Below are 162,379 nucleotides of genomic sequence, written 5' to 3'. Positions count from 1 at the left end.
CGGGGATCATCCATGCTTCCCATCCAGTAAAGCACGAAACCAACAGACAATTCCTGTGCTTGTCACAGGAATCCAGCAGCCGCGTGTCCACGCGGTGAACGACTCGTATTCTCCGTAAAGGGAGAAAGTCTTTCCTGCCCAAGGACTTGGGCAGGCTGGATCCCTGTGACAAGCACAGGGATGAGGGAGAACTGGGCGGTCGCCGCGACTAATCAACTACCCTAGTCACGGCATCCTCCGCCAACCGACAGCCCTCACTCCATCGGCACTGCGACAAACCGCAGGTCGCCATTCGCTGCAGCGACCATCATCTGCGCGTTGCGCCGGCCTTCCTGCTTCAGCGTCTGCACCTTGGTGGCAACCGCATCCGGCGACTTCATGAATTCCTGCGCCACTTCGACGATCACGTCGCCGGGCTTCAAACCCTTTTCGGCGGCGGCCGAACCCGGCGCAACCTCAGTCACGACGACACCATCAACGCTTTCGGCAATGCCGAAGGCCTTGCGGGTCTCGGGGCTGAGCAGCGAGAGTGAAAGACCGAGCACATGCTTCGGAGCAGCCTGACCGGGCGTTGCCTGATCCTGGCTCTGGCTTTGCCCTTGTCCCTGGCCCTGTTGCTGCGGATCCTGGCCGTCAGGTGCGGCCTGCCCCTGATCGCCACCCTGATCCGGTTCGTCCATATCGTTGCTTTCACCGGGATCGGGATTGATGACACCGTCATCCGTCGAATTGTCGTTGGCGGCGGCCTGGTCGCTATCCTCGAGACGGCCGAGCGTTACCTTGACGGTCTGCTCCTTGCCGTCACGCATTACCACCACGTCGACCTCTTTGCCGACGGGGCTTTCGGCCACCACGCGCGGCAGGTCGCGCATCTCGCTGACGACCTTGCCGTCGAATTTCAGGATCACGTCGCCCGCCTTGATCGAGCCGTCATCGACCGGCCCGCCTTTGATGACACCGGCGACCAGCGCGCCCTTGGCAGTGTCGAGGCCGAGGCTGTCGGCCACTTCGTCGGTGACGGGCTGGATGCGCACGCCGAGCCAACCGCGCCGCGTCTCGCCATATTCGCGAAGCTGGTCGACCACGCCGGAGGCAAGCTCCGACGGTACCGAGAAGCCAATGCCGATCGAGCCGCCCGATGGAGAGATGATCGCCGTATTGATACCAATCACCTCACCCTTCATATTGAAGAGCGGACCACCCGAATTACCCTTGTTGATGGCCGCATCCGTCTGGATGAAATTGTCATAGGGGCCGGCATTGATGTTGCGGCCGCGGCCCGAAATGATGCCGACCGTCACCGATCCGCCGAAGCCGAACGGGTTGCCGATTGCCATCACCCAGTCGCCGATGCGCATAATGCTGGAATCGCCGAACTTGACGGATTTCAGCGGCTGTTTCGGCTCGACCTTCAACACCGAAAGGTCGGTCTTGGTGTCCGTACCGATCAGCTTGGCCTTCAGCTTGGAGCCATCGGCGAAATTGATCTCGATGTCGTCGGCGCCCTCGATCACGTGGTTGTTGGTGACGATATAGCCGCTGGGGTCGATAACGAAGCCGGAGCCGAGCGAGCTGACATTATGGTTGGGCCCGCGATTGCCCTGCTGCTTGTTGAAGAAATCGTTGAAGAATTCCTGGAAGGGCGAGCCGTCGGGCGCGCGCGGCGCCGGGCCTGCACCCTCGTCATCCTTCACATTCTGCGAGGTCGAAATATTGACCACAGCATCGAGCAGTCCCTCGGCGAGATCGGCGACCGAAGCCGGTCCATTGCCCGGAGCCGTCATCTGCACCGGCGGAGCGGCGGGCGTCACCGCAGCCGGGGAAACCGGCGCCGGTTGAGGGGCCGCAGGGGCCGGTGCTGCCTGTTCAGGTGTCGCTGGTGCGGGGGCGGTTTGCGCATGCGCAACACCGCTTGCGCCGACATTTGCCAGAAGGGCGGTGCCGGCCAGCAGCGCGAGCGTTCGTCTGAAGGGCGAGCGAGTCGTGGGGGCCATCAAGCTTCCTCGTCTGGGGTAAAGGCGCACATACAGCACCAGCATAAGGCGGAATGATGGAGGGCGAAATCACCTTTTCGCGAAATCCCCTTGCGAATGTGATCTAGCCTCGCAAAAGCCAGACACAGCCGACGCCGAGGGCTATCGCTGCAAGCCCGAAGACCCTGAGTTGCCGCTCCGGAACGGTGGGGAGAAGCTTCGCTATCTCGATAAGAAAACGAGGGGCCAGTGCGTAGACCAGCCCCTCGATGATAAGGAAGAATGCAAGTCCGGTCAGGAGGTCCTGCATTCAGTCTGTCGTCAGTTCGCCGGCAGTGCCGGAGCGGCCGGCTGTGCGGCCGCAGGCGGCACGAGGCCCCCGGTCTGGCTCGGTGCAGCAGGCTGGTTGCCGTCCGCATTCTCGAAGTAGCGGAAGAACTGCGAGGTCGGCGAAAGCACCAGCGTCGTGTCCGGCGAGGAAAGTGCCGTGGAATAGGCGGCCATCGAGCGGTAGAACTCGAAGAAGGCCGGATCCTTGCCGAAGGAATCGGCGAAGATACGGTTGCGCTCCGCATCACCCTGACCGCGCAGGATTTCCGAATCGCGCTGAGCATCTGCGGTAATCTCGACGACCTGGCGGTCGGCGACAGCCCGGCGACGCTGGCCCTCTTCATTACCCTCGGCGCGGATGCGCTCGGCCTCGGCCAGACGCTCGGAGCGCATGGCGTTGTAGGTGTTCGGAGCCACTTCCGGCGAAAGGTCCGTCCGGCGAATGCGGACGTCATCGATATGCAGGCCGAGATTTTCGGCATCGGTGCGCAGATCGTCGCGGATTTCGAGCATCATCGCCACGCGCTCTTCCGAAAGCGCGGCATTGTAGTCACGCAGACCGTAGACGCGGCGAAGCGAGGAATCGAGCTGCGCACGCAACCGTGCTTCGGCAGCGTCGCGGTCGCCGGAGACCGTTTCGCGGAAACGGCGCACATCCGAGATGTTGTAGATCACGAAGGCGTCGACATCGAAGGTCTGGCCGTCCTGAACCTGAACGCGGATATTGTCGAGGTCGAGCCTGAGCGCACGCTTTTCCACGAACTGCACACGGTCGGCATCCATGAAGCCGAATGGCAGCTTGAAGTAGAGGCCGGGCTCGCTCTTCACCGACTGGATCTGACCGAAGCGCACGACGATGGCCTGCTCACGCGCATTCACGACGAAGATCGACGAATAAAGAATGGCGAGAAGGATCGCGAGCGCGATGAGGATTACGGGAAGTCTGTTCGATACCATGGTTCAACCTCCCTGCCGTGCCGGTGCTGCTGCCGCCGGTCTGTTGATCTCGTTGAGCGGCAGGTAGGGCACAACGCCCTGCTTCTCGTCGATCACGACCTTCTTGGAGTTCTTCAGGACCTGCTCCATCGTTTCCAGGAACAGGCGCTTGCGGGTCACATCGGGAGCCTTCGAATATTCGTCGTTGATGGCCGTAAAGCGCTGGGCTTCACCTTCCGCTTCCTTGACGACGCGATCCTTGTAGGCGGCTGCGTCTTCGCGGATACGGGCGGCATCGCCTCGTGCCTGACCGAGCTTCTGGTTCGTATAGCGGTTGGCGTCCTCGATCGTGCTGTCGCGGTCGCGGCCGGCACGCTGTACTTCTTCGAAGGAGTCGGCGACTTCGCGCGGCGGCGCCACGTTCTGGATCGTCACGCCGGTCACGGTAATGCCCGCGCCGTAACGGTTCATCGTATCCTGAACGATGTTGAGAACCTGCGTCTCGATCGGCTGGCGGTTGCTGCGGAAAGCGTCCAGCGCCGGACGGCGGCCGACGACTTCGCGCATGGCACTGTCGGAAACCTGCTGCAGTGTTTCAGCCGGATTTTCCACACCGAAAAGATAGGCCTTGGGATCGCTGATCGTATAGAAGACGGCAAACTGCACATTGATGACACTCTTGTCGCTCGACAGCATCAGCCCGCTCGAAGAGCCTGCCGTGGTCGCGCCGATGTTCAACTGCTGCACCGTCACCTTGACCGTCTCGACGGTTTCAACCGGCCAGAAATGGAAATGCAGGCCCGGCATGGAAATCTCTTGCTTGGGCTGGCCGAAGCGCAGCTCAACGCCGCGCTCGTCCGGCTGGACGACATAAATGCATTGGAAAAGCCAGAAGATCGCGACAACAGCCACGATGATCGCAACGACACCGCCGTTGAAACCACCCGGAATGAAGCCGCGCAGTTGATCCTGCCCGCGCCGGATGATGTCTTCCAGATCGGGCGGACCGCCCTTGCCGCCGCCACCGCCGCGTGGACGGTTCGGCCCCTGCCCCCATGGTCCCTGATTATTACCGCCGCCGCCGCCCCAAGGGCCGCCGCCATTCTGATTGCTCCAGGGCATCAAAACCTCGTTGTTCGTTACGTCATACACATCCGACCGCCGTGGGGGCTGCCGGCGGATGCGATCCGACCGTTATAGGTATCACCGCATCTGCTTTCAACGCAGCGTCAGAAACTTGGTCAATATAATTGGAAAATAGTTCCTTTTCAGGCATCTCGCCGTTCATAAACGACGAAACGCGTGGGATAGGTGTCCCTTTCCCCCGAGGGAACATCGAGGCTCTCGGTCGCTACCCAGATTGTGGGATCGATCTCGGGAAAGGACGTGTCGCCATCCACATCGGCTTCCACATGCGTCACACACATGCGGTCGACGAACGCCATCGCCTGCGCGTAGATCTGCCCGCCGCCGAGGATGGAGATCTCGTTTTCACCCTGCTTGCGGGCGAGCTCCTCGGCCATCTCTATCGCCTCGTCGAGCGAGCGGGCCATTTGCACGTCGGGAAGATCGATAGCGGCACCGCGCGAGATCACCACGTGCTGGCGCCCCGGCAGCGGCTTGCCGCCGAAGCTCTCGAATGTCTTGCGGCCGACGACGACAGGCTTGCCTGTTGTCATCGCCTTGAAGCGCTTGAGGTCGGTCGAAAGCCGCCAGGGCATGTCGCCGTCGCGGCCGATGATGCCGTTGCGCGCAACGGCAACGAAGATGGTCTTGCGGATATCGGACATTGGCCTTCCCGGCTTGGAGCAAGTCGCGCAAAAATGTGCAGCGGTTTTGCGATTACGACATGCGAAACAAAAGCCTAAAGCGTGGCAAGCGATCTGAAAGATCGCGACACGCTTCAGACAGCAATCGGCGCCTTGATATTGGCATCGGCGTCGTAGCCGACGAGTTCGAAATCCTCGTAGACGAAGCCGAAGATATCCTTCACATCGCGCTTGATCAGCATGCGCGGCAGCGGCTTCGGCTGGCGCGCCAGCTGCAGCTTCGCCTGGTCGAAATGGTTGTGGTAAAGATGTGTATCACCGAGCGTATGGACGAATTCGCCATATTTCAGCCCAGTCACCTGCGCCACCATCATCGTCAGCAATGCATAGGAAGCGATGTTGAAGGGAACGCCGAGGAAGATGTCGGCCGAGCGCTGATAGAGCTGGCAGGAAAGCTTGCCGTCAGCCACATAGAACTGGAACAAGCAGTGGCAGGGCGGCAACGCCATCTCGTCCACTTCTGCCGGATTCCAGGCCGACACGATGTGACGGCGCGAATTGGGGTTCTTGACGAGGCCTTTTACGAGATTGTCGATCTGGTCGATATGCCCGCCATCGGGTGCTGGCCAGGAGCGCCACTGCGCGCCATAGACCGGGCCGAGATCGCCTTTTTCGTCGGCCCATTCGTCCCAGATGCTGACGCCGTTTTCATGCAGGTAGCGGATATTGGTCTCGCCCTTGAGGAACCACAGTAGTTCATAGATGATCGAGCGAAGATGCAGCTTCTTCGTCGTCAGCACCGGAAAGCCGGCATCGAGATCGAAGCGCATCTGATAGCCGAAGACCGAACGCGTGCCCGTGCCCGTGCGGTCGCCCCGGTCGGAGCCTTTTTCCATCACATGGCTCAAGAGGTCGAGATATTGCTTCATGGTCGCCACCGATTCCTTTTGCACCCAATTTAAGGGCAAAGCGGCCGCAAACCAATGCGTCTTGCTGATTATCCAAGCAAAATCCCTGGAGAGCACGACGCTTTTATGACGTATCCCCTTCCCTTGCGATCACAAAAACACTATATCAGCCATGCCGGCTTTCGGGCCGGCTATGGCGATAAACGGGCGGTGGAATAAACCTATTGGACCCGGGGGCGGTACCCGGCGCCTCCACCAAAAACAGGCGGCTCTCCTTTTGGAGAAGGGCCTGCTTTTGATGGGGGCGAAATAGGATCGACAAGGGTGTAAAGATCGACTTTTCGCTCGGCATGATACCGCCGTTATCGGGTCACAAGTGTAGTTGCAAACGACAACAACGCTAAGGAATACGCTCTCGCTGCCTAACGGCGGTGCGGGAATTCCGCTCTAAGTCCTTACGGTTAGCCCCGTAAGGCGGGGTCCGAAGGCACCTGGCAACAGAAGCCTTCACCTTCTCCCCTTTTTCGATGAAATCATGTATGCTTGATGAACGCATGAATCGGCTTGCGCCTTTCCCAAAGCGCCCGGACGTGCCATACAAGTTCGTGAAAAGACTTCCAAACCGACGAAAGACAGGAAAAGCATGGGGCAGGATCATATCCGCTACGACATTCTGGCACAGGACGCGTTGCGCGGTGTCATCCGCAAGGTCTTGACCGAAGTCGCAACGACGGGCCGTCTGCCCGGCGACCATCACTTCTTCATCACGTTTCTCACGGGCGCTCCCGGCGTGCGCATCTCGCAGCACCTGAAGTCCAAATATCCCGAACAGATGACCATCGTCATCCAGCACCAATTCTGGGAACTGAAGATCACCGAATCCCATTTCGAGATCGGCCTGTCCTTCTCAGACGTGCCGGAAAAGCTAGTCATTCCCTTTAACGCCATCCGCGGCTTCTACGACCCCTCGGTCAATTTCGAGCTGGAGTTCGACGTACCGCTGAGCGACGGCGAGGAACTGCCGGCGGCCGAGATCACCGCCTATCCCGTTGATGCCGTCAAGGCGGAGGACGCGGCTGCAAAGCCTGCCGCAGAAGGCGAGGAAAAGAAACCGGGCTCCGTCGTTTCGCTCGATTCTTTCCGCAAGAAGCAGTAATGCCGAGGGAGGCGAAAGCCTCCCTTTTTCATGATGGAGGCAACCGCGTGAGCGCCGAAATCGTCAATCTACGCCAGTTCCGCAAGCAGCAGGCTCGCTCCGAAAAGGAGAAGCAGGCAGAGCAAAACCGCATCTCCCACGGCCGTACCAAGGCTGAAAAGCAATTGACCCGCGCCCTCAACGAAAAGGCCGAAAAGGCGCTTGATCAGGGCCGGATCGAAGACGACAAGACCTGATCGCCGGCGGGTGAAAAGCCTGGGCGATCAGACAGATGCGGTTCCTGACTGAATCGCTTTCTCAACGAAGACGAAGCAGGCGATGATCCGCAAACATTCGGCGACGTTGCATGGGCACCGCACCAGTTTCTCGCTGGAAGATGAATTCTGGACCGAGTTGAAGGCGATTGCCGCGGGTCGTTCCATGCCGCTCGCGGCGCTGATATCAGAAATAGACGATGGCCGCGCGCCTGACAGCAACCTCTCCTCGGCGCTGCGCCTGCACGTTCTGTGCTGGCTGAAAAACGCCGTGGCGAACGCCTGATCGTCCGCTTGACCGGCCCTTCTTACTGGGCCTGAACGCCCGGCAACTGATCGAAATTGAGCTGGCCGGGCTGCAAGGGCTGTTCGGCTCGCCGCGCGGCCTCAGCCTCCGAAGCAGCCTTTGCCTTCGCTTCTGCCTCAGTCTTGGCGCGCGCCGCAGCTTCGGCAGCCGCCTTCGCCTCGGCTTCCGCCTTGCGCTGGGCCGCCTGCTGCGCAAGAGCCCTCAGCCGCTCTTCTTCCGCCTGCCGCTGCCGCTCGATCTCGGCAGCTGCAGCCCGCTGGGCGTCATTGAAGCGATAGAGCGCCACCTCGCGCCGCAGCCGCTGCTTTTCCAGCACATTGGTCTGCAGCCGCTCGACACGACGCCGCTCGCGCTCGAAGGCGCGCAGCGAGAGAAAGCTGGTAATATCGGTCACATCCATCGTCTTGCCGGGCGAGGCCAGCAGGCCGGAGAAGTTCAGCCGGATGCCCGGCTCCGCGCCCGAAAGCGCCTCCGCGCCGGGATTGAGGCCGATGCCAAGTGTCGCGCTGATGCGCCCCTGCGGCAGCTCGATTTGCGCGTCGGCGCTCAAATGTGCCAGATCGTTGGCAACGCTGACATTCTGGACCCGCAGCGTACCGTCAGTCACGTTGAAGGGAATGCCGAGCGGTGGCAGCTTCGCCTCGCCATTGTTCAGCAGCGTTTCGACAATCGGATGTATCTTGCCGGCATTGATCTGGTCCTGCATCGGATCGGTGGCGGCCAGCAGCGGCGCCAGGATCGCAAGGTTCAACCCGCGAACGCTCGTCTCGCCGAGCCGGATTTCGCCCGAGCCATTCAGAGAACTCGCAATTTCCGAAACCGTCTTGCCCGAAGCTTCGAGCGCCAGAGACATGCCGAACTTGCCGTTGGCGACAGGCGCGCCGTCGCGCGGCCAGACGACGCCGCCGAGATCGGAATCGGCAAGTGCAAGCCGCAACTGCAGGAAGCCCGTGCCATTGGCATTCGTAACGAGCATATTGCCGGAGAGCGCGCCGCCATCCCAGTTGCCGGCCATGTCGTTGAGCTGCAGCTCGTCGCCCTTGTAGGCAACGTTTGAGGTGAAATCGTTCACAGCCGTGTTCAAAAGCCCAGGCCAGAACTGCTTGGCGGTAACCTTCAGATTGACGTCGAGATCGCGGAAGAGCGGCAGGCCGAGGGCGGCCGTTGTCAACTGGCCGTTGGCGGGATCGTTGATCTGCCCGAACACGGCTTCGCCGAGCCAGCCGAGATCGGCCTTGGAAAGCGCGAGCGTGCCGCTCGCCGTCGTCTTTGCCGCCTTGCGATCGAAGGTCAGCCCGCCGGCAAATTCATTGTCGGCAGCATGCCCGTTGAGATCCGCCAACACCACCTTATCGGCATCGATGGTCGCGTTGGTCTGCAGCTTGAAGGGCAGCCCGGTGCCAAGCTCAGGCAGCGCGATGCCGTTCATGACCAGATACGGATCGAGATCGGCGCTTTCGAGCGATACGGCGACATTGCCGTTCATGAAAGTGTCGGGCCGTACATCGACCTTGCCGTTTGCCGTAAACGACGTCCGGTCTGTCGCGAAGGTCAGCGCGGCATCGGCAGGATCATTGCCCGCCGCCGTTACCTTCAGCGTCATACGGCCATTGGCGCCCGCGTCGACCGGCAGCGGATCGAGACCCGCCTGCCCGAACAGGATCGACGGCACGGCATTGTCGAGCGTCGCCTCCAGCGTCGTCGTGCCGCTGCCCGTCAGCGCCAGGAGGTCGGACATGCGGTAGTCGAGATTGACGCGGCTGCCGTTCGAAACGCCTGCGAGCGTCACCGAAAGCGCATTGCCGTCGTCGCCGCCGAGCGTCAGCGCGCCGCGCAGTGCCGTATTGCCGTACCAGCCGGCGTTGCGCACCAGCCGGTCCATTACAGGATGATGCGGCAGATGCTCGCGCAGCATGGCGAAGAAGGCGCCGGGATCGGCGGCCTTGAAGGTGATCTCACCGGTGCCCTTATAGTCGAGCAGCGATCCCTCCGCCTTGCCCGTCGCCGTCAGTTCGGCGCCCGCAAGGTTCTTGATCGACAGCCGGTCGACGGAAAGCGCCCCATCAGCGAGCGTAAAGGTCGTCTCGACATTATCGGCCTGCACGCCGAAGGCCGTGAATTTGTCGGCCTGGAGCTGCGCGGCAATCTTGTGATCGAGCACATTGTCGCCGGCATCCTGACCGGTAAAGAGACCAGTCAACGCCCTCAGCGCATCGAGATCGAGTGAATCGCCATTGAGCGCAACGGAAAGCGACGGCGTCTGGCCGTTGGTCGCCTGCCGCTCCAGCCGACCCTTCAGCGTCGCAGCACCGATCGCGATCTCCAGGTTCTCGAAGCGCTGCAGATCACGCGTCAGGCTGACATTGGCCGAAAAGCCCGCCTGCCGGAGCTGGCGGATCGCCGGATCGACCGAACCTGCCAGCCAGGAGGCAAGGCCCGTAGGCTGCGTGGAGGCAACCACCATCTGGCCGTTGAAGGACGGATCACCCGTGAGCGTCAGCTTGCCCTTGCCTTCCACCTGCGTGCGGCCGGGCAGCGTGCCGACGGCATTGTCGATCATCCAGCCATTGCCGGCCGGCCTCAGTTCCAGCGCCACGTCGCGGATCGTCGTATCGCCGGCAACGATTGCCGGCAGGCGCACCGTCGCCTTGCCCGGCACTTGCGGGATCGGAACCTGGCCGACAATTTCGAGCAGCGAGTTCAATCGCTGACGTGCCGAAACCGCAGGGTCGCGGTTGGTCTTGCCCGCGGCACCCTGATTGCCGATACGGTTGACGTCGATCTGCTGGCCATCGGCGGTCAGCAGGAATTCCGGCGCACTGCCGGTGTCGAGCGTCGCCTCGCCCGTGATCACATAAGGGTCGTCGGTCGAGCCGACTTCCATACGGTATTCGGGAACGCGGATGCGGTCGTTGGTGAGTTCGAAACGACCCTTGAGGCGCGGCGGCGCCTCCCCCTTTTCGCTCTTGCCCTCACGGTTTTCGATCGCCGCAACCAGCGTGCCCTGATAGTTCGGCCGGCTGTCGACGAGCTTCAGTTCACCATCGAGATCGACGGTGACGGGATGCTTGTCCGGCGCAAGCCGGGTGCGCACGCGCAACACGCCACTCTCGTCCGGCTGATTGCTGGAGATGGAAAAGCTGCCATGTTCGCCGTCTAGCGTGCCATCGCCCTCGATGCGCCATGGACCGGCGAGCGACTTCGCCGACATTTCGGCATTGAGCCCCGTCACATGCCGCGAACGGCCGGACTGGTCGTCGATGAACTCGATCTCGCCGCCGTTGACATGCACATTTTCCAGAACGACGGTCTTGGCCGGAATTTCCGGCTGGCTGCCGCGCATCCAGTCCAGCGAGCCGTCCTTCAGAAGCCGCAGCCGCACCTTGGGGTTGACGACCCGCATGTCGAAGATCAGCGCCTCGCCCGAGAGGAAAGGCGCAAGCTCGGCATCCATGGAGAACTGCTCGACCTGGACGACCGGCGTGCCGTCTTCTTCCTGGCCGACGCGCACGTCATGCAGCGTCACGGACGGAAACGGCAGCAGCCGCGCGTCGACCGTGCCATGCACCGTCACCTTCTTGCCGATGATGCGGCTTGCCTGATCCTCGAAATTCATCCGGAAATCCGTCCAGTCGATGAACAGCGGTGCCAGCAGCGCCACGAAGAGCACTACGACGATCACTCCTCCTAGAAAGACGAGGAACCGGCCTACCAAGTCAGGGATTCTCCATTCGGGATTCTGTTGCCGACACTAGCGCTATTCATGCCGGGGGCAAGGGCCAAGATCATGAGATTATTCCATTTTCAGCCCAGATGAAAAATCTTGCCGGGATTGAGGATATTGTCAGGATCAAGCGAGCGCTTGATCTGGCGCATCAGGTCCACCGTACCCCCGAGCTCCTGTTCTAGAAATGCCATTTTCCCCTGCCCGATCCCGTGTTCGCCGGTGCATGTGCCATCCATTGCCAGCGCCCGCACATTCAGCCGGGCCACGAACTCCTCGGCCGTGGCAATCCCCGCGGCACTCTTGTCGTCGAACAAAAGCTGCACATGGAAGTTCCCGTCGCCCGCATGGCCCACGATCGGCGCCAGCAAACCATTCGCCTCGATATCGGCCTGCGTTTCGGCAACGCAATCCGCAAGCCGCGATATCGGAACACAAACATCGGTCGAAAGTACGGCAAGTCCGGGCGCGAGCGCCCGCACCGACCAGTAGGCATCATGGCGCGCCTTCCAGAGCTTGGTGCGCTCCTCCGGGGTCGCCGCCCACTTGAATTCGCCGCCGCCGCATTCAGCCGCGATCTCGGCAAAGGCGGCCGATTGCAGAGCCACCGTCTCATCCGTGCCGTGGAACTCGAGGAAGAGCGCCGGGCTCTCCTCATAGGGAAGACCGGCATAGGCGATGCTGGCACGCATCTGCAGCGCATCGACAAGCTCGATACGCGCCACCGGAATGCCCATCTGGATCGTCATGATGACGGCGTCGCACGCAGCCTTCACGCTCGGGAAGGCGCACACACCTCCGGCGATCTTCTGCGGAATGCCGTGCAGGCGCAGCGTCACCGAGGTCAGGATGCCGAGCGTGCCTTCCGCACCCACGAAAAGCCGTGTGAGATCGTAACCGGCCGACGACTTGCGCGCCCGCCGCGCCGTGCGGATTTCCTCGCCGGAAGCGGTCACTGCCGTAACGGCAAGCACATTGTCCTTCATCGTCCCGTAGCGAACGGCATTGGTGCCGGACGCCCGTGTCGAGGTCATGCCGCCGATCGAGGCGTTGGCGCCGGGATCGATCGGGAAGAACAGGCCGGTATCGCGCAGATGGATGTTGAGCGCTTCGCGGGTGATGCCCGGCTCGACCGTGCAATCGAGATCCTCCGGATTGACTTCAAGCACCCGGTTCATTCGGCTGAAATCGATGGAAATTCCGCCATTTGGCGCATTGACCTGCCCCTCAAGCGAGGAGCCGGTGCCGAAGCCGATAACAGGCACTTTATGATCGGCGCAGGCCCGCACAGCGGTCTTCACATCGTCAGCCGTCTCGGCAAAGAGCACGCCGTCGGGCAGTTGGGCGGGAATGTAGGTGGTCGTGTGAGCATGCTGGGCGCGAAAAGCCTGGCCGGTCTGGAAGCGCTCTCCGAAGCGCTGTTTCAGAATGCCGATGACGGCCTCTATGCCCGCCTCGTTTCGCACCCCAGCCTTCGCGTCGCGCAGTGCCATGCCGTTGATCTCCCTGCATTCCACAGCCTGCTACAGCATCTGTAGCAGGCCGGGTATGAGGCAAGTCAAAGCGGCTGTCCAGCCAAGATTCGGGAAGATTTCATTCCATCTTTGTTGCAGGGACCGCGGGCGGGTTGAGCCGCGCAAAGCCCTCCTGCCGATAATAGGGAAAATAGGGATAGGGCGGCGTCACGGCACTCACCGCATCCAGCCGCCCGATCTGTTCCGGCGTCAGCCTCCAGCCGACCGCGCCGAGATTTTGCCTGAGCTGCTCCTCGTTGCGCGCGCCGATGATGACGCTTGAAACCGTCGGTCGGCCGATCAGCCAGTTGATGGCGATCTGCGGCACCGTTTTGCCTGTCTCGGAGGCAATTTCGTCCAGCACGTCGACGATATCGAATAGCTTCTCATCATCGACGGGCGGCCCGTATTCGGCAGTCTGGTGCAGACGGCTTCCCTCGGGCAGCGGCGCACCGCGGCGGATCTTGCCGGTCAGCCGGCCCCAGGCGAGCGGGCTCCAGACCAATGCCCCCACTTCCTGGTCGGCGGCAAGCGGCATCAATTCCCATTCGTAATCCCGCCCGGCGAGCGAATAATAGACCTGATGGGCCACGTAACGCGGGTATCCATATTTTTCCGACAGCCCAAGCGATTTCATCAGCTGCCAGCCGGAGAAATTGGAAACACCGACGTAGCGAACCTTGCCAGCGGCTATGAGCCCATCGAGCGTAGCGAGCACCTCTTCGACAGGCGTCGAGGCATCGAAGGCATGAAGCTGCAAGAGGTCGATATAGTCGGTGCCGAGCCGGCGCAGCGCATCCTCGGTTGCGCGGATCAGCCGTACCCGCGAAGTGCCCCAATCATTCGGCCCCTCGCCCATCGGCAGCGCCGTCTTGGTCGAGACCAGCACCGCGTCGCGCTTTCCGGATATCGCCTGCCCCAGCACCTCCTCGGAAGCGCCGGCCGAATAGACGTCCGCCGTATCGAACAGCGTCACACCCGCCCCCAGGCAGATATCCACCATCCGTCGCGCCTCTCCCGCATCCGTCGTGCCCCAAGCGCCGAAGAGCGGCCCGCTGCCGCCGAAGGTGCCGGCCCCGAAGCTCAGCACCGGCACCCTCAAGCCCGATGCGCCTAGATTTCTGTATTCCATGATTCAATCTCCTGTTTTCTGAAGAGATAGACCCGGCCAGAACGATGATATAGATTGCCTTGGAGCATATCATCTGTGATTTGAATTCATCATGAGCCGTCAGGACATCAATCGATCGGGCGAAATGGAAGTCTTCGTCAGCGTCGTCGAGCGCGGCGGTTTTTCCGCTGCGGCCCAGGTGCGGCGCATGACGCCATCGGGCGTCAGCAAGCTGGTCGCCCGGCTGGAAACAAGGCTCGGCGCCCGCCTCGTCAACCGCTCGACGCGCAAGCTGCAACTGACGCCTGAAGGCTGCGCCTTCTACGAGCGCAGTGTCGCGATCCTCGCCAATATATCGGAGGCTGAGCGTTTCGCCTCGGCCGGAGAACAGGCCGCGGGCCGCATCAGCATCAACACCAGCGGCTCCTTCGGCAATCATGTTCTGGCGCCGCTGATCCCGGCCTTCATGGCCGAGCATCCGGATGTCACCCTCGATATCACCCATACCGACAAGGTGGTCGATCTGCTGGAAGAGCGTGCCGATGTCGCAATCCGGGCCGGCCCGCTGAAGACATCGAGCCTGATCGCTCGCAAGCTCGGCGCTGCCAGAAAGATCATCGTCGCCTCGCCCGATTATCTTGAGCGACACAGCAAACCGCGCTCGGCCGAAGAACTGCGCAATCACCGCCGCATCGGCTTTTCCTATGCCCGCGCACTGGAAGGCTGGCCGGTCATTGATGCCGGCGAGACGATCATCATTCCCCTCACCCCCGGCCTTCAGGTCGGCGATGGCGAGGCTATGCGATATCTCGCGCTCTCAGGCGCCGGCCTTGCCCGCATGACAGAATTCACCGTGCGTACCGATATCGCTGCCGGTCGGCTCGTTCCCGTGTTGGAAAAACTCAATCCCGGCGATGTCGAGGAGTTCTATGCCGTCTATATCGGCCAGGGCGGCCCTCTTCCCGCACGCGTTCGCGCCCTGCTTGATTTCCTCGCGAAACACATCCGCCTTTAGGAGCACAAAGGTCAGATTCCGCAATTGACCCATTGGCCACCGCGCGCCTATATCGGGTCTGCGCCTGCCGGCCCTCGCAGCCGGCCTCTTCATACTGCCGGGGCCTCCTCCCACCTCCGCCTTCGGGCTCGCTCCGGTCGAAAAGTTCGGGGATCACAATTTTGGACGCAAGCAGCTTCCATCAGAAAGCGAGCCTGCCCAAATGGGCATTGCTGCTCGCCTTGTCGGCCGTTCTCGTCCTTTTCCTCGAACTCTTCGCGCTGCCCGCCTCGCTGCTGATCGGCCCGATGGTCGCGGCCATCGTGCTGGCGCTCACCGTCGGCAAGGGGCAGCTGCGCATCCCCTACTGGCCGCTGCAGTTCGGCCAGGTGCTGGTCGGCCTCTTGATGGCGCGCAACATCACGCCCGATATCCTCGGCACCATGGCCAAGGACGCGCCGCTCTTCTTCGTCTTCATCGTCTCAGTGATCGCCATTGCCGCCGGTCTTGGCTGGCTGCTCACGCGCTGGCAGGTCTTGCCGGGCACGACCGCCGTCTGGGGCTCCACGCCCGGCGGCGCCTCGGCCATGGTCATCATGTCGGAAGCCTATGGGGCAGATGCCCGCCTCGTCGCCTTCATGCAATATCTGCGCGTCGTCTTCGTCGCCGTCGGCGCGTCCGTCATCTCCCGCCTCTGGGTTGCCGCCGATGGCGAAGAGCCGCCGCCAGTCATCTTCTTCCCGCCGGTCGATTGGTCGGCCTTCGCCATGACTGTCGCCTTCGCTGCCCTCTGCTGCTACGCCGTCTTCCGCTTCCGCATCCAGGGCGGCAATATCGTTATCCCGCTGATCGGCGGCGCTCTTCTGCAGGGTTTCGGCCTGTTGAAGATCGAGCTGCCCACCTGGATCCTGGCGCTCAGCTACGCACTGATCGGCTGGAGCATCGGCCTGCGTTTTACCCGCTCGATCATCGAACACGCCGCCCGCGCTCTGCCCCGCGTTTCCGCCTCCATCATCATCCTGATGGCGCTCTGCGGCTGCATGGCGCTGGCACTCCACAAATTCGCCGGTATCGACCCGCTCACCGCCTATCTCGCGACCAGCCCCGGCGGCGCCGATTCCGTCGCCATCATTGCCGCGTCCAGCGATGTCGACGTGCCCTTCGTCATGGCCATGCAGACCGGCCGCTTCATGATGATCCTGTTGATCGGCCCTGCGCTCGCCCGCTTCATCGCCCGCCGCTCCGATCTTGCGGAAAATGCCGCTTGAGGTCGGGAAATCGTCGGCATGTGAAGCCGTCGAAAGCGAACTGTTCTGCCCATGCTTGACTAGTCGCAGGCCCGGTTATTCCCTACATTGGTTGAATGACCATCACTGTGCTGAAAAATGGATAACACGGGACTGTCTCTCGACAGGATGCGCACCTTTGTTCGCGTTGCCGAGCGAGGCAATCTGTCTACGGTGGCAAAGGAGCTCGGCGTCGGTCAATCAACCGTGACGCGGCACCTCAATGAACTCGAGGACGCAATCGGCGTACCTCTCCTCAGCCGGACCACGCGTCGCGTCACCCTTACCGACGAAGGCAGCCGCTATTATGCCAACTGCCTTCAGGTATTACGCCTGGTCGAGCAGGCTACCGAGGAAGCCAGAAATGCCCGTCGGGCGGCCGCAGGCGCTGTCAGGCTCTCGTGTACTGCAGCGCTTGGCGTGATGCACATCACCCGCCTCATCTTCGAATTTCAGGACCAGCATCCGGATATCAGCGTCGATCTCAACCTAACCGACGAGCGCATCGACCTGGTTCGCGAGGGCGTTGATGTGGCGCTCCGGCTTGGGCCTCTCACCGACAGCTCCATGAAGCTTCATGCGCTCGGAAAAAGCCATCGGCTGATGGTAGGCGCTCCAGCGTATTTCTCCGCCCACGGGCGGCCGGAGCACCCGGACGATCTCTCGCGATACGAAACCGTCATCATGTCCAATATAGCCGGGAGCGATCAGGTCACTCTCTCCTCCCGCCATGGCGCGAATGTGACGGTTCCAGTCAATGGGAAGCTGCGCGTCGATCACGGGCTTGCGGCGCGCGAAGCCTTGGCCGCAGGACGCGGCATTGGTCCCGCCCACCTTTGGCTGGTCCACGATCTCCTGGACAACGGTCGGCTCGAGGTCGTGCTCGAAGACTATCGTCCGTCGCCGGTCCCGCTAAGCCTGCTCATCGTGCCCGAGCGTTCCACTATTGCCCGCGTTCGCCTTCTCACCGACTTTCTCGTCGCCGAGATTTCCAAACTGCCGGGAATCCGGCCATCGTGACTCAGAGCCCGAAAGATCGCTTGTCGCCGCGCCAGCCCGTGGTCCGAAGATACTGTTCCCAGTCGAGCGCGTTGGGATCCAGGCGACGGCTCCATTCCAGATCATGCTCCCTGCCGAAATAACCATATTCGACAGCATATTCGACCATCCCCAGAAGCTCTCGCACGAGAAACTCGTTGGCGGCAAACTCCGGAAAATGCTGCAGCAGGCCGTCCCTGGTGAAAGCATCTCGATATTCTGCCTTGATGCCGGTTACCTGTCGGAAAGTTTCGACCATCTCGCGCGGAGAGATGATATCGCCGACGATAGGCAGCGTTTTCCCGTTGTAGCGCTCGGGATTTGAGAAAATTTCGAGCACTGCCGGCCCGGTCGCCGTGAGCGGATCGACGAAAGGCGCTCGAAAATCTTCAGGAAGATAAATCGGCAGCAGGAGCGTGTCACCTTCCATGCGCGGCGGATAATATTCGAGAAGATTCGTATAGAAGAATGCCAGGATGACGAAGGAATGAGAGATCGGCAGACCGCGAATATAGTCTGCAACGCGCGCTTTGTCGGTGAAATGCGGAGCATACTTTGTCCCGCCGGAGATGGCGTCGACATTCTCGAGCGTGCTGAAAACAATATGTCCGACACCTGCCTCAACCGCTGCATCCGCCAGTTGGCGGCCGATAGGAGCCTCTATTGTCTCCGGTGGCATGACCGGTGGCGTCATCAGAAATGCCCCGTCCGCGCCTTCGAAAGCAGCAACGAGATCCTGCTGGAAACCAAGCTGGAGAGGGACGGTTACAATTTCAGCTCCAAGTTTCTCCAGACTTAAAGCCTCGGGTGAATCCTTTTTTCGGGTAAGGGCGCGTACGCGGAAACGTTCGCTGCGAAGGAGCGTCGCTGCGACGCTACGACCCTGTTTGCTGGTTGCACCGACAATTGCGATAAGTGGCTTATCATTTGAAGACATAGTTGCGCCTTGAACCTTTTCCCTGTCGCTGGCTGCCGACTGCGTTAGCGAGCGTCCTACTGGAGAGCATTCGGCTGATGCCGATCTCGGACCCGGAGGCAAGCTATCTCATCAAGCTTTCTTGCTGTAGGCATGCGCAATGCATATGATAATGCCATTTTATGGATAAATACCGTGGCTGGTCGTGCCTGTATCAGCCGCTGGCCGTGCAGGATTTCAAAATCCAGGCAAGAGATGAGATCACGTCGGGCCATCGGGTCACGCCCTTGTTTTTCAGGTCTGCTCCATGAAAAAGGACTGTGACCACCATTTGCTGACCGTTGCCGCAGAAAGCCGCTCAAGCCGCCAGCGCCCTAGTGTGACCCTATATTGTTGAAATGCCGGTGAAATGCACCTGATTGGCAAAGCCGGTTGCCGCTGCCACGGCCCGCAAGCGAGTTAACGACCGCTGAAGCGTTGTCTCGCGGCCTCGGTAACGGGTGTATAAAGCGCCACGCGGGTGCCCTCCGGGTCGGAGAACTGGACCGTGCGATTTCCCCACGGCAAATCCTTGGGTTCATGCACTACCTCGACATGATCCTTGAGCCGAGCGAATTCAGCGTCGACGTCCGATACCATGAATTCAAGAATGGCGGTTTTATTGGCGCGTGGCTCCGCACTGCCCTCCTTGAAGAGCGCGACCGTTTCCGCGCTCCCTATTGCCACGACGGCACCGGGTGTGACGATCTCGGCAAAGACGGGAGCAAGCCAGTCCGCGCGATAGCCCGTCACGAGCTCATAAAAGGCCACCATGCTTTCGATATCCGAAGCGATGAGACGGGTGGATGCGAGTTTCATCATTTTCTCCTTCACGCGTAATGATCTCTTTGCCCGCTCTTGTGACATAGTCATCCTGCCAGCGTTGTGGCAGCAGGAGTCACCAGCCATGCGAAAAGCGGAACGGCTTTTTCAGATCATCCAGATACTTCGAAGATCAAACCGTCCGGTCACCTCGGCGCAGCTTGCGGACGAACTCGAGGTCGCGCGACGAACCGTCTATCGTGACATTGCCCACCTGATTGGCCAGCGCGTTCCTATCGAAGGGGAAGCTGGCTTTGGCTACGTCCTCGACCCACGATACGATATGCCGCCGCTGATGCTGACTGCAGAGGAAATCGAGGCTGTTCTACTGGGCGTTCAGATGGTGGCGAAGCTGGGTGACCCGGCCATCAACGCTGCGGCCAGAGATGTCATCGCAAAGATTGCATCAACCGTACCGGACGACCTTCTTCCCTTCATTGCCGAACCTTCGGTCAGCCTGAAACCTGACAAGGTCATGGACAGCCTGACGCTCGACAGCCGTCCAGTCCGGCGGGCGATTAGGGAGGGGCGAAAGATTGAGCTTGAATATCGCGCCGCGAATGGCGCGGTAACCAGCCGTATCGTGTGGCCGGTGCTCCTCGGCCATGAGGATGCGCGCTGTCTTTTGATTGCGTGGTGCGAATCGAAACAGGCTTTTCGCCATTTTCGCACCGAACGCATTCTCGATCTCAAGGTTCTCGAAGAAACCATCGGCCTATCTAGAGGCAAATTGAGACAGCAATGGCTGCAATGGCGTGAAGCCGAACTTTCCCGTTCGCGCCAAGCGTTATGATACGCCGCCATTGCTGACCTGCGCTGTCCGCTGAAGCCCCACCCATCGTCCAGGCGTCACCCCATAGGCCTTCTTGAAGTGCCGGATGAAATGCGCCTGGTCGGCAAAACCGGTCGCCGCCGCCACATCGGCGAAACCCTCACCCTCGCCCATCAGCGCCTTCGCCTGCTGCAGCCGCCGCATCAGCATGTAGCGGTGCGGGCTGGTAGCAAAGGCCGTACGGAAATGCCGTGACAAGGTGAAACGGTCGAGGCCGGTAATGCTCTCCAGCTCGCCGGAGCGCACTGGCCGCAATGCATGCGCCTCCAGATAATCGCGCGCCGCCCGCACCTGCCTCCAGGCAACGGCGCCGAGAGCCGGGCGGCGTACCTGCGAATGACGCGACAACCCGCCCGCCACGCGGCTGACGAAATCGTCGACGAAAAGTTCGTCCAGCTCCCGGTCGAGTTCACTGAGTGCTGCGAGCAGCACCTGTGCCAGCGCGCCGTCGGCAATCACGGGCTGATCGACGAAGGGAAGGCCGATCTTTTCCGCCTCAAGGCATTCCATCAGGAGCGCTGGCTCCATGTAGAGCATGCGGTAATGCAGCCCGGCCTCCGTCGCCGCTCCGCCGTCATGCTCCTCGTCGGGATGCAGGACGATCACCTGCCCCGGCATGCTGAAGCGCCGCTCGCCGCGGTAGGTGAAGGTCTGCACACCATGAAGGGTGACGCCGAGCGCATAGGTATCGTGCCGGTGCGGCTCGAAGACGTTGCCTGAGAATTGCGCTTCGATACGCTCGATGCCCGGAAAGGCCGGCGCAGTCAGGATGCCGCTGCCGGCAGGCGCGGCCAGTATGCCGCTGTCCCCTTGCGGCTCGCACAAACGTTCAAGACCCTCGAAGACCTGCGGCGTTAGATCCTGGCTCAATGCGTTTCCGATACCCTGATGAAAGAGACTGGAATGTTTGATACCAAAATTGCGATCGTCCTGCGAAACAATCTTGCCGGCTGGCAGAAGCTGAATGTCACGGCCTTCCTTTCGACAGGCATCGCCGGGCAATATCCGGAAATCATCGGCGAGCCCTACAAGGATCGTGCCGGCAATCTCTACAACCCGCTATCCATCCAGCCGATCATCGTCTTGTCGGCCGATGAAGCGACGATATCCACGATCCACCGCCGCGCGTTGGAGCGCGACGTGACCTCCTCCATCTTCATCGAGGAAATGTTTGCAACCGGCCATGATGCGGCCAATCGCGCCGTCTTCGCTGAATACGCCCCCGATGATGCCAAGGTCGTCGGCATTGCGCTGCGCGCCGACAAGAAGATCGTCGACAAGATCACCAAGGGCGCGACGATGCAGCATTGAGGCAAACGGCCGGAAACAAAAAGGCCGGGCAATGACCCGGCCTTTTTGTCGTCTGGATGCAACCGATCAGCCCTGGGTGATCGGCGCAATCTGGATTTCGACGCGGCGGTTCTGGGCGCGACCGGCTTCGGTCGCATTGGAAGCAACCGGCTGCGACGGACCGTAGCCGACGGCCGAAACGCGGCGCTGGTCGATGCCCTGGCCGCCGAGATAATCGGCAACGGACAGAGCGCGGCGCTGCGACAGGTCCTGGTTATGCTGCAGGCTGCCAGTGGAATCCGTATGGCCGTTGATGTCGATGAGCGTGCGGTTGAACTTGCGCAACACGATCGCGACAGAATTCAGCGTCGGATAGAAGCCGGGCTTCACCGCATCCTGGTCGATATCGAAGGTGATGTTCGACGGCATGTTGAGGATGATGTTGTCGCCCTGGCGGGTAACGGAGATGCCGGTGCCTTCGAGCTGGGCGCGAAGCTCGGCTTCCTGCTGGTCCATGTAATTGCCGATCGCGCCGCCGGCGAGCGCGCCGATGCCGGCGCCGATCAGCGCCGCGTTGCGCTTGCCATGGCCGCCACCGCCAACGGCGACACCGACGAGAGCACCGCCGAGCGCGCCAAGGGCAGCACCGCCGGCGGTATTGGATACCTTCTGCTCACCAGTATACGGATCGGTCGTCGTGCAAGCTGAGAGGTAACTCGCCGCAACGGCCAGAAGGATGAATTTCTTGATCATGGACAGGAGGTTCTCCGTTCGAAGCTGGTGCGAGCAGATATTAGGGAATGCGGCAACAAGATGAAGATGCCAATCTGATAAGCTAAATTTCCCATGGAAAACATCGGCCTGTTGCAGCCGGGCGCCGATATCACCAGCTTTCTTGACAAACCGCAGCGCTTGCCTCAGTCGAGCCCGCGGCGTCTGGCATAGGCCGCCCGCGCCTCGTCCATGCGCGCGGAGTTTGCGACGACCCACTCGGCAAGCCCTCGAACCGGATCCAGGAACTCTCGGCCGAGATCCGTCAGCGCATATTCGACCTGCGGCGGCGTGGTGGGCGTCACGGTCCGGGAAACGAAGCCGTTCTCCTCCAGCTCCCGCAATGTCGATGCGAGGACCTTCTGGCTGATCTCGCCGACTTCGCGGCGCAAGGCGTTGAAACGCAGCGGCCCGTGACCCAGCACGCGCACCACCAGCAGGCTCCACTTGTCGCTGATGCGCGCCAGCATGCGGCTGATGTGATCGCAAGCGCGAACTTGCTGGCAGCCATCGACTTCCTCGCAGGGGGCGGTTTCCTGATGGTTATCTGGTTTCAACAAAGTGCCTCCTTGTGCGGCTACGCAAACCATTCGTAATCTGGTTACCGCAAGAAACCAGCATACAGGAGGTTACTTTGAATTCTAAGCCCCGTATCGCCGTTATTATCGGCTCCACCCGCCCCACCCGTTTCGCCGACGCCCCGGCACAATGGATATTAAAACAAGCTCAGGCACGCGATGACTTCGACGTGGAGCTGATCGACCTGCGCGATCACCCGCTTCCCTTCTTCGAAGAGATGGCGTCAAACCTGTGGATGCCCAGCCAGAACCCCGAAGCGGTCCGCTGGCAGCAAACGGTTGGGCGCTTCGACGGCTATATCTTCGTGGTCGCCGAATACAATCACTCGATCACGGCGGCTCTCAAGAACGCACTCGATCAGGCCTATAAGGAATGGAACCGCAAGCCCTTTACCGCCATCGGCTATGGCGGCTCTGGCGCCACGCGCGCCGTCGAACATCTGAGGGGAATCGGCGTGGAACTGCAGATGGTGTCCACACATGCTGCCGTCCATATTGGCGGCGGCGATTTCATGACTGTTCATCCGGCTTTCGGCAACAAGCCGATCGAGGAAATCGAGACGAGCCTGCTGCCCACGGCAAAGACGGCCCTCGACGAACTGGTCTGGTGGGCCAAGGCAACGATGGCCGCCAAGGCAGCCGAAGCCTGAGCTTTGCCAAAAGAAAACCGCGCGGCAAGCATGCTTGGCGCGCGGCTATGTTGCTGCTTCGGGACTTAGAAGTTCTGGAAGAGCTGACGTACCGTGTCGTAGGACGCGTTTGCGATATTCAGCGATTGCAGGCCGAGCTGCTGCTGGGTCTGCAGTGCCCTGAGCTTGCTCGATTCCTCTTCCATATTGGCATCGACAAGGCGACCAATGCCTTCGGTGATGTTGTCGGACAGGTTCTTGGCGAATTCGTCCTGCAAGCTGATGCGCTTTTCCAGTGCGCCGAAGGCCGAGCCGACGGTCGTCAACTGTCCGAGCGCGGCATCGACGACGCTGATCATTTCGTTCAGGTCCTGTTTGCTGGTATTCGCCGTCAGGCCGATTTCCACCTGGCCGGCCGTATTGCCGTTCTTGCTCTTCGTCAGCACCCAGGTCTGTGCGGTGCCGAGTTCGTTTGCGAAGAAGGCGGAGGTCAGCACGCCGTATTCGCCGGTGCCGCCTGCCCGGTCGTCGATCACGTAGCGTGCGTCCTTGGAGGAGGTCGCGCCGCTCGGCGGGATATCGATATGGTAGCTCAGCATGCCGACCGATACCGTACCGTCAGAATTACGGATGAAGGAGGCCGGGATCTGGCGCGGCTGCGTCGGCGTCGTGGTATTGTCGAGAATGATCCAGTTGTCGTTGTTGAAGCCTGCGCCCTCGGAAACGCTGCGCAGCTGCGCCTTCAACTGCTCGAGTTCTTCACCGACCTTGGTCTTGTCGACGCCCTGCTCGGTTGCGGCGACAAGCTTTGCCTTGATCTCGGTGACGACGTCGATGACGCTGTCGACGCCGGCAGATGCCGTGCCCATGGTGGCAGCCGCCATGCCGAGAGCATCCTGAACGGCGGAAAGTGCCTTGTTGTCGTGGCGCGCAGTCGTCGCGACCGACCAATAGGCGGCATTATCTCTGGATTTTTCAACACGCAGACCCGTCGTGATATGGTTCTGCGTCACCGTCATATTTCGATTGATATCACGCAGCACATTAAGCGCCGCATCCACCGAGGTGCGCTGATAAATACTCACGGTACGAACTCCAAAACACAATAGGACGCAACAGAACTGGATGTACCGAAATCACGCGAACATTCATGTCCGCCGTCGCTGGAAAATCAGCGCAATGGCCCTCGGGAAAACTGGGGAAGGCCGACCGGTACTGATCGCAATCATTGCCGGTTATGCTTAAAAAACGGCTAAAGTTCAGAAGTAATTTATCTTATTTCACAAGACTTCATACACCATAAAAACACCCGCCGGAGAAATCCGGCGCGCGTTCCCGAAAGTATTAAAAAAGGCTTGTTCGCGCTCTTACTCAGCAGCCTGGAGCTGTTCTTCCGGGCTCGGCTTCGGACGCGTCGCATGCGTCATTTCCTCGTGCAGGCGCGCTTCCTCATGGGCATGCGGCTTGGCGAAGCGGGCAATCAGGAGATAGGCGACGGGCGTGATGAACAGCGTCACCAGCGTTGCAAAGCCAAGGCCGCCGACGATTACCCAGCCGAGCGCCACGCGCGCTTCCGCACCGGCGCCATGCGCAAAGACCAAGGGAACACCCCCAAGAATGGTCGCGATCATCGTCATCATCACCGGGCGCAGGCGAAGCGCGCAGGCCTTCTCGATGGAGGACCGCACATCCTCGCCGCGGTCACGCAGCTGGTTGGCGAATTCCACGATCAGGATACCGTTCTTCGCCATCACGCCGACAAGCAGCACGAGACCGATCTGGCTGTAGATATTGAGGCTGGAGCCGGTGATGATGAGCGCGAAAACGGCGCAGGCGAGACCGAGCGGCACCGTCGACATGATGATCAGCGATGACAGCACGCTTTCGAACTGGGCCGCGAGCACCAGGAAAATGATGACGATCGCAAAGCCGAAGGTCAGCGCCATGCCGCTGGAATTCTCTTCCAGTGTCGCGGCTTCAGCGAGCGGCAGCAGGCGCGCGCCGGGCGGCAGGAGCGGTGCTGCCATTTGCGTGACGTTCTTCACAGCGTCGCCGAGCGACATGCCGTCCTTCAGGCCGGCGGTGATCGCCACGGAGGCGAGCTGCTGTTCACGGCTGAGCTGCGGGGCGACCGAGCCTTCCTTCAGCGTGGCGATGACCGACATCGGCACGATCTTGCCGTCGCCGGTCTTCAGGAAGACGTTTTCGAGATCGGTCGGATCGTCGATCGGCCGCATCGTCGATGTCAGGAGCACCGGATAGGATTCGCCGCCGACGAAGACGTCGACCACTGAACGTCCCTCGAGCAGTGACTGGATGGCGGTCGAAAGCCCGGTGATGTCGATACCAAGATCGGAGGCCCGCTCGCGGTCGATGGCGACGGAGACCTGTGCCTGCGACGGTTCGTTGGTCAGGCGTGGCGTGTCGTACTGGCCGCTCGCATCGAGCTGCTGCACCAGCTTGGCGGCAGCCGCCGTCAGCGCCTCGTGATCATTGCCAATCAGCGCCATCTGCAACCCGCTGCCGGCGCCGCGGATACGCAGGCTGTTCGACGAGATCGCGTTGCCGCGCAGCGCCGGCACCTTGAAGGCCGCCTGGTTGATATCGCGGACGATATCGGCCTGCGTGCGGTGGCGCTCGCCCCAGGGCGCCAGCGTCAGCACCATGAAGCCGCTGTTGGAAGAGCCGCCCTGGCCGGAAATCGAGAAGATGTTCCTGATGTCGCCGCTTTCGACGAGCGGCTGCAGGTATTCCTCCACGAGCTGCATCTTGTCGCGCGTATATTCGAGGCTGGAGCCCTGCGGCGTCGTCAGCCGCATCTGCACCATGGCGCGGTCTTCTTCCGGCGTCAGCTCGCTTTTGACCGTGCCGAAAGCGACAACGGCTGCAGCGCCGAAGATGAGCGAGAAGACGATGACGACGACAGGCGCATTCAGGCAGGCATGCAGCGCCCATTTATAGACGCGGGCGAAAGCCTCGCCGAAACGGCCGAGCAACCCGTGATCCTCGATCATCGGCTTGGTCAGCATGCGCGAGGCGAGCATCGGACACAGCGTCAGCGCCACGATCGACGACAGGCCGACCGAGAAGGCCAGCACGAAGCCGAACTCGCGGAACAGGCCGCCCACCTGCCCCGGCAGGAAGGATAGCGGAATGAAGACGGCGGCAAGTGTCGCCGTCGTCGCGATGACGGCGAAGAACACCTCACGCGTGCCGAGCACGGCAGCCGCGCGCGGCCCCATGCCCTCGGAGCGGCGGCGCACGATGTTTTCGAGCACGACGATGGCGTCGTCGACCACGAGGCCGGTCGCCAGAACGATCGCGAGCAGCGTCAGGATGTTGATGGAGAAGCCGACCATATAGATCGCCGCCAACGTGCCGATCAGCGCCACCGGCATTGAAACGGAGGGAATCAGCGTCGCACGCCAGTCGCGCAGGAAGAGATAGATGACGACGGTGACGATGACCGCCGACAAAAGCAGCGCCAGCACCACTTCGTGGATCGCGCCATCGATGAAGACGGCGTCGTCGCTGGTGATCGCAATCGTCGTGCCCTTCGGCAGCGTCTTCGAAAGCTGCTCGACAGCAGTGTGAATGCCGGTGGAAATATTCAGCGTATTCGACTGTGCCTGGCGGATGATGCCGAGACCGATGCCCGGCTTGCCGTTGGAGCGCAGTGCCGTCTCGCCGTCGCGCGGCCCGAGTGTCACGGTCGCAACGTCGCCGAGGCGCACATTGTGCTGCAGGATGACGTTCTGGAAGTCCTCGGGTGTCTGCAGGCTGGCGGTGGCGCGCACCACGATATCCTGCATCGGGCTCTTCAGCGACCCGGCCGGCACGTCGAGCGCGGCATTGTCGAGCGCCTTGGTGAGATCGCCGATGGTCAGCCCGCGGCTTGCAAGCGCGCCCTGATCGACGTCGACTCGGAAGACCTTTTCCTGATCGCCGTATTCTTCGACATCGGCCACGCCATCGACGGAGGCCAGGCGATCGACCACCTCGTTTTCGACAAGCAACGTCAGGTCGTCCATGTTGAGCGTGTCCGACGTCACCGCGAGGCGCATGATCGCCGAAGAATCCGAATCCGCCTTGACGATCTGCGGCGCATCCGCCTCGTCGGGCAGGTTCTGGGCGATACGGCCGATCGCGTCGCGCACATCGTTGGCGGCAACGGCGAGATCGATGGAGTCGGAAAATTCCAGCGTCACGCGGCTCTGGCCGAACTGGGAACTGGAGGAGATGGATTTGAGGCCGCTGACGCGCGCGACCGCACCTTCGATGACCTTGGTCAGTTCCTGGTCAATCGTCTGCGGCGAAGCACCGTCGAAGGTGGTGCGCACGGTCACGACCGGCCGGTCGACATCGGGCAGCTCGCGCACTTCGACGCCGACATAGGCCGCAAGGCCCGCCACCACCATCAGCGTGTTGAAGACCAGCGCCAGGATCGGCCGCCGCACGAAAAGCGCGGTGAAGGTCGCCTTGTTGGATTCCGGTTTGCCGTGGTGGATCTCGGTCACGCTCATTGGGCGGCGACCTTGTCGTTGGAGGCGACATCGGTTGCCACCCGCACCGCGCCGTTCTCGCGCACGCGCTGCAGGCCCTGTGTGACGATCAGATCGCCGTCCTTCAGCTCGCCCTTAACAAGCACATAATCTGGATTGCGCTGCACGACCGTGACCCGCACCTTGTGCGACTTGTCGTCGGTCACCTGCCAGACGAAGGAGCCCTGAGCATCCCATTGCACGGAAAGCGGATTGACGGCGGGATATTTATCACCGGCAAACTTCATGCTGACGGCGAAGGACATACCGGCGCGCAGTTCGTCCGAGCCGTTGTCGATCCGCCCCCGCAGACGCAGCGTGCGGCTGGCCGGGTCGATGCGGTTGTCGACCGCTTCCAGAACACCTGAGAAGACCTTGCCCGGCCGCGCCACAGATGTCGCCTCGACCGCCTGGCCGACCGAAACAGTATTGGCGAAACGCTCCGGCACCCAGTAGTCGACGAGGATTTCAGTGCGGTCGTCCAGTGTTACGATCGGCGTCGAGGTCGTGACATTGTCGCCGATATTGACGGGCACGATGCCGACGATACCGTCGATCGGCGCCACGATGTTGCGGCGCGTAAGATTGAGCTCGGCAGCCTGCAGCTGCAGCCGCGCATTCTGCTCGGCGATCTCGGAATCGAAGACGTCCATGCGCGAAACGCTGGACTTGATGCTGTGATAGAGGTTGGACTTCTCAAGCGCACTGTTCAGCGCCACCTGTGCCTGCCCCTGGGCAATCACCTGCTCTTCGCTGTCGAGCTTGGCGAGAACCTGGCCCTGCTTGACCATATCGCCTGATTTGATGAGGATTTCGCGGATCGTGCCCGTCGCCTGCGGCGTGACCGCAACGGAGCGGATCGCGTCGCCTGTGCCGATCGCATTCAGCCGGTCGTTAACGACGCCCTGCACTACGGCCTGGGTGACGACAAGTACGGCGGCATTGCGTCCGCCGCTATTCCGACGGCCCTGCCCTTGCCCCTGAGCACCCTGACCTTGCCCACCACCCTGCGCCTGCGCGCCGGCATCGGCTGCTTCCTCGCCTTTGGGTGCGATCATGGAGACGATATTGTCAGGAATACCGGCATTGCGCATCGTCTCGCCGGCGCCGGGCACAAAGTAAACCCAGGCGGCAAAGCCGGCCAAAATGACGACGATACAAAGTGCAAATTGCTTCCAAAAGGGCATTCACGTCTCCGGAGGGACTCGAGGTTACGTCCAGGGTCGGTCGAAAGAGGCGTGCGGGATGACAAGTCCCGCCTGGTGCGACAATATCGCACCTTCCCCCGGCCAGCAGCAAGCGTAACCACCCGTCATTACGGATTTGTAATGTCAGCAAATTTTGAAAATAACCCGCCCGGTCACTTTTACTTGAGCGAAGCTAAATACGCCGCTCCCGCCGCCATGTTCCGGGCGAAACTCCGTTGAGTGCGGTGAAGATACGCGTGAGATGGCTCTGGTCGGCAAAGCCGCAGGCCACGGCGATCTCGGCGATGGAAGCCGTGCCCAGCAGCATCTGCCGCGCCTTCTCCGCTCGATATTCCATCAGCCAGCGATGCGGCGTGCGACCGGTCGATTTCTTGAAGGCGCGGATGAAATAGCTGGTCGAAAGCCCGCATTGCGCCGCGACATCTGAGATCGTCGCCTCCCGCGCCGTCAGCGATGCGAGGAACGCCGTCGCCATGTTGAGCTGGCGCCCTGAAAGTCCGCCGCTACGCTCTGCAGGCAGATTGACCTTGCCGTAACGCGTCACCAGGTGCGCCTGCAGCGCCAGGAGAATGTGATCGATGAAGAGCGCGCTCGCATGTGCCGGCTGGCTGAGCGCCGGCAGAAGCGCCATGGCAAGCCCCTGGACGACAGGATCGAGCTGCCCCTGCCCGCAATCGAGCCCGTTAAAACCCGAGCGCCCTGCCTCATAGCTGAAATCGGAAAGCCCCTGCCGGGATATATTGAAGCGCATATTGTCGAAGGAGGAGCGATGATGGCAGCGCCATTCTTCCCCGAGATCGGTGATCGCCAGCGCGCCTGCCGGATGGCCGCCGTCATGGACGAGCTTGCCTCGGCGCCAGAGGCGATGATTGTCGAAAGGTTTCAACTGAGCGATGACGCTGAAAGCCTCCGCCTGGGGAATCGGCCCGCTTTCGTCATGGTCGGCGCTATTGCTGCGCATGCGCACGATCGAGACCGCACCGGCTTGAAGCAATGAAATCTCTGGCCGAGACGCCAATTCAATCACCCCCTTTTTCGAATTACCCCCCCGCCATCACAATTACATGATTTCCCCTCAAAAACCACTGACGGAATCGAAACGGCAGCCCCTTCCCGAGACTGCCGTCCGTCATACCGTTTCCCGAAAGATCAGGCGGCTTCCTGAAACGCCTTCTCAAGCGTTGCGATGTCGAGCTTGACCATCTGCAGCATCGCCTCGGTCATCTTCTTGGCATTGCCCTTGCGCGTACCGCTCATCATCTCGGTTAGCACCTTGGGCACGATCTGCCAGGAAAGACCCCAGCGATCCCTGAGCCAGCCGCATTGTTCTGCCGTGCCCCCGTTGGCAAGGAAGCCATCCCAGATGCGGTCGACCTCCGCCTGATCTTCGCAGATGACCTGCACGGAGTAGGCATGGTTGAACGGTTCGAACGGCCCGGCCCGCATGGCGACGAAATTCTGGCCGCCGAGCGTAAACTGGACAATCTCGACGCTGCCCGGAGGGCCGCTCGGCGTTTCCGCCGGCACGGTGGTGATCTCGCCGATCGCGGAATTGGGCACGAGCGAGACATAGAATTCGACCGCCTCGCGAGCGCTTTCTGCAAACCAGAGATGTGAAATGACCTTGACCATGAAACGTCCTCCTTTGGTCTGTTGGTCTCCGTTCATGGCTAAGACGTGTGAGCCGTGCCCGCCCCGACAGCGAGTACGAGAATTTTATCGGCCTTCTTTTTCCGCCTCCCGTTTTTCGGTTTTCCGAAGCCTCAACACGGCCCTGCAGGTCAGGGCAATTTTCGACAAAAGAGGGTGAGAACAAACAATCGGAATTGGTTTTTGCCAAGTAGGTTCGCGCCAATACGCGGCCTCGCTCTTGCGGGGAAGCAATGCCGACCGACGACCTTCAGGGACGTATGTCGGCAACACGTTTCTTGCCTTTAAGGCCTCATGACCAGGGAGAACGACCAATGTCCAGATATCTTGAAGTCCTCACGCCGCAGAACAGCCAGCTGATCTTCATCGACCAGCAGCCGCAGATGGCCTTCGGTGTCCAGTCCATCGACCGTCAAACGCTGAAGAACAACGTCGTCGGCCTCGCCAAGGCTGCCAAAACCTTCAAGGTGCCGACCACCATCACCACGGTCGAGACCGAAGCCTTCTCGGGCCACACCTATCCGGAACTGCTCGCTATCTTCCCCGAAAACACGATTCTCGAACGCTCCTCGATGAACTCGTGGGACGATCAGAACGTTCGCGACGCGCTGGCGAAGAACGCCGCCAACGGCCGCAAGAAGGTCGTCGTGTCAGGCCTCTGGACCGAGGTCTGCAACACCACCTTTGCACTCTCCTGCATGCACGACACCGATTACGAGATCTACATGGTCGCCGATGCCTCGGGCGGCACCTCCGCCGATGCCCACAAATATGCGATGGACCGCATGGTCCAGGCTGGCTGCGTTCCCGTCACCTGGCAGCAGGTGCTGCTGGAATGGCAGCGCGACTGGGCCCGCCGCGAAACCTATGAGGCCGTCACCTCCATCGTGAAGGAACATTCCGGCGCTTACGGCATGGGCGTCGATTACGCCTATACCCATGTCCACAAGGCACCCGAGCGCGTCACGCATGGCAAGCGCATTGGCCCGAACCCGGCCAAGTGAGTTCTCTCGAGGGAGCGGCTTCATCGCCGCTTCCCCGTTGCTGCATGCCGAAATAAATCGAGGCCTCAAATGAAAATCTATCTCCTCTCCCTCGGCGCCGGCCTTCTCGTCGGCATTGTCTACAGCCTCCTGAACGTTCGTTCGCCGGCTCCTCCTGTGATCGCGCTTGTCGGTCTGCTGGGCATCCTTGTCGGCGAACAGATCATTCCCTTCGCCAAGACGATTATCAACAAAGAGCCGGCCGCAGTCTCGTGGCTGCATCAGATCAAGCCACACATGTTCGGCCATTTGCCCAAGGGCACAAATCCCGCCGACATCAAGCCTTCCGACAAGGTCTGATACCTGCTCTCGCTCGAGGACGAAGATTATGGAAAACGCAACCGCCGACCTGATCCTGCATCACGGGCTGATCACCACGCTCGACCGCTCCAATCCGACCGCCAGCGCCGTCGCCGTCAAGGACGGCAGGTTCCTCGCCGTCGGCCACGATGCCGAGATCATGGCGCTCAAGGGGCCGGACACCAAGGTGGTCGATCTCAAAGGCAAACGTGTCCTTCCCGGCCTCATCGATAACCACACGCACGTCGTCAGGGGCGGTCTGAACTTCAACATGGAGCTGCGCTGGGATGGCGTGCGCTCGCTCGCAGACGCGATGAACATGCTGAAGCGCCAGGTGGCGATCACACCTGCACCGCAATGGGTGCGAATCGTCGGCGGTTTCACCGAGCATCAGTTCACCGAGAAGCGCCTGCCGACCATCGACGAGATCAACGCGGTTGCGCCCGACACCCCGGTCTTCATCCTGCATCTCTATGATCGTGCCCTGCTGAATGGCGCAGCCCTTCGCGCCGTTGGCTATACCAAGGACACGCCAAACCCACCCGGTGGCGAGATCACCCGCGATGCCCAAGGCAACCCGACCGGCCTGCTGCTTGCCAAACCGAATGCCGGTATTCTCTATTCGACGCTCGCCAAGGGTCCGAAACTGCCCTTCGACTATCAGGTCAATTCCACCCGCCACTTCATGCGCGAGCTGAACCGCCTCGGCGTAACAGGCGTCATCGATGCCGGCGGCGGCTTCCAGAACTATCCAGATGACTATGCCGTCATCCAGAAGCTTGCCGATGACGGCCAGATGACCGTCCGCCTCGCCTATAATCTCTTCACCCAGAAGCCCAAGCAGGAGAAGGAAGACTTCCTGAACTGGACGGCTTCGGTGAAATACAAGCAGGGCACAGATTACTTCCGCCATAACGGCGCCGGCGAAATGCTGGTCTTTTCCGCTGCCGATTTCGAGGATTTCCGCCAGCCGCGCCCCGATATGCCGCCGGAAATGGAAGGCGAGCTGGAAGAGGTCGTGCGCGTACTCGCCGAAAACCGCTGGCCCTGGCGCCTGCACGCCACCTATGACGAGACGATCAGCCGCGCGCTCGACGTCTTCGAGAAAGTCAATCAGGATATCCCGCTCGAAGGCCTCAACTGGTTCTTCGACCATGCAGAGACGATTTCCGAGCAGTCGATCGACCGTATCGCCGCGCTCGGCGGCGGCATCGCCGTGCAGCACCGCATGGCCTATCAGGGCGAATATTTCGTCGAGCGCTACGGCGTGGGGGCTGCCGAGGCCACCCCACCCGTCGCCCGCATGCTGGAAAAAGGCGTCAAGGTTTCCGCCGGCACCGATGCCACCCGCGTTGCCTCCTATAATCCCTGGGTGTCGCTCTCCTGGATGATCACGGGCCGCACCGTCGGCGGCATGGCGATCTATCCGCGCCGGAACTGCCTGGACCGCGAAACGGCGCTGCGCATGTGGACCGACAACGTCACCTGGTTCTCCAACGAGGAAGGCAAGAAGGGCCGCATCGAGAAAGGCCAGTTCGCCGATCTCATCGTGCCGGACAAGGATTTCTTTGCCTGCGCCGAAGAGGAAATATCCTTCCTTACGTCGGAGCTGACCATGGTCGGCGGCAAGATCGTCTATGGCGCGGGCCACTTCGCCGAGCTCGATGATAACCCGGTTCCGCCCGCCATGCCGGACTGGTCGCCGGTACGCGCCTTCGGTGGATATGCCGCCTGGGGCGAGCCTGAGGGCGCCGGCAAGAACTCGTTGCACCGCCACCTGATTTCCGCCTGCGGCTGCGCCAATGATTGCAATGTCCACGGGCATGCCCACGCCAGTGCCTGGGGTTCGAAGGCTCCGGTCTCCGATCTCAGGAGCTTCTGGGGTGCGCTCGGCTGCGCCTGTTGGGCCGTCTGAGGATCGATACCATGCATGCCCTTGAAATCCGACTTGCGTCCTTCGCCCGCCCTCTTTTCGGCGCGACCTTCATGCGCTTCATCGCCTATCTCGGCCTCTGCGCCGCCTATCTGCAGGGCGGCCTCAACAAGCTCACGGACTTTCCGGCCGCGATCGGTGAGATGACGCATTTCGGCCTCTCGCCTGCCCCGCTCTTTGCCGTGCTCGTCATCCTCCTGGAGCTTGCCGCCTCACTCATGATTCTGACCGGCTTTTTCCGTTGGCTGGGCGCACTCGCCCTCGGTGGCTTCACACTGATGGCCACCTTCCTCGCCCTGCGTTTCTGGGAATTGCCTGATGGAATGGAACGCTTTTTGGCCGCCAATTCCTTCTTCGAACATCTGGGCCTCGTCGGCGGTTTTCTGCTCGTCGCCTGGCTCGATCTCAGGGAAAAAGCATAGGGCAACCTGCACCTAAGCATCACTTCCGCTGACCATTGCAAAAATGCTTCCTGACCCTGTCAGCACCGCGGTGCAAACCATCCGCCCCCAGGGCGTAGATCCTGCCAACCTCAGCATAGGACAAGTTCAATGCCGACGATCACAACCAAAGACGGAACGACGATTTACTATCAGGATTGGGGCAACGGCCAGCCGATCCTCTTCTCCCACGGTTGGCCGCTCTCGGGCGACGCATGGGAAGTGCAGATGCTCTATTTCGCCCAGCAGGGCTACCGCGTCATCGCCCACGACCGCCGCGGCCACGGCAAGTCCTCGCAGCCGTGGAACGGCAACAATATGGACCAGTATGCCGATGACCTCGCCGAGCTCATCGAGAAGCTCGATCTGAAGAACCTCATCATGATCGGCCATTCCACCGGCGGCGGCGAAGTCGCCCATTATATCGGCCGCCATGGCACCAGCCGCGTCGCCAAGGTCGTGCTCGTCGGCGCCGTTCCGCCGCTGATGCTGAAGACGCCTGCCAATCCCGAAGGCTTGCCGATCGAAGTCTTCGACGGCATCCGCAAGGGCACGGCCGGCGATCGCTCGCAGTTCTACCGCGACCTCACCATGCCCTTCTACGGCTTCAACCGCGATGGCGCCAAGGTCAATGAAGGCCTGCGCGAAACCTTCTGGCTGATGGGCATGGCCGGAGGCATCAAGGGCCACTACGATTGCATCCGCGAATTCTCCGAGGTCGATTACAGCGACGACCTGAAGAAGATCGACGTTCCGGCGCTCCTCATCCATGGCGATGCCGACCAGATCGTGCCGATCCAGGCTGCCGCCGAAAAGGGCATCAAGCTTCTGAAGAACGGCACGCTGAAGGTCTATCCGGGCGCCCCGCATGGCCTCGCCCAGACCGAAGCCGACAAGTTCAACGCCGACGTTCTCGCCTTCATCAAGGCGTAAACCGGGAGTAGCGGCCGGCCAGGCCGAAGGAGATCACGCAATGCTTCGTCTATCGTTAGCCCTTGTTGCCCTTCTCGGCCTAGCCGGTGCCCCGGCCTATGCCGCCTCGCCGCAATTCGGCGTCGGCGCGCAATATGATACGACCCATGTCTATGTCGCTCCTGGCGACGTGGACGCCTTCGCCAAAAGCTTCCTCGCCACTTTCGGCGGCACCAGCACCAAGCAGGTAACGGCAACCGTTACGCCGACGCCGAGCAGCACGACGTCGCAGCTTCTGCAGACACCCGTCGGCACCGTCTCGCTCTTCGGCTTCAAGACGCCGATCCCCTATCCCTTCGGCGCCGAACGATCAGGCTATCTCGTCACCGATCTTGACAAGGCCATAGCCGCCGCAAAGGCTGCCGGCGCCGACGTCATTGTCTCCGCCTTCCCGGATCCGATCGGCCGCGATGCCGTCATCCAGTGGCCGGGCGGTGTCAACATGCAGCTCTATTGGCACACGACCACGCCAAACTATCCGGCCTTCACGACCATCCCGGAAAACCGCGTCTACGTGTCCGCCGACCGCGTCGCCGCCTTCACCCATGCCTTCCTCGCCTTCTCGCATGGCAAGGTCGTCTCCGACGATGAGAAGGCGCCCGGCACCGAGATTGGCCTGCCGGACAAAGCCTTTCACCGCCTGCGCATCGAATCCGTCTTCGGCCGCATGACCGTGCTCGTCACCGATGGCCAGCTGCCTTTCCCCTATGGTCGCGAAATGACTGGCTATGAGACTGCCGATCTTGACGCGACGCTTCAGAAAGCCAAGGAGAGCGGCGCTGAAATTCTCGTCGAACCCTACCAGTCCGGCGATCGCCGCGCCGCCATGGTGGAATTCCCAGGCGGCTATATTGCCGAAATCCACGCCGTCGCGGCACACTAGGCAAACGAATTCATAGAGGAAAAAACAATGCGCCCAGCCCTGCCCGTGCTCCTGAGCCTGACCGGCGGTTATGTCGATACAGCCGGCTTCCTGGCGCTTGGCGGCCTCTTCCCCGCCCATGTCACCGGCAACTTCGTGACGCTTGGCGCAGCGCTCACTCACGGCACGTCTGGCATCATCGCCAAGTTGCTGGCGCTGCCGGTCTTCTGCCTGACGATTCTCCTGCTGCGCTACCTCACCCACAATGTGCCGCCAGGCGATGAGAAGGGCTTGCGCATCCTGCTCGTGATCAAGCTTCTCTTCCTGATTGCCGGCGGCGCCTGCGCCATCTGGCTTGCGCCCTTTACCAATCCGGATGGCCTGCCGCTGGTCGCGACCGGCATGCTGCTCGTCATCGCCATGGCGATCCAGAACGCCGCTCACCGCATCCATCTCGGCGCCTCACCGCCGAGCACGCTGATGACCGGCACCACGACGCAGATCATGATCGACCTTGCCGACCTCGCCCATGGCAGCGCCGGCGATCAGGCAAAACCGGTAAAGAGCCGCCTGTCGCGCATGGCGGTCGCCGTTTTTGCCTTCGCGCTCGGCTGCGGCCTTGCCGCCCTGCTTTACGCGACCGTTGGCACATGGTGCTTCGCCCTGCCGCCGCTCTTTGCGCTCGTCTCGGTCTGCTTTGCCTTCGCTGGCCCGCAGGCCGCTTAGGAGCAGCCCTTAGCCGCTGGTGTCATTGCCGGCCATCCTGGCCTCAGCCTCGGCAATGCGCTGTCGAAGCGTGATCTTCCGCGCCTGTATCTCAAGGGAAATGAGTTCGGAAATTGACCCATTGCGTCGCACCAAGGCGATCGTGCTCAATGCGGGGGCCGCAATGGCAGCGACGAAGATTCCGAAACCCGCACCATCCGGCAAGCCATTCCCTGCGACCAACATCGCGACGATGATCAAGAGGATCAGGTTGGCAAGAATGGCGATGATATGCATATGGCTCTCCCGGCAGCTAGCGAAACCATAGTTGAGGTGCGGGGTGACCACAACTCCAAGGCAGGCTTCGGACCAAGCCAAGCAAACCGCCTGAGGATAGCTGAGCGCCCGGGAATGAAAGCAGAACAACTTTCTGGTCTTTCCTTCCCGAATCACTACATTACGCGGCATGAGCAATAGTTTCGACGATATGCCCTTCTTCGACGAGGAGCCGGGCGATGCGCCGCGCAAGCCGCAGCAGCCTGCAGCACCTGTCCCAAGGGCGCCCGCTGCCGGCGGCGGCATTGCCGCCCGCGCCATGGCGGCTCGTGATGGCGGTCGCCCCGATTATCTCACCGGTCTCAACCCGGAACAGCGCGAAGCGGTCGAGACACTCGAAGGCCCGGTCCTCGTGCTCGCCGGCGCCGGCACCGGCAAGACGCGTGTTCTGACCACGCGCATTGCCCATATCCTTCAGACCGGCCGCGCCTTCCCCTCGCAGATCCTCGCCGTGACCTTCACCAACAAGGCCGCCCGCGAGATGAAGGAGCGCATTGCGCTTCTCGTCGGCGGTGCCGTCGAAGGCATGCCCTGGCTCGGCACTTTCCACTCGATCGGCGTCAAGCTTCTGCGCCGCCACGCCGAACTCGTCGGCCTGCGCTCCGATTTCACCATCCTCGATACCGACGATGTGATCCGCCTTATCAAGCAGATCATCCAGGCCGAAGGCCTCGACGACAAGCGCTGGCCGGCCAAGCAATTCGCCGGCATGATCGATACCTGGAAAAACAAGGGCCTCGGCCCCGCCGATATTCCGGAAGGCGATGCGCGTGCCTTCGCCAATGGCCGCGGCCGCGATCTCTATTTCGCCTATCAGAACCGCCTGTCGACGCTGAACGCCTGCGATTTCGGCGACCTGCTGATGCATCCGATCGCGATCTTCCGCAAGCAGCCCGATCTGCTTAAGGAATATCACCAGAAGTTCCGCTACATCCTCGTAGACGAGTATCAGGACACCAACACCGCTCAATATATGTGGCTGCGGCTTCTTGCCCAGCGGCCCAAGGGCGAGCCGCAGAATGTCTGCTGCGTCGGCGACGACGACCAGTCGATCTATGGCTGGCGCGGCGCGGAAGTGGACAATATCCTGCGCTTCGAGAAGGATTTTCCCGGCGCCAAGGTGATCAAGCTGGAACGCAACTACCGCTCGACCGCTCATATCCTCGGTGCTGCCGCCCATCTCATCACCCACAATGAAGGCCGCCTCGGAAAGACGCTCTTCACCGATCGCTCCGACCCTGACGACGCCAAGGTGCAGGTTCACGCCTCCTGGGATTCCGAGGAAGAGGCACGTGCCATCGGCGAGGAAATCGAGCGCCTGCAACGCGGCGATGCCGACGGCAAGAAGCATCTGCTGAACGACATGGCGATCCTCGTGCGCGCCTCCTTCCAGATGCGCGAATTCGAAGACCGCTTTGTCACCCTCGGCCTGAACTACCGCGTCATCGGCGGCCCGCGCTTCTACGAGCGCCTCGAAATCCGCGATGCCATGGCCTATTTCCGCCTGGTCGCACAGCCTGCCGACGACCTCGCCTTCGAGCGCATCATCAACACGCCGAAGCGCGGCCTCGGTGATACGACGGTGCGCGCACTCCACGATTATGCCCGCGCCCGCGATATCCCGATGCTCGCCGCCGCCGCCGACATGATCGAGACGGACGAGCTGAAGCCCAAGGCCCGCAAAGCCCTTTTCGACGTGATTCAATCTTTCCGCCGATGGCAGGAACTGCTTGAAAACACACCACATACCGAGCTTGCCGAGCAGATCCTCGAAGAGTCCGGCTATACGGATATGTGGAAGAACGACAAGAGCGCCGAAGCACCGGGTCGCCTTGAAAACCTCAAGGAACTCATCCGCTCCATGGATAGCTTCGAATCCTTGCGTGGATTTCTGGAGCACGTCTCCCTCGTCATGGATGCCGAGACCAACGAAAATCTCGACGCCGTCTCCATCATGACGCTGCATTCAGCCAAGGGCCTGGAATTCGACACCGTCTTCCTGCCCGGCTGGGAGGAAGGCCTCTTCCCGCATCAGCGCTCCCTCGATGAATCCGGCCGCGCCGGCCTCGAAGAAGAACGTCGCCTTGCCTATGTCGGCATCACCCGCGCCAAGCACCGCTGCCACATCTGGTTCGTCTCCAACCGCCGCATCCACGGTCTCTGGCAATCGACCATTCCCTCGCGCTTCCTCGACGAACTGCCGGAGACCCATGTCGAAGTCGCCGAGATGGAGCAGAATTACGGTGGCTACGGCCGCGGCGGCGGTTATGGCCAGTCGCGCTTCGACAAGGCCGATCCCTTCTCCAATTCCTATTCCACGCCCGGCTGGAAACGCGCCCAGCAAAACAAGACCGACGCCACCCGCGATAACTGGGGCAGCCGCTCCGGCCATGCCGTGGAGCGCATTGGCTACGGTGAAAGCGGCCCGCGCGGCCGCACCATCGAGGGCGAACTGGTGGCGAAATCCACCTCTACGGAACCCTCGCGCTTCGCACTCGGCGACCGCGTCTTCCACATCAAATTCGGCAACGGCTCCATATCAGGCATCGAAGGCAACAAGCTGACGATCGACTTCGACCGAGCCGGCCAGAAGCGTGTGCTCGACGGTTTTGTGGAGCGAGTCTGACCGCTCCACTGCCTTGGCGCGTCGCCAGGAATCACAGGCCCAGCCGCACGCGCTTCTCCAGATGACAAAACGCCGCTTTGACCCGACTCGCAAATCAGCCTAGCCCGGTCATTGCCCGCCCATGAAAGGCAGGCTTCACAAGACCTTCAAAGGAGGTTCAAGTGACCAGTGTTTCAGCCCTGGGCAGCACGCTGACCCAGTATCAAGCCCCCCTCAACCCACTCGACAAGAACGGTGACGGCGTCGTCTCGGCAGACGAGCTCGCCGCCGCTTCCCAATCCTCAACAGCCAGCGCCTCGACCGCCAGCACCTCGTCCGCCGGCGATGACGATTCCTCCGGCTCCGATGTCGTCCAGAAGATCGCAGCCGATATTCTGGCACTCATGCTCTCGCTTCAGAAGACCGATGACAGTGACAGCCAGTCCGGCACCGATGCCAAGGGTGACGGCTCCAAGGGCGCACTCTCTGCCCTTGATACGAATGGCGATGGCAAGCTCACAACGTCGGAAATTCTTGCCGCCGATCCGCAGAAAATTGCCGCGGCCGGCGGTGACGATGATGACAGCGGCCTGATGGCCAAGGTCCTCACCGACATGCAGACCGCACTTCGCGCATACCAGACGACCTATGGCACCTCGCCCGTCGCCACCGGCGATAGCGACCAGACGGCCTGATGCAATGAGGCTCCGCCGGGGGAGCCTCGCTGAACAGGCAATGCGCTTTCCTCAATCGCAGAGACAACCTCCCTTCGCTAGCCGCTTGTGCTGGCTTGATTTATCGGAGAGGTTGCCGGCATGACTGATCATTCAACAATCGAAATGAACGTCTTGCGCCAGATCGGGTGGGATCATTGGGATCCTGTTGGTATCAGGCAAACGGACGATCCGGCCTGGCGTACTGCTGCAGCCGATGAATATGATTCCTATCTCCTCCACACCGCTGGCATGGTTCTTCAGAGCGCCTCACAGGAGGCCGTCGCGGCTTATCTGGACGACATCACCGTCATAAACATGGGGCTGGGACCTGTTAACGGTGCAATTCACGGGGCGTCGGTTCGAACCGCCGATGCGATAGCCGCATATCTTCGAACCAGATCCAACGACGCCAGATCCAGCGACACAAGAGACATCCGATGACGGTTATACCAACACTTCAAACCGAGCGCCTGATCCTTCGACCTCCCGTGATGGAAGACTGGCCGGATTATCATGCGCTGATGATCTCCGATCGCGCGCTCTATATGGGCGGTCCGCATTCGACTAAGGCTGCCTGGGGCATGTTCTGCCATGACGTCGCCCTATGGGAGCTGATGGGCCACGGCGCCCTGATGATGGAGGATCGCGCCACGGGACAATGCCTCGGCCAGGTCGGCATCAATCACGGTCCGCTTTTTCCCGAGAAGGAACTAGGCTGGCTGGTCTATTCGCAAGCCGAGGGCAAGGGTTACGCCTAGGAGGCAGCCGTTGCCTTGCGCCACTGGGCCTCTACGGTGCGTGGCCTGAAGACCCTGGTGAGCTATATTGCTCCTCCCAATGTGAGGTCGATCCGGCTCGCCGAGCGGCTGGGCGCCGTGCCGGATATAAAGGCGGCGCGCCCAGGAGGGTGATGCCGATGATCTGGTCTTCAGGCATCCGGCTCCATAGCTGCATGCATAAGTCCTAATATAAAACGCGAAATACTTGCCGCTTTCGCGTATAACGCGAACGGCAACAGAAAAATACGTTGATGCAGCCATTTGCCACTCTCGATACGAGAAATAGCACTTGCGCCCTGCCCCCCGGAAATCCACTAGTTGATTGTGCTGGCACTGGTCGGCATTTTGCGACGCGGAATGCGTAAGGGATAGCTTGATGAAGGCGTTGCTGCTGGTCGACATTCAGAATGGCTTCTGTCCCGGAGGCAACCTGCCGGTTCTCGATGGCCATGAAGTCGTTCCCGTCGCCAACAACCTCATCGACAGCGGCAAATACGATCTCATAGTCGCCTCACAGGACTGGCACCCGGCGGACCACGGAAGCTTCGCCTCCTCCCATCCCGACAAGAACCCTTTCGAAATGGGCGAACTCTCCGGCAAGCCGCAGATGTTGTGGCCGGATCACTGCGTGCAATATACGCGCGACGCCGAGCTGCACCCCGAGCTCCACTCTGCCCAAATCGACCTCATCCAGCAGAAGGGCGAGAACAAGAACGTCGACAGCTACTCCGCCTTCCGCGACAACGATCAGTATGCCGTGACCGGCCTTGCCGATTTCCTGGTGGATCAGGGCGTCACCGAACTCGACGTCTGCGGGCTTGCGACGGATTATTGCGTAAAATTCTCTGCGCTCGATGCGCTGGAGCTGATCCCTGGCATCAAGGTCCGCTTCATCGAGGACGCGAGCCGTGGCATAACGCCCGAAGGTGTCGCCGCGGCCATCGACGAGATGCGCCAGAACGGCATTGAGATCGTCAACAGCGCCGATATTCTGGCTGCCTAATCAGCCGTTCTTTTCGCCTTCGCGCTCCAAGAGATAGATCTCCTCTCCGAAATCCTCCATCTTCTTCAGGAAGGCGGCGTGGGCATCTCTCAAGCCGCGATTATAGAAATAGGGTCCGATCTTCTCGGCGAAGAAGTCGAGCAGGAATTCGGCCGGCAGCGCGCCGATCGGGTCGAGCTCACGGTCGAAATATTGCCGGATGCGCGAAACGATTTCCGCTTTTTCCTCTTTTGTAAATTCGATCTTTTTCATTGTCTCCCTCGCCTTGCCGGTGACGTAAACCGGTAACGCTTCAGCAAAATCGATTGATGAATCAAGGAAATTCAATTGCCGCAGCAGGTGAGACACCATAGAGGGAAATTTCAATTCCAACAGGACCTAATCCCATGAATCGCGCCGACTTTGTCGAAGGTTTGCGGGGCGGATTTGCCGTGGCGCTCGCTTCTGCCCCCTTCGGAGCACTGTTCGGCGCCCTTGCCGCCGAGCAGGGCATGTCGCTCTCCGAACTCACCTTCATGAGTGCCACCGTCTATGCGGGCGCCAGCCAGATGGTCGGCATCGAGCTCTTCGGCCATGATGTCCAGGCCTGGGTGATCGTGCTGTCGATCCTCGCCGTCAACTTCCGCCACGTGCTCTATTCGGCAGCCATCGCCCGCTACATCAGGCATTTCACGGCGCTCCAGAAGTTCTTCACCTTCTTCCTGCTGGTCGATCCGCAATTTGCCGAGACCGTCAAGCGTGGCGAGGCAGGTCAGCCCGTCACCTTCACCTGGTATCTCGGCTTCGGCATCATCATCTACATTCCCTGGGTCTTGATCAGCCTGATCGGCGGCATGCTCGGCTCCTTCATCGGCGATCCGAAAACGATCGGCCTGGATATCCTGCTGCCTACCTATTTCCTCGCTATCGTGCTCGGCTTCCGCAAGCGGGACAATTTCCTGGCCGTGGCGCTGACGAGCGCCGTCGCCTCGGTCATTGCCTATCATTTCGTGGGTTCCCCCTGGCATGTGAGCCTCGGTGCTGCAGCCGGCATCATCCTTGCCGCCCTCCTGCCCCTGCCCGCGGAGGAGCCTGATCTCGAAGCCGACGCCCTCAACACCGAAAACCACGAGGTCTGAGATGGAATTCGATCTCCACATGGCTCTCGTGATCCTCGCCGCAGCAGCCGCGACCTTCGCGACCCGCATCGGCGGCTACATCATGATCACCAAGATGAAGCGCATTCCGCCGCGCATGGAAGCGGCATTGAATGCCGTGCCGGCCGCGGTTCTGACGACGCTCGTCGCCCCCGCCTTCTTCATCGGTGGTTGGGATTCGAAACTGGCGCTCGCAATCGCCCTCATCATCGGTCTGCGCTTCTCGCACACCTGGATGCTCGTGGCCGCCTGGATCATCGTGATGACCTGGCGACACACGATCGGCCTCTGAACCGAAGGCCGGATATCCGGCCGCTCAGTATTCCAACGGCAACGTCGCATTCTCCAGCCATGCCTTGACGTCATGGTCGTGGATCAGCGGCATCAGCGCCTCGCGCGTCTGGCGGTGGTATTCGTTGAACCAGTGCAGCTCGTCATGCGTCAGCAATTCGGGGATGACGATGTTGCGGTCGATCGGGCAGAAGGTCAGCGTCTCGAAGCCGAGCATCGGCATGTCGCCGCCGTCGATCGCTTCGGCTTCCCGCACATAGATCAGGTTCTCGATGCGGATACCGAAATGGCCAGGCCGATAGTAACCCGGCTCGTTGGACAGGACCATGCCCGGCAGCAGTTCCTGCGTCGAAAGCCGCGAAATGCGCTGCGGCCCCTCGTGAACCGAGAGATAGGAGCCGACGCCATGGCCCGTGCCATGCGCAAAATCGGCCCCTGCCCGCCACAACGCGATGCGCGCCAGCGGATCGAGGTCGCAGCCGCGCGTACCCTTCGGGAAACGTGCCGTGCTGATCTGGATCATGCCCTTCAGCACCAGCGTGAAGAAGCGCTTGTGCTCTTCGCTGACAGCACCGATGCCGACAGTGCGGGTGATATCGGTCGTGCCATTGATATATTGCGCGCCGGAATCGATCAGGAAGAGTTCGCCCGGCTGAATATGCCGGTCGGTCGCCGTCGTCACCCGGTAGTGCATGATGGCTGCATGTTCGCCGGCACCCGAGATCGTGTCGAAGGAAATATCCTTCAGCGGGTTCTGCATGCTCTGACCCAGCCTAGCGCGAGCCTCTTCCAGCCGTTCGGCGGCGCCAATTTCGGTGATCGTGCCGGGCTTGCTCTGCGACAGCCAGTAGAGGAATTCAACCATGGCTGCACCGTCCTGCAGATGGGCGGCGGCCGAACCATTGATCTCGACGCTGTTCTTCACAGCCCGCGGCAGCTTTGCCGGATCGACACCTTCCACGACTTCGCCGCCAGCCTTGCGGATGATCTCGGCGAGCGCATAGGAGGCGATATCGGGATCGATGAGAATGCGGCCACCATCCTTGGCAACCGCAGCAAGCTTCTCATCCAGCAGCGAGGGCGCAAGCTGGGTGGCGATCTGCGCGAGATAGGCTTCCGGCTCGATGCCGGTCTTGCGCTTGTCGAGGAATATCTCCGCCTTGCCGTCGGCATGGATGATGGCGCGCGCCAGCGGATGCGGCGTATGCGGCACGTCAGCGCCCCGGATATTGAAGATCCAGGCGATGGAAGACGGATCGGCGATCAGTACCGCCCTCAGGTTCTTCTTGGCGAGATCGGCGGCAATGGTGGCGATCTTGTCCTTAGCGAGAATACCGGCCTGCGCCACGTTCTGGATGGTGACCGACCCAAGCGGTTCCGCCGGCCGGTCTGCCCAGAGCTTGTCGAGCGGATTGTGCGGCAGGAAAACCAGTGCGCCACCGATCTCCGAGAGCGCCTTTTCGAGCTTGCGCACTTCGGCACCCGAATGCAGCCACGGATCGATGCCGAGCTTCAGCCCTTTCTTGCCCTGCGCAGGCAGCCAGACATGCGGCGGCTCGTTGACCAGATCGCCGCCGGTAAACACCGACCCATCCACCTGCTCGGCAAGCTGCGTCACGTAGCGCCCGTCGACATAGACGATCGCTTCCGTCCGGGTGATCAGCGCAATGCCCGCAGAGCCGGTGAAGCCCGTCAGCCAGGAGAGCCGCTCCGCGCAGGCAGGCACGTACTCGCCGTTATATTCATCGGCGCGCGGCACGAGGAAAGCATCGATGCCGAGCGCATCGAAACTGGCGCGCAGTGCGGAAACCCGTTCCTTGCCGAACTGCGGCGTGGAGGTGACTTCGAAAGACTGGAACATGCTGGAAACCCGAATGAATGAAACGAATCCGGTTAATGGGATAGCGGCCATGTTAGCGAATTTTGAGTCATTGGGGAGAAAAAGCGACGCGAAGCGCCTGGGAAGGCCTAGCCGCCCAATAATTTGGCAGAAATGTGTCTCGATGTGGGAAACTGGCACGCTTCATGCATTACGCGCATGGCTGCAATGAAACAAACCCTCTGCCACCGCATGACGGAATAGCTATATAGAGCGCATCGAACGGTTCACGACGAACCATCAACAAAGGATTTTTTGAAATGACCGCCTCTCTCTCGCGCTTCGCTTACAGCAGCCCGGTACAGGCTGGCGAACGCCAGACTGTGCGTCACGTCATCGGTGCCCGCCGCCCGCAGAATGAGGATAGCCTCAAGGTGCTCGCAGCAGGCCAGCGTTCCACGCGCCACAAGGGCGCACCGAGCTACGCATTCTGAGCTTAAAGCCCTTCCGATCCTCCTCCCTCCACCGGACAGGCCTATCGGAATGCAGTAGTGCCCGCTCGAGCATCCTCCTCCTTCGAGCTCGCGGGCAAGACCGGATTTAAATGCCGGTCCAAGGCGGTGCCTCTGGCACCGCCTTTTTCTTGTTCGGAATTCCCTGAGATTACGGACGATCGAGATGGATCGTCACCCAGCCATTGCGCCAGATCGTGCGCACATGGCGAAGCTTCGCGCCATTATAGGCGGCAATCACCTTCCAGCGCTGGCTGGCAAGAATGCCTGATAGAATCACCGAACCACCCGGCGCCAGATTGGTGACGAGCTGCGGCGCCATTCTGATCAGCGGCCGCGCCAGAATATTGGCGATGATGAGGTCGAAAGGTCCATGCTCGGAAAAGGCGGTCGAATGGAAGCCCGGTGCAGTCACCGTTCTGATGCCGCTGGCAATGCCGTTGCGACGGACATTTTCAGCCGCGACGCGAACGGCGATCGGATCGATATCGGTTGCAAGCACGGGAATGTTGCGCAGCTTGCGTACCGCAATCGCCAGCACGCCGCTACCCGTGCCGAGATCCAGCGCATTGCGCACCTTGCGTGCCCGAACCACCCGGTCGATCACCTCCAGGCAGCCCGCCGTCGTGCCGTGATGGCCAGTACCGAAAGCCTGGCCGGCATCGATCTCGATGGCAATGTCCCCCATGCGCACCTTGTCGCGGTCATGCGAGCCATGCACGAGGAAGCGCCCTGCCCGGACGGGCTTCAGCCCTTCAAGCGATTTCGTCACCCAGTCCACGTCAGGAATGACCTCACGCGACAGCGCCGCATCGGGAAATGCCTGCGCCAACGCCTCTTCGACGCGGGAGCGTACATCGGCCTCGTCCTCCGCCATCATGTAGACGGAGGCTTCCCAGATATCTTTCTTCTCGTCGATCTCGGTCGTGCCGATGGCAAAATCTTCTTCGCCGAAGACCTCGCTCAGAAGGTCGAGGATTTCCTCGGCCTGCTTTTCAGTCGTCGACACGTAAAGGCGGATTTCACTCACGATAGGCAATCTTTCCGGTTGCGTCGCCCGCTACCGGTCGCGATGCTTTCAGCTGCCGGTCATCCCTTGGCGACGAGATTCTCAAGCTTCTTTATCGCCGTATCGGGGTTTTCGCCATAGGAGATCGTTCCCGAAAAACGCCCTTCGGAATCGAGCAGGAAGACAGAGGCCGTGTGGTCCATCGTGTACTCTCCATCAGGATTGTTCTCGTCCACAGGCACCTTCTTGGCATAGACGCGGAAGCCCTTGATGACGTCGGCGATCTTGTCCGGCGGGCCGGAAATGCCCGTGATGCGCTTGGAAACGTTGGAGACGTACTCGTTCATGATCTCGGGCGTATCGCGCTCGGGATCGACGGTCACGAAATAGGCCTGCAGTTTGTTGCCCTGGGGATCGACCTTCTCCATCCAGCCGTTGAGTTCGAAGAGCGTCGTCGGGCAGACCTCGGGGCAATGCGTAAAGCCGAAGAACAAGGCCGTGGGCTTGCCGCGCAGGGCCTGCTCCGTGATCGGCTGGCCACTCTGCGATACCAGCGTGAACGGCACGCCGAATGGGCCCTCAGCCACCACTTCCTTCGTCCGGCTCTGGTCCAGCGTGAACCAGCCGAGCACACCGGCAAGCAGCAGCACTGCGATCCAGACGGCGATACGGAAATTCTTCATGGTACTTTCCTCGATGCGCGGATGCCCCCATCCGTCTCGCCCGTGTGATTATAGTCGCGATCGCAAGCGCGCAATTCAAGAATGCGTTTTCTCACCCGTGATTAATTGCCCCACCTTGATGAATGCCAGATGCGGGCAAACGTCCTGCGAAAAAGTCGTACAAAGACGAATTATCGCACCTTTCTAACGGCTTGCCGCGGAGGCCTCGAAGCAACCCGAAGAAATACATCGTTAGGAAAGGCTTAATTGCGGATATCTATATTTAGTAATGCACACAGTGCTTCGGCGCTGTTCCGACATGATGTCGGCCGGAGCATGAACCGGATCAGCATAAAATCGAGGGAACTAAAAACCGCCTGGGGCGGAGGGTGGCTTTATGACAAATTCGACGGTTCGCAGAAACCTTTCGGTCGGCCAGCGGCTCTGGACGCTCGGCGGGGCTGCTCTCATCGGCTTCGGCTCGATGCTCGGCATCGGCTGGTACGAGAACACGCAGGTCGATACCGGCCTGCGCCGCGCTGACGAGATCCAACAGAGCATCGACATCATCAACGACATGCGCGTCGCCAATCTGACGCTGGTTCTCGCCGCCATGGACTCGATCGTCGACCGGGAAGAGAAGATCATCCAGCCCGACCGCCTGAAGATCGTTGCCGATTCGCTGGCAACCCTCTCCAGCGGCTCGAAGGAAATAGGCATGATCGCAGAGGAGCTGAAGGCCGGCGACCTGCTGAAGAGCTACGATTCCGATGTCGGCGCGCTTCGCCAGGCCATTCAGGTGGATCTCAAGGCGCTCGTCGAACAAGGCGCGTCCGATGCCGAATTCGACAAGATCGACGATCGCATCGACTCTGAAGGCGAAAAGCTCGCCGCCACCCTCGACAAGTTCGCCAGTGACGGCACCGTCGTTGCCCGCAAGCGCATCGAAAGCGCCAACGAGACCTCCCGCAGCTCGCTTGTCATCCAGATCGCGCTTGGCGTCATCGCCATCCTCACAATGGCTGCGCTGCAATATATCCATGGTGGCTCAATCCGCCGCGGCATCGTCACCGTGCGCGAAAGCATGCTGCGCATCTTGAACGGCGACCTGGCAAGCAACGTCGCCGGCAAGGAACGCGGCGACGAGATCGGCGAAATGGCCCGTGCCGCCGAAAGCTTCCGCCTTGCAGCCATCGAAAAGATCGATCTGGAAGCCCGCACCGAGACCGACCGCCAGCGCAGCGATGCCGAACGCCGCGAGCGCGAATCTGCCAAGCTTGCCGATACGGAAGCGCTGAACACCACCGTCACGGCGCTCGCTCAGGGCCTCACCCGCCTTGCCAACGGCGACCTGACAGCGAGCATCGACCAGCCCTTCCGCGACGAGCTGGAAAGGCTGCGTCAGGATTTCAACCAGACGGCCCTGCGCCTGCGTCAGGCGATGGGCGATATTGCCCTGAACAGCACGTCCATCCAGGCCAACAGCCACCAGATGCGCGCCGCCGCCGACGACCTTGCCAAGCGCACAGAGCAACAGGCCGCCTCGCTGGAAGAGACCTCAGCGGCGCTGGACGAGATCACCGCTACCGTCCGTAACGCCACCAGCCGCGCCGAGGAAGTCGGCAACATGGTCGCTCATACTCGCCAGAATACCGAGAAATCCGACGCCATCGTCGGCGATGCGATGGCCGCGATGGAGCGAATCGAAGGCGCCTCCCGCGAGATCGGCACGATCATCAACGTCATTGACGAGATTGCCTTCCAGACGAATCTGCTGGCACTCAACGCCGGCGTCGAGGCCGCGCGTGCCGGCGAAGCCGGCAAGGGCTTTGCGGTCGTTGCACAGGAAGTTCGCGAACTTGCCGGCCGCGCAGCAGGAGCAGCCAAGGATATCAAGACCTTGATCGGAAAATCCGGCGCCGAAGTTAAGATCGGCGGCGAATTAGTGACGGCTGCCGGCGAGGCTTTGCGCCAGATCGGCGAAGATGTTCTGCGTATCGACGGCCATGTTAAATCAATCGTAACCTCTGCGCGCGAACAATCAGTCGGACTGAACGAGATCAATACAGCCATCAGCCAGATGGATCAGGTGACGCAGAAGAATGCGGCCATGGTGGAAGAAACGAACGCCGCCAGCCACACTCTCGCAACCGATGCGGAAAACCTGACGCAGCTGGTACGGCAGTTCAATATCGGCGAGGGCATGAGCGCCCGTCAAACGCCGCGAGAAGCCCCCGCAGCCTCGCATCCGAAACCTTCACCCGCACGGCGCCTCATGGGCAAGGTCGCGGGCGCATTCACAGGCGGCGGCGCCGCCAGGACACTCGCCTCTCCGGCCGGAGACAACTGGGAAGAATTCTGACCATGAACAACAATGCCATCAAGCAGTCGGGCGCCTACCTCGAAATCGTCTCGTTCCACCTGGGCGACCAGGAGTTCTGCATCGATATCATGGCGATCCGCGAAATCCGTGGCTGGGCGCCGGTCACCCCCATGCCGCACACCCCGCCCTACGTCCTTGGCCTCATCAACCTGCGCGGTGCCGTGATCCCGGTCATCGACATGGCCTGCCGCCTCGGCATGAAGATGACGGAGCCGTCGGAGCGTTCCGCCATCATCGTCACCGACATCGCCGGCAAACTCGTCGGCCTGCTGGTCGAACAGGTCTCCGACATGATGACCATCAAGAGCGAAGACCTTCAGCCGCCGCCGGAAATCATCCCGGAAGCCCAGCGCGCCTTCTGCCGCGGTATCGTCGCGCTCGAAAAGACCATGGTCTGCTTCCTCAACCTCGACACCGTCATCGCCGACGAACTGTCCCGCGAAGCCGCCTGATCGCTCTTCATATTCGGAATTCAAAGGCCCGGCTTGTCCGGGCCTTTTTCATTGCGGTTTCCCGTTCTTCCACACCACATCCTGCCCGTAGAGCGGAATGGTCGAGATCGACATCTTCGCCGAGCCATCCGTAAGCTCCCGCGAATGGGCGAGATAGATCAGCGTATTGTTGGCCTTGTCGTAGATACGGTTGACCGCCAGCGTCTTCCAGATCAACGACATGCCCTGGCGGAACACCTCGCTGCCATCCTTGGAAAGATCGATATTGCCAATCTCGATCGGCCCCGTCTGGCGGCAGGCGATGGAATTGTTCGAGGGGTCTTCGAACCAGTTGCCGTTCTTGAAGCGGTCGATGAGGCTGCGGTCGAAATAGGTGACATGGCAGGTCACGCCCTTCACTTCAGGGTCGGAGACCGCCTCGATAATGATGTCGTTGCCGATCCAGTCGACTCCGACCTTGCCGACGACTTCCGCAGATGTCGCGCCTGCGGAAACGGCGAGGAATGCTGCAGAGAGGAAAAGATTGCGGAAAGCGGACATGGCAACTCCCGTGTTGATCCGGAAGCTAAGATAAGAATGGCCAAACCCTTTGCAAGAAAGCGAGGCTCAGCCCTTGCGGCAGGTGCAGGGCGCGTAGCCGGCGGCCATCAGCTTACCTGGTGTCATGCCGATCAGCGCCGGAATGGCGGCAACCGTCGCAGCCTTGACAGCCTTCGCCATCTCGATTGCCGCTGCCGCGCAGACGGCAGCATCCTCAGCCGCATTGTGGTGGACGAAACGCAGGCCGAGATGTTCGGCAATCAGGTTCAGCCGGTGCGACAGGAAATGCGGCCAGATGCGCTGCGCCATCTTCAGGCTGCAGAGATAGCTGAGCTCCGGATAGGACTGCCGGTAAAGATCGAGGCTCGCCCGCCAGACGCTGAAATCAAAGGCGGCATTGTGAGCGATCATCGTCGCGCCCCGGAAATCCTCAAGGAACTCGTCCATGACCTCGGGGAATTCAGGCGCATCCTCCACATGCTCGGGGCGAATGCCGTGGATCGCGATATTCATGCCGGAGAAGCGCATGTCGCGTGGCCGGATCAGCCGCTCCTCGACCCGCGTCACCTGCCCGTCCTCGATCCAAGCAAGGCCGACGGAGCAGGCGCTGCCGCGCTGTTCGTTGGCTGTCTCGAAATCGATGGCGATAGTCTTCACGGGCAAATATCCGAATCGTCTGCTCTTCCGGAATAATCTTAGCCGTATCCGAAGGCAAATTCTCACCTGTTGACATCTGCACGCAAATGGCGAAACTTCCGTCCATGATCAACTCAGTGGCCCACACCCTTCATCTTATCACCACGACCCATGCAGGGTACGCGGGAGAGATGGTGCGCCACTAGCAGCCGATCATCCCCGAAAACCCTGCCGAGGCGAGCAGGGTTTTCCGAAACTCCGCTCTCCTCTTTTAGAAACCCAAGGAGAGCATGATGTCAGCCAATCAGGATACCCCACCCGAAAAGCCTTCGTTGAAAGGCCTCAATGTTCGCGCTTTGCGCATGAGCGATGTCGAAGCCGTTACCGAACTGATGAACCTGCCGGGCTATCGCGCCGGCACGCTGCGCCCGCCTTTTCAAAGCATCGATGCGGTGCGCAAGCGTATGGAATCCCCCTCACCCAACGCCCTCAACCTCGTTGTCGAACTCGACGGCCGGATCGTCGCCAATGGCGGCATGAACCGCTTCGAAGGACGGCGCCAGCACGCCGCGAGCCTCGGCATGGGTGTCCATGACGATTTCACCGGTCGCGGCATCGGAACCGCCCTGATGGCTGCGTTTGTCGACACCGCCGACAATTGGCAGGATATCAAGCGAATGGAACTGACTGTCTATACCGACAACGCGGCAGCCATCCGCCTCTACGAAAAATTCGGCTTCGAAAAGGAAGGGCTTCTCCGATCATTCGGCTATCGCGACGGGCAATATGTCGATGCCTATACAATGGCGCGGTTGAGGGCCTGAAACAAAGAGGCCGGCGTTGTCGCCGGCCCTTCGTTACCCCCCGATCAACGCCAGCCACTCGTCCTCGTCCATGGTCTGGACACCGAGTTCGCGGGCCTTGTCGAGCTTGGAGCCGGCGCCGGGGCCGGCAACGACGATATCGGTCTTCTTGGAGACGGAGCCTGCAACCTTTGCCCCAAGGCCTTCTGCCCTCGCCTTCGCCTCTTCGCGGGTAAACTTCTCCAGCGAACCGGTAAAGACTACGGTCTTGCCGGCGACCGGGCTGCCCGCTGTCACCGGCTGTTCGGCCTCCTGCGGCGTCACCTCGTCGAGCAGGCGACCGATCACCTCGATATTGCGCGGCTCCTTGTAGAATTCCACGATGGCACGCGCCACGACCTCACCAATGCCCTCGATGGCGTTGAGGTCGTTCCAGGCATCACCCGAAAGCGTTGCCGCCTCCTTCATTGCCGCCGCAAAGGCCTCGTAGGTATTATAGGAGCGCGACAGGAGCTTCGCCGTCGTCTCGCCCACGTGGCGGATACCGAGCGCGTAGATGAAGCGGTGAAGGGCGATGCTGCGCCGCTCATTGATTGCAGCATAAAGCTTGCCGACGCTGACCTTGCCGAAACCGTCGATATTCTCAAGCTTGGTGATCGACTGTTGCTGACGCTTCTCCAGCGTGAAAATATCGGGCGCCGTGCGGATCTGCAGCGCCGGATCCTCGCTCTCGAAGAAGAAGTCGATCTGCTTGGAACCGAGCCCCTCAATGTCGAAGGCATTGCGCGAGACGAAGTGCTTCAATTCCTCCGTCGCCTGCGCGCGACATATGAAGCCGCCGGTGCAGCGGGTGACGGAATCGAGCTTGCCGGTCTTCTCATGCCGCTCACGCACCGCATGCGAACCGCAGACCGGGCACACTTTCGGAAACTGGTAGGGCTGTGCCTCAGCAGGACGCTTTTCCATGACGACATCGAGCACCTGCGGGATCACGTCACCGGCACGCTGCACGATGACGGTGTCGCCGATGCGTATATCGTGATCCTCCTCACGGATGCGCTCGCCGCTATTGCCAATACCCTTGATATAATCCTCGTTGTGCAGGGTCGCATTGGTGACAACGACGCCGCCGACGGTGATCGGCGTCAGCCGCGCCACCGGCGTCAGCGCGCCGGTGCGACCGACCTGGATGTCGATATTCTCGACGATGGTGAAAGCCTGCTCAGCCGGAAACTTGTGCGCCGTCGCCCAGCGCGGGCTGCGCGAGCGGAAGCCGAGACGCTGCTGCAGCTCGAGGCTATCGACCTTGTAGACGACGCCATCGATATCGTAATCGAGGTCCGGCCGCTCGAGGCCGATCTCGCTGTAATGGGCAAGGATATCGTCAACCAAGTTCAGCCGCTTCATCAGCGGATTGACCGGGAAGCCCCACTCCCTGAACTTTTCGACCATGCCCATCTGCGTATTGGCAGGCATGTCCGACATCTCGCCCCATGCATAGGCAAAGAACTTCAACTTGCGGCTCGCCGTCACCTTCGCATCGAGCTGACGCAGCGATCCTGCCGCCGTGTTGCGCGGATTGACATAGGTCTGCTTACCTTCGGCCTCCATCTGGGCGTTGAGCGCCATGAAATCGCTCTTGGCCATATAAACCTCGCCGCGCACTTCCACGACGGATGGAACGCCCTTCGGCAGCTCGTTCGGGATTTCCTTGATAGTGCGGATATTGGCCGTGACGTTTTCGCCCGTCGTGCCGTCGCCGCGCGTGGCAGCCGTTATAAGCTTGCCGTTCTCGTAACGGATGGACATGGAAAGCCCGTCGATCTTCGGTTCGGCGGTAAAGGCGATGGAATTGTCAGGCAGGCGGCCGAGGAAGCGATAGACGCTGGCAACGAAATCGCGCACGTCCTCCTGCGAGAAAGTATTGTCGAGCGACAGCATCGGCCGGGAATGAACGACCGGCGCAAAAGTGACGGAAGGGGCTGCACCGACCCGGCGCGACGGGCTGTCTTCGCGGATGAGCTCGGGGAAGCGTGCCTCGATCGCATCGTTGCGGCGCTTTAGCGCGTCATAATCCGCATCGGAAATCTCCGGCTGGTCCTTGCCATGATAGAGCGCATCGTTACGCGCAACCTCCTTGGCCAGCCGTTCCAGTTCGATGGCAGCGTCTTCAAGGGTCAGGTCCTCAACAGCGACGGATTCGGTCGACATGCAGCTTCACTCCAGAGAATCTGCAATGGTTTTAGAGCAAAATTCCGCGATTGAAATAGCACCAATGTTTTGAATTATGGCCGCGCGTTGCGCAGTCTGATGGCGCTGACGTGTAGCGTACTGTCCCGCAGGGCCTTCAGCGGCACGAGGCTGTCAACGACCCGCAGCTCGATGCCGCGCGGCGCAAATTCGCGATCGAGGCCGGACATTGCGGTGAGTGCGAGCGGCAGAACCGTCCTGCGCGACACCCACATTCCCGCGTCCTGCAGGTCCTCGAAACCATCGGCCGGCATCTCGTAGCGGTGGATGCTTTCGGCCTGCAGCCGCGCCAGCCAGCCACGCTCGATATAGGCGGCACCCCGCCAGTCGCCGAGCAAGCGGCGATCTTCGTCTGATGTCTCGGGCGTCGCCCAGATCAGAATACGCGGGCAATCGCGCGGGAAGAGATACATGAAGTCGTGGATGTCATCGATCGCCCAGACGAGCGGGCCGTTCAGCCATTCCATTCCCGCCAGACGCTCCGAGGGAGCGCGCACGGGGCGCGGCTCAAAGACCGCAATAGTGGGATCATCACTGAAATGGAAAAGCCGCATGAATGGCTGAACCTCACCGGTGGGTGACGTCCCATAGCCTGGCCGCCGAGATTTGTCACTGGCGGCTTATGCTAGCCGTTACCCGCCAGCAACCGTGCCGCAGCCGCCCTCGCCTCTTCCGTCACGGACGCGCCGGCAAGCATGCGGGCAATCTCTTCCGTGCGGTCCTTCTGGGCCATGGTGGCAACGCGCGTGGCGATCTTGTCGGAGCCTTCGCCGGACGGTCCCTTGGAGATCAGGAGATGTGTGGCGGCACGGGCTGCCACCTGCGGCGCATGGGTGACGGAGAGAACTTGCACGCGCTCGGAAAGCCGCTTCAGCCGCTGGCCGATCGCATCCGCCACTGCCCCGCCGACGCCTGTGTCGATTTCGTCAAAGACGAGCGTCGGCGCCGAGCCGCGATCGGCAAGCGCCACCTTGAGCGCCAGCAGAAAGCGCGAGAGTTCGCCGCCCGAGGCGACCTTCATGATCGAGCCGGGACGCGTGCCCGGATTGGTCTGGACGTGGAATTCCACGACATCGATGCCCTCGGCCGTCGCCTCTTCCGCATCGGTGGTAATCTCCACCATAAAGCGGGCGCGCTCGAGCTTCAGCGCCGGCAGCTCAGCCATGACGGCCTGCGCCAGTGCATCGCCGGCATGGTGACGCTTCTCCGAAAGCGAGCGGGCGGCCGCATCGTAATTCGCCTTTGCGACCCCAACTTCCGCCTCGAGCTTGGAGAGACGCTCCTCGCCGGCATCGAGATCGGCAAGATCGTTGATCATACGCACGGCGAGCGCCGGAAGCTCGGTGACGGGAACGGAATATTTGCGGGAGGCAGCGCGGAGCGCAAACAGCCGCTCTTCGACCCGCTCCAGTTCCTTCGGATCATATTCCGTCTTGCGCAGTGCCGCCTCGACTTCCATCTGCGCATTCGAAAGCTGGTCCAGCGCCGCGTCAAGCAGCGCTACGGTGTCTTCCAGCAGGCCGGGCGCCTCATGGCTCTTGCGCTCGAGACGGCGCACCAGCGAGGCGATATGCGGCACGGGAGAGGCATTGCCGTTGAGGAACTCGGAGGCCTCGGCGATATCGCCGGCGATGCGCTCCGCCTTCATCATCTTCTGGCGACGGTCGGCAAGCTCATCCTCTTCGCCATCGCGTGGCGAGAGCTTTTCGAGCTCTTCGACGGAGGAGCGCAGATAATCCGCCTCACGGGCAGCTACCTCGACCTTCTCGCGGTGCTTCTTCAGCGTGCGCTCGCTATCGCGCCACTGGCGGTAAAGCGCGGCCACGCCCTGCACGTCCTCGCTGATACCAGCAAAGGCGTCGAGCAGCGTTCTGTGGGCATTGGTATCGACAAGCGCGCGGTCGTCGTGCTGGCCGTGGATCTCGACCAGCATCTGGCCGGCCTGACGCATCAGCTGAACGCTGACAGGCTGGTCGTTGACATAGGCCTTGGTGCGCCCGTCGGAGGATTGCTGGCGGCGAAAGATCAAGTCGCCTTCGTCATCGATGCCGTTTTCGCGCAAGAGCTTGCGGGCACTATGATCCAAGCCGACATCGAAGACGGCGGTCACCTGGCCCTTGTCCTCGCCATGGCGCACGAGACCGCCATCGCCGCGCCCGCCAAGGGCCAGCGACAGACTGTCGAGCAGGATGGATTTGCCGGCGCCCGTCTCACCCGTCAGCACGGAGAGGCCGGTCTCGAAGGCAAGATCCAGCCGCTCGATCAGAACGATATCGCGGATCGAAAGCTGGATCAGCATTGGCCTCAGGAACCGAGAAGGAGTTTCTTGCCCGCTGCAGCGATCCACGAACCCTTGTTTTCACGCGGTTCCGCGCCGCCCGACTGCAGCAGCTTGTAAGAATCAGCATACCACTGGCTGTCGGGATAATTGTGACCGAGAACGGCAGCGGCAGTCTGCGCCTCCTCGACGACGCCCAACGCATAATAGGCTTCGACGAGACGGGCGAGCGCCTCCTCCACCTGATTCGTGTTCGGGTATTTCTCGACGACGATGCGGAAGCGCGAGATCGCGGCAAGATATTCCTTGCGCTCCATGTAATAGCGGCCGACCTGCATTTCCTTACCGGCCAGCTGGTCGCGCGCAAAGCGCATCTTGGCCTGCGCGTCATCCACATATTCGGAGTCAGGATAGTTGTCGACGACGGCCTGCATCGCCTCGATCGTCTTCTGCGAGGCGCGCTGGTCCTGCGTCACGTCGACGATCTGCTTGGAATAGGTCAGGCCCACGAGATACTGCACGTAAGCGGCATCCTTGGACTTCGGATATTGCGCCATGTAACGGTTGCCCGATGCAAGCGCGTCGTCGAAGCGGCCCTGGCGGTATTTGACGAAGGTGCTCATGACGAGCGCCTTGCGCGCCCATTCCGAGAAGGGGTTCTGCGCATCGATCGCGTCGAACTTGCGCCCCGCCTCGGCCATGTTGCCTGCCTTCATGTTGGCGAGGCCCTGGGTGTAAAGCACATCTGGCGGATCGGTTTCGAGGCCGAGCTTGGTGATGTCGATATCAGGGTCCGACTGGCAGCCGGAAATCAAGGCACCTGCGCTCAGCACCATCACGGATGCGAGCAAAGCGCGCGCTGTCTTCATCATCATGTCAGACCTTGCATAAGCCATTCGAAAGAATCCCACCGCTGCCGTCCACTCCACAGCAGCCACGCCTAGCTGGCGTTTCTAGCCACAAATACCTGTCAAGAGCAACGCAATGATCACGCATTAACGCATTTTTGTGGCAGCACCGCCGAGAATGTCGGGCTTTTCACCGGCATTCGAAGCGGCAGCGGCTAAATATATGCCGCAAAACATCTATCGACGCGCTTGTGCGCCCCTTGCCCATAAAAAAACCGCCCCCGTTAGGAGGCGGCCCTGGCCTTAATTGGTATACTGGAGGTCATGCCGACCAGGGGGCGAATTCCGGAGCGCTGACTGCAATGAATTCGCGAACGGCAACGCGCTGGCGCGGCGTCGAAGTCTCGACCACTTCATAGGCCGAGGCATCGCTGAGCAGTGCCTTGAGAGCGTTGGCGTTCATCTTGTGGCCGCCGCGATAGGAACGGTAGCAGCCGATGAACTGTGCGCCGGCAAGCGCCAGATCGCCGACGGCATCGAGCGTCTTGTGACGCACGAACTCGTCCTTGGCATAGCGCAGGCCTTCGACATTGATGACGGCATTGTCGTCGGAGATGACGACCGAGTTTTCAAGCGAGGAGCCGAGAGCATGGCCCGAAGCCCAGAGACGCTCGACATCACGCATGAAGCCGAAGGTGCGCGCACGCGACAGCTCGGCCTTGAAGACGGCGGCGGTCAGATCGCCTTCCCACTTCTGGCGGCCGATCAGCGGGCATTCGAAATCAATCTCGACTTCGAAGCGCGTGCCGTCATAGGGGCGGAACTCGCTCCAGGAACCGCCATGCTCGATACGAACAGGCTTGGTGATGCGGATGTAGCGACGCTTGACGCCGAGGGAAACGAGGCCGACCTGTTCGATGGCTTCGACGAAGGGAACCGAGCTGCCATCCATGATCGGCATTTCGGCACCGCTGACTTCGATCACGACATTGTCGAGGCCGAGAGCGTAAACGGCTGCCATCACGTGTTCGATCGTCGCGACGGAATGGGCCGGCGAGAAGCCGAGAACGGTGCAGAGATCGGTATTGCCGACCTGCGAGGAAACAGCCTTCAGTTCGGTGACGTCGCCATTGTCATGGATGCGCTGGAAAATCACGCCGGTGCCGGCTTCGGCCGGATTGAAGGTGATTGAAACGTCGGCACCAGAATGAACGCCGATGCCCGAAAGTGTCACCGGACGCGATACCGTCGTCTGAAAGCCCAGCAAGCCAAGTCCCATAAAATCTGCCTTTATTCTTCCGTACCCGTTGTTGCCAACCGGCCGGATCTTTCTTCTATACTGCCCGAACCGCTCGAAGCGGACTCTAAGGGCAGTTCGCTTGCCTCATACTTACGTGGACGCGCGCTGCAATCCAAATCACTGTTCGTTTCGATTTGTTACGAAATCCGCAGAGCGAAAAGCATTTAGAATTCAATCAGGTAGAAATGCAAACGCCCGGGATTACAGTCCCGGGCGTTTTCTGTGGAGAAGTGCTCTTCTCAGTTCGACTGGCGGCGCAGGAAGGCCGGGATTTCCAGCTGGTCGTCTTCCTGCATCATGCGGGCCTGCGGCGCGGCACGGCCCTGGTCGTCGAGATTGCCGCGACGCGGTGCGTAGAGGCTTGCTTCCGGCGATAGCGGACGGCGCTGCTGCGAGGATGCAGCCGGCGCGGAGGTCATTTCCGGAGCGACTTCCTCTTCGCGGCGGCCGAGCGAATTGGTGATTCGCTTGAGTAGACCCATCGGGCCGCGCTCTTCCTGGACGTGCGAAGCAGCAGGCTGCGAGCGATGGTCGATCTCAGCCTGGACCACCGGCGGGAAGTCCTCGACCTTCGGCATGCGGACCTGCTCAGGAGCCTGGCGGATCACCGGCTCATGACGGACAGGCTGCTGCTGCATGATCGGCTGCGGAGCTGGCTGCTGCATGACGGGAGCCGACTGTACCGGAGCCTGGCGCATGACCGGGGCTGCTTCAGGCACAGAAGCAAAAATCTTGCTCTGCGGACGGAAGGTCTCCTGCATCACCGGCTGCTGCTGGATCGGAGCAGCGGCACGCGGAGCCGGGATTTCCAGCTCACGTTCCATCTCGGCTTCAGCCATACGGATGGTCTGCGCAATCTGGTCGGCCTTCGGTGCCTGCATTACCGGAGCAGGCTGAACTGCGGCCGGTGCCGGAGCAACGGCCGCGGAGGGACGGATAGCCGGCTTTGCGATCGGCTGGAACGAACGGTCGGCAGCCTGGTTCATCGCGCGGTCGATGCCGGTGGCGACGACCGAGACGCGGATGATGCCTTCGAGCGATTCGTCGAATGTTGCGCCGAGGATGATGTTGGCGTCCGGATCGACTTCTTCGCGGATGCGCGTTGCAGCTTCGTCGACTTCGAACAGCGTGAGATCACGACCGCCGGTGATGGAGATCAGCAGGCCCTGTGCGCCCTTCATCGAGGTTTCGTCGAGCAGCGGGTTGGCAATCGCCGCTTCGGCGGCCTGCATGGCGCGGCCCGAACCGGAAGCTTCGCCGGTACCCATCATTGCGCGGCCCATTTCGCGCATGACCGAGCGGACGTCGGCGAAGTCGAGGTTGATGAGACCTTCCTTCACCATCAGGTCGGTGATGCAGGCAACGCCCGAGTAGAGAACCTGATCGGCCATGGCAAAGGCGTCGGCGAAGGTCGTCTTGTCGTTGGCGATCCGGAAGAGGTTCTGGTTCGGAATGACGATAAGCGTATCGACAGACTTCTGCAGTTCCTGAATACCGGATTCGGCCAGACGCATGCGGCGTCCGCCTTCGAAGTGGAACGGCTTGGTGACGACGCCGACCGTCAGGATGCCCTTGTTGCGGGCCGCCTGTGCGACGACAGGAGCAGCGCCCGTACCGGTGCCGCCGCCCATGCCGGCGGTGACGAAGCACATATGCGTGCCGTTCAGGTGATCGACGATCTCGTCAATGCACTCTTCGGCGGCTGCACGGCCGACTTCCGGCTGCGAGCCGGCGCCGAGACCTTCCGTGACGCTGGCGCCGAGCTGGATGATCCGTTCGGCCTTCGTCATCGTCAGTGCCTGGGCATCCGTGTTGGCAACGACGAAGTCGACGCCCTGGAGGCCTGCGGAAATCATGTTATTGACGGCATTGCCGCCGCCGCCGCCGACGCCGAACACGGTGATGCGCGGCTTCAGTTCGGTGATGTCAGGCTTTTGCAGCTTGATAGTCATGGTACCAGTTCCTTCTCTCTCTGGCCGCATCGCCACGCCGGCCAATTCACTCAATTTCAAAAGCTTTCCTTCAGCCACTGGCCCATACGGGCGATGCGGCTGTTATTACCCCCAAGCGACAGAAGCAGACTGCTCTGTGACGCATGTGTTTCCATGTCCGCGACCTGCGGATAGATCATCAAACCGACGGCCGTCGAAAAGGCCGGGCCCTTGGCCGCCGTCGGAAGACCCGAGACACCCATCGGACGGCCGATACGAACGTTGCGGGCCAGGATGCGGCGCGCCACTTCGGCAAGGCCGGTCAGCTGACTGGCGCCACCCGTCAGCACGACACGCTTTCCGACGATCGGGCTGAAGCCCGAACGCTGGATCCGGTCGCGGATGAGTTCCATCGTCTCTTCGATGCGCGCTGAAACGATGCGCGACACCAGAGCCCGCGGCACCTGGCTCGGCTGATCACGATCATCCTCGCCGATCGGCGGAATGGAGATCAGCTCGCGCTCGTCGGAAGAATTGGTCAGCGCCGAAGCGTGAACCACCTTCAAACGTTCAGCATCCTCGATCCGTGTGGAAAGGCCGCGTGCGAGGTCGGTCGTCACATGATGACCGCCGAGGCCGACAGCATCGGTATGGACAAGCTTGCCTTCGGCAAAGACCGAAATCGTCGTCGTGCCGCCGCCCATGTCGATGGCCGCACAGCCAAGTTCGACTTCATCGTCGACGAGTGCGGCAAGACCGGATGCATACGGTGTTGCAACGATTCCTTCCACCGAAAGATGCGCTCTGTTGACGCTGAGCTCGAGATTTTTGAGCGCCGAGCGCTCCGCCGTCACCACATGCATATCGACGCCGAGTGCATCGCCATACATTGCCAGCGGATCGCGGATGCCGCGTTCGCCATCGAGAGAGAAGCCGGTTGCCAGCGAATGCAGCACGGCGCGATCCTGGCGCAGCGACTGCTGGCAGGCGGCCGAGAGCACCTTCTTGAGGTCGTTCAGCTCGACTTCCTGGCCGCCGAGATCGATGGTCGCGGTGTAAATATCGCTGCCGAGACGGCCAGCCGTCAGGTTGACGATCAGGCTTTCCACGGTCAGGCCCGCCATACGCTCTGCCGCATCCACGGCGAGACGGATGACGCTTTCCAGCGCGTCGAGATCGGCGATGACGCCGGTCTTGATCCCGCGCGAACGCTGATGGCCGATGCCGATGATCTCGATATTGTGCGTGCGGCCCGGCAGGATCTGGCTTTCCTCGCGCGGCGTCAGCCGACCGATCATGCAGACGACCTTGGTCGAGCCGATATCCAGCACCGAAACGATATGCGACCGCTTCGACGAAAGCGGCTTCAGGCGCGGCAATCCGAAATGGGATGAACCGAACAAGCTCATATATTCTGCCCCGCCTTCTTCAAATCCTTGGTGCGCGCCGTAACCGCCGCCTGACGGCGTGCTGCCGCCTCGGGCGTTAGCTGGATCGTCGTGCGATCCGGCAGCCTGAGATCGACTGCAGCGATATCGCGCTCCAGAAGCTGCTGTTCCTTGTCAAATTTCGAAAGCGTCGCCAGCGCCTGGTCGAGATCATCTTCCGGCAGCTTGACGACGACGCCATTGTCCATGTGCAGGTCCCAGCGGCGGCCGGAAACCCAGACGTAAGCCTTCACGCGAGCCTTCACATCAGGCCACTTGGCGAAGGCATCCTCGATGGAGGCCGCAGCCGTTTCGGCGTCACGGCCGACGACCAGCGGCAGAGCCGAAAACTTGTTATCGCGAAGCGGCGCGATCACGCTGCCGCTCTTCTCGATCAGCGAAAGCTCCTGGCCGTGCTGCCAGATGGCATAGGCGGCGCGCTCAGAGAGCTTCACCTCGATCGTCTTCGGATAGACCTTGCGGACTTCGACATTTTCGACCCAGGGAAGGCGCGCGATCTTCTGGCGCGCAGCATCGACATCAAGGGCGACGAGTGATGTCGCGCCATCGAGGCCGAGAAGCTGCAGAATCTCGATTTCGGAGGTCTGATTGTTTCCGGAAACCTTCACGTCCTCGATGGCAAAGCCGACAGCGCTGGTCGTCGCCTGCGCGACGGCTTCCGTATGACCGCCAAGCGACATGCCATAGAGGCCGGTCGCAGCCAGGAAGCCAAGCGCGGAAACCGTGCCCGTGTGGGCCGGGATATGGATGCGGCCGCTACCGAGGCTTACGAGGAAGCGTACGACGCGGCGCAGCGGACGCGGCAGCACGCGGCGTTCGTCGGCTTCCATAACGGGAAGCTCGGCATAACGGCTGGGGCGCCCTATCCTTTTGACCGTCAACGCAAACAAGACGCGTCCTCCACCATCCACCGGAGAAATGCACCAAAGGAATATCCGGCATGGCCGGCCATTTCGGGCACAAGGGAGGTTGGAGTCATGCCTGGCTGGGTATTAACCTCCAGCCAGATGATCTCGCCGTCTTCGGAAAAACGATCGTCGTAACGAAAGTCGGACCGACTGACGCCGCGGCAACCGATTGCTTGATGCGCCCTTAATGCCAATGTTTGTATTTTTTGGTAAATTTTCGGTGAAATTTTAGCCGGCAAGACATGTTTTGAGCCACCCGACGCATACTTGGAGTCGTAATCATAGAAATTGTGGCCCTGCGGTACCACCTCGATGACATCCATGGGTTGATCGCCCATCACACCGCAGGTCAGCTCACGACCATGGATGTAGCGCTCGACAATGACTTCCTCGCCATAACGCCACTCGGCCGAGCCGATGACCTGCGGCGGGTGCGCCTGATCCTCACCGACGATGACGACGCCGAAGCTGGAGCCTTCGCGCACCGGCTTGACCACATAGGGCGTCTTCATCGGATGCTCCGACGGAAACGAGAAGCGATTCAGCACCTGCGATTCGGCAACCGGAACACCGGCGGCGGCAGCCACACGCTTCGCCCGGGCCTTATCCATGGCAAGCGCAGAAGCAAGCACGCCCGAATGCGTATAGGGGATCTGCAGATATTCGAGAATGCCCTGGATGGTGCCATCCTCGCCGAAAGGCCCATGCAAGGCATTGAAGACAACATCGGGCCTCAGGGCGGAGAGCTTTTCGGAAATGTCGCGCTCGACATCGATGCGCGTCACCTTGAAGCCTTCACTTTCGAGAGCATCGCCACACGCCTTCCCCGAAGAAAGGCTGACAGGCCTCTCCGAAGAAAATCCGCCCATCAGGACAGCTACGTGCTCGCGACTCATCAACACCCCCAAAAAATAACTTCCACTTTGCCGAACCGAGGCTTGCGCGGAGCTGGTCTGCGCGGTTCGTGTCCTTTGTCTGACTTGGGTGCATTAGAGCATCATTATGGTTAACGAATCGTTTACTTTCGTTAACTCCGCCTTGCCGCATACTTCATTTTTCTGCGACTATGATCGCTCGAATATCACAGCGAATAAGCCGCAAGCACGATGAAGAACGAAAAACCCGCGCGGAAAAACCACGCGGGTTCAATGGCATGCACAGATGTTCTGCAGTCAGTCCTTATCGCCGAAGAACCTCCAGACGAGGCCGCCAATCGCACCTCCGGCAAGCGGCGCGATCCAGAACAGCCAGAGTTGCTGCAGCGCCCAGCCGCCGACGAAAAGCGCCTGCCCCGTCGAACGCGCCGGATTGACGGAGGTGTTCGTTACGGGGATCGCGACGAGGTGAATCAGCGTCAGTCCCAGGCCGATCGCAAGCGGTGCAAAGCCGGCGGGCACCCTGCTGCTTGTCGATCCGAGGATGATGATCAGGAAAAACATGGTCAGCAGAATTTCGATCAGCAGCGCCGAAAGCAGCGAATAACCACCGGGAGAATGTTCGCCATATCCGTTGGCGGCAAACCCGCCGAGCTCGAAACCCGCCTTGCCGCTGGCGATGAGATAGAGCGCTGCAGCAGCAACAATGGCGCCGATCACCTGTGCGACGATATAGGGAATGAGACGCGCCGCAGGAAACCGTCCCGCAACAACAAGACCAAGAGAAACGGCGGGATTGAAATGACCGCCGGAAATACCGCCCACGGCATAGGCCATAGTGACAACGGTCAAACCAAACGCCAGCGCCACGCCGGCAAAACCGATTCCAAGTTCGGGATAGGCGGCCGCGAGCACGGCACTGCCGCATCCGCCGAAGACCAGCCAGAACGTGCCGAGAAACTCGGCAGCAAGATTTTTCTGCATGTGTGCCCCTTCATTCTCTCAACCAGAGAGCACTTTATCAATCAATTGCAATTTGATTCCGGTCAAGTTCGGGGCTACCTCCCGACAAGCCTGGCGCAAGGTTGAGAAACCGCTGAGACTAGGGGAGACGGATACCCACATCGGTGTGGCCCAGTCACACCATCGCACAATGTCGCCTGCGTCAGATTCTTGCGTGTCCGGGCATTTTCTCAGCCTTAAAATTGCGTTAAGAGCGACACCTCCCAAGCAAATCGATAAAAAATACTGATTGGAATGAACATGACAGAAGCGATCTCCGTATCGCCGAGCCCTTCGAGCAGCACGCAAGTCAATTCCCCCGCACGCGTCCTGATCGCCAGCCTCATCGGCACCACGATCGAATTCTTCGACTTCTACGTCTATGCGACGGCAGCCGTCCTCGTCTTCCCGCACCTCTTCTTCCCCTCGAGCGATCCGACCTCTGCGCTGCTGCAGTCTCTCGTGACCTTCTCGATCGCCTTCTTCGCCCGCCCCTTCGGCGCCGTGGTCTTCGGCCATTTCGGCGACAAGGTCGGCCGCAAGGCGACGCTGGTGGCAGCCCTGATGACCATGGGCTTGTCGACCGTGGTGATCGGCATTCTGCCCGGCTACGACTCGATCGGCATCGCCGCGCCGCTGCTGCTTGCGCTGTGCCGCTTCGGCCAGGGTCTCGGCCTCGGCGGCGAATGGGGCGGCGCTGTGCTGCTCGCCACCGAAAACGCACCTCCCGGCAAGCGCAGCTGGTACGCCATGTTCCCGCAGCTCGGCGCGCCGATCGGCTTCATCCTTTCCTCCGGCTTCTTCCTGATTCTCGCGGAAACCATGAGCAACGAGGACTTCCTCGCCTATGGCTGGCGCATTCCCTTCATCGCCAGCCTCGCGCTCGTCGCCGTCGGTCTCTATGTCCGCCTGAAGATCGCCGAAACGCCGGAATTCCAGAAGGCCGTCGAAAAGCACGAGCGCGTCGCCGTTCCGGTCGCGACCGTCTTCCGCGGTCATCTGCGCAGCCTGATTCTCGGCACCTTCATCGCCGTTGCCACCTTCGTGCTCTTCTACCTGATGACGGTCTTCACGCTGTCCTGGGGCACCACACCTCTGGAAAAGGGGGGGCTTGGCTATTCGCGTGAGCAGTTCCTGGTCGTCCAGCTCGTCGGCGTCGTCTTCTTCGGCCTGACGATCCCGCTCTCCGGCTGGCTGTCGGACCGTTACTCGCGTCGCCTGATCCTGACCCTGACGACGATCGCGATTGCGATCTTCGGCTTCTTCTATGCGAGCCTGCTGACGGCGGGCCTGACCGGCGCCTTCCTTTGCTCGATCATCGGCCTCGGCCTGATGGGCTTCACCTACGGTCCGATCGGCGCTGCCCTGGCAGCCCCCTTCCCGACCATGGTGCGCTACACCGGCGCCTCGATGACCTTCAACCTCGGCGGCATCTTCGGGGCTTCGCTCGCCCCCTATATCGCCACCTGGCTCGCAACCAACTACAGCCTCAACTATGTCGGCTATTACCTCGCCGCCTCGGCTGCGATTTCGCTGATCTGCATCCGGCTGTCGGGCCGCGAAGAAGTCTGAACCTCATACTTCCTGAACAAGAAGCCGCGACGCTCACCGTCGCGGCTTTTTTTATTGATGCGATCGGCAGTTCCGGCTAGCGAAGACCTCTACGGTCGGAACAGGGAGAAGATCATGCGATGCCTCGTCACCGGTGCAGCCGGCTTCGTCGGCGCTCCTCTTGTCGAACGGCTGTACAGGGAGCAGATTTGCGACGTAGCGGTCACGACACGATCCCCGACATCAGCCCTCCCGCCGGATATCAGGCATTTCCCAATCGAGATCACCGAGAAGACTGATTGGACGACAGCACTCGAAGGCGTCGATGTCATCGTCCATCTCGCCGCCCGCGTTCACATCATGAACGATCGCTCGGCCGATCCGCTGGCGGATTTCCGCCGGGTCAACACAGCCTCGACGCTCAACCTTGCCGAACAGGCGGCGCGCGCCGGCGTGAAGCGTTTCGTCTTCATCAGCACCATCAAGGTCAACGGCGAAGAAAACGATCGGCCGTTCCGGCACGACGATCAGCCGAAGCCGATCGATCCCTACGGCATTTCGAAAATGGAAAGCGAAATCGGCCTTCGGGAGATCGCCGCCCGCACCGGCATGGACGTCGTCATCGTCCGACCGCCGCTGGTTTATGGCCCCGGCGCGCGCGGCAACTTCGCCCTGCTCGTCGGCCTTGTCCGCAAGAAGCTGCCCCTGCCCTTCGCGTCACTGAAAAACCGCCGCACGCTGGTCGCGGTACAGAACCTCGTCGACATGATCATCACCTGCATGCAGCATCCGGCGGCATCTGGCGAAATATTCCTCGCAGGAGATGGTGAGGACCTGTCGACGCCGGGATTGATCGAGGGTATCGCCGCAGGCCTCGGCGTCAAACCGATGCTCCTTCCCTTCCCGCCGTCCCTGATGCACATGGCAGCCAGGGTCACGGGAAAGGAAGCCGTCTATCAGCGCCTCTGCGGCTCGCTGCAGGTCGATATATCCCACGCGCGCGACGTACTGGGCTGGTCGCCCGTCGTCACATCGCGCGAAGGTTTAAGGCTTGCGGTAAAATAGCGCTTACTCTGTCGTCACGCCCTGGAAGGGGCGAACCTCGCGACCTGGCATGAAGAGCCCGAGACGCTTGATTTCCCATTCGAGCTTGATGCCCGCAGTTTCGAAAACCTTGCGGCGCACTTCCTCACCCAGATATTCCAGATCGTAGCCCGTCGCCTGCCCCATGTTGATCATGAAGTTGCAGTGAAGCGACGACATCTGCGCACTACCGATGACGAGACCGCGGCAGTCCGCCTCGTCGATCAGCTTCCAGGCCGAATGACCCTCGGGATTCTTGAAGGTCGAACCTCCGGTCTTTTCGCGAATCGGCTGCACCGTCTCGCGATGGTTACGAACGGCATCCATCTCGGCGCGGATCTTGGCGCGATCGTCGGGATAACCCTCGAACAACACCGAGGTGAAGATCAGATCATCTGCAGCATCCGAATGGCGATAGGAATACCCCATCTCGGCATTCGTCAGCAGATGCTTGTTGCCCTTGCGATCGATCGCCTGGACCTCGATGACACGATCCTTCGTTTCGGACCCGTTGGCGCCGGCATTCATGCGGGCAGCACCACCGATGCCACCCGGAATGCCGTAATAGAAAGCAAAGCCACCGATGCCATTATCCATTGCCATGGCGGCCACATGCTTGTCGGGGCAGATGGCGCCAGCGTGAATGCGGTTTTCGCCAGCGAGTTCGACAAAGCCGAAGCCCTTGGCCGACAGGCGCAGAACGACGCCCGGAATTCCGCCATCGCGCACTAGGATGTTCGAACCGACGCCGACCACCGTCAGCGGCACTTCATCCGGCAGGATCTTCAGGAATGCGATAAGGTCGTCCTCGTCATGCGGCTGGAACATCAGCTCGGCCAGACCGCCGGCGCGGAACCAGGTGACGCGGTCCATGGGGGCATCCGGCGTCAGTCGGCCGCGAATGTCCTTTACGCCTTCTCCAAGAGAGGCAAGAAGCTTTTCCCCGTTAACCTGTTTCATGCGGATTTTCCTGAAAGGTCTTGCAACTGCTTCGGCAGCGCCGCTGCCCAATATGTAATGCTACCAGCACCCAACAGAACTACAAAGTCCCCGGGTTTTGCAATCTCTGCTACCATCTGCGGTAGAGCTTCCGCCGAAGGAAGGAAGCGCGCATCGCGATGACCACCCGATTTGATGCGGGAAACCAGCGATTCCGAATCCGCACCCTCGATGGCGTCCTCGCCCGCAGCATAAACAGGCGCGATGAAAATGCTGTCCGCATCATTGAAGCAGGCGGCAAATTCCTCGAACAGGCTCGACAGGCGGGTATAGCGGTGAGGCTGGTGCACGGCGATGATACGGCCCTTGCAGGCCTCGCGGGCGGCGCGCAGCACCGCCTTGATCTCGACCGGATGATGGCCGTAGTCGTCGAAGATCTGCACGCCGTTCCATTCGCCGGTCAGCGTGAAGCGCCGCTTCACGCCGCCGAAAGAGGCAAGCCCCTTGGCGATATCCTCGCGGGACATACCGAGGCGGTTGGCGACGGCGATGGCCGCAGTTGCATTCGAGATGTTGTGACGGCCGGGCATCGGCATGACGAGATCGTCAAGCCTGATGACCTCGCCGGTGCGGCGGCGGCGGATTTCAACGTCGAAGATCGAGCGCGTGCCGTCGATGCGCACATTCATGAAGCGCACATCGGCCTGCGGGTTTTCGCCGTAGGTGATGACCTTGCGGTCTTCGATCCGGCTGACCAGCGCCTGAACCTCGGGATGATCGAGGCACATGACGCCGAAGCCGTAGAAGGGAACATTCTCGACGAATTGCCGGAAGGCGGCGCGAACGGCATCGAAATTGCCGTAATGATCGAGATGTTCAGGATCGATATTGGTGACGACGGCGACATCGGCCGGCAACTTCAGGAAAGTGCCGTCGGACTCATCCGCCTCGACCACCATCCACTCACCCTCGCCCATGCGCGCATTCGTGCCATAGGCATTGATGATGCCGCCATTGATGACGGTCGGGTCCAGCCCGCCGGCTTCGAGCAGCGTGGCGACGAGCGACGTGGTCGTCGTCTTGCCATGCGTGCCGCCAATGGCAATCGCATTACGAAAACGCATCAGCTCGGCCAGCATTTCAGCGCGGCGCACGACAGGCAGCAGTTTCTCGCGTGCGGCAATGAGTTCCGGATTGCTCTTCTTGATCGCGGTCGACACGACAACGACTTCGGCATCGCCGAGGTTTTCCGCCTTGTGGCCGACAAAGACTTCGATGCCTTTATCGCGCAGGCGCTGAACGTTGGCGCTGTCGGACTGATCCGATCCCTGCACCTTGTGGCCGAGGTTATGCAGCACCTCGGCGATACCGCTCATGCCGATACCGCCAATGCCGATGAAATGAACGAGGCCGATCGCCTTTGGCAGCTTCATACGCGTGCCCCCTTGAATTCTGCAACTGTCCTACCGGCGGCAATAGCCTCAACCATGTCGGCAAGCAAGTTCGCCGCATCCAGTTTTCCTGCAAGCTTGGCGGCAGCCGCCATGCTCGCAAGCTTTTCAGGATCGTTCATGACATGCGTCAGAATAGAGGCGATGCGCTCGGGCGAAAGCTCGGATTGGGCGATCACCTTGGCTCCGCCGGTCGCCGCCAGCGCTGCGGCATTGGCCGCCTGATCGTGGTCCAGCGCATGCGGATAAGGCACCAGCACGGCCGGACGGCCGATGACCGAGATTTCCGAAACCGTCGAGGCGCCGGAGCGGCAGATGACCAGATGCGCCTTGGCAAGACGCTCCGCCATGTCGTTGAAAAACGGCGCAATATCCGCAGCCATCTGCAGCTGCACTACACACCCGCGCACCGTCTCCATATCCTCCGAGCGAACCTGTTGGGTTACCCGGAGCCGCGCGCGCAGCGCGTCGTCGAGCAGGCTGATCGCCGTCGGCATCGCCTTGGAGAAATATTGTGCGCCCTGGCTGCCGCCGAAGACCACGAGATTGAAATCCTCGCCCGGATGCGACGGTATGTAAGGCTGTTCGGCCGCGGCAAGGATCGCCGGCCGCACAGGATTGCCGGTCGCAATCGTCTTGTCGGAAAACGTGCCGCCGCTCTCGGGCAGGAAGCCGCCGGCAATCGCCCTGACGCGCGGCGCAAGCGCCTTGTTGGCACGCCCCATGACGGCATTCTGCTCATGCAGCATGGAAGGCACACCGAGGCGGCTGGCGGCAAGCAGCGGCGGCACTGTCGGATAACCGCCGAAGCCAACGACGATCACGGGCTTCAATCGCTGGATCAGCCGCTTTGCGGCGCGCATTCCGGTCCAGAGCTTCCACAGAGAACGGGCAACGGCCACGGGGTTCTTGGAACTGATTGTCGCCGACGACACGACATGGATCTCGTCGGCCGGAAACTTACCGGCATATCGCTCGGCACGACTGTCGGTGACGAGATGCACGGAATAGCCGCGCTCTTTCAGCTTGAAGGCCAGCGCCTCTGCCGGAAAGACGTGGCCGCCAGTTCCGCCGGCGGCAAGAAGGACGATGCCCTTGCTCATAATGCCCTACTCCGCCGGCATGCCGTGCGGCACGCGGAAGAGGCTCCGGTCCTGCGCACGTTTTTCCGGGCGATGGCGCGTCAGCGCCAGAATGAAGCCGGCCGTCACGCAGATCGCCACCATCGACGAACCGCCGTAGGAAATCAGCGGCAGCGTCATGCCCTTGGCCGGCAGCAGTTCGAGATTGACGCCGATATTGATGATCGACTGGATGCCCATCTGCAGCACAAGGCCTGCGACGGCAAAGCGATTGAAGTCGTTGCGTTCGCGATAGGCATGCGACAGGCCGCGCAGCACCAGCACGGTGAAGATGACGACGAGCGCGATGCAGAAGACGATGCCGAATTCCTCGGCCGCGACCGAAAAGATGAAATCGGTATGCGCATCCGGAATGATGCGCTTGACGATGCCTTCGCCCGGCCCCTGCCCGAACCAGTCACCACGGATGATCGCCTCGCGGGCGGTATCGATCTGGAACGTATCGCCTTCGCCGGTAAGGAACTTGTCTATTCGGCCCGCCACGTGCGGGAAAACGTAGTAGGCGGTCACAAGGCCGCCGGCACCGCCGACACCCAGCACGATGATCCAGAGCCACGGCATGCCAGCCATGAAGAACATCCCTCCCCAGACAGCCGTCGTCAGGATCGTCTGGCCAAGGTCAGGCTGTGCCACGAGCAGGGCGACGACGATGCCGAACAAGATGATGGCGAAGAGATTGCCCGGTATCTCCGGCTGGCGCGCATGTTCGGCAAAGAGCCAGGCGCAGACCACGACGAAGGCCGGCTTCATGAATTCCGACGGCTGGATGGAAAGGCCGGCGATCCAGATCCAGCGCCTTCCACCCTTGACCTCCTGGCCGAAGAACAGCACCAGCAGCATCATGGCGAGTGCCACGATCAGCAGGATGATTGCGGTGCGCCGCACCTGGCGCGGCGTCAGGAACGAGAGGCCAAGCATGACCGCAATCGACGGGATCATGAAGGCGGCGTGGCGCTTGACGAAATGGAAGGGCTCCAGGCCGATGCGCTCGGCAACTGCCGGCGAAGCCGCAAAGGAGAGCATGAAGCCGATGCCCATCAGGAAGAGGAACAAGGCCAGGAAAAAGCGGTCGATGGTCCAGAACCAATCCGCCAATGCTCCACGTTCCGCGCGGCTCACCATGTCATTTGTCTCCTGTTGCCGAATTGATCAGCATGGTCACGCCGTCAAGGGAGGCCACATGGCCGACAAAGGCATCGCCCCTGACTTCGAAGTTCTTGTACTGGTCGAAGCTTGCGCAAGCCGGGGATAACATCACGGCCACGGGACCGGTTTCATCCTTTTCGGCGTCAGCTGCGGCATGCGCCACGGCCCGTTCCAGCGTGCCTGATATTTCGTAGGGTGCCGCCTCGCCGAGCGTCGCGGCAAATTCTGCCGCCGCCTCACCGATCAGATAGGCCTTGGCGATCCGCGGGAAATAGGGCGCAAGCGTCGTAATACCGCCCGCCTTCGGCAATCCGCCGGCAATCCAATAGATCCTGTTATAGCTCGAAAGTGCCGGAGCCGCAGCATCCGCATTCGTCGCCTTGGAATCGTTGACGAAGACGACATTACCGCGCCGGCCGATCGGTTGCATGCGATGCTTGAGGCCGGGGAAGGATGCAAGACCCGCACGGATGTCCTCGGCGGAGACACCCACCGCAAGGCAGGCGGCGACCGCGGCAGCAGCGTTCTGTGCATTGTGACTGCCGCGCAGCGTCTGGATGCCGTCGAGATCGACGAAGGGCAGCATGGCACCACCCGCTGCCTGGATGAGCTTCGTGCCTTCGGCATAAATACCGTCGGCCAGCACATTGCGGCGGGATATCCGCATCACCTTCACGCCTGCCCGCTCGATACGGTCGGCAATCAGCGCCGAATGGCTGTCATCGACGCCGACCACAGCGACATCGCTGCCGGCGACCAGCCGTTCCTTGACATCCGCATAGTGCTGCATCGTGCCATGCCGATCGAGGTGATCGGGCGTCAGGTTGAGCAGGATGCCGGCGGACGGATTGAGCGTCGGCGCAAGATCGATCTGGTAGGAGGAGCATTCGACGACGAAATAGCGCTCGCTTTTCGGCGGATCGAGTGTCAGCACGGCCGTGCCGATATTGCCGCCGAGCTGCGTATCGCGGCCACTCGAGTTCAGGATATGGGCAATCAGCGCCGTCGTCGTCGATTTGCCGTTGGTCCCCGTGATCGCGATGAATGGGCAATCGGGAGCATGCGCCCGGCGCTCGCGCACGAAGAGTTCGACATCGCCGACGATATCGACACCGGCAGCACGCGCGAGATCAACGGTCCAGTGCGGCTTCGGATGGGTGAGCGGCACGCCGGGAGAAAGCACGAAGAGCGCCTGCGCGCTCCAGTCGATCGTGTGCAGGTCGGCGGTAGTAATGCCTTCCGATGCGGCCTTGGCAACGCTGTCAGGATTGTCGTCCCAAGCTGTGACATCAGCACCGCCAGCGATCAGCGCCTTGGCGGTCGCTGAGCCGGAGCCGCCGAGACCGAAGAGAGCGACCTTCTTTCCTGCAAGCGTCGTGACCGGGATCATGACCGCCTCACCGCAGCTTCAGGGTGGAAAGGCCGAGCATGGCAAGGCCGACGGCGATGATCCAGAAGCGGATCACCACCTGGCTCTCAGTCCAGCCCTTCTTTTCGAAATGGTGGTGGATCGGCGCCATGAGGAAGACGCGTCGGCCAGTCATCTTGAAGAAGCCGACCTGGATGATGACCGACAGGGTTTCTATGACGAAGAGGCCGCCGACAATCGCCATGACGATCTCATGCTTGGTGGCGACGGCAACCGTACCGATCGTGCCGCCGAGCGCCAGCGACCCGGTATCCCCCATGAAAATCGCCGCCGGGGGGGCGTTGAACCAAAGGAAGCCGAGGCCCGCGCCGATAACGGCGCCGAGCACGACGGCAAGCTCGCCAGTACCGGGCACGAAATTGATCTGAAGGTAATTGGCAAAGACCGCATTACCGGCGAGATAGGCGATGATGCCGAAGGCGGCGGCGGCAATCATGACCGGCACGATAGCAAGGCCGTCGAGGCCATCAGTCAGGTTCACGGCATTGCCGGCGCCGACGATGACGAAGCCGCCGAAGACGACGAACATGATGCCGATATTGATCAGGAAGTCCTTGAAGAAGGGAAATGCAATCGAGGAGCCGAAGGTGGAGCCTGCCGGACCCGAGACGAGCGCCGTGCGCATCATGAAATAGACGGCGATGCCGGCAATGATGAACTCGATGCCGAGACGCGCCTTGCCCGAAAAGCCCTTGTGGCTCTGCTTGGTGACCTTGAGATAATCGTCATAGAAGCCGATGGCGCCGAAGCCGAGCGTCACGAGCAGCGTCGCCACGACATAGACATTGGAAAGATCGGCCCAGAGCAGCGACGCGCCGACGATGCCGGCAAGGATCATCAGGCCGCCCATGGTCGGCGTACCGGCCTTCTTGAAATGCGTTTGCGGCCCATCGGCGCGGATCGGCTGGCCCTTGCCTTGCCGGATGCGCAGCGAGTTGATGATAGCAGGCCCGAAGAGGAAGACGATCAGAGCGGAGGTAAAAAGAGCGGCACCCGCCCGGAAGGTAATGTACCTGAACAAATTCAGAAATTTGAAATATTCCGACAGTTCGACAAGCCAAATCAGCATTCAAGGCCCCTTTTACCCGATCATAGTTCGCGTTGCGTGTCTGAAACTGGCGGGTACTTGTCAAGGAGCGCGGCGACAATCTTGCCGAAACCGATCCCCAGAGACGACTTCACCATCAACACGTCGCCAGGTGCGATCGAGTTCAATACGAATTCCAACAATTCTTCCGTCTTCTCGCGATGCTCGACTGCGACGCTGTCGGGAAGCGATTCTTTCAGCACCACCATCTCAGGCCCCGCGAGCCAGACATGTTCGAGACCGGCGGCCAGTAGCGGGCCGGCAAGATCCGCATGCACCTGCTCGGCAAATTCGCCCATTTCCAGCATGTCGCCGAGCACGGCGATGCGGCGTCCCCGGCCGGTCGGTTCGGCTGTCGCAAGCAGCGCGATCGCCGCGCGCATGGAGGCCGGATTGGCGTTATAGCTCTCATCGATCAGCGTGAAGCTGCCATTGCCGATCGGAAGCCTGTAGCGCTTGCCCCTGCCCTTTTCCGGCTTCAGCGTCGCAAGTGCTTCGATTGCCTTGTCGAGGCTGGCGCCGACGATCGTCACGACACCCAATGCAGCCAGCGCATTCTCAGCGATGTGGCGGCCCGGCGCGCCGATGCGCACTTCCTTGGTATCGCCTCCAACCGTCATCCAGAGCGTCGAGCTTTCGTCCGAGCCGTTGAATTCAGCGAGACGGAACTCCGCCTTGGCATGCTGGCCAAAGGAATGGATCTTCGTGATGCCGAGCGCCTGGGCTGCCTGCTCGAGGAAATTGAACTGATCATTGTCGCGGTTGAGAATGACGTCGCCGCCGGGCTCCAGCCCCTCGAAGATTTCCGCCTTGGCGGCGGCGATTTCCTGAACGTTCTGGAAATTACCGAGATGGGCCGGCGCGATCGTCGTGATGACAGCGACATGCGGTCGGATCATCTTCACAAGCGGCCTGATCTCGTCCGGATGGTTCATGCCGACCTCGAACACGCCGAAATAGGTGTCGATCGGCATGCGCGCCAAGGTCAGCGGCACGCCCCAATGATTGTTGAAGGAAGCAACGGACGCATGCACCTTACCGGAGGGAGACAGCACATGGCGCAGCATCTCCTTGGTCGTCGTCTTGCCGACCGATCCGGTGACGGCAATGATCTTCGCCCGCGAACGCTCACGCGACGCAAGCCCCAGACGGCCGAGCGCGACAAGGACATCCTCGACCACGATCATCGGCACCGTCAGGCGGCCCATGGCCGGTAGGCGGGCCTCGCTGACGACCAGCAGCGACGCGCCGTTTGCCATTGCCATGGAAGCATAATCGTGCCCATCAACGCGGTCGCCTTTAATCGCGAAAAAGGCTTCACCAAGCGCAATCGAGCGGCTGTCGATGGAAATACCGGTAATACCCTGCGGCAGCGAGCCGAACGGACGGCCCGCCATCGCGGCGATCATGTCTTCGGTGGTCCAGAGCCAGTTCATGGTACCCGCTCCTCCAAAGCCTTGCGCACTTCGGCATGATCGGAAAACGGCAGCGTGACGCTGCCGACCGTCTGCCCTTCTTCATGTCCCTTACCGGCAACGATCAGCGTATCGCCGGATTTCAGCTGCAGAACCGCCTCACGTATCGCCTGGGCGCGGTCGCCGATCTCGGAAGCGCATTTGGCCGCGGCCATGATCTGGCCGCGGATCGCAGCCGGCTCTTCCGAGCGCGGATTATCATCGGTGACGATGACGACATCGGCAAGCCGGCAGGCGATCTCGCCCATAATCGGCCGTTTGCCGCGGTCACGGTCTCCGCCGCAGCCGAACACGACGATGACGCGGCCCGTCGTGAACGGACGCACCGAGTTTAGCACATTTTCCAGCGCGTCCGGCTTGTGGGCGTAATCGACATAGGCGAGCGCGCCGTCCTTGGTATGACCGACCAGCTCAAGACGGCCGGAAGCACCCTGCAGCTTTTCGAGTGCCGCCATCGCGATCTTTGCCGGAACGCCGGTCGACATGGCGAGCGCCGCAGCAACCAGCGCATTGGCGATCTGGAAATCCCCGGCAAGCGGAATATCGACTTCGAAGATCTCACCTTCGGTATGGACTTCCGCAACCTGCTTGTGACGGAAATGCTCGACACGCTTCAGCGTCAGATAGGCACCCTTGCGGCCAACCGTACGCACATCGTGGCCGGCAGCCGTCGCCGCCTTGATCGCCTGCTCCGACCACGGATCGTCTGCGAAGATGATGGCAGGCGAGCCCTTCGGCAGCACCCGGTCGAAGAGATGCATCTTGGCGGCCATATAGTCTTCGACCGTCGGATGGTAATCCATATGGTCGCGGCCAAGATTGGTGAAGGCGGCAGCTGCGAGCTTCACGCCGTCGAGGCGATACTGGTCGAGGCCGTGGCTGGAAGCCTCCATCGAGGCATGCGTGACGCCTTCATCGGCCAGTTCAGCGAGCAGCTCGTGCAGCGATACAGTATCAGGCGTCGTCAGCGATCCATATTCATTGCGTGTCGGCGAGATGACGCCGGTCGTGCCGATCATCGCGGCCGCATGGCCGGCATGCCCCCAGATCTGCCGGGTAAAGGAAGCAACCGAGGTCTTGCCGGCCGTGCCCGTCACCGCAACCATCGTTGCCGGCTGGCGGCCATAGAAATGCGAAGCGGCAACTGAGAGGAAACGGCGCGGCTCGGCAACGACCAGAACCGGTACGGAGGTCTCGGCCGCATGCGATGCGATGACGACGGCAGCACCTTTGGCAACCGCATCAGCGATGAAACCCGCACCATCGGCCTTGGAGCCGGCAATCGCCACGAAAGCCATTCCGGGTGCGATCTTCCGGCTGTCGGAAGACAATCCTGATATATCCAGCGCCCCGGCCGGTCCTTCAAGTTCAGCTTTGAGTTCCGGAAACGCATTTCCGGCAAGGTCCCGCAATTTCATCGAATGCACTTTTCTGGTTCAGGCCGACCGCCCCTTACGAATCGACACCGACATTGATTCACACTCAATAAGACACCAACAAGGCCGAACCGTCTTCGCCAAATTCCGGTTCCACACCGAGGATGGGGGCAGCGCGGCGCACGATGTTCTTGACCATGGGGGCTGCCGTATAGGCTGCGATACGCTGGTGCTGCTCACCGTCAAGCGGTTCATCGCAGAAGGTCAGCACCACATACTTCGGATTGTTGATCGGGAAAGCCGCCAGAAAAGCGTTGAAATTCAGGTTGCTGGCGTAGCGACCGTTGACGACCTTGTCGGCCGTGCCGGTTTTGCCGCCGACATGAAACCCTGGCACATCGGCATTGCGGCCGGAGCCTTTCACGCCATTCAGCTTGAAGAGATAGCGGATATCGTCGCTGGTGCTTTTCTTAATGACCATTTCGGCGACTTCATCGGCCTGCTCGCGGTTGCGCGGCAAAAAGGTCGGCTCGATTAGCTTGCCGCCATTGATGAGCGCGGCACCGGCAACCGCCGTCTGCAGTGGCGTGGTGGCCACGCCATGGCCGAAGGAGATCGTGATGGAGTTGATCTTTTTCCAGACGCGCGGCTGGCTCGGCATCTTCACTTCGGGCAGCTCGGTCTGCATCTTGGAGAGCAGACCGAGACGCGTCAGATATTCCTTCTGCATCTCCATGCCGACGATGTCGATCATTCTCGCCGTGCCGATATTAGAGGAATATTCGAAGATTTCGGGCACGGTCAGCCAGCGGCGCTGGCCGTGGAAGTCGTGAATGGTGAAGCCCCCGATGCGGATCGGGTTCGTGGCGTCGAAACTGTCTTTCAGCGAGACCTTGCCGCTGTCGATCGCCATGGCGGTCGAGAACGTCTTGAAGGTCGAGCCCATCTCGAACGTGCCGTTCGACATGCGGTTCAGCCAGCCGTCCTTGGAGCCTTCCTGCGGATTGTTCGGATCGAAATCCGGCGCAGACGCCATGGCGAGCACTTCGCCGGTATGGGCATCCAGCACGACGGCCCCTGCCCCCTTGGCCTTGTAGTTGACCACGGCATCGGCAACGACATCGCGTACGATCGCCTGCACGCGCACATCGATCGAAAGGCGCACCGGCTCCAGCGGCTGGTTGCTCGTCATGCCGACCGAGGCGAGATCGGCAAGCCCCTGATCGTCTATATATTTCTCCATGCCGGCAACGCCGCGGTTGTCGATGTTGACATAGCCAAGGATATGCGCGGCCGTCGCGCCGCCCGGATAGAAGCGGCGCTTTTCCGGACGGAAACCGATGCCGGGAATGCCAAGCGCCAGGATCTGGCTCTGCTGCTTCGGTGTCAGCTGGCGGCGCAGCCAAGCGAAATGCGAGGTGCGGTTCGAGAGCTTCTTATAGGTGTCCTTGACGTCGAGGTCGGAAAGCACCGTCTGCAGCTTCTCTACGGCCTCGTCGGTATCGACGATCTTGTTCGGCTCGGCAAACAGCGAAACGGTGCGGATATCGGTCGCCAGCACTTCACCGTTGCGGTCGACAATATCGGGGCGCGACGCCATCAGCCGGTCGGGCGGCAAGATAGACGAGACCGATTCCGGTTCCTTCATCGCATATTCGACCATACGGGCGCCGATGACCGCATAGAGGGCGGTAAAGCCGACGATCAGCAGGCCGACGCGGCTCCTGGCCTGCCCGGCCCTGCGCTTGCGCGAGCCTTCGATCGCCATGCCCGAGGGGGCGCCGAAACGGTCGTAGACGCCGGCGGAAAAATGCGCCTGGCTCTTCAGCACCATGATGCGGGAAAGGAAGGACATTATTCCACCGCTCCCGTTTCGATCTGGTCCGCGTCTTCGGCTTCGCGGGGCGCTGGCATCGGGATCGGTTGAGCCTTGGCGGCAGCACCCGGCTTGGCGCCCGCCTTGGCTTCGGTGATATCAGGCGGAGGAACCTGCGACTTCAGCATCGGCAGCTCGCGCGCATGGGCAAGCGAGGTCGAATCCGTCGGCTGCAACTGCAGCTCGCTGTTATAGGCATTGACCAGCCGCTCCAGCCGGTTCGGCTGCGATTGCAGCGCCCAGTCGGCCTTCAGGAGATCGATCGTGTCCTTCTCGAGCTTGATCTCCGCTTCGAGGCGATGAACCTCCTCGAGCTTAAGCTCCGCGCGGTGCTTGATCGTATAGGTGACGGCGGCTGCCGCTGTCATGATGCCGATGAGCACAAGATCGAACGTTCTCAGCATATCAACCTCCAAGCTTTCCGAGGCTGGCAAGATTTGGGAATCCGAAGAGCGACATGTCTTCGGATTCAGCGGGGGCGGTGGTGCGCTGGCCGGCGCGCAGCTTGGCGGAACGGGCACGCGGATTGGCCTGAGCTTCTTCTTCGCTTGCAGAAACCATCGACTTGCCGACCGGCTCGAAGGTCGCGGCGCGCTCATGCGCAATGGGCAGATGGCGGGAGCCGGAAGCCTTGCCGGCACGGTCGGAGAAGAACTTCTTGACGATACGGTCTTCCAGCGAATGGAAGGTGACGACGACGAGACGGCCGCCGGGCTTCAGCGCCCGCTCGGCAGCAAACAGCGCCTGCGCCAGCTCGCCGAGCTCGTCATTGACGAAGATGCGCAGCGCCTGGAAGACGCGCGTTGCCGGATGGATCTTGTCCTTCATCTTGCGCGGCGTCACCAGCTCGATCAGGCCGGCGAGATCGCGCGTCGTCTCGAAGGGTTTTTCGACGCGGCGCTTTTCGATAGCGTGCGCGATACGGGGCGCCTGATTTTCCTCGCCGAGATAGTGGAAGATCCGGATGAGATCGGCGACCTTGGCGCGATTGACGACATCGGCGGCGGAAACACCGGCAGCCGACATGCGCATGTCGAGCGGCCCGCTCTTCTGGAACGAGAAGCCGCGCTCGGCCTCATCGATCTGCATGGAGGAAACACCGATATCGAGCACCACGCCATCGAGCCCGCCATCGGGCGCATGATCGGCAAGTTGCGAAAATTGCGAATGGATGAGCTTGAGATGACCGCCATGGGCGGCGACGAGCGCCTGGCCGGCGGCAATCGCCGTCGGATCGCGATCGAGCGCGATCACATCGGCACCTGCGTCGAGAATGGCGGAGGTATAGCCACCCGCACCAAAGGTGCCATCGAGGATGACCTTGCCGGAAAAAGGCTCCAGCGCCGCAAGCACTTCCTTGAGAAGAACCGGAATGTGGCGAACCGGTCCGCCACCGGCTTCAGTTGAACCTCCGCCAGGATTCGCCGCCATTCCGTTCCCTCGTTCGTTCAGGAACGCTTGCCCGCCAGCTTGCGCTCCCCTCGTGCCTGCGCCTGCGCGGCCGCGAATGCTTGCGGCTGCCAGAGCTGAAAGTGATCCGCCCGACCAACGAAGGTCACCTCGTCCGAAATACCGGTGAAGTCGCGAATGAAATCCGTGACCATCAACCGCCCCTCGGCGTCGAGCTTCATGAAGACCCCGCCCCCATGAATGAGGAGCGACATCTCGTTTGCATCCGGCGAAAACGGATCCTCCGCCGCAATCTGCCGCTCGAACCTTTCCAGAAGATCCAAACCGCCGACGCTGATCGCCGGAAACACAAAATCCTGAAAGCAATAAAGCTCCTGAACGTTGCGCTGCGCCAGCACGGAACGAAACGCCGCCGGCACGGAAACCCGGCCCTTGGTATCGATCCTGTTGGTCGCATTCGAAAGGAAGCGGCTCATGACACGAAACATCCGTTTCCGAAAGAGCCCGGAATGCCATTGGCCGCCCGAAACCCTCAAAGTCAGGCACAGCTTCGCAAGCCGAAAGAACCGAGGTCCTCCCGACGCTTCCGATCCGGAAGGCGCCTTTGCTTTGCGATTGATGGGCAGATGATTGCCCTGATGCAGTGCGCATTTGGGATAGCATGGGACCATATGGGCGTCAATGGGATGAGCCCATTTTGAGGCGGGCGCAGTATCAAACATTTATAAGCTGTTAAGTTTAACAAAGGGTTAGGAAAGCGATTCTCAAACGCCACCCGAAGCACACTGAGCGAACGGGAGATCCGGCCAAGCAAGATCCGTGAGACCTCGCCTCCATTTCAGACATTTCAATGGCTTGATAGGAAGGATATTGGATTTTGCGGCAAAGCGGACGCCGGAAAAGGTAATCGCCAGTTGGCCTGTAAGCCGGGTTCTGTATGGCTCCGGCGAACCGGAACGTGGCAGCCATTCATCTGGGACAGCGCTTGCACGCTGCCTCACGCAACCCACCCGGATGACTGACCCAGAAACAGGCCGGAAGGCTTTCGCCAACCGCGTCATCCCTATTCGGTTTTGCTCCCGGTGGGGTTTACCGTGCCATATCCGTTGCCGGAGATGCGGTGGGCTCTTACCCCACCCTTTCACCCTTACCTGTCAAGACAGGCGGTTTGCTTTCTGTGGCACTTTCCCTGAGGTCGCCCTCGCCGGACGTTATCCGGCACCGTGTTTCCGTGGAGCCCGGACTTTCCTCACCCTACCGCCTTTCGGCATTGGTAAAGCGCGGCTGCCCGGCCAACTGGCAGGGGCTCCCTTAAACGAGGAAGCCCGCAAATGCCAACGAAATATGGGGTGGTAGGCTTAACGGAAATAAGGTGTGAAATCCGTGGCGTAGCCCTGATCCTTGATTCTGCCTGCCAGAAGCAGTTCAGCCCCCAGCCTGCCGATCTCGTCGGAGCTCTTCGCCGACGTTCCCGAGCAGCCGGTCAGAACGGCAATGTGCGGCGAAGCGGTATAGCCAATCATCGGATAGCGGCTCTTGGTATAGGAGACCACGCAGGATGCACTCGAAATGGACCGTGCCTCGAGTTCCGGCACGATGCGTGCAACGATGCCCTCGAAGTGTTCGCGCGCAACCTCGCGCCCGTCGGTGCGGAACCAGGCACGCATGTCTCTATCATTGTTCAGCACCAGATTGTCCGGATCACCGCCGATCTTCAGGTAAAGCCTGCCGTCGGGATAGCGGATCGGCGGCAGCAGGTAGATGTCGATGCCGGGTGCATCGAGGATCAGCGAGGGCATGCCGGCAAAGCGATGCGCATCCTCTTCCGCCACTTCGAAAAGGGTCACGGTGCGCCCGTAAACCGTCATATCAACGGATTGCGGCAAGAGATTCTGCGAAATGGAAAAACCACCGGCCGCAAGCAGCACTTTCCCGGCGCGATAGACCTCGCCGCCCGCCGTTGTGACGACAGCCGCACCGCCCTCCTCCCGGATCGAGATGACATGGTCGCGGATCACCGCTGCACCTGCCTTCTCGGCAAGCAGCGACTGCGCCCTTACAAGTTTGCGCGGGCTGATATGCCCCGCTCCCTTCGCTTCGAAAATGCCGGTACTGCCGGAGGGAAAGGCGAAATAGGGAAACTGTCTCTTCAGGCCAACCTCATCGAGGGAGGCGGTCTCCACACCGAGCGAGATCGCTGCCCGCCTTGTATGGTTGAGATAATCTCTTTCGGAAGGCGCCACGGCGACACAGCCTGCCTCCGTATAGAAATCGATGCCGCTTTCTTTGGCGATCTCGCCATAGCGGGCGATGGAGCGATTGGCGAGCAGGGCCCAGTCGCGATCCGGATCGATGGTGCGGGTGATGCGTCCTTCATCATAATGGCTGGCGAAGACGCCGTCGTGCGCCTTGCGGTCTTCAAGCTCGTCCGGGCCGATGACGGCAACGCCGTCCGTCTGGCGCGCCAGATATTTTGCGGCCGCGGCACCCATCATGCCGCGGCCGATGACGATGAATTTAAAATCGACTGCCATATCTCACCTCGCTAAAGGCTAGCGATAACATGGCAATCGTTCTGAATCATCCGGCCCTTGTCAGAGACAAGCGCTTCCGTTTCAGAGCATCGCAAGAACCTTGCCGCAATAGGACTTGGAGACCGGGTTCATGCGCGTCGCGCCGTGACCGGCATTGTACTTGAGGATGGTATTGCAGGTCTGCCCGCCACCGAGATCGTGGGCGGCCGCCAGGTACTTCATGCCGTATTTGATGTTGGTTTCCGGATCGAACAGACCCTTGGCACCGCCGGAATAGCCCATCATGCGGGCCGTCGCCGGCTTGATCTGCATCAGGCCGATTTCGCCGTGGCTGCCGCGCGCCATCGGATTGAAATTGCTTTCAACACGGATGACAGCAGTCGCAAGAGCCACCGGCACATCATATTGATTGGCATATTTGCTGATCAATGCGGAATAGGAATTGCCGGAAACATCGGCGACGGGATAGCCACTCTGGCGCTCGACCGTCTTCAGCGGACGCTCTGTTTTCTTCTGTACATGCTGCGCCGTTCTCTGCAGGCGTTCTTTCTTATGCACGCGCTCCGCTGTCTTCTGCGGACGCTCCACTTTCTTCACGGGCGCATCGGCTCGTACGCCCCAGTCATTCGCGAAGGCAAAGCTATTTCCCGCCAGCACCATGCCAACGCATGCTGCAGCAACAACAATCAATTTTCTCATGTAGTCTTAATCACTCCGACCCAAAGAATTGCCGGACTGCGCGCCTCGCCGTCATGGAGAATACCTGGCCAAGAACTGGTCAGGTTTCGCAGCAATTCTTATCGTTTCACATGACGCCTTCGATTTAGCTTGGGAACAACCATCGGCGCCGTTTGACGAGAGCTCTTAGACCATCGCAATGAGGAGATAATAGGGAAATGATGTGGCAGTCCGAATTTCGCGTCTGAACATGGAAAATCGGTAATGTCAGAAACTATGAAAGGTCAGGAATACCGCGGCAGCGCCGAAAGCAGGCGATGCAGCGTATCGATCGTCGAGAAATCGGCGATCCCGTCTACCCGTTCGGGGCGGAAATGCCGCTGGAAGGCTTCCACGTCCCCGGCCGTCTTATCGCTGAATTCGCCTGTGATCTCAGTGCCGTAACCATAGAGCGACAGCATGGACTGCAGTGCCTCGATCGGCTGCCCCCGGTCACCGCGCTGGAAGAAGCGTCCGCCGGTGATAGCGGCCGGTTCCACCCAATGGCCGATGCCGGCCTGATACAGCTCGCGCCAGGGGAATTTTTCGCCCGGATCGACCTTGCGCACAGGGGCGACGTCGGAGTGGCCGAGCACCCTTTCAGGCGCGATTGACCAGCGATCGCCGCAATCGCGACATAATTCGATCACCGCCGCAATCTGCTTTTTCGGATAATCCGGAAGCCCGCCCGGATGGCCGGCATTGGCGATCTCGATGCCGATTGACAGTGAGTTGATATCCGTCTCGCCGTGCCAGAAACTCTTGCCCGCATGCCATGCGCGCCGATTCTCAGGCACGAGTTGCACGATCTCGCCGTCCGGGTGCACGAAATAATGGCTTGAGACCTGGCTTTCGTCCCGACAGAGCCACTCGAGTGCTCCTTCCGGGCTCGGCATGCCGGTATAGTGCAGCAGGATCATATCGGGCTTGCGCCCGTCAGCGCGTTCGCCATGGTTCGGCGAAGGCTGGACGCGCGCCTGCTTGTAATCGGCCTCGAATGAGGTCATGCGGCGCGGCGTTCCTTTTCAATCGCCGCATAGGCGTCGTTCAGCGCTGCCATGCGTTCATTGGCAATCGCATGAAACTCTTCCGGCACGCCGCGTGAGATCAGCCGGTCCGGATGATGCTCACTGACGAGCACATGATAGTGGCGGCGGATCGTCGGGAAATCATCTGCCGGCGAAACCCCGAGAACCTTGTAGGGGTCGCGTCCATCGGAAACGTGACGCGCAGCGATCTGATCGAAACGGGCCTCGCTCATCTGGAAGATCTCGGCGATATGGCGCAGGAAATTCATTTCATTCTCGTGGATCAGCCCATCCGCCTTGGCGATATGGAACAGACCATCGAGAACATCCTCCAGAACCGGGCAATTGGCGGCGCAGGTCGAGCAGAGCGTGGACAGCTTCGCTGCATAGGCCTCGTAACCGGCAACGTCCTGGCGGGCGAGATTATAGAGGCGCGCGACATTCTTCGCCTCGCTCGGAGGAAACTCGAAGATATCGCGGAAAGCCTGCACTTCCTTTTCGCTGACGATACCGTCGGCCTTTGCCATCTTGGCCGAAAGCGCAATAACAGCTACGGAGAAGGCAACCTTGCGGCGTGTTTCCGGATCGCCTTCGAAAACCGTGCGAATAGCCTCGACCACCGCGGAGAGCGCATTGCCCGCGGTATTGCCAATGGCATTCACCAGTTTTTCCCAGAAAGACATCGTCATCTTCTCGCAATGCAGCAAGCTCTAGAAGAAACACCTTGACCAAATAATCGTCTCCATTGCAAGGCGGCTATTGGTCGTAGGTTTGAAAACAGTTTTCACAATTCGGTAATTGTCGCTGATGCTGCAACCATCCGCCGTGTCCGCCATTTTCTGCATTATCGGCACAGCGGCCGGCGATTTCCACAACACTTATGGATAGGTGGACTGGCATTGAACCGATTATATCGCCGCTTCCGGCACCCGCTCTGTAGAAAGGCGCGTTTTTCGTAAATTCTTTACTTTACAGGCCACTTTCCCTGCCGCATCCATGCGTTACCTGAAGCATGTCGCGCAAAACTGTGCAGCGGTTTTGCGGTCACGGCATGCGGAAAACAAAGACTTAACGCGTGGCAGACGGATCTGAAAAATCGTGACACGCTTTAAGCTGCACGTAGTCGCCCATCGGGCGCCAAAGGAGGGATTATGGCCAAACAGAAAGTCGCAATGCTGACCGCCGGAGGCCTCGCGCCCTGCCTGTCATCCGCCGTCGGCGGCCTGATCGAGCGCTATAGCGACGTTGCGCCCGATATCGAGCTCATCGCCTACAAGTCCGGTTATCAGGGCGTGCTGCTCGGCGACAGCGTCGCGATCAACAAGGAAATGCGCGAGAAGGCGCCGCTCCTGCACCGTTATGGCGGCTCGCCGATCGGCAACAGCCGCGTGAAGCTCACCAATGCCGCCGACTGCGTGAAGCGTGGCCTCGTCAAGGAAGGCGAAAATCCGTTGCGGGTCGCCGCGGAGCGCCTTGCCAATGACGGCGTCACCATCCTGCACACGATCGGTGGCGACGACACGAATACGACAGCCGCGGATCTGGCCGCCTATCTTGCGGCAAACGGTTATGACCTCACGGTCGTCGGCCTGCCGAAAACGGTCGACAACGACGTCGTGCCGATCCGCCAATCGCTCGGCGCCTGGACGGCCGCCGAAGTCGGCGCCCACTTCTTCGACAACGTCAGCAACGAACAGACCGCTGCCCCGCGCACGCTCGTCATTCACGAGGTCATGGGCCGCCACTGCGGCTGGCTGACGGCTGCCACCGCCCGCGCCTATCTCCAGCGCACCAAAGGCAATGAATATGTCGATGGCCTGATGATGAACGCGCATATGAAGAGCATCGACGCCGTCTACCTGCCGGAAATGGCCTTCGACCTCGATGCCGAGGCCGCGCGCCTGAAGGAGATCATGGACCGCACTGGCCATGCCACTGTCTTCGTATCGGAAGGCGCCTGCCTCGATGCCATCGTTGCCGAACGCGAGGCCGCCGGCGAGACGGTCAAGCGCGATGCCTTCGGACATGTGAAGATCGACACGATCAATGTCGGCGCCTGGTTCCAGAAGCAGTTCGCAAGTCTGCTCGACGCCGAGCGCTCGCTCGTCCAGAAATCCGGTTATTTCGCCCGCTCCGCACCGGCAAACGGCGAAGATCTGCGCCTGATCCAGAGCATGGTCGACCTCGCCGTCGAAAGCGCTCTCAACAAGATCTCGGGCGTAACCGGCCATGATGAAGCGCAGAACGGCAAGTTGCGCACAATAGAATTTCCGCGCATCAAGGGTGGCAAGCCATTTGATCTTGCAACCGCATGGTTTGGTGAAGTAATGAGCCAGATCGGGCAAAAATACAGAGCGGCATGATTGACGGATGGCTAATATGGTGTCTTTGCTTGTTCTCTAGGAATAGGAGGAGATTCCATGTCGCTTGAAGCTTGGCTCGCTTTTGCAGCCGCGTCCGCCATCATGCTCGCCATACCGGGACCGACCATTCTTCTGGTCGTTTCCTATGCGCTAGGTCATGGCCGGAAAACGGCGCTGGCGACCGTTTCGGGCGTGGCGCTCGGCGATTTCACGGCCATGACGGCGTCGCTTTTCGGACTGGGCGCACTGCTCGCCGCATCCGCGACGCTGTTCACCGTGCTGAAGTGGATCGGCGGCGCCTACCTGATCTGGCTGGGAATCAAGCTCTGGCGGGCTCCGATCGTCGGCGAACACATCGCGGACAACGATAACCTGCCGGAAGAAAAGTCGCGGCGGATCTTCCTGCACGCCTATATGGTGACGGCGTTGAACCCGAAGAGCATTGTCTTCTTCGTCGCCTTCGTTCCGCAGTTCCTCAACCCCGCCCTTCCCTTCTTCGATCAGATGCTGATCATGGAAGCGACATTCCTCGTTCTCGCCACCATTAATGCGTCCTGCTACGCCATGGCCGCGCATGCCGCCCGAGGCCTGATTCGTAAGGCCAGCGTGCAGCGCGCGGTCAACCGCACCGGTGGCACTCTCCTCATCGCTGCCGGCGCTGTAACCGCCGGGTATCGCCGTATTGCAGCTTAGAGCCTTTCCCGGTCAGATTGCAGCATTCTGCCGGAGCAGGTTTTCGTCAGGGCAAAGGCGATTGGCGACGGGCATACCCGTCGGTACGGCCGAGCCGATCGCCTTTGATCCTGGCGGAAAGATGCCCGGCCCTAGCTGGTTTGCAAGCAAACCACCGGGGTTGGCTGAAACGGTCCGCCTGATCGACCGGCCGGCTTGGCCGTAGATCTGGCTACGACGCGCGCCCGCCGGTCGACCATCCGACTCCGTTTGAGCCAACAGAATGCTGCAACCTGACCGGGAAAGGCTCTAATAATATTCCGTGGTTGCTGGAAAGCCACGAATAGGTTAATGGCTATCCCCGGGCTTAAGGTATTTAGTAACTTTTGAGACGCTGCCGGGGCGGCGGGATTCACGAAAGTGAGAGAATGGTAGCGATCGGATTTTCCGGCCTGAAACGCAGTCTTGTGGTCTCTACCATGCTCTGCGGTGTCATTTCCGGATGCGCGAGCGTCGAATATACCTCTCAGGCGGAACTGACCGCCGCACAGACCGTGATTCCCATGCCGAAGCCGGGTGAAGATGCAACGCTGGCTGCTATCCCGACCGCTGAAGGCGCAAACGGGCCGGCCGTCGCAACTCTCAATCCCCAGGCAGCAACTGCCGCACCTGTTCTCACTGCAGCCGCCATGCCGAATGTCGTCTCCCCCGTGCAGCAGCAGGCCGGTGATTTCGCCATGCAGGGCGGTGTCCAGCAGGTTGCCGTCAACGGCTATGCTCCCATTCCGCTCACGCCCGAAATGACGGCGATCCAGTCCGTCGTTCCGACGCCGCGTCCGGGCTCGCCGGCAAGCCCCTCCACGCAGCTTGCCTTCGCCGCCACGACACCGCAGAACGGCGCGCTCGCAGCGCTTGCCGCCGTCGATACCACGCCGCGCTTCACCATGGACTACGGCTTCGATGAGTCCGGTCCGATCGATCCGCCAGCTGCCCCGCCGATGTTCAGCGATGACGACAGCGACGATGCGCCGACCGTCGAAAAGAGCTTCGTCAGCAAGCTCATCAGCAAATATTCGAAGCTTTACGAAATTCCGGAATCGCTGCTCCACCGCGTCGTTCATCGCGAGAGCCGCTACAATTCCAAGGCCTACAACAAGCGCGGCTACTTCGGTCTCATGCAGATCAAGTACAACACCGCAAAGTCGATGGGTTACGGCGGCAATCCCGCCGGCCTCTTCGACGCCGAAACCAATATCAAATATGCAGGCAAGTACCTGCAGGGCGCTTGGCAGGTAGCCGACAAGAAGGAAGACGACGCCGTTCGTCTCTATGCCCGCGGTTACTATTATGACGCCAAGCGCAAGGGCATGACCGACATCGCCCAAGGCAATTACTGATAGTCCAATTATTGATACAAAACACCATCAGTGACGGGCCTCAGCCGGCTTCGCCGACTGAAGCGTATTGAGAATTTCCTTCAGCACGATCTGCGGCCTGTAGCCCAGCCAGCTCGGCGTCAACCCCATGCGGACGAAAACGAGATTGGCCGAAGGAATGATTGCCACCGTCTGGCCGTCATGGCCCTGCAGCCAGAACGTATCCGGCGGCAAGCCGAACTCCGCGCTCGTGCCGCCGCCCGGCCCCGCAAGCCAGGCCTGGCCTTGCGTATATTTGCCGCCCGAGCTTGCCGTCGGCGTCCGCATCGTCGCAACAAAACCTTCCGGCAGAAGTCTCTGTCCGTTCCACACACCATCCTGCAACAGGAATTGGCCAAAGCGCGCCCAATCATGTCCCGTGGCGTAGAGATAGGAACTGCCGGTAAATGTACCGCGCTCATCGGCTTCGAAGACTGCGCTCGTCATGCCGAGTGGGGAAAACAGTGCATCGCGGGGATAATCGAAGGCCGCCCGCGGATCGCCGACCTTGTTCATCCAGATACGCGAAAGAAGCATGGCTGTGCCGCTGGAATAATGGAAATCGGTACCCGGCGCGGCCGCCAGGGGCGCACCTGCTGGCAGGGACACCATATCGGGGTCGAGATAGAGCATACGCGTCACATCGGCGACGGCGCCATAATCCTCGTTGAAGGCGAGCCCGCTTTCCATGCCGAGCAAGTCGGAGAGCTTGATATCGCCGCGCGGATCATTCGCCCATTGCGGCAGGAGATGCGTGTCATCGAATGAGATCTTGCCTGACAGCATCAGCCGGCCGATCAGCGCCGCATTGACGGTCTTCGTCATCGACCAGCCGACCAGCGGCGTATCGGCGTTGAAGCCCGGCCCGTAGCTTTCGGCAATGATGCGGCCATCCTGTACGACGACCATCGCCCGCATGGCAGGCCCGGCAAGCTTGGCATCAGCCAGAAGCGCCGCGACCTTGGCATTGCCGGTCGCCGGGTCGACGCCCTCACCGTCCGGCCAGACCGCGTTATTTTCACCCACCTGCGGCGCCGGCACCAGCGGTGCGCCCCTGGCGGCGGCATCGAAATCGCCATCAGGCACGCTCGTGCAGCCCAGAGCACCGCGATAAAGCGCGTAGCTCGGCGCAAACAGGCCCATGAAACGCGAAGTCACCCGCCCGCTGTCACGATCGATCTCGACACGCATCAGCCTGAGCAGCGGGTTTCCAGGCGCTTGGACATCGTCGTAAAGAACGGCGTCGGGATCACGACCGGCAATAAAGACATTGGAGCAGACGATCTTGGCTGCGTAGCCATTGCCCACCTTCAGGAGCTCCGGCGGGCTTATGGAGAGCCACGCGGCTGCGCCTATGGCAACGAGAATGACGAGCAGGGTCAAGCCCTTGAAGATACGCGGAACAACTCGCATGCAATCCTCCACGGAACGGAGAGAAGCAGGAAACTTGGCTCACGGAAAGAGAGAAGCGAAAAGAAGTGTTTCAATCGACTTCAAATTTCGCGGAAGTCTTGGCCGGGTCTCGTCGAAGCCTTGGCCCACAGGGCTCGTCATCAAACTGTAGCAGAGGCGCGTTACACGCCCTGAACGCTAAAAAGGTGACAGACTCATGTCGGAATTTGCACCGGATACCGGCTTCCGCAAGAACCGGAAACTCAAGGCAGCGCTTCTCCGCCACAAGGCTTTTTCCAAGGACGGCTTCTCCGAGCGTCTCTTCGGCCTTCTCTTCTCCGGCCTCGTATACCCACAGATCTGGGAAGACCCGGATCTCGATATGCAGGCGATGGAGTTGAAGCCCAATCACCGTATCGTCACGATCGGTTCGGGCGGTTGCAACATGCTGGCCTACCTTTCCAAGGCGCCGGCTTCGATCGACGTCGTCGACCTCAATCCGCACCACATTGCGCTGAACAGGCTGAAGCTTGCCGCCTTCAAGAACCTTCCAGGCCATTCCGATCTCGTGCGCTTCCTGGCGATGCCGAACGAGAAGTCGAACAGCCGGGTTTTCGACCGCTATCTGTCGTCCAATCTCGATGATACGACCCGCGCCTACTGGAACACCCGCAAGTTCGGCCGCCGGCGCGTCACGGTTTTTGACCGCAACATTTATGAAACCGGCCTGCTCGGCCGCTTCATCGGTGCCGCTCATCTTCTTGCCCGCCTGCATGGCGTGAAGCTGCAGGAAATGACCAAGGCCCGCACGATTCGCGAGCAGCGCCAGTTCTTCGACGATCAGATCGCTCCTCTCTTTGAAAAGCCCGTCGTTCGCTGGATCACCAACCGCAAGAGCTCGCTTTTCGGTCTTGGCATTCCGCCGCAGCAATATGACGAGCTGGCAAGCCTTGCCGCCGACAATTCCATCGCACCGGTTCTGAAACACCGTCTGGAAAAGCTGGCCTGCCATTTCCCGATGCGCGACAATTACTTCGCCTGGCAGGCCTTTGCGCGCCGCTACGCCGATGGCGAGGAAGGCCCGCTGCCGACCTATCTGAAGCCGGAGCACTATGAGGTGATCCGCGCCAATGTCGACCGCGTTAACGTGCACCACGCAAGCTTCACCGAGCTTCTGGCCGGCGAGCCCGCCGCATCGCGCGACCGCTACATCCTGCTCGACGCGCAGGACTGGATGACGGACCAGCAGCTCAACGATGTCTGGCGCGAAATCACCCGCACCGCCCGCGAAGGCGCTCGCGTGATCTTCCGCACGGCCGCCGAAAAGAGCATCATCGAAGGCCGCCTCGCCCCTGAAATCCGCGACCAGTGGCACTATTTCGAAGAGCAGTCGCGTGAGATGACCACCCAGGACCGCTCGGCAATCTACGGCGGCTTCCACATCTACGGGAAGAAGGCGTGAGCAAAGTCGACGAGATGACCGTCAAGAGCGAGGAACATGCCGACCTTATGGACGGCATGTACCGCTACCAGCGCCATTTCTATGATCTCACCCGCAAATATTACCTTCTCGGCCGTGACAGCACGATCCGCAATCTCGACGTTCCCGAGGGCGGCACGCTCCTAGAAGTCGGCTGCGGCACCGGCCGCAACATGGCGCTTGCCCACAAGCATTTCCCGACGGCCAAGCTCTACGGTCTCGACATTTCCCAGGAAATGCTGATTTCCGCCCGCAAGACCTTCGCCACCAAGGCGACGGTCCCGGACTTCCGGGTGGCGGATGCCACGGCCTATACGCCGCGCGAATTCGGCACCACCGGTTTCGACCGCATTCTGATTTCCTACGCACTGTCGATGATCCCGGATTGGGAACGCGCGGTGGATGCGTCGATTGCCGCGCTCAATCCCGGCGGCCAGCTCCACATCGTCGATTTCGGCCAGCAGGAAGGCCTGCCCACCTGGTTTCGCAGTCTGCTGCAGGCCTGGCTCGCCAAATTCCATGTCACGCCGCGTGCCAATCTGCGCGAGGTTCTGGAAGCGCAATCCGCTGAAAACAATGCGCGACTATCGTTCGAGACGATCGGCGGCGGTTACGCCTGGCGGGCGGCGATTATCAGCAAGCGCTCATAATTCGCTTGTAAATAACCATTTTTTTACGTTGATATTAGAAAAGGGGGTTATTCCCTCTGCAGGGCGCGTGTTTTCGAAGGTCAGGCTGTGGGGCAGATCCATCATCACGACGGAACATTTATGCGTCGGCTTCTGTTTTGCGTCCTGCCGCTTGCCCTGCTGCTCGCCGGTTGCAGCTCCACGGGTTACGATTATCTCGAAACCGCTTCCATAAAGCCGAAGGCCCGCTTCAAGGATACCGATCCCCAGGATTTCGGGCCCAAGCGCCCGCAGCAAAACGCTGTCCACGGCATCGACATTTCCAAATGGCAGGGTGATATCGACTGGCAGACGGTGCGCAAATCCGGCGTCGCCTTCGCCTTCATCAAGGCGACCGAAGGCAAGGACAGGATCGATCCGCGCTTTGACGAATATTGGCGCGAGGCAGCCGCCTCAGGCATTCCGCATGCGCCCTATCACTTCTATTATTTCTGCTCCTCCGCCGACGACCAGGCCGACTGGTTCATCCGCAACGTTCCCAGGGAATCCATGCGTCTGCCGCCGGTGCTGGATGTCGAGTGGAATGCAGAATCGAAGACCTGTCGCTTCCGCCCCGACCCGGCCACCGTACGTTCTGAAATGCAGCGCTTCATGGATCGCCTGGAAGCCTATTACGGCAAGCGGCCGATCATCTACACCTCTGTCGATTTCCACCGCGAGAATCTCGCCGGCTATTTCCAGGACTATCATTTCTGGGTCCGCTCGACCGCCAAACATCCTGACGCGACCTATGCCGACCGACGCTGGGCCTTCTGGCAGTATACGTCGACAGGCGTCATTCCCGGCATTCAGGGGCCAACGGATATCAATGTCTTCGCCGGTTCCACGAAAAACTGGAACAACTGGGTGGCTGACGTTTCCAAGGATAGAAATTCTTAGTAACGTGCCCTAATCTTTCTTGCTTCCGTCACATTCATCTGTGAAATCGGCGGCATTCTATGTCATTTTACGAGGATCGTTTCATGCACCGCTCGCTCAAAAGCTGCTCTGCACTTGCCCTTCTGTTTGCCTGCGTCCTAGCAACAGGCGCTGCTGCCCAGCAGGCTCCGGATGCGGCAGCTTCGGCCCCGGCAGCACCCTGCGGCGGTGATCTCTCCACCTTCCTCCAGGGCGTCAAGAAAGAGGCGATTGCAGCGGGTGCGAGCGCCGAAGCAGCAGACCAGGCCTTGGCCGGCGCTGAGATCGACCCCAAAGTCCTGAGCCGAGACCGCGCCCAGGGCGTCTTCCGCCAGACCTTCCTCGAATTCTCGCAGCGCACCGTCAGCCAGGCTCGCCTCGATATCGGCCGCCAGAAGATGAAGCAATATGCCGATGTTTTTGCCCGCGCCGAGCAGGAATTCGGCGTTCCCGCCGGCATCATCACCGCCTTCTGGGCAATGGAAACGGATTTCGGCGCCGTACAGGGCGATTTCAACACGCGTAACGCGCTGGTGACGCTTTCCCATGACTGCCGGCGCCCGGAGCTCTTCCGCCCGCAGCTGATCGCCCTCATCGAAATGGTGCAGCATGGCGACCTCGACCCGCAGACCAACACCGGCGCCTGGGCCGGTGAAATCGGCCAGGTTCAGATGCTGCCGCGCGATATCATCGCCTATGGCATGGATGGCGACGGCGACGGCCATGTTCGCCTCAAGCAGAGCGGCCCGGACGCGATCCTGACGGCTGCCAAGTTCATCCAGCATCTCGGCTTCGAGCGCGGCCAGCCCTGGCTGCAGGAAGTCACCGTGCCAGATAACCTTCCCTGGGAAAAGTCGGGCCTCGGCGGCACGATGACGGCTGGCGAATGGTTCAACCTCGGCGTCAAGCCGCGCGACGGCAACACCGCTTTCGCCAATCTTGAAGGCGATCTCGTCCTACCACAGGGTCGCCTTGGACCGGCCTTCATCGCCTATCCCAATTTCAAGATCTATCTGGAATGGAACAAGTCGTTCATCTACACGACCTCTGCCGCCTATTTCGCGACCCGCCTCTCCGGCGCCCCGACCTATCAGAAGGGCACGCCCGAACAGGGCCTTTCCAACGACCAGATGAAGCAGCTGCAGACGAAGCTCGATTCGCTCGGCCATGACGTCGGCGAGATCGACGGCATCCTCGGTTCCGGCACTCGTGTAGCAATCCAGAAGGAACAGCTCCGCCTCGGCATACCGGCCGACGGCTGGGCGACACCGGCCCTGCTAAACGCACTCTGAGACTTCACATTTGCTCTTTTGCCACCCGGCTTCGTGAATCGGGTGGCTGCTTCCCACTGATCGGGTAAACCTGCCAGCAAATGGGAGGGATCGGCGTGGAACAGAAAATGAGTGCTTTGACCTGGGGGCTTCTTACCCTGCTCGGTCTGATCTGGGGCGGCTCCTTCTTCTTCGCGCGCGTCGCTGTTGTGGAGGTGCCGCCACTCACCCTCGTCTTCCTGCGCCTCTCCATCGCAGCCGTCGCGCTGCATATCTACATCGGCGGGCGCTTCGGCATCTATCCACTGCTGAAGAGCCGGTGGCGCGAATTCCTCATTCTCGGCATCCTCAACAACGCCCTGCCCCATGCGCTGATCTTCTTCGGCCAGACGCGCATCGGCGCCGGCCTTGCCTCCATTCTCAATGCCACGACGCCGATCTGGACGGTGCTGATCGCCAATTACCTGACATCAGATGAGAAGCTCTCCTCGGCCAAGATCATCGGCTGCCTTACCGGCCTTCTCGGCACAGTCGTCCTCATAGGCCCGAGTATCACTGATGGCAGCGACCTGCCCCTCTGGGCACTTCTCCTACCCGTAGTCGCAGCGGTCTCCTACGGCTTTGCCGCCACTTACAGCAAGCGCTTCAAGGGCGTGGCGCCGCCCTTCATCGCTGCCGGCCAGATGACGGCATCCTCGCTGGTCGCCCTGCCGCTGTCGCTCGTTATGGACCGTCCCTGGGCACTCTCCATCCCCTCGGCCAACGCCATCGCCGCCATTCTGGCAATCGCCCTGCTATCCACCGCCTTCGGTTATATTCTCTACTTCCGTATTCTGGCCGCTGCAGGCGCGACCAACGCCTCTCTAGTGACGCTGCTCGTGCCGCCGAGCGCGATCCTGCTCGGCTTCCTGTTCCTGGGTGAGCTACTGGAAATGACCGAGATTGCCGGCATGGCGCTGATCGGCGCGGGACTTGTCATACTGGATGGTCGCATCTACCACCGCTCTGGCGCGGTAACCTGAAATGATTATGCTGCAGTGCGCCATTCTTTCGCCAAAAGCGTGAATCGCTGCTATCGGTTTGTAACGAAGCGTTAAATTTTGAGAGCGTAATTTTCTAATTATATTTCAGCAGCTTACAGGATGGCTCCTAGACTTATCCACTGCCCTCTTCGGCAGTGCAGCACAAGAAGCGCTTCCCAACTAACACATTTCCGACATATTATTAGCTGGTTAACGCGAGGAGGCAGACATGGGACTTACGCAATCCTTGAATGTCCTGTTGGTCAGTGCAGCGTTCGCATTCGTCGTATCCATGCTCTTCATTTGAGCCGATACGAAGCGTAAAGACTGAATACCGAACTCCTGAAACAATCAGCCCCAGATATTGAAAAGCGCATGCCCCGCCCGGCATGCGCTTTTCCTATATGCTGATAACAGTATCTGTCTGATCAGGCGGCAGCGCCGGCGCTTCTCGCCGTCTGTCGCGAATGGCCGAGGTTGGCGAGAACGGCAGAAACCAGCGGCGCACGGTTCATCGTATAGAGATGGAACTCGTGGAGGCCGCGACGGACGAGATCCTCGATCTGCTCGGCTGCGACATCGGCGGCAACCTTGGCGCGCTCCTCCGGCTTGTCGTCATATCCGGCAAAACGTTGATCGAGGAAATCAGGGATGACCGTGCCGCAGGCGCCGGCAAAGCGCTTCAGCTGCGTCAGGTTCTGGATCGGCATGATGCCCGGCACGACAGGGATCTTGACGCCGGCCGCACGCACCTTTTCGAGGTAACGCTCGAAGTTGTCATTGTCGAAGAAGAACTGTGTCAAGGCGCGGTCGGCGCCATTGTCGGCCTTGCGCTTCAGCATCTCGATATCGGCAGCCTGGTCGCGGCTTTCCGGATGCTTTTCCGGATAGGCCGAGACGGAGATTTCGAAATTGCCGATCTGCTTGAGGCCTGCCACCAGTTCGGCTGCATTGGCGTACCCACCCGGATGCGGCTGGTAGGGCGCACCGACGCCGCCAGGCGCGTCACCGCGCAGCGCCACGAAATGCGTGACGCCTGCCTTGCGGAAGCTGTCGACCACCTGATGCGTCTCTTCCTTCGTGGCGCTGACGCAGGTCAGGTGTGACGCGGTCGCAAGCGGCGTATCGGTCAGGAAGCGCGTGACCGTGGAGAGCGTCGGCGCCTTGGTGGTGCCGCCGGCGCCATAGGTCACCGAGACGAATTCCGGGTTCCAGTCCTGCAGGTCGCGGACGGTGTTCCAGAGCTGGCCCTCCATCTCCTCAGACTTCGGCGGGAAGAACTCGAAGGAGATCCTGATATCGCGGCGGCGGGCGTCGTTTTTCTGGGTCATTTATTCTCTCCCGGCAAATGTAGGTACGGCGCCTTCGGTCTCCAGCGAGGCCATCAGGCGCCTCGGGTCGCGTGCGAGCCAGACCGTGACCGTGAGGCCCTGCTCGCCCTGCTGACCCGGATGAAGGTCGACGACCTGCTCTATATCGAGCCCAGCCTTGCGCACCCAGTCCGACATGGCCTGATGCGAAAAGCCGAGACGCACATGGGCATGTTCGTCGCGAAGATATTCGAGGTTGTGCGGCGCCAGATCGATAATGACGAGGCGTCCACCCGGCCGCAGCATGCGCGCGGCTTCCGTGATCGCGATGTCAGGCTGATCGAAGAAATGCAGCACCTGATGGATGGTGACCAGATCGAAATCCTGCCCCTCGAAAGGCAGGTTCAGGATATCGGCGTGGCGTACCGAAGCCGTGGTGATGCGGGACTTGTCGAGATTGGCGCGCGCCACGCTCAGCATGTCGCGGCTGGCATCGACGCCGATCGCCCGACGATAACGGCCGGCGAGAAGCTCCAGCATGCGGCCGGTGCCGGTGCCGAGGTCGAGCAGGGAATCGATCGGATTGGCCCCGAGCAGCTTGATGACGGCCGCATCCACCTCCTCGTCAGCAGCATGCAGACGGCGAAGCTCGTCCCATTCGGCGGCGTTGCGGCTGAAATAGGCCTGCGCCCGCTCGGCACGCTGGCGCTTGACGGCAGCCAGACGCTCGCCGTCACGCTGGACGACAGGATCGTTTTCGGAGACATGCTTCAGCAAGGCCCGTACCAGAGCAGCGGCCTTGCCCTCCTGCGCCAGCCGGAAATAGGCCCAGGCGCCTTCCTGATAGCGGTCTATCAATTCCGCCTCGCCAAGCAGCTTCAGGTGCCGGGAGATACGGGGCTGGGATTGGCCGAGAATTTCCGTAAGATCTGTTACGGTGAGATCGCCTGCCGCGAGCAGCGCCAGCAGCCGCAGGCGCGTCGGTTCGCCGGCCGCCTTCAAGACGTCCACCAGCGCATCCAGTCCAAGCCTTAGGGGTTCGCTCATACTCTACCCAATCAAGATATAAAGATATCTTTATGTGATTTGGATAGCTGAGGCAAGCGGCATTTTACCGATTTGCGAACTTGCCTGTGGTGATAACGACAGCAGACATTAAAAAAGCCCCGGACCAGCCGGGGCTTTCGAAAAGCGCAAAGAGCCGATCAGCGCGTCAGGCGCTTGTGGGCCTGGCTGCCCGGGTTCAGGGCGTCAGGGCCGAGACGGCGAACCTTGTCCTGCTCATAGTCCTCGAAGTTGCCTTCGAACCATTCGACATGGCCCTCGCCTTCGAAAGCGAGGATGTGCGTGGCCAGACGGTCGAGAAACATGCGATCGTGGCTGATGATGATGGCGCAGCCGGCAAATGCTTCCAGCGCGCTTTCCAGAGCACCCAGCGTTTCCGTATCGAGGTCGTTGGTCGGTTCGTCGAGCAGCAGAACGTTGCCGCCGGCCTTCAGCATCTTGGCAAGGTGAACGCGGTTGCGCTGACCACCCGAGAGATTGCCGACCTTCTGCTGCTGGTCGCCGCCCTTGAAGTTGAAGGCGCCGCAATAGGCGCGCGAGTTCATGTCGAACTTGCCGAGCTTGATGATTTCCGCACCGCCGGAGATTTCCTCCCAGACGGTCTTGTTGCCGTCGAGCGCGTCACGGCTCTGGTCGACATAACCGAGATGCACAGTCTCGCCGATGCGGACCGATCCAGCATCCGGCTTTTCCTGGCCGGTGATCATCTTGAACAGCGTCGTCTTGCCGGCGCCGTTCGGGCCGATGATGCCGACGATGCCGCCCGGCGGCAGCTTGATCGACAGGTCGTTGATCAGCGTGCGACCCTCGAAGCCCTTGGTGATGCCCTCCATCTCGATGACCACCTGGCCGAGGCGCTCGCTGACCGGGATGATAATCTGCGCGTCGCCGGGACGCTGCTTCTCGGCAGCCTCCACCAGCTGCTCGTAGGACTTGATACGCGCCTTGGACTTGGCCTGACGGGCCTTCGGGCTGGACGCGATCCATTCCTGTTCGCGGCTGATCGCCTTCTGACGGCCTGCCTCTTCGCGGTTTTCCTGCTGCATGCGCTTGGCCTTGGCGAGCAGGTAAGCCGAATAGTTGCCTTCGTAGGGAATGCCGCGGCCACGGTCGAGCTCGAGGATCCAGCCGGTGACGTTATCCAGGAAGTAGCGATCGTGGGTGATCATCATCACAGCGCCCGGATAATCGCGCAGATGCTTTTCGAGCCAGGCGATCGTCTCGGCGTCCAGGTGGTTGGTCGGTTCGTCGAGCAGCAGCAGATCCGGCTGCGACAGGAGCAGGCGGCAGAGCGCGATACGACGACGCTCACCACCCGAAAGGCTGGTGACTTCGGCGTCGCGCGGCGGGCAGCGCAGGGCTTCCATTGCCATCTCGACCTGGCTTTCCAGATCCCAGAGGTTCTGGCTGTCGATGATGTCCTGGAGCTTTGCACCCTCGTCCGCCGTCTCGTCGGAATAGTTCATCATCAATTCGTTGTAGCGCTCGAGCACAGCCGTCTTGGAGGCAACGCCTTCCATGACATTCTCAAACACTGTCTTGTTCGGATCGAGTTTCGGTTCCTGTTCCAGGTATCCGACCGTCGCGCCTTCGGCGAGCCAGGCTTCACCGGTATATTCCTTGTCCTGACCGGCGATGATGCGCAGCACGGTGGACTTACCGGCGCCGTTCGGACCCAGGATACCAATCTTGGCATCGGGATAGAAGGAAAGGTGGATATTCTCGAGGATCTTCTTATTGCCATAGGCCTTGTTGAGGCCGGACATATGATAGATGAACTGGCGTGCCATGCTGGGATGCTCCGGGCGGAAACTTGAAATCGTGGCCGCTATGTAGGCGAAACCACGCCCGCGGGCAACGCCGAAACCCTGTTTCGTCAGGATTTCGGCATGTTTCCGTCAGAAGCCAGCAGCATCCACGATGCCTTCGTCACAGCCGAAGGAAGTCTGCCCTGCCCCTTGGATGAGGCCACCGAGGCCCTTCTCCTTCGCTTGAGCCGAAACGGCATCCTGCGAAAGCCCGATCGTCAGTTCGCTGATCACGCGCTTGTTGCCGACGCGCCGGCAGCTCATCTTCACCCGGTCGCTGGCGCCTGCGCCGAAGCTCTTGTCGAAGGCCGCCTTGATTGCATCGGCCTTCAGCGTCTTGCCGACATTGGCGGCAAAGAGATCACGCACGGCCGAAGCATTGAGATCGCCCATCAGATGAATGGCGGTGGCGAAATAATCGTCGGCACTCATTTTCGTGCAGGTGCCGTGCTTGATCCATTCATGCCGCTCGAGCGCCGATTGCGTGCCGGGCATCGCCTTGTCGAGCGCACTCTTCGTCTCGGCCGAAAGGTTCACCGCCGGCAGGCTCGTCCACTGGCCGTCCTTGTCGGCGGCTTTCTGGTCGGCGGATACGTCACAATAGTCTTTCCGCATCGGCCACAGACCATGGAGAGAAAAGTTGGTGGCGTCATAGCGGTCGCCGCTCTGGCTGGCGCATTCAGCCTTCTTCTGGTTGGTCTGGCAGAACGCCGGCTGCCAGCTTGCCGCAAGGATGAACCGTGTGCGCCCGCTTTCCTGTGCGGATACGGAACCGACTGACGACAGCGAAAGGAACAGGATGGAAACCGAGAGTAGAAACTTGCCCATTATTAGCCCCGAAATAGCTCCGACAAAGAACAATACAGGAACAAACAAGCATGAAGCCGAAGTTTGCGCAACCCTGAATCGCAGGGGCAAGCATGCTTTTCTTATGTATGAGCGAAACCGCAATATTGCATTTGCCTTGATATCTGGTCTTTTGGGCGTGGGAGGAATGCATGTTTTCCGAGACATTGCGGCTGCAAAACGCCGCGGCTTCGCTTGCCTATCATCACCAGCCCGCCGTGGGGCAAGCGCGCGCCATCCTGATGATTTCACACGGTCTTGCCGAACATTCCCGTCGTTACCACCGCTTTGCCGAGGCCATGGCTGCAAGCGGCCACCATGTCTATGCGCATGACCATCGCGGCCACGGCGAGACAACGGCCGATGATGCGCCGCTCGGTCGCTTTGCGAGACGCAACGGTATTGAGAGTGTCATCAGCGATATCGCCGCCATGCACACCTTTGCCACGGGCAGTCACCCCGGCCTGCCCGTCATTTTGCTCGGTCACTCCATGGGCGGCCTGATCGCACTCAATGCCGCAGCCGACCTCCCCGGCCGTTTCGCAGCCCTTGCCGTCTGGAATTCGAATTTCGCCGTCGGTCTGTCCGGCCGCGCTGCACAGGCGATCCTGCTTGCCGAGCGCATGCTGAAAGGCTCGGATGTCCCGAGCGACATGCTGCCCAGAATGACATTTTCCGCTTGGGGCAAATCCATTCCCGATCACCGCACAGAATTCGACTGGCTGTCGCGCGATCCGGCCGAAGTCGACGCCTATATTGCCGATCCGCTTTGCGGCTTCGATGCTTCGGTCTCGCTCTGGCTCGATGTCTTCGCCCTCACCTTCCGCGGCATCGAGAAGGAGCGGCTCGAGAGCCTGCCGAAGAACATGCCGATCCATCTGGTCGGCGGCGGCAAGGACCCGGCAACCAACAATGGAAAAGCCGTGCTCTGGTTGTCAAAGCGTTTGAAAAGCCGAGGCTTCTCCCGTATCAGCACTGAGATATATCAGGATATGCGGCATGAAACGCTGAACGAGATCGGCGCGGAAACGGCAATTGCGGATTTCGCCGGTTGGTGCGACGAGGCAATCCGCACGGTCCCGAGCGAAAGGACCTGAGATGACGAGCCTGAGTTCCACCCGCCATCCCGCCTCATCCGAGGTGACGTTCGGCTTGCTTTTCATGCTGCTCTCGGTGCTGATCTCGCCGCTTATCGACATCTTCTCGAAGCTGGCGACGACAACCATCTCCTCCACTGAAGTGGCCGGCTTCCGCTTCGTCATCCAGGCGCTCACCATGCTGCCTTTCATCTTCCTGCGCGGCGCAAAGATCCAGTTCTCGCTGAAGCAGAGCTGGTATCATGCCATTCGCGGCGCGATGGTCACTATCTCGATGATCTGCTTCGTCACGACGCTGAAGGTCATGGCGGTTGCCGATGCCATCGCCATCTTCTTCGTCGAACCGATCATCCTGACGATCCTCGGCAGCATCTTCCTGAAGGAAACGATCGGCTGGCGCCGTTACAGCGCCTGCGCCGTCGGCTTCCTCGGCGCCATGCTGATCATCCAGCCAAGCTTCGAGGAGGTGGGCTATATCGCCCTGCTGCCCGTCGTCAGCGCCTTCTGCATCGCCGTCTTCGCGCTGATGACGCGCGTGCTGTCGCACCGGGAAGACCCTTGGGCCATGCAGTTCCAGACCGGCCTCTGGGGTATCTTCTTCTGCGTCGTCATCCTGTTCTTCGGCTATGGCAGCGGCTCCGACATCATCGATACCACGATGCCCGATCTTCCCGCCTTCGGTTACCTGCTCGGCACCGGCATCGCCGCGGCGATCACCGGCATCCTTGCCGCCTATGCCTATCGCGCAGCACCCGCCTCCACGCTGGCACCCCTGCAATATCTGGAAATCGTCTCGGCCACGGTCTTTGCCTGGCTGGTCTTCGCCGATTTCCCGGACGCGCTGAAATGGCTGGGCATCCTCATCGTTATCGCGTCCGGCCTCTACATCATCTGGCGCGAGCGGCGCTTTGCTTCCAAACCCGTATCCGATACATCTGAGGCAACGCGGGCGCCCTGAAATCCGCCGCCCATGGGAGGACTTGGGAGGAACTTGGGAGGAACATGACGGAAGACGTGAAGAAGAAGCCGCCGCTTGCAGGCATAAGGGTCATCGAGCTTGCGCGCGTGCTGGCCGGCCCCTGGGCGGGTCAGATGCTGGCCGATCTCGGCGCCGATGTCATCAAGGTGGAAAACCCCGACGGCGGCGACGACACGCGGCAGTGGGGGCCACCCTTCGTCGAAGGCGCGGATGGTGAGAACCTCTCGGCCGCCTATTATCATTCCACCAATCGCGGCAAGCGTTCGATCACCGCCGACCTCAAAAGCGAGGAAGGCCAGTCGCTGGTGCGCCGTCTCGTCGCCACGGCCGACGTGCTGATCGAGAATTTCAAGCTTGGCGGGCTCGTCAAATACGGGCTCGACCATGAGAGCCTGAAGGCGATCAATCCGCGGCTCGTCTATTGCTCCATTACCGGCTTCGGCCAGACCGGCCCCTATGCCAATCTCGCCGGCTACGACTACATCGTCCAGGGCATGTCCGGCTTCATGTCGATAACAGGCGAACCTGAGGGACAGCCGATGAAGGCAGGTGTCGCGATCGCCGATATCTTCACCGGCATCTACGCCGTCTCGGCGATCGAAGCGGCCCTCATCCATGCACTGAAGACGGGCGAAGGCCAGCTGATCGATATGGCCCTGCTCGATGTGCAATCGGCGGTGCTCGCCAACCAGAACATGAACTATCTGGTTTCCGGCCGCGCGCCCGTGCGCCTCGGCAATGCGCATCCGAACATCTCGCCCTATGAGGTCGTGCCGACGGCCGACGGTTATCTGATCCTTGCCATTGGCAATGACGGCCAGTTCCGCCGTCTCTGCACGATCCTCGGCCTTGTCATCGCCGATGACGAGAACTTCGCGACCAACAAGGCCCGCGTCGCCAACAGGGATGCCGTGCGCCGGATGATCTCGACTGAAACACTGAAATGGCAGAAGGCGGATCTCCTGAAGGCCTGCGAGGACAATGCCGTGCCGGCCGGCGCCATCAACACGATCGAAGAAATGTTTGCCGATCCGCAGATTGTCGCACGCGGCCTGCGCATCGACCTGCCGGATGCCGCAGGCACCATGATCCCTGGCGTACGTACGCCTGTCGTGCTGTCGGAAACACCGCTGCGTTACGAGCGGCCGAGCCCACGCCTTGGCGAGCACAATGAAGAGGTTCTGGCCGAACTTCTGCAATGGGAGAGGAAGACGTCGGTATGAGAAAGAAGGGGCCATGAAGAGGACAGGCGGACAACTGATCGTCGAAGCGCTGAAGGCGAATGGGGTAAAACGCCTTTCCTGCGTGCCGGGGGAAAGCTTCCTCGCCGTGCTCGACGCCCTGCACGACAGCGATATCGACGTGATCGTCTGCCGTCAGGAAGGCGGCGCGGCGATGATGGCCGATTGCTGGGGCCGGCTGACCGGCGAACCCGGCATCTGCATGGTCACCCGTGGTCCCGGCGCCACCAATGCTTCGGCCGGCCTGCACATCGCAAGGCAGGATTCGATCCCGATGATCCTCTTCATCGGCCAGGTGCAGCGGGAGGCGCGTGAGCGCGAAGCCTTCCAGGAAGTCGAGTTCCGCCGCGCCTTCACGGAATTTGCCAAATGGGTCGGCGAGATCGATGATGCCGCCCGCATCCCGGAATTCGTCACCCGCGCCTTTGCGATCGCCACATCGGGACGCCCCGGTCCCGTCGTGCTGACCCTGCCGGAGGATATGCTGCGCGACGAGGTGGAAGCGCCCCGCGCCAAGCGCCATACGCGCGTCGAGGCCCATCCCGGCCGCAGCCAGATCGATGATCTCTACCTGCGCCTCTTGAAGGCCGAGCGGCCGATGGTCATCCTCGGCGGCACCCGCTGGGATGCCGATGCCGTCGCTGATTTCCAGACCTTCGCGGAGCGCTTCAGCCTGCCGGTCGGCTGCTCCTTCCGCCGCCAGATGCTGTTCGATCACCTGCATCCCTCCTATGCCGGCGATGTCGGCATCGGCATCAATCCATCCTTGGCGAAAGAGATCAAGGAGAGCGACCTGCTCATCCTGCTCGGCAGCCGCATGTCGGAAATGCCATCCTCCGGCTATACGCTGCTCGATATTCCCTACCCGGCCCAGTCACTCGTCCACATCTATCCGGACCCGTCGGAACTCGGCCACGTCTATCGCCCCGATCTTGCCATCTGCGCCAGCCCCGCCGATTTCGTCGAAGCGCTCACCGATCTCGAAGCACCCGCCGAGCCGCGCTGGGCCGAACGCACCGAGCGCATGCATCAGGCCTATCTCTCCTGGTCGAAGCCGCCGGCGACAGGTCCCGGCGCCGTCCATATGGGGCCGATCATGGAGTGGCTTGAGGCCAATACGAAGCCAGACACGATCTTCACCAATGGCGCCGGCAACTACGCCACCTGGGTACACCGCTTCCACCGCTTCCGCCGCTTCAACACGCAGGCGGCGCCAACCTCAGGCTCCATGGGCTATGGCCTGCCGGCCGCTGTTGCCGCCAAGCGGCTCTTTCCCGACAGGCAAGTCATCTGCTTTGCCGGCGATGGCTGCTTCCTCATGCACGGACAGGAATTTGCGACCGCCGTACGCTACGGCCTGCCGATCATCGCTGTCATCGTCAACAACGGCATCTACGGCACGATCCGCATGCATCAGGAGCGCGAGTATCCAGGCCGGGTCAGCGCCACCGACCTCACCAATCCGGATTTTGCAGCCCTTGCCCGCGCCTATGGCGGCCACGGCGAGACGGTGGAAAAGACCGAGGATTTCGCGCCAGCTTTCGAGCGGGCACGCGACAGCGGCAAGCCGGCGATCATCGAAGTAAAGCTCGATCCCGAAGCGATCACGCCGACGCGCACTCTCTCGGAAATCGCTCAAACAAAAAGCCGGTGAGTCCGTGAACTAATCTAGTTCACGGACTCACCGGCTTTGATTGGTCGCAGCAGGACGCTCTTAGTCGAGAGCAGCCGTAACGATGAACTCAACCTTGTACTTCGGCGCAGCGAGCTTGGCTTCGCTGGTGGCGCGGGCTGGCGGATTTGCCGGGTCGATCCAGCCTTCCCAGATAGCGTTCATCTCTGCGAAATAAGCGATGTCGGAGAGATAGATGATCGTCTGCAGGATCTTCGACTTGCTGCTGCCGGCAGCGGCGAGCAGGCGGTCGACTTCGCCGAGCGCGGACTTGCACTGATCGGCAACGCTTTCGCCTTCGCCGACCTGGCCTGCGAGATAGACGGTGTTGCCGTGAATGACGGCACCGCTCATGCGGGCGCCGATGTCGATACGCTTGATGCTCATCGTGTTCTCCTGTTCATCAAATGAAAGACGCCGCTTTAGAGCATCGGACCGAAAAGTGTGAAGCGGTTTTCGGATAATCCGATGCTTGAATAAAAAACCTAGAGCGGCGGAGGTGATTCCGTTTTTCTTCCCGCCGCTCTAGGCGGCGTCAGATTATGTCCGGATGGACCGGATCAGGCGCGGATATGATGCGTCTTCTGATAGATCGCCGTGGAGCGTGCGCCGGAGCGGCAGTAGCCGAGCATCGGGCGTTCGAATTCGTCGAGCGCATCGACCATGCCCTGCACGGCTTCCTCGGTCACACCCATCGGGCCGACGGGCACATGGGTGATCTCAAGGCCGATCTCCTTGGCGCGGGCTTCGATGACGCCAAAGGGCGTCTGGTCCGGGCTTTCGTCGTCCGGACGATGGCAGACGATGGACTTGAAGCCGAGCGCCTTGATCTGGTCGAGATCCTCAACCGTGATCTGGCCGGAAACGGAGTATTCATCGTCGATCTGGCGGATATCCATCGTCTCAATCTCCTCGAAAATGGTGGGCTGAAGGTCTACGACGCGTCCTGTCAAGCGTCAACACGTCTTCAGCCAATCACCCCTTCATTAGACGAAAGCGAAACGCAGGCTGTAGCTGCGGCTTTCGCCTGGCTTCAGCCAGTTGAATTCGCCGGCAGCTTCCAGTTCATGGCGCAGCACCCAGCGGTGCGACACGGGCTCGATACCGATGATATCAGCCGGCGCCTTCTGGTTTCGCCAGATCTGCAGATGCGGCAGCGTATCGGCGCGAAAACGCACCTTCAGCGTCCTGCCGCCAACGGCTGCGATCGGCCCAAGCCGGACTTCGGCAAAACCGTCTTCGGTCGCCGGAGCCTCGACGCAGAAGATGCCGCCCGGCTCCTCGCCGAAGGTCCAGGGAAAACCGCCACCATCCAGCATTTTCCCTTCGAGCCGCGTTCCGCCATCCAGCCATTTGCCGCCGGTGTTCATGTGGTACATGAGAAAGGTCGGCACGGTCTCATCGCTCGTGTTGACGACGCGATCCTCCAGGGAAACTTCGCCGGTGGCACCGTCGATCCGCCAGAGACGCTCGATGCGCTGCGGCAGGCCCTCGACGGTGGTGATATCGATATCGGCACGGCATTCGGCATTGCCGATATCGAATTTCGTCCACAGCACCTTGGCCGGATGGCCGGAGGCAGAGCCGTGCAGCGGATAGATCTTGCCATCAGTGCCGGGAATGGGCTGGCGGTGGCGGATATGATCAGGACCGCAGGTGAAGAGGAAACCTTCCAGCGAGTGATCGATTCGCGGGTCGCCATCGTCAGGAATGGCCCGCTTGGGCGCGATATCCACGCCCTCGACAATGCAGCCGGCGATATCCAGCACCGATGTTTCGTCCAGCATCAGGCGTGGCCCGCTTGCGGCGGCAAATTCGATCATCGGCTGTCCTCCCGGGGAATCTTGGTTGCGGTAGGGTTAGGTCGTGCGATCACCCTCGTCAATCGACACCGGTGAAATGGTCAGGGAGCACCGCAACCGGCGACTTCACAGGAACGTCATCTTCGCGCAAGCGTTTATGAGTAAACGCAAAACACTGTTGTTTTTATGTTTTGTTCAGCACGGCTTAAGAAATTCCACACTAGCGTCAAAATTCGCAGGTGTGTGTCTGCCGAGCCACTGATCGAGGTGTGAGACGTGAATCGCTTTATGAAATCGGCCTTTTCTTTTTCGGCCATGCTGTTGGCGCTCGCTGCCGTCGCGCCACAGGCCGATGCCCAGCAATATGGCCGAAACCGGAGCGATATCGTGCTGGTGACGCCAGGCGGCGAAATTCTCGACTATGTCCCGCCCGGCCGCGGCTTCGTCTATGCCCGTGACTACAGCGGCAATCGCGTATTGGTCGATCGCTATGGCAACATCATCGCCACCGAGATGCGCGCCCGCGGCTATTATTCGCCGCGCACAAATCGCGAAGTCTATAACGACGCCTACAACAACGATCCCTATTATCCTGACGATAACCGCCACGGCGACACGCGCTATTCCGAGCGCGGCCCGGTAACCGGCTCCATTCCGCAGGATGCTGCCATAGAGCGCCGGCCACTCGAGGATCAGCCCTACCCCGGCGATCAGCAGGGTCAGGACGACTATGCCGCAATCGAGCCCGATCAGCAGATTCCACCCGCCGATGAGCCGCGTCAGGTGCCGCAGGAACCTGTGATCACCCTCAAGGACAAGTCGAAGCCCGAGATCGTGGCCCTTCAGGTCTTTCTGGATCGCTCCGGCGTTTCGCCCGGTGTCATCGACGGCCATATGGGCTCCAATGTCACCAAGGCGGTCTACGCCTATGAACAGATGACCGGCACCAAGCTCGATCCAAACAATACGGATGCGATCCTCGAAGAACTGCGCATGAATGGCGGCCTGCCGGTCGTCAACTACACGATCACGGATGCGGATGCGGCCGGTCCCTATGTCGCGCAGATCCCGGAAGATTATTCGCAGAAGGCGCTCCTGCCGTCCCTCGCTTACACATCCGTGACCGAAGCGCTCGCCGAACGCTTCCACATGGACGAGAACTTCCTGAAGGAAATGAATCCCGGCGTGGATTTCACAATTCCGGGCACCGTCATCAAGGTCGTCAATCCCGGCGAGAACAAGAAGGGCGCAGTCGCGAAGATCCTCGCCGACAAGGGCCGCAAGCAGGTCTTCGCCTATGACGACGCCGGCAACCTCGTTGCCGCCTACCCCGCCTCGATCGGCTCCACCGACACGCCATCTCCATCAGGCATCGTCACCGTCGAGCGCGTCGCCTTCAATCCGGGCTACACCTACAATCCGAAGATCAATTTCCAGCAAGGCGCCAACGACAGGATCCTCGACATCCCGCCAGGCCCGAACGGCCCGGTTGGTACGGTCTGGATGGCGCTTTCCAAGCCCACCTATGGCATTCACGGCACGCCCGACCCCTCCAGGATCGGCCGCACCCAGAGCCATGGCTGCATCCGCCTGACGAACTGGGATGCGACGGAGCTTGCCAAGATGGTCAAGCCCGGCGTGACAGTCGAATTCGTCGATTGAGGGACACTATTCGCCCGGCGCCTCGGCCGGGCGCTCGCCGAACTGGATGAGACGCAAGAGCTCCACCTGCTTCCTGGCACCCGTCTTCATGTAGACGGACCGCACCTGCGAGCGGATCGTCTCTCGTGAACGGCTGGTTTCGGCGGCCAGGCCCGCAACCGAGCCTCCCGAAACCAGCGCCCTGACGACCCTGATTTCAGCCTGCGTGAGACCGAAATCGTTGCGCAGTTTTTCATCGCTCAGCCCTGCGAGCCTTTGTTTCGGCTCAATCAGGATGGCGACAACAGGCCTTTCGAAGAAGCGTGGCTGGTGGCTCTTTTCAAGCTTGAGCAAGGTGATCTTCCGGCCGTCGGTCAGAACCGTCTGCTGACGCTCCGCCTCCTCTCCATACCGCAGCATCAGTGTGAGGCGGTCATCGGCATCCTTGTCGGCAAGATGCACCGTTCCGAGCGGTGAAAGCCAAACACCTGTTCCCTGTTCGAGCACCGCCTCTCCCAAGCCAGAGGTGGACACCAGTCGTCGCTCTGAATTCAGGAGGAGCACGCCGACACCAATGGCATCGAACAGTCGTCCGCTGATCTCCGAATGGCTCTTTTGCCGGCCGCCGGATTCCAGCGCGATGAAGGCCCGCCTCAGATGCGGCCCGATCCGTGTCAGAAGCCCAGCACAGGCCCGGCTCTCATTGGGGTCGGTCCAGCGGGTCGTGGTGATCGAAAGATTGAACGACCGGTTGCCCTCCCGCAAGATCGCCATGCCGACGGCCCCGTGACCTTCATGCCGATGCCAGAAGTCATTGAAGAACTCGGTCCTGGAAAGCTCTGCATAGGATATGAAATCCTCGCCGATTGCCCCCTGCCCCGTGGGTGTCCTGTCCAGACCGGATATCCACGGATTCAGCCGGCAGTAATAGCGCGTATAGGTGTCGATCCACGACTGATCCATGTTGATGTGGAATTGCGACGAACCTTCCGCCCGCGCAGCGTCGTGATAGAAAAGGCTGGTTCCCGCCCCCGGCAACAGCCCGTTCAACTCTGTCAGGAACGTATCCCATCGCGCTTCGCCGAAAACGATTCCATAGATGGAATCGATAAGCTTGTCGTCGACTTGCCGGGTGATGCTCATGCGTTGCTTCGCGCGTGAAGGGATTTTTACAACCTGATAACCATTACACCAGTGAGCAAATGTAATTTCAAATAGAAAATGCCCCGGCCGAAGCCGAGGCATCAATTTCCCTACTCCGATATTCTGATCAGGCGGCGCTTCGCATCGCGTTTGCCAGCCGAACAGCAACCGGCAGCCGGCCCGGCACCTTGCGGATGATTTCCTCTGCGAAACAGAGGGCGTTTTCACGGGCCTTGTCGAGATTGCTGACGCGCATCGGATCCATCGTATGCAGAGTGCCGCCGCAATCGAAGATGTCGCGGAAGGCCGAGCGTTCGATGATGGCCGTATCGAGAACCGGCACGTGGCGCTCGTTCAGCAGCGCCTTGACGAGCTGCAGCGCGCGGGTGGTAACCATGGAGTTGACGCGTGTCAGCACGACCGAATGACCGATCTTGATGCCTGCCTTCTCCTCCAGATACTGCAGGAGCTCGAGAACCTGAGCGCCGCCGCGGGCATCCATCGCGCAGCCCTGGATCGGGATGAGCACATGGTCGGAGAGGCCGACGGCCGTTGCCAGCAGCGGATTGCGCGCGCCCGGCAGGTCGATGATGAAATAATCGGTATTCTGCTTGTTTTCGCTGATGTGCAGCGGCAGCGAGGCAGTCGTTACGAAATCGATGACGCTGATGTTTGCCACATGGCCGGAGATTTCGTGCCAGCGCGAAATCCAGTGCTGCGGATCAGCATCGAGAATGGTGACGCGGTAACCCTGACGGGCAAGTTCGGTAGCAAGCAGCAATACGGCTGTGGTCTTGCCGGCGCCGCCCTTGGTATTTGCGAATGTGATGACTGGCATATTCTTAGTCCTCGAAGGGAAATGGCGCGAGCCGGCATCGCTCGTTGTTAATCGCACTGTCGGAGCATCGTGCGGTTAACCCATCCTTGCCAATCGTGGTTAACAAACTCTAAACACGCCCGCCGAAATTGCGGCCTGCATTTTTCGCATCCTCAAAAATAAGGATGCCTAAAAGCGCGTAAAGCACGAAAAAAGCCCGGAAAGCCAAGGCTTTCCGGGCCAGTTTAGAGGTCCGCCTTTATCTGATCAGAAGCAATCCCTGAACAGGGTCTTGGTATTTTCGAGCGTCATTGCAACCGGATTACCGCCGGCACTCGGGTCTTCGATCGCCATCGCCGCCAATTCGTCGATCCGGTCGGGGGTGATTCCCATCGCCGTTAGATTGTCGGGGACGTTGAGTTCGGAACGCAGTTTCAGGACGTAATCGTAGAAACCGTCGAAACCACCCGAAATTCCGAGATAGGCCGCGGCGCGCGCAATCTTCTCTTCGATGGCCGAACGGTTGAAGCGCAGAACCGCGGGCATGACGACGGCATTGGTCATGCCGTGATGGGTGTTGTAGACGGCGCCGATCGGGTGCGAGAGCGCATGGATGGCGCCAAGCCCCTTCTGGAAGGCGACCGCGCCCATGGCGGCAGCCGACATCATGTTGGCCCGGGCTTCCAGATCCGTGCCTTCCTTATAGGCGCGCGGCAGGAATTCCTTGACGAGCCGCATGCCCTCCAGCGCGATGCCGGCCGACATCGGATGATAGAAGGGCGAGGAATAGGCCTCCAGGCAATGCGCGAAGGCATCCATGCCGGTGCCGGCGGTAATGATCTTCGGCATGCCGACCGTCAGTTCCGGATCGGCGATGACGACACCCGGCAGGAACTTCGGATGGAAAATGATCTTCTTCACATGCGTCGCGGAATTGGTGATGACGCTGGCGCGGCCGACTTCCGAACCGGTGCCGGCCGTCGTCGGTACGGCAACGATCGGCACGATGCCTTCAACGCTCGCCCGTGTCCACCAGTCGCCGATATCCTCGAAATCCCAGACCGGGCGCGTCTGGCCGACCATGAAGGCGACGCACTTGCCAAGATCGAGGCCCGAACCGCCGCCGAAGGCAACAACGCCGTCATGGCCGCCATCGCGGAAGGCCTTGATGCCGGCCTCGAGGTTCTTCTCGTTCGGGTTCGGATCGACATCGGCGAAGATCGCCCGGCCGAGGCCGGCATCTTCGAGAATGTCGAGCGCGTTCTTGGTGATCGCCATCGAGGCGAGGCCGCGGTCGGTGACGAGCAGCGGCTTCTTCATGCCGAGGCTCTTGCAGGCGTCGGCCAGTTCCTTGATGCGGCCACGGCCGAGCTTGACTGATGTCGGGTAGCTCCAGTTTGCGGTGATGTTGGCGCTGCTCATGCTGTGACCTTCTTGAGATGGTAGGATTTCGGGCGCGTCAGATTGTGGAAGCCGATAATCGACAGCGAGCCGCCGCGGCCGGTTTCCTTGACGCCGGTCCAGCACAGAGCCGGATCGAGATAATCGGCGCGGTTCATGAAGACAGTGCCGGTTTCGATTTCGCGGCCAAGGCGCCCTGCACGCTCAGCATCCTTGGTCCAGAGCGAGGCCGTCAGCCCGTACTGGCTGTCATTCATCAGCGCCAATGCCTCGTCGTCATTCCTAACCTTCATGATGCCGACGGCTGGGCCGAAGGTCTCTTCGCGCATGAAGGCCATGGAATGGTCGACATTGACGAGGATCTGCGGTGCCAGATAAGCGCCGCCGTCATCGGCCGGGAACAGCTTCGGATCGACCAGAGCCTTGGCGCCCTTGGCGACCGCATCAGCGATCTGCTCGCGCACCACCTTGGCGAAGCGCTTGTGCGCCATTGGCCCGAGCGAGGTCTCTGGATCGAGCGGATTGCCGAGCTTGTAGTTCGAAACCCAGGCGACCGACTTTTCGACGAAGGCGTCATAGAGCGATTCATGCACATAGATGCGTTCGATGCCGCAGCAGCACTGGCCGGAATTATAGGTGGCTCCATCCATCAGCGTATCGACAGCAGCGTCGAGATCAGCATCTTCCATCACATAGCCCGGATCCTTGCCGCCGAGCTCGAGGCCAAGACCGGTAAAGGTCCCGGCCGCAGCGCGTTCCATCGAGCGACCGCCTTCGACCGAACCGGTGAAATTGACGAAGTTGAAGTTGCCGGCGGCGATCAGCGCCGAGGTCGTCTCATGGTCTAGGAAGACGTTCTGGAACACATCCTCTGGAATACCGGCCTCGACAAAAGCCTGCACCAACCGCTCGCCGACGAGCAGCGTCTGCGAGGCATGCTTCAGCACGACGGTATTGCCCGCCATCAGCGCCGGCGCGATCGTGTTGATCGCCGTCATGTAGGGGTAGTTCCAGGGCGCCACGACGAAGACGACGCCATGCGCTTCGCGCTCGATGCGGCGCTCGAACTTGCCGCTCTCCTCGACGACGAGCGGAGCCAGAGCATCGGCAGCGATCGAAGCGACGTAATTGGAGCGCTCGTTGAAGCCGCGATATTCGCCGCCATACTTGATCGGCCGGCCCATCTGCCAGGCAAGCTCGGGCACGACGACATCGGACATCTCGTTGAGACGGGCGACACCCTTCAACACCAGTTGGACGCGATCTTCGAGCGGGCGCTTGGCCCAGGCCTTCTGCGCCTTGCGCGCACGCGCCACGGCTTCCTTTGCCGCTTCAAGCGAAAGCGCCGGACGCTCCGCGTAAACAGAGCCGTCAATCGGCGAAATGCATTGGATCATTGTCATGATCTAAATCCTGTTTTCTTCTGAGCCGCAGGGAAAGACGACACGACTTGTCTTCCGCAGGGAGAATCCAGTCGGGCGGCTTTCCGCTTCGGATACGTTCTTAAGCTCTCTCGAAGCCGCGCGCCACTTCCCAATCCGTGATGCGGCGGTCGTATTCTTCCTGCTCCCATTCGGCCGCGCGGGTATAGTGATCGATCACCTCGTCGCCGAAGGCTGCCCGCAGCATCTCCGATTCCGTCATGGCCTTGGTGGCGGAGCGCAGCGTGCGCGGGATCTCGCGGATGTCCTTGCCGAAATAGGCATCGCCCACATAGGGCGCCTCCAGTTCCAGCTTCTTCTCGATGCCGTCGATGCCGGCGGCAAGCAGGGCCGCGAAGGCAAGATAGGGATTGAGATCGGAACCTCCGACGCGGCATTCGATACGGATCGCCTTGGTTTCCTCGCCGCAGAGGCGGTAGCCCGCCGTGCGGTTATCCTTGCTCCAGACGGCCTTTGTCGGCGCGAAAGTGCCGGCCATGAAGCGCTTGTAGGAGTTGATGTAAGGCGCCAGGAAATAGGTGATTTCGCTCGCGTGGCTGAGCAGGCCGGCAATATAGTTCTGCATCAGCGGTGTCATGCCATGATGGCCGGCATGGTCGAAGAAGAGCGGCTTTTCTTCGAGGCTCCAGAGCGACTGGTGGATATGCGAGGAGCTGCCGGCGGCGTTGTAATGCCACTTGGCGAGGAAGGTGATCGCCTTACCCTTCGACCAGGCGATTTCCTTGCAGCCGTTCTTGATGATCGCATGGCGGTCGGCCATGGTGAGCGCATCGGCATAACGCACATTGATTTCTTCCTGGCCGGCAGACGCCTCGCCCTTAGAATTTTCGACCGGAATGCCGGCACCCTGCAGGCCTTTGCGAATCGCCCGCATCACCTCTTCTTCCTTGGTCGTCTGGAAGATGTGGTAGTCCTCATTATAGGCGCTGGCGAGCTTCAGGTTGCGGTAGCCGGAAGCCTGTGCCGCCTCGTAGGTCTGGTCGAACAGGAAGAATTCGAGTTCGGAGGCCATATAGGCCTTCATGCCCATGTCCTCCAGGCGCTTGACCTGCTTCTTCAGGATCGCGCGCGGCGAATGGGCCACTTCCTCATGCGTATGGTGGTCGAGCACGTCGCAGAGAACGAGCGCGGTACCTTCGAGCCAGGGAATGACGCGCAGCGTCGAAAGGTCCGGCTTCATCGTATAGTCGCCGTAGCCCTTTTCCCAGCTCGTCGCCTTGTAGCCGGAGACGGTTTCCATCTCCATGTCGGTTGCCTGTAGGTAGTTGCAGCTATGCGTTTCCTTCCAGGCGCTTTCGAGGAAAAACTCCGCCTGGAAACGCTTGCCCATCAGGCGCCCCTGCATGTCCACCTGGCAGGCAAGCACCGTATCGATGCGCCCGTCGGCAACGTCCTGTCTGAGATCGTCGAGAGTATAGCTGCTCATGATGTATCCGCCTGAAATTGAACCTGAGAAATCGGGAAAACGAAACGGCATGCGACCGCCGGGATCAACCCGCCCGATGCCTTTTCGTTGAACCGTGAGGGGGCCGCGTGATGCGGCCCCGCCATGTGAGAGGGAAGCCTCAGTTCTTAGCTTTCGCCGACGGCCTTTTCGGCCGCTGCGATCTCGGCCTGGCGTTTTGCCACTTCGTCGCCGATCGGCGGGCCCTTGAAGCGGCGGCTTTCGAAGCCGAACCAGACGATGCCCGTCAGCACCAGGAACCCTACCGTGACGTAGAGCGCCGGCCTGTTCGGCGGCTGAATGCCGAGAACGAAGATCAGGATCATCGCGAGGATCGAGAGGACCGCGAAGAGCTTGAACATGCCTTCGCCGAGGTTCCACGGACCCATCTTGTCCCACTTCGAGGTTCCCCAGGCAAAGAGGCCGAGTGCGATCGGGATCGCGAAGGAGAAGAACAGGAAGATGACCGTGCAGGATACGACAATCGTGTAAACCGGCGTGTCGCCGATCGAGACGAGCGACGAGCCCCAGACGAAGAGCACCGAGAGGATCGAGCCCGTCCAGATCGCAGCAACCGGCGTGCGGTAGTTCGGGCTGACCTTCGACAGCGCCTTGGAGGCCGGCAGGCCGCCATCACGCGAAAAGGCGAAGATCATGCGCGAGACCGAGGTGACGGTCGCAAGGCCGCACAGCCATTGGCTGACGAAGATCGCCAGATACAGGATATCCTTGACGATCGGGTTCACCTGGCTGTCCATCGCCCAGAAAAACACGTTCCAGCCCTGCTTTGCCGCGTCGTCCATGTTCGGCAGCATGAGCACGAAGGCGCACAGCATGATGTAGCCGAAAAGCGCCGACCACAGGACCGACGCGACCATGCCGCGCGGAACGGAATGCGCCGCCTTGACGGTTTCTTCCGAAGTATGCGCGGAAGCATCATAACCGGTGATGGTGTAGATCGGCAGCAGAAGGCCGAGCAGGAACACCCAGGCGCCCGATGTCGTGGGCCATACATTGCCGCCGACTTCGCCGGAATAGTTGGCAAAGGTGAAGAGCCGGCCGAACTCATAAGAAGGTGCGGCAAGCAGGCACACAGCTGCGAGCACGATCGCGGTTGCAAAGATCAGGTAGCCGGAGAAGTCCGTGAGCTTTGCGGTGAGCCCGATGCCCATATGGTTCACAAGCGCCTGCGCGCCGGTGATGATCACCAGGAAGACGATCCGCACCAGCGTCGTGTCCGTCAGGCCGAGATAGCTCGTGCCGAAGGCGCCCATGAAGAAATAATAGGTGCCGACATTGATGGCGCCGAGAACGGTGACGAGGCCAAGCAGGTTGAACCAGGCTGTCAGCCAGCCGGTGAAACGGTTGCCGAGGATCGAACCCCAGTGATAGAGGCCGCCCGCAGTCGGATAGGCGGAGCTGATCTGCGCCATGGCGACGGCAAAAACGAGCGAAACAAAGCAGCCGATCGGCCAGCCGATGCCGATGGCGGCACCGCCCGCGCCCGAGGTCGCCTGCGCCAGCGAGTTGATACCGCCGGAGAGGATGCAGATGATCGAAAAGGAAACGGCGAAATTCGAAAACGAGCTCATCCGCCGTTCGAGTTCCTGGGCATAGCCCATGGAATGCAGGATATGTACATCCTGCTTCTTATCACTTTCGGTATAGTCCGACATGACTTCCCCCTGTTGACAATCGCCCGCGGAATTGCGGCCGATCCTGTGCCAATAGTGCCCGTGGCTTTTCGCCTTGCGGGCTGTTCGCAGTTAAACTGCTCCCCGGGGTCTTATGTTTTATTCAGGCGTCCAGACTCTGCTGGATGAGCCTTGTGAGATAGTCGGCCACGACCCCTTGGCCGGTATCGTCTGCGATGAGGTCGTTTCGGACCTCGATCATGACATTGCGAAGCCCGTTGGAAATGCCGTGCAGGATCAGCGTGTGCGTCACGCCGTCCTCCGGCCCGTAGGGCTCGTTGCGTTCGGTGCGGTAGAGCGGCGCCTCGGCCGCTGATACCAGCATGCGGTCGGCAAGGCGGCTGTCCTCATCATGAAGGATGCCGAGCTCGACGGCGCGCTGCAGGCCATTATAGACCGGTGTGAAGCTGTGGATCGTCACGATGACGCTATCCTGTCCCCTCGCCTGCCGATCGTGGATCAAGGCGCGCACGCCGTCATGGAATGGCAGGTAGAGAGCTTCCGTGCGGGCTTGGCGTTCGCCCTCGGTCAAACCCCTGTTACCGGGAATCGCATAGATCTCGCTGACCTCGGGCATGGCGCCCGGCGAGTTCGGCGGCCGGTTGCAATCATAGATCAGCCGGGAGAAGCGCTGGTAGATCAGCGTCGCATCGAGAGCCGCCGAAATGCCGCGGGCAACGGCAAGCGCTCCGGGATCCCAGGCGATGTGGCTTAAAAGCGCTTCTTCGGAGAGGCCGAGATTACCGAAATGTTCAGGAAGCGTGCGGGATGCATGCTCGCAGATGATGAGCACGGGACTCTTGCCATGAACGCGTTCGATTGCGACGCAATCGCCGTCCGCTTCGCTGAGAATTCGGGGCTGAGCCAGCACCAACAGCACCTCTCCATCGCTTAATAAAATCTTTACAAGAAAAGAATTCTTCAGGTTCACGGCAGTGTCAAGCGCGCTCTGAAAATTTCTTTTCATGACACTTGTTGACATGGATTGTGACAGCGTTGTTAACTTTCAGTGGGAAAGTGGCATCAGACCATCCCGGGGAGCAAAATCACGTGAGTGTCGCGGCTAAGACCGTTTCGGACGTCATTCATTCACATCTCGGCGTGCTCACACGCGCCGAAAAGCAGTTGGCCGAAAGCCTGCTCGACAACTACCCTGTCTCCGGCCTCGGCAGCATCACCACTATTGCTGAAAATGCCGGCGTCTCTACGCCGACGGTCGTGCGCATGGTCCAGAAGCTCGGCTACAAGGGCTATCCGGACTTCCAGCAGCATCTGCATCAGGAAGTCGAGGCGACGATTTCCAATCCCATCGCCAAGCACGACCGCTGGGCCCAGAACGCGCCGGGCACCCATATATTGAACCGTTTCGCCGATGCCATCATGGGCAATCTGCGTCAGACGCTCTCCGATCTCGATACGGCTACCTTTGATAACGCCGCAGCCTTGCTCTCGGACCGCAAGCGCACGCTCTATTTCGTCGGCGGACGCATCACCGGCGCACTCGCCGAATATTTCTTCACCCATATGCAGGTCATCCGCCCGAACACGGCGCTGCTTTCTTCCAATTCGTCGAGCTGGCCGCAATACGTCCTCAATATGAATCCGGGTGACCTGCTCATCATCTTCGATATCCGCCGCTACGAGCAGGAAATGGTGAGCCTCGCCACCGCCGCCCGCAAGCGCGGAGCCGAAATCATCGTCTTCACCGACCAGTGGGCTTCGCCCGCCGCCAAGCTCGCCCGTCACGCCTTTCGCGTGCAGATCGAGGCGCCGTCGGCCTGGGATTCCTCCGTCGTCACACTCTTCATTGTCGAGGCGCTCATCGAGGCGGTTCAGAACTCGACCTGGGACGAGACGAAGGAGCGCATGAAAACGCTGGAAGGCCTGTTTGAACAGACCCGGCTTTTCCGCAAACCCGGTTAGGAGGGACAACTAAAAAAGGCAAAAACAATGACGGATTTCGCGGAAACAGGACAGCCTGTCGCAAATGAAACATTGCCGCAAGCACCTGCTATTCATGACAAAATTAACGTCATTCAACTGTCATACAAGCTTCATCTAACGCCAGTAACAGCACATCGGACACTGAAAACCCGAAGGAGAACAACAGTGATCTCTAACATTTCTCGACTGCTCTCGCTTTCTACTGCGATGATCGTTGCTTCGACTGCGATCGCAGCAGCTGAGCCGAGCGCTGATCTTATCGCTGCCGCCAAGAAGGAAGGCACGCTGACCACGATCGCTCTCCCGCATAACTGGTGCGGCTACGGCGACGTCATCGCAGGCTTCAAGGCCAAGTACGGCCTCGAAATCAACGAATTGAACCCGGATGCAGGTTCGGGCGATGAAATCGAAGCAATCAAGGCCAACAAGGGCAACACCGGCCCGCAGGCACCTGACGTCATCGACGTCGGCCTCTCCTTCGGTCCGTCCGCCAAGAAGGACGGCCTGATCCAGCCTTATAAGGTCTCCACCTGGGATTCCATTCCGGACAGCGCCAAGGATGCCGAAGGCTACTGGTACGGCGATTACTACGGCGTTCTCTCCTTCGTCGTGAACACCGATATCGTCAAGAACGTCCCGAAGGACTGGGCTGACCTCAAGAAGCCGGAATACGCCAACACGGTTTCGCTCGCCGGCGACCCGCGCGCTTCGAACCAGGCTGTTCAGGCCGTCTACGCTGCCGGCCTTGCAACCGGTGAAAAGGACGCGACGAAGGCTGGTGAAGCTGGTCTCGCTTACTTCGCAGAGCTGAACAAGGCCGGTGCGCTCGTTCCGGTTATCGGCAAGTCCGCTTCGCTCGCTCAGGGCTCGACCCCGATCGTCGTCGCATGGGACTACAACGGTCTCGCATGGCGCGACAGCCTTGCCGGCAACCCGCCGGTTGAAGTCGTCGTTCCGTCGACCGGCGTCGTCGCAGGCGTCTACGTTCAGGCGATCTCCGCTTTCGCTCCGCATCCGAACGCTGCCAAGCTCTGGATGGAATACCTCTATTCGGACGAAGGCCAGCTCGCTTGGCTGAAGGGCTACTGCCACCCGATCCGCTTCAACGACCTCGCTCAGAAGGGCAAGGTTCCGAAGGAGCTGCTCGACAAGCTGCCGCCGGCTGAAGGCTATGCAAAGGCCGTCTTCCCGACGCTCGACGAGCAGGACAAGGGCAAGACCGCAATCACCACCAAGTGGGACAGCGTCGTCGGCGCCAACGTTCAGTAATATCTGACCTCGCCTCCCCGCCTACGAAGGTGGGGAGGCTTTTCTCACTCCGACGCCCCAGGATGAGCTTTTCCATGAGCACCGTTTCAACGCCTATGGTAAGCACTGCCCCCTTGATCAACAAAGACCGTGTGATCGACTGGCTGGGCATTGCACCCTTTATTATTTTTTCTCTGCTATTCCTGATCATCCCCACTCTGTATCTTGTGGCGGGCGCGTTTTTGACGCCCGATGGCGATTTAACGCTGAAAAATATCAGCGATCTTTTCACCCCATCCATTATGAGCGCATACTGGATCAGTATCCGCGTCTCGGTCGCATCCGCTCTTGGTGGCGCGCTGATCGGCTTCTTTCTCGCCTGGGCCGTCGTGCTCGGCGGGCTGCCGAGCGGGGTCCGCGCAACGCTGCTGACATTCTCGGGCGTCGCCTCGAACTTTGCCGGTGTGCCGCTCGCCTTCGCCTTCCTGGCAACGCTTGGCCGCACCGGCCTTGTGACCCTCTTCCTGCGCGACTGGTTCGGCTTCAACCTTTACGGCACCGGCTTCAACCTTCTCTCCTTCTTCGGCCTCACCATCACCTACATGTATTTCCAGATCCCGCTGATGGTGCTGATCCTGACGCCGGCGCTCGACGGCATGAAGAAGGAATGGCGCGAAGCTTCGCAGATCCTCGGCGCCACCAACCGCCAGTATTGGACCATGGTTGCCCTGCCGATCCTCTGGCCGAGCCTGCTCGGCACGACGCTGCTTCTGTTCGCAAATGCTTTCGGCGCCATTGCAACGGCCTATGCGCTGACCGGCTCGTCGCTCAACATCGTCCCGATCCTGCTCTATGCGCAGATCCAGGGCGACGTGCTTCACAACGCCAATCTCGGCTACGCGATCGCGCTCGGCATGATCGTCATCACCGGCGTTTCGAATGTTCTCTATCTCATGCTGCGCATGCGCGCTGAACGGTGGCAAAAATGAAGGGACAACGTATCGGCGCCTGGATCGCCATCATCATCGGTGCAACCTATTTCATCGTCCCGCTTCTCGGTACGCTGGAATTCTCCCTGCGCAAGCGTCGTGACGCCTATTCGTTCGACGCCTATCAGTCTGTCTTTTCGGACGTCAATTTCCGCGAGACGTTCGGCTACTCCATGATGATGGCCGCGCTGACCATCGTCTTCGGCATGCTGCTCGTCGTACCGACTGCCTATTGGGTACGCCTGCGCCTGCCGCAGATGCGCCAGGTCGTCGAATTCATCACGCTGCTGCCGCTTGTCATCCCGGCGATCGTCATCGTCTTCGGCTATATCCAGATGTACAAGTCCTCCTCGTACCTACCGCTGACCGGCTCCACGACGGGCACCAACATCCTGCTGATGTTCTCCTACATCACGCTCTCGCTGCCCTACATGTATCGCGCCGTCGATACCGCCATGCGCGCCATCGACGTCCGCACGCTGACGGAAGCAGCCGAAAGCCTTGGCGCGAAGTGGACGACGATCATGTTCAAGTGCATTTTTCCAAACGTCATGAGCGGCGTGCTTTCCGGCGCCTTCATCACGCTCGCGATCGTCATGGGCGAATTCACCATGGCAGCTCTGCTCGGCCGCCCTGCTTTCGGCCCCTACCTGCAGCGTGTCGGCGCCAACCAGGCCTATGAGCCTTCGGCGCTCGCCGTTATCGCATTTTCGATCACCTGGCTCAGCATGGGCCTGCTCAATCTCGTTTCCCGCTTTGGCAAAGCCCGCCCGGCTAGGGTATAAGGTATTTGGCTCATGTCTTTTCTTACGCTGACCAACATTCAGAAATCCTTCGGCCAGACGCAGGTCGTCAAGAACTTCAACATGAACATCGAGAAAGGGGAATTCGTCTCCTTCCTCGGACCATCAGGCTGCGGCAAGACGACCGTGCTGCGCATGATCGCCGGCTTCGAAACGCCGACCGGCGGCACGCTGACGATCAACGGCAAGGACCAGCGCGCGCTGAAGCCGAACCAGCGCAACATCGGCATGGTCTTCCAGGCCTACGCCCTGTTCCCGAACATGACGGTGCATGACAACGTCGCCTTCGGCATGAAGGTCGCGGGGGCTCCGAAGCCGGAGATCGACAGCCGAGTCAAGGAAATGCTCGGCCTCATCAAGCTCGATCATCTGGCAGACCGCTTCCCCTACCAGATGTCCGGCGGCCAGCAGCAGCGTGTTGCTCTTGCCCGTGCCCTTGCCGTCAAGCCGCAGGTCCTGCTGCTCGACGAGCCGCTCTCGGCACTCGACGCCAAGATCCGCGTGTCGCTGCGCGAAGAAATCCGCCAGATCCAGCAATCGCTCGGCATCACCACGGTTTTCGTCACGCACGACCAGGAAGAAGCGCTTTCGATCTCCGACCGTATCGTCGTCATGAATGGCGGCAAGGCAGACCAGATCGGCACGCCCTTCGAGATCTACAACACGCCGGCAACGCGCTTCGTCGCCTCCTTCGTCGGCACGCTGAACCTCATCGAAGCCAAGGTCGTCGATCCGGATAGCAACCGCATCCAGATCGGCGATCAGGGTGTGACGCTGAAACAGTCCGTCCAGGCATACAAGGCTGGCGACACTGTTCAGCTTGCGCTCCGCCCGGAAGCTGGTTCGCTTGCCGAAGGCACCCAGAGCGACACTGCGCTGACCGGTCAGGTCGTCTCCGCGCACTTCCTGGGTTCGGTCATCCGCACCCGCATGAATGTCGGCGGCAACGTCATCTCCTTCGACATGTTCAACAGCCCCGGCGTCACCCCGCCGGCCGCTGGCGAAACCGTGACGCTCCGCTTCATGGCCGCCGACCTGCTCGTCATCCGCGACTGATCGGAAGAAAAACCTTCTTGATGAGGGCGCCGCCGATGCGGCGCCTTTTTCGTTTCGCGGAAATATTGTCAGCAAACGTGATGGAGCTATCACCAGAAAGAGCTTGAAGTGGCGGGAACCATGCCGCATGGAGCAAACATACCGATCCACGAAGTGCCCCATAATGTCATCAGTCGCAGCCTCCGCTCCCCGCAGCCTCACCTCCCAGGATTTCCGCACACTTGGCCTTTCCGCCCTCGGCGGCGCACTGGAATTCTACGATTTCATCATCTTCGTCTTCTTCGCAGCCGTGATCGGCAAGCTTTTCTTCCCGCCGGAAATGCCGGACTGGCTGGTGACGCTGCAGACCTTCGGCATCTTCGCCGCCGGCTATCTGGTGCGGCCACTCGGCGGCATCGTGCTTGCCCATTTCGGTGACCTCTTCGGCCGCAAGAAGGTCTTCGCCTTCTCGATCCTGCTGATGGCGCTCTCGACGCTCGGCATGGCCGCCATGCCGACCTATGCTTCGATCGGCGTCGCAGCCCCCGTACTTCTCATTCTGATGCGCATCCTCCAGGGTGCGGCGATCGGCGGCGAGGTTCCCGGCGCCTGGACCTTCGTTGCCGAGCATGTTCCCTTCCGCCGCGTCGGCTTTGCCTGCGGCTTCCTCTGCTCGGGCCTGACGCTCGGAATTCTCTTCGGCTCCTTCATCGCCACGATCATCAATACGGTTTTCACGCCTGACGATATCGCCGCTTATGCATGGCGCCTGCCCTTCTTCATCGGCGGGATCTTCGGCCTTGTTGCCGTCTATCTCCGCCAGTGGCTGCAGGAAACGCCGATCTTCTCGGAGATGAAACAGAGCCGCTCGCTGGTGCCGGAACTGCCGCTGAAGGCTGTGCTGCGCGATTACCCCCGCGGTGTCGTTATCTCCATTCTGCTGACCTGGATCCTGTCTGCCGGCATCGTCGTGACGACGCTGATGACGGCAACCTTCCTGCAGAAGCAGTACGGCTACAGCGCCCAGCAATCGCTGGCTGCCACGAGCTTCGGCACGCTGTTCCTGATCTTCGGCACGGCAGCAGCCGGCGCGATCGTCGACCGTGTCGGCTCCGGGCGCTTCTTCCTGGTCTCAAGCATCTTCTTCGCCATCGCTACCTTCGCCTTCTACAGCTATGCCGCGGTTTCGCTGACGGTCCTCTTCGTGCTCTATGCCATCATGGGCCTCGCCGTCGGCATGGTCGGCGCAGTGCCCTATGTGATGGTGCGCGCTTTTCCGGCCCGCGTCCGCTTCAGCGGCCTCTCCTTCTCCTACAATGTCTCTTACGCGATCTTCGGCGGGCTGACGCCACTTGCCGTCGCCGCCCTGCTGCCGATCAACCCGATGGCGCATGCCTATTATCTGCTGTTCATCGCCGCCCTCACCTTTGGCCTCGGCCTCTATCTTCTGGCCAAGGGAGACAGTATCGAGGCTGAAGTCGGCATCGAGGAACTAACAGGCCGGCTGACCTCACGAAACTGAATGGGCAACACGGGCCGGGCGGCCGTTCGCCCGACTTTTTCTACAATGGGGTATTTCAATGATTACCTGCTATCTGCGATACGTCATCGATCCATACAAGCTCGCTGAATTCGAGGAATACGCCCGGCTCTGGATTCCGATCGTCAACAGGATGGGCGGCACTCATCACGGCTATTTCCTGCCATCGGAAGGCGCAAACAACATTGCCGTGGCGCTGTTTTCCTTCCCGAGCCTTGCCGCCTATGAGGACTATCGCACTCGTATGGCAAGCGACCCGGAATGCCAGGCCGCCTTCGAACTCGACAAGCGTAACCGGAGCATCATCAGCTATGAGCGCAGCTTCATGCGCCCTGTTCTCGGCTGATCCCCTGGAATTCGGTCCAGACATATCAATCCGGACGATCGGGATAAGACAGCACCAGATTCCATAGAATTCGGATATCTGGATTGTTCCGTTGCTGTCGGCCGCCCCAACCGGGGATAGAGTGCAAGGCATATCTTCATCTATTGGATGACGGCTTTGCGCACCGAAGCGATGACACAATCAATGTCGGCGAAGGATTGGGGCCAGCTCGTGCTCCTGGGCGCACTTTGGGGCGGGTCCTTCTTCTTCGCCCGCATAGCCGTGTCCGAAATTCCGCCCTTGGCCCTTGTCCTTTATCGCGTGGTGATTGCCGCGCTGGTCCTGCATCTCTGGTTAAGGTTGCGCGGCATTTCCTTCGTGCCCGTTCTCACCCGGCCCGGCTCTTTCCTGTGTCTCGCCCTGCTCAACAACGTCATTCCGTTCTCGCTGATCTTCACTGGCCAAACGGAAATCGGCGCCGGCCCCGCCTCGGTGTTCTATGCAACAACACCTCTTTGGACGATCCTCGTAGCAAACGCGCTGACGCCGGATGAAAAGATCTCAACCGTGAAGATTGCGGGCGTCGCTATCGGCATCGCAGGCGCCGCCGTCATGATCGGCCCAGGGCTTCTATCCAATCTTGGCGGCCCCACATGGGCAAAACTCGCAGTCATCGGAGCCGCCGTCTCCTATGCCTTCGCCGTGGTCTACGCCAAGCGCTTCAAAGGCATAAGTCCGACGGTGGTCGCGACCGGCCAACTGACAGGCGCTACCATCCTCATGCTGCCGATCGTTTTCTTTTTCTACAGCCCGGCCGACATGGTCACGTCGTCTGTTTCGATATGGATGGCCGTGCTGGTTCTCGCGATCCTGACCACTGCCTTCGCTTTCATTCTCTATTTCAATCTCATCGCCTCGGCCGGAGCGACCAATGCTTCCCTCGTGACGCTGCTGGTGCCTGTCAGCGCGATCCTACTGGGTACGGTGTTTCTCGGCGAGAGACTGGAGACGTTCGAGTTTGGCGGCATGATCCTGGTCATGGCGAGCCTGATCATCATCGATGGCCGGATTTTTCAACGCTGACCATCTACCTGTCGATCGAAAGAAATAGCCCCGCTCGATGGCGGGGCGTTTCTTTCAGGTGGCAATCAGCGGATCGCTTGGTCGTTCGCATCGAAGCGATGGACGTGGCCGCCATCGGGCGTCGCGTAGACAATCTCATCGGGTTCATACTTATGCTCGCCGAAGAGACGCGCGGTCAGCAGGCCGCACTGGTCGGATTCCAGATAGACGATTGTGTCGGCGCCGAGATGCTCGACATGCACAGTCTTCGCCTTCCAGGTGCCGCTGTCGCGAGACAGCGTCAGGTGTTCGGGGCGGATGCCGACCGTTTTTGCGTCAACATCGCCGACCTTGTCGCCGGCAATGAAGTTCATCTGCGGCGAGCCGATGAAGCCGGCGACGAATGTGTTGGCCGGGCGGTTATAGAGTTCCATCGGCGAACCGATCTGCTCGATTGCACCGGCATTCAGCACCACGATCTTGTCGGCGAGCGTCATGGCTTCGACCTGATCGTGGGTGACGTATATCATCGTCGCCTTGAGGCTGCGGTGCAGGCGAGCGATTTCGAGGCGCGTCTGCACACGCAACGCTGCGTCGAGGTTGGAGAGCGGCTCATCGAACAGGAAGAGTTCCGGCTCGCGCACGATCGCACGGCCGATCGCCACGCGCTGGCGCTGACCACCAGAAAGCTCGGCCGGGCGACGCGCCAGATATTGCTCGAGTGACAGCATCGACGACGCCTTGCTCACCCGCTTCTCGATCTCGTCCTTGGCCGTACCGGCTTGCTTGAGACCGAGGCCCATGTTGTCCTTGACCGTCAGGTGCGGATAGAGCGCGTAGGACTGGAACACCATGGCGATACCGCGTTTGGCCGGCGGTGTCAGCGTCTCATCGCGGCCGTTGATGATGACGGCGCCCGAGGTCACGTCTTCCAGGCCGGCAATGCTGCGAAGCAGGGTTGATTTTCCGCAGCCGGAAGGGCCGACGAAAATGACGAATTCGCCGTCTTTGACCTCGAGGTCGATGCCCTTCAGCACATCATGCGTGCCATAGGCCTTGCGGATGGATTTGAGTTGAAGCGATCCCACTAGTCTTTCCTTATAGTCTAACCGGTCGGCCGGTGCGCACGCTTTCGTCAGCGGCAAGGCAGATGCGCAGCGAGGCCACGGCGTCATCCATATGGCGGGTAAGGTCCAGATCTTCGCTGACAGCGCGCAGCACGAAGGCCTGTTCCAGGTCGCAAAGCGCCTGATGGCCGGGCTCGCCTTCCATCGTCATGTCCTGATCGGGACGGATGAATTTGCCGTCCGGGCCGGTCTCTGCCGTATGCAGCCGGATGACGGATGTCTTGGTATGCGTGTCGATATCGTCGGACTTCGCCTTCGGATCCATGACGATCGAAACCGCGCCGTTCGGCGACATGACGTCCTTCACGAAGAAAGCAGTCTCGGAAATCATCGGTCCCCAGCCGGCCTCGTACCAGCCGACGGAACCGTCTTCATAGAGCACCTGCAGGTGGCCGTAATTATACATGTCGGGCGCAATCTCGTTCGACAGCCGCAGGCCCATGCCGCGTACCTCGACAGCCTTGGCATCGGTGATCTGGCACATGACGTCGACATAGTGGACGCCGCAATCGACGATCGGCGATGTCGTCTGCATCAGCGACTTGTGCGTCGCCCAGGTCGGGCCGCTGGACTGCTGATTGAGGTTCATGCGGAAGACATAGGGGCCGCCGAGCTTCCGCGCCTCCTCGATCAGCTTCTTCCAGGATGGATGGTGGCGAAGGATGTAACCGATGACCAGCTTCTTGCCGGCCTTCTTCGCCGCGGCCACGACGCGCTCCGCATCGGCAACCGTCGTTGCGAGCGGCTTTTCGACGAAGACGTCACAGCCGGCCTCAAAGGCAGCCACAGCGTAATCGGCATGGCTGTCGGAATAGGTGTTGATCGAGCAGAGATCCGGCTTCAGTTCGGCAAGCGCCGTCATGAAGTCAGGATGGATCGTGTATTGATCCAGTTCCGGGGCGAGCTGCGACGGCTTGGAGCGATTGACGAGGCCGACGATCTCGAAGCCCGGATTGTTGTGATAGGCGAGCGCATGGCTGCGGCCCATATTGCCGAGGCCGGCAACGAGAACACGGATCGGCTTTTCGGATTGGCTCACTTGACAGCTCCCGAGGTAATGCCGCGGATCAGCTGCCGCGAGAAGATGACGTAGAGAACGAGGATCGGCAGGATCGCCAGCGACAGTGCTGCCAGAACCGCATTCCAATTGGTGACGAACTGGCCGATGAAGATCTGCGAACCGAGCGTCACGGTCTTGGTGGCTTCGGATGGCGCCAGGATCAGCGGAAACCACAGGTCGTTCCAGATCGGGATCATCGTGAAGACGGCGACCGTCGCCATAGCCGGCCGCACCAGCGGCAGCACAAGGCGGAAGAAAATCGAATATTCCGAGAGCCCGTCGATACGACCGGCGTTCTTCAGGTCGTCGGAAACCGTGCGCATGAATTCCGACAGGATGAAGATCGCAAGCGGGATACCCTGCGCCGTATAGACGAGGATCAGGGCCGTCAGTGTATTGACGAGGCCGGTCGCGACCATGCCCTGCAGGATGGCGACCGTGCCGAGGCGGATCGGGATCATGATGCCGATCGCCATATAGAGGCCCATCAGCGTATTGCCCTTGAAGCGGTATTCCGACAGCGCAAAGGCGGCCATCGCCCCGAACAGCAGCACAAGGAAGATCGCAACGATCGTCACGATGAAGCTGTTCTGGAAATAGGTGGCGAAGTCACCCTGCCCCAGTACCGTCTGGTAACCGACGAGGCTGAAGGTCGAAGGCGTCGGCACCTGCAGCGGCGACCGGAAGATCGAATTGCGGTCCTTGAACGAATTAACGATCGTCAGGAACACCGGAAAGATGGCAATCAGCGTGTAACCGATCAGCGCCAGATGCACGAGGCCGGCACGGATGGGGGATGTGCGCGCTCTGTTCGACATGGGGCTCACACTCCTCAGAACTGGTAGCGGCGCATGCGCCGCTGGATAGCGAAAAGATAGAAGGACACGCCGGCAAGGATGATGAGGAACATCACCGTCGCGATCGTCGCGCCCATGGACCGATCGCCGAGCTGCAGCTGGAAACCGAAGAAGGTGCGGTAGAGCAGCGTGCCCAGAATATCCGTGGACATGTCGGGGCCGGCAAGCGCGCCCTGCACCGTGTAGATCAGGTCGAAGGCATTGAAGTTGCCGACGAAGGTCAGGATCGAGATGATGCCAATTGCCGGCAGGATAAGCGGCAGCTTGATCTTCCAGAACTGCGCCCAGCCGGTAATGCCATCGCATTCGGCGGCCTCGATCACTTCTTCTGGAATGCTGAGCAGCGCGGCATAGATCAGCATCATCGGAATGCCGATATATTGCCAGTTGGAGATCAGTGACACGGCGACTAGAGCCGGGCCGGACTGGCCGAGCCAGGGCGCAAAGGCCCATTTCATGCCGACGAGGCTCATCAGCCAGGGCGCCACACCCCAGATCGGCGAGAGGATCAGCTTCCAGATGAAGCCGACGATGACGAAGGAGAGCAGCGTCGGTAGGAAGATTGCCGTACGGTAGAAGGCGACGAAACGCAGCCGCGGCGTCGACAGTAGCGCGGCCAACGCAATCCCGATCGGATTCTGCACGCACATATGGATGGCGAAGAAGATCAGGTTGTTGCGGAGCGCGTTCCAGAAGTCGTGCGCCCAGCGGGCGTCGCCTAAGAGAACCTTGTAATTGGCAAACCCAACGAAGGCCGGGGCGCCATCAACTGTATTGTAGAAGGAAAGCCGGAGCGTTTCGATCAGCGGCAGGACCATGATCGCCGAATAGACGATCAATGCCGGGAGAAGGAAGATGCCGATATGCCAGCGTATGGGACGCTTGATCGGGATCAGGTCGACTGCATTGTCGGCTTCGCTCATGGCTTTTGCCTGTTCTTATTGGCTGGGCCGGAGGGCGCAGCGCAGGTGGAAATCTTGCCCCTCACTCCCCCTCTCCTTCTATTCGGAGAGCAGGCATGCCCATACCTGAAAACCATGGGCCACGAGGCGGCTGCGAGTCTCCCGCCCCTCGCGGGACAAGATGGCCGGCAGGCCGATAAGGGGCGGCCGGAAGGACCGCCCCTCACCTTCAAAACCTTACTTCGCCGGCTTGTACCAGCTGTCGAGGCCCTTCTGGAGCTTTTCGGCAGCAGCGGCCGGGGTGTCCGTGCCGTTGATCACGTTTGCCGATTCAACCCAGGTCTCGTTTTCGAGGTTCGGCGTGCCGCGCGACAGGATCTGATAGGTCGAGCGGACGGTCGACTTGTACGGGCCGCGCCAGGAAACGAATTCCTGAGCGAGCGGATCGCTCATCTTGACCGGGTTGGAGTTCAGGCTGAAGAAGCCTGGCAGGGAGTTCGCATAGATGTCTGCGAATTCAGGCGAAGCGACCCAGGTGAGGAACTTCTTGGCTTCTTCCTGGTGCGTGCTCTTGGCGTTCAGGGCAACGCCGATATCCGGATGGTCGGAGATATAGCCCTGGTCGCCAGCCTTCGGAACCGGCGGCGGGAAGGCGCCCATCTTGAACTGCGCCTGCGTGTTGAACAGCGAGATTTCCCAGGAGCCTGCCGGATAGATGGCGGCGCGGCCGAGTGTGAAGAGGTTCTGGCTGTCCGAGTAGGTCTGGGCTTCGAAACCGTCGCCGAGATAGGGCTTCCACTTGGCAAGCTCTTCATAGGGCTTGACCCAGTCGGCGTCCGTCAGCTTCTGCTTGCCGGCGATAAGAGCTTCGCGGCCCTCTTCACCCTTCCAGTAGTTCGGGCCGATATTCTGGTAGCCCATGGTAGCTGCTTCCCAGAGATCCTTCGTGCCCATGGCGAGCGGGATGTAGGTGCCGTCAGCCTTGATCTTGTCGAGGGCCGCGAAGAACTCGTCTTCCGTCTTCGGAATGGCGATGCCGAGCTTGTCGAAGGCATCCTTGTTGTAGATGAAGCCGTGGATGACCGAAGCCATCGGCACGCAGAAGGTCGACTTGCCGTCGTCCGTCGACCATGCAGCCTTGGCGACCGGCGAGAAGTTCTCCATGCCGGACAGGCTGGTCAGATCGACGAGCTGCTTCTTGTTGAAGAGTTCGAGCGATGCGTCGAACGGACGGCAGGTGATGATGTCGCCTGCGGAACCGGCGTCGAGCTTGGCGTTCAGCGAAGCATTGTATTCAGTCGGAGCGGTCGGCGAGAAGACGATCTTGATGCCCGGGTTCTTGGCTTCGAAAGCCGGGATGATCTTTTCCTGCCAGATCTGCAGGTCGTCGTTACGCCAGCTTTCAACGGTAAGCGTCACGTCAGCGGCATGAACGAGGCCGGCCGACGACAGCAGGCTGGAGGCAAGCAGCAAGCTTTTCAGAGCAGTGTTTTTCATTTCCCTCTCCTGTTTTGAGCGCCGATAGGCGCTGTTTTCGATCTGAAACAAGCAGTTGGCGTGTCTGAGGAAACACCCAACGCCCCTTTTAGAGCCGCCAAGATTGCCGGCTCCGAAGCTCTGTCGACACGGAAGACGATAGCCCCCGGCCGGACGCTGCGCCCTCCCGATACACTGAACCGGGCGCCAGAAAATAAGGGAAAACTTGGAAGGATGCCGCGCGCTTCCGTGAGCCATGTCGGCTCCTGCGGATCGTTGCCTGCACCTTTCTCGAAACCTGGCCGGCGCTGTTTTTCTTTGCCGGTTTTCACATGCCTCGATACGCTGTTCCCTTTTCCCGAATTAAGGCCAAAAAAATACCAATTGTCCAGCCGAAATTAACTTCTGGACCTGAGAAAATTCATAAAAAAATTTTATCATTTAAAATCAATATGTTAAAAACAAGGAATTTTCCGATCATTTCTGCTTGGTAAATGGTATTTTTTTGGTATTGTATTAAAAAACATAAGGGAACAGCGTATCCGGAGGTCCGATGACGGAACTTGCAATCGGTGTAGATGGCGGTGGAACAAGCTGCCGAGCCGCAGTTGCGGACAGAATGGGCAATGTCATTGGCCGCGGCAAGGCGGGCCCTGCCAACATCCTTTCCGATCTGGAAAACTCTCTCGTCAATATCGTCGAATCCGCTCGTCAGGCTCTGCGTGATGCAGGATTTGAAAATGAAACCGTTTCCACCGCCACCGCTGTCATCGGTGTCGCCGGTGCCAATGTCGGCGATTACGGCAAGCGCATCGAAAAGGCTCTTCCCTTCAGAAACGGCCAGGTCGTCACCGACGCGCTGATTTCGCTGCAGGGCGCGCTCGGAGACGGCGACGGCATTGTCGGCGCTCTCGGAACCGGCTCCGTTTATAATGCCCGCCGGGACGGCAAACTGCATGGGATCGGCGGCTGGGGTTCGATCGTCGGCGATCAGGCAAGCGGCGCCCGGCTTGGCCGCGATCTCCTGGAAAAATCCCTGCTTGCCCATGATAAAGTTCGCGCTGCCTCACCGTTGACGGAAAAGGTCATGGCCGAATACGGCAACGATCCGGAACGCGTCGTCGAATTTGCCCATACGGCCCGGCCGGCAGACTTCGCGCGTTTTGCACCGATGGTCTTCGAAGGCGCTCAGGCCGGCGATGTTACTGCAATCGAGATCGTCAAGGATGCAGCGCGCGCTATCAGCGAAAGCCTCGATGCACTCTCATGGGCGGAATGCCCGTCCATCTGCCTGCTTGGCGGACTGGCCAAAGCCTACCATCCGTGGCTTGCCGATCGGCACAAGGCCCTTCTCGTAGAACCAAAGGCCGATGCGCTGCAGGGCGCCGTCGACCTTGCCATAAAGCTTCGGAACGAACGGCAGAGAGGCGTGGCATGACCGACGATCTCGCCTCCATCCTTTCACCCGAACGCTTGCAGGCCGGCGGCACCGGCCCACTCTATGTGAAGCTGCGCCGCACACTCGAAGATGCCGTGCGCACCGGCACACTCGCCCATGGCGATGCCCTGCCCCCGGAACGCGACATCGCCGAATTTGCCGCCGTCAGCCGCGTCACCGTGCGCAAGGCGATCGACGAGCTTGTAGCCGATGGCCTGCTCGTGCGTCGCCATGGCTCCGGCACCTTCGTCGCAAAGCCGGTTTCGAAAGTCGAACAGCGCCTGTCGCAGCTTACTTCCTTCACTGAGGACATGGCCCGGCGCGGCATGACCGCCCGCTCCGAATGGCTGCACAAGGGTATCCACACCCCCTCGCCTGACGAGATGATGATCCTCGGCCTCGGCACCGACATCAAGGTCTCGCGCCTCTCCCGCCTGCGCATAGCCGACGACGAGCCCTTGGCGATCGAACATGCGAGCGTATCAGGCGAATTCCTGCCCGATCCCTCTGCTGTCACCAATTCGCTCTATGCCGAGCTGGAACGACGGGGCGTACGCCCGGTGCGCGCCGTCCAGCGCATATCCGCCACCAACATGAAGGAAGCCGACGCCAATCTGCTCGGCGTCCCCGTTGGCCAGGCCGGGCTCTCCATCGAGCGTATTTCCTATCTCGGTTCCGGCCGCGCGGTGGAATTCACCCGCTCGCTTTATCGTGGCGATGCCTATGACTTCGTCGCCGAGCTGACGATTGGAGCGGGCTAATTTTTTCATTTCAATTCAGAAAGATAAAGCCGGAAAGTGAATCACTTCCCGGCTTTTCCATTCATTGAATCGACCACTGAGCCTGCCGCTTTAAGCGACGGGAGAGACTCAGAATTCAGGCCGCGTCTTCGATCTCTTCATTGATCTTGCGCGGCACGTAGTTGAGCACCGGACCGAGCCAGCGCTCGACCTCGGTGACGTCCATGCCCTTGCGCTTGGCATAGTCTTCCACCTGGTCACGCTCCACCTTGGCAACACCGAAATAGTAAGAGTCAGGGTGACCAATATAGATGCCTGACACCGACGAACCGGGCCACATCGCATAGCTCTCGGTCAGCTTCACGCCAGCGGTATTTTCCGCGTCGAGAAGAGAAAACAGCGTCTTCTTCTCGGTGTGGTCGGGCTGGGCCGGATAGCCGGGCGCCGGGCGGATGCCGGCATAGGCTTCGGTGATGAGATCCTCGTTGGAGAGCGTCTCGTCCTTGGCATAACCCCAATATTCGCGGCGCACGCGCTCATGCATGCGCTCGGCGAAGGCCTCGGCGAAGCGGTCGGCGAGCGCCTTGACGAGGATCGAGGAATAGTCGTCGTTCGAACGCTCGAAACGTTCTGCAATGGCAATCTCCTCGAAGCCGGCCGTCACTACGAAGCCGCCGACATAGTCCTGCACACCGCTATCGACCGGCGCCACGAAATCCGACAACGCCACGTTCGGGCGGCCGTCGCGCTTCGAAAGCTGCTGGCGAAGCGTGTAGAACGTCGCCAACTCCTCCTTGCGCGCATCGCCCTTGAAGAGGCGGATATCGTCGCCGACGGTACCAGCCGGCCAGAAGCCGATGACGGCGCGCGGCCGGAACCACTTCTCGTCGATGATCTTCTTCAGCATCGCCTGGGCGTCGTTCCAGAGCGCACGTGCAGCTTCACCCTGCTTCTCATCCTCGAGGATCGCCGGGTAGCGGCCACGCAGCTCCCAGGTCTGGAAGAACGGTGTCCAGTCGATGTACTTTGCAAGCTCGGCCAGATCGTAGTCTTCGAACACCTTGGTGCCGAGGAAGCTCGGCTTGCTCGGCTTATAGGCCGCCCAATCGACCTTCTGCGCATTTTCGCGGGCACGCGAAAGCGGCAGGCGCACCTTTTCGGCTTCGCTGCGCGCATGAGCGGCAGCAACCTTGGCATATTCAGCCCTGATGTCGTCAATATAGCCCTGGCGGTTTTCCGGCGAGAGCAGCGAGGACACGACGCCAACGGCGCGGCTGGCATCCGTCACGTAGATCGACTGGCCCTTGTTGTAGCCCGGATGGATCTTGACGGCCGTATGCACGCGGCTGGTCGTCGCCCCGCCGATCAAAAGCGGAATGTCGAAGCCCTGCCGCTCCATTTCGGCCGCCACATGCACCATCTCGTCGAGCGACGGCGTGATCAGTCCGGAGAGACCGATGATATCGACCTTCTCGGCAATAGCCGTTTCGAGGATTTTCGTTGCCGGCACCATGACGCCGAGATCGATGATCTCATAATTGTTGCAGGCGAGCACGACGCCGACGATGTTCTTGCCGATATCGTGCACGTCACCCTTGACGGTCGCCATCAGGATCTTGCCGGCAGACTTGCGTTCTTCACCGCCATTCTGGCGCTTCTCCTCCTCCATGTAGGGGAGAAGCACGGCAACGGCCTGCTTCATGACACGGGCGGACTTCACCACCTGCGGCAGGAACATCTTGCCCGAGCCGAAGAGATCGCCGACCACATTCATGCCGGCCATCAACGGGCCTTCGATGACATGCAGCGGACGAGCCGCCTCCTGGCGGGCTTCCTCGGTATCGGCCTCGATATATTCGGTAATGCCGTTGACCAGCGCATGTTCGAGGCGCTTCGCCACACTCCACTCGCGCCAGGACAGGTCCTGAACCTTGCCTTCCTTGCCGGCAGCTCCGCGGAAACGCTCGGCCACTTCCAGCAGCCGCTCGGTTCCGTCGGGACGACGGTTCAGCACCACGTCTTCGCAGGCTTCACGCAGGTCCGGATCGATCTGGTCATAGACGGCAAGCTGGCCGGCATTGACTATGCCCATGTCCATACCCGCCTGAATGGCGTGATAGAGGAACACGGCATGCATCGCCTCGCGCACCGGCTCATTGCCGCGGAAGGAGAAGGAAAGGTTCGACACACCGCCGGAGATATGGACGAGCGGCATGGTCTTGCGGATCGTGCGCGTCGCCTCGATGAAATCAACACCGTAGTTGTTGTGCTCCTCGATGCCGGTCGCGACAGCGAAGATGTTCGGGTCGAAGATGATGTCTTCGGGCGGGAAGCCGACCTTCTCCGTCAAAAGCTTGTAGGCGCGCGTGCAGATGTCCACCTTGCGCTGGTAGCTGTCCGCCTGCCCCGTCTCGTCGAAAGCCATGACGACCACGGCCGCACCGTAATTGTGCAGCAGACGTGCCTGGGCGAGGAAATTTTCTTCACCTTCCTTCAGAGAGATCGAGTTGACGATCGGCTTGCCCTGAACGCGCTTCAGGCCGGATTCGATGATCGAGAACTTCGAGCTATCGATCATGACGGGCACGCGGGCAATATCGGGCTCGGCAGCAATCAGGTTCAGGAACTCGACCATCGCCTTTTCGGAATCGATCAGCCCTTCGTCCATGTTGATGTCGATCACCTGCGCGCCATTCTCGACCTGGTCGCGGGCAACATCGAGCGCTGCCGTGAAATCGGCATTAGTGATCAGCTTGCGGAAGCGTGCCGAACCAGTGACGTTGGTGCGCTCGCCGACATTGACGAAGGGAATATCCTTGGTCAGCTCGAAGGGTTCGAGACCCGACAGCGACATGAAAGGGCGATGCTCGGGGATCGGGCGCGGCTTGTACTTGGCCACCGTCTCCGCGATCATCCTGATATGTTCGGGCGTGGAACCGCAGCAGCCGCCGACGATGTTGACGAGGCCTTCGCGGGCGAAGCTGTCGATCTGCGCCGCCATCAGTTCCGGCGTCTCGTCATACTGGCCGAACTCGTTCGGCAGGCCGGCATTCGGATAGGCGCAGATGAAGGTATCGGCAACGCCCGAAAGCTCCTGCAGATGCGGGCGCATCGCATTGGCGCCGAGCGCGCAGTTGAGGCCGATGGTGAACGGGTTGGCATGGCGCACCGAGTTCCAGAAGGCGCTCGGCGTCTGGCCGGACAGCGTACGGCCCGAGAGATCGGTGATGGTGCCGGAGATCATGACCGGCAGGCGGATGCCCTTGGCCTCAAAACGCTCCTCGCAGGCAAAGATCGCAGCCTTGGCATTCAGCGTATCGAAGATCGTCTCGATCAGGATGATGTCGGCGCCGCCGTCAATCAGGCCGTCGATCTGTTCTGCATAGGCATCGCGCAGGTCGTCGAAAGTCACGGCGCGGAAGCCCGGATTGTTGACGTCGGGCGAGATGGAGGCCGTGCGGTTTGTCGGGCCAATGGCGCCGGCAACAAAGCGGCGCTTACCGTCTTCGCGTTCGGCACGCTGGGCGGCGCGTCGAACGATCTCCGCGCCTTCCTTGTTCAGCGCATAGACCTCGCCTTCCATCTGATAATCGGCCTGCGCAATGCGGGTCGACGAGAAGGTATTGGTTTCGAGGATATCGGCGCCGGCCTTGGCATACTTATAGTGGATTTCCTCGATCGCGTCCGGCTGCGACAGGATCAGCAGGTCGTTATTGCCCTTCTGATGGCAGGCGCAGCCAATGAAACGGTCACCTCGGAAGTGGTCTTCATCGAAGCCCAGGCCCTGGATCTGCGTGCCCATGGCGCCGTCAAGAACGAGGATGCGCTCGCTGGCAGCTTGTCTCAGCGCCGCAAACACTTCACTGCCATCACGCTTGCCCCCTTCGGGACCAAAGAGATTATCGAACACGGGAAGGCTCCTTGACATCACAGGATCATAAGATCGGAAACGACAAATCACATAAAGATATCTTTATGTCAACATATGCCTATCGGTTTAGGCTATTGCAAGCCTTGGCGGATGACAGACTCGCCCGACCTCTATATAGGCGTTTTCCTAAAGGCATTGTGCACGAATTCGGAGGAGTATCATGGCACCTGCACTCGGCAACTGGTCCACCCGCGCCTATCATCGCGGCTGGCTGCTCTCGCAGGCCAACGGCCTCTTTGATTTCTTCCAGCATAACTCCATCAATCCCAAAGGCGGCTTCTACGATCTCGACGACGCTGGCAAGCCGCTTAATGCCGAGGGACAGGTGCGTCCGATCCATATCGCATCGCGCGCCGTCCATTGCTTCTCGATCGGCACCTTGCTCGGCCGCCCCGGTGCCGCCGATATCGTCGACCACGGCATGGACTATCTGTGGAACCACCACCGCGACCGCAAGAATGGCGGTTACTTCTGGTCGCTGAACAATGAAGGCCCGGTTGATTCCAACAAGCAGGGTTACGGCCACGCCTTCGTGCTGCTCGCCGCCTCCTCGGCAAAGACGATCGGCCATCCCCTGGCAGACGGCATGCTCGCCGATATCACCGAGGTCCTGAACACGAGGTTCTGGGAAGCCAAGCACGGTGCCATCGCAGAGGAATTCACCGCCGACTGGCAGCCGCTCGATGGCGGCGCCTATCGTGGCCAGAACTCCAACATGCACCTCACCGAAGCGCTGATGGCCGCATTCGAAGCGACTGGCGATCGGGATTACCTCACCAAGGCCGAGAGCATCGCCGACCTCGTCATCCGCCGTTCGGCTGGCTCCGTCGGCTGGCGCGTCGCCGAGCATTTCGATGCCGAATGGAACCTCGACAAAAATTACTATCATCCGAACGAAATGTTCCGTCCGGCCGGCACGACGCCCGGCCACTGGCTGGAATGGACCCGCCTGATCCTGCAGCTCTGGGCGCTCGGCGGCAAGCGCATAGAATGGATGCCGGATGCGGCAAAGGCCCTCTTCGAGCAATCCATGGTGCTCGGCTGGGACAACCACAAGGGCGGCTTCTTCTATACGCTCGACTGGGCCGATAAACCGGCCAAGCGCAACAAGCTCTGGTGGCCGGCCTGCGAGGGTGCGGCTGCTGCGCACTTCCTCAACGAACACCTGCCGAGCGATTATCACGAAGAATGCTACCGCAAGATCTGGAACGTGATCGAGCGCAGCTTCATCGACCACAAGAACGGCGGCTGGCACGAGGAACTGACGGAAGACCTCGTGCCCTCACACTCGCTTTTCCCCGGCAAGGGCGACATCTACCACGCCCTGCAGGCCTGCCTCATCCCGCTCTTCCCGGCAACGGGCAGTCTGACCAAGGGCATCAGCGAAGCCGGCGGCAAGCTCTGAGGAAAAGCCTCAATAGCCGGGCGCGACCGGCGGCGCTGCGTCCGGGTTCTGCTGGAACCATTGCACCTCAGCGCTCGCGTCATCGAGTTCGTCCTCAACGTCGCGCTGCTCTCTGCGAATGCGACGCATATCGTCTTCGAGATCGTCCATCCGCCGGCGGATATCATGCCGGTCCGCATCAGGCGCATCCTTGAGCTTGCGCGACAGGTCGTCGATCTCGGCTTCCTTCGATCCGTAGTCGCCCTGCAGCGAGCTTAGCCGTGATTGTAGCGAATGCTGGCGGTTCCCGAGCGTATAGCCGCGCAGGAAGCCTGCTGCCGTCTCCGGAGGGCAGACATTGGAGTAGCCGTGACCCGCCTGCCCGTGCATCAGGCCGCTCATTGGCGTGCAATAGCGCACGAGACCCGCCTGATAACCCTGATACCAGATCGTCTGATCGGGCACGATCTTCACCCGCTCGCAGGATTTGGCATGCGCTGCAAAACGCTCCTGCGGCTCGTAGCCGGCAGCGCCGTCGGATTCACCGATCACCCGCCAGTCGGCGGCGACGCATTCTTCCTTCGAGAGCGTATTGCAGGAGGCGAGGAAAAGGCTGAAACCAATGGCAGCAAAGGCAAAGAGCAAACGTAACATGATGTCCCGGCAGCAAGTCACAAAACCGGGCGCACCTTATCGTCACGAATTATAACCGTCACCGGGAACGGATCGCGATCCTGCAATTTCCGTGGCTTTTATTTGTCGAAAATGCGGCAGGCTTCACGCAAGCCGCAGGCTTTCAAGATCCTTCGCCAGGATCAGCGCCAGGGCCTCGACCGCGAGATTGTGGTCGTCGCGCTGCGGCAGGCCGGATACGGTGACGGCGCCGATGCAGCCCGTGCCCCTGACATTGATCGGGAAGCTGCCGCCATGCGGGGCATAATCAGCGGGAGGAAGCCCGTTGTCCTCAACCGTCTTGCCTTCCTTCTGGAGCTTGAGGCCGGAGGCATAGCTGCTGCGGAAATAGCGGAACACCATGTTGCGCTTGCGGCGGACCCAATTGACGTTATCAGGCGTCACACCCGGCAAGGCCGCATAGAACACCGGCATGGAATGCAGCGTAATATCGATGGCAATCCCGAGGCCGCGCTCGGTTGCGAGTTCCTGCAAGAGCTTGCCAAGCTGCCATGCAGTCGTCAGATCGAAGGCATCAAAGCTCAGTGCCTTTTCCTGTTCCGCGATGCGGATCAGATCTTCGTCGATCGACATGGCACGGCTCTCCTCTCAGCGTGATGATCGGCTGTGACAATTCTCACGCGAGGGGGAAAAGTAAAGCAGAAACTTGGCACTATGCACCGTCAAGAGCTTCGGTGCGATGCTCATCCGACTGCCCGGATCGGCGCAAAACCGCTCATAGCGCCGGTGAAATGTTTCGGCAGCGGCGAGGCATAGGAGCCGCGCTTGCTGGTCGAAAGACCGAGCGACACCAGTGCTTCCGCCTGCTTGACGGCAGCCGCGACCCCATCGATGACAGGCACGCCGTAGATATCCTGCAATTCGCGCGCCAAATCCGTCATGCCGGCACAGCCAAGCACGATCGCCTCGGCACCATCTTCGGAAAGCGCCCGTTCGATTTCCGCTCTCAGCTTGCCGAGCGCGCCAGACGCAGCATCTTCCAGCTCCAGCACCGGAATATCCGATGCCCTCACCTTCGCACGACTGCCCATGCCATAGCGGCGCACGAGATTATCGATCAGCACCCGGGACCGCTCCAGCGTCGTCACCACCGTAAAGCGCTGGGCAAGGAAGCCTGCGGTAGCGACAGCGGATTCGCAGAGCCCGAGAACAGGCACATCAGCGAAGGTGCGCGCGGCGTCGAGCCCCGTATCGTCGAAGCAGGCGACGATCGCCGCATCGTAACCGGCCTCCTGCCGTTCTTTCAGCTCCGTCAGCAGACCCGGGATGGCAAGCGCCCCGTCATAATGCCCCTCGATGGAAACCGGCCCCATGCGCGAGGTCGCGGCGATGATCTCGGTGCCGACAGCGGCGACCGCACGCGCCGCGGTCGCTGCCTTCTCGGTCATGGAAGCAGTCGTATTGGGATTAACGATCAATATGCGCATGTCAGCGGGTCTTTGCCTGGCGCCGGCCAAGCATCGTCATGATGCCGAGTGCGACGAGAATGATGGTGAAGGAGAAGAGCGTCGTGACCGTGCCGAGCGCATAGAGCACCGGCGTCGTGACGTTCGTGGTCATGCCGTAGATTTCGAGCGGCAGCGTATTGTAGGTGCCGGACGTCATCAGCGTGCGGGCGAACTCATCATAGGAGAGCGTAAAGCCGAACAGGCCGACGCCGATCAGGCTCGGCGCGATCATCGGCAACACGACATGGCGAAAGGTCTGCCAGGAGGTCGCCCCGAGATCGCGCGCGGCCTCCTCATAGGCTGGAGAAAAGCGATTGAAGACGGCAAACATGATCAGAACGCCGAACGGCAGCGTCCAGGTCAGATGCGCGCCAAAGGCCGAGGAATACCACGCGGGCCGTATTCCACCCTGCTGGAAAACCACGCCGATGCCGAGCGAGATGATAATCGATGGCACGACGAGGCTTGCGACTGTCGCGTAAAACAATACCGACGAGCCGCGAAAACGCCGCCGAAATGCAAGGCCCGCCATCAGCGAGACGACGACGGTTACCACCATCACCATCAGGCCGAGAATGAAGGATCGCTGGAAGGAGGCGCCGAAATCACCGACCGCCTGCTTTTCGAAGAGATTGAAGAACCAGTGCGTCGAAACGCCGTTCAGCGGGAAAGTCAAACCGCCATCTGGCCCCTGAAAGGAGAGGATGACGATCGCCGAAAGCGGCCCGTAGAGAAAGAGCACGAAAAGGCCGAAGAAGGCGGCAAGTACGTAGAATTCGAGGGAGCGTTTTTCTCGGTTCATCTCAGAGCTCCTTGCGGATATCGACGACGCGCAGGATCGCAGCGACCATCATCAGCACGACCACCAGGAGCACGACCGCATTGGCGGCAGCGGCCGGATATTGCAGCAGCGACATCTGGTTCTTCATCATCAGCGCCACGGAGGCGCTCTGCCCGCCGGACATGACCTGCACGGTGGAGAAGTCAGCCATGACGAGTGTGACGACGAAGATCGTGCCGATCGCCATGCCGGGCTTGGCAAGCGGGATCACCACATTCCACAGCACCTGCCAGCCGGAAGCACCGGCATCACGCGCCGCTTCGAACAGCGAGCGGTCAATGCGCATCAGCGTGTTGAAGATCGGCGTGACCATGAAGAGCGTGTAGAGATGCACCATGGCGAGCACTACGGCGAAATCGGAATAGAGCAGCCATTCCACCGGCTGCGGCACGATGCCCATCTCCACCAGCGCCGAATTGACGAGGCCGTTGCGCCCGAGCACAGGAATCCAGGAGATCATGCGGATGATGTTCGACGTCATGAAGGGCACGGTGCAGACGAGGAAAAGGATCATCTGCGTCGAGGTCTTGCGGATATGGAAGGCCAGGAAATAGGCGACCCAGAAGCCGATGAAGAGCGTCAGCCCCCAGACGATGACGGTGAATTTCAGCGTATTGAGATAGGTCTTCCACGTCACCCATGAACCGAGCGTGTCGGTATAATTCATGGTCAGGAAGTCGGGATAGATACCGGCGAAATCATAGTCCCAGAAACTGACAACCGCGATCATCAGGATCGGCAGGATGAAGAAGAAGCCCAGAATGGCGATCAGCGGCGTCGCCTGCAGATAGGAGATCGCCCATGGCGCAAGCCGGAAGGAGCGTTTGGGCGCCTCCGCTGCCGGTATCGTCTGCTCTGAAGCGATCGTGGCCATTCTTCCCCCTTCGGAAATCTGCCCTGTCCGAATAGGGAGGGATCGGTGAAGACCCCTCCCCAACCCTCCCAAGCGGGAGGGGGTTTTGCTTAAGCCGCGATGAACTCGTTCCAGCGGCGGACCATGTAGCGGTCTTCGTCCATGACGGAGTTCCAGCAGGCGATATGGCCGATACGGTCTTCGAAGGAGCCGCCGTCGCGAACCGAGCCGGCCTTCTCCATAACCTTGCCTTCTGGCGAGAGGATGTCGCCCTGTGCCGGCTTGCCTTCCATCCAGTAGCCCCATTCGTCGGCGGTCATGAAACCCTTGGCGGTTTCAAGGCAGGCCGAGTAATAGCCCTGGCGGTTGAGATAGGCGCCGACCCAGCCGGACGTGTACCAGTTGATGTACTCATAGGCGGCATCGAGCTGCGCGCCCTTGAGGTGCGCAGCAAGGCCGAGACCGCCGCCCCATGCGCGGTAACCTTCCTTGAGCGGCTGGAAGGTGCAGGCAATGCCCTTCGAGCGGACGGCAGCAACGGCCGGCGACCACATGGACTGGATGACGACCTCGCCGGAAGCCATCAGGTTGACCGACTCGTCGAAGCTCTTCCAGAAGGCGCGGAACTGGCCATCGCCCTTGGTCTTGATCAGGAATTCGATCGTCTTGTCGATCTCTTCCTTGGTCATGTTGCCCTTGTCGGCATATTTGATCTTGCCGGAGGCTTCAGCGATCATTGCCGCATCCATGATGCCGATCGACGGCACGTTGATGATGGCCGTCTTGCCCTTATAGGCCGGATCGAGAATGTCGGCCCAGGAGGTGATTTCGCGGCCGGTCAGGTCAGGGCGAATGCCGAGCGTATCGGCATTGTAGATCGTCGGCATCATCGTGAACCACTGGGTCTGCTCCTTGGCGAACTTCTTGGAGTCCTGCGCCTCGACGAAGCCGACGGTGTGCGGCGCCGTGCCCTGGGCGATCGTGCTGTCCGCCTTCAGCTTGCCGGTCGTGAAGATCGGCACGACCTTATCGAAATACTTGAGCTTCTTGACGTCCATTGGCTGCAGAACGCCGGTCGGGAACACCTTCTTGCAGATCCAGTATTCGATATCGGCAATGTCATAGCTGTCAGGCTGGGTCACAGCGCGCTGGGCGGCGGCGTCGGAATCGGTCGCAGTCATTTCCAGCGTGATGCCGAGGTCCTGCTTGCACTTCTCGGCGATCGCATTGATGTTCGAAACGCCGGTGCCGAACTGGCGAAGCGTGATGTTGGACTGCGCCCAGATGGTCGGGAAGCCGGTGATGGCGCCCGAGCCGGCGATAGCGCCGACGGCGGCAGCACCCGTCTTCAGAAGCGAGCGGCGGGAAATTCCCTTTTCCGCCTTGGTGGTTTTCGTTTCAGTCGTCATTGCAGTTCCCCTTTTCTTGATGCTGAAGTTCATGCGGAAACGCGGCCAAGGAGGACGGCATCCTCCAAAGCCCAACTCAAAGACACCGCATCGCCGACCGAGACCGGGCTGGCGAAGTAATCGCTGTCGCTTGCGATGACGGTGAAATCGTCGCTGCCAGCCCCAAAGACGGTGATCTTCACCGAGGAGCCGCGATATTCGATATTGGAGACGATGCCGTTGAAGCCGAGGGTCCATTCGGTCGCCACCTGAAGGCGTACGCGGTCGGTGCGAATGCCGATATCGACGGCTTCGCCGACTTCCCTGCCCGTCCCGCGCACGGAAAAGCTCTGCCCCTCCGGCACCGTCATGACGATCACGCCGTTTTCGCTGGAGGCGACACGGCCCGAAAGGACATTGTGATCGCCCATGAAGCGGGCGACGAAGGCTGTCGCCGGCTTTTCGAAGACCTGCCGCGGTGACGCCGCCTGTTCGATCTTGCCGTCATTCATGATGACGATGATATCGGCGAGCGCCATCGCCTCTTCCTGGCTGTGCGTCACATGCACGAAGGTGATGCCAAGCGTCTTCTGCAGCTTCTTCAGTTCCGCCCGCATCCGGATCTTCAGGAACGGGTCGAGTGCGGAAAGCGGCTCGTCGAGCAGCAGCGCCTCCGGATCGGTGATCAGGGCACGCGCCAACGCGACACGCTGCTGCTGGCCGCCGGAAAGCTGCGCCGGCCGCCTGCTGGCATAGGCCTCCATCTGCATCAGCTTCAGCATCTCCAGCGCCTTGGCGCGGCGCTCATCCTTGTCGACACCCTTCATCTTCAAGCTGAAGGCGACGTTGTCGACGAGGTCGAGATGCGGAAACAGCGCATAGGACTGGAACATCATCGCCGTGCCGCGTTTTGCTGGCGGGAAATCGGTGACGACGACATTGCCGAGACGGATATCGCCCGATGAAATGCTCTCGTGACCCGCGATCATGCGCAGCGTCGAGGTCTTGCCGCAGCCTGACGGCCCCAGGAAGCAGCAATAAGAACCGGCCGGGATTTTCAGGCTGATGGCATGGACCGCCGTGGTCGCGCCATAGACCTTGGAAACGGATGCTATATCGATCTCTGCCGCTTTCGACATCGTGTCTTCCCCTGTTCGAGAAAGACGATGCATCTGCCGTGCCAATTTGATCACCGCATCTCAAACCCTTGCAAACCATGGATTTTTCATGACAGCACGCCGCTCGACGAAATCTCGGGCACTTTTCGCACTGCACACAAAATGGGCTTTCGTCCTCAATTCGTGCAGAAAATCGTATACAATTTGACCTTCGTTATGAGAACAAATTCTATTTAACTTTTGAGACGAAGGCGGCTATGGTTTGCCGACATCAAGGAAACCGATTTCATGAAATCCGCCGCCAGCGCCATGAGCCACGACGACACCCAGGAAACGGGCGTCCCGCAGATCCGCGATGCAATCAGGGAGGCTATCGTCGAGCGGCGCCTGTCACCCGGCACGAAACTGTCGGAAAGCGATGTCGGCAATCTCTTCAATGTCAGCCGCACGCTGGCGCGCGCCGCCCTGCAGGCGCTTTCCTACGAAGGTCTCGTCAGCGTCGAGAAAAACCGCGGCGCCTTCGTCGCCTATCCCTCTCCGGAAGAGGCCCGGCAGATCTTTGCCGCCCGCCGTCTGGTCGAGCCCGGCATCCTGCGGGACGCGGCCGCCCGCATCACTCCCTCGGATATCCAGCATCTCAAGCAATTGCTTCTGGAAGAGGGCCGGCTGATGAGCGAGCGCGGCCAGACAGCAAGACGGGCCGAGATCAAGGCATCCGGCGATTTCCACCTGACGCTCGCCGCGATCTCCGGCAATGCCATCATGCAGCGCTTCATGGAAGAATTGGTCGCCCGGTCGTCGCTGGTGATTGCCCTCTACGGCCAGTCGACGGTCTCAAGCTGCGGCCATTCCGAACATGGCGATATCATCGAAGCGATCGAAAGCAAGGAGCTCGACCGTGCCTGCCACCTGATGCTTCACCATATCGCCCATATCGAGGCCGACCTCGACCTGCGAGAACGAAAGAGCCTCGGCCTCAAGGAAGCATTCGAACTCTGAAAGCTCAGTGGCTCGGCGGCGAGATAGCAGCAGCGCGGCTGATATCCTCCACGCTCATCGGCTCGCTGGAGCGCATCTTCACTTTGCCGTCAATGCCGACCAGCACGAGCCCGAATTCGCCGCTGAGCGGCCCCTGAAGCTCATCGCGCAGCTCGTCGGCATCGAGGTCGCGCCCATCCTCGAAAAGCGAGAATGCGCCGCCGCCGGCGATCGTGAAAACCTCGATATCATCTTCGATCAGCCGCATCTGTGATTTGCGCAGCAATTCGTCCTGAACGATCGGCCTGTCGTCCTCGGCATCCGCAAAGACGATCAGAACGTTCTTTTCACCGAGAAACTGTTCCAGCGATCGCGGCAGATGGGCCTCGCGAATGCCCGTTCCCATAATTTCGTGTAGAATGGATCTCAACATGGTGCTCATTCCTTCTCTGCCTGTTTCAACGGCTGGAAATGAGCAGGGTTCCCCGCGAGGAATAGGATCGCGGCCAATGCCGCGATCCCGAATGCCTATTCGCGGGGTTCCGCTTCGGATGCACGCGTCGAAAGCGCGACGATATCAGGCGTGCCATTAGCAAGAAGGCGCTTGCGCACCAGAACGCGCATGACGCGCGCCGCCGTGGAAAAGGTCATCTGGTCCAGCGGTCCCTCGCCTTCCCAGGGCTTGGTCAGCCGTTCGGTGACGGCGCCGACGATATTGGCCGGGACGATATCGGTGCATTCGCGCATGGCTTCGAAAACGAAGCTGATCGGAATGACCCTGCCTTCATGGGTGACAATCGGCTCCGTCAGTTCGCTGTCCCATTCCTCGTAGGCATAAAGTGCCACACGGAACAGCTGTTGCAGGGTAAACGGGGCATGTCCGTTGTGAAGTGGCGGCAGTGCATTCATCATGTCTGTCTCCTCTGATGGATTAAGCCAGCTTCCTCAAGACCCGGCCCGGATCGACGCGGAAACAACAGCTCGACTCCTCCCTCGGACCGGATACACGATTCATTTTATAGAGTAACACAGGCGTGATAAAGCCATTTCTGACCGGCCTGCCCGCCGGCATCTTCTAACCGATTGAAATCCATTGTGACTTGCCGGCATTTTTTTGCTGTCGAAGCAGGCTCAAACGGCGTTTCACCACCAGGAGAGCATCGAAAGGTCGGATTTGGAACCTTTAGCGCGCTGGCCGGTTTTGTCTCAGGAAGCAGCCTGGGGAGATCAGCAATGACGGAAATTCACCAAACCGAACGACGCAGCCGCACCTTGCGTGGCCGCCCCTATAGTCTTCACGAATTCGCCACCAAATACGGTCTCAAGAACGAGCAGGCCGAAAGCCTCTTTACTCGCTTCGGCCCGTCTTCCGTCGAACTGGACCTGCTGATGGCAGCCAAGCGCCGTCCGCCTGTCCTGCCTGATCGTATTCACGAGTAGGACGCGATCGTGAGCGGCAAGGACAAGATCCACAAAGACGCCGAAGGACAGTTCACGCGCTCGGACCGGGGCCGCCGCAACAGCGGCGTCTCCAGCGCCAAGCCGCGCGACATCACCCATTCCGATGATGCCACCATCCACCGCACGCCACCCGGCCAGAAGTCCAACAAGGACTGGAACATCAAGCACGATGAGGCCAACAGCGAACGGTCACGCTCTGAATAACCGTACCTCCCTCCGCCCCCTTGGAGCGAAATTTCACAGAATATGTCGGGAACACATGCCAGGTGAAATCGTTCTTCTGGTGAGCATGGCAAAACGCCATGTGGCCCCCTTCGAAATGCCGGCATTGCCGGCTCCTTCTGCAAGATCAGCTTGAGGTACCGCCTTTGGCGGGAGTCTAATCGTGTGGAATCGATTGCGGGGAAGAAGATCGGCGCAAGAAGGACGGAACGATGAGCAACACCTCCCGGCATGAGTGGATATGCAAGCGAGCCTACGCGATCTGGGAAATGGAAGGCAGGCCGCAAGGCCGCGATGCCGAACATTGGCTCCAGGCAACAGCCGAACGCGAACGGCTGGAACGTACGCGTGCCTCGACGGATGGCAATGAAGTCCTCGTCAAATTCCCGAAAACGCCCAAAGCACCCAAGCCGGCAGATAGCGCCACCTCACGCCAGAGGCTGTCGCGCACCGGCTAATCCAGAGCGATCCTGAAACGAGCGGAGAAATCGCCTTCCCACCACATCGGGAAGTTGGTTCCCCACTTATTGTTGTGCAGGTTGAAGCGGATTCCATCATCGAAATCCGGCAAGCCTTTGCAAAAGGACATGAAATCCCAGCTCTGTGGCGCAACCAGCGGCGTATCCAGGGGCTTGATGACGAGCGCTCCGGCATCCCCTGATACGCCGCTGACAGCGTTGACCGCCTGAAGCTGCGCGCCGCCAGACCTGGCGAAATTACCGGATCGGTGCCACAGCCCCATCTTCCTGAAGACCCAGTCCTTTGCGCCATCAGGCGTGAACGACAGGAAACTTGCCTCCGGCATGCGATTGGCCGGCTTGTCGCGCAGTGAGAGCCGCAGTTGCAGAGCACCGTCATCAGCCGAAAACTCCACGGCGAGCTGGCGTGGCGCCCCAAACCGCCCGACGGCCTCGGCCGGCATGGACAACAGAACCCCACCCTCGCCCGCACTTTCCAGGCTCGGCACAAAGACCTTCGAAAGCGCAGCACCCGAACAGCCAAGCCCGGGCTTGTCGTGATCGAGCACTGCCCATTCCTGCCGATGTGTCAGATAGCTGTCCATATGCCTGGCAACGTCGGCAGCATCGTAGCTCTCATAGCGATAGGCGATCAGCGAGCCGTTGTGACCGGCAATCCGCCGCCCCCGCGGTGATGTGAGCGCCATGACATCGCCCGTCACCTCATCAAGCTCGATCGACCAGCCGCCGGCACTTAGGCGGATCTCGCGGCTCGTACTGCCGACGAGCGCCGGCGCGAAGAGTTCTGCGAGCACGGCCTGCGCCCGCTGCTGGTCATCGGCATCGAGTTCGGCGACGGCCTGATCGATATAGCCGCGCTGCTCATCCCATGACGCCTCGGTATAGGCGAAACGGTAATCCGTTTTGCGCGCGGCGTTGAAATCGGCTTTTGCCCAGGCCTTGTCGTCGCGCAGATAGGATTTGATATCCACTCCGCACGTATGCTCCGCCACCATGGCAAGCCCGCGGCCGAAGGCCAGCCTGCGTCGATTGAGCCCCTCGCCCGCAAAGCGATCATAGAGCCGCTGCAGGGCCAGAAATTTCGCCGTCTTCAAGGGATCGGTTGCGCTCCCATGGATCCAGCTATCGCCCAACTCCAGCTCCAGCACCGGGAAACGCTCGCGCTTTTCCCAGAGGATCGCGCCATAATCCTCCAGCGTCGCCGCGCGGATCACCGCGTCAGGCTCGAGGCGGCGCATATCGCGATAGGCTTCCGCCGTCTGCGGCACGCTCTGGGGGCCGATATTGTCCTGCGTATGCGCAAAGCTCAGTCCGTCGTCGAAACCTTCGGGGAAATAGGTCTCGCCGTACGAGCGCTGATACATGACGACGACTTCGGCACCATCAGGCGCGCGCCAGCGAAAGATGTCAGGCACGTCTGGCGGCGGTGAAGCCGTGTTGACGCCGAGATGCAGGAAGCGGATGCCGGCCTCGGTAAGCAACGGCACCATGCCGAGTGTGTGGCCGGGAACGTCGGTCATCTTCGCCGCAATCGTCTGCTCGCCGAAACGGCGGTCGAGCTCCTGCGAATAAGAAAGGCCCGCGCGGAACAGGTCGGGCGACATCAGCTCGGTATGCGTGGTGAAAGGCAGCCCGTGCCAGCGGATGAGGCCGCGTTCGATCGCCTGTTCCAGTGCTGCGACCTCGGCAGGCGAGCGCGAATTCAGATGATCCCAGATCAGCCAGGCACCTGTTGTCCAGATGAACTTCGGCTCCTCAGGGTTTTCGGCGTAGAAATGTGCCGCGGTCTCGATCGCCTGCGGAATGAAGCGCTCGTGATATTGACGGCGAACCTTCTCGGCATGGTCGGTGAAACCGATATCGAGATGGGTCTTGAAGACCAGATGCACGCGCTTTTCTGTCATCTGCATTCCGCTAGATCAGTCCTGCCGTCGTCAAGCAGCTCTCATGAGACGCAACGCAAATGGTTTTGCGTTCGACACGCAATCCCGATGCCCTCCCAATATGGCACAATGGCATTTTGTGTAATCGTTTCCACAAAGACATTTGCGCTTTGTGGTAACGATCCGTCAAGCATATTTGCTTGAGCACCCCAGAATATGCTGGATATTTCATCGAGCTGGACTTTGCCCACCTTGCTTCCGGCAGGCAACGCAAATTAAGTGGCTACAAAATGTGAAAACGTGTTCATACGCCATTAACCTGACTGACCAGGGCGTTGAACTCGCGATACACCTGTCATCTTGCTGCCTTACACGACATAGCCCGGACCTCTTGCCAATGGCCTCCATGATCGAAATCACCGTCCATGTCCCGCGTTCCGATCAGGCGCACGAATTCCTTCTCCCGCGCGATTGCGCTGCGAGATTCCAAAACGGCCTTATCCGGGCGGGCCGATTTCTGGCAGTTGCGCGGCGTCAAAACGGCGCCGCGACCTGTCCGGCAAGCACTCGCCGATCCTGTCAAGAAATGCGTGACTGATGTAGCGATAAAGGAGCGATTATTTCTCTTCGCAGAGCGTCCGGTGAACCTCTGTCCAGAACAAGGCGAGCAACGTATCGCCGTTGCGTTCGGCGACGAGCGCGCGGATTAGCGCCTCGGAGCCAGCCATGTCCTGCCAGCTCGATCTCAGCCCTTTGGCTGCCTGATGGCACTCGGCGATATCGAACGTTCTCTTGCTGTCCATCTGGAGCCTCCCCGAAAAAGGCGCTAACAGACGGATCTGGAAAAGTCATTCCCCGCATATGTGGGGATGCCTTGTATTTTTGACATTCCTCGCGGTAGGATTGAACGGTTTGAGACAGGCGGCACGATGACGGAAAATAGTTATTCCCAAAAGTTCGAAACCGTTTTCGAACAGATCAAGGCTGCAATCAATGTCGATGCTTCCATCCGCATTTTCCAGGCGGAGTACGCCGTTGACTATGTCACCTATCACCTCGCCCAGACTATTGCGGCAAAGATCGACGCCCCTTTCGTGCGCACCACCTATCCGGATGCCTGGGTGTCGCGCTATCTGCTCAACAGCTATGTGAAGGTCGATCCGATCGTCAAGCAGGGCTTCGAGCGCCAGCTGCCCTTCGACTGGAGCGAGGTGGAGCCGACACCGGAAGCCTATGCCATGCTCGTCGACGCGCAGAAGCACGGGATCGGCGGCAACGGCTATTCGATCCCCGTTGCCGACAAGGCACAGCGCCGCGCGCTGCTTTCGATCAACGCCCGCATTCCGCTCGATGATTGGACCGCCATGGTCAAGCTCTATCGCAATGAGTGGATCGAGATCGCCCATGTCATCCATCGGAAGGCCATCTACGAGCTTCACGGCGAGAACGACCCGGTACCAACGCTTTCCCCGCGCGAAATCGAATGCCTGCATTGGACGGCACTCGGCAAGGACTACAAGGACATCGCCGTCATCCTCGGCATTTCCGAGCATACGACTCGCGACTACCTGAAAACCGCCCGCTTCAAGCTCGGCTGCGCCACGATTTCCGCGGCCGCCTCGCGGGCCGTGCAGCTGCGCATCATCAACCCCTAGGCTTTTCCCAACCAGATTGAAGCATTCTGTTAGCTGAAACGGGCCGGCCGATCAGGCAGCCCGTTTCAGCCAATGGAACGATTCAAGCTGACCAGAAAGAGCCTCAAACGACCCCCCCATATGCGGGGGCTCATCTGTAGGCACCCATATGAGGGAATTTCCGATACCGCCGTCCTGAACCATTCTGCCCTCACGAACCCAACACGCTGGAGGGAAAAATGTTCGTTATCATTCAGGCACATGAGTATCAGAAATACGCTTTCATACTCGACCAGATGTTCCGCCTGCGCAAGAAAGTCTTTGCGGACACCCTTGGCTGGAACGTTCCGGTAATCGGCCCCTTCGAGCGCGACAGCTATGACTCGCTCTGCCCGGCCTATCTCGTCTGGTGCGACGAAACCCGCACCCGCCTTTATGGCGGCATGCGCTTGATGCCGACGACCGGACCGACCCTCCTCTACGACGTCTTCCGCGCAACCTTCCCGCAGGCAGCCAATCTCGTCGCCCCCGGCATCTGGGAAGGCACCCGCATGTGTATCGACGAGGAAGCAATCGCCGACGATTTTCCCGATGTCGACGCCGGCCGCGCCTTCTCCATGCTGCTGCTGGCGCTCTGCGAATGCGCCCTCGATCACGGCATCCACACCATGATCTCCAACTACGAACCCCATCTGAAACGCGTCTACAAGCGCGCCGGCGCCGAGGTCGATGAACTCGGTCGCGCCGACGGCTACGGCAAATATCCGGTCTGCTGCGGCGCCTTCGAAGTTTCCGAACGCGTGCTGGACAGGATGCGTGCATCCCTCGGCATCGATACCCCCCTCTACACCCGCTACGTCCCGACGCGTTCCGTCGTGACGCAATTCCTGGAGATGGCAGCATGAACCGCTTGAGTGAAACCACCGTACAAAAAGATATCGGTGCGTTGGAACGACATATCCTCGCATCCCGCGATATCGCCACGCAGATGGGAGACCCTTTCCTCTCCTATCTCCTCTCGATGGCCCTCTTCACGATCTATGAGAAGAAGGCGCATCAGGAAAACGACCTGCTGAAAAGCAGCTACAATTAACGGCTCCCCCGGGGGCCAGCGGCCGGGCTTGAAGCAGACCTCCCCCTTCAGGCTCGGCTGCGCCTCTCGATCTCAGGCGCCTTGTCAGAACATTCGGCTCCCCGGCCGGTTTTACGATGATCGAAAAACCAGGGGAGATCGCCATGACGGACCGGAATGAGGACCGTGTGCGCAAGCACGCCTACGCAATCTGGGAAGTGCAAGGCAGGTCGGATGGTGAAGATTTGCGCCATTTGAGCGATGCCGGAGCCGAACTGCCTGGCGAACCGACAAAGGCCAACGAACAGCCTCGCAAGCAGATCGAAGAAACCGAAGCCGCGACCAGGGCAACGGGCGCCCCCTCCCGCCGCCGTCGATGGCGAGCCCCGATTGATCGCTCGGGCCTGAGTTACCGCGTCATGGAAGCGATCGCCGAGATCAAGGCTTCGTGCTGATAGGGTTTCGGCAGGAAAGCCGTGTTGGCCGGCAGCGACATGGGATCGAGCCGCACCAGGCCCGAGGTGATGATGATGCCGATATTCGGCCGCATTGCCCTCACCCGCTTGGCGAGCTGTATGCCGTCCATCGAACCGGCCATGTTGACGTCGGTGAAGAGGACATCGACATCGTCGCGGGTCTTCAGAAGCACCATTGCCTCATCCGCGCTCCCAGCCTCGAGCGCCACGTGCCCCACCTCTTCAAGCACATCCAGAATATTGAACCTGATCAGCGGCTCATCTTCGACGATGAGCACCACGGCACCCTGGGAAGCCACCATTCTGCGATCGCCCTCTTCAGATCTAGCCTGACAGGAGTAAATGTAGCCCGCGTGCGAAGGTTCCAGAGGGCAAACCGGAAATATGCATCGTCCACAGATGCTTGCGCTCATGGCTTGTGACTGTCCCGGATTTGCGTTAAGCGGACAAAAGCCGCGGGTGCCATTGCCCCGGCTGACCGCACCCTAGGTGCCGGGCCTGTAGCTCAATGGTTAGAGCCGGCGGCTCATAACCGCTTGGTTGGGGGTTCGAGTCCCTCCGGGCCCACCATTTATTTCAATGACTTAGCCGGATTTTTCATTGCTCAGCTAAGCTCTTTGGCTACAATCTTCCAACGTAGTTGTAGCCGGACGCGGAAAACCGGAATTTTGACACCAGGTTCCGGAATTTTTGGATTTGCAAGTCGATGGTTTGAATACCCTTCAAACAGCACTTGAAGGAACACGCTTCAAATGAGAGTTTCTATACTCTCCTCCGCAAGAGCGCTCTCTCGACAGCCTTCCTGAAGACCTTTGGCGGTTGCGAGCCGGATATTGATCTGAACATACCTTTCAGTCTGGCTCGCCAACCATAGCCACGGCTTCCGAAGGAGAAACCCAAATAAGCTTTCGTTTCCCAACTTCCTTGAAGGTGCCGATTACGTTTTCAGCTTCGAGGAGGAACACGCTCACGAGAAAGGGCGGCTTACTCACGTCCTTAAGATAGGTGTAGTAGCCTAAGGCTTTCTTCGACACGCGCCCCTTGATGCCAGCTTCCTCCAACGCCTCACGTTGAGCGCATTTATGCAACGGCTCGTTCTTCTCGATATTTCCTTTCGGAATGACCCATCTGCCGGTGTCTTTACTGCTAATCAGCAGGACCTCGATCTCACCGGAATCAACAACCTGCCAGCATAAAGCCCCGCGTTGGTCGACTTTCTGACCTCGCAGGATCTCGGCCGTTTTGGGTACGAGTTCAGAAAGGTACGACTCTTGCGCCATCCACTCTCCTCTCAAGCCAATGATCGATAACGATAGCCTTTCGATACAGTCGACTCCGGGATCGCAACCTTAGGCCTTGCCATCTGGCGCAAGATCAAGAACCAATCAACTCAAATCATATTGTTTCGCAAAAGGAAGAAGCGGAATGCTGGTGATATTCGACTGTGACGGCGTGCTGATCGATTCAGAGGCTATATTTTGTGCGGTCGACGCTGAGGCGCTTACCAAGCTGGGCCACCCGACAGCTGCGTCGACGATCGCCGAGCGGTTTGCAGGAATCCCCCATCGGACTGCTTGGCAGACGCTCGCCGGCGAGCACCGTTTGAACCTGCCGGATTGCTGGCTTGACGATCTTTTACGTGAATGCGACCGCCGATTTATAACAGAGTTGAAAGCGATAGCCGGCGCGGCGGACGCGATAACAAAGATCAAGAACCACGGGCACGAGGTATGTGTGGCGTCATCAACAGATCTGACGCCGTTAGCCGACAATCTTGATCGCACCGGGATGCTGGGGCATGTCACTCCTAATGTCTTCTCTGTCAGCCAGGTTAAGCGCTCGAAACCTGCGCCTGATGTATTTCTGTTCGCAGCATCCCAGATGGGGTTCGATCCGACAGATTGCATCGTTGTTGAGGATTCCGTCGCGGGTGTGACAGCGGCAAGGCGCGCGGGGATGAGGTCCGTCGGCTTCATCGGGGGCGGGCATGCGTATGATACCCTACAGATGCGCCTCTTAGATGCGGGGGCAGCCTGCATTTGCTCTTCTATGGCAGAAATTAGCGACCTCATCGGGCTTATTGAGATCGCATCATGCGCAAACGCGAAGCCGGAGAATTCTTTGGGCAGGGTACTCTCATAAAGGAAAACTTGTTTATCGCAGTGCGTTGCGCTGACTCGCTGCGTCATCAGCGCTATCCTATCCACCAGTCACGAACTGGAGGAAGATGGAAATATTGATGGGGAAGCTTGATTGAGTGAAGATCGATTGCAACTTTGGTTCGCCCTGTTCTTCGTGGGCGGCTTTTGCGCCTATAGCTGGTATTGGTGGATCAGATCGATCATTTTCTACCGTCGAAATGGCTTCGATTTTACGAAAGATTTCGGGCCAGAATTATATCAATCGGACCGTGGCGGTGAGGACGATTGCGTGTTGGAGAAGCCAAGAGACAAATTACTGATCGCCTGGCCTCTTTGGGTCGTGGTGACCTCTGTCACGTTACTCTTCATCATCTTGGGTCTGCTGGGAGTTTTCGAGCCTAACTCGTCCTGAAGCCAACGCTGAGGTCGAGGCCCCGACGAAGGTCGACAAGACTTCACCGACTTTGACGGCGAATGCATGGTCGGCCGCATCCAGCTCGCCACCATTACCTCCAACCGGGAGTGGGACGTCGCGATGGAACGGCGGCTTTGAACCTTGGGTTCGCCAAACCGGCCCACGGATAGAGTGTCGAGGTAGTCCCAGCCGGCCCAGTCGTTCAGCTCGACGGGGACTTCGATTTCAAGCCAGTCGCCGGCCACAAGCCCGAGCGTCGCCAGGCCGAGGTTTGCCGGCAGGCTGTAGGTCACGGTTCGGTGAGTGACGCACCCATAGCTTATGCGGGCGTCCTGTGACCATCTTCCCCTTTTAGAGCCTCTCACCTGTCAGGGCCTGCCGATAGCATCGCTATTTATTGCCGCCCCCTCATATTCATGATAGCTTAACTACACTTTCGCGCTTGTAAGCCAGGGATGGCAAGACGGGGGTGCGCGATGAATGTCTTTTGGATCAGCTTCATCTGTTTCGGCCTTGGGATTTCCGCAGCGTCCGCGGGCCCACTGCATGATGCGGCGCGCGAGGGCAATGTCGAGCGTGTCAAGCAGCTTGCCGATCAGGGAGCAAACCTCGCTGAACTGGATGATACGGGCGAACCGGCGCTGCTGATTGCCGCCCTATCCGGCAAGGCCGATGTCGTCACTCTTCTTCTTGATCGCGGTTGCGACATCGAAATCCGCAACAAGGGCGGGCTAACGGCGCTACATGCGGCGGCCTATGGCGGCCATCTCGATATCGTGGAGCTGCTGGTGGCGAAAGGCGCCTCCGTCAATGATCACAAGAACTTCTACAGCATGACGCCGCTGCATGCGGCAGCCGAGGAAGGCCATGCCGATGTCATCGCTTTCCTGCTCGCGCAGAAGGCCGATATCGAGCCGAAGGAAAGAAACGGCTACACGCCGGTGACCCAGGCCGGATGGCGATCGCACTGGGATTCCGTCACTCTTTTGTTGAAAGCGGGCGCCGCCTGTCAGGGAGCGGACCTTACGGGTCAGTGGCTCTATGACGAATGCACGAAGCGAAAATGAGCGTGCGCGCCTGAAAACGGGAGCATTGAAATGTCTCACTGGAATGGATTTGTGAAGGCCGCAGCTATAGGTGGACTTGCCGTCCTGCTGCTGGCAAACGAAGCCGCAGCAGAAGACTTCGTCAATACGGGCTATTTCGGGGATGTGGCGATCAAGGGCTATGACCCGGTCGCCTATTTCACTGATGATAAAGCCGTGGAAGGGTCGCCGCAATATTCCCATCACTGGCTGGGCGCGACCTGGTATTTCGCCAGCGCCGAGCATCGTGACATGTTCGTCAAGGATCCTGGCAAATATGCCCCGCAATATGGCGGCTACTGCGCCGATGGCGTATCCTTCGGAACGGTCACCACCAATATCGATCCGAATGCCTGGCGGATCATCGAAGGCAAGCTCTATATCAGCTATGATCCGGGTGCGGCCGACGGACTGGTAAAGAACCCGACGAAGGTGGTCGACTCCCAGAAGCACTGGTCGGAAGTGCAGAACATCCTGATATCGGAGAAGGCGCAGAAAGACTGGCAGCATCCGTCTGCCCAGTAGGTGACCAATCACCGGTCAGCGTCGATCGAAAAGAATTTCAGCGCCTGCGGCGTGACATGCACATATGTCGCGCCGGGCTCTTCGGGAGTGCGATTGCGATAGACATTGCCGCAGACCATCCTGTCGAGGAAATAGCCCGCGAATTTCTCGCAGAGCCAGTCTCCCCTGATCTCGACGGTGCCGGTGATATTCGTGTTGGCGCTGCGGTAGGCGGTATTGCCGGCCTTGTCGAAGAACTGGACGAATTGCGTGCCGTTGCGGTGTTTGCCGGCCCAGGTCTTGTCGCTGATGAGATCGCGCAACTGCTCGCCGGTGACCTGATCAGCCTTCTCACCCTGAAATCCAAAAGGCCATTCAGGAATTCCCGCTTTCTGCAGCCTGCTCAAATGCAGGTTCAGATCCTCCTTGCGCCAGTAGTCGTAGAGATAGCTGTAATAGGTCAGATTGCTTTCGGGAAAGAGCGCCAGCAGCTTCGTCTTTTCCTGCAGGCTGCGTTTCTTGTCGCCGTCCTCGATATAGGCCGCAGTCAGGAATTCGCGCGCAGCCTCCGCATTGGGAAGCGCGTCACGGGCCGCCTCCATCAGCGAAATCGACCGGTCGTCATCACCGATGATGTAGAAGACGATACCCGCCAGCAATTGGAAGCCGGGTGATGGCGAAGGATCGAAGCGCAGCGCCTTTTCCATTTCGGTAGTCGCCTGGTCATGATTGCCTATATGAGCGAGCACGAGGGCCAGATTGCCATTGGCTTCAGCGTCGCTCGGCTGCGCCTGCACGGCACGGTTCGCCGATATCAGCGCCTCCGTCTGGCGACCATCGACCAGTTGCAGGAGGGCAAGGACCGTATGCGCCCGCGCATTGTTCGGATCGATCTTCAATGCCTGCCCTGCCGCGTCATAGGCGATTTTGCGGGCCACGGCCGCCGACCAGAGGATATTGTAGTCGTTGCGCCAGACATCGACGGCGATGCGCGCAATCCCCGCATGCGCATCGGCAAAGTTCGGATCGAGGTCAATCGCCTTCTGGTAATAGGAAAGCGCCTCTCGGTAGGTTCCCACGTCTCCATAGGTGAGGCCCGCCTGCTCGGCGCGCATGTAATAATCATAGGCCTCTAGGTTCTCCGTCGGGATCTGCGCCAGTTGCGTGCGCTCGCCCTCGCTGAGCCTGATGGCAAGTGCTGCGATGATCTTGCTGATGACATCATCCTGGACTGCGAAGAGGTCGGCATATTCGCGGTCGTAGCGCTCGGCCCAGAGGGAAAGACCGCTCAGCGCATCGATCAGTTTGACATTGATGCGCAATCGTGAGCCCGCGCGCTGCAGCGTCCCTTCAAGGACGTAATGGACGCCGAGCTCAGCCGCCACATCCTGTATCTTGCCGCCATCATCGCGCACCGCAAAGACGGAGTGGCGCGCGATAACGAAGAGGCCGGAGACTTTCGACAGTTCCGTAATCAGATCATCGGTCAGGCCTTCTGCAAGATGATCGTGCTCCACGTCGCCGCTGACATTGATGAACGGCAACACGGCAACGGAGGGCTTGTCCGGCAAAGGATAGGCAAAGCGCTGGGTCAACGACGGGTTTTCGAGCAGCGCCCATGGCTGCCACCACAGCGCCGCTCCTGCCAGAATGAGCAGGACGGCAGCAGCAGCCATTGCCGCGATGCGCCGACGGCTGAGATACTTTCGCAGATTACTGAACTTCTTTGCTGCCGCCGGATCGAACACGACGCGGTAGACACGCACGGGTTCAGCGATGCTTTTGACCCTCTGCTCGCCGAGTGAAACGAAACCGACGTCGAGCTTCGATTTCACCTGGTCGTAGGCTGGCCCGGAGATCGCGATCCCGCCGGGCTCCGCGAGCACCTGCATACGGTCGGCGAGATTGACGCCATCGCCGTGAATATCGTTCCCCTCAACGATGATGTCACCGAGATTGATGCCGATGCGGAAATCCAGGCGAAAATCGGCCGGAATCTCCGCATTGTGCTTCGCCTTCAGCTTCTGCACGTCCACTGCGCAGCGCATGGCTTCGACCACACTGTGAAATTCGACCAGCAGCCCGTCGCCCATGGTTTTGACCAGCCGCCCGCTATGCTCGGCTATCAGGGGCTCGACAACCTCGCTCATATCTGCCTGGAAACGCAGACGCGTCCCCTCCTCATCGACCTGGCTTAAACGGCCATAGCCCACGACATCGGCAATCAGCACGGCTGCAAGGCGGCGTTCCATGTCAGTCTCTTCCCCCGAAAGGACGACAGCCGCATCTTACAGCACCGCTATGACCGATACCATCGCGGCCATTGATCGGCCTCGGACGCCTTAGGCTGACCGCGATCCCTTCCATGTCATATCACTGTCATATTCTGCATAGGTGGCATGCCAAAATGCTCATTGCCGCGCCACGTTGCGCAAATTATATGCTGCCAGCTAACAAAAATAAGAAAAAGCGAGCTTGCTATGCACTTGATTTTCAAACGCCGCAAAAGCGGCCTTATCCGACGGATCGTTAATAGCTTCGATTCTGCCCAGCAGCGCTATCGTGATGCGCGCGAGGCAAGGAAGACCGCTGTCCATCCTTCGTTTCTGGACGATTTCGGTATCTGACAACGCGGGCGCTCCAGCCTAGGAGCGCTCGGAACCCCCTTTTGGGCTGGGTTCCTTCGCCCTCTCAGGCAGCCTTCTGATCCCGAGATACCATGCCGGTATCCTGCCTGATCTCTCCCTTCTTCAACATGATCCCGCAGACAAACGCGACGGCGGAGAACACGAAGAAGAACGATTCGCCGATTGCCAGCCGGTTGTTGGAGTTGGACAGGATCGTTCCAAGGAAGAACAGCGTCACCATGCTATAGGCGAGTAGCGCGCTGAGGCTGATCAGCTTGGCTCTCCACGCAGCTAAAACGCGGCTGTACATGCCCGTTGCCAATATGGCGAAAACGATAATGCCGAACAGCCCGTGACGAACAAGCATCTCGAAATAGCCGTTATGGAGCAGCGTATAGGGCACGCTGGCATAGGTGGTCGAGTTCCAGAGCGTCAGCCAGTGGTTACCGGCACCAAAGAGAGGCGCCTGGGCAATCACTTCCGAAGCATTCGCCCAGAGCTGCAGCCGTTCACTCATCGATTCCGGCGTATCTTTTGACGCGATCGCAGCAGCGACAGCATTCCATGCGCCGTGAGCAGAGATTTCGGTCTCGATCCGTGCGGTTGCCTCATAGGTCGGGCCGGCAAACCTCCAGATATCATCGCCGCCGACAAAAAGCGCTGCTGCGATGAGAGCGGCGACAACAGCCCCTACCAAGGCGGCCCGGCGTCTATTTGCGTAAAGCAGCAGCGAGGCCAGCATGAGCGGCCCGACGAGAACGAGGCTCAGCCAGACGCCTTTCGCCTTGGAGCCATAAATATTGAAAAGGCAGAGTGCGATGATGAGTGTCGCGACGGCAATAACCCAGCTGCCGGAACGGCGCGCGAGCTTGCCGGTTTCCCAGGCGTGCAACAGCCAGTAGAAAGCGCCGATCATCAGGAAGCCGCAGCCAATCGCGCCATGGATCAGGTTGTTATGGAAGAGCGGCGAAATACGTGCGTCGCCTTCCAGGATCAGCCG

Annotated in this window: 153 protein-coding genes, 1 tRNA gene, 2 other RNA genes and 2 pseudogenes; 67 read left to right on the top strand and 91 right to left on the bottom strand. The window is 60.4% G+C overall.

Features of this window, described 5'->3' with window-relative positions; genetic code table 11:
* Positions 1-254: 254 nt before the first annotated feature.
* The 6 genes from J2X71_RS34070 to J2X71_RS34045 form a co-directional block, all read right to left on the bottom strand.
* Positions 255-1,994 carry a DegQ family serine endoprotease gene (locus J2X71_RS34070; RefSeq protein WP_310389442.1) on the bottom strand — a complete coding sequence of 580 codons (1,740 nt, stop codon included), beginning with the start codon at positions 1,992-1,994 and terminating at the stop codon, positions 255-257.
* 103 nt (positions 1,995-2,097) lie between these two features.
* A complete protein-coding gene (locus tag J2X71_RS34065; RefSeq protein WP_310389440.1) occupies positions 2,098-2,283 on the bottom strand; it encodes a DUF2065 domain-containing protein in 186 nt (61 codons plus the stop codon).
* A gap of 11 nt (positions 2,284-2,294) precedes the next feature.
* Positions 2,295-3,260, bottom strand: coding sequence for a protease modulator HflC (locus tag J2X71_RS34060; protein WP_310389437.1), 966 nt, complete (start codon positions 3,258-3,260; stop codon positions 2,295-2,297).
* A gap of 3 nt (positions 3,261-3,263) precedes the next feature.
* Positions 3,264-4,361: an FtsH protease activity modulator HflK gene (gene hflK / locus J2X71_RS34055; protein WP_310389435.1), complete on the bottom strand. Its 1,098-nt coding sequence runs from the start codon at positions 4,359-4,361 to the stop codon at positions 3,264-3,266.
* 146 nt (positions 4,362-4,507) lie between these two features.
* Positions 4,508-5,029 (bottom strand): dihydrofolate reductase, encoded by a 522-nt coding sequence (locus J2X71_RS34050; protein WP_310389434.1) that lies wholly within the window; start codon positions 5,027-5,029, stop codon positions 4,508-4,510.
* A 113-nt stretch (positions 5,030-5,142) separates the two neighbouring features.
* On the bottom strand, positions 5,143-5,937 hold the full coding sequence (locus tag J2X71_RS34045; RefSeq protein ID WP_310389432.1) for a thymidylate synthase: 795 nt from the start codon (positions 5,935-5,937) through the stop codon (positions 5,143-5,145).
* A gap of 114 nt (positions 5,938-6,051) precedes the next feature.
* Between J2X71_RS34045 and ssrA the strand changes: the two genes are divergently transcribed.
* From ssrA to J2X71_RS34025, 4 genes are all read left to right on the top strand, one after another.
* Positions 6,052-6,428, top strand: a transfer-messenger RNA (tmRNA) gene (ssrA, locus tag J2X71_RS34040).
* A 131-nt stretch (positions 6,429-6,559) separates the two neighbouring features.
* On the top strand, positions 6,560-7,072 hold the full coding sequence (locus tag J2X71_RS34035) for an SspB family protein (RefSeq protein ID WP_007814451.1): 513 nt from the start codon (positions 6,560-6,562) through the stop codon (positions 7,070-7,072).
* A gap of 47 nt (positions 7,073-7,119) precedes the next feature.
* The gene (locus J2X71_RS34030) at positions 7,120-7,308 is read left to right on the top strand and encodes a DUF4169 family protein (RefSeq protein ID WP_037070786.1); all 189 of its coding nucleotides are present in this window, start codon (positions 7,120-7,122) and stop codon (positions 7,306-7,308) included.
* 82 nt (positions 7,309-7,390) lie between these two features.
* A complete protein-coding gene (locus J2X71_RS34025) occupies positions 7,391-7,612 on the top strand; it encodes a ribbon-helix-helix domain-containing protein (protein WP_113325498.1) in 222 nt (73 codons plus the stop codon).
* 22 nt (positions 7,613-7,634) lie between these two features.
* On the opposite strand, the gene J2X71_RS34020 is transcribed toward J2X71_RS34025, so the two are convergent.
* The 3 genes from J2X71_RS34020 to J2X71_RS34010 form a co-directional block, all read right to left on the bottom strand.
* A complete protein-coding gene (locus J2X71_RS34020; RefSeq protein WP_310389427.1) occupies positions 7,635-11,348 on the bottom strand; it encodes an AsmA family protein in 3,714 nt (1,237 codons plus the stop codon).
* An 89-nt stretch (positions 11,349-11,437) separates the two neighbouring features.
* On the bottom strand, positions 11,438-12,850 hold the full coding sequence (locus J2X71_RS34015; RefSeq protein WP_310389425.1) for an FAD-linked oxidase C-terminal domain-containing protein: 1,413 nt from the start codon (positions 12,848-12,850) through the stop codon (positions 11,438-11,440).
* Positions 12,851-12,950: 100 nt separating this feature from the next.
* The gene (locus tag J2X71_RS34010) at positions 12,951-14,003 is read right to left on the bottom strand and encodes an aldo/keto reductase (protein WP_310389423.1); all 1,053 of its coding nucleotides are present in this window, start codon (positions 14,001-14,003) and stop codon (positions 12,951-12,953) included.
* 91 nt (positions 14,004-14,094) lie between these two features.
* On the opposite strand from J2X71_RS34010, the gene J2X71_RS34005 reads away from it, so the two are divergent.
* The 3 genes from J2X71_RS34005 to J2X71_RS33995 all read left to right on the top strand — a co-directional run bounded on the left by J2X71_RS34005 (position 14,095) and on the right by J2X71_RS33995 (position 17,282).
* Positions 14,095-14,997, top strand: a complete 903-nt coding sequence (locus J2X71_RS34005) for a LysR family transcriptional regulator (RefSeq protein WP_310389421.1) — start codon at positions 14,095-14,097, stop codon at positions 14,995-14,997.
* A 152-nt stretch (positions 14,998-15,149) separates the two neighbouring features.
* Complete coding sequence (locus J2X71_RS34000) at positions 15,150-16,244, top strand: AbrB family transcriptional regulator (protein ID WP_310389449.1); 1,095 nt, start codon at positions 15,150-15,152, stop codon at positions 16,242-16,244.
* Positions 16,245-16,361: 117 nt separating this feature from the next.
* Positions 16,362-17,282, top strand: a complete 921-nt coding sequence (locus J2X71_RS33995; RefSeq protein WP_310389419.1) for a LysR family transcriptional regulator — start codon at positions 16,362-16,364, stop codon at positions 17,280-17,282.
* Position 17,283: 1 nt separating this feature from the next.
* Here the strand turns inward: J2X71_RS33995 and J2X71_RS33990 are convergent, their stop codons facing one another.
* Together J2X71_RS33990 and J2X71_RS33985 are read right to left on the bottom strand one after the other, a co-directional pair.
* Positions 17,284-18,237: an NmrA/HSCARG family protein gene (locus J2X71_RS33990; RefSeq protein WP_310389448.1), complete on the bottom strand. Its 954-nt coding sequence runs from the start codon at positions 18,235-18,237 to the stop codon at positions 17,284-17,286.
* Positions 18,238-18,675: 438 nt separating this feature from the next.
* A complete protein-coding gene (locus J2X71_RS33985; RefSeq protein WP_310389447.1) occupies positions 18,676-19,074 on the bottom strand; it encodes a VOC family protein in 399 nt (132 codons plus the stop codon).
* Between the two features lie 88 nt (positions 19,075-19,162).
* Here J2X71_RS33985 and J2X71_RS33980 point away from each other — a divergent pair, with 88 nt between their 5' ends.
* Complete coding sequence (locus J2X71_RS33980; protein ID WP_310389417.1) at positions 19,163-19,870, top strand: YafY family protein; 708 nt, start codon at positions 19,163-19,165, stop codon at positions 19,868-19,870.
* On the opposite strand, the gene J2X71_RS33975 is transcribed toward J2X71_RS33980, so the two are convergent.
* A complete protein-coding gene (locus J2X71_RS33975; RefSeq protein ID WP_310389415.1) occupies positions 19,865-20,779 on the bottom strand; it encodes an AraC family transcriptional regulator in 915 nt (304 codons plus the stop codon). The genes J2X71_RS33980 and J2X71_RS33975 overlap by 6 nt on opposite strands.
* A 33-nt stretch (positions 20,780-20,812) precedes the next feature.
* Here J2X71_RS33975 and J2X71_RS33970 point away from each other — a divergent pair, with 33 nt between their 5' ends.
* Positions 20,813-21,220 (top strand): DUF2000 family protein, encoded by a 408-nt coding sequence (locus J2X71_RS33970; protein WP_207242733.1) that lies wholly within the window; start codon positions 20,813-20,815, stop codon positions 21,218-21,220.
* A gap of 66 nt (positions 21,221-21,286) precedes the next feature.
* Here the strand turns inward: J2X71_RS33970 and J2X71_RS33965 are convergent, their stop codons facing one another.
* Together J2X71_RS33965 and J2X71_RS33960 are read right to left on the bottom strand one after the other, a co-directional pair.
* A complete protein-coding gene (locus tag J2X71_RS33965) occupies positions 21,287-21,952 on the bottom strand; it encodes an OmpA family protein (protein ID WP_113325510.1) in 666 nt (221 codons plus the stop codon).
* A 164-nt stretch (positions 21,953-22,116) separates the two neighbouring features.
* Positions 22,117-22,527 (bottom strand): helix-turn-helix domain-containing protein, encoded by a 411-nt coding sequence (locus J2X71_RS33960; protein WP_310389410.1) that lies wholly within the window; start codon positions 22,525-22,527, stop codon positions 22,117-22,119.
* Positions 22,528-22,604: 77 nt separating this feature from the next.
* On the opposite strand from J2X71_RS33960, the gene J2X71_RS33955 reads away from it, so the two are divergent.
* Complete coding sequence (locus J2X71_RS33955; protein WP_310389407.1) at positions 22,605-23,198, top strand: NAD(P)H-dependent oxidoreductase; 594 nt, start codon at positions 22,605-22,607, stop codon at positions 23,196-23,198.
* A gap of 65 nt (positions 23,199-23,263) precedes the next feature.
* Here the strand turns inward: J2X71_RS33955 and J2X71_RS33950 are convergent, their stop codons facing one another.
* The 5 genes from J2X71_RS33950 to J2X71_RS33930 all read right to left on the bottom strand — a co-directional run bounded on the left by J2X71_RS33950 (position 23,264) and on the right by J2X71_RS33930 (position 30,558).
* Positions 23,264-24,262, bottom strand: coding sequence for a flagellin (locus J2X71_RS33950; RefSeq protein ID WP_310389406.1), 999 nt, complete (start codon positions 24,260-24,262; stop codon positions 23,264-23,266).
* A 282-nt stretch (positions 24,263-24,544) separates the two neighbouring features.
* On the bottom strand, positions 24,545-27,700 hold the full coding sequence (locus J2X71_RS33945) for an efflux RND transporter permease subunit (protein ID WP_310389404.1): 3,156 nt from the start codon (positions 27,698-27,700) through the stop codon (positions 24,545-24,547).
* Positions 27,697-28,905 (bottom strand): efflux RND transporter periplasmic adaptor subunit, encoded by a 1,209-nt coding sequence (locus J2X71_RS33940; protein ID WP_310389402.1) that lies wholly within the window; start codon positions 28,903-28,905, stop codon positions 27,697-27,699. The genes J2X71_RS33945 and J2X71_RS33940 overlap by 4 nt, the downstream gene beginning before the upstream one ends.
* Positions 28,906-29,098: 193 nt before the next feature.
* Positions 29,099-29,920: an AraC family transcriptional regulator gene (locus J2X71_RS33935; protein WP_310389400.1), complete on the bottom strand. Its 822-nt coding sequence runs from the start codon at positions 29,918-29,920 to the stop codon at positions 29,099-29,101.
* 155 nt (positions 29,921-30,075) lie between these two features.
* Entirely contained in the window at positions 30,076-30,558 is a 483-nt protein-coding gene (locus J2X71_RS33930) for a VOC family protein (RefSeq protein WP_310389398.1), read from the bottom strand.
* 332 nt (positions 30,559-30,890) lie between these two features.
* Between J2X71_RS33930 and J2X71_RS33925 the strand changes: the two genes are divergently transcribed.
* From J2X71_RS33925 to J2X71_RS33895, 7 genes are all read left to right on the top strand, one after another.
* Positions 30,891-31,580, top strand: a complete 690-nt coding sequence (locus J2X71_RS33925) for a hydrolase (protein WP_310389396.1) — start codon at positions 30,891-30,893, stop codon at positions 31,578-31,580.
* Positions 31,581-31,649: 69 nt separating this feature from the next.
* Positions 31,650-31,919, top strand: a complete 270-nt coding sequence (locus J2X71_RS33920; protein ID WP_007814401.1) for a XapX domain-containing protein — start codon at positions 31,650-31,652, stop codon at positions 31,917-31,919.
* A 28-nt stretch (positions 31,920-31,947) separates the two neighbouring features.
* Positions 31,948-33,834 (top strand): amidohydrolase, encoded by a 1,887-nt coding sequence (locus J2X71_RS33915; protein WP_310389394.1) that lies wholly within the window; start codon positions 31,948-31,950, stop codon positions 33,832-33,834.
* 11 nt (positions 33,835-33,845) lie between these two features.
* Positions 33,846-34,274 (top strand): DoxX family protein, encoded by a 429-nt coding sequence (locus J2X71_RS33910; RefSeq protein WP_310389392.1) that lies wholly within the window; start codon positions 33,846-33,848, stop codon positions 34,272-34,274.
* Between the two features lie 129 nt (positions 34,275-34,403).
* Positions 34,404-35,225, top strand: a complete 822-nt coding sequence (locus J2X71_RS33905) for an alpha/beta fold hydrolase (RefSeq protein ID WP_007814395.1) — start codon at positions 34,404-34,406, stop codon at positions 35,223-35,225.
* A 40-nt stretch (positions 35,226-35,265) separates the two neighbouring features.
* Complete coding sequence (locus tag J2X71_RS33900) at positions 35,266-36,147, top strand: glyoxalase (RefSeq protein WP_310389390.1); 882 nt, start codon at positions 35,266-35,268, stop codon at positions 36,145-36,147.
* A 27-nt stretch (positions 36,148-36,174) separates the two neighbouring features.
* Complete coding sequence (locus J2X71_RS33895) at positions 36,175-36,852, top strand: YoaK family protein (RefSeq protein ID WP_310389389.1); 678 nt, start codon at positions 36,175-36,177, stop codon at positions 36,850-36,852.
* Positions 36,853-36,861: 9 nt separating this feature from the next.
* Here J2X71_RS33895 and J2X71_RS33890 read toward each other — a convergent pair whose 3' ends face one another.
* Positions 36,862-37,299, bottom strand: coding sequence for a hypothetical protein (locus J2X71_RS33890; RefSeq protein ID WP_310389387.1), 438 nt, complete (start codon positions 37,297-37,299; stop codon positions 36,862-36,864).
* On the opposite strand from J2X71_RS33890, the gene J2X71_RS33885 reads away from it, so the two are divergent.
* The 5 genes and pseudogenes from J2X71_RS33885 to pncA all read left to right on the top strand — a co-directional run bounded on the left by J2X71_RS33885 (position 37,298) and on the right by pncA (position 42,270).
* The gene (locus J2X71_RS33885) at positions 37,298-39,793 is read left to right on the top strand and encodes a UvrD-helicase domain-containing protein (RefSeq protein WP_310389385.1); all 2,496 of its coding nucleotides are present in this window, start codon (positions 37,298-37,300) and stop codon (positions 39,791-39,793) included. The two genes, J2X71_RS33890 and J2X71_RS33885, sit on opposite strands and share 2 nt — an antisense overlap.
* Positions 39,794-39,954: 161 nt before the next feature.
* Positions 39,955-40,467, top strand: a complete 513-nt coding sequence (locus J2X71_RS33880; protein ID WP_310389383.1) for a hypothetical protein — start codon at positions 39,955-39,957, stop codon at positions 40,465-40,467.
* A 120-nt stretch (positions 40,468-40,587) separates the two neighbouring features.
* A complete protein-coding gene (locus tag J2X71_RS33875) occupies positions 40,588-40,929 on the top strand; it encodes a hypothetical protein (protein ID WP_310389381.1) in 342 nt (113 codons plus the stop codon).
* A pseudogene (locus J2X71_RS33870) lies at positions 40,926-41,436 on the top strand (GNAT family N-acetyltransferase). Before J2X71_RS33875 ends, J2X71_RS33870 begins: the two are co-directional and overlap by 4 nt.
* Before the next feature lie 207 nt (positions 41,437-41,643).
* Positions 41,644-42,270, top strand: a complete 627-nt coding sequence (gene pncA / locus J2X71_RS33865) for a bifunctional nicotinamidase/pyrazinamidase (RefSeq protein ID WP_310389379.1) — start codon at positions 41,644-41,646, stop codon at positions 42,268-42,270.
* Here the strand turns inward: pncA and J2X71_RS33860 are convergent, their stop codons facing one another.
* Positions 42,271-42,522, bottom strand: coding sequence for a DUF2164 domain-containing protein (locus J2X71_RS33860; protein WP_037100225.1), 252 nt, complete (start codon positions 42,520-42,522; stop codon positions 42,271-42,273).
* A 134-nt stretch (positions 42,523-42,656) separates the two neighbouring features.
* Here J2X71_RS33860 and J2X71_RS33855 point away from each other — a divergent pair, with 134 nt between their 5' ends.
* Together J2X71_RS33855 and J2X71_RS33850 are read left to right on the top strand one after the other, a co-directional pair.
* On the top strand, positions 42,657-43,388 hold the full coding sequence (locus tag J2X71_RS33855) for an AzlC family ABC transporter permease (protein ID WP_310389376.1): 732 nt from the start codon (positions 42,657-42,659) through the stop codon (positions 43,386-43,388).
* Between the two features lies 1 nt (position 43,389).
* Positions 43,390-43,698: an AzlD family protein gene (locus J2X71_RS33850; RefSeq protein ID WP_310389374.1), complete on the top strand. Its 309-nt coding sequence runs from the start codon at positions 43,390-43,392 to the stop codon at positions 43,696-43,698.
* 24 nt (positions 43,699-43,722) lie between these two features.
* On the opposite strand, the gene J2X71_RS33845 is transcribed toward J2X71_RS33850, so the two are convergent.
* A complete protein-coding gene (locus J2X71_RS33845; protein WP_310389373.1) occupies positions 43,723-45,558 on the bottom strand; it encodes an aminopeptidase P family protein in 1,836 nt (611 codons plus the stop codon).
* 278 nt (positions 45,559-45,836) lie between these two features.
* Here J2X71_RS33845 and J2X71_RS33840 point away from each other — a divergent pair, with 278 nt between their 5' ends.
* Positions 45,837-46,010 carry a hypothetical protein gene (locus J2X71_RS33840; protein WP_007814367.1) on the top strand — a complete coding sequence of 58 codons (174 nt, stop codon included), beginning with the start codon at positions 45,837-45,839 and terminating at the stop codon, positions 46,008-46,010.
* A 169-nt stretch (positions 46,011-46,179) separates the two neighbouring features.
* On the opposite strand, the gene J2X71_RS33835 is transcribed toward J2X71_RS33840, so the two are convergent.
* Complete coding sequence (locus tag J2X71_RS33835) at positions 46,180-47,058, bottom strand: 50S ribosomal protein L11 methyltransferase (RefSeq protein ID WP_310389369.1); 879 nt, start codon at positions 47,056-47,058, stop codon at positions 46,180-46,182.
* Positions 47,059-47,117: 59 nt separating this feature from the next.
* Positions 47,118-47,720, bottom strand: a complete 603-nt coding sequence (locus J2X71_RS33830; RefSeq protein WP_310389367.1) for an SCO family protein — start codon at positions 47,718-47,720, stop codon at positions 47,118-47,120.
* A gap of 376 nt (positions 47,721-48,096) precedes the next feature.
* Between J2X71_RS33830 and J2X71_RS33825 the strand changes: the two genes are divergently transcribed.
* Positions 48,097-50,061: a methyl-accepting chemotaxis protein gene (locus J2X71_RS33825; RefSeq protein ID WP_310389364.1), complete on the top strand. Its 1,965-nt coding sequence runs from the start codon at positions 48,097-48,099 to the stop codon at positions 50,059-50,061.
* 2 nt (positions 50,062-50,063) lie between these two features.
* Positions 50,064-50,534 (top strand): chemotaxis protein CheW, encoded by a 471-nt coding sequence (locus J2X71_RS33820; protein ID WP_037099584.1) that lies wholly within the window; start codon positions 50,064-50,066, stop codon positions 50,532-50,534.
* Positions 50,535-50,582: 48 nt separating this feature from the next.
* On the opposite strand, the gene J2X71_RS33815 is transcribed toward J2X71_RS33820, so the two are convergent.
* Together J2X71_RS33815 and J2X71_RS33810 are read right to left on the bottom strand one after the other, a co-directional pair.
* On the bottom strand, positions 50,583-51,074 hold the full coding sequence (locus J2X71_RS33815) for a CreA family protein (RefSeq protein ID WP_310389362.1): 492 nt from the start codon (positions 51,072-51,074) through the stop codon (positions 50,583-50,585).
* Between the two features lie 66 nt (positions 51,075-51,140).
* On the bottom strand, positions 51,141-51,731 hold the full coding sequence (locus J2X71_RS33810; protein ID WP_310389361.1) for a 3'-5' exonuclease: 591 nt from the start codon (positions 51,729-51,731) through the stop codon (positions 51,141-51,143).
* Positions 51,732-52,003: 272 nt separating this feature from the next.
* Here J2X71_RS33810 and J2X71_RS33805 point away from each other — a divergent pair, with 272 nt between their 5' ends.
* The gene (locus tag J2X71_RS33805; RefSeq protein WP_310389445.1) at positions 52,004-52,534 is read left to right on the top strand and encodes a GNAT family N-acetyltransferase; all 531 of its coding nucleotides are present in this window, start codon (positions 52,004-52,006) and stop codon (positions 52,532-52,534) included.
* 33 nt (positions 52,535-52,567) lie between these two features.
* Here the strand turns inward: J2X71_RS33805 and ligA are convergent, their stop codons facing one another.
* The 10 genes from ligA to aqpZ all read right to left on the bottom strand — a co-directional run bounded on the left by ligA (position 52,568) and on the right by aqpZ (position 65,335).
* Positions 52,568-54,724 carry an NAD-dependent DNA ligase LigA gene (ligA, locus tag J2X71_RS33800; RefSeq protein WP_310389359.1) on the bottom strand — a complete coding sequence of 719 codons (2,157 nt, stop codon included), beginning with the start codon at positions 54,722-54,724 and terminating at the stop codon, positions 52,568-52,570.
* Positions 54,725-54,798: 74 nt separating this feature from the next.
* Complete coding sequence (locus J2X71_RS33795) at positions 54,799-55,317, bottom strand: DUF6886 family protein (RefSeq protein WP_310389358.1); 519 nt, start codon at positions 55,315-55,317, stop codon at positions 54,799-54,801.
* A 71-nt stretch (positions 55,318-55,388) separates the two neighbouring features.
* The gene (gene recN, locus J2X71_RS33790) at positions 55,389-57,062 is read right to left on the bottom strand and encodes a DNA repair protein RecN (protein WP_310389356.1); all 1,674 of its coding nucleotides are present in this window, start codon (positions 57,060-57,062) and stop codon (positions 55,389-55,391) included.
* Between the two features lie 5 nt (positions 57,063-57,067).
* Positions 57,068-57,937 carry an outer membrane protein assembly factor BamD gene (locus J2X71_RS33785; RefSeq protein WP_310389354.1) on the bottom strand — a complete coding sequence of 290 codons (870 nt, stop codon included), beginning with the start codon at positions 57,935-57,937 and terminating at the stop codon, positions 57,068-57,070.
* Positions 57,938-58,211: 274 nt separating this feature from the next.
* Positions 58,212-59,168: a UDP-3-O-acyl-N-acetylglucosamine deacetylase gene (gene lpxC / locus J2X71_RS33780; RefSeq protein WP_310389352.1), complete on the bottom strand. Its 957-nt coding sequence runs from the start codon at positions 59,166-59,168 to the stop codon at positions 58,212-58,214.
* A gap of 260 nt (positions 59,169-59,428) precedes the next feature.
* On the bottom strand, positions 59,429-61,141 hold the full coding sequence (gene ftsZ / locus J2X71_RS33775; RefSeq protein WP_310389350.1) for a cell division protein FtsZ: 1,713 nt from the start codon (positions 61,139-61,141) through the stop codon (positions 59,429-59,431).
* A 56-nt stretch (positions 61,142-61,197) separates the two neighbouring features.
* Positions 61,198-62,529 (bottom strand): cell division protein FtsA, encoded by a 1,332-nt coding sequence (gene ftsA, locus J2X71_RS33770; protein ID WP_113324938.1) that lies wholly within the window; start codon positions 62,527-62,529, stop codon positions 61,198-61,200.
* Positions 62,526-63,458: a cell division protein FtsQ/DivIB gene (locus J2X71_RS33765; protein ID WP_310389347.1), complete on the bottom strand. Its 933-nt coding sequence runs from the start codon at positions 63,456-63,458 to the stop codon at positions 62,526-62,528. Before J2X71_RS33765 ends, ftsA begins: the two co-directional genes overlap by 4 nt.
* Positions 63,446-64,372, bottom strand: coding sequence for a D-alanine--D-alanine ligase (locus tag J2X71_RS33760; RefSeq protein WP_310389346.1), 927 nt, complete (start codon positions 64,370-64,372; stop codon positions 63,446-63,448). The genes J2X71_RS33765 and J2X71_RS33760 overlap by 13 nt, the downstream gene beginning before the upstream one ends.
* Before the next feature lie 276 nt (positions 64,373-64,648).
* Positions 64,649-65,335: an aquaporin Z gene (gene aqpZ, locus J2X71_RS33755; RefSeq protein ID WP_310389344.1), complete on the bottom strand. Its 687-nt coding sequence runs from the start codon at positions 65,333-65,335 to the stop codon at positions 64,649-64,651.
* Positions 65,336-65,614: 279 nt separating this feature from the next.
* Here aqpZ and J2X71_RS33750 point away from each other — a divergent pair, with 279 nt between their 5' ends.
* Together J2X71_RS33750 and J2X71_RS33745 are read left to right on the top strand one after the other, a co-directional pair.
* The gene (locus J2X71_RS33750) at positions 65,615-66,925 is read left to right on the top strand and encodes an MFS transporter (protein ID WP_310389342.1); all 1,311 of its coding nucleotides are present in this window, start codon (positions 65,615-65,617) and stop codon (positions 66,923-66,925) included.
* A 114-nt stretch (positions 66,926-67,039) separates the two neighbouring features.
* Complete coding sequence (locus J2X71_RS33745; protein WP_310389340.1) at positions 67,040-67,969, top strand: SDR family oxidoreductase; 930 nt, start codon at positions 67,040-67,042, stop codon at positions 67,967-67,969.
* A gap of 3 nt (positions 67,970-67,972) precedes the next feature.
* Here J2X71_RS33745 and murB read toward each other — a convergent pair whose 3' ends face one another.
* The 17 genes from murB to J2X71_RS33660 all read right to left on the bottom strand — a co-directional run bounded on the left by murB (position 67,973) and on the right by J2X71_RS33660 (position 86,280).
* Complete coding sequence (gene murB, locus J2X71_RS33740) at positions 67,973-68,947, bottom strand: UDP-N-acetylmuramate dehydrogenase (protein ID WP_310389339.1); 975 nt, start codon at positions 68,945-68,947, stop codon at positions 67,973-67,975.
* Complete coding sequence (gene murC / locus J2X71_RS33735) at positions 68,944-70,359, bottom strand: UDP-N-acetylmuramate--L-alanine ligase (RefSeq protein WP_310389338.1); 1,416 nt, start codon at positions 70,357-70,359, stop codon at positions 68,944-68,946. Before murC ends, murB begins: the two co-directional genes overlap by 4 nt.
* Entirely contained in the window at positions 70,356-71,480 is a 1,125-nt protein-coding gene (gene murG, locus J2X71_RS33730; protein ID WP_310389336.1) for an undecaprenyldiphospho-muramoylpentapeptide beta-N-acetylglucosaminyltransferase, read from the bottom strand. Before murG ends, murC begins: the two co-directional genes overlap by 4 nt.
* Positions 71,481-71,486: 6 nt before the next feature.
* Entirely contained in the window at positions 71,487-72,641 is a 1,155-nt protein-coding gene (gene ftsW / locus J2X71_RS33725; RefSeq protein WP_007824016.1) for a putative lipid II flippase FtsW, read from the bottom strand.
* A gap of 1 nt (position 72,642) precedes the next feature.
* On the bottom strand, positions 72,643-74,055 hold the full coding sequence (murD, locus tag J2X71_RS33720) for a UDP-N-acetylmuramoyl-L-alanine--D-glutamate ligase (protein WP_310389333.1): 1,413 nt from the start codon (positions 74,053-74,055) through the stop codon (positions 72,643-72,645).
* A 7-nt stretch (positions 74,056-74,062) separates the two neighbouring features.
* The gene (mraY, locus tag J2X71_RS33715; RefSeq protein WP_113324358.1) at positions 74,063-75,163 is read right to left on the bottom strand and encodes a phospho-N-acetylmuramoyl-pentapeptide-transferase; all 1,101 of its coding nucleotides are present in this window, start codon (positions 75,161-75,163) and stop codon (positions 74,063-74,065) included.
* A gap of 20 nt (positions 75,164-75,183) precedes the next feature.
* Positions 75,184-76,617 carry a UDP-N-acetylmuramoylalanyl-D-glutamyl-2,6-diaminopimelate--D-alanyl-D-alanine ligase gene (locus J2X71_RS33710; RefSeq protein WP_310389330.1) on the bottom strand — a complete coding sequence of 478 codons (1,434 nt, stop codon included), beginning with the start codon at positions 76,615-76,617 and terminating at the stop codon, positions 75,184-75,186.
* Entirely contained in the window at positions 76,614-78,074 is a 1,461-nt protein-coding gene (locus J2X71_RS33705) for a UDP-N-acetylmuramoyl-L-alanyl-D-glutamate--2,6-diaminopimelate ligase (protein ID WP_310389328.1), read from the bottom strand. The genes J2X71_RS33710 and J2X71_RS33705 overlap by 4 nt, the downstream gene beginning before the upstream one ends.
* A gap of 64 nt (positions 78,075-78,138) precedes the next feature.
* A complete protein-coding gene (locus J2X71_RS33700) occupies positions 78,139-79,887 on the bottom strand; it encodes a penicillin-binding protein 2 (protein ID WP_310389326.1) in 1,749 nt (582 codons plus the stop codon).
* Entirely contained in the window at positions 79,887-80,312 is a 426-nt protein-coding gene (locus J2X71_RS33695) for a hypothetical protein (protein WP_113322231.1), read from the bottom strand. Before J2X71_RS33695 ends, J2X71_RS33700 begins: the two co-directional genes overlap by 1 nt.
* A gap of 1 nt (position 80,313) precedes the next feature.
* Complete coding sequence (gene rsmH, locus J2X71_RS33690; protein ID WP_310389322.1) at positions 80,314-81,339, bottom strand: 16S rRNA (cytosine(1402)-N(4))-methyltransferase RsmH; 1,026 nt, start codon at positions 81,337-81,339, stop codon at positions 80,314-80,316.
* A gap of 17 nt (positions 81,340-81,356) precedes the next feature.
* Positions 81,357-81,794, bottom strand: coding sequence for a division/cell wall cluster transcriptional repressor MraZ (gene mraZ, locus J2X71_RS33685; RefSeq protein WP_310389321.1), 438 nt, complete (start codon positions 81,792-81,794; stop codon positions 81,357-81,359).
* A gap of 430 nt (positions 81,795-82,224) precedes the next feature.
* Positions 82,225-82,618, bottom strand: an RNA gene (rnpB, locus tag J2X71_RS33680) — RNase P RNA component class A.
* Positions 82,619-82,676: 58 nt separating this feature from the next.
* Positions 82,677-83,852, bottom strand: coding sequence for an FAD-dependent oxidoreductase (locus tag J2X71_RS33675; protein WP_310389319.1), 1,176 nt, complete (start codon positions 83,850-83,852; stop codon positions 82,677-82,679).
* An 81-nt stretch (positions 83,853-83,933) separates the two neighbouring features.
* Positions 83,934-84,551, bottom strand: coding sequence for a lytic transglycosylase domain-containing protein (locus J2X71_RS33670; RefSeq protein WP_310389317.1), 618 nt, complete (start codon positions 84,549-84,551; stop codon positions 83,934-83,936).
* A 263-nt stretch (positions 84,552-84,814) separates the two neighbouring features.
* On the bottom strand, positions 84,815-85,576 hold the full coding sequence (locus J2X71_RS33665) for an N-acetylmuramoyl-L-alanine amidase (RefSeq protein WP_310389315.1): 762 nt from the start codon (positions 85,574-85,576) through the stop codon (positions 84,815-84,817).
* Positions 85,573-86,280, bottom strand: coding sequence for a DnaJ family molecular chaperone (locus J2X71_RS33660; RefSeq protein ID WP_007824048.1), 708 nt, complete (start codon positions 86,278-86,280; stop codon positions 85,573-85,575). The genes J2X71_RS33665 and J2X71_RS33660 overlap by 4 nt, the downstream gene beginning before the upstream one ends.
* A gap of 468 nt (positions 86,281-86,748) precedes the next feature.
* Between J2X71_RS33660 and J2X71_RS33655 the strand changes: the two genes are divergently transcribed.
* Positions 86,749-87,960: a pyrophosphate--fructose-6-phosphate 1-phosphotransferase gene (locus J2X71_RS33655; protein ID WP_310389312.1), complete on the top strand. Its 1,212-nt coding sequence runs from the start codon at positions 86,749-86,751 to the stop codon at positions 87,958-87,960.
* Between the two features lie 57 nt (positions 87,961-88,017).
* Positions 88,018-88,653 carry a LysE family translocator gene (locus tag J2X71_RS33650; RefSeq protein WP_310389310.1) on the top strand — a complete coding sequence of 212 codons (636 nt, stop codon included), beginning with the start codon at positions 88,018-88,020 and terminating at the stop codon, positions 88,651-88,653.
* Between the two features lie 12 nt (positions 88,654-88,665).
* Here the strand turns inward: J2X71_RS33650 and J2X71_RS38195 are convergent.
* Positions 88,666-88,892: pseudogene (locus J2X71_RS38195) on the bottom strand (hypothetical protein).
* A 168-nt stretch (positions 88,893-89,060) separates the two neighbouring features.
* Between J2X71_RS38195 and J2X71_RS33645 the strand changes: the two are divergent.
* A complete protein-coding gene (locus J2X71_RS33645) occupies positions 89,061-90,029 on the top strand; it encodes a transglycosylase SLT domain-containing protein (protein ID WP_310389308.1) in 969 nt (322 codons plus the stop codon).
* Positions 90,030-90,056: 27 nt separating this feature from the next.
* Here the strand turns inward: J2X71_RS33645 and J2X71_RS33640 are convergent, their stop codons facing one another.
* Entirely contained in the window at positions 90,057-91,460 is a 1,404-nt protein-coding gene (locus J2X71_RS33640; protein ID WP_310389305.1) for a serine hydrolase, read from the bottom strand.
* Positions 91,461-91,656: 196 nt separating this feature from the next.
* On the opposite strand from J2X71_RS33640, the gene J2X71_RS33635 reads away from it, so the two are divergent.
* From J2X71_RS33635 to J2X71_RS33615, 5 genes are all read left to right on the top strand, one after another.
* Complete coding sequence (locus J2X71_RS33635) at positions 91,657-92,901, top strand: DUF3419 family protein (protein ID WP_025669489.1); 1,245 nt, start codon at positions 91,657-91,659, stop codon at positions 92,899-92,901.
* A gap of 14 nt (positions 92,902-92,915) precedes the next feature.
* Entirely contained in the window at positions 92,916-93,569 is a 654-nt protein-coding gene (locus tag J2X71_RS33630) for a class I SAM-dependent methyltransferase (RefSeq protein ID WP_405049783.1), read from the top strand.
* 120 nt (positions 93,570-93,689) lie between these two features.
* Positions 93,690-94,487: a GH25 family lysozyme gene (locus J2X71_RS33625; RefSeq protein ID WP_310389300.1), complete on the top strand. Its 798-nt coding sequence runs from the start codon at positions 93,690-93,692 to the stop codon at positions 94,485-94,487.
* Positions 94,488-94,570: 83 nt separating this feature from the next.
* Positions 94,571-95,797, top strand: a complete 1,227-nt coding sequence (locus J2X71_RS33620; protein WP_113322248.1) for a lytic murein transglycosylase — start codon at positions 94,571-94,573, stop codon at positions 95,795-95,797.
* Between the two features lie 107 nt (positions 95,798-95,904).
* On the top strand, positions 95,905-96,798 hold the full coding sequence (locus tag J2X71_RS33615; RefSeq protein ID WP_405049782.1) for a DMT family transporter: 894 nt from the start codon (positions 95,905-95,907) through the stop codon (positions 96,796-96,798).
* A gap of 428 nt (positions 96,799-97,226) precedes the next feature.
* On the opposite strand, the gene metF is transcribed toward J2X71_RS33615, so the two are convergent.
* From metF to J2X71_RS33595, 4 genes are all read right to left on the bottom strand, one after another.
* Complete coding sequence (gene metF / locus J2X71_RS33610) at positions 97,227-98,129, bottom strand: methylenetetrahydrofolate reductase [NAD(P)H] (protein ID WP_113322245.1); 903 nt, start codon at positions 98,127-98,129, stop codon at positions 97,227-97,229.
* Positions 98,130-99,155, bottom strand: coding sequence for a metalloregulator ArsR/SmtB family transcription factor (locus tag J2X71_RS33605; protein ID WP_310389296.1), 1,026 nt, complete (start codon positions 99,153-99,155; stop codon positions 98,130-98,132). It lies immediately after the preceding gene.
* A gap of 158 nt (positions 99,156-99,313) precedes the next feature.
* Positions 99,314-100,963 carry an energy-dependent translational throttle protein EttA gene (gene ettA, locus J2X71_RS33600; protein ID WP_310389294.1) on the bottom strand — a complete coding sequence of 550 codons (1,650 nt, stop codon included), beginning with the start codon at positions 100,961-100,963 and terminating at the stop codon, positions 99,314-99,316.
* Between the two features lie 108 nt (positions 100,964-101,071).
* A complete protein-coding gene (locus tag J2X71_RS33595) occupies positions 101,072-101,809 on the bottom strand; it encodes a ribonuclease T2 family protein (RefSeq protein ID WP_310389292.1) in 738 nt (245 codons plus the stop codon).
* A 170-nt stretch (positions 101,810-101,979) separates the two neighbouring features.
* Between J2X71_RS33595 and J2X71_RS33590 the strand changes: the two genes are divergently transcribed.
* From J2X71_RS33590 to J2X71_RS33575, 4 genes are read left to right on the top strand one after another with little or no spacing between them, the layout of a single operon-like run.
* Entirely contained in the window at positions 101,980-102,924 is a 945-nt protein-coding gene (locus J2X71_RS33590) for an alpha/beta hydrolase (protein WP_310389289.1), read from the top strand.
* A 1-nt stretch (position 102,925) separates the two neighbouring features.
* Complete coding sequence (locus J2X71_RS33585) at positions 102,926-103,882, top strand: DMT family transporter (RefSeq protein ID WP_310389287.1); 957 nt, start codon at positions 102,926-102,928, stop codon at positions 103,880-103,882.
* 44 nt (positions 103,883-103,926) lie between these two features.
* A complete protein-coding gene (locus J2X71_RS33580; RefSeq protein WP_310389285.1) occupies positions 103,927-105,126 on the top strand; it encodes a CaiB/BaiF CoA-transferase family protein in 1,200 nt (399 codons plus the stop codon).
* A 13-nt stretch (positions 105,127-105,139) separates the two neighbouring features.
* The gene (locus tag J2X71_RS33575) at positions 105,140-106,798 is read left to right on the top strand and encodes a thiamine pyrophosphate-binding protein (RefSeq protein WP_310389283.1); all 1,659 of its coding nucleotides are present in this window, start codon (positions 105,140-105,142) and stop codon (positions 106,796-106,798) included.
* A gap of 60 nt (positions 106,799-106,858) precedes the next feature.
* Here the strand turns inward: J2X71_RS33575 and J2X71_RS33570 are convergent, their stop codons facing one another.
* The 3 genes from J2X71_RS33570 to J2X71_RS33560 all read right to left on the bottom strand — a co-directional run bounded on the left by J2X71_RS33570 (position 106,859) and on the right by J2X71_RS33560 (position 108,639).
* Positions 106,859-107,203 carry a RidA family protein gene (locus tag J2X71_RS33570; RefSeq protein WP_310389281.1) on the bottom strand — a complete coding sequence of 115 codons (345 nt, stop codon included), beginning with the start codon at positions 107,201-107,203 and terminating at the stop codon, positions 106,859-106,861.
* A 173-nt stretch (positions 107,204-107,376) separates the two neighbouring features.
* Positions 107,377-107,715 (bottom strand): TIGR01244 family sulfur transferase, encoded by a 339-nt coding sequence (locus J2X71_RS33565; RefSeq protein ID WP_310389279.1) that lies wholly within the window; start codon positions 107,713-107,715, stop codon positions 107,377-107,379.
* A gap of 87 nt (positions 107,716-107,802) precedes the next feature.
* Positions 107,803-108,639 (bottom strand): DUF4432 family protein, encoded by an 837-nt coding sequence (locus J2X71_RS33560; protein WP_310389277.1) that lies wholly within the window; start codon positions 108,637-108,639, stop codon positions 107,803-107,805.
* 255 nt (positions 108,640-108,894) lie between these two features.
* Here J2X71_RS33560 and J2X71_RS33555 point away from each other — a divergent pair, with 255 nt between their 5' ends.
* On the top strand, positions 108,895-110,280 hold the full coding sequence (locus tag J2X71_RS33555; protein ID WP_310389275.1) for a L,D-transpeptidase: 1,386 nt from the start codon (positions 108,895-108,897) through the stop codon (positions 110,278-110,280).
* 6 nt (positions 110,281-110,286) lie between these two features.
* Here the strand turns inward: J2X71_RS33555 and J2X71_RS33550 are convergent, their stop codons facing one another.
* The 7 genes from J2X71_RS33550 to J2X71_RS33520 all read right to left on the bottom strand — a co-directional run bounded on the left by J2X71_RS33550 (position 110,287) and on the right by J2X71_RS33520 (position 119,074).
* A complete protein-coding gene (locus J2X71_RS33550) occupies positions 110,287-111,402 on the bottom strand; it encodes a hypothetical protein (RefSeq protein WP_310389273.1) in 1,116 nt (371 codons plus the stop codon).
* Positions 111,403-111,529: 127 nt separating this feature from the next.
* Positions 111,530-112,240, bottom strand: a complete 711-nt coding sequence (locus J2X71_RS33545; protein ID WP_310389271.1) for a ParA family protein — start codon at positions 112,238-112,240, stop codon at positions 111,530-111,532.
* A gap of 246 nt (positions 112,241-112,486) precedes the next feature.
* The gene (locus tag J2X71_RS33540) at positions 112,487-113,641 is read right to left on the bottom strand and encodes an iron-containing alcohol dehydrogenase (protein WP_310389269.1); all 1,155 of its coding nucleotides are present in this window, start codon (positions 113,639-113,641) and stop codon (positions 112,487-112,489) included.
* A complete protein-coding gene (locus J2X71_RS33535; RefSeq protein ID WP_310389266.1) occupies positions 113,638-115,023 on the bottom strand; it encodes an aldehyde dehydrogenase family protein in 1,386 nt (461 codons plus the stop codon). Before J2X71_RS33535 ends, J2X71_RS33540 begins: the two co-directional genes overlap by 4 nt.
* 100 nt (positions 115,024-115,123) lie before the next feature.
* The gene (locus tag J2X71_RS33530) at positions 115,124-116,488 is read right to left on the bottom strand and encodes a glutamine synthetase family protein (RefSeq protein WP_310389264.1); all 1,365 of its coding nucleotides are present in this window, start codon (positions 116,486-116,488) and stop codon (positions 115,124-115,126) included.
* Positions 116,489-116,634: 146 nt separating this feature from the next.
* On the bottom strand, positions 116,635-118,182 hold the full coding sequence (locus J2X71_RS33525; protein WP_310389261.1) for an amino acid permease: 1,548 nt from the start codon (positions 118,180-118,182) through the stop codon (positions 116,635-116,637).
* Positions 118,183-118,303: 121 nt separating this feature from the next.
* Entirely contained in the window at positions 118,304-119,074 is a 771-nt protein-coding gene (locus J2X71_RS33520) for an N-formylglutamate amidohydrolase (RefSeq protein ID WP_310389259.1), read from the bottom strand.
* 176 nt (positions 119,075-119,250) lie between these two features.
* Between J2X71_RS33520 and J2X71_RS33515 the strand changes: the two genes are divergently transcribed.
* From J2X71_RS33515 to J2X71_RS33480, 8 genes are all read left to right on the top strand, one after another.
* Positions 119,251-120,123, top strand: coding sequence for a MurR/RpiR family transcriptional regulator (locus tag J2X71_RS33515; RefSeq protein WP_113324548.1), 873 nt, complete (start codon positions 119,251-119,253; stop codon positions 120,121-120,123).
* A 186-nt stretch (positions 120,124-120,309) separates the two neighbouring features.
* A complete protein-coding gene (locus J2X71_RS33510) occupies positions 120,310-121,413 on the top strand; it encodes an ABC transporter substrate-binding protein (protein WP_310389257.1) in 1,104 nt (367 codons plus the stop codon).
* A 74-nt stretch (positions 121,414-121,487) separates the two neighbouring features.
* Positions 121,488-122,381 (top strand): ABC transporter permease subunit, encoded by an 894-nt coding sequence (locus tag J2X71_RS33505; protein ID WP_310389255.1) that lies wholly within the window; start codon positions 121,488-121,490, stop codon positions 122,379-122,381.
* Positions 122,378-123,166 carry an ABC transporter permease gene (locus J2X71_RS33500; protein ID WP_310389253.1) on the top strand — a complete coding sequence of 263 codons (789 nt, stop codon included), beginning with the start codon at positions 122,378-122,380 and terminating at the stop codon, positions 123,164-123,166. Before J2X71_RS33505 ends, J2X71_RS33500 begins: the two co-directional genes overlap by 4 nt.
* A 12-nt stretch (positions 123,167-123,178) precedes the next feature.
* Positions 123,179-124,240, top strand: a complete 1,062-nt coding sequence (locus tag J2X71_RS33495; RefSeq protein ID WP_310389251.1) for an ABC transporter ATP-binding protein — start codon at positions 123,179-123,181, stop codon at positions 124,238-124,240.
* A gap of 163 nt (positions 124,241-124,403) precedes the next feature.
* Positions 124,404-125,741 (top strand): MFS transporter, encoded by a 1,338-nt coding sequence (locus tag J2X71_RS33490; protein ID WP_310389248.1) that lies wholly within the window; start codon positions 124,404-124,406, stop codon positions 125,739-125,741.
* A 58-nt stretch (positions 125,742-125,799) separates the two neighbouring features.
* Positions 125,800-126,105, top strand: a complete 306-nt coding sequence (locus J2X71_RS33485) for an NIPSNAP family protein (RefSeq protein WP_310389246.1) — start codon at positions 125,800-125,802, stop codon at positions 126,103-126,105.
* A gap of 183 nt (positions 126,106-126,288) precedes the next feature.
* Positions 126,289-127,167: a DMT family transporter gene (locus J2X71_RS33480; RefSeq protein ID WP_310389244.1), complete on the top strand. Its 879-nt coding sequence runs from the start codon at positions 126,289-126,291 to the stop codon at positions 127,165-127,167.
* Between the two features lie 65 nt (positions 127,168-127,232).
* Here J2X71_RS33480 and J2X71_RS33475 read toward each other — a convergent pair whose 3' ends face one another.
* The 5 genes from J2X71_RS33475 to J2X71_RS33455 form a co-directional block, all read right to left on the bottom strand.
* Positions 127,233-128,234: an ABC transporter ATP-binding protein gene (locus J2X71_RS33475; protein WP_310389242.1), complete on the bottom strand. Its 1,002-nt coding sequence runs from the start codon at positions 128,232-128,234 to the stop codon at positions 127,233-127,235.
* 10 nt (positions 128,235-128,244) lie between these two features.
* Positions 128,245-129,312, bottom strand: a complete 1,068-nt coding sequence (locus J2X71_RS33470) for a Gfo/Idh/MocA family protein (protein WP_113324554.1) — start codon at positions 129,310-129,312, stop codon at positions 128,245-128,247.
* Positions 129,309-130,151 (bottom strand): carbohydrate ABC transporter permease, encoded by an 843-nt coding sequence (locus J2X71_RS33465; RefSeq protein ID WP_310389240.1) that lies wholly within the window; start codon positions 130,149-130,151, stop codon positions 129,309-129,311. The genes J2X71_RS33470 and J2X71_RS33465 overlap by 4 nt, the downstream gene beginning before the upstream one ends.
* Before the next feature lie 14 nt (positions 130,152-130,165).
* Positions 130,166-131,113 (bottom strand): sugar ABC transporter permease, encoded by a 948-nt coding sequence (locus J2X71_RS33460; RefSeq protein ID WP_310389238.1) that lies wholly within the window; start codon positions 131,111-131,113, stop codon positions 130,166-130,168.
* 216 nt (positions 131,114-131,329) lie between these two features.
* Positions 131,330-132,589 (bottom strand): ABC transporter substrate-binding protein, encoded by a 1,260-nt coding sequence (locus tag J2X71_RS33455; protein WP_113324557.1) that lies wholly within the window; start codon positions 132,587-132,589, stop codon positions 131,330-131,332.
* A gap of 532 nt (positions 132,590-133,121) precedes the next feature.
* On the opposite strand from J2X71_RS33455, the gene J2X71_RS33450 reads away from it, so the two are divergent.
* Together J2X71_RS33450 and J2X71_RS33445 are read left to right on the top strand one after the other, a co-directional pair.
* Complete coding sequence (locus tag J2X71_RS33450) at positions 133,122-134,006, top strand: N-acetylglucosamine kinase (protein WP_310389235.1); 885 nt, start codon at positions 133,122-133,124, stop codon at positions 134,004-134,006.
* On the top strand, positions 134,003-134,767 hold the full coding sequence (locus J2X71_RS33445) for a GntR family transcriptional regulator (protein ID WP_310389233.1): 765 nt from the start codon (positions 134,003-134,005) through the stop codon (positions 134,765-134,767). The genes J2X71_RS33450 and J2X71_RS33445 overlap by 4 nt, the downstream gene beginning before the upstream one ends.
* Positions 134,768-134,882: 115 nt before the next feature.
* Here the strand turns inward: J2X71_RS33445 and metH are convergent, their stop codons facing one another.
* Entirely contained in the window at positions 134,883-138,656 is a 3,774-nt protein-coding gene (metH, locus tag J2X71_RS33440) for a methionine synthase (protein WP_310389231.1), read from the bottom strand.
* Between the two features lie 181 nt (positions 138,657-138,837).
* Here metH and J2X71_RS33435 point away from each other — a divergent pair, with 181 nt between their 5' ends.
* A complete protein-coding gene (locus J2X71_RS33435; protein WP_310389228.1) occupies positions 138,838-140,082 on the top strand; it encodes an AGE family epimerase/isomerase in 1,245 nt (414 codons plus the stop codon).
* A 9-nt stretch (positions 140,083-140,091) separates the two neighbouring features.
* Here the strand turns inward: J2X71_RS33435 and J2X71_RS33430 are convergent, their stop codons facing one another.
* The 7 genes from J2X71_RS33430 to J2X71_RS33400 all read right to left on the bottom strand — a co-directional run bounded on the left by J2X71_RS33430 (position 140,092) and on the right by J2X71_RS33400 (position 146,423).
* Positions 140,092-140,715: a DUF2799 domain-containing protein gene (locus J2X71_RS33430; protein ID WP_310389226.1), complete on the bottom strand. Its 624-nt coding sequence runs from the start codon at positions 140,713-140,715 to the stop codon at positions 140,092-140,094.
* A 123-nt stretch (positions 140,716-140,838) separates the two neighbouring features.
* Positions 140,839-141,327, bottom strand: coding sequence for a heme-degrading domain-containing protein (locus J2X71_RS33425; protein WP_007824116.1), 489 nt, complete (start codon positions 141,325-141,327; stop codon positions 140,839-140,841).
* A 110-nt stretch (positions 141,328-141,437) separates the two neighbouring features.
* Positions 141,438-142,181, bottom strand: coding sequence for an aspartate/glutamate racemase family protein (locus J2X71_RS33420; protein ID WP_310389224.1), 744 nt, complete (start codon positions 142,179-142,181; stop codon positions 141,438-141,440).
* Between the two features lies 1 nt (position 142,182).
* A complete protein-coding gene (locus J2X71_RS33415; RefSeq protein WP_113324565.1) occupies positions 142,183-143,004 on the bottom strand; it encodes an ABC transporter permease in 822 nt (273 codons plus the stop codon).
* Between the two features lies 1 nt (position 143,005).
* Positions 143,006-143,917, bottom strand: a complete 912-nt coding sequence (locus J2X71_RS33410; RefSeq protein WP_310389221.1) for an ABC transporter permease — start codon at positions 143,915-143,917, stop codon at positions 143,006-143,008.
* Positions 143,918-144,006: 89 nt separating this feature from the next.
* Positions 144,007-145,305, bottom strand: coding sequence for a PotD/PotF family extracellular solute-binding protein (locus tag J2X71_RS33405; protein ID WP_037072416.1), 1,299 nt, complete (start codon positions 145,303-145,305; stop codon positions 144,007-144,009).
* Positions 145,306-145,334: 29 nt separating this feature from the next.
* On the bottom strand, positions 145,335-146,423 hold the full coding sequence (locus tag J2X71_RS33400; RefSeq protein WP_310389217.1) for an ABC transporter ATP-binding protein: 1,089 nt from the start codon (positions 146,421-146,423) through the stop codon (positions 145,335-145,337).
* 267 nt (positions 146,424-146,690) lie between these two features.
* Here J2X71_RS33400 and J2X71_RS33395 point away from each other — a divergent pair, with 267 nt between their 5' ends.
* Positions 146,691-147,401 carry a GntR family transcriptional regulator gene (locus J2X71_RS33395; protein ID WP_037099755.1) on the top strand — a complete coding sequence of 237 codons (711 nt, stop codon included), beginning with the start codon at positions 146,691-146,693 and terminating at the stop codon, positions 147,399-147,401.
* A gap of 4 nt (positions 147,402-147,405) precedes the next feature.
* On the opposite strand, the gene J2X71_RS33390 is transcribed toward J2X71_RS33395, so the two are convergent.
* Positions 147,406-147,813 carry a DUF4174 domain-containing protein gene (locus J2X71_RS33390; RefSeq protein WP_310389214.1) on the bottom strand — a complete coding sequence of 136 codons (408 nt, stop codon included), beginning with the start codon at positions 147,811-147,813 and terminating at the stop codon, positions 147,406-147,408.
* A 95-nt stretch (positions 147,814-147,908) separates the two neighbouring features.
* On the bottom strand, positions 147,909-148,292 hold the full coding sequence (locus tag J2X71_RS33385; RefSeq protein WP_310389212.1) for a hypothetical protein: 384 nt from the start codon (positions 148,290-148,292) through the stop codon (positions 147,909-147,911).
* Between the two features lie 321 nt (positions 148,293-148,613).
* Between J2X71_RS33385 and J2X71_RS33380 the strand changes: the two genes are divergently transcribed.
* From J2X71_RS33380 to J2X71_RS33370, 3 genes are all read left to right on the top strand, one after another.
* Positions 148,614-148,820, top strand: a complete 207-nt coding sequence (locus J2X71_RS33380; protein ID WP_310389210.1) for a hypothetical protein — start codon at positions 148,614-148,616, stop codon at positions 148,818-148,820.
* Positions 148,821-148,829: 9 nt separating this feature from the next.
* The gene (locus J2X71_RS33375; protein WP_310389208.1) at positions 148,830-149,045 is read left to right on the top strand and encodes a hypothetical protein; all 216 of its coding nucleotides are present in this window, start codon (positions 148,830-148,832) and stop codon (positions 149,043-149,045) included.
* A 230-nt stretch (positions 149,046-149,275) separates the two neighbouring features.
* Positions 149,276-149,521: a DUF2934 domain-containing protein gene (locus tag J2X71_RS33370; RefSeq protein WP_310389206.1), complete on the top strand. Its 246-nt coding sequence runs from the start codon at positions 149,276-149,278 to the stop codon at positions 149,519-149,521.
* Here J2X71_RS33370 and J2X71_RS33365 read toward each other — a convergent pair.
* Both J2X71_RS33365 and J2X71_RS33360 read right to left on the bottom strand, forming a co-directional pair.
* The gene (locus J2X71_RS33365; protein ID WP_310389204.1) at positions 149,518-151,446 is read right to left on the bottom strand and encodes a DUF5054 domain-containing protein; all 1,929 of its coding nucleotides are present in this window, start codon (positions 151,444-151,446) and stop codon (positions 149,518-149,520) included. The two genes, J2X71_RS33370 and J2X71_RS33365, sit on opposite strands and share 4 nt — an antisense overlap.
* A gap of 596 nt (positions 151,447-152,042) precedes the next feature.
* Entirely contained in the window at positions 152,043-152,228 is a 186-nt protein-coding gene (locus tag J2X71_RS33360) for a hypothetical protein (protein WP_007824145.1), read from the bottom strand.
* Between the two features lie 126 nt (positions 152,229-152,354).
* Here J2X71_RS33360 and J2X71_RS33355 point away from each other — a divergent pair, with 126 nt between their 5' ends.
* The 4 genes from J2X71_RS33355 to J2X71_RS33340 all read left to right on the top strand — a co-directional run bounded on the left by J2X71_RS33355 (position 152,355) and on the right by J2X71_RS33340 (position 154,586).
* Positions 152,355-153,080 (top strand): LuxR family transcriptional regulator, encoded by a 726-nt coding sequence (locus tag J2X71_RS33355; protein WP_310389200.1) that lies wholly within the window; start codon positions 152,355-152,357, stop codon positions 153,078-153,080.
* Between the two features lie 218 nt (positions 153,081-153,298).
* A complete protein-coding gene (locus J2X71_RS33350) occupies positions 153,299-153,964 on the top strand; it encodes an acyl-homoserine-lactone synthase (protein ID WP_113324525.1) in 666 nt (221 codons plus the stop codon).
* Positions 153,961-154,152, top strand: a complete 192-nt coding sequence (locus J2X71_RS33345; protein WP_007824152.1) for a hypothetical protein — start codon at positions 153,961-153,963, stop codon at positions 154,150-154,152. The genes J2X71_RS33350 and J2X71_RS33345 overlap by 4 nt, the downstream gene beginning before the upstream one ends.
* Positions 154,153-154,295: 143 nt before the next feature.
* The gene (locus J2X71_RS33340; RefSeq protein ID WP_310389196.1) at positions 154,296-154,586 is read left to right on the top strand and encodes a DUF2934 domain-containing protein; all 291 of its coding nucleotides are present in this window, start codon (positions 154,296-154,298) and stop codon (positions 154,584-154,586) included.
* Here J2X71_RS33340 and J2X71_RS33335 read toward each other — a convergent pair.
* A complete protein-coding gene (locus tag J2X71_RS33335; protein WP_113324523.1) occupies positions 154,541-154,909 on the bottom strand; it encodes a response regulator in 369 nt (122 codons plus the stop codon). The genes J2X71_RS33340 and J2X71_RS33335 overlap by 46 nt on opposite strands.
* Before the next feature lie 192 nt (positions 154,910-155,101).
* Between J2X71_RS33335 and J2X71_RS33330 the strand changes: the two genes are divergently transcribed.
* Positions 155,102-155,177, top strand: a tRNA-Ile gene (locus J2X71_RS33330).
* Positions 155,178-155,458: 281 nt separating this feature from the next.
* Here J2X71_RS33330 and J2X71_RS33325 read toward each other — a convergent pair.
* Positions 155,459-155,887, bottom strand: a complete 429-nt coding sequence (locus J2X71_RS33325; protein ID WP_310389194.1) for an NUDIX hydrolase — start codon at positions 155,885-155,887, stop codon at positions 155,459-155,461.
* A gap of 145 nt (positions 155,888-156,032) precedes the next feature.
* On the opposite strand from J2X71_RS33325, the gene J2X71_RS33320 reads away from it, so the two are divergent.
* The 4 genes from J2X71_RS33320 to J2X71_RS33305 all read left to right on the top strand — a co-directional run bounded on the left by J2X71_RS33320 (position 156,033) and on the right by J2X71_RS33305 (position 158,773).
* Entirely contained in the window at positions 156,033-156,749 is a 717-nt protein-coding gene (locus J2X71_RS33320; protein ID WP_310389192.1) for an HAD family phosphatase, read from the top strand.
* 111 nt (positions 156,750-156,860) lie between these two features.
* Positions 156,861-157,160 (top strand): hypothetical protein, encoded by a 300-nt coding sequence (locus J2X71_RS33315; protein ID WP_310389190.1) that lies wholly within the window; start codon positions 156,861-156,863, stop codon positions 157,158-157,160.
* Positions 157,161-157,639: 479 nt separating this feature from the next.
* Positions 157,640-158,230, top strand: coding sequence for an ankyrin repeat domain-containing protein (locus J2X71_RS33310; RefSeq protein ID WP_310389188.1), 591 nt, complete (start codon positions 157,640-157,642; stop codon positions 158,228-158,230).
* 30 nt (positions 158,231-158,260) lie between these two features.
* Positions 158,261-158,773, top strand: coding sequence for a YHS domain-containing (seleno)protein (locus tag J2X71_RS33305; RefSeq protein WP_310389186.1), 513 nt, complete (start codon positions 158,261-158,263; stop codon positions 158,771-158,773).
* An 8-nt stretch (positions 158,774-158,781) separates the two neighbouring features.
* Here J2X71_RS33305 and J2X71_RS33300 read toward each other — a convergent pair whose 3' ends face one another.
* From J2X71_RS33300 to J2X71_RS33290, 3 genes are all read right to left on the bottom strand, one after another.
* Positions 158,782-161,004: an adenylate/guanylate cyclase domain-containing protein gene (locus J2X71_RS33300; RefSeq protein WP_310389184.1), complete on the bottom strand. Its 2,223-nt coding sequence runs from the start codon at positions 161,002-161,004 to the stop codon at positions 158,782-158,784.
* Positions 161,005-161,202: 198 nt separating this feature from the next.
* A complete protein-coding gene (locus tag J2X71_RS33295; RefSeq protein ID WP_310389181.1) occupies positions 161,203-161,382 on the bottom strand; it encodes a hypothetical protein in 180 nt (59 codons plus the stop codon).
* 61 nt (positions 161,383-161,443) lie between these two features.
* Positions 161,444-162,379, bottom strand: a 936-nt coding sequence (locus tag J2X71_RS33290) for an O-antigen ligase family protein (RefSeq protein ID WP_310389179.1), incomplete at its 5' end; no start/stop codon positions are given.

This window comes from Rhizobium sp. 1399 (assembly GCF_031455475.1).
In the GTDB taxonomy this organism is placed as follows: Bacteria; Pseudomonadota; Alphaproteobacteria; order Rhizobiales; family Rhizobiaceae; genus Rhizobium.
Note: the sequence above shows the minus strand (reverse complement) of the source record. Positions and strands in the feature narration are given on the sequence as shown.

What these genes read in the sequence shown, in the direction of transcription:
- J2X71_RS34070 (WP_310389442.1), bottom strand. Translation starts at nt 1,994, where the DNA reads ATGGCCCCCACGACTCGCTCGCCCTTCAGACGAACGCTCGCGCTGCTG.
- J2X71_RS34065 (WP_310389440.1), bottom strand. Translation starts at nt 2,283, where the DNA reads ATGCAGGACCTCCTGACCGGACTTGCATTCTTCCTTATCATCGAGGGG.
- J2X71_RS34060 (WP_310389437.1), bottom strand. Translation starts at nt 3,260, where the DNA reads ATGGTATCGAACAGACTTCCCGTAATCCTCATCGCGCTCGCGATCCTT.
- hflK (WP_310389435.1), bottom strand. Translation starts at nt 4,361, where the DNA reads ATGCCCTGGAGCAATCAGAATGGCGGCGGCCCTTGGGGCGGCGGCGGC.
- J2X71_RS34050 (WP_310389434.1), bottom strand. Translation starts at nt 5,029, where the DNA reads ATGTCCGATATCCGCAAGACCATCTTCGTTGCCGTTGCGCGCAACGGC.
- J2X71_RS34045 (WP_310389432.1), bottom strand. Translation starts at nt 5,937, where the DNA reads ATGAAGCAATATCTCGACCTCTTGAGCCATGTGATGGAAAAAGGCTCC.
- J2X71_RS34035 (WP_007814451.1), top strand. Translation starts at nt 6,560, where the DNA reads ATGGGGCAGGATCATATCCGCTACGACATTCTGGCACAGGACGCGTTG.
- J2X71_RS34025 (WP_113325498.1), top strand. Translation starts at nt 7,391, where the DNA reads ATGATCCGCAAACATTCGGCGACGTTGCATGGGCACCGCACCAGTTTC.
- J2X71_RS34015 (WP_310389425.1), bottom strand. Translation starts at nt 12,850, where the DNA reads ATGGCACTGCGCGACGCGAAGGCTGGGGTGCGAAACGAGGCGGGCATA.
- J2X71_RS34010 (WP_310389423.1), bottom strand. Translation starts at nt 14,003, where the DNA reads ATGGAATACAGAAATCTAGGCGCATCGGGCTTGAGGGTGCCGGTGCTG.
- J2X71_RS34005 (WP_310389421.1), top strand. Translation starts at nt 14,095, where the DNA reads ATGAGCCGTCAGGACATCAATCGATCGGGCGAAATGGAAGTCTTCGTC.
- J2X71_RS33995 (WP_310389419.1), top strand. Translation starts at nt 16,362, where the DNA reads ATGGATAACACGGGACTGTCTCTCGACAGGATGCGCACCTTTGTTCGC.
- J2X71_RS33990 (WP_310389448.1), bottom strand. Translation starts at nt 18,237, where the DNA reads ATGTCTTCAAATGATAAGCCACTTATCGCAATTGTCGGTGCAACCAGC.
- J2X71_RS33985 (WP_310389447.1), bottom strand. Translation starts at nt 19,074, where the DNA reads ATGAAACTCGCATCCACCCGTCTCATCGCTTCGGATATCGAAAGCATG.
- J2X71_RS33980 (WP_310389417.1), top strand. Translation starts at nt 19,163, where the DNA reads ATGCGAAAAGCGGAACGGCTTTTTCAGATCATCCAGATACTTCGAAGA.
- J2X71_RS33970 (WP_207242733.1), top strand. Translation starts at nt 20,813, where the DNA reads ATGTTTGATACCAAAATTGCGATCGTCCTGCGAAACAATCTTGCCGGC.
- J2X71_RS33965 (WP_113325510.1), bottom strand. Translation starts at nt 21,952, where the DNA reads ATGATCAAGAAATTCATCCTTCTGGCCGTTGCGGCGAGTTACCTCTCA.
- J2X71_RS33945 (WP_310389404.1), bottom strand. Translation starts at nt 27,700, where the DNA reads ATGAGCGTGACCGAGATCCACCACGGCAAACCGGAATCCAACAAGGCG.
- J2X71_RS33940 (WP_310389402.1), bottom strand. Translation starts at nt 28,905, where the DNA reads ATGCCCTTTTGGAAGCAATTTGCACTTTGTATCGTCGTCATTTTGGCC.
- J2X71_RS33930 (WP_310389398.1), bottom strand. Translation starts at nt 30,558, where the DNA reads ATGGTCAAGGTCATTTCACATCTCTGGTTTGCAGAAAGCGCTCGCGAG.
- J2X71_RS33925 (WP_310389396.1), top strand. Translation starts at nt 30,891, where the DNA reads ATGTCCAGATATCTTGAAGTCCTCACGCCGCAGAACAGCCAGCTGATC.
- J2X71_RS33920 (WP_007814401.1), top strand. Translation starts at nt 31,650, where the DNA reads ATGAAAATCTATCTCCTCTCCCTCGGCGCCGGCCTTCTCGTCGGCATT.
- J2X71_RS33915 (WP_310389394.1), top strand. Translation starts at nt 31,948, where the DNA reads ATGGAAAACGCAACCGCCGACCTGATCCTGCATCACGGGCTGATCACC.
- J2X71_RS33910 (WP_310389392.1), top strand. Translation starts at nt 33,846, where the DNA reads ATGCATGCCCTTGAAATCCGACTTGCGTCCTTCGCCCGCCCTCTTTTC.
- J2X71_RS33905 (WP_007814395.1), top strand. Translation starts at nt 34,404, where the DNA reads ATGCCGACGATCACAACCAAAGACGGAACGACGATTTACTATCAGGAT.
- J2X71_RS33900 (WP_310389390.1), top strand. Translation starts at nt 35,266, where the DNA reads ATGCTTCGTCTATCGTTAGCCCTTGTTGCCCTTCTCGGCCTAGCCGGT.
- J2X71_RS33895 (WP_310389389.1), top strand. Translation starts at nt 36,175, where the DNA reads ATGCGCCCAGCCCTGCCCGTGCTCCTGAGCCTGACCGGCGGTTATGTC.
- J2X71_RS33885 (WP_310389385.1), top strand. Translation starts at nt 37,298, where the DNA reads ATGAGCAATAGTTTCGACGATATGCCCTTCTTCGACGAGGAGCCGGGC.
- J2X71_RS33890 (WP_310389387.1), bottom strand. Translation starts at nt 37,299, where the DNA reads ATGCCGCGTAATGTAGTGATTCGGGAAGGAAAGACCAGAAAGTTGTTC.
- J2X71_RS33875 (WP_310389381.1), top strand. Translation starts at nt 40,588, where the DNA reads ATGACTGATCATTCAACAATCGAAATGAACGTCTTGCGCCAGATCGGG.
- pncA (WP_310389379.1), top strand. Translation starts at nt 41,644, where the DNA reads ATGAAGGCGTTGCTGCTGGTCGACATTCAGAATGGCTTCTGTCCCGGA.
- J2X71_RS33860 (WP_037100225.1), bottom strand. Translation starts at nt 42,522, where the DNA reads ATGAAAAAGATCGAATTTACAAAAGAGGAAAAAGCGGAAATCGTTTCG.
- J2X71_RS33855 (WP_310389376.1), top strand. Translation starts at nt 42,657, where the DNA reads ATGAATCGCGCCGACTTTGTCGAAGGTTTGCGGGGCGGATTTGCCGTG.
- J2X71_RS33850 (WP_310389374.1), top strand. Translation starts at nt 43,390, where the DNA reads ATGGAATTCGATCTCCACATGGCTCTCGTGATCCTCGCCGCAGCAGCC.
- J2X71_RS33845 (WP_310389373.1), bottom strand. Translation starts at nt 45,558, where the DNA reads ATGTTCCAGTCTTTCGAAGTCACCTCCACGCCGCAGTTCGGCAAGGAA.
- J2X71_RS33840 (WP_007814367.1), top strand. Translation starts at nt 45,837, where the DNA reads ATGACCGCCTCTCTCTCGCGCTTCGCTTACAGCAGCCCGGTACAGGCT.
- J2X71_RS33830 (WP_310389367.1), bottom strand. Translation starts at nt 47,720, where the DNA reads ATGAAGAATTTCCGTATCGCCGTCTGGATCGCAGTGCTGCTGCTTGCC.
- J2X71_RS33825 (WP_310389364.1), top strand. Translation starts at nt 48,097, where the DNA reads ATGACAAATTCGACGGTTCGCAGAAACCTTTCGGTCGGCCAGCGGCTC.
- J2X71_RS33820 (WP_037099584.1), top strand. Translation starts at nt 50,064, where the DNA reads ATGAACAACAATGCCATCAAGCAGTCGGGCGCCTACCTCGAAATCGTC.
- J2X71_RS33815 (WP_310389362.1), bottom strand. Translation starts at nt 51,074, where the DNA reads ATGTCCGCTTTCCGCAATCTTTTCCTCTCTGCAGCATTCCTCGCCGTT.
- J2X71_RS33805 (WP_310389445.1), top strand. Translation starts at nt 52,004, where the DNA reads ATGTCAGCCAATCAGGATACCCCACCCGAAAAGCCTTCGTTGAAAGGC.
- ligA (WP_310389359.1), bottom strand. Translation starts at nt 54,724, where the DNA reads ATGTCGACCGAATCCGTCGCTGTTGAGGACCTGACCCTTGAAGACGCT.
- J2X71_RS33795 (WP_310389358.1), bottom strand. Translation starts at nt 55,317, where the DNA reads ATGCGGCTTTTCCATTTCAGTGATGATCCCACTATTGCGGTCTTTGAG.
- recN (WP_310389356.1), bottom strand. Translation starts at nt 57,062, where the DNA reads ATGCTGATCCAGCTTTCGATCCGCGATATCGTTCTGATCGAGCGGCTG.
- J2X71_RS33785 (WP_310389354.1), bottom strand. Translation starts at nt 57,937, where the DNA reads ATGGCTTATGCAAGGTCTGACATGATGATGAAGACAGCGCGCGCTTTG.
- lpxC (WP_310389352.1), bottom strand. Translation starts at nt 59,168, where the DNA reads ATGGGACTTGGCTTGCTGGGCTTTCAGACGACGGTATCGCGTCCGGTG.
- ftsZ (WP_310389350.1), bottom strand. Translation starts at nt 61,141, where the DNA reads ATGACTATCAAGCTGCAAAAGCCTGACATCACCGAACTGAAGCCGCGC.
- ftsA (WP_113324938.1), bottom strand. Translation starts at nt 62,529, where the DNA reads ATGAGCTTGTTCGGTTCATCCCATTTCGGATTGCCGCGCCTGAAGCCG.
- J2X71_RS33760 (WP_310389346.1), bottom strand. Translation starts at nt 64,372, where the DNA reads ATGAGTCGCGAGCACGTAGCTGTCCTGATGGGCGGATTTTCTTCGGAG.
- aqpZ (WP_310389344.1), bottom strand. Translation starts at nt 65,335, where the DNA reads ATGCAGAAAAATCTTGCTGCCGAGTTTCTCGGCACGTTCTGGCTGGTC.
- J2X71_RS33750 (WP_310389342.1), top strand. Translation starts at nt 65,615, where the DNA reads ATGACAGAAGCGATCTCCGTATCGCCGAGCCCTTCGAGCAGCACGCAA.
- J2X71_RS33745 (WP_310389340.1), top strand. Translation starts at nt 67,040, where the DNA reads ATGCGATGCCTCGTCACCGGTGCAGCCGGCTTCGTCGGCGCTCCTCTT.
- murB (WP_310389339.1), bottom strand. Translation starts at nt 68,947, where the DNA reads ATGAAACAGGTTAACGGGGAAAAGCTTCTTGCCTCTCTTGGAGAAGGC.
- murC (WP_310389338.1), bottom strand. Translation starts at nt 70,359, where the DNA reads ATGAAGCTGCCAAAGGCGATCGGCCTCGTTCATTTCATCGGCATTGGC.
- murG (WP_310389336.1), bottom strand. Translation starts at nt 71,480, where the DNA reads ATGAGCAAGGGCATCGTCCTTCTTGCCGCCGGCGGAACTGGCGGCCAC.
- ftsW (WP_007824016.1), bottom strand. Translation starts at nt 72,641, where the DNA reads ATGGTGAGCCGCGCGGAACGTGGAGCATTGGCGGATTGGTTCTGGACC.
- murD (WP_310389333.1), bottom strand. Translation starts at nt 74,055, where the DNA reads ATGATCCCGGTCACGACGCTTGCAGGAAAGAAGGTCGCTCTCTTCGGT.
- mraY (WP_113324358.1), bottom strand. Translation starts at nt 75,163, where the DNA reads ATGCTGATTTGGCTTGTCGAACTGTCGGAATATTTCAAATTTCTGAAT.
- J2X71_RS33710 (WP_310389330.1), bottom strand. Translation starts at nt 76,617, where the DNA reads ATGAACTGGCTCTGGACCACCGAAGACATGATCGCCGCGATGGCGGGC.
- J2X71_RS33705 (WP_310389328.1), bottom strand. Translation starts at nt 78,074, where the DNA reads ATGAAATTGCGGGACCTTGCCGGAAATGCGTTTCCGGAACTCAAAGCT.
- J2X71_RS33700 (WP_310389326.1), bottom strand. Translation starts at nt 79,887, where the DNA reads ATGTCCTTCCTTTCCCGCATCATGGTGCTGAAGAGCCAGGCGCATTTT.
- J2X71_RS33695 (WP_113322231.1), bottom strand. Translation starts at nt 80,312, where the DNA reads ATGCTGAGAACGTTCGATCTTGTGCTCATCGGCATCATGACAGCGGCA.
- rsmH (WP_310389322.1), bottom strand. Translation starts at nt 81,339, where the DNA reads ATGGCGGCGAATCCTGGCGGAGGTTCAACTGAAGCCGGTGGCGGACCG.
- mraZ (WP_310389321.1), bottom strand. Translation starts at nt 81,794, where the DNA reads ATGAGCCGCTTCCTTTCGAATGCGACCAACAGGATCGATACCAAGGGC.
- J2X71_RS33675 (WP_310389319.1), bottom strand. Translation starts at nt 83,852, where the DNA reads ATGGCAGTCGATTTTAAATTCATCGTCATCGGCCGCGGCATGATGGGT.
- J2X71_RS33670 (WP_310389317.1), bottom strand. Translation starts at nt 84,551, where the DNA reads ATGAGAAAATTGATTGTTGTTGCTGCAGCATGCGTTGGCATGGTGCTG.
- J2X71_RS33665 (WP_310389315.1), bottom strand. Translation starts at nt 85,576, where the DNA reads ATGACCTCATTCGAGGCCGATTACAAGCAGGCGCGCGTCCAGCCTTCG.
- J2X71_RS33660 (WP_007824048.1), bottom strand. Translation starts at nt 86,280, where the DNA reads ATGTCTTTCTGGGAAAAACTGGTGAATGCCATTGGCAATACCGCGGGC.
- J2X71_RS33655 (WP_310389312.1), top strand. Translation starts at nt 86,749, where the DNA reads ATGGCCAAACAGAAAGTCGCAATGCTGACCGCCGGAGGCCTCGCGCCC.
- J2X71_RS33650 (WP_310389310.1), top strand. Translation starts at nt 88,018, where the DNA reads ATGTCGCTTGAAGCTTGGCTCGCTTTTGCAGCCGCGTCCGCCATCATG.
- J2X71_RS33645 (WP_310389308.1), top strand. Translation starts at nt 89,061, where the DNA reads ATGGTAGCGATCGGATTTTCCGGCCTGAAACGCAGTCTTGTGGTCTCT.
- J2X71_RS33640 (WP_310389305.1), bottom strand. Translation starts at nt 91,460, where the DNA reads ATGCGAGTTGTTCCGCGTATCTTCAAGGGCTTGACCCTGCTCGTCATT.
- J2X71_RS33635 (WP_025669489.1), top strand. Translation starts at nt 91,657, where the DNA reads ATGTCGGAATTTGCACCGGATACCGGCTTCCGCAAGAACCGGAAACTC.
- J2X71_RS33630 (WP_405049783.1), top strand. Translation starts at nt 92,916, where the DNA reads ATGACCGTCAAGAGCGAGGAACATGCCGACCTTATGGACGGCATGTAC.
- J2X71_RS33625 (WP_310389300.1), top strand. Translation starts at nt 93,690, where the DNA reads ATGCGTCGGCTTCTGTTTTGCGTCCTGCCGCTTGCCCTGCTGCTCGCC.
- J2X71_RS33620 (WP_113322248.1), top strand. Translation starts at nt 94,571, where the DNA reads ATGCACCGCTCGCTCAAAAGCTGCTCTGCACTTGCCCTTCTGTTTGCC.
- J2X71_RS33615 (WP_405049782.1), top strand. Translation starts at nt 95,905, where the DNA reads ATGAGTGCTTTGACCTGGGGGCTTCTTACCCTGCTCGGTCTGATCTGG.
- metF (WP_113322245.1), bottom strand. Translation starts at nt 98,129, where the DNA reads ATGACCCAGAAAAACGACGCCCGCCGCCGCGATATCAGGATCTCCTTC.
- J2X71_RS33605 (WP_310389296.1), bottom strand. Translation starts at nt 99,155, where the DNA reads ATGAGCGAACCCCTAAGGCTTGGACTGGATGCGCTGGTGGACGTCTTG.
- ettA (WP_310389294.1), bottom strand. Translation starts at nt 100,963, where the DNA reads ATGGCACGCCAGTTCATCTATCATATGTCCGGCCTCAACAAGGCCTAT.
- J2X71_RS33595 (WP_310389292.1), bottom strand. Translation starts at nt 101,809, where the DNA reads ATGGGCAAGTTTCTACTCTCGGTTTCCATCCTGTTCCTTTCGCTGTCG.
- J2X71_RS33590 (WP_310389289.1), top strand. Translation starts at nt 101,980, where the DNA reads ATGTTTTCCGAGACATTGCGGCTGCAAAACGCCGCGGCTTCGCTTGCC.
- J2X71_RS33585 (WP_310389287.1), top strand. Translation starts at nt 102,926, where the DNA reads ATGACGAGCCTGAGTTCCACCCGCCATCCCGCCTCATCCGAGGTGACG.
- J2X71_RS33580 (WP_310389285.1), top strand. Translation starts at nt 103,927, where the DNA reads ATGACGGAAGACGTGAAGAAGAAGCCGCCGCTTGCAGGCATAAGGGTC.
- J2X71_RS33575 (WP_310389283.1), top strand. Translation starts at nt 105,140, where the DNA reads ATGAAGAGGACAGGCGGACAACTGATCGTCGAAGCGCTGAAGGCGAAT.
- J2X71_RS33570 (WP_310389281.1), bottom strand. Translation starts at nt 107,203, where the DNA reads ATGAGCATCAAGCGTATCGACATCGGCGCCCGCATGAGCGGTGCCGTC.
- J2X71_RS33565 (WP_310389279.1), bottom strand. Translation starts at nt 107,715, where the DNA reads ATGGATATCCGCCAGATCGACGATGAATACTCCGTTTCCGGCCAGATC.
- J2X71_RS33560 (WP_310389277.1), bottom strand. Translation starts at nt 108,639, where the DNA reads ATGATCGAATTTGCCGCCGCAAGCGGGCCACGCCTGATGCTGGACGAA.
- J2X71_RS33550 (WP_310389273.1), bottom strand. Translation starts at nt 111,402, where the DNA reads ATGAGCATCACCCGGCAAGTCGACGACAAGCTTATCGATTCCATCTAT.
- J2X71_RS33545 (WP_310389271.1), bottom strand. Translation starts at nt 112,240, where the DNA reads ATGCCAGTCATCACATTCGCAAATACCAAGGGCGGCGCCGGCAAGACC.
- J2X71_RS33540 (WP_310389269.1), bottom strand. Translation starts at nt 113,641, where the DNA reads ATGAGCAGCGCCAACATCACCGCAAACTGGAGCTACCCGACATCAGTC.
- J2X71_RS33535 (WP_310389266.1), bottom strand. Translation starts at nt 115,023, where the DNA reads ATGACAATGATCCAATGCATTTCGCCGATTGACGGCTCTGTTTACGCG.
- J2X71_RS33530 (WP_310389264.1), bottom strand. Translation starts at nt 116,488, where the DNA reads ATGAGCAGCTATACTCTCGACGATCTCAGACAGGACGTTGCCGACGGG.
- J2X71_RS33525 (WP_310389261.1), bottom strand. Translation starts at nt 118,182, where the DNA reads ATGTCGGACTATACCGAAAGTGATAAGAAGCAGGATGTACATATCCTG.
- J2X71_RS33505 (WP_310389255.1), top strand. Translation starts at nt 121,488, where the DNA reads ATGAGCACCGTTTCAACGCCTATGGTAAGCACTGCCCCCTTGATCAAC.
- J2X71_RS33500 (WP_310389253.1), top strand. Translation starts at nt 122,378, where the DNA reads ATGAAGGGACAACGTATCGGCGCCTGGATCGCCATCATCATCGGTGCA.
- J2X71_RS33495 (WP_310389251.1), top strand. Translation starts at nt 123,179, where the DNA reads ATGTCTTTTCTTACGCTGACCAACATTCAGAAATCCTTCGGCCAGACG.
- J2X71_RS33490 (WP_310389248.1), top strand. Translation starts at nt 124,404, where the DNA reads ATGTCATCAGTCGCAGCCTCCGCTCCCCGCAGCCTCACCTCCCAGGAT.
- J2X71_RS33485 (WP_310389246.1), top strand. Translation starts at nt 125,800, where the DNA reads ATGATTACCTGCTATCTGCGATACGTCATCGATCCATACAAGCTCGCT.
- J2X71_RS33480 (WP_310389244.1), top strand. Translation starts at nt 126,289, where the DNA reads ATGTCGGCGAAGGATTGGGGCCAGCTCGTGCTCCTGGGCGCACTTTGG.
- J2X71_RS33465 (WP_310389240.1), bottom strand. Translation starts at nt 130,151, where the DNA reads ATGTCGAACAGAGCGCGCACATCCCCCATCCGTGCCGGCCTCGTGCAT.
- J2X71_RS33460 (WP_310389238.1), bottom strand. Translation starts at nt 131,113, where the DNA reads ATGAGCGAAGCCGACAATGCAGTCGACCTGATCCCGATCAAGCGTCCC.
- J2X71_RS33455 (WP_113324557.1), bottom strand. Translation starts at nt 132,589, where the DNA reads ATGAAAAACACTGCTCTGAAAAGCTTGCTGCTTGCCTCCAGCCTGCTG.
- J2X71_RS33450 (WP_310389235.1), top strand. Translation starts at nt 133,122, where the DNA reads ATGACGGAACTTGCAATCGGTGTAGATGGCGGTGGAACAAGCTGCCGA.
- J2X71_RS33445 (WP_310389233.1), top strand. Translation starts at nt 134,003, where the DNA reads ATGACCGACGATCTCGCCTCCATCCTTTCACCCGAACGCTTGCAGGCC.
- J2X71_RS33435 (WP_310389228.1), top strand. Translation starts at nt 138,838, where the DNA reads ATGGCACCTGCACTCGGCAACTGGTCCACCCGCGCCTATCATCGCGGC.
- J2X71_RS33430 (WP_310389226.1), bottom strand. Translation starts at nt 140,715, where the DNA reads ATGTTACGTTTGCTCTTTGCCTTTGCTGCCATTGGTTTCAGCCTTTTC.
- J2X71_RS33425 (WP_007824116.1), bottom strand. Translation starts at nt 141,327, where the DNA reads ATGTCGATCGACGAAGATCTGATCCGCATCGCGGAACAGGAAAAGGCA.
- J2X71_RS33420 (WP_310389224.1), bottom strand. Translation starts at nt 142,181, where the DNA reads ATGCGCATATTGATCGTTAATCCCAATACGACTGCTTCCATGACCGAG.
- J2X71_RS33415 (WP_113324565.1), bottom strand. Translation starts at nt 143,004, where the DNA reads ATGAACCGAGAAAAACGCTCCCTCGAATTCTACGTACTTGCCGCCTTC.
- J2X71_RS33410 (WP_310389221.1), bottom strand. Translation starts at nt 143,917, where the DNA reads ATGGCCACGATCGCTTCAGAGCAGACGATACCGGCAGCGGAGGCGCCC.
- J2X71_RS33405 (WP_037072416.1), bottom strand. Translation starts at nt 145,305, where the DNA reads ATGACGACTGAAACGAAAACCACCAAGGCGGAAAAGGGAATTTCCCGC.
- J2X71_RS33400 (WP_310389217.1), bottom strand. Translation starts at nt 146,423, where the DNA reads ATGTCGAAAGCGGCAGAGATCGATATAGCATCCGTTTCCAAGGTCTAT.
- J2X71_RS33395 (WP_037099755.1), top strand. Translation starts at nt 146,691, where the DNA reads ATGAAATCCGCCGCCAGCGCCATGAGCCACGACGACACCCAGGAAACG.
- J2X71_RS33390 (WP_310389214.1), bottom strand. Translation starts at nt 147,813, where the DNA reads ATGTTGAGATCCATTCTACACGAAATTATGGGAACGGGCATTCGCGAG.
- J2X71_RS33385 (WP_310389212.1), bottom strand. Translation starts at nt 148,292, where the DNA reads ATGATGAATGCACTGCCGCCACTTCACAACGGACATGCCCCGTTTACC.
- J2X71_RS33380 (WP_310389210.1), top strand. Translation starts at nt 148,614, where the DNA reads ATGACGGAAATTCACCAAACCGAACGACGCAGCCGCACCTTGCGTGGC.
- J2X71_RS33370 (WP_310389206.1), top strand. Translation starts at nt 149,276, where the DNA reads ATGAGCAACACCTCCCGGCATGAGTGGATATGCAAGCGAGCCTACGCG.
- J2X71_RS33365 (WP_310389204.1), bottom strand. Translation starts at nt 151,446, where the DNA reads ATGACAGAAAAGCGCGTGCATCTGGTCTTCAAGACCCATCTCGATATC.
- J2X71_RS33360 (WP_007824145.1), bottom strand. Translation starts at nt 152,228, where the DNA reads ATGGACAGCAAGAGAACGTTCGATATCGCCGAGTGCCATCAGGCAGCC.
- J2X71_RS33355 (WP_310389200.1), top strand. Translation starts at nt 152,355, where the DNA reads ATGACGGAAAATAGTTATTCCCAAAAGTTCGAAACCGTTTTCGAACAG.
- J2X71_RS33350 (WP_113324525.1), top strand. Translation starts at nt 153,299, where the DNA reads ATGTTCGTTATCATTCAGGCACATGAGTATCAGAAATACGCTTTCATA.
- J2X71_RS33345 (WP_007824152.1), top strand. Translation starts at nt 153,961, where the DNA reads ATGAACCGCTTGAGTGAAACCACCGTACAAAAAGATATCGGTGCGTTG.
- J2X71_RS33340 (WP_310389196.1), top strand. Translation starts at nt 154,296, where the DNA reads ATGACGGACCGGAATGAGGACCGTGTGCGCAAGCACGCCTACGCAATC.
- J2X71_RS33335 (WP_113324523.1), bottom strand. Translation starts at nt 154,909, where the DNA reads ATGGTGGCTTCCCAGGGTGCCGTGGTGCTCATCGTCGAAGATGAGCCG.
- J2X71_RS33325 (WP_310389194.1), bottom strand. Translation starts at nt 155,887, where the DNA reads ATGGCGCAAGAGTCGTACCTTTCTGAACTCGTACCCAAAACGGCCGAG.
- J2X71_RS33320 (WP_310389192.1), top strand. Translation starts at nt 156,033, where the DNA reads ATGCTGGTGATATTCGACTGTGACGGCGTGCTGATCGATTCAGAGGCT.
- J2X71_RS33310 (WP_310389188.1), top strand. Translation starts at nt 157,640, where the DNA reads ATGAATGTCTTTTGGATCAGCTTCATCTGTTTCGGCCTTGGGATTTCC.
- J2X71_RS33305 (WP_310389186.1), top strand. Translation starts at nt 158,261, where the DNA reads ATGTCTCACTGGAATGGATTTGTGAAGGCCGCAGCTATAGGTGGACTT.
- J2X71_RS33300 (WP_310389184.1), bottom strand. Translation starts at nt 161,004, where the DNA reads ATGGAACGCCGCCTTGCAGCCGTGCTGATTGCCGATGTCGTGGGCTAT.